202 protein-coding genes, 1 other RNA gene, 1 pseudogene and 1 riboswitch (1 of these 205 cut by a window edge) are annotated in these 230686 nt (G+C 56.9%); of the genes and pseudogenes, 95 read left to right on the forward strand and 109 right to left on the reverse strand.

Annotated elements, in window-relative coordinates; genetic code table 11:
• Nucleotides 1–362 precede the first annotated feature (362 nt).
• A complete protein-coding gene (gene purB / locus VB780_RS20265; RefSeq protein ID WP_323352990.1) occupies nucleotides 363–1724 on the forward strand; it encodes an adenylosuccinate lyase in 1362 nt (453 codons plus the stop codon).
• Between the two features lie 147 nt (nucleotides 1725–1871).
• Nucleotides 1872–3977 (forward strand): cation:proton antiporter, encoded by a 2106-nt coding sequence (locus VB780_RS20270; RefSeq protein ID WP_323352991.1) that lies wholly within the window; start codon nucleotides 1872–1874, stop codon nucleotides 3975–3977.
• A 58-nt stretch (nucleotides 3978–4035) separates the two neighbouring features.
• Here the strand turns inward: VB780_RS20270 and VB780_RS20275 are convergent, their stop codons facing one another.
• On the reverse strand, nucleotides 4036–4590 hold the full coding sequence (locus VB780_RS20275) for a DoxX family protein (protein ID WP_323352992.1): 555 nt from the start codon (nucleotides 4588–4590) through the stop codon (nucleotides 4036–4038).
• A gap of 837 nt (nucleotides 4591–5427) precedes the next feature.
• On the opposite strand from VB780_RS20275, the gene VB780_RS20280 reads away from it, so the two are divergent.
• Nucleotides 5428–5856, forward strand: coding sequence for a hypothetical protein (locus VB780_RS20280; protein WP_323352993.1), 429 nt, complete (start codon nucleotides 5428–5430; stop codon nucleotides 5854–5856).
• An 80-nt stretch (nucleotides 5857–5936) separates the two neighbouring features.
• On the opposite strand, the gene VB780_RS20285 is transcribed toward VB780_RS20280, so the two are convergent.
• Complete coding sequence (locus VB780_RS20285) at nucleotides 5937–7034, reverse strand: hypothetical protein (RefSeq protein WP_323352994.1); 1098 nt, start codon at nucleotides 7032–7034, stop codon at nucleotides 5937–5939.
• A 115-nt stretch (nucleotides 7035–7149) separates the two neighbouring features.
• Nucleotides 7150–8445 carry a hypothetical protein gene (locus tag VB780_RS20290; protein WP_323352995.1) on the reverse strand — a complete coding sequence of 432 codons (1296 nt, stop codon included), beginning with the start codon at nucleotides 8443–8445 and terminating at the stop codon, nucleotides 7150–7152.
• 606 nt (nucleotides 8446–9051) lie between these two features.
• Here VB780_RS20290 and VB780_RS20295 point away from each other — a divergent pair.
• Nucleotides 9052–10368 carry a UDP-N-acetylmuramoyl-tripeptide--D-alanyl-D-alanine ligase gene (locus VB780_RS20295; protein WP_323352996.1) on the forward strand — a complete coding sequence of 439 codons (1317 nt, stop codon included), beginning with the start codon at nucleotides 9052–9054 and terminating at the stop codon, nucleotides 10366–10368.
• 70 nt (nucleotides 10369–10438) lie between these two features.
• Here the strand turns inward: VB780_RS20295 and VB780_RS20300 are convergent, their stop codons facing one another.
• The 3 genes from VB780_RS20300 to VB780_RS20310 form a co-directional block, all read right to left on the reverse strand.
• Complete coding sequence (locus VB780_RS20300) at nucleotides 10439–11575, reverse strand: DUF3086 domain-containing protein (RefSeq protein WP_323352997.1); 1137 nt, start codon at nucleotides 11573–11575, stop codon at nucleotides 10439–10441.
• 65 nt (nucleotides 11576–11640) lie between these two features.
• Complete coding sequence (locus VB780_RS20305) at nucleotides 11641–12030, reverse strand: DUF3119 family protein (protein WP_323352998.1); 390 nt, start codon at nucleotides 12028–12030, stop codon at nucleotides 11641–11643.
• A gap of 90 nt (nucleotides 12031–12120) precedes the next feature.
• Nucleotides 12121–12918, reverse strand: a complete 798-nt coding sequence (locus VB780_RS20310; RefSeq protein WP_323352999.1) for an MlaE family lipid ABC transporter permease subunit — start codon at nucleotides 12916–12918, stop codon at nucleotides 12121–12123.
• A gap of 316 nt (nucleotides 12919–13234) precedes the next feature.
• Here VB780_RS20310 and VB780_RS20315 point away from each other — a divergent pair, with 316 nt between their 5' ends.
• Entirely contained in the window at nucleotides 13235–14824 is a 1590-nt protein-coding gene (locus VB780_RS20315) for a pitrilysin family protein (RefSeq protein WP_323353000.1), read from the forward strand.
• 107 nt (nucleotides 14825–14931) lie between these two features.
• A complete protein-coding gene (locus VB780_RS20320) occupies nucleotides 14932–16431 on the forward strand; it encodes a pitrilysin family protein (RefSeq protein ID WP_323353001.1) in 1500 nt (499 codons plus the stop codon).
• 123 nt (nucleotides 16432–16554) lie between these two features.
• Here VB780_RS20320 and VB780_RS20325 read toward each other — a convergent pair whose 3' ends face one another.
• The 3 genes from VB780_RS20325 to VB780_RS20335 all read right to left on the reverse strand — a co-directional run bounded on the left by VB780_RS20325 (nucleotide 16555) and on the right by VB780_RS20335 (nucleotide 19871).
• Complete coding sequence (locus VB780_RS20325; RefSeq protein WP_323353002.1) at nucleotides 16555–19023, reverse strand: serine/threonine-protein kinase; 2469 nt, start codon at nucleotides 19021–19023, stop codon at nucleotides 16555–16557.
• A 101-nt stretch (nucleotides 19024–19124) separates the two neighbouring features.
• A complete protein-coding gene (locus VB780_RS20330) occupies nucleotides 19125–19286 on the reverse strand; it encodes a hypothetical protein (protein ID WP_323353003.1) in 162 nt (53 codons plus the stop codon).
• A gap of 114 nt (nucleotides 19287–19400) precedes the next feature.
• Nucleotides 19401–19871, reverse strand: coding sequence for an ester cyclase (locus tag VB780_RS20335; RefSeq protein ID WP_323353004.1), 471 nt, complete (start codon nucleotides 19869–19871; stop codon nucleotides 19401–19403).
• A 235-nt stretch (nucleotides 19872–20106) separates the two neighbouring features.
• Here VB780_RS20335 and VB780_RS20340 point away from each other — a divergent pair, with 235 nt between their 5' ends.
• Complete coding sequence (locus tag VB780_RS20340) at nucleotides 20107–20709, forward strand: TetR/AcrR family transcriptional regulator (RefSeq protein WP_323353005.1); 603 nt, start codon at nucleotides 20107–20109, stop codon at nucleotides 20707–20709.
• A gap of 134 nt (nucleotides 20710–20843) precedes the next feature.
• Here VB780_RS20340 and bioB read toward each other — a convergent pair whose 3' ends face one another.
• Both bioB and VB780_RS20350 read right to left on the reverse strand, forming a co-directional pair.
• Nucleotides 20844–21890: a biotin synthase BioB gene (gene bioB, locus VB780_RS20345; RefSeq protein ID WP_323353006.1), complete on the reverse strand. Its 1047-nt coding sequence runs from the start codon at nucleotides 21888–21890 to the stop codon at nucleotides 20844–20846.
• 217 nt (nucleotides 21891–22107) lie between these two features.
• Complete coding sequence (locus VB780_RS20350; RefSeq protein WP_323353007.1) at nucleotides 22108–22644, reverse strand: DUF4330 domain-containing protein; 537 nt, start codon at nucleotides 22642–22644, stop codon at nucleotides 22108–22110.
• 242 nt (nucleotides 22645–22886) lie between these two features.
• On the opposite strand from VB780_RS20350, the gene VB780_RS20355 reads away from it, so the two are divergent.
• On the forward strand, nucleotides 22887–23735 hold the full coding sequence (locus VB780_RS20355) for a M48 family metallopeptidase (protein ID WP_323353008.1): 849 nt from the start codon (nucleotides 22887–22889) through the stop codon (nucleotides 23733–23735).
• Here VB780_RS20355 and VB780_RS20360 read toward each other — a convergent pair.
• Together VB780_RS20360 and priA are read right to left on the reverse strand one after the other, a co-directional pair.
• Entirely contained in the window at nucleotides 23722–24558 is an 837-nt protein-coding gene (locus tag VB780_RS20360; RefSeq protein WP_323353009.1) for a pantothenate kinase, read from the reverse strand. The genes VB780_RS20355 and VB780_RS20360 overlap by 14 nt on opposite strands.
• A gap of 592 nt (nucleotides 24559–25150) precedes the next feature.
• Nucleotides 25151–27772: a primosomal protein N' gene (gene priA, locus VB780_RS20365; RefSeq protein WP_323353010.1), complete on the reverse strand. Its 2622-nt coding sequence runs from the start codon at nucleotides 27770–27772 to the stop codon at nucleotides 25151–25153.
• A gap of 675 nt (nucleotides 27773–28447) precedes the next feature.
• Between priA and VB780_RS20370 the strand changes: the two genes are divergently transcribed.
• The 4 genes from VB780_RS20370 (at nucleotide 28448) to VB780_RS20385 (ending at nucleotide 31981) form a co-directional block, all read left to right on the forward strand.
• A complete protein-coding gene (locus VB780_RS20370) occupies nucleotides 28448–29623 on the forward strand; it encodes an RNA polymerase sigma factor, RpoD/SigA family (RefSeq protein WP_323353011.1) in 1176 nt (391 codons plus the stop codon).
• Nucleotides 29624–29806: 183 nt separating this feature from the next.
• Nucleotides 29807–30172 carry a dihydroneopterin aldolase gene (gene folB, locus VB780_RS20375; protein ID WP_323353012.1) on the forward strand — a complete coding sequence of 122 codons (366 nt, stop codon included), beginning with the start codon at nucleotides 29807–29809 and terminating at the stop codon, nucleotides 30170–30172.
• A 109-nt stretch (nucleotides 30173–30281) separates the two neighbouring features.
• Nucleotides 30282–31190, forward strand: a complete 909-nt coding sequence (gene lipA, locus VB780_RS20380) for a lipoyl synthase (RefSeq protein WP_323353013.1) — start codon at nucleotides 30282–30284, stop codon at nucleotides 31188–31190.
• Complete coding sequence (locus VB780_RS20385; RefSeq protein WP_323353014.1) at nucleotides 31187–31981, forward strand: lipoate--protein ligase family protein; 795 nt, start codon at nucleotides 31187–31189, stop codon at nucleotides 31979–31981. The genes lipA and VB780_RS20385 overlap by 4 nt, the downstream gene beginning before the upstream one ends.
• Here VB780_RS20385 and VB780_RS20390 read toward each other — a convergent pair.
• Nucleotides 31978–32472, reverse strand: coding sequence for a DUF4278 domain-containing protein (locus tag VB780_RS20390; protein WP_323353015.1), 495 nt, complete (start codon nucleotides 32470–32472; stop codon nucleotides 31978–31980). The two genes, VB780_RS20385 and VB780_RS20390, sit on opposite strands and share 4 nt — an antisense overlap.
• Before the next feature lie 32 nt (nucleotides 32473–32504).
• Nucleotides 32505–32598, reverse strand: a riboswitch (Glutamine riboswitch).
• A 276-nt stretch (nucleotides 32599–32874) separates the two neighbouring features.
• On the opposite strand from VB780_RS20390, the gene VB780_RS20395 reads away from it, so the two are divergent.
• Entirely contained in the window at nucleotides 32875–33123 is a 249-nt protein-coding gene (locus VB780_RS20395) for a hypothetical protein (protein WP_323353016.1), read from the forward strand.
• A 195-nt stretch (nucleotides 33124–33318) separates the two neighbouring features.
• Nucleotides 33319–34734 (forward strand): dihydropyrimidinase, encoded by a 1416-nt coding sequence (hydA, locus tag VB780_RS20400; protein ID WP_323353017.1) that lies wholly within the window; start codon nucleotides 33319–33321, stop codon nucleotides 34732–34734.
• A 292-nt stretch (nucleotides 34735–35026) separates the two neighbouring features.
• Here the strand turns inward: hydA and VB780_RS20405 are convergent, their stop codons facing one another.
• From VB780_RS20405 to VB780_RS20430, 6 genes are all read right to left on the reverse strand, one after another.
• Entirely contained in the window at nucleotides 35027–35413 is a 387-nt protein-coding gene (locus VB780_RS20405) for a DUF433 domain-containing protein (protein ID WP_323353018.1), read from the reverse strand.
• 352 nt (nucleotides 35414–35765) lie between these two features.
• The gene (locus tag VB780_RS20410) at nucleotides 35766–36257 is read right to left on the reverse strand and encodes a hypothetical protein (protein WP_323353019.1); all 492 of its coding nucleotides are present in this window, start codon (nucleotides 36255–36257) and stop codon (nucleotides 35766–35768) included.
• A 631-nt stretch (nucleotides 36258–36888) separates the two neighbouring features.
• Nucleotides 36889–38526 carry a CAP domain-containing protein gene (locus VB780_RS20415; RefSeq protein ID WP_323353020.1) on the reverse strand — a complete coding sequence of 546 codons (1638 nt, stop codon included), beginning with the start codon at nucleotides 38524–38526 and terminating at the stop codon, nucleotides 36889–36891.
• Nucleotides 38526–39269 carry a hypothetical protein gene (locus VB780_RS20420; protein WP_323353021.1) on the reverse strand — a complete coding sequence of 248 codons (744 nt, stop codon included), beginning with the start codon at nucleotides 39267–39269 and terminating at the stop codon, nucleotides 38526–38528. The genes VB780_RS20415 and VB780_RS20420 overlap by 1 nt, the downstream gene beginning before the upstream one ends.
• Nucleotides 39270–39323: 54 nt before the next feature.
• Nucleotides 39324–40865, reverse strand: coding sequence for an ATP-binding protein (locus VB780_RS20425; RefSeq protein ID WP_323353022.1), 1542 nt, complete (start codon nucleotides 40863–40865; stop codon nucleotides 39324–39326).
• Nucleotides 40866–40875: 10 nt separating this feature from the next.
• A complete protein-coding gene (locus tag VB780_RS20430; RefSeq protein ID WP_323353023.1) occupies nucleotides 40876–41250 on the reverse strand; it encodes a hypothetical protein in 375 nt (124 codons plus the stop codon).
• A 504-nt stretch (nucleotides 41251–41754) separates the two neighbouring features.
• On the opposite strand from VB780_RS20430, the pseudogene VB780_RS20435 reads away from it, so the two are divergent.
• Nucleotides 41755–42735: pseudogene (locus tag VB780_RS20435) on the forward strand (integron integrase).
• Nucleotides 42736–43024: 289 nt separating this feature from the next.
• Nucleotides 43025–43309: a hypothetical protein gene (locus tag VB780_RS20440; protein WP_323353024.1), complete on the forward strand. Its 285-nt coding sequence runs from the start codon at nucleotides 43025–43027 to the stop codon at nucleotides 43307–43309.
• Nucleotides 43310–43957: 648 nt separating this feature from the next.
• Here the strand turns inward: VB780_RS20440 and VB780_RS31475 are convergent.
• Nucleotides 43958–44338 carry a DUF4440 domain-containing protein gene (locus VB780_RS31475; RefSeq protein WP_416349251.1) on the reverse strand — a complete coding sequence of 127 codons (381 nt, stop codon included), beginning with the start codon at nucleotides 44336–44338 and terminating at the stop codon, nucleotides 43958–43960.
• A gap of 42 nt (nucleotides 44339–44380) precedes the next feature.
• Nucleotides 44381–46996 (reverse strand): DUF4912 domain-containing protein, encoded by a 2616-nt coding sequence (locus tag VB780_RS20445; RefSeq protein WP_323353025.1) that lies wholly within the window; start codon nucleotides 46994–46996, stop codon nucleotides 44381–44383.
• A 619-nt stretch (nucleotides 46997–47615) separates the two neighbouring features.
• Between VB780_RS20445 and VB780_RS20450 the strand changes: the two genes are divergently transcribed.
• The 5 genes from VB780_RS20450 (at nucleotide 47616) to psbA (ending at nucleotide 54211) form a co-directional block, all read left to right on the forward strand.
• Entirely contained in the window at nucleotides 47616–49067 is a 1452-nt protein-coding gene (locus VB780_RS20450; protein ID WP_323353026.1) for a folate/biopterin family MFS transporter, read from the forward strand.
• A 100-nt stretch (nucleotides 49068–49167) separates the two neighbouring features.
• Nucleotides 49168–50664: a carotenoid oxygenase family protein gene (locus VB780_RS20455; protein ID WP_323353027.1), complete on the forward strand. Its 1497-nt coding sequence runs from the start codon at nucleotides 49168–49170 to the stop codon at nucleotides 50662–50664.
• A gap of 255 nt (nucleotides 50665–50919) precedes the next feature.
• Entirely contained in the window at nucleotides 50920–52434 is a 1515-nt protein-coding gene (locus VB780_RS20460) for an FAD-dependent oxidoreductase (RefSeq protein WP_323353028.1), read from the forward strand.
• Between the two features lie 124 nt (nucleotides 52435–52558).
• Complete coding sequence (locus VB780_RS20465) at nucleotides 52559–52906, forward strand: histidine triad nucleotide-binding protein (protein ID WP_323353029.1); 348 nt, start codon at nucleotides 52559–52561, stop codon at nucleotides 52904–52906.
• Nucleotides 52907–53125: 219 nt separating this feature from the next.
• Nucleotides 53126–54211 (forward strand): photosystem II q(b) protein, encoded by a 1086-nt coding sequence (psbA, locus tag VB780_RS20470; RefSeq protein WP_323353030.1) that lies wholly within the window; start codon nucleotides 53126–53128, stop codon nucleotides 54209–54211.
• 97 nt (nucleotides 54212–54308) lie between these two features.
• On the opposite strand, the gene VB780_RS20475 is transcribed toward psbA, so the two are convergent.
• Nucleotides 54309–54743: a DUF29 domain-containing protein gene (locus tag VB780_RS20475; protein WP_323353031.1), complete on the reverse strand. Its 435-nt coding sequence runs from the start codon at nucleotides 54741–54743 to the stop codon at nucleotides 54309–54311.
• 77 nt (nucleotides 54744–54820) lie between these two features.
• Here VB780_RS20475 and VB780_RS20480 point away from each other — a divergent pair, with 77 nt between their 5' ends.
• Nucleotides 54821–55648 carry a hypothetical protein gene (locus VB780_RS20480; RefSeq protein WP_323353032.1) on the forward strand — a complete coding sequence of 276 codons (828 nt, stop codon included), beginning with the start codon at nucleotides 54821–54823 and terminating at the stop codon, nucleotides 55646–55648.
• A gap of 96 nt (nucleotides 55649–55744) precedes the next feature.
• Nucleotides 55745–56596 carry a lysophospholipid acyltransferase family protein gene (locus VB780_RS20485; RefSeq protein ID WP_323353033.1) on the forward strand — a complete coding sequence of 284 codons (852 nt, stop codon included), beginning with the start codon at nucleotides 55745–55747 and terminating at the stop codon, nucleotides 56594–56596.
• Nucleotides 56597–56636: 40 nt separating this feature from the next.
• Here VB780_RS20485 and VB780_RS20490 read toward each other — a convergent pair whose 3' ends face one another.
• From VB780_RS20490 to VB780_RS20520, 7 genes are all read right to left on the reverse strand, one after another.
• Nucleotides 56637–56969, reverse strand: a complete 333-nt coding sequence (locus VB780_RS20490) for a DUF5615 family PIN-like protein (RefSeq protein ID WP_323353034.1) — start codon at nucleotides 56967–56969, stop codon at nucleotides 56637–56639.
• The gene (locus VB780_RS20495) at nucleotides 56966–57196 is read right to left on the reverse strand and encodes a DUF433 domain-containing protein (RefSeq protein WP_323353035.1); all 231 of its coding nucleotides are present in this window, start codon (nucleotides 57194–57196) and stop codon (nucleotides 56966–56968) included. Before VB780_RS20495 ends, VB780_RS20490 begins: the two co-directional genes overlap by 4 nt.
• 125 nt (nucleotides 57197–57321) lie before the next feature.
• A complete protein-coding gene (dnaN, locus tag VB780_RS20500) occupies nucleotides 57322–58452 on the reverse strand; it encodes a DNA polymerase III subunit beta (RefSeq protein ID WP_323353036.1) in 1131 nt (376 codons plus the stop codon).
• Between the two features lie 794 nt (nucleotides 58453–59246).
• The gene (locus VB780_RS20505; RefSeq protein WP_323353037.1) at nucleotides 59247–59771 is read right to left on the reverse strand and encodes a universal stress protein; all 525 of its coding nucleotides are present in this window, start codon (nucleotides 59769–59771) and stop codon (nucleotides 59247–59249) included.
• 48 nt (nucleotides 59772–59819) lie between these two features.
• On the reverse strand, nucleotides 59820–59945 hold the full coding sequence (locus VB780_RS20510) for a hypothetical protein (protein WP_323353038.1): 126 nt from the start codon (nucleotides 59943–59945) through the stop codon (nucleotides 59820–59822).
• A gap of 237 nt (nucleotides 59946–60182) precedes the next feature.
• Nucleotides 60183–61676: an NAD(P)/FAD-dependent oxidoreductase gene (locus tag VB780_RS20515; RefSeq protein WP_323353039.1), complete on the reverse strand. Its 1494-nt coding sequence runs from the start codon at nucleotides 61674–61676 to the stop codon at nucleotides 60183–60185.
• 42 nt (nucleotides 61677–61718) lie between these two features.
• Nucleotides 61719–65993, reverse strand: coding sequence for a PAS domain S-box protein (locus VB780_RS20520; protein ID WP_323353040.1), 4275 nt, complete (start codon nucleotides 65991–65993; stop codon nucleotides 61719–61721).
• Nucleotides 65994–66643: 650 nt separating this feature from the next.
• Here VB780_RS20520 and VB780_RS20525 point away from each other — a divergent pair.
• The 3 genes from VB780_RS20525 to VB780_RS20530 are packed head-to-tail and all read left to right on the forward strand — an operon-like array spanning nucleotide 66644 to nucleotide 68753.
• Nucleotides 66644–68170, forward strand: a complete 1527-nt coding sequence (locus VB780_RS20525; protein WP_323353041.1) for a YifB family Mg chelatase-like AAA ATPase — start codon at nucleotides 66644–66646, stop codon at nucleotides 68168–68170.
• Nucleotides 68167–68496 carry a DUF6883 domain-containing protein gene (locus tag VB780_RS31480; RefSeq protein WP_416349252.1) on the forward strand — a complete coding sequence of 110 codons (330 nt, stop codon included), beginning with the start codon at nucleotides 68167–68169 and terminating at the stop codon, nucleotides 68494–68496. The genes VB780_RS20525 and VB780_RS31480 overlap by 4 nt, the downstream gene beginning before the upstream one ends.
• 17 nt (nucleotides 68497–68513) lie before the next feature.
• Nucleotides 68514–68753 (forward strand): DUF4926 domain-containing protein, encoded by a 240-nt coding sequence (locus VB780_RS20530; protein ID WP_323353042.1) that lies wholly within the window; start codon nucleotides 68514–68516, stop codon nucleotides 68751–68753.
• Nucleotides 68754–68771: 18 nt separating this feature from the next.
• On the opposite strand, the gene VB780_RS20535 is transcribed toward VB780_RS20530, so the two are convergent.
• On the reverse strand, nucleotides 68772–69362 hold the full coding sequence (locus tag VB780_RS20535) for an HD domain-containing protein (RefSeq protein ID WP_323353043.1): 591 nt from the start codon (nucleotides 69360–69362) through the stop codon (nucleotides 68772–68774).
• A gap of 24 nt (nucleotides 69363–69386) precedes the next feature.
• Between VB780_RS20535 and ffs the strand changes: the two genes are divergently transcribed.
• The 3 genes from ffs (at nucleotide 69387) to VB780_RS20550 (ending at nucleotide 70610) form a co-directional block, all read left to right on the forward strand.
• Nucleotides 69387–69483: signal recognition particle sRNA small type (gene ffs, locus VB780_RS20540), an RNA gene on the forward strand.
• A gap of 212 nt (nucleotides 69484–69695) precedes the next feature.
• A complete protein-coding gene (locus VB780_RS20545) occupies nucleotides 69696–70076 on the forward strand; it encodes a hypothetical protein (RefSeq protein ID WP_323353044.1) in 381 nt (126 codons plus the stop codon).
• Nucleotides 70077–70079: 3 nt separating this feature from the next.
• Nucleotides 70080–70610: a hypothetical protein gene (locus VB780_RS20550; RefSeq protein ID WP_323353045.1), complete on the forward strand. Its 531-nt coding sequence runs from the start codon at nucleotides 70080–70082 to the stop codon at nucleotides 70608–70610.
• A gap of 35 nt (nucleotides 70611–70645) precedes the next feature.
• Here VB780_RS20550 and thiD read toward each other — a convergent pair whose 3' ends face one another.
• From thiD to VB780_RS20570, 4 genes are all read right to left on the reverse strand, one after another.
• Nucleotides 70646–71461, reverse strand: a complete 816-nt coding sequence (thiD, locus tag VB780_RS20555; RefSeq protein WP_323353046.1) for a bifunctional hydroxymethylpyrimidine kinase/phosphomethylpyrimidine kinase — start codon at nucleotides 71459–71461, stop codon at nucleotides 70646–70648.
• A 2-nt stretch (nucleotides 71462–71463) separates the two neighbouring features.
• Nucleotides 71464–72597 carry a cell division protein FtsZ gene (gene ftsZ / locus VB780_RS20560; RefSeq protein ID WP_323353290.1) on the reverse strand — a complete coding sequence of 378 codons (1134 nt, stop codon included), beginning with the start codon at nucleotides 72595–72597 and terminating at the stop codon, nucleotides 71464–71466.
• 463 nt (nucleotides 72598–73060) lie between these two features.
• Nucleotides 73061–73975 carry a cell division protein FtsQ/DivIB gene (locus VB780_RS20565; RefSeq protein WP_323353047.1) on the reverse strand — a complete coding sequence of 305 codons (915 nt, stop codon included), beginning with the start codon at nucleotides 73973–73975 and terminating at the stop codon, nucleotides 73061–73063.
• 49 nt (nucleotides 73976–74024) lie between these two features.
• Entirely contained in the window at nucleotides 74025–74453 is a 429-nt protein-coding gene (locus VB780_RS20570) for a hypothetical protein (protein ID WP_323353048.1), read from the reverse strand.
• A 371-nt stretch (nucleotides 74454–74824) separates the two neighbouring features.
• Here VB780_RS20570 and psaK point away from each other — a divergent pair, with 371 nt between their 5' ends.
• Nucleotides 74825–75085: a photosystem I reaction center subunit PsaK gene (gene psaK, locus VB780_RS20575; RefSeq protein WP_323353049.1), complete on the forward strand. Its 261-nt coding sequence runs from the start codon at nucleotides 74825–74827 to the stop codon at nucleotides 75083–75085.
• A 252-nt stretch (nucleotides 75086–75337) separates the two neighbouring features.
• On the opposite strand, the gene VB780_RS20580 is transcribed toward psaK, so the two are convergent.
• From VB780_RS20580 to VB780_RS20630, 11 genes are all read right to left on the reverse strand, one after another.
• On the reverse strand, nucleotides 75338–76570 hold the full coding sequence (locus tag VB780_RS20580) for a hypothetical protein (protein WP_323353050.1): 1233 nt from the start codon (nucleotides 76568–76570) through the stop codon (nucleotides 75338–75340).
• A 40-nt stretch (nucleotides 76571–76610) separates the two neighbouring features.
• The gene (locus VB780_RS20585) at nucleotides 76611–77528 is read right to left on the reverse strand and encodes a glycosyltransferase family 2 protein (protein ID WP_323353051.1); all 918 of its coding nucleotides are present in this window, start codon (nucleotides 77526–77528) and stop codon (nucleotides 76611–76613) included.
• Nucleotides 77529–77638: 110 nt separating this feature from the next.
• Nucleotides 77639–79213, reverse strand: coding sequence for a GMC family oxidoreductase (locus VB780_RS20590; protein ID WP_323353052.1), 1575 nt, complete (start codon nucleotides 79211–79213; stop codon nucleotides 77639–77641).
• 42 nt (nucleotides 79214–79255) lie between these two features.
• Nucleotides 79256–80176, reverse strand: coding sequence for a glycosyltransferase family 2 protein (locus VB780_RS20595; RefSeq protein WP_323353053.1), 921 nt, complete (start codon nucleotides 80174–80176; stop codon nucleotides 79256–79258).
• A 58-nt stretch (nucleotides 80177–80234) separates the two neighbouring features.
• Nucleotides 80235–81572, reverse strand: a complete 1338-nt coding sequence (locus VB780_RS20600; protein ID WP_323353054.1) for a polysaccharide ABC transporter ATP-binding protein — start codon at nucleotides 81570–81572, stop codon at nucleotides 80235–80237.
• Nucleotides 81569–82414 (reverse strand): ABC transporter permease, encoded by an 846-nt coding sequence (locus tag VB780_RS20605; RefSeq protein ID WP_323353055.1) that lies wholly within the window; start codon nucleotides 82412–82414, stop codon nucleotides 81569–81571. Before VB780_RS20605 ends, VB780_RS20600 begins: the two co-directional genes overlap by 4 nt.
• 53 nt (nucleotides 82415–82467) lie before the next feature.
• Nucleotides 82468–83466, reverse strand: a complete 999-nt coding sequence (locus VB780_RS20610) for a glycosyltransferase family 2 protein (protein WP_323353056.1) — start codon at nucleotides 83464–83466, stop codon at nucleotides 82468–82470.
• A 9-nt stretch (nucleotides 83467–83475) separates the two neighbouring features.
• Entirely contained in the window at nucleotides 83476–84801 is a 1326-nt protein-coding gene (locus VB780_RS20615) for a glycosyltransferase (protein ID WP_323353057.1), read from the reverse strand.
• A 10-nt stretch (nucleotides 84802–84811) separates the two neighbouring features.
• Complete coding sequence (locus tag VB780_RS20620) at nucleotides 84812–85735, reverse strand: glycosyltransferase family 2 protein (protein ID WP_323353058.1); 924 nt, start codon at nucleotides 85733–85735, stop codon at nucleotides 84812–84814.
• Between the two features lie 19 nt (nucleotides 85736–85754).
• Nucleotides 85755–87242, reverse strand: a complete 1488-nt coding sequence (locus VB780_RS20625; RefSeq protein ID WP_323353059.1) for an NAD(P)/FAD-dependent oxidoreductase — start codon at nucleotides 87240–87242, stop codon at nucleotides 85755–85757.
• A 56-nt stretch (nucleotides 87243–87298) separates the two neighbouring features.
• Nucleotides 87299–88321, reverse strand: a complete 1023-nt coding sequence (locus VB780_RS20630; RefSeq protein ID WP_323353060.1) for a glycosyltransferase family 2 protein — start codon at nucleotides 88319–88321, stop codon at nucleotides 87299–87301.
• Between the two features lie 551 nt (nucleotides 88322–88872).
• On the opposite strand from VB780_RS20630, the gene VB780_RS20635 reads away from it, so the two are divergent.
• Nucleotides 88873–89193 (forward strand): TMEM14 family protein, encoded by a 321-nt coding sequence (locus VB780_RS20635; protein WP_323353061.1) that lies wholly within the window; start codon nucleotides 88873–88875, stop codon nucleotides 89191–89193.
• Between the two features lie 117 nt (nucleotides 89194–89310).
• Here the strand turns inward: VB780_RS20635 and VB780_RS20640 are convergent, their stop codons facing one another.
• Nucleotides 89311–90303: an S-layer homology domain-containing protein gene (locus VB780_RS20640; protein ID WP_323353062.1), complete on the reverse strand. Its 993-nt coding sequence runs from the start codon at nucleotides 90301–90303 to the stop codon at nucleotides 89311–89313.
• Between the two features lie 120 nt (nucleotides 90304–90423).
• On the opposite strand from VB780_RS20640, the gene VB780_RS20645 reads away from it, so the two are divergent.
• The 5 genes from VB780_RS20645 (at nucleotide 90424) to VB780_RS20665 (ending at nucleotide 93572) form a co-directional block, all read left to right on the forward strand.
• Nucleotides 90424–91359, forward strand: coding sequence for a nucleoside hydrolase (locus tag VB780_RS20645; RefSeq protein ID WP_323353063.1), 936 nt, complete (start codon nucleotides 90424–90426; stop codon nucleotides 91357–91359).
• A gap of 42 nt (nucleotides 91360–91401) precedes the next feature.
• Nucleotides 91402–91989 (forward strand): hypothetical protein, encoded by a 588-nt coding sequence (locus tag VB780_RS20650; protein ID WP_323353064.1) that lies wholly within the window; start codon nucleotides 91402–91404, stop codon nucleotides 91987–91989.
• Between the two features lie 40 nt (nucleotides 91990–92029).
• Entirely contained in the window at nucleotides 92030–92341 is a 312-nt protein-coding gene (locus VB780_RS20655; RefSeq protein WP_323353065.1) for a BMC domain-containing protein, read from the forward strand.
• Nucleotides 92342–92459: 118 nt separating this feature from the next.
• Complete coding sequence (locus tag VB780_RS20660; RefSeq protein WP_190627320.1) at nucleotides 92460–92807, forward strand: carbon dioxide-concentrating mechanism protein CcmK; 348 nt, start codon at nucleotides 92460–92462, stop codon at nucleotides 92805–92807.
• Between the two features lie 132 nt (nucleotides 92808–92939).
• Nucleotides 92940–93572, forward strand: a complete 633-nt coding sequence (locus VB780_RS20665; RefSeq protein WP_323353066.1) for a Uma2 family endonuclease — start codon at nucleotides 92940–92942, stop codon at nucleotides 93570–93572.
• On the opposite strand, the gene VB780_RS20670 is transcribed toward VB780_RS20665, so the two are convergent.
• Complete coding sequence (locus VB780_RS20670) at nucleotides 93569–93781, reverse strand: DUF2945 domain-containing protein (protein WP_323353067.1); 213 nt, start codon at nucleotides 93779–93781, stop codon at nucleotides 93569–93571. The genes VB780_RS20665 and VB780_RS20670 overlap by 4 nt on opposite strands.
• A 208-nt stretch (nucleotides 93782–93989) precedes the next feature.
• On the reverse strand, nucleotides 93990–94352 hold the full coding sequence (locus tag VB780_RS20675) for a hypothetical protein (protein WP_323353068.1): 363 nt from the start codon (nucleotides 94350–94352) through the stop codon (nucleotides 93990–93992).
• A gap of 345 nt (nucleotides 94353–94697) precedes the next feature.
• On the opposite strand from VB780_RS20675, the gene VB780_RS20680 reads away from it, so the two are divergent.
• Complete coding sequence (locus VB780_RS20680; protein WP_323353069.1) at nucleotides 94698–95219, forward strand: GAF domain-containing protein; 522 nt, start codon at nucleotides 94698–94700, stop codon at nucleotides 95217–95219.
• A gap of 66 nt (nucleotides 95220–95285) precedes the next feature.
• On the opposite strand, the gene leuA is transcribed toward VB780_RS20680, so the two are convergent.
• The gene (gene leuA / locus VB780_RS20685) at nucleotides 95286–96986 is read right to left on the reverse strand and encodes a 2-isopropylmalate synthase (RefSeq protein ID WP_323353070.1); all 1701 of its coding nucleotides are present in this window, start codon (nucleotides 96984–96986) and stop codon (nucleotides 95286–95288) included.
• 709 nt (nucleotides 96987–97695) lie between these two features.
• Between leuA and VB780_RS20690 the strand changes: the two genes are divergently transcribed.
• Nucleotides 97696–99447, forward strand: a complete 1752-nt coding sequence (locus VB780_RS20690) for a cation:proton antiporter (RefSeq protein ID WP_323353071.1) — start codon at nucleotides 97696–97698, stop codon at nucleotides 99445–99447.
• Nucleotides 99448–99488: 41 nt separating this feature from the next.
• Here VB780_RS20690 and VB780_RS20695 read toward each other — a convergent pair whose 3' ends face one another.
• Nucleotides 99489–99818: a type II toxin-antitoxin system PemK/MazF family toxin gene (locus tag VB780_RS20695; protein WP_323353072.1), complete on the reverse strand. Its 330-nt coding sequence runs from the start codon at nucleotides 99816–99818 to the stop codon at nucleotides 99489–99491.
• Nucleotides 99818–100060 (reverse strand): AbrB/MazE/SpoVT family DNA-binding domain-containing protein, encoded by a 243-nt coding sequence (locus VB780_RS20700; protein ID WP_323353073.1) that lies wholly within the window; start codon nucleotides 100058–100060, stop codon nucleotides 99818–99820. The genes VB780_RS20695 and VB780_RS20700 overlap by 1 nt, the downstream gene beginning before the upstream one ends.
• 126 nt (nucleotides 100061–100186) lie before the next feature.
• On the opposite strand from VB780_RS20700, the gene VB780_RS20705 reads away from it, so the two are divergent.
• The gene (locus tag VB780_RS20705; RefSeq protein ID WP_323353074.1) at nucleotides 100187–100768 is read left to right on the forward strand and encodes a Uma2 family endonuclease; all 582 of its coding nucleotides are present in this window, start codon (nucleotides 100187–100189) and stop codon (nucleotides 100766–100768) included.
• A 49-nt stretch (nucleotides 100769–100817) separates the two neighbouring features.
• Here the strand turns inward: VB780_RS20705 and VB780_RS20710 are convergent, their stop codons facing one another.
• The 7 genes from VB780_RS20710 to VB780_RS20740 all read right to left on the reverse strand — a co-directional run bounded on the left by VB780_RS20710 (nucleotide 100818) and on the right by VB780_RS20740 (nucleotide 107901).
• Nucleotides 100818–102581, reverse strand: a complete 1764-nt coding sequence (locus VB780_RS20710; RefSeq protein WP_323353075.1) for an ATP-binding protein — start codon at nucleotides 102579–102581, stop codon at nucleotides 100818–100820.
• Between the two features lie 162 nt (nucleotides 102582–102743).
• Nucleotides 102744–104654 (reverse strand): fumarate reductase/succinate dehydrogenase flavoprotein subunit, encoded by a 1911-nt coding sequence (locus tag VB780_RS20715; RefSeq protein WP_323353076.1) that lies wholly within the window; start codon nucleotides 104652–104654, stop codon nucleotides 102744–102746.
• Nucleotides 104655–105204: 550 nt separating this feature from the next.
• Nucleotides 105205–105465, reverse strand: a complete 261-nt coding sequence (locus VB780_RS20720) for a hypothetical protein (protein WP_323353077.1) — start codon at nucleotides 105463–105465, stop codon at nucleotides 105205–105207.
• Nucleotides 105466–105684 carry a DUF433 domain-containing protein gene (locus tag VB780_RS20725; protein ID WP_323353078.1) on the reverse strand — a complete coding sequence of 73 codons (219 nt, stop codon included), beginning with the start codon at nucleotides 105682–105684 and terminating at the stop codon, nucleotides 105466–105468. It abuts the gene before it with no gap.
• Between the two features lie 41 nt (nucleotides 105685–105725).
• On the reverse strand, nucleotides 105726–105872 hold the full coding sequence (locus VB780_RS20730; protein WP_323353079.1) for a hypothetical protein: 147 nt from the start codon (nucleotides 105870–105872) through the stop codon (nucleotides 105726–105728).
• 21 nt (nucleotides 105873–105893) lie between these two features.
• Nucleotides 105894–106568, reverse strand: a complete 675-nt coding sequence (locus VB780_RS20735) for a glutathione S-transferase family protein (protein ID WP_323353080.1) — start codon at nucleotides 106566–106568, stop codon at nucleotides 105894–105896.
• Nucleotides 106569–107037: 469 nt separating this feature from the next.
• Nucleotides 107038–107901, reverse strand: a complete 864-nt coding sequence (locus VB780_RS20740; RefSeq protein WP_323353081.1) for a VanW family protein — start codon at nucleotides 107899–107901, stop codon at nucleotides 107038–107040.
• Nucleotides 107902–108445: 544 nt separating this feature from the next.
• Here VB780_RS20740 and VB780_RS20745 point away from each other — a divergent pair.
• Nucleotides 108446–108694 carry a hypothetical protein gene (locus VB780_RS20745; protein WP_323353082.1) on the forward strand — a complete coding sequence of 83 codons (249 nt, stop codon included), beginning with the start codon at nucleotides 108446–108448 and terminating at the stop codon, nucleotides 108692–108694.
• Between the two features lie 367 nt (nucleotides 108695–109061).
• Here VB780_RS20745 and VB780_RS20750 read toward each other — a convergent pair whose 3' ends face one another.
• The 4 genes from VB780_RS20750 to VB780_RS20765 form a co-directional block, all read right to left on the reverse strand.
• Nucleotides 109062–109817, reverse strand: coding sequence for a succinate dehydrogenase cytochrome b subunit (locus VB780_RS20750; protein WP_323353083.1), 756 nt, complete (start codon nucleotides 109815–109817; stop codon nucleotides 109062–109064).
• The gene (locus VB780_RS20755; protein ID WP_323353084.1) at nucleotides 109814–110650 is read right to left on the reverse strand and encodes a SirB1 family protein; all 837 of its coding nucleotides are present in this window, start codon (nucleotides 110648–110650) and stop codon (nucleotides 109814–109816) included. The genes VB780_RS20750 and VB780_RS20755 overlap by 4 nt, the downstream gene beginning before the upstream one ends.
• Nucleotides 110651–112198 carry an FAD-binding oxidoreductase gene (locus VB780_RS20760; protein ID WP_323353085.1) on the reverse strand — a complete coding sequence of 516 codons (1548 nt, stop codon included), beginning with the start codon at nucleotides 112196–112198 and terminating at the stop codon, nucleotides 110651–110653.
• A 286-nt stretch (nucleotides 112199–112484) separates the two neighbouring features.
• Nucleotides 112485–112889 (reverse strand): hypothetical protein, encoded by a 405-nt coding sequence (locus VB780_RS20765; protein WP_323353086.1) that lies wholly within the window; start codon nucleotides 112887–112889, stop codon nucleotides 112485–112487.
• A 264-nt stretch (nucleotides 112890–113153) separates the two neighbouring features.
• Between VB780_RS20765 and VB780_RS20770 the strand changes: the two genes are divergently transcribed.
• Nucleotides 113154–115265 (forward strand): FAD-dependent oxidoreductase, encoded by a 2112-nt coding sequence (locus VB780_RS20770; RefSeq protein WP_323353087.1) that lies wholly within the window; start codon nucleotides 113154–113156, stop codon nucleotides 115263–115265.
• A gap of 166 nt (nucleotides 115266–115431) precedes the next feature.
• Nucleotides 115432–116586 (forward strand): acetamidase/formamidase family protein, encoded by a 1155-nt coding sequence (locus tag VB780_RS20775; RefSeq protein WP_323353088.1) that lies wholly within the window; start codon nucleotides 115432–115434, stop codon nucleotides 116584–116586.
• Nucleotides 116587–116785: 199 nt separating this feature from the next.
• On the opposite strand, the gene VB780_RS20780 is transcribed toward VB780_RS20775, so the two are convergent.
• From VB780_RS20780 to VB780_RS20790, 3 genes are all read right to left on the reverse strand, one after another.
• Nucleotides 116786–117397: a heme-copper oxidase subunit III gene (locus tag VB780_RS20780; protein WP_323353089.1), complete on the reverse strand. Its 612-nt coding sequence runs from the start codon at nucleotides 117395–117397 to the stop codon at nucleotides 116786–116788.
• Between the two features lie 164 nt (nucleotides 117398–117561).
• Nucleotides 117562–119238 carry a cytochrome c oxidase subunit I gene (gene ctaD / locus VB780_RS20785; protein ID WP_323353090.1) on the reverse strand — a complete coding sequence of 559 codons (1677 nt, stop codon included), beginning with the start codon at nucleotides 119236–119238 and terminating at the stop codon, nucleotides 117562–117564.
• Nucleotides 119239–119454: 216 nt separating this feature from the next.
• A complete protein-coding gene (locus VB780_RS20790) occupies nucleotides 119455–120453 on the reverse strand; it encodes a cytochrome c oxidase subunit II (RefSeq protein ID WP_323353091.1) in 999 nt (332 codons plus the stop codon).
• Between the two features lie 534 nt (nucleotides 120454–120987).
• On the opposite strand from VB780_RS20790, the gene VB780_RS20795 reads away from it, so the two are divergent.
• Nucleotides 120988–121263, forward strand: coding sequence for a hypothetical protein (locus VB780_RS20795; protein ID WP_323353092.1), 276 nt, complete (start codon nucleotides 120988–120990; stop codon nucleotides 121261–121263).
• Between the two features lie 51 nt (nucleotides 121264–121314).
• Nucleotides 121315–123123, forward strand: a complete 1809-nt coding sequence (locus VB780_RS20800; RefSeq protein ID WP_323353093.1) for a diguanylate cyclase — start codon at nucleotides 121315–121317, stop codon at nucleotides 123121–123123.
• Nucleotides 123124–123192: 69 nt separating this feature from the next.
• Here VB780_RS20800 and VB780_RS20805 read toward each other — a convergent pair whose 3' ends face one another.
• The gene (locus VB780_RS20805) at nucleotides 123193–124176 is read right to left on the reverse strand and encodes an RNA polymerase sigma factor, RpoD/SigA family (protein ID WP_323353094.1); all 984 of its coding nucleotides are present in this window, start codon (nucleotides 124174–124176) and stop codon (nucleotides 123193–123195) included.
• Between the two features lie 876 nt (nucleotides 124177–125052).
• On the opposite strand from VB780_RS20805, the gene murI reads away from it, so the two are divergent.
• The 4 genes from murI to VB780_RS20825 all read left to right on the forward strand — a co-directional run bounded on the left by murI (nucleotide 125053) and on the right by VB780_RS20825 (nucleotide 129885).
• Nucleotides 125053–125898, forward strand: coding sequence for a glutamate racemase (gene murI, locus VB780_RS20810; protein WP_323353095.1), 846 nt, complete (start codon nucleotides 125053–125055; stop codon nucleotides 125896–125898).
• A 704-nt stretch (nucleotides 125899–126602) separates the two neighbouring features.
• Nucleotides 126603–127574: a solanesyl diphosphate synthase gene (sds, locus tag VB780_RS20815; protein WP_323353096.1), complete on the forward strand. Its 972-nt coding sequence runs from the start codon at nucleotides 126603–126605 to the stop codon at nucleotides 127572–127574.
• 574 nt (nucleotides 127575–128148) lie between these two features.
• A complete protein-coding gene (locus VB780_RS20820; RefSeq protein WP_323353097.1) occupies nucleotides 128149–129282 on the forward strand; it encodes a hypothetical protein in 1134 nt (377 codons plus the stop codon).
• 126 nt (nucleotides 129283–129408) lie between these two features.
• Nucleotides 129409–129885, forward strand: a complete 477-nt coding sequence (locus VB780_RS20825) for a CYTH domain-containing protein (protein ID WP_323353098.1) — start codon at nucleotides 129409–129411, stop codon at nucleotides 129883–129885.
• Nucleotides 129886–130036: 151 nt separating this feature from the next.
• On the opposite strand, the gene cruG is transcribed toward VB780_RS20825, so the two are convergent.
• Nucleotides 130037–131251 carry a 2'-O-glycosyltransferase CruG gene (cruG, locus tag VB780_RS20830; protein WP_323353099.1) on the reverse strand — a complete coding sequence of 405 codons (1215 nt, stop codon included), beginning with the start codon at nucleotides 131249–131251 and terminating at the stop codon, nucleotides 130037–130039.
• A 160-nt stretch (nucleotides 131252–131411) separates the two neighbouring features.
• Nucleotides 131412–132332, reverse strand: a complete 921-nt coding sequence (cruF, locus tag VB780_RS20835; RefSeq protein ID WP_323353100.1) for a gamma-carotene 1'-hydroxylase CruF — start codon at nucleotides 132330–132332, stop codon at nucleotides 131412–131414.
• A 278-nt stretch (nucleotides 132333–132610) separates the two neighbouring features.
• Between cruF and VB780_RS20840 the strand changes: the two genes are divergently transcribed.
• The 6 genes from VB780_RS20840 to proB all read left to right on the forward strand — a co-directional run bounded on the left by VB780_RS20840 (nucleotide 132611) and on the right by proB (nucleotide 138320).
• Nucleotides 132611–133843, forward strand: coding sequence for a GNAT family N-acetyltransferase (locus tag VB780_RS20840; protein WP_323353101.1), 1233 nt, complete (start codon nucleotides 132611–132613; stop codon nucleotides 133841–133843).
• 12 nt (nucleotides 133844–133855) lie between these two features.
• Nucleotides 133856–134281: a Holliday junction resolvase RuvX gene (ruvX, locus tag VB780_RS20845; RefSeq protein WP_323353102.1), complete on the forward strand. Its 426-nt coding sequence runs from the start codon at nucleotides 133856–133858 to the stop codon at nucleotides 134279–134281.
• 103 nt (nucleotides 134282–134384) lie between these two features.
• Nucleotides 134385–134948, forward strand: a complete 564-nt coding sequence (locus VB780_RS20850) for a DUF3727 domain-containing protein (RefSeq protein ID WP_323353103.1) — start codon at nucleotides 134385–134387, stop codon at nucleotides 134946–134948.
• Nucleotides 134949–134984: 36 nt separating this feature from the next.
• A complete protein-coding gene (mltG, locus tag VB780_RS20855; protein WP_323353104.1) occupies nucleotides 134985–136046 on the forward strand; it encodes an endolytic transglycosylase MltG in 1062 nt (353 codons plus the stop codon).
• 267 nt (nucleotides 136047–136313) lie between these two features.
• On the forward strand, nucleotides 136314–136823 hold the full coding sequence (locus tag VB780_RS20860) for a YqeG family HAD IIIA-type phosphatase (RefSeq protein WP_323353105.1): 510 nt from the start codon (nucleotides 136314–136316) through the stop codon (nucleotides 136821–136823).
• A 336-nt stretch (nucleotides 136824–137159) separates the two neighbouring features.
• Nucleotides 137160–138320 (forward strand): glutamate 5-kinase, encoded by a 1161-nt coding sequence (gene proB / locus VB780_RS20865; RefSeq protein ID WP_323353106.1) that lies wholly within the window; start codon nucleotides 137160–137162, stop codon nucleotides 138318–138320.
• 3 nt (nucleotides 138321–138323) lie between these two features.
• On the opposite strand, the gene VB780_RS20870 is transcribed toward proB, so the two are convergent.
• Complete coding sequence (locus VB780_RS20870; protein ID WP_323353107.1) at nucleotides 138324–138992, reverse strand: sugar transferase; 669 nt, start codon at nucleotides 138990–138992, stop codon at nucleotides 138324–138326.
• Nucleotides 138993–139444: 452 nt separating this feature from the next.
• On the opposite strand from VB780_RS20870, the gene VB780_RS20875 reads away from it, so the two are divergent.
• The gene (locus tag VB780_RS20875) at nucleotides 139445–140581 is read left to right on the forward strand and encodes a HetZ-related protein 2 (RefSeq protein ID WP_323353108.1); all 1137 of its coding nucleotides are present in this window, start codon (nucleotides 139445–139447) and stop codon (nucleotides 140579–140581) included.
• A gap of 182 nt (nucleotides 140582–140763) precedes the next feature.
• On the opposite strand, the gene VB780_RS20880 is transcribed toward VB780_RS20875, so the two are convergent.
• Both VB780_RS20880 and VB780_RS20885 read right to left on the reverse strand, forming a co-directional pair.
• The gene (locus tag VB780_RS20880) at nucleotides 140764–141675 is read right to left on the reverse strand and encodes a metal ABC transporter permease (protein ID WP_323353109.1); all 912 of its coding nucleotides are present in this window, start codon (nucleotides 141673–141675) and stop codon (nucleotides 140764–140766) included.
• Nucleotides 141665–142405: a metal ABC transporter ATP-binding protein gene (locus VB780_RS20885; RefSeq protein WP_323353110.1), complete on the reverse strand. Its 741-nt coding sequence runs from the start codon at nucleotides 142403–142405 to the stop codon at nucleotides 141665–141667. The genes VB780_RS20880 and VB780_RS20885 overlap by 11 nt, the downstream gene beginning before the upstream one ends.
• A gap of 238 nt (nucleotides 142406–142643) precedes the next feature.
• Between VB780_RS20885 and VB780_RS20890 the strand changes: the two genes are divergently transcribed.
• A complete protein-coding gene (locus tag VB780_RS20890) occupies nucleotides 142644–143474 on the forward strand; it encodes a metal ABC transporter solute-binding protein, Zn/Mn family (RefSeq protein ID WP_323353111.1) in 831 nt (276 codons plus the stop codon).
• Between the two features lie 11 nt (nucleotides 143475–143485).
• On the opposite strand, the gene VB780_RS20895 is transcribed toward VB780_RS20890, so the two are convergent.
• The 4 genes from VB780_RS20895 to VB780_RS20910 all read right to left on the reverse strand — a co-directional run bounded on the left by VB780_RS20895 (nucleotide 143486) and on the right by VB780_RS20910 (nucleotide 148882).
• Nucleotides 143486–145366 carry a penicillin-binding protein 2 gene (locus VB780_RS20895; RefSeq protein WP_323353112.1) on the reverse strand — a complete coding sequence of 627 codons (1881 nt, stop codon included), beginning with the start codon at nucleotides 145364–145366 and terminating at the stop codon, nucleotides 143486–143488.
• A 33-nt stretch (nucleotides 145367–145399) separates the two neighbouring features.
• Entirely contained in the window at nucleotides 145400–145804 is a 405-nt protein-coding gene (locus tag VB780_RS20900; RefSeq protein ID WP_323353113.1) for a hypothetical protein, read from the reverse strand.
• A gap of 358 nt (nucleotides 145805–146162) precedes the next feature.
• Nucleotides 146163–148013, reverse strand: a complete 1851-nt coding sequence (gene ilvB, locus VB780_RS20905) for a biosynthetic-type acetolactate synthase large subunit (protein WP_323353114.1) — start codon at nucleotides 148011–148013, stop codon at nucleotides 146163–146165.
• A gap of 254 nt (nucleotides 148014–148267) precedes the next feature.
• Nucleotides 148268–148882 carry a hypothetical protein gene (locus VB780_RS20910; protein ID WP_323353115.1) on the reverse strand — a complete coding sequence of 205 codons (615 nt, stop codon included), beginning with the start codon at nucleotides 148880–148882 and terminating at the stop codon, nucleotides 148268–148270.
• A gap of 490 nt (nucleotides 148883–149372) precedes the next feature.
• Here VB780_RS20910 and VB780_RS20915 point away from each other — a divergent pair, with 490 nt between their 5' ends.
• From VB780_RS20915 to VB780_RS20940, 6 genes are all read left to right on the forward strand, one after another.
• Nucleotides 149373–149729 carry a late competence development ComFB family protein gene (locus tag VB780_RS20915; protein WP_323353116.1) on the forward strand — a complete coding sequence of 119 codons (357 nt, stop codon included), beginning with the start codon at nucleotides 149373–149375 and terminating at the stop codon, nucleotides 149727–149729.
• A gap of 152 nt (nucleotides 149730–149881) precedes the next feature.
• A complete protein-coding gene (locus VB780_RS20920) occupies nucleotides 149882–151492 on the forward strand; it encodes a HAMP domain-containing sensor histidine kinase (protein WP_323353117.1) in 1611 nt (536 codons plus the stop codon).
• Between the two features lie 357 nt (nucleotides 151493–151849).
• A complete protein-coding gene (locus tag VB780_RS20925; protein WP_323353118.1) occupies nucleotides 151850–152638 on the forward strand; it encodes an aspartate/glutamate racemase family protein in 789 nt (262 codons plus the stop codon).
• 128 nt (nucleotides 152639–152766) lie between these two features.
• Nucleotides 152767–153660 carry an ABC transporter substrate-binding protein gene (locus VB780_RS20930; protein ID WP_323353119.1) on the forward strand — a complete coding sequence of 298 codons (894 nt, stop codon included), beginning with the start codon at nucleotides 152767–152769 and terminating at the stop codon, nucleotides 153658–153660.
• Between the two features lie 16 nt (nucleotides 153661–153676).
• Nucleotides 153677–154957, forward strand: coding sequence for a dicarboxylate/amino acid:cation symporter (locus VB780_RS20935; protein WP_323353120.1), 1281 nt, complete (start codon nucleotides 153677–153679; stop codon nucleotides 154955–154957).
• Nucleotides 154958–155101: 144 nt separating this feature from the next.
• Nucleotides 155102–156565, forward strand: a complete 1464-nt coding sequence (locus VB780_RS20940; protein WP_323353121.1) for a cache domain-containing protein — start codon at nucleotides 155102–155104, stop codon at nucleotides 156563–156565.
• A gap of 24 nt (nucleotides 156566–156589) precedes the next feature.
• Here VB780_RS20940 and VB780_RS20945 read toward each other — a convergent pair whose 3' ends face one another.
• From VB780_RS20945 to VB780_RS20990, 10 genes are all read right to left on the reverse strand, one after another.
• Nucleotides 156590–157141 (reverse strand): dihydrofolate reductase family protein, encoded by a 552-nt coding sequence (locus VB780_RS20945; RefSeq protein WP_323353122.1) that lies wholly within the window; start codon nucleotides 157139–157141, stop codon nucleotides 156590–156592.
• Nucleotides 157142–157186: 45 nt separating this feature from the next.
• The gene (gene blaOXA, locus VB780_RS20950) at nucleotides 157187–158056 is read right to left on the reverse strand and encodes a class D beta-lactamase (RefSeq protein WP_323353123.1); all 870 of its coding nucleotides are present in this window, start codon (nucleotides 158054–158056) and stop codon (nucleotides 157187–157189) included.
• A gap of 73 nt (nucleotides 158057–158129) precedes the next feature.
• Nucleotides 158130–158543 carry an MAPEG family protein gene (locus tag VB780_RS20955; RefSeq protein ID WP_323353124.1) on the reverse strand — a complete coding sequence of 138 codons (414 nt, stop codon included), beginning with the start codon at nucleotides 158541–158543 and terminating at the stop codon, nucleotides 158130–158132.
• A 169-nt stretch (nucleotides 158544–158712) separates the two neighbouring features.
• Nucleotides 158713–158883, reverse strand: coding sequence for a hypothetical protein (locus VB780_RS20960; RefSeq protein ID WP_323353125.1), 171 nt, complete (start codon nucleotides 158881–158883; stop codon nucleotides 158713–158715).
• Between the two features lie 8 nt (nucleotides 158884–158891).
• Entirely contained in the window at nucleotides 158892–159380 is a 489-nt protein-coding gene (locus VB780_RS20965) for a DUF1772 domain-containing protein (protein ID WP_323353126.1), read from the reverse strand.
• A 65-nt stretch (nucleotides 159381–159445) separates the two neighbouring features.
• Nucleotides 159446–160078 (reverse strand): FMN-dependent NADH-azoreductase, encoded by a 633-nt coding sequence (locus VB780_RS20970; RefSeq protein ID WP_323353127.1) that lies wholly within the window; start codon nucleotides 160076–160078, stop codon nucleotides 159446–159448.
• Between the two features lie 566 nt (nucleotides 160079–160644).
• Nucleotides 160645–162873 (reverse strand): photosystem I core protein PsaB, encoded by a 2229-nt coding sequence (psaB, locus tag VB780_RS20975; protein WP_323353128.1) that lies wholly within the window; start codon nucleotides 162871–162873, stop codon nucleotides 160645–160647.
• Nucleotides 162874–162995: 122 nt separating this feature from the next.
• Entirely contained in the window at nucleotides 162996–165290 is a 2295-nt protein-coding gene (psaA, locus tag VB780_RS20980) for a photosystem I core protein PsaA (protein ID WP_323353129.1), read from the reverse strand.
• A gap of 779 nt (nucleotides 165291–166069) precedes the next feature.
• Nucleotides 166070–167983: a PRC-barrel domain-containing protein gene (locus tag VB780_RS20985; RefSeq protein WP_323353130.1), complete on the reverse strand. Its 1914-nt coding sequence runs from the start codon at nucleotides 167981–167983 to the stop codon at nucleotides 166070–166072.
• Nucleotides 167984–168107: 124 nt separating this feature from the next.
• Nucleotides 168108–168287 (reverse strand): hypothetical protein, encoded by a 180-nt coding sequence (locus tag VB780_RS20990; RefSeq protein ID WP_323353131.1) that lies wholly within the window; start codon nucleotides 168285–168287, stop codon nucleotides 168108–168110.
• Between the two features lie 581 nt (nucleotides 168288–168868).
• Between VB780_RS20990 and VB780_RS20995 the strand changes: the two genes are divergently transcribed.
• Nucleotides 168869–168988 carry a photosystem II protein Y gene (locus tag VB780_RS20995; RefSeq protein WP_275336595.1) on the forward strand — a complete coding sequence of 40 codons (120 nt, stop codon included), beginning with the start codon at nucleotides 168869–168871 and terminating at the stop codon, nucleotides 168986–168988.
• A 130-nt stretch (nucleotides 168989–169118) separates the two neighbouring features.
• Here VB780_RS20995 and rdgB read toward each other — a convergent pair whose 3' ends face one another.
• Nucleotides 169119–169718: an RdgB/HAM1 family non-canonical purine NTP pyrophosphatase gene (gene rdgB / locus VB780_RS21000; protein WP_323353132.1), complete on the reverse strand. Its 600-nt coding sequence runs from the start codon at nucleotides 169716–169718 to the stop codon at nucleotides 169119–169121.
• 281 nt (nucleotides 169719–169999) lie between these two features.
• Here rdgB and VB780_RS21005 point away from each other — a divergent pair, with 281 nt between their 5' ends.
• Together VB780_RS21005 and VB780_RS21010 are read left to right on the forward strand one after the other, a co-directional pair.
• Nucleotides 170000–171754, forward strand: a complete 1755-nt coding sequence (locus VB780_RS21005) for an ABC transporter ATP-binding protein (RefSeq protein ID WP_323353133.1) — start codon at nucleotides 170000–170002, stop codon at nucleotides 171752–171754.
• Nucleotides 171755–171823: 69 nt separating this feature from the next.
• Entirely contained in the window at nucleotides 171824–172504 is a 681-nt protein-coding gene (locus VB780_RS21010) for a DUF4033 domain-containing protein (protein WP_323353134.1), read from the forward strand.
• 81 nt (nucleotides 172505–172585) lie between these two features.
• Here VB780_RS21010 and VB780_RS21015 read toward each other — a convergent pair whose 3' ends face one another.
• The gene (locus VB780_RS21015; protein WP_323353135.1) at nucleotides 172586–172870 is read right to left on the reverse strand and encodes a hypothetical protein; all 285 of its coding nucleotides are present in this window, start codon (nucleotides 172868–172870) and stop codon (nucleotides 172586–172588) included.
• A 283-nt stretch (nucleotides 172871–173153) separates the two neighbouring features.
• On the opposite strand from VB780_RS21015, the gene VB780_RS21020 reads away from it, so the two are divergent.
• The 5 genes from VB780_RS21020 (at nucleotide 173154) to ruvB (ending at nucleotide 178368) form a co-directional block, all read left to right on the forward strand.
• On the forward strand, nucleotides 173154–174179 hold the full coding sequence (locus VB780_RS21020; protein WP_323353136.1) for an ABC transporter ATP-binding protein: 1026 nt from the start codon (nucleotides 173154–173156) through the stop codon (nucleotides 174177–174179).
• Nucleotides 174180–174276: 97 nt separating this feature from the next.
• The gene (locus tag VB780_RS21025) at nucleotides 174277–175089 is read left to right on the forward strand and encodes an ABC transporter permease (RefSeq protein WP_323353137.1); all 813 of its coding nucleotides are present in this window, start codon (nucleotides 174277–174279) and stop codon (nucleotides 175087–175089) included.
• Nucleotides 175090–175141: 52 nt separating this feature from the next.
• Complete coding sequence (locus VB780_RS21030; protein ID WP_323353138.1) at nucleotides 175142–176704, forward strand: GldG family protein; 1563 nt, start codon at nucleotides 175142–175144, stop codon at nucleotides 176702–176704.
• Between the two features lie 210 nt (nucleotides 176705–176914).
• On the forward strand, nucleotides 176915–177124 hold the full coding sequence (locus tag VB780_RS21035) for a hypothetical protein (RefSeq protein ID WP_323353139.1): 210 nt from the start codon (nucleotides 176915–176917) through the stop codon (nucleotides 177122–177124).
• A gap of 68 nt (nucleotides 177125–177192) precedes the next feature.
• Nucleotides 177193–178368: a Holliday junction branch migration DNA helicase RuvB gene (gene ruvB, locus VB780_RS21040; RefSeq protein ID WP_323353140.1), complete on the forward strand. Its 1176-nt coding sequence runs from the start codon at nucleotides 177193–177195 to the stop codon at nucleotides 178366–178368.
• A gap of 78 nt (nucleotides 178369–178446) precedes the next feature.
• On the opposite strand, the gene VB780_RS21045 is transcribed toward ruvB, so the two are convergent.
• The 6 genes from VB780_RS21045 to VB780_RS21070 all read right to left on the reverse strand — a co-directional run bounded on the left by VB780_RS21045 (nucleotide 178447) and on the right by VB780_RS21070 (nucleotide 185237).
• A complete protein-coding gene (locus tag VB780_RS21045; RefSeq protein WP_323353141.1) occupies nucleotides 178447–179463 on the reverse strand; it encodes a pentapeptide repeat-containing protein in 1017 nt (338 codons plus the stop codon).
• Between the two features lie 74 nt (nucleotides 179464–179537).
• Entirely contained in the window at nucleotides 179538–180263 is a 726-nt protein-coding gene (locus VB780_RS21050; RefSeq protein ID WP_323353142.1) for a hypothetical protein, read from the reverse strand.
• Nucleotides 180264–180571: 308 nt separating this feature from the next.
• Complete coding sequence (locus tag VB780_RS21055) at nucleotides 180572–181246, reverse strand: ROK family protein (RefSeq protein ID WP_323353143.1); 675 nt, start codon at nucleotides 181244–181246, stop codon at nucleotides 180572–180574.
• Between the two features lie 128 nt (nucleotides 181247–181374).
• Nucleotides 181375–182100 carry a triose-phosphate isomerase gene (gene tpiA, locus VB780_RS21060; RefSeq protein ID WP_323353144.1) on the reverse strand — a complete coding sequence of 242 codons (726 nt, stop codon included), beginning with the start codon at nucleotides 182098–182100 and terminating at the stop codon, nucleotides 181375–181377.
• 117 nt (nucleotides 182101–182217) lie between these two features.
• The gene (locus VB780_RS21065; RefSeq protein WP_323353145.1) at nucleotides 182218–182979 is read right to left on the reverse strand and encodes a DUF4886 domain-containing protein; all 762 of its coding nucleotides are present in this window, start codon (nucleotides 182977–182979) and stop codon (nucleotides 182218–182220) included.
• Nucleotides 182980–183083: 104 nt separating this feature from the next.
• Nucleotides 183084–185237 (reverse strand): polyribonucleotide nucleotidyltransferase, encoded by a 2154-nt coding sequence (locus VB780_RS21070; protein WP_323353146.1) that lies wholly within the window; start codon nucleotides 185235–185237, stop codon nucleotides 183084–183086.
• Nucleotides 185238–185487: 250 nt separating this feature from the next.
• Here VB780_RS21070 and VB780_RS21075 point away from each other — a divergent pair, with 250 nt between their 5' ends.
• The gene (locus VB780_RS21075) at nucleotides 185488–186420 is read left to right on the forward strand and encodes an NAD-dependent epimerase/dehydratase family protein (protein ID WP_416349254.1); all 933 of its coding nucleotides are present in this window, start codon (nucleotides 185488–185490) and stop codon (nucleotides 186418–186420) included.
• On the opposite strand, the gene VB780_RS21080 is transcribed toward VB780_RS21075, so the two are convergent.
• From VB780_RS21080 to VB780_RS21115, 8 genes are all read right to left on the reverse strand, one after another.
• The gene (locus tag VB780_RS21080; RefSeq protein WP_323353147.1) at nucleotides 186417–186617 is read right to left on the reverse strand and encodes a hypothetical protein; all 201 of its coding nucleotides are present in this window, start codon (nucleotides 186615–186617) and stop codon (nucleotides 186417–186419) included. The two genes, VB780_RS21075 and VB780_RS21080, sit on opposite strands and share 4 nt — an antisense overlap.
• Nucleotides 186618–186818: 201 nt before the next feature.
• Nucleotides 186819–187820 (reverse strand): low-complexity tail membrane protein, encoded by a 1002-nt coding sequence (locus tag VB780_RS21085; RefSeq protein WP_323353148.1) that lies wholly within the window; start codon nucleotides 187818–187820, stop codon nucleotides 186819–186821.
• A gap of 65 nt (nucleotides 187821–187885) precedes the next feature.
• Nucleotides 187886–190993 (reverse strand): translation initiation factor IF-2, encoded by a 3108-nt coding sequence (gene infB, locus VB780_RS21090; RefSeq protein WP_323353149.1) that lies wholly within the window; start codon nucleotides 190991–190993, stop codon nucleotides 187886–187888.
• A 309-nt stretch (nucleotides 190994–191302) separates the two neighbouring features.
• Nucleotides 191303–191599, reverse strand: a complete 297-nt coding sequence (locus VB780_RS21095; RefSeq protein WP_323353150.1) for a YlxR family protein — start codon at nucleotides 191597–191599, stop codon at nucleotides 191303–191305.
• Nucleotides 191600–191618: 19 nt separating this feature from the next.
• Nucleotides 191619–193136 (reverse strand): transcription termination factor NusA, encoded by a 1518-nt coding sequence (gene nusA, locus VB780_RS21100; RefSeq protein WP_323353151.1) that lies wholly within the window; start codon nucleotides 193134–193136, stop codon nucleotides 191619–191621.
• Nucleotides 193137–193234: 98 nt separating this feature from the next.
• A complete protein-coding gene (gene rimP, locus VB780_RS21105) occupies nucleotides 193235–193705 on the reverse strand; it encodes a ribosome maturation factor RimP (RefSeq protein WP_323353152.1) in 471 nt (156 codons plus the stop codon).
• 226 nt (nucleotides 193706–193931) lie between these two features.
• A complete protein-coding gene (locus tag VB780_RS21110; RefSeq protein WP_323353153.1) occupies nucleotides 193932–195512 on the reverse strand; it encodes an ArnT family glycosyltransferase in 1581 nt (526 codons plus the stop codon).
• Nucleotides 195505–196137 (reverse strand): hypothetical protein, encoded by a 633-nt coding sequence (locus tag VB780_RS21115; protein WP_323353154.1) that lies wholly within the window; start codon nucleotides 196135–196137, stop codon nucleotides 195505–195507. The genes VB780_RS21110 and VB780_RS21115 overlap by 8 nt, the downstream gene beginning before the upstream one ends.
• Before the next feature lie 314 nt (nucleotides 196138–196451).
• On the opposite strand from VB780_RS21115, the gene VB780_RS21120 reads away from it, so the two are divergent.
• On the forward strand, nucleotides 196452–196928 hold the full coding sequence (locus tag VB780_RS21120) for a hypothetical protein (RefSeq protein ID WP_323353155.1): 477 nt from the start codon (nucleotides 196452–196454) through the stop codon (nucleotides 196926–196928).
• An 8-nt stretch (nucleotides 196929–196936) separates the two neighbouring features.
• On the opposite strand, the gene VB780_RS21125 is transcribed toward VB780_RS21120, so the two are convergent.
• Complete coding sequence (locus VB780_RS21125) at nucleotides 196937–199645, reverse strand: peptidase U32 family protein (protein WP_323353156.1); 2709 nt, start codon at nucleotides 199643–199645, stop codon at nucleotides 196937–196939.
• A 230-nt stretch (nucleotides 199646–199875) separates the two neighbouring features.
• Here VB780_RS21125 and VB780_RS21130 point away from each other — a divergent pair, with 230 nt between their 5' ends.
• Entirely contained in the window at nucleotides 199876–200817 is a 942-nt protein-coding gene (locus VB780_RS21130; protein ID WP_323353157.1) for a phosphoribulokinase, read from the forward strand.
• Between the two features lie 120 nt (nucleotides 200818–200937).
• Here the strand turns inward: VB780_RS21130 and VB780_RS21135 are convergent, their stop codons facing one another.
• Nucleotides 200938–201306, reverse strand: coding sequence for a hypothetical protein (locus VB780_RS21135; RefSeq protein ID WP_323353158.1), 369 nt, complete (start codon nucleotides 201304–201306; stop codon nucleotides 200938–200940).
• Nucleotides 201307–201639: 333 nt separating this feature from the next.
• Between VB780_RS21135 and larB the strand changes: the two genes are divergently transcribed.
• A complete protein-coding gene (gene larB, locus VB780_RS21140) occupies nucleotides 201640–202419 on the forward strand; it encodes a nickel pincer cofactor biosynthesis protein LarB (RefSeq protein WP_323353159.1) in 780 nt (259 codons plus the stop codon).
• Nucleotides 202420–202527: 108 nt separating this feature from the next.
• Here larB and VB780_RS21145 read toward each other — a convergent pair whose 3' ends face one another.
• Nucleotides 202528–203784 carry an HhoA/HhoB/HtrA family serine endopeptidase gene (locus tag VB780_RS21145; RefSeq protein ID WP_323353160.1) on the reverse strand — a complete coding sequence of 419 codons (1257 nt, stop codon included), beginning with the start codon at nucleotides 203782–203784 and terminating at the stop codon, nucleotides 202528–202530.
• Nucleotides 203785–204101: 317 nt separating this feature from the next.
• Between VB780_RS21145 and VB780_RS21150 the strand changes: the two genes are divergently transcribed.
• The 3 genes from VB780_RS21150 to VB780_RS21160 all read left to right on the forward strand — a co-directional run bounded on the left by VB780_RS21150 (nucleotide 204102) and on the right by VB780_RS21160 (nucleotide 206954).
• Entirely contained in the window at nucleotides 204102–205043 is a 942-nt protein-coding gene (locus VB780_RS21150; RefSeq protein WP_323353161.1) for a M23 family metallopeptidase, read from the forward strand.
• Nucleotides 205044–205207: 164 nt separating this feature from the next.
• Entirely contained in the window at nucleotides 205208–206002 is a 795-nt protein-coding gene (locus VB780_RS21155; RefSeq protein WP_323353162.1) for a hypothetical protein, read from the forward strand.
• Nucleotides 206003–206033: 31 nt separating this feature from the next.
• Nucleotides 206034–206954, forward strand: coding sequence for a histone deacetylase (locus VB780_RS21160; protein WP_323353163.1), 921 nt, complete (start codon nucleotides 206034–206036; stop codon nucleotides 206952–206954).
• A 153-nt stretch (nucleotides 206955–207107) separates the two neighbouring features.
• On the opposite strand, the gene VB780_RS21165 is transcribed toward VB780_RS21160, so the two are convergent.
• Entirely contained in the window at nucleotides 207108–207545 is a 438-nt protein-coding gene (locus VB780_RS21165; RefSeq protein WP_323353164.1) for a DUF6036 family nucleotidyltransferase, read from the reverse strand.
• 262 nt (nucleotides 207546–207807) lie between these two features.
• On the opposite strand from VB780_RS21165, the gene VB780_RS21170 reads away from it, so the two are divergent.
• The 4 genes from VB780_RS21170 (at nucleotide 207808) to coaBC (ending at nucleotide 211010) form a co-directional block, all read left to right on the forward strand.
• Complete coding sequence (locus VB780_RS21170; protein WP_323353165.1) at nucleotides 207808–208677, forward strand: rhodanese-related sulfurtransferase; 870 nt, start codon at nucleotides 207808–207810, stop codon at nucleotides 208675–208677.
• Between the two features lie 12 nt (nucleotides 208678–208689).
• Nucleotides 208690–209376, forward strand: a complete 687-nt coding sequence (locus VB780_RS21175; RefSeq protein WP_323353166.1) for an esterase — start codon at nucleotides 208690–208692, stop codon at nucleotides 209374–209376.
• A 71-nt stretch (nucleotides 209377–209447) separates the two neighbouring features.
• Nucleotides 209448–209660, forward strand: a complete 213-nt coding sequence (locus VB780_RS21180) for a DUF2555 domain-containing protein (RefSeq protein ID WP_073610190.1) — start codon at nucleotides 209448–209450, stop codon at nucleotides 209658–209660.
• A gap of 90 nt (nucleotides 209661–209750) precedes the next feature.
• The gene (gene coaBC, locus VB780_RS21185) at nucleotides 209751–211010 is read left to right on the forward strand and encodes a bifunctional phosphopantothenoylcysteine decarboxylase/phosphopantothenate--cysteine ligase CoaBC (RefSeq protein WP_323353167.1); all 1260 of its coding nucleotides are present in this window, start codon (nucleotides 209751–209753) and stop codon (nucleotides 211008–211010) included.
• Between the two features lie 43 nt (nucleotides 211011–211053).
• On the opposite strand, the gene VB780_RS21190 is transcribed toward coaBC, so the two are convergent.
• From VB780_RS21190 to VB780_RS21200, 3 genes are all read right to left on the reverse strand, one after another.
• Entirely contained in the window at nucleotides 211054–211872 is an 819-nt protein-coding gene (locus VB780_RS21190; protein ID WP_323353168.1) for a mechanosensitive ion channel family protein, read from the reverse strand.
• A gap of 84 nt (nucleotides 211873–211956) precedes the next feature.
• On the reverse strand, nucleotides 211957–212634 hold the full coding sequence (locus tag VB780_RS21195) for a response regulator transcription factor (protein WP_323353169.1): 678 nt from the start codon (nucleotides 212632–212634) through the stop codon (nucleotides 211957–211959).
• Nucleotides 212635–213756, reverse strand: a complete 1122-nt coding sequence (locus VB780_RS21200) for a HAMP domain-containing sensor histidine kinase (RefSeq protein WP_323353170.1) — start codon at nucleotides 213754–213756, stop codon at nucleotides 212635–212637.
• Between the two features lie 302 nt (nucleotides 213757–214058).
• Here VB780_RS21200 and VB780_RS21205 point away from each other — a divergent pair, with 302 nt between their 5' ends.
• From VB780_RS21205 to VB780_RS21270, 14 genes are all read left to right on the forward strand, one after another.
• Nucleotides 214059–214307, forward strand: coding sequence for a TrkA C-terminal domain-containing protein (locus VB780_RS21205; protein ID WP_323353171.1), 249 nt, complete (start codon nucleotides 214059–214061; stop codon nucleotides 214305–214307).
• Nucleotides 214308–214536: 229 nt separating this feature from the next.
• Entirely contained in the window at nucleotides 214537–216234 is a 1698-nt protein-coding gene (kdpA, locus tag VB780_RS21210) for a potassium-transporting ATPase subunit KdpA (RefSeq protein WP_323353172.1), read from the forward strand.
• A 49-nt stretch (nucleotides 216235–216283) separates the two neighbouring features.
• Nucleotides 216284–218380, forward strand: coding sequence for a potassium-transporting ATPase subunit KdpB (kdpB, locus tag VB780_RS21215; RefSeq protein WP_323353173.1), 2097 nt, complete (start codon nucleotides 216284–216286; stop codon nucleotides 218378–218380).
• Between the two features lie 55 nt (nucleotides 218381–218435).
• The gene (locus VB780_RS21220; RefSeq protein ID WP_323353174.1) at nucleotides 218436–219218 is read left to right on the forward strand and encodes a response regulator; all 783 of its coding nucleotides are present in this window, start codon (nucleotides 218436–218438) and stop codon (nucleotides 219216–219218) included.
• Nucleotides 219208–219516 (forward strand): potassium-transporting ATPase subunit F, encoded by a 309-nt coding sequence (locus VB780_RS21225; RefSeq protein WP_323353175.1) that lies wholly within the window; start codon nucleotides 219208–219210, stop codon nucleotides 219514–219516. Before VB780_RS21220 ends, VB780_RS21225 begins: the two co-directional genes overlap by 11 nt.
• Before the next feature lie 199 nt (nucleotides 219517–219715).
• Complete coding sequence (kdpC, locus tag VB780_RS21230; protein ID WP_323353176.1) at nucleotides 219716–220297, forward strand: K(+)-transporting ATPase subunit C; 582 nt, start codon at nucleotides 219716–219718, stop codon at nucleotides 220295–220297.
• A 110-nt stretch (nucleotides 220298–220407) separates the two neighbouring features.
• Nucleotides 220408–221523, forward strand: a complete 1116-nt coding sequence (locus VB780_RS21235; RefSeq protein WP_323353177.1) for a universal stress protein — start codon at nucleotides 220408–220410, stop codon at nucleotides 221521–221523.
• Between the two features lie 98 nt (nucleotides 221524–221621).
• Nucleotides 221622–221981: a hypothetical protein gene (locus VB780_RS21240; RefSeq protein WP_323353178.1), complete on the forward strand. Its 360-nt coding sequence runs from the start codon at nucleotides 221622–221624 to the stop codon at nucleotides 221979–221981.
• Between the two features lie 302 nt (nucleotides 221982–222283).
• Nucleotides 222284–223627, forward strand: coding sequence for an LCP family protein (locus VB780_RS21245; RefSeq protein WP_323353179.1), 1344 nt, complete (start codon nucleotides 222284–222286; stop codon nucleotides 223625–223627).
• A 72-nt stretch (nucleotides 223628–223699) separates the two neighbouring features.
• Nucleotides 223700–225469 carry an N-acetylmuramoyl-L-alanine amidase gene (locus tag VB780_RS21250; RefSeq protein WP_323353180.1) on the forward strand — a complete coding sequence of 590 codons (1770 nt, stop codon included), beginning with the start codon at nucleotides 223700–223702 and terminating at the stop codon, nucleotides 225467–225469.
• Between the two features lie 150 nt (nucleotides 225470–225619).
• The gene (locus tag VB780_RS21255; protein ID WP_323353181.1) at nucleotides 225620–226243 is read left to right on the forward strand and encodes a hypothetical protein; all 624 of its coding nucleotides are present in this window, start codon (nucleotides 225620–225622) and stop codon (nucleotides 226241–226243) included.
• Nucleotides 226244–226442: 199 nt separating this feature from the next.
• Complete coding sequence (gene gltX / locus VB780_RS21260; RefSeq protein ID WP_323353182.1) at nucleotides 226443–227882, forward strand: glutamate--tRNA ligase; 1440 nt, start codon at nucleotides 226443–226445, stop codon at nucleotides 227880–227882.
• A 325-nt stretch (nucleotides 227883–228207) separates the two neighbouring features.
• Nucleotides 228208–230094: an ATP-dependent zinc metalloprotease FtsH2 gene (ftsH2, locus tag VB780_RS21265; RefSeq protein ID WP_323353183.1), complete on the forward strand. Its 1887-nt coding sequence runs from the start codon at nucleotides 228208–228210 to the stop codon at nucleotides 230092–230094.
• Nucleotides 230095–230163: 69 nt separating this feature from the next.
• Nucleotides 230164–230686, forward strand: partial view of a glycosyl transferase gene (locus VB780_RS21270; protein WP_323353184.1) — the 5' end (the start) only. 557 nt of this gene lie beyond the right edge of the window; only the first 523 of its 1080 coding nucleotides appear in the window; the start codon lies at nucleotides 230164–230166; its stop codon lies beyond the right edge, outside the window.

A 230686-nucleotide genomic window follows, 5' to 3' on the forward strand; every position in this document is an offset into this window, starting at 1 on the left:
TCAGGCAGCGGTGCCCATTGTGCCTTGAAAAACAGTTCTAGGAAGGCTTTCAGGCTTTGGCGCTGATAAGCACTCGGCATCCCGTCCAACAGTTGGTAAATTAGCTCTTGGGCGTGGGCAAGAATCTCCATGGTCCTTGCTGTCTATACGTTTCACGCCCTTTTCTCTCATCCCCCCAGCCAAGGTGCAAGATCTGAGTCTAGGAAAACTCTAATTTTGCCAGCGAGAAGCCCAAGTTTGGTGTTTTCTTGGGCAAGTTGAATGGTCAACCCCTCTACCCGTTGGCATTTCTAGCCAGCGCTACACTTTCAGGCGAACCGATGCCGGAAAAGCGCTATCCCGCGCCTCAGGCATGAAGTATAGTGCTGCATTTTTCCACAGCCCTGGGCCGCCGGGTAGAATGGGACGGTTGTATTCTGACCAAAGCCTTGATTGAACGCTACACCCTGCCCGAAATGGGCGATCTCTGGACCGACGATTACAAGTTTGAAACCTGGCTGCGGGTCGAAATCGCGGTGTGCGAAGCCCAGGCCGAGCTGGGCTACATTCCCCAGTCAGCGGTCGAGGAAATCAAGGCTAAGGCCAAGTTTGATCCCAAGCGCATCCTCGAAATTGAGGCGGAGGTGCGCCACGATGTGATCGCCTTTCTCACCAATGTCAACGAATATGTGGGCGACGCCGGACGCTATATTCACCTGGGTATGACCAGCTCCGACATGCTTGACACAGCCCTGTCGCTACAGTTGGTAGATAGCCTTCAGGTGATCATGATTCACGTGGAGAGCCTGATTCAGGTGATTCGCTATCGGGCTCAGGAGCACCGCGATACGGTGATGATTGGCCGATCCCACGGCATCCATGCCGAGCCGATTACCTTTGGCTTTAAGCTGGCTGGCTGGCTGGCCGAGATGCTGCGCCACCGGGAGCGGTTGACCCATCTACAGGATGCGATCGCCGTCGGCAAAATCTCTGGTGCAGTGGGCACCTACGCCAACATCGACCCCAAAATTGAGGCGCTGGCCTGCCAAAACCTTGGCCTCCGCCCCGACACTGCCTCTACCCAGGTGATCTCCCGCGATATTCACGCCGACTTCATGAATGCTCTGGCTCTGCTCGGGGCCTCCATCGAGCGGTTTGCCGTCGAAATTCGCAACCTACAGCGCACTGATGTGCTGGAAGTTGAAGAATTCTTCTCCAAAAAGCAAAAGGGTTCGTCGGCCATGCCCCACAAGCGCAACCCCATCCGCTCGGAGCGGCTGACGGGGATGGCGAGACTGCTGCGCGGCAACGCCATGGCGGCGCTAGAGAATGTGGCCCTGTGGCACGAGCGCGACATTTCCCACAGTTCGGTGGAGCGGGTGGCTTTTCCCGACAGCTGCATACTCACCCACTTCATGTTGGTAGAAACCACCGAGCTAATCAAAAATCTGCTGGTCTACCCCGAAAACATGGCCCGCAATATGAACGTCTATGGTGGCGTTGTATTTAGCCAGGGGGTACTGCTAGCCCTAGTGGATAAGGGGCTGGCACGGGAACAGGCCTATGCGATCGTGCAGTCTTGTGCCCACCAGGCCTGGAACACCGACGACGGCAACTTTCGCGGCCTTATTGAGGCCGACGAGCGGGTTACAGCCCATCTATCCACGGCAGAGATTGACCTCTGCTTTAGCCCCGATCGCCACCTGCGCAACCTCGACCAGGTTTACCAACGGCTGGGGATCTGAGCCAAATCGCTCGGCCTGTAGCTGACAGACCAGACAAACCAAGACTTTTTTGCGAGAGTTTGCGATAGTTAATGCGCATTGCCCTAGCCTCACCTGCCTGGGAGAGGCCAGCCTGTTTTAGCGCCCGTTCTCACTTCAGGAGCACCCATGGCTGCATTGACAACCGGAGATAGCGCAGCAGGGCTGCTCAGCTTTTTGCCCGACAGTCCCATTGTGGCCTTCACGGTGCTGCTGCTGGTGACATTAATTATTCCGCCCATTTTTGAGCGGCTGCGGCTGCCAGGGCTGGTGGGTTTGTTGGCGGCGGGGGTGCTATTGGGGCCGAGTGTGGCCGGGCTCTTAGACCCAGCGGGGGATGTAGAAACCCTGCTGTCTGACGTGGGCAAAATCTACCTCATGTTTGTGGCTGGGCTGGAGATTGACCTCAAGGACTTTAAGCGTACCCGCAACCGCTCCTTGGGGTTTGGCTTCACTACCTTCGCCGTGCCGCTGATTGCGGGCATCCTGCTGAGCCGCATCTTTGGATTTAATTGGATTGCGGCGGTGCTAGTGGGGTCACTGCTGGCCTCCCATACGCTGCTAGCCTACCCGATTGTGATGCGGTTGGGCATCACCAAAGAGCCCTCCGTAGGGGCCACGGTAGGAGCAACGATTTTCACCGACATTGGGGCGCTGCTGGTGCTGGCCATGTGCGTCGCCGCCCAGGCGGGAGAATTTTCAGCCCGCACGGTGGTGACGCAGCTGGTGATGCTGGGGCTGTTTGCCACGGCGGTGCTGGTGGGCATCGACTGGGCGGGCAAGCAGTACTTTAAGCGCAACGGCGATCGCGAAGGCAATCAGTTTTTGTTTGTGCTGGCGGCGGTTTTTTTAGCCGCGGTAGGGTCACAGCTGATCAATGTTGACAAGATTGTGGGGGCGTTTTTGGCGGGGCTAGCGGTCAATGACGTGGTGGGCAATGGCCCAGTCAAAGAAAAAGTGGAGTTTGTCGGGGGGGTGCTGTTCATTCCCTTTTTCTTTGTGTGCATGGGGCTGCTGCTCGACCTCCAGGTGTTCGTCGATTCGATGACCACTAACCTGGCTTTTACTCTGGCGCTGACGGGTACACTCATCCTCAGTAAGTTTTTAGCCGCCCTGGCCACCAAACCCTTTTACCGATACAGCTGGACTCAGATTTTCACCATGTGGTCACTGTCGATGCCCCAGGTGGCTGCTACCCTGGCCGCAGCCCTGGTGGGATTGCAGCAGGGCATTATCTCAGATTTAGAATTCAACGCTGTCATTGTGATGATGTTGATTACCTCGGTGCTGGGGCCGCTGCTCACCGCCCGATTTGCCGGGCGGCTAGTGGCTCCCAAACTGGCTCGCCCTGAGACTGAGTTAAACTCGCTCTGGTTTGACTACGGGGCGGCCCCCGAAAGCCGCAAAGACTCTACCATCACCGGCCCCTTTACAGTGGTCGTGCCCATCTACAATCCGGTGACCCAGCGCTACTTGATTGAAATGGCCGCTCTGCTGGCCAGCCACGAGGGAGGGTATGTCATACCGGTAACGGTGGCCCGTGCCCACGTGCATATGGATGACCCCAAGCTGGTGACCGCCCTAGAGCACTGCCGCAAACTGCTGCAAAAAGCCGAAGCCCTAAGCCAGGAGTTTAAAGCCCAGGCCTACTCGGTGCTGCGCATTGACGACGATGTGTCGGAAGGCATTACCCGCACCGCCCGTGAGCAAAACGCCAGCCTCATTTTGCTGGGCTGGAGCCGCCAAGGGTTTAGAGCCAAACTCTTTGGCACCTTAGTTGACGAGGTATTTTGGTCGAGCCACTGCCCGGTAGCCGTAGCTCGACTGCTCGCCGAGCCCATCGACATTCGCCGGGTGCTGGTGCCGATGAAGACCATCACCCCCCAAGCGGTGCGCACGGTGCGCTTTGCCCAAATGTTTGCCGACACCCACAAGGCCGAAGTGACCCTGCTGCACGTGTGCGATCGCCACACCCCCGAGAGTCAAGTCAAGGCTCTAGAATCCGCCCTAGCCAAGGTCATGGCCGAAGGCCCGTCCGTCAGTTGGACACTGCTCACCCTGAGCCACGACAACCCAGCCGAAGTGATTCTCGAAACGGCCCAAACCCACGACATGATTGTGCTGCGATCGATGCGGCGGCGCACCGCTGGCGGTCTGGCCGTGAGCAATGTCACCCATCAGGTAATCGACGAAGCCGCCTGTTCCCTGGTGCTATTTGGCGAACCTCATACCTAGCCCCAAACCAAAGCCCCCTTGCCTAGGCAAGGGGGCTTTGAAAACCTGACCAGACCGACTAAAGCGCCGACTTGGTGCCAGACTTGGCCTCGTCCGACCGTTGAAACACGTCTTCTAGGGAAGCCCGCTTGCCGTCGGCCTGGTTAGTGCGCAGCCCGTTGAGCACATTGGCCAACAGCGCATCCACTGAAAACCGCCCCCCACCATTGATCACAAAAAACAGGAAAGTAGCGGCGTAAAGGGCAGACAGCTCCAGATAAGGAATGCTGAGACCTGCGACCTTAACGTGATGGTACATCGCTACCAGCATGGTAAAAAGCAGACCCATCGCGGCGGGACGGGTAAACAGCCCTAGTGCAACTAGGGGAGCGCCAATCAGTTCGGTAAAGGCCGCCATATAGCTGAGGGTAATGGGGAACGGCAAACCCAGATAAGCCACATAGGCATTGGCGAAGCTCTCGATATTGGCTAGCTTGTCAAGACCGTTATGAATCATTACGACACCGGCGACGACTCTCAGAATTGTCCAAGAAATCTGAAAAGCGGTGTTGGTGGATTGATTGGGCTGAAGCGCAAGGCCGCCCAGGGATAGGATGCGTTGCTGAGCAATCATAGTGATTAAGAAAAATTAACGTTGTTATTAATTATCCTAACGAAGTTTTTAGAAGAGTAAAGGATCTGCTCTTGCCATTTTACTCTTCTCGCTAAAAAATATGTCCCACGGCAATTGGCGGAGATAACCCCCATGGGATTGCCTCGCAGAGATATAGGGAAACAGCAGCAAAATCAAAGCATTAGCCCCCAGAAACTCTGCATAACCTTTATTTGCCTGCGCGATCGCCGAGCTTGCTCTTTCAGGCGACTGGTTCGGTAGTCTGTGGTAGCCGACGCCATCCCGGCTTCGGTCGATAGTGCCTCTGTGGCCTGCAACGCAGGCCGTTGCGGGTATCCTTCACAGCTGAAGCTTAGGGATCAGAGTCGTCTACTTATGCCCGGCGGCAGTCGATGGGCAAAGACATTAGACATCCTAGGTCACCGAGGTCGAGGGCATTGCCGCCGAGAACGAATGGGGCACCATTGGTACCTATGCAGATCAGATCGATTTCCTCTGGGAAAAACAAATGGTGACTTTTTCCCAAAATTGGCTGCTGTCGCGGTAGCTTATCTAGACAAAGCTAATAGCCGAGGGTTGCTGCCTTAGCCCTATTTCCCTCCGTGAACGCGATGGCGTCATGCCCCAGCCCCCCGTCGCGTTCACGGAAGTTAGAATCCGGCACTAAAGCCAAGGGATGGATCCCTAACGACTTCCCAAACTTTGAATAACTAGCTCCGTTCAAACTTTCTGAGCGTCAGTGTTAACTTTTTTATCTAGTTGTCGCTCTACCTGGTGAGAGGGCGTAACGGAACTTGATAATCAATTCAGAAACGCAGATAAATCAAGGACATACCCATGGGTTTAATTAAGTCTATTTTTGGGGCGATCTTTGGGCTGATTGGCGGCATCTTCAAGACCGTTAGTGGCCTGGTAGGTCTGGGCAAAAAGTCTGAATTTTTCATGGAGCTCGATGAATCTGACAGCAGCGCCCCACCGGAAGCACCCGCTCTCGCCGCCCCCGCCGAAGCCAAGGCTGAGGCAGCCGCTCCCGCTAAAGCAGTTGCTAAAGCTCCAGCGAAGGCTTCAGCTAAAGCAGCAACCAAAGCTCCCGCTAAAGCTGCTCCCGCTCCCGCTCCTGTAGCAACAGCACCCGCTGACCCTGTACCTACCGCCTTTGCCTCTACCTACCTGACCAGCGTGGGTACGGCCCTGCCCCGTCGCCGCCGCCCCGGTCCTAGCCTGTCTCCCTTTATGGATATGGCTAAGCAGGTCAAGACCCGCTAATCCAGCGACTCCACGTAGGCAACAGGGGTTGATTCACGGTTCAGAGGTTAGGGTTGATTATCGGCCCTGACCTCTGAACTTTAATTTTTAGAACCTCTAGCGTCTCCTTCCACCACAAACCGCAGCCCGCTGTACAAGTGAAAGGCCCCATCCCAGGGCGAGGGCAGCGATCGCCCCAGATCAATCTGGTGTTCAAAGGTAGGGAGTAGCTCTATTAAGTCCAGAGCGCTCTCTCCGAACCCGCTAAAATCGGCGATCGGTGCCGGAGCGATGCGGTCTTCAAAGTAGCTTTTCATCGCCTTCCATGCGGTGCCAGCAATCAAGGGGGATGGATACGCTGTCGCTGGGGGCAGCGGTATCGCCTCGCGGTATTTATAGGTGCGATCGCATAGCCGCAGCACGCATCCGCGCCCGTGCAGGTGCCAGTCGATCACCTCGCCGTAGTCCTGGGTAGCATCTTTGCGCTTGAGCTTGCCCCGCACATCTAGATCGACTACCGATTCATAAATGGGTAGCTGCCCTACCACCCACTGGGTAATGTCGCCCCAGGCGAGCTGAATAGTGCCCTGTTGACCCGCGTCATTCAGGCACACCACCGTCAGCTCTGGCTCCACCGCACGAATGGCCTGCACCCGAAAGGTAGCCAGCCCCTTAACCTGATCCACCGTAGCCCACCGAGCAGGCGTGCCCTCGGCCTTAAGCTGCTCGCAAAAGTACTGCGTTTCCCCCGCTGTCCCTACCCGCAGCAGACGCCAGTGTTTGCTGGGAAGTCGGGTTCTGGCGGTGTAGACATCAATCTGCATGACCCGGGCTAGGCCCTGGGCAGCCGGTTCGCGGCGATCGCCCGTCACCGGCTCTAGCGCCAGCACCGCCGTCGCCCCTGCCCCCGGCTGCTGCTTGGCAGCACTCAGATCGTGCTCTCGGCGCTGGGCCAGCCGATCGCGCACCCGCTGCACACCCTCGCGCGCCTGGCTCAGCACCTTAGAATTGGCAGTGCTTTGCAGCAGTCGGGTGTACGTGATCTGAGCCTTCTCTAGCTCGCCCTTGGCTTCCCAGTACTGCCCCATGGCCAGCTTCAGCCAGGGATCTTGGGGCGTCTTTTGCTGCCACTGCTTAATCAGCTGGGCTGCCTGGGTCAGCTGCTGAGCCCTCAGGGCCGCAGAAACAAGGTCGTACATAGATAGGCAATGGAGATCGGCGCGTGGTACGACTCTAGCATTTGCGCCAGGGCTAGACTTGGGCAACTCTCCCCTCTGGCGATCGCCGCTGCCTCAGCTATGCCCCAGCAACACCCTAGCGAGCCCCGGCATGGGACAGATCGACACTGCCAAAGTTGAGGCTAAGGGCAATGTTGATGTTTTCAAACATATTGACCAACCAGGCCACCGTTTCGCTGGAGGCCGTTTCGTAGTGGTTAAACAACAGCGAAAACCGCCGCTCTAAGAAGGGCCTAACCTTTTGACAAATCAGCAAAATTCTCAGCAGCAGGCCCGTAGTGTGCACCGGCCCAAGGTTGTTGATTAGGTCAAGAAATACATAGTGCTGCCGACCGGCGCTGGGGTCAACCACCAAGAAGTTGAACAGGTTGCTGCACGTCCGCACCTTGAGAAAGTCATCCATCGGCTTGCTGTCGCTGTCAGTAAAGGTAGACAGCAGGTGGCCTTCCAGCATGGCTTTGAACTGCCGCTGGCTGTATCCAGCGTCGACATCGGCAATGATGTAGTCAAACAGGTCTTCTTTGAACTGCCGAAACGAAGCGCCGTGGTTGTGGGTGAGCAAAAAGCGCTGGGCCCCATCGCGGTAGCTTTGGCCATGATCGCGGCGGCGGGCAAACTGCTTCAGCGACGAAACCAGCTCTTTATCATTCAGCAGAGTGGGATTGTGCACCACCCGCAGCCGATCGGCAAAGTTCGTCTGGCCCTGGCTATGCAGTCGCCCGCGACGAACCCGATAGGTGACGTAGTGACTCAGGTCAACCTCAAACTTGTGCTGGGCCTCAACCTGCATGTGACGCACATACTGCTGATGCTGAAGATCGCTGTCTTCAGTGACCAAACAGTGCTCATAGAGGTAGGGATAGCGGTTGATCAGCGACCCCAGAGGCACGGCTTCGGCCTGTCGATGGCGGGGCAGAGCCGAGTGGCGTGCCTCAATGATGCGGCCCAGGCGTTTGAGGGCTAGATACTGCTCCGTATCGTGGAAATCCTGGGTGACCTGGCGAAGACGGCGAATAGACCGCGATCGCGACAGCTCTGGCACCCGACCAGTAGGCACCGACTCCAGCAGTTCGATCAGAATTGGAATAGCTGGCTGCGACTGGGTATTGGTTTGCCAGCGGTTGATGAGAATATGGCAGCAGCGGTTGAGAATAAACCGAAAATACTCTTCGATCTCGTGGGAAGCCAGCAGGCGATCGAGGGCGGCGACGACATCGCGATCGGGGTAGCCAAACCCGTCTAGGAACAGTGCCTGAAACCGATCAATCATGGCATCAGGCGACTCAACGCCCACGCAGTTCAGCAGATGACTGTAGAGACGCTGCTCATCGGCGGAGGTAATTCGATTGTTATAGGTCGCTTTTATCTTCACCGTTTTACCGCCCTTGCCCCACCAGCAGATGTGCTCAGCCAACTAAGCCCATAGGGACTGCGATGAGAAAAACTTGAATGCTAAACTCACTGACTCAAGTACGAACTTAAAAGATGCACGGTTTCGATGGCAGTAACAGTCCTTGGGTTCATTAAAGTCGATCGATAACCCTGTTCGCGTCAGTTTTTACACTGGGCTGTTGTCTGCGTATCTCAAGATTACTGCGTGAATTTCCTAGTTTCTGGGATTATGTCGAGAGCGTTAACAAAGCTCTGGTAAAGTTCTTTACCCAATCATGAGGCAGTAGTGAACCCTGATAGGGTTAGGATACCCATACTTCAGGGCTATCCACCTCAAAGCCCTCGGTGTCTAAACGGTGTTTATAGACTGAAAACCCTATCTCAAGAAGGCTTGCCCCAGTCCATAGGCAATTCTCATTTAACCCAAATCTGATGGGCAGACCCCCGACTCCTGGGGTCAGAATTCCTCTACAATCAGAACACTTTTGCGGCGACACCTAGCCACAAACCGGCGGGTCGCAGGCTCGCTATCGCTACTACCACCGACTTCATGGGCTTTTCATCTCTGGCTACCCTGGCTGCAGCTATGCAGGCTCCTCTAGAACATGTGCCGCCTGCTCACCGAGAAAACTGGGTAGCAAATATTACTACCGACAGCCGCGACATCCGTGAAAACGCTCTTTTTATTGCCCTGACGGGCGATCGCTTTGACGGTCATGGGTTTGTTGAGGCGGCGATCGCTCAGGGTGCCGTAGCCGCCGTGGTAGAGCAAGGTAAGGTTTTACCTAATTTGCCTTGCCTGCCGGTGGCCGATACCCTTGGGGCTTACCAATCTTTAGGGCACTGGTGGCGTACCCAACAGCAGGCCAGCATTATTGCCATTACTGGGTCGGTGGGTAAAACCACCACCAAAGAGCTGATTGCGGCGGCCCTAGGCACCCAAGGAGCGGTGCATAAAACCCAGGCCAACTACAACAACGACATTGGCGTCCCGAAAACGCTGCTTCAGATACAGCCCAGTCACGCCTTTGGGGTGATCGAAATGGGCATGCGGGGGCCAGGAGAAATTGCCCGGCTGGCCCGCATTGCCGTCCCCGATGTGGCCGTCATCACCAATGTGGGAACAGCGCACATTGGCCGACTGGGGTCAGAGCAGGCGATCGCTGACGCCAAGTGCGAATTGCTGGCTGAACTCCCACCCCAGGGTATTGCAGTGCTCAACCATGACAACGCCAGGCTCATAGCCACGGCCAGCACCGTGTGGGCCGGGCGCACCATCACCTTTGGCCTAGAGGGCGGAGACGTGCAGGGCGAGCTAGTCAATCCTCAAACCCTTGAAGTGCAGGGAGTAAGCCTGCCCCTGCCACTGCCAGGTCGCCATAATGCTTTGAATCTGCTGGCGGCGATCGCCGTTATGCAGGCCCTCAACCTTGACTGGCGGGTGCTCAGCCAAGGCATTGCTGTAGAGTTGCCCAGCGGTCGTGCCCGGCAAATTTCTCTACCCAACGATATTATGCTGCTCGATGAGACCTACAACGCTGGGGTAGAGTCGATGACGGCGGCCCTCCATCTACTGGCCGAAACGCCAGGGCAACGACGGATTGCCGTGCTGGGCACCATGAAAGAGCTAGGGGAGCGATCGGTCGATCTGCACCGCCAGATTGGGCAGGTTGTGAGCCATCTGAGGCTAGATGCCCTGCTCACCCTGGCCGACCCTGATGAATCCCTAGCCCTGGCGGAGGGATCGGCGGGCGTCAAGACTGTGGGGTTCAGCGATCATAGGTCTCTAGCCCGGCATCTGCAAGGCATGCTGCAGCCAGGCGATCGCGTTTTGCTCAAAGCGTCGCGATCGGTGGCCCTAGACCAAGTAGTCGAGATCCTGACAAAGTCCCCAGATTCCTAGGCTAAACCACATTCTCAACCCGATCATCCCCTACAGGCTTAGGGTCAGTTTCTCATCACCATGAGGGATGCTAGTAGTCATACTCAGCCACCGGGTTCATAGGGTCGGGGGCAAAAGCCAGCCACAGCGGAAATTGCAGTAATGCCAGACTAATCACCGACTCAGCTTCATCCACCACAATGAAGGGCAGGCCATTGTCGGCAGTAATGCGATCGGCCCGCTGGGCCAGAGGCTCTGGCGCATCAAACAGCATTACCCCCTGACCAGTGCCAAAGTCAGCACGAGAAATACCCAGGCAATCTTGCAGACCCCGACGCCATTCTCCCAAGCGCTCAGGGCTGTTAGAGAGCACGAGGGTCCGCAGACGATTGCCGTAGAGGGCATACAAAATCGACAGCGCAGAGGAAGCCACCAGCACATTTTGCAGGCGGCTGCCCATACTCTTAACCGCTCCCCGTCCTCCCTGGGCAAAGAACCAGTTAGACACCCGCTCAGCATGAATAGGTTCGAAGGTGCGACGCAGCTGCCACAGAGGGCCGTAATAGTCAGGCCGCATGCGGTACTGGTCGAGCAGGCTGCGAATACGCTCGGTTTGATCTTGAAAGGCGTTAGAGGCAAAGGCCGGCTGCCCAGAGGCAGGCTCAGCAGTTCGGCGGGGTGAAGAACGATTCGCAGACCGCTCCGTCCCGAAATCGCCCCGAGCAGCCATCTCCAGCGCGGCGGTAGGCCGCGCCGCTGGAGACAGATCAAGCTGCTCTGCCGCCACCGACAGATCTTGCAGGCTACCCACTAGATAGTCTTTGAAGCCCTGCACCCGTACCGCTAAATCTTGGGATGCTCCGGCAAAGGTAGTGCGCATTTCCGCCTGAATGCGCTCTTGGCGGCGCTCCAGGGTCTCAATTTCCTTTTGGAGAGTACGCTTACGCTGCTCTAGGTCTGCTGTCCCCTGCTGTACCATGCGGCCAACATCAGCCTGAATTTTTTGAAACTGATCTTGGGTAAGACGGTTGTAGGTCGTTTGCAGATCAGCAATGCTGCGCTTGAGGTCAGTCTCCTGCTGGCGCAGAGCATCAATGCGAGTACTCCAGTCTGACTTAAGACCCGCTGAATCGGCGGAACCAAAAGCAGAACTAGCCTCCGGACTGCCATGGCCACTGGCACCACTCTCCGGCCCCAGGCCTGATTTCGATAGCTCCTCTGCGGTCATAATGGCTCCATAGACCCTGTTGTCAGCCTATCAGATGAGGGCTTAGTTCGCCTCTCACCAGCCCGTTACTCTTCCTCCTGGGCCGTTGCGCAGTGGGTTTCAAGGCAGGTGCGCAATTCGCTGGAGCCAAATATAATCGGTAAAAAGTGAATGCTATTAACCTCGCGAAAGTAAAACAGCACTGGCACTGGTTCCCAAAAAATCTCCCAATGTTGCCATTCTGCGTAGGGAAAGTGGCGAATCAGGGTGTCTCCCCGATAGATATCGAGGGCGCTGTCGGTAAACCGCAGCCGCAGCATTCGGGTCTGCACCAGCAAGAACAGGCCGAAGAGACCCACCAACGCTCCCAGCCAAATGTTTCCGAACGCTAGCAATAGGCCGAGGCCCATCACCACCAAAGGGATACGGTAGCTGCGCGGCAGATCAGTATAGGTCGCTGTAGTACTAGAAGTCACAATTCACGAGGCTCATAGAGATTAAAACTAACCAAAAGTATAGGAGAATCTACCCTCACGCTAGACGTACATCCTCTTGACCAGGCCCCCCTAAAAGTTGCTCATAACAGCACTGCCAGTGCCTTGGAACATCAGCCACGAGAGAAAAAAGTTGCTGATAAAAATAGCTAGCAGTGCTGTCACCACCGCCGTGGTAGTAGATTGCCCGACCCCTTTAGCACCACCCGTAGTGGTCAGCCCCCAGCTAGTCCCAATGATGGCAATTAAGATGCCGAAGAAAAATGCCTTGATCAGCGAACTCACCAGATCCCAAATTGACAGAAAGTTTTTAGCGGAATCTAAAAAGACTGAATAAGTGATGCCGTATTGATTGGTGGCAATCAAAAGACCACCCGTCATACCGGTGATAAATGACAGCACATTTAGCAATGGCAGCATCAGGGCACAGGCGATCACCCTAGGAATCACCAGGTAATCAATAGGGTCGGTTTTGAGAATTTGCAGGGCATCGATTTGTTCAGTGACGCGCATGGTGCCGATTTCAGCCGCAAAAGCTGACCCCACCCGCCCAGCAATAATCACCGCTGTCAGCACTGGGCCTAGCTCTCGGGCCAGGGTAAGAGCCAGCACGCCACCCACCGCAGCCCCCGCCCCAAAGCTGAGGAACTCTCGCGTCACCTGAATAGTGAACACCATGCCCACAAAGGCTGCCGTAATCAGGGCAATGAGCAATGACTCAGGCCCCACAGCCGCCATTTGCTCTAGGGTATTGCGCCGATGCACTGGACGAGAGATCAGGTGAATGACGACCTGTCCTGACAAAAAGGTCGCTGCTAGGGCTCGTTGGGCCCACTGTTTCAGGTTTGAGCTATCCGCTGCCTGTGTCAACGTCTAACCTCTTTGGTGGAACGTTAGTAATATTGAAAGCCCAGTTCGCTGACGGCCTGGGTAAGGCCTACCCCTAAAGAGTACTGTGTTGCTTGAGCACATTGGGAGTGATTTGGCTTGAGGGCAAATCGCTAGTAGGGTCTGATGCTTATCCAATTGCGGGTTATGTAGGAACTCTACTGAGGATTTAAGGCTTTAACAACCGCCTCAAGGCCTAGCTGAACCCGAGGGTCGGGAATATAGGGTGTGGTCATTGTCTGTAAGACTCCACTATCCTGGAAAGCGGAGTCTAGCCCATCCTGATTGAGTGCAGCTTATGAATGGAACACCGCCGACCGACCGAGGCTTTTGGGCAGGGGCAAGACACCGCCTACGCCCTGCTCTAGTCGGCCTGGTAGCGTTAGTTAGCCTTTGGGTGTGGTGGCCCATTGCCCCGGCAGCGGCGAGAGAGCCCTTACAAACCGCCCAGGCCATTCAGCCCTATCTGGATCGGGTAGCGGACGCTGTTACCGAGTTTACTCTCGACAACGGTATGAAGTTCATTGTGCTGGAGCGGCACCAGGCCCCGGTGGTGTCGTTTATGATTCACGCCAACGTAGGCGCGGTAGATGAAACCGATGGCAAGACTGGAGTGGCTCACTATCTGGAGCACCTGGCCTTCAAAGGTACCAGCCGCATTGGCACTAAAGACTTTGCCGCCGAGCAGCGGGTGATGACCGAGCTAGACGCTGTGTTTGACCAGCTGTTGGCTGCTCAGACGGCAGGCGATACCGCCAAAACCGCCCAGTTGGAGGAGGAACTAGTGGGGCTGCAAAAAGAAGCCGCCAGTTTTGTGGAGCAAAACCAGTACGGCCAGATTATTCAGCAGGCGGGAGGAGTCGGCCTCAACGCCACTACCTCGGCCGATGAAACCCGCTACTTCTACAGCCTACCCGCCAATAAGCTGGAGCTCTGGATGTCGCTGGAGTCGGAGCGGTTTCTTGACCCGGTGTTTCGCGAATTTTATGAAGAAAAAGATGTAATTCTGGAAGAACGGCGCATGCGGGTGGATAACTCCCCCATTGGCACCATGATTGAGCGGTTTTTGGAGGAGGCGTTTGTCAGCCACCCCTATCGTCGCCCGGTGATTGGCTACCAGGACGACCTCTTTGTGGCCACCCGTGAGGATGTGCAAACGTTTTACGACACCTATTATGGCCCTGCCAACCTGACCGCTGTGGTCGTGGGCGATGTTGACCCCGCTGAGGTGAAGCGTTTAGCCGAGGTTTACTTTAGCCGCTATACTCCTCGGGCGGTGCCGCCCGAGCCTACTATTGACGAACCACCCCAGACTGCGGCTAAGGAATTTTCGCTGGCCCTGCCCTCGGAGCCCTGGTACTTAGAGGGGTATCACCGGCCTAGCCTGCGCCACCCCGATCACGTGATCTACGGCATGATTGAGAGTCTGCTGGTGGGTGGGCGGACGTCTAGAATCTACAAAACCGTGGTAGACGATGCCCGTATTGCCTTGGATATTGGCAGTCTGAATGGGTTTCCGGGCGATCGCTACGACAACATCTTTTTGATCTATGGCCTCACGGCCCCCAACCACACTCCCGAGGAAATTGGCGCTCTTTTTGCCCAGGAACTAGACCGGATCAAGCAGGAGCCCGTCAGCCCTGATGAGCTAGACCGGGTAAAAACCCAGGCTCGGGCGGGACTATTACAGAGTTTGGCCTCTAACGGCGGTATGGCCTCGCTGCTGGCCGAATATCAGGCTAAAACCGGCGACTGGCGAAATATATTCAACAATCTCAAAGCCATTGAGGCGGTTTCAGCAGCGGACATTCAGCGGGTAGCGAAAACTCTGTTTCGGCCCGAAAATCGCACCGTCGGCAAGCTAGTCCAGGCTCCGTCTGCTGAATAGGCCACAAGTCCGGTTGATTTAAGCCAGCCGGAGAACGGACGAGTAGCTTAAATAGTTGACTTTCGAGACATCCACAGTCAAGACCTACGGTATTGGAAAGCACAGTGATGAACGCGATCAGCTGGTTTATGGGTAGCCGTCGAACTCTACGGCGGGGCATGATGCCTCTGCTGGCCTTGACTGGGCTGTTAGGGGTGTTGCTGCTAGCCTGGCAGCCATCGGCCAGTGCCCTAACCCCGCGTCACTTCGATGAGCTGGAGTTTCCGAACCTGCGGGATATTGAGATTCCGGCCTATGAGCGCTACGCGTTGCCCAACGGCCTGGTAGTGTATCTGCTGGAAGACCACGAGCTGCCCTTAGTGAGCGGCAGCGCCACCTTTCGTACCGGAGCGCGGTTTGAGCCTGCGGACAAGGTCGGGCTGGCCAATTTGACTGGCGAAGCGATGCGGCTGGGAGGCACTACTCGTCTGGACGCTGACTCGCTCAACCAGCAGCTGGAGCAGCGGGCGGCGTCAATTGAAACCAGCATTGACCTGAGTGAAGGCAGCGCTAGCTTTAGCACCCTGAGTGAGGACACTGCGGCGGTATTTGGGTTGTTTGCCGATGTGGTGCAGCGGCCCGCTTTTGCCGACGACAAGATCGATTTACTCAAGCGCCAGTATGGGGGCGGCATTGCTCGTCGCAACGACGACCCTGATGGTATTACTAGCCGCGAGTTTCGCAAGCTGGTGTACGGGGCCAATAGCCCCTATGCTCGCACCACCGAGTACGCTACGCTGGCGGCCATTGGTCGAGAGGATATTGAGCGGTTTTACCGGGCTTCTATTCGCCCCGAGCAGACCATCTTGGGCATTGTGGGCGACTTTGACAGCGCCCAGATGAAGCAGTGGATTGCCGATTATTTTGGGGAGTGGCAGGGCATTGGCGAGGCAATAGAAGGCTCATTGCCGGCGGTAGAACAGGCCAAGTCCGGTGTGTTTATGGTGTCGCAACCTCAGCTAACGCAGAGCTATATTGAGCTGGGTCACCTGGGCGGGCAGCTTAACTACCCTGACCACGCTGCTCTGGCGGTGATGAACGAGGTGATGAACGGTTTTAGCGGGCGGTTGTTTAATGAGGTGAGATCGCGCCAAGGCCTAGCCTACTCGGTCTACGCCTACTGGGCACCTCGCTACGACCACCCGGGACTGTTTATTGGCGGGGGGCAAACCCGTTCTGAGGCCACGGTGCCCTTTATTCAATCAACGCTGGCCGAAATCAACCGTATCCGCACCGCACCCATTACTGAGCTAGAGCTAGCGCAAGCTAAGGATGCCGTGCTCAACAGCTTTGTGTTTAACTTTCAAAGCCCCGGCCAAACCCTAGCTCGGCTGATTCGCTACGAGTACTACGGCTATCCCCGAGATTTTGTATTTCAGTTTCAAGATCAGGTGCGCGAGGCGACGGTGGCTCAGGTACAGGCAGCGGCCCAAGCTCGGCTTAACCCAGATCAGCTGGTGATTTTAGTAGTTGGCAATCCGGCAGAAATTCAGCCGGGTCTCGATGCCTTAGCTCCGAATACTGCCGTCACGCCGATCGACATCACCATTCCCCAGCCGCAGGTCTAAGGGGGCACGATAGCCATAGATCTGTTGCTTGGGACATCCAGTAAACCCTTGAAACGTTAGGACGTTCAAACGTTTGAACGTCCTAAGGGGACATATCTCAATTAGACTGGCGACAGCTATAGCTCAGGAACTGGCTTCGGTACTGTCGGTGTCGGTATCGCTGGAGGAAACTTCTCCAGCGGTGGCAAACCAGTCGCCGGGCAGCATTTGAGTGGAATCGGTAGCGGCCTCGGGGTCATCTATGTTGTCGGTGGCGACGCTGTCGATGCGCATACCATAGGGGGGCTGGCCCATGTCTGTATCCCTATCGAAAGTGGGGATACCCTCGGGCTGGGGCTGCGATCGCACTACTATCTCCACACCGCTGAGATCAGCCAGCACTTCCTCGGCCCGCTGGTAGCGATCGGTGAAGTCATAGAGCACCAGCCGGGTCACGATGTCGCCAAACTTAGGGTCGAGGTTGGGGGCTTCATGGCGCCAGAGCAGTTCACCATTGACGTCGCGGCGCAGCGCATAGGCTGGAATACCCGTTAGCGCCTCAACGGCGGTAATGCCTAGAGCGTAGAGGTCACTGCCAAACTTGGGCAGCCCCGCCGACTGCTCACTGGGCATGTAGCCCTGGGTACCCACTCCAATGGTGGAGGTGGAGGTGAGATTCACTCCGGTATCGGCCAGCTTGTTAGAAATTAGCTTGACAGCGCCAAAGTCGATCAGCACCAGCTGCCCATTCGCCTCGCGGCGAATGATGTTAGACGGCTTGATGTCGCGGTGAATCACCCCCTGGTCGTGGACAAAAGCCACCACCGGCAGCAGCCCCAGCAGCAAATCCAGCACATAGGCCTGGGGCATCGGACGACGGGAGGCCAACTCATCCTTAAGCAGGCGACCCTCGATCATTTCTTCGACTAAGTAAAAAGAATTTTGAGCCTCAAAATAGGCCAGCAATCGCGGAATTTGGGGGTGGTGGCCCAGTTTCTCTAGGGTTTCAGCCTCGCCTTCAAAAAAGCGCTTGCCCATGCGGTGCGCTCTGGGGTCATTGCTAATAATGCGCAGCTGCTTCACTACGCAGATGGGCGAACCGGGGCGCTGGGTGTCTTCGGCCACGTAGGTTTCGCCAAAGCCCCCCGCCCCCAGCAGTCGCACAATGCGGTAGCGGTTGGCCAGCAGCAGGCCAATCACCTCGGCCTCTCGCAGCTTTAGCAGGTCTTGCAGGTCATCTTGCTGGCTGATGATCTCCTGCACAATCGGGGAGGTGACGTACTGCTCTAGGGTTTGACGCAGGCGCTGTTTGCGCAGCTGCTCGGTCACAATATCGGCCACGATGTAGGTGCTGCCCAGCACCATCAGACCCACAATGGGTGCGCCAGTGGGCAGCAGCAGCCCCAGACTCACAAAGGCTCCATAGCTCACCCAAAACCAACTGCCCAAGCTGGCCGCTGTCCACCCCAGACGGGCGATGGGGCGATTGAACCGTCGCAGCAGCAGCACGAACCCGGCCCCGCCGCCCAGCACCAGCAGCCCCCGCAGCCAGGGGTCAACAATCCCCATACGCAGGGCTTGGCCATCGCGCAGGTTGGCGATGTCCGTGGCTAATATTTCGACCCCGGCCATGGTCTCGGGGTGCAGCAGGGTTTCTGAAAATGGGGCTTGGTGAAAGTCTTGGAGAAACTTGGCGGTACCCCCAATCAACACAATTTTGTCTTGAAAATAGCGCCCGTTATCGAGGTAGTTAGCCCAAGGGTCGGGATCAAGGACTTGCCAAAAGGGTATGTGGTTAAAACTGCGAGTAGGCCCATAAAAGTCCATAAAGTCGCCCTGATAGGGGGGATGGTCAACCCCTGCGGCATCAAGGGTGGCCTCAGCAAAGGACTGGGTATTCTCGGGCTCATTGCCGATCTCGCCAGGGTCGAGATCAGCCTGGCTCGCGATCAGGCCATCTAAGTAGGTGCGCCCATGGCGGTGAATACGGCTATCGGGCTCGATGGAGAAGTTGATGTTGCCGGTGTGCACGGGCGTGTTGAGCAGTTTGGGCAAGGGCTGGGTGGGGCGAACCAAGGCTCCCTGGCGCAACTGGGCATCGTCAACAGAGCTGGCTAGCACAACGCGATCGCCGTAGCGAGCCAGTACATCGGCCAGGGCCTGATCATCGGCGGGGCCGTAGCTACTGTCAGAAAACATCAAAATATCGACCGCCACCGCTTTTGCCCCAGCCTCTAGGAGGCGTTCAATGGCAATCGCATGGGCCGTACGCTGCCACGGGCTGCCCGCGATCGGAGCAAAATAGCTGTACTGCTCAGGGTTGTTACGGTAATACTCGGCCTGCCCAAAGGACTCATCATCCATCGCCAAAATGACAATGTCATCTGGAGGCGCTAGGGGGCCGCGAATTTCAAAAAATAGGGTCTGTACCTGTCGCTCCAGAAACCGCACTGGCACTGAGTCAGTGCCCACGTGGGCGGCAACAAAGCTGAGCCAAAGTCCAGCTAGCGAAAGTTTTACCCAGTCTCGCTTAATCTGTCGCTGCACCCAGCCCGTAACTCGGTAGCTAGTGGCGAGGGCAGCCGTTTTGGTTCTACTGGAAGACGAGGGCATGGGCGGGGCAGCGGGGGGCAACCCCTAGCTTAATCATCAAGCTGCCCGGCTGGGGCTAGAGTTTACGGAATCTTAGCTAGGTCGGGCGATCGCCCGATCGGCTACTGACCATCCTGGAGAGAAGTCTGTACCCGCGCTGCAAGAGTTTGCAGCAGCCCTGGCGCTAGCTGGGGATGGGGAGCCGTATCGGCAACAATCAGCGTTGCCAACAGAGCAAACGCCAGACGGTTCCATTTAAAGTCGCGATAGATACTAGCTTGCATGGGTCACATCCCGGTATAGGATTCACAGAAAGGCTCAGTACAACTACAGGTTCACTTGGCCAAAATCCTGATTGATGGAGATAAAAAGAGTCTCAGCTGGGTTCTAGCCTTTGTCTAGAACCAGCGAGATACAGCACTGCGCAATAGACGGGGCAGCAGTTTAGGCCCTGGTAAAAAGACAACACCCAGCTGCTGCATTAGCCCTAGGGCATCGCCCTGACCCCAATGTTCAACAATTTTTCCGTTTTCTACTCGGTCTATGTGCATAACCGCAAGGCTAATTTGCTTGCCAGTAGGCGGCAGCCCCTGAAAATCGCCGATATGGATAGCCGTAAACCGGCCACAGGTAACCACCCGATCGCCAGCCACAACAATTTCATCAAATCCATGGTGGCCCTGACCAAAGGCCGTATAAAACGACAGGCCAAACTGCTTAAAGCCTTCTGCATCGAGGGGCTGAGGCACCCCCGCCAGATGGGCAACAAAATTGGGCGCGAGCAAATCTAGAGCACGATCGATGGTGCGATCGTCAAAGGCTTTGTAAAAGCGGAGCACAAGATCCCGATTCGAGTCTGTCGTCAGCATAGGCGGACTTACCAGAATTGCCGGAGGCAATAAAACTAAACTAAACGGTTTGGTAAAATTAGTCAATACCTCGTTAAAATGAGTGTATAGAGCGATACTCTATTGCTTGTGTTCCTAGGGGATGCTCTGGGGTAAGCAGCGACTTGGCTCAATGCGATCGCAGGGGCTGAGTTGCTATGTTGCCCGGCGATCGGGTGCTATACATGAATCAGTTGGGTTAGAGAGGTGGCAACGCGTGGTTCAAAGTCCGGCAGTGCTGAATGACAAAGCCGTGCAAATTTTGCAGGGAGCTATGCAAGAGTTCCTGCAAAATGGCTACTCTGGCACCAGCATGGATAAGGTAGCCGCCACCGCCGGGGTCTCTAAACCAACGGTCTACAACTATTTCAAAGACAAGGAAGGGCTGTTTCGGGCACTCATTCAGTACGTAGCCCAGGCCCGATGTGAGCAGGTAATGGGTGACGGCAATCTGGAGGGTCGCCCCGAGGTGGTGCTGCGGCGAGTGATTACCAACGCCATTGAGAGTGAGCTGCACGACCTCGACTATCAAAATTTTGTGCGCTTAGTGGCAGGCGAGTCGGGTCGGTTTCCGCAGCTGGCTCAGGCCTTTGTGGAATATCTCACAAAGCCCGCCGCCGATCGGCTCACCGACTATCTAAAAGGCTGCCCAGAACTCGATCTGCCCGACCCGGAGGCTACGGCGCGGGTGGTGCTGGGGGCAACAATCTTTTTTATCATGACCCAGAGCGTGATGCACGGCGAGCACATCATGCCCATGGAACCCCAGCGACTGGTGGATAGTTTGGTGAGCCTGGTGACGCGATCGCAGCCCGTCTAAGCTTTCCAACCTCATCGTCCACCGATGCCCTCGATCGGGTCCCACACCACTCTACTCAATCTCAGCAGGTGCTCAGTTGGGTTAAGTAAGATTTATCGGTCTAAACAACTCAGGATTGGTGGGCGGTGCTCACCCTACGGAACTTTGGAGACTGCTTTTGGCAGCTCAATTTCTCCACCGTCGGGGCCTTCAAGCACAAATCCGGCATCGCGGATCATGGCGTAGTCAGTCTGGGCGGCTTGCCCAGGGGTGGTTAGGTAGTCGCCCACAAAAATTGAGTTGGCAGCATAGAGCCCCAAGGGTTGTAGCTGCCGCAGCTGCACTTCCCGTCCGCCAGCAATCCGAATTTCTTGGGCGGGCAGCAGCAGCCGATACAGGCACAAAATCCGCAGACACTGGCGCGGGTTTAGATGCTGACGCCCTTCAAAGGGCGTGCCTTCAATGGGAATCAGAAAATTTAGCGGCACGCTGGTCACCGCCAGCCGCCGCAGGGTTAGCGCCATATCAATAATGTCGTCGTGGGTTTCGCCTAGGCCAAAGATGCCGCCGGAACAGGTGGTCATACCCGCCGACTGCACCGCCTGGATGGTATTTAGTCGGTCATCAAAGGTGTGGGTGGTGCAGATCTCGCCGTAGTTAGCCTCGCTGGTGTTGAGGTTGTGGTTGACCCGGTCTACCCCCGCCGCCGCCAGCTGCTGGGTTTGGGTTTCGTCGAGCAGGCCCAGGCAGGCGCAAATCTTCATTGGGTAGCGTTCTTTGACCTGGCGCACCGCGTCGAGCACTTCGCCAAAGACGCGATCGGAGGGCGATCGCCCCGAAATCACCATGCAAAACGTACCCGCCTTCAGCGTATTGGCCCGCTCGGCAGCGGCCAGGATTGTCTCCTGGGCCATAAAGGGATATTTTTCGATTTCGGCAGCAGAAATTTTTGACTGCGAGCAGTAGTGGCAGTCCTCGGGGCAGAGCCCGCTCTGGGCATTGAGCAAAAAGTGCAGCCGCACCCGGTTGCCCCAGTGGTGCCGCCGCACCCGGTAGGCCGCCGCCAGCTGATCGAGCAGCTCAGTATCGGGGGCGGTGAGTACAGCGCGGGCCTGTTCCCGGCCCAATACCTCACCAGCCAGAGCCTGGTCTGCCAAAGTTTGCCAATTGACACGGGAGGTCGCAATAGAAGTGGCCGTCATAGCAGTAAGGTCGGTGGGTTTGAGGGGATGAGGTTTCTATTGTCTCAGATTAGAACCCTGGGGCTTTTCGCTGTCCAAGCAATTATTTTCCCGAGAGAAGGAAGCAGAAGGGTCTCAGCAAGACTCCTACCGATCAACAAATCTGAGCCGCAGCAACGCTCGGCTGTCGGCAGGAGGCCAACCGAGGGTTGAGGGAGAAGCTGAAGCAGCAGTGAATCTAGCTGTTTTCTAGAACCCGCACATCTACGGTGCTGGTGTTGAAATTGTAGAGATCGCCGTCTAGCTCAATCTGAGTGCCCACTTTGACCTTGCTGTTGCCAAACACCGGCCCGGTGTCGGTAATTTGGGCCTCATCTTCGAGGGTAATGAGCATGTCGATGGTGTAGTTTAGCTCGGGGCGAGGGTCGGGCAGAGCAATGACTGTGCCGTCGGGCTGGGGCACAACGGTACTGCGGGGAAGCAGCACCGCATCTTTGATCTTGACCTGACCGTAGGGCTGATTACGAATAATGATGTTGGTGGTTTCAGAATTCTTGATAGTTTCAAACAGCCGCTCGGGGTCAGAGGAGGTGAGGCCTCGCACCATAACGTCTACTTCCACCGGCTTGGTCGTTGACCCGACCTGCGCTACCGACCCCGAGGTGCCTGGATACAGAAAAATACCAAATAGCACCATCAATATAATGAGCGCCGCCGCCACATCTAAAATGCTGACTTTGCCGAACAGGCGGCCTTTAGCGTCAAGTAGGGTCATAGCTGGGGTGCCCTCGCGGAGGGAAAAGGTGAGTGGTTTTAGTAGAGCAGAATGTCGATCCCATTGAACCACAGGGCGGCTCATTTGGGGCGAGCGCCTGGTGCTGGCCCGATCGCATCTGTGCTTGTAGGCCCACAGTATAGCGAGGCCAAATTTATTATTGACCACTGGCTGTGGTCACCAGACTCCCAGCCGGGCAAAATGGACGTAGTTCTGTACCCAGCGGTACTTGGAGCACTCCTATGCTTTCTCCTCTCACTCAATTGACTAAAAATTCTTTTTTGCGCCGTGGGCTCTATGGTTTGCTCGCCGCCGTTATGGCCGTCACCATTGGCTTGTCAACGCCCACCGCTTCCCAAGCCAGCATTTTTGACCTGATTTTTCAGGGCATTCGCTATGTGCAGTTGGGCAACATGTCTGAGCAGGATGAGGTCAACTTGGGCACTCAGATTGACCGCCAGCTCAAGGCCCAGGGGGTGCGGGTCTATAACCGCAACTCATCCATAAATAGCTACATCAACGAAATTGGCCAGCGCTTGGCGGCGAACAGCGATCGCCCCAACCTGCCTTACACCTTTCAAGTCGTAGACGATAACAGCGTCAACGCCTTTGCCACCGCTGGTGGTTTTGTCTACATTCAAACCGGCCTGATTAGAGCCGCTGCTAACGAGGCCGAACTGGCCGGGGTGATGGCCCACGAAATTGGCCACATTACGGGTCGCCACGCCATTAACCAGATGCGGCAGCAGGCGCTGGCCAGCGGTGTGGCCGGTGCTCTCGAAGTGCGTCAGGATGCCCTGGTCAACATAGGAGTACAGCTGGCCCTACAGCTGCCCAACAGCCGCGAGGCCGAGTACGACGCCGATCGCCGGGGATTCAACAACCTGGGCCGAGCGGGCTACGACACCACGGGCTTTATCAGCTTTATGCAAAAGCTTGAGGGAGGCAATAGCGCCGAATTTCTCAGTACCCACCCCAACCCTGGCAACCGGGTAAGCAATCTACAGAGCATGAACAGTGCTAGCACCTATGCCAACACCGGCGTGGGCACGGATGCCAACGCTTACAAAAACCGCATTAGAGGCCTATAGCGCTGGGTTTTTCCAGCTTCTGCTGACGACAGACCCTCAAGCCCCAAAAGCCCAGATCCGGATCGTGGTTGATTCGCTGGGCTAGGGTTGGGGTCTGTTTTGCTAGGTAGCGGTAGATGGCTGCGCTATCTCCCCCTGTAAGCACGACAGCCCCGCTGGGCCAGTCAGCCTCCCAGGCGACCACAAAGTCACGAATGCCCGCCAGCTGAGTATGCAGAATGCCGCTGACCATGGCTTCGGAGGTGTTGGTTGCCCAGCGCTGGGGCCAGACATCGGGGTCAAACTCTAGGGCCGGGAGTTGATCGGTGTGGGCTGGGAGGGCGCGAAACTGCGATCGCAGCCCCGGCAAAATGGCTCCGCCAATCAAGCGCTGGTCTGCCCCAGCCGTAAAGGTGAGGGCGGTGCCGCAGTCAATCACCAGCACGGGCCAGCCCCAGCGATCGCCAGCGCCCACCAGCGCCAGCGCCCGGTCTACCCCCAGCGTGGGGTAGGTGTTTTGCAGGGGCACCTGCTTAGTTGCGATCGGGTGAACGTGAGCAGAACTGACTAACCAGGCTGCGGGCGTGTTGACGACAGAAGCCATCCAAAGTTCTTGATGCTCCTGGCCTCCATCACCTGGATTAGAAGGTAGGACGGTTTCAATACCTAACTGCTGCCAAGCCGATAGCGCAAAGCGGCTCTGCTGGAGTTGATCGGTCTGGGCTTCGGTTAGATGCAGGGTGTGCCACGAACCCAGCCAACGATCGCCCTCAAAGGCACCCCAGTGCCAGCGGCTATTGCCAATGATCAAAGCGAGCCAGAGCCCTTGTTCACCTATTCCCATAGTCTCATTTTTTCGGGCAGAGCAGAAGAATTATTGCTCCAATTGTCGGCGGGACTGCGTTTTGCTGTAGCTAAATAGTTGGGTAGGCGGGGCGATCGCAGCAGTACCCTTTAAAAAACTGAAGAGTGACCATCGTGGCCACTCTCCGTTAAGTCTTTTTTCAGTACGTTGGCCAGACGAGCTAAGGGCTATCGTGGCCAGGCTAGGTTGCTTAACTGAGTTAAACACCTCAAGAATAAACCAGAAATCAAACAGAATGGGCAAACTCGCTAAACTACAGTTGCTTTTTACAATCCGTTGCCTGACCGGCAGTTAGGGTAGGTTAAGGTCAAGAATGACCACCTCTAGGAGGATTGTTTTGAAGCGAATTTTAGTTTGTTACTAACTTAAGCACCAGCTCGTAAAGGCTGTTAACCGAGTTAGGCTTGCGGGGTATTCAGTTGTTTTCGATATACCTAAACTATCACAGTCAAAGGGGTCTGCAAAGGCGATTGATGGATCGTTACCCGCCGTTACAGGGGTTAGCAATGATAACAATGTTCCCCACAAAAAATAGCTCTTCGGATCCTTAAAAAACTGAAAAGGACTAAATTTAGGCCAAATTTAGCGGATCGACATCAATGATGAGGCTCACCTGAGCCGGGCAGTGGCGTTTCAGGTCTTGCAGGTTGGGCAGCGGCTCATCCATCGGCCCTTTGACGACCAGGTGCCAACGATAACGGCGGGCAACTCGCGGAATCGGCGCGGGTGCAGGCCCCAGCAGTTGGTAAGACGACCCCTCTAATAGCTGAGTCACCTGCTGAGCCAAGATTGAGGCGGTTTTCTCCACCGCCTCTGGGTCGATACTGCTGAGCCGCAACAGCACCATCTGCCCGGCGGGGGGATACTGCAACAGCTGCCGCTGCGCCCACTCGGTGGCGATAAACCCGTCGTAGGCATGGCGAGTTACCGCTTCGATCACGGGATGGTCGGGGGTGTAGGTTTGCAAAAAGACCTGCCCTGACTGGGTGCCGCGCCCCGCCCGCCCCGCCACCTGAATTAGCATTTGCAGCGCCCGTTCGCTGGCCCAATAATCATTCATATATAGGAGTCCGTCGGCGGCGATGATGCCCACTAGGGTGACTTGAGGTAGATCGATGCCTTTGGTCAGCATTTGGGTACCCACCAGCAGGTCGGCCCCGCCTTCGGCAAAGCGGGTGAGCAGGGCGCGGTGGGCTCCTTTGGTGCGGGTGGTGTCGCTATCAAAACGAATGCAGCTCAGCTCTGGAAAGGTTTCAGCCAGGGCATTGACTACCCGCTGGGTGCCGCTACCAAAGTGCTTGAGGTAGGGCGATCTGCATTCCGGGCAGTGTTTGGGATGAGCTTGGCTAAAGTTGCAGTAGTGGCAGCGCAGGGTCATGGCGCTATTTGCCCCCGGCTGGTGGTACGACAGCGACACGTCGCAGTGGGGGCACATCATCACATGGCCACAGCTGCGGCACGACACAAAACTGCTGTGCCCCCGCCGATGGATGAACAATAATCCCTGGTTGCCCTCGGCTTTCATTTGGGTCAGGGCGGTTTGGAGCGATCGGCTGAGAATGCTGCGGTTGCCGTCTTGCAGCTCGTCGCGCATGTCAATGACTTTAACCTCAGGTAGGGGCTGGGCCTGCACCCGTTCTGGCAGCGAAAGATACGTCCAGGGGAGAGAGGGGGGAGTAGGGGAGTGGGGGAGTGGGGGAGTGGGGGAGTGAGTAGAAGATGTAACCGATTTTAGATGAAGTGCAGAATTTGAGGGGGTGTTTGGGACTGCGGGTGAATCAGCGAGTTCTGGGTTAATGGTGGGCAGTGCCCACCCTACTGGGTTTTCTGTGTTGAAAATCTGCTCGCCTAGCCCTTGGCACTGCACCCAGGTGTCGAGGGAGGGGGTGGCAGAACCGAGCACTAGGGGGCAGTTTTCTAGCTCGGCCCGCCAGCGGGCGACGGTGCGGGCGTGGTAGCAGGGGGGCACGTCTTGCTTGTAGCTGCTGTCGTGTTCTTCGTCGAGAATGATCAGCCCTAGGTTGGGCAGGGGCATAAAGATGGCAGAACGGGTGCCGACGATCACGAGGGGTTTAGACGGTTTGAGGCTTTGCCGCCAGGTGTCGTAGCGTTCGCCATCGGCTAACCCGCTGTGGTAGACCCACACCTGATCGCCAAAGCGGCGGCGAAAGCGATCGGTGAGCTGGGGGGTAAGGCCGATTTCGGGCACCAGCACCAGGGCCGACTGGCCAGCGGTGAGACGGGGAGCGATCGCCTGCAAATACACCTCGGTCTTGCCCGAGCCAGTTACCCCATGCAGCAAAAACTGACTCCCCTGCTGACTCTTATTAATAGGAGCAAGCACCTGAGCCTGATAGTGGGTGAGGGGCTTGGGCAGATCGGGCAGCAGCGCAGGCCCGGTTTCGGCCCGCAGCTGTTCGCGCGGCTCGATCACCACACAGCCTGATTGGGCTAACCGTTTCAGGGTGGGGCTAGTGGTTTGGCACAGTTGCAGAGCATCGCTAAGCCACAGATCGCCCCCCTGACGGCGCAGGGTAGCGATGATTTCTTGCTGGCGGGGGGTGAGATCAGGGGGTAGGGTGTCGCCGCCCACCAGGGTGACCGCCTGGCGGCGCTTGGCCTGGGGCGGCTGGGGCGGTGCCAGGTATGACTCAGCCCAGCCGAGCTGGATAAGCTGTTGCAGGGTGCGATAGCTGTGGCCGCGTTTTTGTAGATAGGGCCAGGTGTAGTCTCCCGAGGGCGATCGCCGCAGATCGTCCACTAATTCCTCAACCCCTAGCGATAGGGGAGAGGGCAAAGGCTGAGGCAGGCGATCGCGCCGCAACCGCAACCGCCGCTGCGACCTGGCCAACACCCCCGGCGGCAGTGCCGTCTTCAGCACCTGCATCAGCGGCACCTGGTAGTAGTCGGCGACCCGCTGGAGCAAAGCCCAGTAGGGTGGGGCAAAAAACCGCTGCTCCACAATGCCTTCCACCGCTCGAATTTGGTGGGGCACCAGGTTAGCCGGAGACCTTGGGGAAAGGGAGAGGGCGATCGCACCAATGCTCTGGTGACGAAAGGGCACGGTTAGAATATCGCCTACCTGCACCTCTAAGGCGGCAGGCACTTCATAGGTATATTCTGCGGGCTGGCCGCCGTAGTCTACCAAAACATTGACCCACTGAGGCTGGGGTCTACTCTCGCCAAGGGCCACGCGTTTTACACCACCTACATTACCTTTGCCAGTGTAAGAGGTTGTTTGACCTGCTGACTGAAGACAGATTCACATCATTCGTCCCGACCAGGAAGATCGAATTTGGGGTTATTTTCAGAGAGCGCTGGCAGCCTCGCACCCCAGCCGAATCCAACCATGCCCAGCCTGTAACTGTAGTTTTCCTACGGCCCATCCTCCACCGCTGGGCTTGAATTGGGTTTCAACCCTCAATCCCTTGAGTTTTCCACAGGTTACATTCTGTGGAAAACTTTTCCCTACCTGTGGAAAACGGAGTCAAACTATAAAAAGAAAACTATAGAGATCATCTCCCCCCGCCAACAGCAATCTACCCCGACCTGAGCCCCCTGCCTCTATCTCTACCCAGCGATCAATAGCAAGGCAAAGTGTCTGAGGATAGCAAAAAATAATAGAGGTTGCACTTAAATTTTCGGTTCATTTTTTGGATTGGCTGTTACACTACGCAAGTTGCCTAAGAAATGTTACATTGCCTGGGAATTCACAAAATAATCCGTATTGTGGACTCACAAAATAAGTCCAAAGATCCAATTCCGGGATCAAGCGTTTTGTCAGGGGTTGCCATCGGCAGGGCAATCCGAATAGACATGCCTTCAATCTGCATGCTTCGACCCGTAGGTATACAGTTTTATTTACCCCATGGCTACTACATATAACTCCGACAGAGACAGTTCTATTGCTTGGGCCGACGAGCCTATGGATGGGTTCGACACCGACTTAAATCGGGTCGCCGAAAAGGTGTCTGCCACCGATAGCCAGATCACCCCTGACCTCACAGCCTGGGACGAAGATCGGGAGGTTCTGGCTAAGTTTTCTCAGTCGGAGGCCATGTCGGAGATGGGGTTGACGGGTTATAGCAAAACCCTTACCGACGATGCGGTCGGTGCTTTCTTTAAAGAGATGGCGCGCTATCCCCTGCTAAAACCAAGCGAAGAAATTGAGCTGGCTCGGCAGGTGCGATTTCTATCTAAGGTCGAAGCCACCAGCGAAAAACTTCAGAAGGAGTTGGGGCGAAAACCCAACCGACAAGAGCTAGTTGAGAAGTTGAAGGTGAGCGAGGCGGAGTTCACCCAAAAACTCCACGAGGGTCGCACCGCCAAGCGAAGAATGATTCGATCTAATCTGCGGCTGGTGGTGTCGATCGCCAAGCGCTATTTAAATCGAGGGGTGCCCTTTCTCGATTTAATTCAGGAAGGAGCGTTGGGACTAAACCGCGCCACCGAAAAATTTGATCCCGACAAGGGCTATAAATTTTCGACCTACGCCTACTGGTGGATTCGTCAGGGCATTACTCGCACCATCGCCAACGATGCCCGTACCATTCGCCTGCCAATCCACATTGTGGAAAAGCTGAACAAGCTCAAGAAAGCCCACCGCGATCTGCGGCGCGACTTACAGCGCAACCCCAGCGAGCAAGAACTGGCCGATGCGTTAGATGTAACGGTCGATCAACTGAGAAGTTTGCAGCAGGTGCGGCGGCGATCGCTTTCATTAAACCACCGCGTCGGCAAAGGCGAAGACACCGAGCTGATGGAGCTGCTCGAAGACAGCAGCACCCAAACGCCGGAGTCTAAAATTAGCGAAAACATGATGCGCCAAGAAATTACCAGCGTGCTGGGCGAGGTGCTGACTGAACGCGAAAAAGACATCATTACCCTGCGCTATGGGCTGGCTACGGGCGAAACCCACACCCTAGAAGAGGTGGGCGGTATTTTTAACCTCTCGCGGGAGCGGGTGCGCCAAATTCAAACCAAAGCTATGCGCAAGCTGCGGCGGCCTCAGGTGGCGGCCCGCCTCAAGGGCTGGCTCAAGTAGGGGCAAACGGTTGTTTGCCCTCAAAGCCTCGCATTATTCAAACCGTTTGATAGCAAAATTTTCTCCTCAGATCCCCCCTGCCCCCCTTAGTAAGGGGGGTTTTAGTTGGAATGGTGGCAGCAAGTATCTAGGGAATCGAACTTTGCAAACAAGCACCTCGCTACCTAAAACGTCCCTAAGCCCATGGATGCCATCCATTTGACCAACATTCGCGCCTACGGCTACACAGGGGCGCTGCCTGAGGAAAATGTGCTGGGACAGTGGTTTCAGGCCGATATTGTTCTGTACTTAGATTTAGCAGAGGCCACCCAGAGCGATCGCCTCGCCGATACCCACGACTACCGCACGGTGATTAACGGCACCCAGCAGATCATTCGCACAGCCAAGTTTGCGCTGATTGAGCGGCTGGCGGGGGCGATCGCCACCCTAGCGCTCGACTCTGATCCACGTCTGCAACGGGTCACGGTCAAAGTCACTAAGCTCACGCCGCCCATCCCCGACTACACCGGTCAGGTTGCGGTAGAAATCACCCGCGATAGAATCCAGTAAGGAAAAACCTTTTGTAGGGGCAAACGGTCGTTTGCCCTGAGCTTGTAGGGTAATTTAATCCTGCTGGCGGCAAAGCATTTGGTGGGCAGTGCCCACCCTACGGTGGCTCATGACTTCTACAACCAACTCACGTCAGCAGCTCAGGGCTGAGCTGGAGCGTATGCCCGACTGGCTGCGTCGCCCCATCGGCAACGCCAGCGAGATTTCGGCGGTGCAGCGCATTGTCAAAGAGCGGCAGATTCACACCATTTGCGAAGAGGGCCGCTGCCCCAACCGGGGGGAATGCTACGCCAACCGCACCGCCACCTTTTTGCTGATGGGGTCGGTGTGCACCCGCGCCTGCTCGTTTTGCCAGGTAGAAAAGGGCCACGCGCCCATGACCCTCGATCCCCACGAACCCGAGAAGGTATCGGAGTCCGTTCGTTTATTGGGCTTGCGCTACGTGGTGCTGACTTCGGTGGCGCGGGACGACCTGCCCGACCACGGGGCTAGCTGGTTTGTCACAGTCATGAATGCGATTCGTCGGGAGAATCCGGGGACGGAAATCGAAGTGTTGACTCCAGACTTTTGGGGTGGGCCGACCCGTGAAGCCGGGCAGGCCGATCGCGTCCAAACCGTAGTGGCCGCCAAGCCCGCCTGCTACAACCACAACCTCGAAACTGTGCGACGACTGCAAGACCCGGTGCGACGCGGGGCCAAGTATGATCGCTCCCTCCGCGTCCTCTCTTTAGTAAAAGAATTCGACCCCACGGTACCGACGAAATCGGGGCTGATGGTGGGCCACGGCGAAACCGAGGCGGAATTGATCGAGGCGATGCAAGATCTGCGGCGGGTGGGGTGCGATCGCATCACCATCGGGCAGTATATGCGCCCCTCCCTCGATCATCGCCCGGTCGATCGCTACTGGACACCCGCAGAATTCGATCGGCTGGGGGAAATTGCCCACGAACTCGGCTTTGAGCACGTGCGCTCTGGCCCATTAGTTCGCAGCTCTTACCATGCTGGGGAAGCCCCGTGAGTCATGCAATCTGGCGGCTGATTCCACTGCTGGATGCCCCCGGCGCGGTGCAGATGGCGATCGATACCTGGCTGCTCGATCAGCATCAGCACCATGGCCATCCGCCCACACTGCGGTTCTACACCTGGAATCCGTCAGCAATTTCTTTGGGGGCAAGCCAGCGGCGGCAAATGCCCGATCACTGGAAAAATCTGGTCTGGCAGGGGCGAACGGTGGATCTGGTGCAGCGCCCGACTGGCGGGCGTGGGGTGCTGCACCAGGGCGATTTAACCTATGCCCTAGTCAGTTCAAACATTGCTGGAAGCCGCGACCAAGCCTATAGATTGCTGTGCCAGTTCTTGATTGCAGGCTGGGCAGATCTAGGAGTGTCCTTAAATTTTGGGAATCCGAACCGCGACTATAGCCGTTCGCATAACTGCTTTGCCCTAGCTACCAGTGCTGATTTGGTCGATGCTCAAGGCCACAAAGTGATCGGCAGCGCCCAGCTGCGACGCGATTCTCACTTGCTTCAGCATGGATCAATGGGACTCACGACCGATGTAGAGCTGTGGCAGCAGGTGTTCCAAACGCCAGCACCGCCAACAAACCAGGCCCAGCTAGCCGTGCAACAGGGGTTAACCACATCCAAAATAGTTGAATCGCTAACCCAGGCAGCAGAGGCCTGTTTTAATTGCCAGCTCATTGCCCAACCCCTCACCCAGCGAGAATGGGGAGAGATCTACGCCCTGGCACAAAAAAATGGCCCGGGGTGCCAGAGCGCCGGGCCATCTGCCGTATCGTCTCGCATCTAGCTCATGGAGGCTGAGCCGCGATCGTAGCCAGAGAAATCGTGGGGCATTTTGCCTTGAATGTGGCTTTCGTAGTGGGCCGCGTCTTCTACAGGGATGCCGACCTCAGCAGCTAGGCGCACCATCATGCCCTGTTCGCGCCGACGGCTGCGCTGGTGGCGGCGAATAAACAGGTTGCGGGCCAGGTCAGAAAGGTTGATGGGCGCAGTTTCAGCCTCTACAGCTGGGGCAGCCAGGCTAGCTGCAACAGCAGGAATCTCTGCAACGACCACCGGGGCGATCCGTTCCGGAATCGCAGCTACAGGAGCCGCAATGCCCGTGCGGTAAGGCACACCGCGCCAGGTCAAATCGGCAGCGGGCTGAGCGGGCAGTTCGGCCACAGCCTTAAAAACAACGGGAGCACCCCGATAGTTGCCGGTGTCGATGGTTTTGCCCGGGGCAGGGGTGGGATTGGATGGAGCGTCGTAGCTATTGCCGCGATAGGTGAGTTTCATAATGTCGCCTCCAAAAAGCGATGGCGTAGTGAGGCGCGTTCCTTCGGGAGTGTCCCTACTTCCGTCTCCCTGCTGGGGTGCCTGAGGGGGAATGCACCCGATAAATATCAGGGGGAGATGAACGATTTATCTTGATATCTGTATAATACGCTACTGTTTTTTGAAAATATCAGCTTTTGACAATTCTACATAGAGAGCATATGCGCCGCTCGGCAAGTGATTCCGGAACGGATACTCGTTTCGAGCGGTTCCCGTTTCTGAGATGCCGCAGGCTTACGCTCCGCGAATCGGGCATGAAAGTTATTCATATCTACCATGACAGAAAGCTTTTGTAGTTTTAGCTACAGAAATCTATTCTTAGGTTGTGGGTGAAAACCCCCGACGCACAAAGAAGGAGATCTTATGAACAGCAGCTATTGGCCAATCAACAACTCTAGCAACACCACCGGCCTGGTCGCTCAGCTCAGTGCCTTCTGGCAAAACTTGCTGGCCCACCTCGAAGCCACCACCGAACCCCGCGTGTGGCAAGCCAGCGATGCCTCTGGCCAAACCCTGTGGAACGCCTACGACCCCATCACTCAGATGGCGATCGACCATGCCTCCGCCGACGAGCTGCGCACCTGGCTCGAAGAGCTGCATTATCGCAACTAGGGATCTGGGGTTCACGGCGGCTCGTCGTACCCTAAACCCTGAACAGCCCCCCCTTACAACTGCACATTTATTTAATGGGCGAATTTTAGGTCACTCACTATAGTCATAGCAACGCTGCGCTCCCCCTTGGGGGGATAGGTAGCCAGGCCAACCGGCCAGCCGTTTCGCTTCAGTTTTGCTTCAACGGGGCTTGCTATGACATCGGTATTGATTCAGGGTGGTCGCATTGTCACAGCGGTAGATGACTACCAGGGTGACATTCTCATTCAGGATGGCCGCATTGAGGCGATTGGTCGCCAGCTCTCGGTCGAGAATGCGGAATGTCACGATGCCACCGGGCTGCTAGTGCTGCCGGGCGGCATTGATGCGCACGTGCACATGGAAACCCCCATGGGCAACGATGTCTACACCTGCGATACGTTTGAAACGGGCACGCGATCGGCTGCCTTTGGCGGCACTACCACCATCATTGACTTTGCCCAGCAGTTCCACAACGACAGCCCCAAGGCGGCTTTGGATAGACGGCTGGCGGCGGCTGAACCTCAGTGTTGCGTTGACTACGCCTTTCACGTCATTCTCACCGACATCAACCCTGGCTCCTTGGCAGAGCTACCCGACCTGATCAACCAGGATGGGGTCTCTAGCTTCAAGCTCTATATGGCTTACCCCGGCGTGCTGATGGTTGACGACGCCGATATTTTTAGAACCATGCGCCGCACGGGCGACCACGGCGGCATGGTCAACCTCCACGCTGAGAATGGGGTGGTGATTCAGGCGCTGATTGAAGAGGCGCTGGAGCAGGGCAACACCTCGCCGAAGTATCACCAGCTCACCCGCCCCAGCCTGATGGAGGGGGAAGCCGCCCATCGGGTGATTCGCATTGCGGAGCTGGCGGAGGTGCCGGTGTACATTGTGCACCTGTCGGCCAAGGAGGCACTAGATGCAGTGGTGGAGGCGCGCGATCGCGGCATTCACGCCTTTGCCGAAACCTGCCCCCACTACCTATTTCTCGATGAGTCAGAGTACGATGCCCCTGGCTTTGAGGCGGCCAAGTACGTCATGACTCCGCCCTTGAGAAATCACGACTGCCAGCACGCCCTGTGGCGCGGGCTCCAGTTCGACGACCTCCAGCTAGTGGCCACCGACCACTGCCCCTTCTGCATGAACGAAAATCCGCTGGGCATTCTCAAGTCAAAACAGTTCGGTCGGGATAATTTCAACCGCATCCCCAACGGTGCCCCTGGGGTAGAACTGCGGCTAACGCTGCTCTATGACGGCGGGGTGAGGGCGGGGCGCATCAACCTCAACCGCTTTGTGCAGCTCACCGCCACCGCCCCGGCCAAAATGTTTGGCCTGTTTCCCCGCAAGGGCACGATCGCCGTCGGCAGCGACGCCGACCTGGTGCTGTTTGACCCCAACGAAACCCACACCCTCAGCGCCAGCACCCACCACTCGCTGGTGGACTATTCACTGTTTGAGGGGCGAGAGGTGACGGGCAAGGTCAAAAAGGTCTTTTTGCGGGGCCAGTGTATTGTCGATGGGGATGAGTGGCTGGGGCGATCGGGCATGGGCGAATATCTACCGCGCCGCGCATCGGGGCGGGTGCTGTAGGCGCTGATATATTGGAGAAGCGGCGATAGTCTTAGCTAGAGCTTGTGGGTGTTGGGTTACCCTGCGGGAAGCAAGCTACGTTTCTCAATTGAACCTACGCGATCGGCGATCGCACTTGATTAAGGGATGAAAACCCGTCTTGCACCCGTATAGTTGGCAGGGTAAATCGCAATTTCGACAATCCGATCAACACAGCGATCGCGATAACTTGAATCGTTTAACACTCGATCAGCATTGCCAATAGTCACGACTGGCAAAGAGTTTTGAGTATTTTCTTCGCGCATTACCTGCTCTAGCAAATCTTCATCTGGAGCTGATGCCGTGCCTTTGATGCCCGAAGTTTTTCCCATGCAGCTTCCAGCCCAGGCGGAGGCGGTAGGGTAGAGATTCGAGCAACTCGCTCCCGGTTCTGCTCTTCGTAATACTGCCGGAGTTCTTCAGTTTCCTGAATGACCTGCTGGTACTCAGCCTCCACCTCGGCACGGTTAGCCTCAATATAGGCTAGAGCAGCGTCAATTTGATCTTTCGTCAGCTCGAATAATCCTTGAATAAACTTAGGGGGATATTCAGCTAAAACGTGATCCATCACGTCATAGAGAGTTATGCGGGTGCCTGCAATTGTCAGCCCTCGCTCTGTACGGATAATCGCTGATTGATGATCAGGTTCGAGGGTTATCATGGCACTGCTAGCTGAAATCTGCCTTTACGATAGCTCAACAGCAGATAAGTCAGATACCTAGTCAACTGACAAAACTGTTGAAACCCTTATCTTGCCGTAGGTCGGATTGGCGTTAGCGAAACCCAACAAAACCGTTACTGGTGTTGGGTTTTCTTCTCTGGAGACGCTGCGCGAACGCTTCGCTCAACGCCAACCTACATTAGAACTTTCGTCAGCCGTAGGGTGGGCACTGCCCACCGTTTGGAAATCTCTTTTACAGAAGTCGCCTAAAAAGACCATCGCCCCGATGATGCCGGTAAGGCAGCGCTCGGGGCGATGGATGTTGGAATTGTGCAGCGCTATACAGGGTTAGTTAGGCCGTCTGCGACTGGGGAGCGGGCGACTGAGCGATCGCGCTTTGTCGGCGCGATTTGCGAAACTGCTGAGAGAGATCTTCGATGACGTCATCGAGTCCTCTATTTTTGCCTGTCACTTTGGCGGAGTTGTAGGCCAGCCGGGCTGCTGCGTAGGCCTCGCTACCCGCCAGCATTTGCGTATCTTCTAGCAGTTCTTTGAAGTGGTTTACTGCTTGCAAAATAGGGTTCAGCGCTTCGAAGAGAGCCAGATCGCGGCGGGCTTCTTCGACATCGAGATGGCGCGGCATCATGTCGATATGCTGGGCGGCCATGTCTAGGGCGCGGGTTGTAAATGTTTGAGATTTAAGGCCCATCTTGGGTATTTGACGCCGCTCTTGGGGGGTTAAACCGATCAAAAAGGTAAGCTGCTCACGGACTTCTTTGAGCTGAGCAACAATTTCTAAAGCTTCTTGGGTAGACAGTGTAGCTGTTACAGTTTGGTTGTTCATTTTGGATTTTCAAATAAGGGATGACGCATCCCGTGATGCACTTTTCAATTCATCCTCTATGAAAGCTTCGTCTAGCTTCTGTAAATATACGGGAGTGTATATGTATCAAGCTATCAATAGGCAAAATGGCGTAGGCTCCTGGTGGCAAGCCTTTCCAATTCGCTCTAGAACACCGCCAATTTCATGTTTTTCTCTATCGATTCTGTTTGAAGCAGCGTTGATTCTGTATTTTTCTCTATCGATCCTGCTTGGAGTAGTGTCAATTCTATGTTTTTCTCTGTCGCTTCTGTTTGGGGTACTGTCGATTCTATATTTTTCTCCGTCAACGCAGTGCAAACGGAAGTCGATGGCCCTTTAGATAGAGTTAAGGTTTCTGGCGACCCTGTCGTTCTACCTTGGGGTTTTTGGTCTTTGCCCTACGGCGATCGATGACGAGACGTCTCTATGTGCTTGTCAAAATGTCGCAGCTATACTGCTTTGGTAGCGATCGTGATAACGGTGAAGTGCAGCGGCGGCGATTACTCTTGAACTCAACACAAGAAGCCTTTAGTCCGTCCGCTGCCACGCAGTGTTAGCCTGCATCGCTGACTTTCCGCACAGAAAAAATAGAGTATACTTCAGACTGCTTTAACTAATTCTCCAAATATCCATTGGCATATGTTATGTCGCACATTTGGCGGAGAAAGTTTCCATGAGGACCGCATGCGACGCCAATAACTTGGAAGTCTTGATTAAAGATATTATCTCGGCTTCCTGCCTGTCTTTGTCCATCGTCAATTATTAGCTCTATCAAGACAATTTGAGCTTCTGATTGAATATTGCTTGCAAGTCGTGAATCGTAGTATGAAACATTCTCATTCATCCCACACTCAACAGTTCCATGTCTGCGTATCCTATTCCAATATCCACTACCATCATCGCCCGTATGCCCAAAGTTCATACCAGTTCGTCCTTGATCATTAACATGGTCTTTACTCGCCATAGACAAACCAGTAGAAACACTAAATTCAGATAAATTTCTTTGAGAACGAAGGAAAGTGATGGCTTCATCCACAGCTCTTCTCCTTACACTTATGTCTAAAGTTTCTCCTCGTAATCTTAGCCAGTTGTCATAATAGAACTGTTTCTGCTGCTCTAGCAAATCCGCATAAGCATTAGGATCAGATCGAAGACTATTTAATTCTGCAATAAGCGCGTTCTCTAAATTAGAAAGGTCGTTAGGTGGTTGCCCAGAAATACCCAGTGAGTCTCGGTGCCCTTTCAGTTGTTGAGTAATGCCATCTGCAACGTTTGGAGGTGTATCAGAATCTAGCCAATAAGCAGGATTAAGAAATCTTAAGGTTTCACAAGATAGGGCGGCTTCGTTAACATTAAATTCTACTAAATCCTCCGACGGATAAGAGTATCGTTCTCCTTTTCTAACTCTTGTGCCCGAGGGTTTTTGTTCAGATTCTATGAGTACATCGCCTTCCAACACTTCAATGTTGATAGCTTGCCTTGTTTGAGTAATATCTACTTGACAATAATCACCAAAAAAGTCTCTATCACATCTTTCAGGAGGGCCAGGCACTACTTCAGTATATGTTCTTGCAGTAGTTCGAATTACAGTTGCTCCATCCCCAGGACTAACTGCAAGATTTTCATCAGATGCTTCTTCTGAAGTATCTTGCTTCCTGACAGTGCTGTAATTATACTTTGATGCAAGTTCGCGAGACTGAGTGTAAGACAGAAGACGTTGTGGATCTGTTACGATTTCAATTCTTCCATCTTGCTCATTGTCACAAGTCCTAGCACTACCGTTACTCGGCCACGCAATTATTAACTGACCATTGAATCTACAAGGATATTTATAATTTGTTGTTGGGGGGGTAGTACGTCGATCTGGTCTGGTTTGAACAACGAGACCGCCATAATCCCTCTCTCTGCTACTCTCACTTCCCCGTTCAAAGTAAAATGATGCTAGTGACTCTCCGTCATTAGGAACGGATAGTTCACCTTCCCCATCGATACGTCTTTGATTGGCAGGAATTTCAGTAATTGGTCGAGATGACGCAGTAGCTGATGGTGTCAGTCTGAACATATTCCTGTCACCGTTACCAAAGGTAACAGTGCGAACAACTGCTGACCCTCGTACTTGAGCATAACCTTGGAATCCCAAAACTAAGATGAGAATAAAGGTTAAAAAGGAAATTACTCCCAATCTCAGCGATTCCAGTAAAGAATTCCGATTGCGCTTAGCTCGATCTCGAATCCAAGTACCTACTTTCATTAGCTATCTCCTTGATTTAGCTGACAAAGCTGAATCCGCTCCTCTATTGCCGGAACAGAATCGAAATTCGGATGAAAAATTTGAAAGGAAAGTGTTTCACCTGAAAGCTCTTTACAATCACTTGCTGAATAGAAATTGTCTCCGTAAAAACCACACCTACCATCAGTTAATTGACGCCATAAGTCTTCTAATTTTTGCAAGGTGTCGCAAGGAAGATATATGATTTCGTCGATATCAAGCCTGCCGTTATCATCCTCATCCAAACCTAAGCCGGGTTCTCGCATCAAAATTCTATATGTTCTTCTCAAAGCTCCTTCTTTATACTGGTTTTCAAATTGCATGACGTCATTAATATTCTTGTCCACCTCTCCAATTTCTAAAGATCCATCTTCCAATCCTCTAACTAATTCTTGATTAATGAAGTGCGTTTCTATTAATTGAGCTAAACGTTCTTCGGCAGTATTTTGAATTCGCTCGACTTCTGCAGCCTGAGTTCCATTTTTATTGGGAGATGATGTATTTATAAAGTTCTCAGCGGCTCTTAGAATAGCTTTATAAGTTTTAATCGCCTCATCTACATGACTATCATCTGTTTGTCGTTTGGCAATCTGAAGTGCCTTAGGTAAAACTTTGAAGCTTTCCGGATCCGTAGAGCCGCCAATAATAACATTTGAAAATTGTGTCTGAAACTGACTTGCTGAAAATTGTTGTTGCGCAAAGATAGATAGAACTGTTAGAAGCAAGCCTAAACTAATGAACGCATACCTAGTTCTTCTGGTTCTGCGTTCAGCTTTAAGTTATGCTTGTATTGAAGCTTGGAAAAACTCAATCTGTCGAGATGACATCTCATAAGAATTCTGGCTGTAATAGCTTTTAGCTAAGTCCAAGTCAGGAGATCGCCAAAGACTACCTTCCGGACGATTACTCTGGAGCCAAAATGTTGCGGCCTCGTCTAAGCGACGTTGGAAGTAAATATCATTACGGCCTTCATCAATCCAGATTCTTAACTGTTTCCAGTGCTCAAACAATGCTTCATGAGTGACTTCAGCAGCATATCTTCCTTCGGAGTCTGATGCTAAGGTAATCAAGCGTAGTCCTGGCTCAGAAAAGAGCCTAAGAACCTTCCTAAAAGTTATCTCATCATCCTGTTGCGCCTTTAACCGATCTAAATCAATTCGACGGCGGGTAGTTCGAGCACCTTCTCCTAACTCAACTAAACCTAGAAAAATACGTTTTGCAATGTTTTGCTCGTTAGGCTTTAGCGCTTCATAAAGCCGTTGTGCCTCTCCTGCCAGGGCTCCACCAACACCACCAATGGACTTTAAGGTAGTGTTAGGGGAGATATCTTTTTTTATACCCTCCCATATCTGAGCTAAGGTAAATTGCAATAGAGGCAGTGCGCCTTCCCGTCCCTTTGTTTGCTCAATCAGTAAATCAATAATGGCTTCATCTAAGGAATGGTTTGCATGTTTTGCAGGCTCTGCGATGGCCTTCCTTAACTCCTCCGTAGACATTGCTGGAATGATTATACTTTGTTCTGAACCGATGATCTGATTTAGGTGCTGGTGCTGTTGGGTTTCTCCCAAGAAATCGCTACGAAGGGTTGCGATGACTAGGGTTTTTGCCTCAGGTGTTGTAGCTGCTTCCAAAAGATTCTCAATAAATATATGGCGTTCTGTATCTTTTTTGCAAAGTGAATATACTTCCTCAAATTGGTCTATTAGTAGAATGAGAGGAGAGGATTCGATGTTTGGAAACGCATTAGCAATTCGTCGGAGTCCATCATATTGTCCGTCGGTATTTGCTAGTTTCAACTCTTCCAAAAATTCACGAGTTTTCTTGACCGGGGTAGCATCATTCTCTACAATTCGGGCAAGGACAACAGCTAGAGATTCCAAGGGGGTTGAGCCGGGAGTCATGACCACTACACGTGGTTGTTTGAAGCCTGGTAGTGGACAATGAGCTAGTTCTGGAAGTAGTCCTGCTCGCACTAGCGAAGATTTACCTGAACCTGATGGCCCCAACACTGGCAAAAAGCGGGTCGGCACTGCTTCTACTTGGTTGTATCTACTCAAATCTCTCAGGTGATTCCATAAACGCTGAACTTGACTTTCTCGACCGAAATAGACTTCAGCATCTTCTACTTGAAAAGATGCTAAACCTCGGTATGGATTTGCACCCAGAGCTTGTGAGGCAACCTGAACCCTTTCTGAAGGTGCTGCTTCTAAGTGATAATGATAAACGATTACCTTATTGCCATTCCCAGAAACGATAGCACTGCTGATTGCATCTCTATGAACTGAGATGTTGCGATCACCACGAGATTGCTCTTCATCCATATCTTTGCAACTAGACTGCTGACCCAACTATTGATAAAAGCTTGTACCAATTCTTGCCGAGCCAAGCTGCTACCTTCTCGATATGAGGACGGAGTTTATCTACTGCCTCAGCAAAACCATTTGCTTTTTGCGCATAGTTCAATGCACGGTCTAGAGCTTGTCCAACTTCATCTTTATCAGGTTCAACCTTATTAAGCTCTTCTTCGATATCTTCAAGTGCACGTTCAATCTTACGTTGGTCTGCTGTTTGTAAGTTCGAAAGTAAATCTCTTAAAGTAGCAAGTTCGTGCTGAATATCAACGTTCTCCACTTGGGGTAGTGTTGTTTGTTGGTTTTGAACCGAGGCAGTATTTCCGTCCCCCGTTACTATTACTCCATTGGTCACAGACCCACCAACTGAAACTGATCGATCTTGGTTCGAAGGTATTGCTGAACACATAATTTCAAATACATTCTCCAAATAATGTGATTTAAGAAATGATTTTAGGCAGATCCTTTTAGGGAAAAATTAGACATCTAGCGTCTAGACCAGACCTATATTAACCTGGTGCAAATATAAATTTCATGGGTTCTACTTTGTATCAAGGCGTTCTTTCTTAAGATAGCTTCCTCCTCTACATTTCTCCTTGCTCAGATACATTTGATACAGAGAGCGCCCCCAACTCTGACAAGTACGTGCAGGCTAACAATCTTATTAGAGAGAAAGTTTCCGCCTATTATCTCTATCCGGGCAGATAGGCAGAAAGTTTCGGCATATCCACCTCAATTCGCCAGATCGCTAGAAACTTTCCGCATATTATCTGGATCTGGGTGAATAGCCAGAAACTTTCCGTATATTTTAGTCATAGTACGTATAGACTATAAGTAGCATTTATCACGTGATGTACTGATGGCTCATGAACCTCCCCTCCAGAAAAGACCCAAAAAATTGTTAGCCCAGGTAAGTGATGCCATACAGTTGAAGCACTATGCTTACCGTACTGAAGAAACTTATATTTAGTGGATTAGGCGATACATCCTGTTTCATAACAAGCGCCATCCTAAAGAAATGGGGCGGCCTGAGATTGAAGCTTTTTTGACAGACCTGGCTGTCAGTCGGCAAGTTGCGGCCTCGACTCAAAACCAAGCCCTTAACGCTGTATTGTTTCTGTACCGTGAGGTTTCAGGAATTGAGATCGCTGGCATCAACGCTGTCAGGGGAAACCAACCGCGCAATTTGCCAGTCGTTCTCACCAAGGTCGAAGCATTAGCCATCATTCAAAGGGTAGAGGGTTCTCACCAACTCGTGGTCAAGCTTCTCTATGGCAGCGGCTTGCGGCTTTCTGAAGCACTACAATTGCGTATTAAAGATCTTGATTTTGCCCAACAGCAAATTGTTGTCAGAGACGGTAAGGGGCGGAAGAATCGGATAACGATGCTGCCAGCAAGCGCCCTCGCAGAACTTCAAGATCATTTAGTTGGTATTCGGCGACAACACCAGCAAGACCTGGGACGTGGCTTTGGTTCAGTCTACCTGCCGTTTGCTCTAGAGCGGAAGTATCCCAATACCAATCGAGACTGGATATGGCAATACGTTTTCCCAGCAGGCCGAATTGTGAAAGACCCTCGCAGTGGAGAAATGCGGCGGCACCATCTACATGAAAGTGGAATTCAAAAGGCGGTCAAACAGGCCGTACGGCAGGCAGGAATTACTAAGAAGGTCGGTTGCCATACATTTCGCCATAGCTTTGCCACTCACCTTTTAGAAGCTGGCTATGACATTCGCACGATACAAGAACTTCTGGGCCACAAGGATGTCAAAACAACCATGATTTATACCCATGTCTTAAATCGAGGCGGGCACGGGGTGAGAAGTCCGCTGGATGGTTAATCAGGTGGTTATGTACTGGTAGCTCCATACGGTTGACGGGGAGCTTTTGTACCACTATCATCTTGCGTTAAGCCGTTCGAGCAGAGCGGTGGCCACACAGAACTCGAAAATCTTGACGCTGCCGGAAGGTGCTTGCGACACCAACCGACAGCTAACCCCGCAAATCTCTGAGGCAGATTGCGAGGCTAGGCTCATGGTACCCTAGCCCCCCCAGTTTGCACTTGCACTGCGGGCGGCTAGGGTTTTCGCGTTCTGTTTCTTCCGTACCCAATACAAAGAGACAGAACCGATGTTTGACTATCAAGAACCAGAAGCCAGCGACCACCAAGACACCAACCCAGAGGCCAAGTCCCTGCCGCTGCCGCCATCTGGCGCAAACACCAGAGCGAGCCAGCCCCTCAACCCCGAAAAAGTGCATCACATGCTCTTTGGCAGTTTGGCAGGCATCGATCGCACCATCAAAATCCTCCACGCTCTCGGCTACGCCGACCCCAACGACTGGAGCGAACCCATGCCTACCGAAAAACCCGGCCAGTGGATGGCGATTTTGACCAAAACGCTGCTGATTGCATAGCATCACTAGATCCAAGTCCAGGTTCTCGCTCGTAGCAGCGCGGCCAGCTTAATTTGTAGGTTGGTGTTGAAGCTCGGCGAAACCCAAAAACTCCTCAACGGAGTTGGGTTTTCCTGCGTTCAACCCAACCTACAAAGCTGTAGCAACTACACCCTAAATCCCTCTCACATTGGGAGAGAGGGACTTTGAGCGACTTCCGGCTCCCCTCTCCCAGGGGGGAGAGGGGCTGGGGGAGAGGGCTCAGAGGGCGTTTGAAAAGTGAGTTGCTATAGCTTTAGTCACCTGCTGATCCCCCCCTGCCCCCCTTAAAAAGGGGGGTTGAAAGTCCCCCTTTTTATAGACGCTTGCGGCTTCCCGCAGGGTAGGGGGATTTAAGGGGGATCCTCACTTCTGCTACAAGAAAGAGGACTTTTCAAACATCTTCTAACCTCGACTTTATCCATTTGGATTTAGGTGCAGTTCAGAAGACAAAGCCCTCTCCCCATAAGGCTTCTGAGTTTTCAGATGTCAGCCCTAGGCAGCAATCCTGGAAAAAGACCTGGCTACATCCTGTAAAAGCCTTGGTGCCTCGTTCAGTGAATACGGATATTTGGATAAAGTCGAGCTAACAGAGACTTTGCGATCTATCAAGAATGGTTAGGTTGCCGATTAGTCAAAAGGCTCCGTGGGCGTACCCTGATGAAACACCATCTGCCAGCCTGTCAAATTAAGCCGCCAAATGGATGAACGGTTCGTGTGGCGATGCAACTCTCCCGACAGACTTCTATGGGCTGACCGATACGTAAGTAAGACAACCGAGTCTGCCAGCTCTTGCACAGCAAAGTCCTGGGCATGAATCTGTGGTGCTTCTGTCTCTAGCGACAACCTCGCCAGCATGTCGTTGCGCGTGTAGGAGGCCCCTGAGCGACCAAACTCTCTAAAATCAGGAGCAAGTAACTGCGCGAGGCGTTCTCGATCGCCTCGACACTGCGGCTTATGAAGTTCGCACTCTAGTTCGCGGAGGATGGACAGCAGCGATGTCTGATCCATAGAATCTCTCCATGGCTTTGGGCGAAAAACGACCGATCAGCCTCACACGCTTGGCCATTCATCTTGGGCTTCGTCTTTAGTGTTGGTGTTGCGATCGGGGGTGCGCCGCTCAAAGTTCAGATGCACGTTGCGGCTCTGCTCGCCGTCTGCCGCTACGGCCATGATCGGGTAGTCAACGATGCCATCCTGGAATGATTGGTGGAACCGGAAAGTGCCATCCTCAGAAAGCTCGATGGGAACGCCAGCTATGGTTACCGTAGCATCGGGCTCAGTGGCTCCATATACAATCAGCTCGGCATCGGCCACTAACCAGAACTTGCGGGGCGACAGAGCACCCAAACCGACTCCAGACATAGTTAGCCCAGAGAAGCCCGACATCGTAAATGCCCCAATTCCGGAGGTTGTCAGGCCCGCTAGGCCCGCTCCCGACAGGGTTAAACCTGAGATGCCAGACATGGTCATGCCTGATACCCCAGACATGGTCGGCAGACCAGGTATCATCGCTGCCGCGCCCAGCCCAGCCCCCGAAGCAAAGACAAAGGAGCTAACCGGCGGTGCCATCGACCCCGCCACATGCTGCATCGAGCCAAACAGGGAACCATCAACGCGCAGGGCTTCGCCCCCCTGGGCCAAAGCATAGAGCTGTTCGTGCAATCCTCCACCGGCATCGACCCTCTCAATGCGAGGGTCAACCAGGGTCATGATGGTCTTGCCGCGCAAATTCTCGTCCCAGGTAACGGTGAGGAAGTGCTCCTCCGTCCAGTCGGAGGGGTAGACGGGAGGAATGCGAATGGTGTTGGAGCGGGCCAGCACCAGCCAGCGACCATCGCCCGTTAGGTAGCCGATTTCGGCCTGGTAATCGCGATCGCTCACCGGAATCTGCATGTACCATTCTCGCGCCATCTCGTCGCAGCCCACCTGTTGCAGACTGTGGGGGGCTTGACTATCTAAATTAATGCCGGTGACATCGTACAAGCGCAGCGCTAAGTGCTCGCCCCCCTGGCGGCGCAGCTCTTCTTTGTGAGTGTGGGGCGTATCCCAGTAGGCGTAGGCCCACTGAGGGTCGCGGGGCATTAGCACAATGCGGCTGTCGCCGTAGCCATCGGGCAAGGGCGGCAGGCCATCGTCGATGGTAGACAAGTCAAAATCCCCATCGCTAGGGCGACCGACCACATTATATTTACTGGCCTCAACCGCAGACTGGTCTTCGGTTGAGGCCAGCGAGGCCGCTGCCCCAGCGGCCAAACCCGCAGCCCCCAGAGCCATAGGGACAGCAGCGGGCATCGCTGGTTGGGGTTCTGGGGCAGCAACCACCGGCTCGGGAGCTGGAGGCACTTCATCTACAGGGACAATTTCGGGCTTGGGCTCAGGGGGCACCAACGGCTCGGGTTCGGGGAGCACCACGGGCGCGGGGGCATCCGGCATGGCGGCAACAACGGGCTCATCCACCCCCACGGGGGGCACCCCGGCGGGCTCAACCGGGGGCGGCGCGACGACAGGCTCAACCGGGGGTGGGACAGGATGTTCGGCCAGGGGAGGAGCGACTGGAGCGCCCGGAGCAGAGGACATACCGCCTCTGCCGCGACCGAGCAACCAGGCCAACCCACCCAGAGCAGCCAAGGGCAGCAGCAGCCACCACCAGGCGAAGCCACCGTCATTATCTGCGGTAGCTGGAGCCGTTTCGGTCGGGGCGGTAGCGGTGTCACCGGGGACTGGTTCAGTCGGTACCGGCACCGCCGCTGGCGTTTCTTCTGCAACCGGGTCATCGGGGGCGGTTACCCCTGCCGCCACATCGCCCACTTCAGCGACCTGTGCAGCCGTTAAGGCCGCCAGCCCTTCCGAAGAGGTAGCGTAGCCCAAGAAGGCAGCAACCGCCGGGCTGGGTTCACCTTTATAAACAAAGTAACGGGGTTGCGAATAGGGGTAGCGGGGGTCGTCGGGCAGGGTCTGGTGCATGGGCACAATTTTGACCGCAGGCTGATCGATGACGTGGGGGGCGATCGCATAGCTAATGCCGTCGTCGTTCAAGGCCTGAATCACCGCTGCCGTGTCGTCTTCAGCCACCGTGTCGGTGGTGGGGCCAGATTCAAAGGGAGCGCTGCGAAAGACTTCGTACTGGCTCAGCGAGCGGCGAGTGTCGCTATTTTCGGGGCGATCGACAAAGCGAATCGGGCCGGGTTCGCCGCCGACTTCAGCCCAGTCGGTAATTTCGCCGCGAAACATGGCGGCAAACTGCGCAAAGGTCAGGTTGCCGTCAAAGGGGTTGTCGGGGCCAACGATGATGGCGATTTTAGCCCGTTCTAGGGCGACGGTATTGAGGTCTTGGGCCTGCTCTTCCTCAGTGAGAGGTCGCCCAATCGCAGCCAGGTCAACGTTGTCGTCGATCAAATCGGCGATCGCCTCATCGCTGTTGGTCACCTCCACGCCCACTTCAGTGCCGTCGTAGACCGCCTCAAACTCCTGCTTGAGGGCATCCGCCGCAAAGCCCAAATTTGGGGAACTCTCAATCGAGAGCGTGGTACCTGAAGGCACGGTTTCGGGCAGCGAAAATGCCGGGCTCTGAGCTACCTGGGCCAGAGCAAAGTTCCTCAGATCGGGATGAGCTGCCGGGCTAAGGGCAAACAGTGCGGCAACGATAAGCTTGACTGAATACTGCATCGTTTGACGGGGGAGGCTAAGAACGGGAGGCTAGGCAAATATACCAAGTCCACAGGCCCAACGGACGTATGCTATCTCGCAAAACCCGTTGATTACCCCAGATTTGGTGCGTACCCGAGAATTACGCTCAACTATTGCAGCATTCGCCAGGGGAGTCAATGGTCAGAGGGCAGCGGCAGCTAAGGGCAAATTTTGACTCTAAATCCCTAGATTTTCCGGAAAACCAGCGATTTTACTGGGCTTAAAACGTTGTCGAGCGCCAGCCCCAACCCAGGTCAAGCTATCTATCCAGCGGCAGCCTATCGGCATCATTTGCGGTTAGCGCCCCAAAACCCTGCCCCGCCTCTACAGAAATAAACCTGAGGGGGATCTGCTCTACCGACTAATTGGTGCAAGTTTTTTCTTGGGAAAAGAGTTTATGGCAAACCTTTTGCCCGGGCACAGGGTTCTCTATACGGGTTGCGAGGACAGGGTTTTTGCCCCCTCGACAGCCCGCCCTGGCACGGTCACCCCCCTTACCCACCCTCTACCAGAGGGTTATCATGGGGGAACCATTGACATTTCTTAACAAATTCCCAACCCATTTCCAGAACGATTATTTAGCAAGACTGATTTATTCATGACGGCTTCTTCCCCCTCAACCAGCGGCATTAAAGGCTTTGTGGAGCGTCGCATTCTCCTCGGCCAGCCCCTGACTTCAGAACTCGCCGCCATTTTGCTGGTGTATTTCGTTCAGGGCATTCTCGGCCTAGCCCGGCTGGCGGTGAGCTTCTTCTTAAAGGATGACCTGGGTCTGACCCCGGCAGAAGTCGCGGCCCTTTCGGGTATCGCCACCCTGCCCTGGACGATCAAGCCCGTATTTGGCCTGCTGTCGGACGGGCTGCCCATTTTTGGCTACCGACGGCGGCCCTACCTGATTCTCTCAGGGCTGTTGGGGGCAGGGGCATGGCTAGCGCTGGCAACGGTGGTGCAGACGGGGTGGGCGGCGATCGCCGCCATTACCCTCAGCTCGCTCTCCGTGGCGATCGGCGACGTGATTGTAGATTCGCTAGTTGTAGAACGCGCCCGAGGCGAATCCCTCGGCAATGCCGGTACCCTGCAATCCCTCGCTTGGGGCACCTCGGCGGTAGGAGGCCTGCTGACCGCCTATCTGGGGGGAGCGCTGCTTCAGCACATCAGCACCCGCGCCGTGTTTGGCATCACCGCCACCTTTCCGCTGATTGTGTCGCTGGTCGCAGTGCTCATTATTGAAGAGCCGGTAGACTCGCCCAGCTGGGCGATCGTGAATAACCAGGTCAAGCAGCTCTGGCAGGCCGTGCGCCAGCGCGCCATCTGGATGCCCGCTCTATTTCTCTTTCTCTGGCAGGCCACCCCCACCGCCGACGCCGCCTTCTTTTTCTTTACCACCAACGATTTGGGCTTTCAGCCCGAGTTTTTGGGTCGAGTGCGGCTGGTCACCAGTCTGGCCGCGCTGCTAGGCATCTGGGTATTTCAGCGGTTTCTGCGCACTGTCCCCTTTCGCACCATTTTTGCCTGGTCCACGGTGCTCTCCAGCGTGCTGGGCATGAGCATGCTGCTGCTGGTCACCCACGTCAACCGCAGCCTGGGCATTGGCGACGAATGGTTTAGCCTCGGCGACAGCCTGGTGCTGACGGTCATGGGCGAAATCGCCTTTATGCCCGTGTTGGTGCTCTCGGCGCGGCTCTGCCCCCCCGGCGTCGAGGCCACCCTGTTTGCCCTGCTGATGTCGGTGGTGAACCTAGCCGGGCTACTCTCCCACGAACTGGGCGCGGTGCTGACCCACTGGCTCAGCGTTACCGAAACCAACTTCGACAACCTGTGGGAGCTGGTGCTGATTACCAATCTCACCACCCTGCTGCCCCTGCCCCTGCTGTTTTTGCTGCCAAATTCCTCGTCCCAGGGAGTCGGCGATAGCGGCGAGGGCCATACCGAAAGCCTACCCCCGGCAGATACGCCTGTGGCTTCAACCAGTTTATTCTCACCCCATGCGACCGAGCACCCGGTAACCGTCGGCGATTCCGGCCTGGAACGCTTCGCGAAGCACGACTGATTCCTTAGGAATGGTGCATCGCTGCGCGGATGCACCCTACAGTTCTACACGCCTTTCTCCCTCACCTTCCCCATCTCCCCTTACCTCCAACTACCCCACCATGACCGCTACCTACCCCCGTCCAACCGCTTCTCCTCAATCCTTCTCCGTCGAGGACTGGAGCAGCGGCTATCGTTCGCAGCCCAACGAGTACAGCTATTGGATCGACGACATTGAGGGCACCATTCCCGCGGCTCTCGAAGGCACCCTGTTTCGCAACGGCCCCGGCCTGCTCGATATTCACGGCCACCCCGTCAAGCACCCCTTCGACGGCGACGGCCTGATCAGCAGCATTGCCATCCAGGATGGACGGGCCTACTTTCGCAACCGCTTTGTGCGCACGGCGGGCTACGTGGCCGAGCAGCAGGCCCAAAAGCCACTCTACAGAGGCGTCTTTGGCACCCAAAAGCCCGGTGGCCCCTTGGCCAATGCCTTCGACCTCAAGCTCAAAAACATCGCCAACACCAACATCATCTACTGGGCCGACAGGCTGCTGGCCCTCTGGGAAGCCGCCGAACCCCATAGATTGGATCCATCTACCCTCGACACCCTGGGGTTAGACTATCTGAACGGCCTAATTGCCCCCGGCGGTTCCTTCACCGCCCATCCTAAAATTGACCCTGGCCACCATGGCGACCAGCGGCTGGTGGGTTTTTCGGTAAAAACCGGCCTTTCCAGCACCATTACCCTCTACGAACTCGACACCCAGGGCAATGCCCTCAGCCAGCACAGCCACACCATCCCCGGCTTTGCCTTCATCCACGACTTTGCCCTGACGCCCAACTACGCCATTTTCTTTCAAAACCCGGTGAGCTTTGGGCCGCTGCCCTTTTTGCTGGGGCTGAAGGGGGCAGCAGAGTGCATTCGCTTTAACCCTAAGCAGCCCACCAAAATTTTGCTGGTGCCGCGCAATGGCGACCCCATGCGGGTGATTGAGACCGACCCTTGCTTTGTCTTTCACCACGCCAACGCTTTTGAACAAGACGGCCAGGTGGTGATCGACTCGGTTTGCTACGAAAATTTCCCGTCTCTAGATGGCAGCGATTTCCTTGAGGTGGATTTTGACCACGTTCCTGCCGGGCAGCTCTGGCGCTTTACGGTGGATGTTGCGGCTGGGACAGCCCAGGTCAGAAAGCTGCTCACTCGCTGTGTCGAGTTTCCCACGCTGCACTCTGAAGTTGTGGGACGCCCCTACCGACATCTATTTATAGGGACGGCCCACGGGGCTGAGGGCAACGCGCCGCTGCAAGCCCTGCTCAAGCTCGACACCCACACGGGTGAAACCCAGATATGGAGCGCTGCCCCGCGCGGGTTTATGGGCGAGCCCCTATTTGTGCCCCGCCCCCACGGTCAGGGCGAAGACGACGGCTGGGTGCTGGTGCTGATGTACAATGCCGAGCGCCACTGCTCTGACCTGGTGATTTTGGATGGGCGCGACATCACCGCTGGGCCGGTGGCCCGGCTCAAGCTGCCCCACCACGTACCCTATGGTCTGCACGGCTGCTTTGTGCCCCACTACTTTGGCCCCGGCGATCGCCCCCAGCAAGCTCAAGGCTAAAATCAACCTAGCCAGAACGGCATAGGTTGCTACCGATGGTCTCTGCTCCATTCGCCAAAGCTGCTCAGGAGCCTTTCATACCGGCGGTGCGAGAGCTGGCATCGCTCATTCCAAAGAGCATTTAGAGAACTAACCTCCGTCCACCGACAGATTGCTCTACTAAAAGGCGTAGGCTGATTCACTCCCTAAGAGCGATGGGAGCAGGGGCTAAGTTTAAGAAGATCAGCGTTATCTCCCCAACGCTGGTTTTCTCTTATGACTCTCACCGGACAGCATATTTCTTACTGGATTGATTCAACGCTGCCCTCTACCTACCCGGCCCTGAGTCAAGACACCACTGTGGATGTGGCGGTGATCGGCGCTGGCTTGGCGGGTGTGATGACCGCCAAGCTGCTCAAGCAGGCTGGTAAGACAGTGGCGCTGATCGAGGCCGATCGCATTGGGCAAGGAGCCTCAGGCCATACCACCGCCAAAGTGTCTGCGCTGCAGCAGCTGATCTACGCCGATTTAATTGACCAGCACGGCAAAGAGAAAGCCCGGCTCTATGGAGAGTCTAACCAGGCTGCGATCGCCCGCCTGGCCGAATTAATTGCCGCCGAAAACATCGACTGCGACTTTGAGCGCAAGGCCAATTACACCTTTGCCACCGATCAAGACGGCCTCAAACAGATCAAAGATGAGTTAGAAGCAGCCCAGAGCCTGGGGTTGCCCGCCACTTTTGTAGAGAGTGTAGACCTGCCATTAGCCGTCACCGGGGCTATCATGCTGCCCGATCAGGCCCAGTTTCACCCGCGCAAGTTCATGCTGGCGATCGCCGCCACCCTGCCCGGCGACGGCAGCTATGTCTTTGAGCAAACCCGCGTAGACACCGTTAAAGACGAAGGCCCCTGCCGCGTCATTACCCAAAATGGGCCTACGGTGATCGCCCAGGATGTAGTAGTTACCACTAACCTGCCTATTCTGGATATTGGGCTTTTCTTTGCCAAGAGCTATCCCCAGCGGTCTTACCTGGTAGGGGGCCGCATTGAGGCCAACCGTGCTCCCCAGGGCATGTACATTGGCGTCGGCAAAGGCTACCGCTCGATTCGCACCACCCCCACCGACGACGGCGGATTGCTTTTATTAGTAGGGGGCGAGGGCCACAAAGTCGGCAAAGACGACGCCACCGACGAGCGCTACCAGCGTTTAGAAGACTATATGCGCGGCCAGTTCGGGGTTGAGCCCGCTTACCGCTGGTCGAGCCAAGACTTCAAATCCTTTGACAAGCTGCCCTACATTGGCAAACTCACCCCGGCTCACCAGCACACCTACGTCGCCACCGGGTTTAGCCTCTGGGGCATGACCAAGTCGGCGATCGCAGGCATGGTGCTGTCTGACGCCATTTTGGGCCGCGAGAACCCCTGGGCAGACCTCTACGACGCTACCCGCCCCACCCCCTTTGTCACCACGACCTCGATTCAGCAAAACCTGGATGTGGGGTCGCACTGGGTGGGCGATCGCTTCAAAGGTCTCTTCGACTCCACCGACAGCGTCAGCCCTGGGGAAGGCAAACTCGTCACCCACAAGGGTGGCAAAGTCGCCGCCTACCGAGACGACAGCGGCGAACTGCACACTGTGTCAGCCGTGTGCCCCCACCTGGGCTGCATCGTCGCCTGGAACCAGGCCGAGAAAAGCTGGGATTGCCCCTGCCACGGCTCCCGCTTTAGCTGCGACGGCGAGATCCTCCACGGCCCTGCGGTGAAGTCTCTGGAACAGAAAGTGTGCGATTGATCGCTAGGGAATTGGCCCCTAGTCCCTTTAGGGCAGCAAGGCCTACGACTCCGCTCAGGGGACAATTCGCAACCATTTCCCACGCCCGTGCGACAATAACGGCGTCTTTTAGCCCAGCTTTCCTATGAGTGGCGACACCATCTTTGGCAAAATCATTCGCAAAGAGATTCCGGCCAACATCGTTTACGAGGATGATCTCTGCCTAGCCTTCACCGACGTCAACCCCCAGGCTCCGACCCACATTCTGGTGATTCCTAAACAGCCCATTCCCAAGCTGGCGGATGCGGTGCCCGAAGATAAAGAACTGTTGGGTCATTTGTTGCTGACTGTTAAGCAAATAGCAGATCAAGCGGGCCTAACGGAAAACGGCTATCGGGTGGTAATCAATACTGGAGCCGACGGCGGTCAAACGGTCTTTCACCTCCACCTTCACCTGCTGGGCGGGCGCAGCTTAGATTGGCCCCCAGGCTGAGGTTAACTCTCACTCAAGTCCAGAAGTGGAGAGCGGCCTTTGATAGCGCTATAACCCCGAGTTAACTTGGGTTATTTACTTTTGTACAACGAAATAAACTTTCGTTTCTCAGCGTTTTCTAGAGAAAAGAGAAACTTTACACTGCATATGGATGGGTGGACTTAATGTATCTGCCCATTCATTATCCATTTTTCGTTGTTATTCATTGGCACTCTTACTATGACTACTTCTCTTCGCGCCCGCGACAGTGCGGGAGCTTGGGAGCAGTTTTGCAAGTGGGTTACCAGCACCGAGAATCGCCTGTATGTGGGCTGGTTCGGCGTGTTGATGATCCCTACACTGCTCACCGCAACCATCTGCTTTGTGATCGCTTTTGTCGCCGCTCCTGCGGTCGATATTGACGGCATCCGTGAGCCCGTAGCTGGCTCCCTGATGTACGGCAACAACATCATCTCCGGTGCGGTTGTGCCCTCGTCTAACGCCATCGGCCTGCACTTCTACCCCATCTGGGAAGCCGCTTCCCTCGATGAGTGGCTGTACAACGGTGGCCCTTATCAGCTAGTGGTGTTCCACTTCCTGATCGGCATCTTTGCCTACATGGGTCGTCAGTGGGAACTGAGCTACCGCCTAGGCATGCGCCCTTGGATCTGCGTTGCTTACTCGGCTCCGCTGTCTGCCGCTGTGGCTGTGTTCTTGATCTACCCCTTGGGTCAAGGTTCCTTCTCTGACGGCATGCCTTTGGGTATCTCCGGTACCTTCAACTTCATGCTGGTGTTCCAGGCAGAGCACAACATTCTGATGCACCCCTTCCACATGCTGGGTGTGGCCGGTGTGTTCGGTGGCTCCCTGTTCTCCGCCATGCACGGTTCACTGGTGACCTCTTCTCTGGTGCGTGAGACCACCGAAGCTGAATCTCAGAACTACGGCTACAAGTTTGGCCAAGAAGAAGAGACCTACAACATCGTTGCAGCCCACGGCTACTTCGGTCGTCTCATCTTCCAATACGCCAGCTTCAACAACAGCCGTTCTCTGCACTTCTTCTTGGGTGCGTGGCCTGTGATTGGCATCTGGTTCACCTCCATGGGCATCAGCACCATGGCGTTCAACCTGAACGGGTTCAACTTCAACCAGTCCATCCTTGACTCTCAGGGTCGTGTGATTGGCACCTGGGCGGATGTGATCAACCGTGCGAACCTGGGTATGGAAGTGATGCACGAGCGCAACGCTCACAACTTCCCCCTCGACCTGGCTTCGGCTGGTGAGGCTACCCCCGTTGTGTTGCAGGCTCCTGCAATCCTCGGCTAGGTTACAAAACTTGGGCGGGGTTTACGCCTCGCCCATCCTGTGAATAGGTCGAATGAAGGTAAGAACGCCCCAGCATGCTGGGGCGTTTTTTGTTGGGTTAGGGGTTGGGGAAAAAGGCTGGGTCGAGAATTTGGGCCAGGGTGTAGGGGCAGTCCACCGGAAAGATCCTGTAGTCGAAACCAGTGTCTTGCACGGCTAGGTCTTGGCCGAGTTGATAGGCAATCGCCAATGCTTCAGCCAAATAGGGCTTCAGACTAGGGTTATCGCTCAACACTAGTTGAACCTGAGTACGCTGCTCTCGAATGGTGGCCCGCCAGCTATTGCCCTGCTGCTCAGGTTGATATTGCCACTTCAGCAGATGCCCCAGCAGCACACTCAGTCGATTTCTCAGTTCTTGCCGTTCCCGCCGTCCCAAGTCTTGCAGTTCCTCTACTAGGTGAGGTAAATCGAGCTTTTCCCAAAGGTTGTGCTCTAGCAACTGGGTTTGCTGCTGAGTCCAGGCGTAGAAATCTGTCTCATAAAGGCTGGCCATAGCGTATGCCTATTTTGCAAGCCGATCTATAGCTCATCATAAAAGAAGCAACCCAGAGTGATTGCGGTGGTTCCCAGATGTCACAGTTCCCGCCTCGTATTCACATTTTGCTGGCCAGCCAGGCACCCGTTGGGCTGGTGATTCGCAGGGGGCCGTCGAAGCGCGTGGCGACGATGCTGTGGGATCGCGATCGCGACATCTTCCACCTCGGCCAGTGGCTCAAGGGCCGCATCTATGAGCGTCGCAGCGATATTTCGCCCGACGGCAAACATGTCATCTATTTCGCTATGAATGGTCAATGGCAGTCGGAGTCGCGGGGGTCGTGGACGGCGATTTCGAGGGTGCCGTATCTGAAGGCGATCGCATTTTTCCCAAAGGGTGACTGCTGGCATGGCGGCGGCCTGTGGACTGGGAAGACAAAGTACTGGCTGAATGACGGCTACGGCCATACGGAATTGCCAAACACACCATCCCTGAAGCGGGATACCCAGTACCAGCCCGAGGGCGGCTGCGGTGGCGAGTGTTTGAGCATCTATTACCCCCGCCTGCTGCGGGATGGCTGGATTTGGGTCGATCGCATCAAAATTAGACAGTGGCAAGACAAAGACATCTTTGAGAAGCCCATTGGCCAAGGCTGGAGGCTGCGCAAGATTGCCCACGCCGAGGTGGGCGCTCCGGTGGGTAAAAGCTGCTACTGGGATGAGCACGAGCTAATTGGCCCAGACTCAACCGCGATCATGGCCTGCCCTACCTGGGAGTGGGCCGAGTTAGACAACCAACGGCTAGTCTGGGCCGCCGCAGGCAAGCTTTACGCCGCCCAAGTTCGCCAAAACGGACTGACCAACGAAACGGTGTTGTTCGACTTCAATGACATGGTGTTCGAGGCCATCGAGGCTCCGTACTGAGTAGAGCAGCGGGGACGGGGTGGAATGTGGCAGGCTAGGTGCAGCGTTTAGTAATACAATGCATTCGCCTGGAGTACGGTAGGAAATAGCGATTAAATGAGGAATCACGGCCATCGGGCGGAACATCAACCAGGCTGGTCACTCGATCGTCGCGATCCTCGTTTTATTGAAGCCTTTCAGCCCTTTTGGGCCTGGCTGTACGAGCATTACTTTCGCGTCCAGACCGAGGGATGGGAGCAGATTCCTGAGGGTCAGGTGATGTTGGTGGGCTCGCACAATGGCGGGCTGGGGGCACCCGACATGTTTATGATGGTCTACGACTGGGTGCGGCGCTTTGGCACCGATCGCCTGGTTTACGGTCTGATGCACTCTAAGGTGTGGCAGGCCTGTCCGCCTGCGGCCTTGATGGCAGAACGGGCTGGGGCGATCGCCGCCCATCCCAAAATGGCCCTAGCCGCCCTCGATCGCGGTGCCAGCCTCTTGGTCTATCCCGGTGGCGCGCAGGATGTGTTTCGCCCGTTTTATCAGCGCGATCAAATTCAGCTGGGCGATCGCAAGGGGTTTGTCAAAATCGCCATTCAGCGCCAGATTCCCATTGTGCCGGTGGTTTCCTGGGGTGCCCATGAAACGCTGCTAGTGCTGGCCGATATCTATCCCCTTATGGAGCGTCTCCACGAGTTAGGCATGCCTTGGCTGCTGGGTATCGATCCGGAGGTGTTCCCCATCTACCTAGGGCTGCCTTGGGGTATTGCGTTTGGGCCGCTGCCAAATATTCCCTGGCCTCGGCCCATCGCCACCCATGTCGGCACATCGATCTACTTTGAGCACTATGGGGCAGCGGCGGCGCGCGATCGCGCCTACGTAGACGCCTGCTACTGGCAGGTTCACCTCAAAATGCAGCACGACCTCAACCACCTGATTGCTAGGCATGGCGATGTTAGCCAGTGATCACCTTTTACCCACAGGGCATACGATTAAAACTAAGAAACTAATGTAATTCTAAGCAGTGCAATTCGGTCTCACTCAAAAGTGATTGAATTGCGGGCTCTCCAGAGCGAAGTAACGCTTCAACTTGGTTGGTGGGCGCATTTCCACACCGTAACCACACCACTTTGGGCGGAGACCCATATAGCCGGCTCCTTTCTGGAAAGTCAGCATCCTGGGTCACAATGCAGAAACCATTGTGCTTAGCGAAATTCCAAATTTCGGTATCTGTCGCCTCGGCAAGCCCCTGAAACTGCACATGGCTGGCTTCAGGGAAAATGTCAGTCAATTGATTAACCAGCCTTCGACTTAGGTTTTGGTCAAACAGCAGTTTCAAGCAGTACTCACTGAAGCAACTAAACGATGATCGCGGTCAGCCGCAAACTCTAAACAGGCTCTAATATCGGTCTCTGTTAGCTCTGGAAAGTCATCGATAATTTCAGCCATCGACATACCAGCGGCTAACCAACCCAGCACGTCGTAAACAGTAATTCGCATCCGACGAATGCAGGGTCTGCCGCCGCGCTTATCGGGCTCGATTGTAATGATGTCGCGATAGCTCATATGCGGCCAGATGCTTGTGTACGCTTAACTCTAGAGTAAGCCAACACCTTGCCGCAAAGACGAGCAACCCCTGGATAGACTGACCAAAGATATTGCCAATCTCCTTAAAGCCCTGTGGCGACAATCTAGCCCCGAATCTGTACGGGCATGACTAAGTAGGTAATCTTGGTTTCCCCTAGGGGCACAAACACCGCCGGGCTGGTGGCCGCATTGCACTGCATTTGCACCTCGGTGGTGTCAAACGCCTTCAGGCCATCTAGCAGGTAGCGCACGTTAAAGGCGATATCGAGGTCTTCGCCAGTGACCTGGGCGGGCAGCTCTTCGCGACCGCTGCCCACTTCCTGGGCTTCCACCGAGAGCGCAATGGATTGATCGCCGCTGTTGAGGGTAATTTTGATGATGTCATTTTTCTGGCTGGCCAGCACGGCAATGCGCTCCAGGCTCGACATCAACAGCCTGCGATCGACGGTGACCTGACGGGCAAACTGCTTGGGCAACAGCTGGCGATAGTTGGGGTACTGCCCTTCGAGCAGGCGGGTGGTGAGGCGCTGGGCCCCCAGGTCAAACAGCACCTGGGTTTCATCGAGCCGCAGGGCCACCGGCTCATTAGAGCTGTAGCCCTGAATCATGCGCTCTAGCTCGCGCAGGGCCTTGGCGGGCACGGTGACATCCATTGCCGGGGTATCGGTGGCCGACTCGTCGGTGGTTTGCACAACGGCCAGGCGATGGCCATCGGTGGCGGCAAACTCTAGAGTGTCGGTTTCAGAGAGCAGATGCACCCCCGTGAGCACCTGCTTGGTTTCGTCGCCGCTAGTGGCAAAGAGGGCTCCACGCAGGCCGTTAATCAGCGCATCGGCGGAGAGCGCAATGGCTTCGCCATCTTCTACCGTGGGCAGCGAGGGGTAGTCTTCGGCACTCAGGCCGCGCACTTCGTAGCGGCCTGAGGATGAGGTGAGGGTAACGGTAGTGCTATCGCCCTCAGACTCTAGGGTGATGTCTTCGTTGGCCAGGCGCGAGACGATGTCGCCCCAGAGCTTAGAGGGCAGCGTTAAGGTGCCGGGTTCTTCGACCTGGGCGCTAAATCGACTTTCGATACCCAGCACTTCGTCGAAGCCCACCAGGGTAACCGACTGGCTTTCGATATCGGCTTTGACCAAAATGTTGGCCAGCACGGGTCGGCTAGGGCGCGATGACACAGCTCGGCTCACCGACGACAGTTGGGCACTCAGCTCGTTCTGGGGGCAGATAAACTTCATGGCAACGGAGAAAAAGAAACGCAACTGGAGCGGAATGCCCCCCGAGAAGAGTCATCTGCGAGGGCTGGCTGATTCCGTACTAGCAGTATCTCACCTTTGCAATGGATTCCCGGTTAAACCGCTCTTTTTGCAGAATCTTGAGGGCTGGATCCCTTTATTTGAGGGCTTTCTGGCGGTTTTGAAAGCAGGCACTTTTCGATTGGGCGTTCATCCTACCACCCTTTTTCACCCCCCTCAACGCTGCCCCTGTTGAGCAAGGTCTGCCTTCCGGAAGAAGAAAATTTAAAAGATAGTCGTAGTAGTAGAGCCTGTGAAAACTGGGGAGAACCGCTGAAGAGTTTGGCCAGTCTGGGCTGCACCGCTAACCCCGCTGGGGAAAAGGGGCTGAAAAATGTCTGGAGTTTCCACACCCGTGGAAGCCGCTGCACTAATGTTTCCTGGGTGAGAGGGGTTATCCCCTTTAAAGATGGGGCTTTTCCACGGTTTTTGCGCTGTTTTCCCCAAGGAAATTTGAAAAAATGATCATGAATCGTTACACCTCCTTAAAGCTGCGGTTTGCTTGGGATCCCAAACATCGGCTTTTAGTCAATCCTACACCTTTTGCCTAGATATTAGAAGATGCTTATTTCACTAAATTGGATCCTCAACTTCTCGCCAGAACAATTTTTTCTGAGCGCTTTGAATCGAGGGCAATAGAGTTTCCCTGGCAGGGGCGTACGGTTGTAAGCCCAGAGCACTCGGCGATGTTTAAGTAAGAAACCCTGCTACAACAGGTTAAATGGGGGAGATTGAAGTTAGGCGACGCCTGCGGTGATAGGGGTTTCGGTGGGGCTGAGGGTCTCGGCTTTCATCACCAGTACGGAGCAGGGGGCGCGGTGCATCACGTGGTTGCTAACGCTGCCGAGCACCAGTTCTGCTAGGCCAGTGCGGCCCCGGTTGCCGATCAGAATCAGGTCGGCTCCCCACTCTTGGGCCGCTTTGCAGATCACGGTGGCGGGGTTGCCAATCAGCTGCCGGAACTCGGTGGGGACTCCAGCCGTATTGGCGGTGGCGGCATGGCGACGTAAGCGATCGCGGCTTTCGTTTTCGTAGCGCGTCCAGGCTTGTCGCCAGGCCTCTAGATCAAGCTCGGTGCCGGGAGCCCAGTAGATATTGTCGAGCCGGGCCGACATGGGCAGGGGGCTGCTTTCTTCTTGATTTGACAGGCTGTGCACCAATAGCAGCGCGCCATCGGTGGCCTGGGCTAGCTCGAGGGCTTGGTCAAAGAGGGCGTCGCTGGCCGGGCTATTGTCTAGAGCCACTAAAATTTTGCGGTACATGGGGTGTCCTCCCGATAACTGAAGCGGATGGGTCGTGGGGCAAACGAATTAGGGCAGCGGTCGATGGCGTTCTAGGCGGGGTGTTAGCCAGCTGAGAAAGAGCACCAGAGCCAGGGCACCGAGTTCGGTTGCGAGATATAGCGTGTCGTGGTGGGTCAGAGCTAGGAATAGCATGGGTCGATCCTCCCGATGCATGGCGGCTTTAGGGATGGTTCTTGGCAACCGATTCCCTATAATTCCATTGTCTTGCGGAGTTTTGGGGTGAGCGAAGGAACGCAACGAAGCTTGACGTGCGATCGCATTTCATTACCTTCTGCCAGAGAAATGGAGACTAGACGTTGTGAAGGTTGAGTTTTAAGTTCTCTCGATCAAGCACCAATTCAAAATTCAAAACTTAGAACTACCTTCCTCTTAACCTGGGACTGTCGCCTCAAATACCCGTCCATCTTCGCGGCAGATTTCAAAGATCATGTTGCGACCCGATAGCGCCACGATGGGCAGGCTGCCGCCGGGCTCGGTCCACTGGCTGACCATATAGAACTGTCCCAGCCCCGGCAAGCGCTTGGGCACGCCCTTGATCATCAGCGGCAGGGTATCTTTGGTGAGCAGCCAGCCGCAGCTGGCTCCCTGCCAGTTGCCGGTCAATTTTTCGTAGCTGAGGGGGGTGATGACATCCACATACTCAATGGCCGATCGCAAGCCGGGGTAAAAGGCTGCCATGCGATCGATCAGGTGCTCGGCTTGCTGGGTGGCATCGCCGCGCCCCTGCCAGTCGCTGTAGTGGGTGGTGACCATGAGGCTGACGACCGATTTGCCCGGCGGGGCCAGGGTGGGGTCAAAGCCGTAGTGTTTGACCCCGATTTCGGCATGGAGCTGGCCTGCGATCGCGATCGGCTCCTCTAATAAATGCGTCACCCAGTGGGGCCGAGGCGAAAAATCCATATTTACCCCCAGCGACACCTGAAACTGGGAATGCATCGGTAAGTGCCCGTCGTAGAGCTTGTCGATACGGCGGTTGATATATTCACCTTTGAGCAGGTCAAAGATGGTGCGGCGACCGTCGCAGGCTGAGATGACCCGTGCGGCCCGGTGCTCTTCGCCATTGGTCAGGCGTACCCCCACCGCTTGGTCATGCTCCACCAGCACCCGATCTACGGGTGATGCATAGTGGATTGCGCCGCCGAGGGCCAGGTAGCGCTGGGCGATCGCGCGGGAAAATGCGATCGCCCCCCCGACCGGCGAGCCCGCATTGCCGTTGTCTAAATAGGCCAGCAGCGACATGCCCACCATCACCGGCACATCGGGCCAGGCAAACATGTGGGGCATCGCCCGCCGCAGAAAGGGATTTTTGGCCTGCCCTGCCAGGTCGCTCAGCGACAGCTGGCTCCATTTGCCCAGCACTCCCATAAAGGGCAGCACCTGTTTGCCCAACCGCGCCCAATCTGCTGCCGTCATCAGCGTCTTGGGCTTTTGCTGCAACATCGACAGGTCAAACTCTTTGAACTTGCGCACCCCTTTGCAAAAGGCATCGATCAGCTTGGCATCCTCCGGGGCCAGCTCTAGCAGGTGCGCCTCTAGCGCGTCGGGCTGGCTGTGCACCCGCAGCACCTCCCCCTGGGCACCGTGGATCTGCATGAACTCGGTCTGGTTGGTAAACTCGACCCCCTCAAAGGCCCCTAGCTCTTGCCACAGCTCGTAAAAGGGTTGCCCCTCTCCCGTGCCAAAGATGTAGTGAATGCCAGCGTCGAAGGTGTAACCCTGCCGCTGCCATGCGGTGCAAAGGCCCCCTGGCTGGTCGTGGGCCTCAAAGATCTGGCTGCGGTAGCCGTTCATTTGGGCGTAGCACCCGGCGGCTAGCCCGGAGATGCCAGCGCCAATGATGATGATGTCTGCGGTAGGGGCCATAGGGAGTGCGATCGCTCAAGTCATACTATTCCCACGTCTGGCTCAGCCCAACCTGTTGACGAGGGTCATGACCCCGCGCACCAGTTGCTCCAGTTCTAGGGGTTTTGTCACTTGCATTTGAAAGCCGCTGGTCAGGGCTCGCTGGTGGTCTTCTTCCCTAGCATAGGCGGTCAAGGCGATCGCCGGAATTTGTCCACCCCGTTCGGGCGGTAGGGCTCGAATCTGCTGGATCAAGCTGTGGCCGTCGAGTTCTGGCATGCCAATATCGCTGACCAGCACATCGGGTTGAAACGACTCAAGGGCAACTAACGCCTCAGTGGCCGAGGATGCCGACCAGACTTCGGCTCCGTACAGGGTCAACACCGTGACTACCAGCTCACGGGCATCGGGTTCATCGTCCACAGCCAGAACTCGAATGCCGGTTAAATCGAGCGTTTGCGACCCCTGTTGCTCAGGCTGCGGTACTTCCGGTTGACCATCGAGCAGCGGGAGTTGAAGGGTAAACGTTGCTCCCAGCCCTTCTCCAGGGCTATCGGCCGCGATGCTACCGCCATGGGCCTCTACCAGAGAACGCGCGATCGCCAGCCCCAGACCCAACCCACCAAAATTGCGGGTGGTTGACGCATCTTCCTGGCGGAATGACTCAAACAGATGGGGCAGAAAATTGGGGTTAATGCCTTTGCCAGTATCCCTGACGGTAATGTGGGCCTCGCTGCCGACCCGTTCCAGGAGAACATCGACTCGTCCGTTCTGGGGGGTAAATTTGATCGCGTTAGACAACAGGTTCCAAACCACTTGCTGGAGGCGTACCGAGTCACCTGAGACCTGGCCGACGTAGGGTAGAACCGGATGCAGCTGGATGGATTTAGCCGTGGCGGCCGCCCTCACGGTGTCGATCGCGGATTCAATCACAAAAGTCAGATCGACGGTCGCCATCTCCATCACCAGTTTGCCGCGCAGAATTTTGGCTACGTCTAACAGATCATCAATCAGCTGGGTTTGCAGTTTGGCGTTGCGCTCGATGGTGGCTAAGGCTTCTGCCGTTTTAGCCGCGTCAAAGGTACGGCTTTGCAGGAGCCTGGCCCAGCCCAGAATGGGGTTGAGGGGCGACCTGAGTTCATGGGAGAGCACCGCCAGAAACTCATCCTTGATGCGGTTGGCTCGTTCGGCGGCCTCCCGCGCGGCCTGTTCCTGCTGCAACAGGCGATAGCGGTCTAGCTCCAGCTGTTTTTGCACGTCAATATCCGTTGCGGTCCCAAACCATTTGACAATTCGGCCCTGCTCATCCCGCTGCGGAATTGCCTGGTGCAGAAACCAGCGGTAGGTGCCGTCCCCTCGTCGCATTCGCCCTTCGGCCTGATAGTGCTTACCCTGCTGAACGGCTGCTGTCCAACGCTGCGTCAGGGTAGGCACGTCCTCTGGATGTACGACCGCTTCCCATCCCGCCGTACAAGCGGTTTCTAACGTCAGACCGGTGAATTCTGTCCAGCGCTGATTGACATCGAGCAATTGTCCTTCGCCATCGGCTGTCCAGACTAGCTGAGGAATGGATTCGGTCAGGCATCGATAGCGCTCTTCACTTTGGCGGAGGGCAGTTTCAGCCTGTTTGCGATCGCTCAAATCCAGCACAAAGACGACCGTTTCTTCGCGAGCCTCGCCAACCAGGCTATAGCCAATCAGCACCGGAACCCGGCTGCCATCTTTGCGAATGTACTCCTTTTCGTAGGGTGTACAGGCACCCTGAAGGCGAGCTTCGGCAATGCCCTGCTCATCCAGGGGGAAATATTCGGGCGGGGTAATATCAATCCAGCGGAGACGGCCCATCTGCACGTCTGCCTGGGTATAGCCGACAATTCTCAACAGCTCATCGTTGGCGGCATTGATATTGCCGTAGATGTCGCCGTATAAAATTCCGACGACGTTGGCGTCAACAAAGCCTCGCAAGCGCGCCTCATTGGCCTCAAGTGCCGCATTCGCCTGCCGAACATCGGTAATGTCGGTATTGGTACCAAACCAGCGCAACACTCGCCCCTGGTGATCACGAATGGGAATGGCCCGAGAGAGAAACCAGCGATACTCTCCGTCTCTCCCCCGCAAAGGAAACGTGTCTTCCCAGATTTCGCCTGTGGCAAAGCAGCGGCTAATTTTTTCGACCACGCGCTCTACGTGGTCAGGATGGTGCACCTGCTGCCAACCCCAGCCCTGCATGTCTTCTTGAGTAGTGCCCGTATAGTCAAACCAGCGCTGGTTGTACCAAAAAATCCAGCCGGTTTCGTTGGCCATCCAGGCGAGTTGAGAAATATTGTCTGCCAGGGTGCGAAAGCGCGACACGTTTTCTTGCAGAGCCCGTTCAGACTGGCGCAGGGCTTCTTCGGCCTGCTTGCGATCGCTAATGTCAATCACCGCCCCGATAAAGCCCTTAAATTCGCCGTCGTCCCCAAAATAGGGATTAGCGGCGTCGATGGCCCAGTGGTATGCACCACTGTGGTGACGCAGCCGATATTCCAACCGAAACGATTCCTGGCGCTCGTTAGCCCTTAAAAAAGTCGCTCTGGCCGATGCGCTGTCGTCAGGATGAACTGCATCCAGCCAGCCAAACCCCAGGGCGGTCGCTTCTGTTTGCCCGGTAAAGTCGTACCAGCGCCGGTTGAGGTCTGTGCAATACCCGCTCGGGTCAGTGACCCAAAGCTTGACGGGGGCGTTATCGGCTATGCTTCGCAGCCTGGTTTCGCTGGCTGTCAGGGCTGCTTCTACCCGTTTCCGGTGAGAAATATCCATATCTACGCCAGTCATCATCATGGGGTGTCCGGCCTCGTCGTAGAAAACCCGCCCCAGCCCCAGCGCCCAGCGCACGGTGCCATCGGGTTTGATAAAGCGAAATTCGATGTTGTACTCTTCGCGCTCGTAGAGGGCGCGCTGAAGGGCCTGCTCAATCCGCGGCAAATCGTCGGGATGCATCATGGCCCGAACGGTTTCGTAGCGCCCATCAAAACTACCGGCAGCCATGCCAAACAGGTGCTCCAGATTGGTTGACCAGTTGACCTCCCCGGTTTGAATGTTCCAGTCCCAACTGCCCATGCTGGCGGCTCTCATAGCCAGCTCAAGCCGCTCCTGGCTCTGCTGCAGGGCGAGGGCAGATTGCTTCTGCTGATCAATATCGGTAATGGTGCCAATCCAGCCGGTGACGTGGGCCTGGCGATCGCGGCTAGGGGTGGCCCGACAGATGAACCAGCGATAGTCCCCCTCGCGGTGCCGAAGGCGGTACTCTATCTCAAACGATTGACCCTGGGTGACCGCGTGGCTCCACTGGGCGAGGACGCGATCGCGCTCCTCTGGATGAACTGTGCTCACCCCCGCTGTCCCTAAAGACTCTGCTTCACTCAAGCCCGTGTACTCGTACCAGGCCCGATTCCAGTAGGTCACCGCCCCGGTTGCATCAGCCGTCCAAACCATCTGGGGCATGGCTTCGGTCAGGTCGCGGTTGTATTTTTGGCTGGCCCGCAAATCGGCAACGGTCTGGCTCAGCTCTAGCTCCAGCTGTTTGCGGGCCGTCACGTCCCGCCAGGAGGCCACAAACCCGTCGTTTAGCTTGGTGGCTCGAATATCAAAGGCTCGAACCAGGCGGCGATCGCTATAGGTATCGTCATAAACCAGCGACTCTTTGATGAGTGGCTCTCCCCTTTCGACCACCCGGCAATACTCATCGAACAATCCAGAATCTCGATGGGCGGGCAAAACTTCGCACAACCCTCGACCAATCTGCACAGCTTTGGGCATCTGGTTATTTACACAGGCGGCCTCATTGAGGTAGTCGATGCAAAAATCCACAATCTGCCCCGTGTCGTCCCGCATCGCCGAAAAAATGCCGAAGCAGTCCAGCATGTTTTCCACTGAGGTGCGAAAGGTTTCCTGGCTGCGCTGTAGCTCCCGCTTCAGCTCTGCATTTTCGATCGCCGTGCGCATGGCCAAGCGCAAATCATCCGGTGTCGCCCGGCCTTTGACCAGATAGTCAACGGCCCCACTCTTAAACGCCTGCACCGCAACTTCCGTATCGCCGCTATCGATGACAATTACAGGGGCACTCGTCTGCTCTTTTAAGTGACGTAAAAGCTGCAGGCTGCGGTTGTGTGGGGAGCCCAGCTCTAAAAGAATGCCATCTAGCTGCAGAGGAGCCTGAGATAAGGTCGGTAAGAGAGTGCCGCTGTGCCCCGACAGGATGGTGTAGGCCATACCCCTGTCCTGCTGAAGTTGCTGCTGATAGGTGGTATCCCCCTCTTCTGAGCCAGCAATCACTAGGACAGTTCGCTGAATTGTCATACTCTGGCCCTTAATCCTTAACTGATAGCTACGGAACATCCTCGTAACTTATCAATATGATGGATTAGGGGTGTAAATACAAGGTTTATATTAGTAAATGCCAAAAATTTTGTGTGGCCTGCAAAAGCAGTCTCAATCTGCAACATTCTGGCTGTCTGTGCAGTAAAAATATTTGAATGCCGACAAGGCCACGACCCTGATTTTAGGCTCTAGAAGCTTTATTCACTGACGGCTTGGCATTAGGCACTAGAACCCAATCGGCTTGGCCGCCCCAGTCATGCTCCAAATCAGGGAGTAGTAAGCTAGAAAATTTGATCCACTCCATAGGGCACTTTGGGTTAACGTGGCTCGGCCATAAATTGCTTAAAGTTGGTTAACCCTGTATCTGGTCAAAATTTGCTAAATAAGACCTTAATTATTCAGCAATTTCTTAGGATAATGCTCAGTTCCTATGAAATCAAACAGAATGTTCGTTGGACAAACCCGAGGCTTTTGGAGTGTTTTAAGGTAGATCCAGTAATAGATCCGGAAATAGGGGGGGTATCTATTCAGCGTGTAGGTAACACTCGGCTTGAGTCACTCTGCGCTCCCTTGCCGATCGCACCCCACCCCCTGGGCACTCTAAAAGCCAGAATCAGGGGAAACACAAGATGCTGGCAAGGGTCTGGAGCGCGGCGCTGGTGGGCATTGATGCCCTTAAAGTGGGGGTCGAGGTCGATATTTCTGGCGGCCTGCCCGGTGTGGTCGTCGTCGGCCTACCCGATACCGCCGTGCAAGAGTCCCGCGAGCGGGTCAAAGCGGCGCTGAAGAATGCCGGGTTTCCCTTCCCCATGCGCAAGGTGGTAATCAACCTCACCCCCGCCGACCTGCGCAAAGAAGGCCCTATTTTTGATTTACCGATCAGCGTCGGCATTCTCGCCGCCGCCGAGCAGGTGAATACCGACGCCCTCAACGACCTGATGTTTTTAGGCGAAGTCTCGTTAGACGGCAGTTTGCGAGCGGTGGCCGGGGTACTGCCGATCGCAGCCGCAGCGCAAAAACTCGGCATTCGCGGCCTGGTGGTGCCCGCCGACAACGGGCGCGAGGCCGCCGTAGTGCCAGGGCTGACGGTTTACAGCTTCAACCACCTGTCTGAGGTGGCCGATTTCCTCAACAATCCATCAAGCCACAACCCTGTGGCGGTCGATACTACCCTGGCGATGAATGCGGCCCCCAACGCGCTGGATCTGCGGGATGTTAAAGGTCAGGCCCAGGCCCGCCGGGCGCTGGAGATCGCTGCTGCGGGCGGCCACAATTTGATTTTCGTAGGACCGCCAGGCAGTGGTAAAACCATGCTGGCCCGCCGGTTGCCCTCCATTCTGCCGCCGCTACAGTTTGAAGAAGCCCTAGATGTGACCCAGATTCACTCCGTCGCCGGGCTGCTGAAGGAGAAAGGCACCCTGGTCAACACCCGCCCCTTTCGCAGTCCCCACCACTCGGCGTCGGGACCATCCCTGGTGGGCGGCGGCAGCTACCCCAAGCCAGGAGAAATCTCCCTCGCCCACCGTGGGATCCTTTTTCTCGATGAATTGACGGAATTCAAGCGCGACGTGCTGGAGTACTTACGCCAGCCCTTGGAAGATGGCTATGTCACGATCACCCGCACTCGACAGTCCGTCGTTTTCCCCGCTCAGTTCACCCTGATTGCCAGCACTAACCCCTGCCCCTGTGGCTTCTACGGCGACTCGGTGCAGCCCTGCACCTGTAGCCCCCGCAGCCGCGAAAACTACTGGTCGCGCCTCTCAGGCCCCCTGATGGATCGGATCGATTTGCAGGTGGTGGTCAGCCGCATCAAGCCCGAAGAGATGACCCAGCACCAGCCAGGGGAAGCATCGGAGCCCGTGCGCGATCGCGTCCAAGCTGCTCGCCAACGCGCCCACGATCGCTTCAAAACCGAACCCGCTCTGCAATGCAACGCCGACATGCAGAGCCGCCATCTCAAACACTGGTGCCCGCTAGATGACACCAGCAAAACCCTGCTGGAAGGGGCCGTGCGCAAGCTGGGTCTGTCGGCCCGCGCCATGGATCGCATTCTCAAAGTCGGTCGCACCATCGCCGACCTGGATGGCGCTGAGCACCTGCAAACCCACCATATCGCCGAAGCCATACAGTACCGCACCATCGATCGCATGCAATGAAGCTACCCAATGGCGATCGTGCCCAGCTCGGCGACAAACTAGAGCGCTACTGCCTTAACCCCGACCATCGCAAGGATAAAGATAAAGCTGCTCTAGTTCGCGATCGTTTAGGAATCACGTTAAATAACAGAGGTGTGCTTGAATCTGCCCTCCTAGCCGCCGCGCTCGGAAACAACGCCGTAGTCAGAAGTCGAGATCAGTATGGCTATCATTACAATATCCGCTTCTTGATGCAGACTGACGTTAGGCGAAGCCTGGGTTTTAGCCTGTTGGATTATCCGCCACGGGGAAGATTTTCCTCGGCTGACCAATGCCTACCCTGTTAGATCTCAGGAGGTTCAAGATGACTATTCGTGAATACGACGTTGTCGCCCTGACGGAAGATCTGCCCGCTACTCATCCAGAGACCAAAGCGCCGATCTTGTTGCGTCGCGGTCAAGTGGGCACCGTCTTGATGGAATTTGACAGCGCAGCCTGTTTAATTGATTTTTCTGACGGTGAAGGCCAAACCTATGCCATGGAAACAGTGCCTATCGAGAAGCTGATGACTCTGTTTTATGAGCCAGTCTTGGTCGCGGCATAGCCTGAACTTTGAGATCTGTCATGCCGTCAAATATTCCTTCGCGACAGACTCTTCAATCACCTCCAGCACAAAAGGCCATAGTTCTGGGGCTCCCTTCTCTATTGGGGCCATGCGCTGCATCACCTGGGCGCGGCTAATGCTGTGCTGCTTCCAGGTGCCGCCACCGGTTTGCCAGTTGTGCAGCAGGGGTTGAATGCGATCGAGCGAGGCGGCGAAGCGGGCGGTGGGGGTGATTTGAGCCTCAAACTCGTCCCACAGCTGGCGCAGGTTCTGGGCGATCGCCCGTGGCAGCAGGCCAAAGATGCGATCGGCGGCCTGCTGTTCTCGCTCAGCCTTGTCGTCATGCCCCGCCGCGTCATAGCAAAAGGTATCGCCCGCGTCGATTTCCACCAGATCGTGAATCAGCACCTGGTGAATCGCTCGCTGAATATCCACCTCGGCGGGGGCGTATTCTGCTAGCACCAGGGCCATCATCGCCAGGTGCCAGGAATGCTCGGCGCTGTTCTCGCGGCGGCTGGCATCCATCAGTACGGTCTGGCGCAAAACCTGCTTGAGGCGATCGATTTCGACTACGAAGGCAATTTGTTGCTGGAGTCGTTGGTTGGTCATGGGGGCAAGTGTTATAGTGTATGTGACTCGGACCCATGCGGTCGCAACGCCCAAATCATGTCAGGACCGGAAGGTAGCAGCATTACGGGATGCTTGTGACAGGCGTGGACTCCGGGTCTTTTAATTGGGCGCTTGAATGTTCTTTCGCTACATTGTTCAAGCCGCCAGCGTAACGTAAGATTTCTGACTATCCTCAATTTTGCTGGTTTTGCTTAGTCTGGGGCTAGGGGGTGGGGTTTTCCGACTGAGACGGCGTGCCATTGCCCCTGGTCATTGGGCCAGCATCTTTTTTAAGCTGGCAGGGTACACAGAGCAACGGGGAGGCTGCTAACCATGGCCGGTTTTGGAGATTTGGTTAAGAAGGCGTTTTATCTAGGGGTCGGGGTCGCTTCCTACGCGGGCGAGAAAGCGGGCGACACCCTCAAAGATTTGCGCGAACAGACCCAGGGCATTGTCAATGAACTGGTGGCGCGGGGCGAAATTACCGCTGAAGACGCTCAGAAATTGGTCAATGAAATGGTCAACCGTGCTCAGGATGCGGCAGCTACCACGCCTGAGAACCTGGCCCAGCCCCGACCCATCGAGATTTTGGATGACGAGGCTCCGCTCGCTACCGTAGTAAACCCCACCGATGCTCAAACGGCAATTCTGCGCGAGCAGGTGGCTGCCCTGCGCCAAGAACTAGAAACCCTCAAGCAAAAGTCGAGTAACTAGCCCATGGATGACTGGTCTAAGCAATTGTTTGATGCCTTTGGCAATGCCGTGCAGGATTTTACCCAGCAGTTCTCTGAAGACACCGAGCGCTGGCTAGACAACCTGACCGAGCAGTTAGCCAGTGCTTCCGATGCCCTGGTGCAGACAACCGATCAGTGGGCTGAGCAGGTGCAGGAAGCCATCGACCCTGAGATCGATCGCATTGTTGTCGAGCTCAACCATGTGGTTGAGCCGTTTCGAGTCACGCTCAATGCTGAAATTAACTACGTGGCCGACGAGCTCAATGAAATTTTGGGGCCGCTGGTGACGGGGCTGTCGGACGTTGACCAGTGGTTTGAAGAGGTTTCAGGCCCCTTTAACAGCACCGTGGAGCCGCTGCTGCAAAACTATCCGGCCTGTGTGGGCTGTCGTAATTTCTGCGGTCAATCCTACGGTGGCAACACGCTGGTGTGCGCCATGCACCCCTTTGGCCCCGAAGAAGAACGCCAATGCCCCGACTGGGAATCGGTGTGGCCGCAAACCAAGGATCAGTAGACAGCAGGCGGGGTTTGACACAGGCCAAACCCCGCCTATTTATTTAGAAGCGGAAAGAAGTGGCCGACGGGGCCTTGGCCCTGACCGATCGCCAGGGCGTGCTTAAGGGCATTGGTAACATAGTCTTTGGCGGCTCTGACGGCGATCAGCGGTTCTTTGCCCAGGGCCAGGTTGGCGGCGATCGCCGCCGACAGCGTGCAGCCGGTGCCGTGGGTGTTTCGGGTTTCCACAATCTCGGCTTCTAACACCACTACCTCGCGCCCGTCAAACCAGACATCGGTACTGCGCAGAGCATCTGCCATGCCGCCCCCCTTCACCAAGACGGCCTGGGGACCGAGGTGGTAAATTTTGCGGGCTGCCGCTTCCATATCGCTGAGGGTAGCGATCTCTAAACCACTGAGCAGTTGAGCCTCGTAGCGGTTGGGGGTGAGAATGTGGGCCTGGGGAATCAGGCGGCGGGTGAGGGTGGCGATCGCATCGTCATCAATCAGCTGTGCCCCGGTACGCGACACCATTACCGGATCCACAACTATTGGGGTAGCGGGGGGCAACAACCCTAGCGCATCGGCCACCGCCTGAATAATGCCCTGGTTGAGCAGCATACCGGTTTTGACCCCCTGCACCCCAATGTCGCTGGTCACCGCTGCGATTTGGGCCGTGACGGCTTCGGGGGGCAGCGCATCAACCCGGGTGACGCCCAGGGTATTTTGGGCGGTCACACAGGTCAGGGCACAGGTACCGTGGACGAGGTGAAAGGCAAAGGTGCGCAGGTCGGCCTGAATGCCCGCCCCGCCGCCGCTGTCAGAACCAGCGATGGTCAGGGCCGCAGGCCAGGGGGGCGGTATCGTCATAGCTAGCGGTTGCCGTTAGGTCGCCGCCGCTGCAGAAACTCAGGGATATCTAGCCCGGCCCCTAAGCCCCCTGCACCACCGCTGGCGGGAGGGGTAATGGGGGGTGTAGCCAGGGTGCGCTTAAAGGGGGTGACGCGGGCGATCTCCAGCTCTGGCTGAGCTCCGGCGCGGGTGTTGAAGCCGGTGGCAATAACGGTGATACACACTTCGCCCTGCATGCGCTCGTCGATCACTGCGCCAAAGATGATATTGGCGTTGGGGTCTACCCCTTCGTAGATGATCTCGGCGGCGGCGTTGACCTCGTGGAGGGTGAGATCTGACCCGCCGGTAATGTTAAATACCGCCCCAGACGCGCCATCGATGGAGGATTCGAGCAATGGGGAGGAGATGGCGGCGATCGCCGCTTCCCGTGCCCGCGACTTGCCCGAGCCCATGCCAATGCCCATCAGGGCTGTGCCCGCGTCGGCCATGATCGCTCGCACGTCAGCAAAGTCAACGTTGACCAGACCGGGGATCGTAATAATGTCAGAGATGCCCTGCACCCCCTGACGCAGAATGTCATCGGCGGTGCGAAAGGCCTCCTGCACCGGGGTCTGCTCTGAGATCACCGACAGCAGCTTGTCGTTGGGGATGATGATTAGGGTATCGACCCGGCCCTGGAGAGCGGCAATGCCCTCATCGGCCTGGTTCATCCGGCGGCGTCCCTCAAAGGTAAAGGGGCGAGTGACTACGCCAACGGTTAGTGCGCCAGCTTCCTTAGCCACCTCGGCGACAATTGGGGCAGCGCCAGTGCCCGTACCGCCGCCCATGCCGGCGGTGATAAAGACCAAATCAGATTCTTCTAAGGCCGCTGCAATTTCTTCGCGCGATTCTTCGGCGGCCTTTTGGCCGATGGCGGGGTTCCCCCCCGCGCCCAGCCCGCGGGTTAGCTTTTGACCGATGTGTAGGCTGTTGGTTTGGGTGGTGTTGTCGAGGGCCTGGGCATCGGTATTGATAGACCAGAACTCAATCCCCGACAGGCCGCTACTAATCATGCGGTTGACGGCATTACAGCCGCCGCCGCCGACCCCAATGACCTTAATGCGGGCGACGCTGCTGGGCAAAGCCGTGTTGTTGGTGTACGTTTCTCCGGGCATAGCTCTGGCATTGTGGGGTTGACTGGAGTTAAGCTCGCCGTGGCTAAACGGGTTAGACGGGCCAGCGAAGGCGGTCACAGCATCAGCTACCGGAACCAGGTCAGAGGCTGAAGCCTCAGCCTGATGGGACGAGTAAGACTCGTAGTCAGCGTCGCTGTGGCCAGCACCATTGCCGTGGGGATCGTCGGGGGTCATAGAGGTTGAGGCCGTAGACAATATAGTAATTACCCGTACTAGATAACCGAAGATAACACCTAAGCCCTAAAAATCTAAACCCCGGCTGATGCTAGACAACTATAGAGTACTTCACTGGAAAAAACCAAACTGCCTTGGCAAGTCTTAAACTACTTGATTTAATCACTGAACTAGGAAAAACGAACCGCTTGGCGTCAATAGCGTCATCCTTTATATATATCTATTCAGACGCGGTAGCGCTCTAGGAACCCAGGATGCCTTTAGCGGTTTATGGGCTGGTGGGTGAGCCGGTCTGCGCTGAACCCGCCGTCGGATCGGCGCTGTCAACTACGGCGATCGAGGGCGCGTCAGGATTGCTGAGGTCGATGCGGGCCACCTCAGACTCGGCTAGATGATCGGGCAGGTTGCGCATTTTGTCGAGGGTGGCTAGCTGCTGCTCTAGCTCAGGGCTGTAGGGACCGAGATAGACCGTGCCCAGGGCGGTCTCAAACACCAGGTTGTTGGGGTCGTGCCAGTCGATCTCGGTGATGGCCACCGGGCTGCCCACGATGGTTTCGTAGATCTGGGGCCAGTAGCGCTGGTAGTGGGGCTGAATGCCTCGCAGCTGTAGGGTGGGCAGCTGGGGCGAGGCGGTGCCCAGGCCAAAGCTGGCCAGGGGCATCCAAGCGCCATGGGCGTCGAGAAACCCGGCCTGGAGATACTGAGCATCGGTGCTGTTGGCCTTGCCTACGGGGAGCACCACCGCTACTGGTACCCGCTCCTGCACGTGCACGTTGAGGCGCGGTGGCAAGAGCTGCCGCGTGACTTCGACAGCGGTGATGGGGGCGCGATCGCGCAGCTGTCGGGCCAGCACCTCGGGCTCCACCTTCATCAGCGGCTGGGGATAGCTCAGCGGCACCAGGCTCTGCACCATCTCGTCGCTGAGCAGTTCGTTGCCGGTCACATTAATTTGGTTGGGGCTGTGGAGCAGCCACACGGGGCGGGTGGCTCCCCAGAAAATGGCCGCCGTCAGCCCAGAGAGCGCCCAAAACCGCCAGAGCGCCTGGCTAATTGAAACCCGCCGCCGCCGCCGGAGGCTTTTGCGCCGGGTCTTGAGTTCGTCGCGAGACAGGGAAGAAACACGGGTCATGGCATCGGGGGTGAGGGCGCAGTCGCCCGGCGATCGGAGCTGCCGCAAAAACACAGTTCAGGGGCTAGAAAGGGCTAAAATCCCCGACAACGCCGGGCTGCCGTTAAGCTGATGCCGATTTTAGCGCCTGAAGAGATTGATGCAACGCTTTTTCCCAGCGGCGAGCCAGATCGCTGTCGGTAAAGGGGATGCGATAGGTTTCGCCACTGGTGGTGGCTAGGGCCAGCTCCACCGATTTGCCCGTAGGGCTAGCCTGGTCAGCGGGTACGACCTCCCCATTGACTTCGAGCCGCAGGGTGGTTACCTGCTGGAGCGACAGGGTGGTGAGGTCGATGGGCCCCTGGCGGGTGGGGCGACCCCAGGTGAGGTCGTCGCCCCGCTGCCCCAGCATCGAGCGGATGTCGTACTTGCTGCGATCGAACCCGGTGGCCCAGGCTTCGTAGGCCTGCACCTTTTGAAATTCGTGCCAGCCCGCCCAGGCCAGCCCAATAAATACCGCCAGCAGGGGCAGCCACAGCAGTCCTCGTTCCATAGGGCGATCTCTACTTTTTTGGGATTGGTTCGTGATTGAATTTACTGATTGACCAATGATGCCGAACGGATGGGGATCACCTCAGCGCGAGCTTGCGGGCGGGAAAAGCCCCGAGACGCGGCTCACAGGGTTGTGGGGTGTCAACCTCAGCATCCGCAGATCGCTGAAAGTCTCAATGGCCTTATGCTTGGATCCTAATGCTTAACTCTCAGTGCTCAAAGAGCCTAAAATTCCAGGTTCTCAGCGGGGATTAGCCCCTAGGTAAATTGTAAAGTCTTGCAACGGCTCCCAACAGAATTTCCTGGCTGCATGAAACAGTAAGCCTAGGCAAGTGACTTGCCCACCCAATTCATTTTATGGAGGCTGGTACATTGGCATTTTTACCGATTTTAGCCGCAGTTCCGAACACGCTCGCCTGGAGCCCAAAGGTGGCGATCGTGATGATTCTCTGCAACATTCTGGCGATCGCCATTGGCAAGTTCACCATCAAGTACCCCAGCTCGCCGCCAGCGATGCCTTCCCCCGAGCTGTTTGGCGGGTTTGGGCTGCCTGCGGTACTGGGCACCGCTAGCTTTGGCCATATCCTTGGTGCCGGAGCCATTTTGGGCCTGGCCAACCTCGGCGTGCTGTAGCCTTTCCCTAGCTCGTTGTTGCTCAAAGTTAGCCTGAGATCAGGGGTAGTGAGGATGTCGGTAGTGCGCTACCGGCATCTTTTGCCTTGGGGGCTGTTGGCGATTACAGGTCGTCGCACAGGTGGCGATCGCATCTTTGCACCTTCCGGGTGCCCATTGGGCGGTTGACCTCCCGGGCGATGAGTCTGTCCCGGCGGTTTCCTAATGCTTACCAGCGGCCGGTTTAAGCCCCCGGTTGTGCAGCCAATGCTTCTAGGGATCTCTTGGCATTGGCCCTAATGTGACGTGCCGTTCTGAACCATGGGGGATGATGTCACGCTGGGCATCGGTGCCGGGGTAGCGGATGGACTTGAGATACCAAAAGGCCACCGCCAGGGGCAGCACATAGCGGTCCCAGGGGATTGCTTTCATCATGATCAAGGCGTTGAAGGCAATGATCCAGAACAGCAGATCTGGCTTGGCAAAGCGCAGGCAGGTGAGCAGAGCCAGGCTGTAGTACATCGCCATCACTAAACCGTAAAACGGCAGCAGAGCGGCGACCTTGCCCATATTGCCGTAGGGGGTGTCTAGGGGCGGAAACACCAGGCAGACCACGAGCAGGCCCGCCGCAATGAGCAGCCATTTCTGCCAGTTGTCGCCCAGGGCTTGCCGGGGGGCGGCGGGGCGAAACAGCAAAAATTCTGGAATCACAATGTAGGCTCCGACGAAGGCGAGAAAGTTAATTGCCCCGCCGGGGGTGAGGGCCAGGGTGCTCTTTTGCACATCGGGCGATTTGTCGGCGATCGCATTGGCGGGAGCCAGGCCGTCAAACAGGGCCACCCAGCCCAAAAACGACAGGGTGGCGATCGCCGGAGCCAGCCAGCGCTGGTGCTGACCGGGGCTAACGGGCTGCCCCAGCCGGTACTGGTTGGCGGTGGCCAAAAACTCGTAGGTGGCGATCGCCGCCGGAAAGGCCAGCATGTACTGCCGCGAGGCGATCGCCAGCACGAAGGCCAGGCAGCTCACCCAGTGGCGATCGCGCACGTAGGCGACCAACCCCAGCAGCACCCAGGTACAGGCGATCATTTCGGTGTAGAGCCGCCCGCTGAGAAAGAGAAAGTAGGGGCACAAAAACAGCCCCAGCAGACACAGCAGCGCCCGCCCGCCCCGGTCTTTGCTTGGCCAGCCGATGGTGGCCACAATCCCCAGCGACAAAATCAAATTTAGCAGTCGGCCCGCCGCCATGCCCTGGCCAAACAGGTACTCCAGCAGGCCAAACACCATGAAGGGCAGAGGGGTGTTGAGGCTGTAGTACTCCCGCAGATCCGACAGGGACGGCAGCAGGCTGTCGCTAAAGGTGAGGCTCGACTGCCAAAAGGCGGCTTCATCCCAAATGGCGGGACCCTGCAAAAAATCGAGCCAGGCCGCGATCGCCACATAGATGGCTGTAATGGCGACCAGAAAGAAGGCTTTTTGCTGGGAATGGCTAAAGGATTGCAGTTTCATGGTGGAATCCCTAGGTATGCGGGCTAGTGGTGTAGTCGGGTTAGCAGGGGGTAGCGGGGGCTGAGGTCGAGGGCAGTTTTTGCTGGTTGCGCTCCCAAAAAAAGCCCACCATGTTGGCCACCTGCGACACAAACAGCAGCCCCGACAGGAGCATGCCCTGAAGCTGGGGCTGCCGCACCAGGGGGTAGGTCAGCAGCCGCCAGTAAAACCCCAGCGGCTCGACCTGGACTTGCGCGGCGGCCCGGCGAGCCCGCACCTGGTGAAAGCAGTAGGCACCGCGCCCATAGTTAAAGTGCTGCCGCCAAAACCGTCGCAGCGACAGGTGGTGGCTGTGGTCAACCCGCGCCTCGGGGGCGTAGGCCATGGGCAACCCCTGCTGAAGCCAGCGATCGCAAAACTCCCGGTCTTCCCCCGCCGCCAGCGGGAAGGAGGTGTCAAACCCCCCCAGCTGCCGAAACTGCTCGGCGGCCATAGCAAAGTTATTGGAGGCAAAAAAGCTGGGCTGATGGCGGCTGTTGTAGTAGTCGTAGAGGTAGTCGATCAGCAGCTGGCTGGCGGTCGAGAAGACATTGTGGGGCAGGGCGTTGAGGGTGTGGCCGCCCACCAGGGCCAGGGGCTGCTGATCGAGCTTGGCCGCTAGGGCGCTGAGCCAGTTGGCGTGGGGCTGGCAGTCGTCGTCGGTAAACACTAGATACTGGCCCTGGGCGCGGTCGGCTCCGGCATTGCGGGCCTGGGCGGGGCCGCTGTTGACCTGCCGCAGCAGCGTCAGGTTGAGAACCGACTCAAAGGGCTCGACCGTGGGGGCCATGGGCTGGGCGCTGCCGTCGTCTACCACGATCACCTCGAAGCCGTTGCGGGGATAGTTGAGCCGCGTCAGGCTGCGCAAACAACTGGCCAGCCGTTCGGGCCGATTGTAGGTGGGAATCACAATGGAGAACTCTAGGGCTGGGTAGCTCATGGGTTTAGTCTTTAGTCGATAGAGGGAACAGGGTTGAGCGATCGGAAGCTGTGGCTAGCGGCCCGCTAGGGTCGATAGAGGGAACAGGGTTGAGCGATCGGAAGCTGTGGCTAGCGGCCCGCTAGGGTCGTTGAGGGCTGGTCGGGGGCGATCGCCGTCAGCAGGTCGCTCCCCGCAGCGGGCGCATGTTTGTGCAGTAGGTGCTGCCCCAGGCGACGGGCTAGGGCCAGAATGGTAAAGGTGGGCGAGTACGACGGCCCCGTGGGGAACACCGCCGAACTGGCCACGTAGAGGTTGTCGGTGCCAAAGACGCGGCAGTCGGTATCGACCACCCCGCCGCTGGGGTGGCTAGCCATGCGGGTAGTGCCCATCTGGTGGGCGGCATCGGTCATGGTGTCGAGGCTGGGTGGGTTGTCGCCAAAGTCAAAACGCCCCAGGCCCACCTTGGCAAACCGCTGAATCAACAGCTGGAGGGTTTTGTCGATGGAGCGATGGTCTTGGTCGGTAAAGCGCCAGTCAACTTCGAGCTTGCGCTGGCCCAGAGGATCTAACTCGGTACCCAGCTTGATGCGGCTGTCGGTTTGGGGCACCTGCTCGGTGACGTATTTGACCCGGTAGGTGGCGATCGCCCCATTGCCATCGCGACACAGAGGCCGCCGCCGCACAATTCGCCCCAGCCGCTCCAGCGGCTTTTCGTAGATGGGCTTGAGGTACAGCACATGCTCTAGCAGCTGGTGCTCGCGCTGGGTGGTGTCGTCGAGGGCAAAGCAGATACAAAACCGAGGCTTGGGGGCGTATCGCAGCTCGTTAGCGTACTGCCGGGCCAGGGGGCCGGGGCGCAGCACGCCCGTGTGGTGCTTGGGGTGGTCGGTGTAAAACCGCCCCACCAGGTCGTGCTCATTGCCCAGGCCCCCTGGCCGCTGGCGATCGCTGGCCAGCAGAATGCGAGTCGCCTCCAGGGCACCCGTAGCCAACACCACGGCGTCGGCCTCCACTGTCAGCTCGCGCCCTTCCAGAGATTTGCAGGCCACGGTGGTCACTCGCTGGCCGGTGGGGTCGAGCCGCAGCTCGGTGACCGTGGCCCCCAGCACTACCCGTAGGTTTGGCGACTGGCGCATTTCGTCACCAAAGCGCTTAGCGGTGCGGGTGGGGGTTTCTTCCCAGTAAAAGCTGCTCATTTTCAGACCGCTGGTGGCCAGGGTCGATCGCAGCGCCACCACCTCCGCCCGCTGGGCCTCGGCCTCCAGGTCACCAAAGCCGTAGTCTGCCGCCGCCGAGCGATAGTGCTCCAGCAACTCATCAAAGGCGATCGGCCAGCCGCTGTTGGGCACCCACGATCGCGGCTCAAAGTCAGAGGGTTGCAGGTACTTCCACTTGCCAGTCCAGACGTTGCTGGTGCCGCCAAACTGCCGCACCCGGCTCACCCCCCGCAGCTCAGGCGGCAGGTAGCGATGATAGTAGGAGTCGGGATCCAGCTCGCGGTGGCGCTTGGCCAAAAACACCACGTCGTTGAGGGCCTGAATGGCCGGGTCAAAGCGATCGCGCCCGCTCTCCAGCAGCACCACATCGCGCCCGTGGCGGGCCAGGTGGGTGGCCACCTCGGCCCCGGCAATGCCAGACCCCACCACCACCACCTGCCCCCGCAGGGTGGTCTGTTCGCCCAGGTCAAGAATATCGGTAATCATAGAATGTCCTGTAGTAAATCCCTGGCGTCACTCGGCGCTGCCCTAGGCGGGCGGTAGTGCCTGGGTCGGCGTCGCCACCCGCCGCAGACTCTGCTTCAGCTGGGCGATCGCGCTGTAGACGGCGATCGCACCCACATGTCGAGGATGCAGCCGCAGCGCCCAGAGCCAGTGGGTCAGCGCCGCCCCGGTTTGGCCCATCTGGTAGGAGGTTTGGGCGTGCTTGTAGACAAACTCGGCAAACATTTTGGGGTGAGCCTCAAAGGCGGCCCGATGCTTGTCAATCAGCCGGTTAAAACTCTCCTGGCGCAGCTTGGGGTTACCCGACACCCGCGTGCCCGTGTGGGTCAGCAGATGATAGGTGACCGTGGGCAGGCCAATCAGCGTGCAGGCCGGGTTGAGCCGCAAAAAGAACTCCGAATGCACCCGCGATCGAAAGGTCTCATCCCAGCCGCCAATCGCCAGCACTACCTCGCGCTCCACTACCAGGGTCTGCTTGGTGTGGGGCGATCGCCTCGGCTCCGGATCTTCCAAAAAGAAGTGACCGCCCCTGGGACAGCGGGAAGGCGGTAGGCGGGTCAGCAACACCTTTCCGCGGGCATCCACCTTACTCAACCCTGACAACACTCCCAGGGGCGATCCCGGTGGAGCGGACTCCAGCGCCGCGATCGACACCGCCGCCATGTGGGGCAGCAGCACATCGTCGTCGTCGAGGTAAGTAACCCAGCGGCCCCGCGCCGCCTCGGTTCCTGCATTGCGTGCCCCCGCGCCGCCCCGCCCTGGATCGAGGCGAATGATCCGCACGCGGGGATCGTCGGGCAGCTGCACGGGTGGGTCAGAAGCATCATCCACCACCACCACCTCCAGGTCACAATAGGTTTGCTGCAAAGCACTGCGCACCGCCAGGGGCAGTAGATGAGGCCGATTGTGAGTCGGAATAATAACGCTGAGCTGAGGTTGAACCATGGTTTAACCCTCCTATCTAACCGTTCTAAAAAAAAGGCCTCAAACTAACCGCCAAACCCTAGGGCAGCGGTTGACTAACCGACACTGGCGCGACCACTGGCACCATTGACCAGCTGCGCGGCTGATAAAACTGACACTTGTTGACGTTTTGCTGCGATGTCACCGTAAAGCGAAACGACTCCACCAGATCAAAGGTGTAAACCGCGTCTTTGCGCAGGCGAATTTGGGCGGTGTAGACCCCCGGTGTCAGCCCCAGATAGGGCATCTGCAGCCGAATCTCTGCCAGCCCCGGCGACAGCTGGAAAAAGGCATCGTCGTTTTGCCCCCGCAGCGACAACACGTAGCCCGTGCTCTCGATGCCGCCCACCTTGGCAATGCGAAGGTCGAGGGCTACCCCGCTATAGCTGTCGTGGGCCTCACAGGTGGCGCACAGGCTGAGGGGTTCGCCCGTAGACAGGGTTTGAGTGAGCTGCCCGTCGCCGTCCCGAAAGAACAGGTCGCGGAAATCAATACCGTTGCTCTCCTCGGCGGCTTTGGGAGGAAAGACCATGCGGTTTTCGGAGCGCTCGATGCTGTTGAGAAACAGATCGCGCTCATAATGATCAACCACCGCATTGACCTCACCCTGGGTCACCAACGCCCCTCGGGTCAGGTAGATGGCCTGGTCGCAAATGTTGAGAATGGCCTGGGAGTTGTGGTTGACCAAAATAAAGGCCACCCCCCGCTGGCGCAGTTCGTAGAGGCGGCGGTAGCACTTGGCCTTAAAGCGGGCGTCGCCTACGGCCAGCACCTCATCGATCAGCAGGATGTTGGGCTCGGTGTAGATGGCGCAGGCAAACCCCAGCCGCGCCGCCATCCCCGAACTGTAGGTCTGCACCGGGGCGTCAATCGCCTCTTCAATTTCGGCAAACTCGACCACCTCCTGAAAGCACTGCTTGATCTGCTGGGTGGTGAGACCCAAGATCGACATGTTGGCGTAGATATTTTCGCGACCGGTCAAAATCGGGTTAAAGCCTGCCCCCAGGGCAATCAGCGGGGCCAGCCGCCCGCGCACCCGCACCCGCCCCGTGTCGGGTTTGATCAGGCCGCTGATGATGCGCAGCAGGGTACTTTTGCCCGCCCCGTTGCTGCCCACCAGCCCCACCGCCTGACCCCGATACAGCTGAAAGCTGATGTCTTTTAGCGCCCAAAACTCCTGGGGACGCAGGCGATCGCTGTGGGGCCTACCGCCGGTTAAGTCGGCAGCAATATCCTTCACGCCGTAGAAGAGCGATCGCTTCAGGTCGCGGCAAAACTTCTTCGACACCCCCTCCACCGAAATCACGGGCTGATTGTCGGATTCAGGAGTTGCCATAAACGATTCCATTAGTGATTCAGTATTGAGCCGTGTTGTCATGACGTTACCCTCTCAACCACGTACGGCATGGCAATGCGAAACCCGATCCAGGTCAGCAGCAGGCCCAGCAGCGTTAGCCCACTGACCACCCAAAAGCTCACCGCTTCCGTCAGCACTCCGGTAGTGGCTAGCTCGCGGGTAGTGACCAGCAGCGGTGTCACCGGGTTGAGAGAAACTAGCACTCCAAAGGCTCCTTCGGTAGGCACGGGGTAGATCACGGGCGTCAAAAACAGCCAGAAGCCCATGATCATGTTGAGGCTCTTCGACACATCCTGGTAGAGCACGCCAATCGGGGCCAGCAAAATGCCGACCAGCGTACCCAGCAGCACCAGGTGAATCAGCGCCACTGGGGCCAAGATCACCGTCCAGCTCACCGGCACCCGAAAGAACAAAAACAGCCCAATAATCAAAATCAGCTTGATGCCAAAGTTAAAGCCCACCTCCCCCAGCTTGGCCAGAATGATCGCCTCCCGCGGAAAGTTGACCCGCGCCAGCATGGGCTTAGCGATAATCACCGCCTGCACTGGCCCGGTAGCAGCATCCACAAAGGTCTGCCACAGGGCGGTATTAAACATGACAAAGGCCGGATAGGGGATATCGGTTTCGCCCACGGTAAAGACGTTGGCGTCTTTCGCCAGGGTAAAGCCCACGGCCATCGCGATCGGTGGAATAAACGCCCAGGCCACGCCCAAAAAGGCCTGCCGATACTGGGCGCTAATGTCGCGCACCATCAGCCGCCAGGCCAGTTCGCGGGAGGCCAGCAGGTCACGCCACATTGTCCACAGCAAAAACCGGGGTCGGCGCAGCAGACTATCGGGGGTATAGATCAGTTCGGGCGGCATCAACTCGACAACTCCATCAACGATCGAAGCGTTTAGCTAGGTCTGGAAAATCTTTAACCTTTGGAATAGTGGGTATTTGACCCGGAAGCGCGGTGTCGATGGGTGAGGTAGCGGTTGAGACCATGCTCAGTTTTGGCGATCGCCCGTGCCAGCAGGTGGCTGCCTGCGCCAAAGGTAAGTTTTTGAGTGAATGGATAGATGAGGGTGCCGTAGCGCCGCCAGCCCAGCTTTTTATATTTGGACTTGAAGTAGCCATCTTCGGCAAGGTTCCACTTGTCGCGCAGGCGGTGCAGGCTCTCCAGAGTCCAGCGATTGCTCCAGCGCAGCATGTAGTAGTGCACATCAGCCCACTCCTGGGGCGGGCCGGGGACATAGGTGACGAGCGAGGCGGGCTCAAAGTAAACCGTTTCACCTGCTTCTCGCACCAGCATGCAAAAATCGAGGTGCTCTTTGGTGTTGAGCATGGCCTCGTCGAGGGGGCCAATCTGGTCAAACAGCGATCGCCGCACCAGTACGCAGTGAAACTCGGCTAGTTCGGTGGGGGTGCGATTGAGGGCCGGTCGAATTTCCTCTACCGTTTTGCCCTGATACAACATTTTTTCGCGCAGGCGGCGACGGCCCAGCTTGTCAACCCAAACGTGGGATTCGCCTCCGGCAAAGTGTACCTCAGCATGGATAGGCTCATGCTGGCACATCAGCGGGCCTACCACTGCCGCGTCAGCCTCCTCAGCACAGGTGACCAGCGCATCTAGCCAGCCGGGCGACACTACCACGTCGTTATCGACAAACACCAGGTACTTGGTATCGACGGCTTGCAGGCCCAGGTTGCGAGCCTGGTTAGGGTAGAGGTAGTGCTCGGTGCGGATAAGTTTAAAGCCCTTTTCTAGAGCCTGTTCTTCGAGGTAGCGGCGCAGCTTGTGGGGCGAATTGCCGTCTACGTACACCAGATTAAAGGGCATCTGCGTGTGGGCGTAGATGCTCTCTAGCGAGGTTTGAGCGTAGCTAAATCGCTCACGGGGTACAACAACAAGGGTGACAAGAGGTTCAGTCATGGGTTACTCCTATTTCTCCACGGAGGCAGGACGCATAGACGAGGACGGCAAGGGGGGAGACAGAGGGGTGCGATCGCTGGAGCGAGGCCCCGATTGATTGACCGGCGACAGCAGCCGATCGTATACCTGCACCAGCCGGTCGTTGAGCATTTGGATGTCAAAATGACGCTCCACAAACCGCCGTCCAGCTATCCCTAGCTCAGGCCATCGCTCTGGATGATCCAGCAGGTAACCCAGGCGTTCAGCCAGAGCATCAGCGTCGCGTTCAGGAACTAAAAACCCTGACACGCCATCTTCCACTAGCTCGGGTATGCCGCCGTGGTAGGTGCTTAGCACCGGCAAACCCATCGCCATCGCCTCCTTCAAGACATTGACGGGGGCATCCTGGTTGCCGTCGGCGGCGGTAACGCTAGGGGCGACAAACAGGTGGCATCTGTCCAAAATCTCGACGATTTCAGCCTCATTTTTCCAGCCCACCAGGTGAATGTAGGACTCGGCCTGGAGTTCGATAATGAGCTGTTGTAGGGCGGGGTGCAGGGGGCCGTCGCCGATGATGGTGTAGGTCAGATTTGGATAGCGCTGGGCCTGCTGGGCGACGGCGCGAATGGCAAACTCGAGGCCTTTTTTCTCCACCAGGCGGCCTGTAGTAGCAAGGCGAACGGGCTGATCTGGCTCTAGCTGTCGCGGTCGAAAGGTGAATTTGTTGGTGTCTAGGCCTGAGAAATGAACCGCGATGCGATCGCTGGACCAGCCCAGGGCCAAGACGCGGTGCCTAAAGAAGTCGCAGTTGGCTAAGCAGTAGTCAACGTCTGGAAATAGCTGGCGATAAACGCGATCGCCCCCCTCCTGCACGTAGCGGCTGATATCAAAGCCGCGAAACATCAGAAGTAGCCGAGGGGTTGACCGCAGTAGCCGTTTGAAAGCCAGCCCCCGATACCCCTGGGTACCAAACTGGCAGTGAATAATGTCATAGGCTTGGGGTCGCCCCACCAGCGCCACAGCGGTGTAGAGCAGCCACAGGTTGAGCGCTTGTTCACCATAGGCAACCAGGTTGAGCGATCGCAAAATTAGTAAGGGCGCTCGATGAATGTGAATTAGCGCCAGCCAGAACCCCTTTAAAGCCCGCCAGATATAATTTTGAGGCACTTCCGGCATGGGGTAGGTGCGCTCCCACAGGCGGTAGCGGCCCACATCGGGATGCGACACAGCCCAATCCCCCACGCGATTGGTGTAGATATCGACCTGATGGCCGCGATCGATCAGCCCCGTCACCTGATTGAGCACGAATGTCTCTGACAGACAAGGGAAATCAGCCACTAAAAATGCAATGCGCATATCACTCTTCTCAACTCCGACTGGATGCTCCGCCAAATTTAAGCCGTAGGGTTTCCCAGGCGGTGATGTAGCGCACCATCACCATCACCGATGACACTTTAAGTTTTTGATCTAGATGTTTAAGCCGCCCGTCGCCAAAGGCGTTGACTACAAAAAACACTGGCGGCACCAGGTTTTGCAGCAGAGCCTGCACGAACACCCACTGGCGCTGCCCTAGCGATTTAGCCTGTTTGAGCTGCACATCGTAGTAGCCACCCGCTAGCCTCACCGTGCGCTTGTGCAACTCTCCCAGCGATCGCCTCGCCGGATGTCCCACTTGCACCTCATCGGCGTAGACCTGCTGAAATCCAGCTTCAAACACCCGTCGGCCCCACTCCAGGTCGCCGTTTGACTTGAGGCGAAGGTCAAATGGCCCCACCCGATCGATCACCCGTCGCCAGGTCAGCACATTGGCGGTGGCTCCACCGTGCTGCTCTCGCAGCAGCCGCTCCTGGGGAAAGGCCGTCAGGCTCTCGTAAAGCTCCACCGCCGTAGGACGCTGGGGATCGGCAAAAAACAGATTGATTCGGCCCACCACCTGGCCACAGTTAGGCTCCTGGCACAGTCGCGCCACCCCCCGCTCTAGCCAGTCGGAGTCAGGGATGCAGTCGGCATCGGTAAAGGCGATCGCCTCGCCCTTCGCCACCTCCAGCCCCCGGTTGCGGGCTGCATAGGAACCAGGAATAGGCTCTACGGCTAGCGCAGCGTTATCGTAGTCGGCCACCATGGCCTTAATCAGATCCAAATCGTCAGAGCCATTGTCGACCACGATGATTTCGAAGCGCGATCGCGCGTAGGTTTGCTCAGCCAGGGCTGCCAAACACAGCTGCAGCCGATCCCCGTCGTTAAAGACGGGGATGATCACTGACACAAAGGGAGCTTCAGACCCACTCATAACTTCCTCGCTGATGCTCCTAGGCGGCGCTTGAGAGTGACGACCCAGCGGGCACCAATTCACCCCCCGGTTTCAGCTTCGACCACTCCTGATCGGTAAAGTTCTCGTGGTACGAGCGCTCAACGTTGATATTCCAAATGTCGTGGTTTTCGCCCACGATGTTTTTGGCGGCTAGCAGTGCCGACAGCATCGAGTGATCCTGGTTGTTGTAGCGGTGCATGCCGTTGCGGCCCACGGTTTGCAGGTTTTCAAAGGTGCGAATGTAGTCCTCTAACACCTGCAAATGCTGGCGATATTCACCGTCGTACACCGGGTAGGCCTTGAACTGGCGAATCACGCAGCCGTCTTCCACATCCTCGCGCTTCACCCCCAGCCCCAGGCGAGCAATTTCTTTAGAGGCCAACTGGATGAGCTGCTCGTCGGGCATTTCCCAGAGGTCGTCCCCCTCGCTGCAAAAATACTCCATGCCCAGGCAGGTCTTGCTGGGGTCGGGCACCATTTCGGGGCTCCAGTTCTTGAAGTTTTGAATGCGCCCTACCTTAAACTCAGGGCTGTGAATATAGAGCCAGTTGTCGGGGAAGAGATCGGGGTTGTCAACAACTAGCGAGACAATTAAGAAATCGCGATACTTAAGCCCCCGCGCCGCTGCCATCACCTCTTCGGGGGGCAGTGGATCGAGGCGATTGAGCAGCAGAGAAATGGGCATGGAGTTGATAAAATGTTCGCCCACAATGTCAAAAATCTGATCGCCCTGTTTGGCTACCACCTTAGTAATGCGCTTGCCCTGGCGCTCTACCCGCACCACCTCGGTGTTGAGATGGACTGGCGAACCGTGCACATCCAGCAGTTCTTGGCAGCGCTCCCACATCATGCCGGGGCCGAGGCGAGGGTAGTCAAACTTTTTGATTAAACTTTTGGCATTTTGGCTACCAAAAATCGCATTGATTACCGCCTGCTTGAGGGACATATTTTGAATGCGCTGAGCCGCCCAGTCGGCGCGAATCTGGCTACAGGGAATGCCCCAAACCTTCTCAGTGTAGGTCTTAAAGAAAATTCGATAGAGCCGCTCGCCAAAGCAGTCGATCACCCATTCTTCAAAGGTTTCGGCCTCAATGCCAGGGTTCATATACTTGTGGCCCTTGGCCTTGAGGTAGCTAAAGAGAATCAGCGCGCTGGTGACGGGGCCGAGGTTTTTGAGCGTCTTGATTAGCGACAGCGGGTAGTCGTAAAATTTGTTGTCGTAATAAATGCGCGACATGCGGGGCGTTTGGATAAAGTCGTCGCCTAAAATCTCTTTCCACACCGCTTGCACTTCGCTGACCTTGGTAAAAAAGCGGTGGCCGCCAATGTCAAAGCGGTAGCCCTTATAGGTTTCAGTGCGAGAAATGCCGCCCACTTTGTCGGCTTTTTCGAGCACCACCGACTTTTTGCCGTGCTTCATTAGCTCGTAGCCTGCGGTTAAACCAGCCGGCCCGCCGCCAATGATTACTACAGGTAAAGACTGCATTAATTCAACTCCAAAAATTCAGGTGTAACTGCACTGATAAAACTTGAGGTGGCTGGCTAGTCGGCCAGGGTAGAAAACTGCCGAAAGCGGTAGGTCGCCAATCCATAGGCAAAGGCTGCGCCCCCGTAGAGAAAATAGAACCAGTGCCAGGGAATGACTCGCAGGGCAAACAGCGGCCCGCGCTTATACCAAAAAAAGCGATAAACCCGCTGGTTGATGATCAGTAGCCCGACCATGATGGCGATCGCAACGATCCACAAAAAGGGTTCAACCAGGCCGCCCACTAGACAGCCCAGCGCCGCATAGGTGAGCACTACGCTGAGGCGGTTGGTGCGATCGAGGTTGAGATCATTCATCGGCTGCCCCTGGCTGAGAATTAGCTCTGCCCAGGGCAGGGCGCGATAGAAAATCTCGGCCCGCAGCAGCGAAACCGGCTGCCAGCATTTCAGGTGTTTGACCTGAATGTGCTTGCACAGGCGAATGGTGTAGCCCGCCCGCCGCAGCCGGTAGCCCAGCTCAATGTCTTCCACGCAGGGTTTGACGTAGCGCTCGTCGAACCCGCCCACGGCGTTAAACGCCTCGGCGCGAATGGCTCCGCAGGCACCCCAAAAGGTCGAAGCCTTTTCGGAAGACACCTGGTGGGTGTAGTGGTGAAACAGGTTTTTATACTGCGACAAAAAGTTGGGAGCCCCCGGCTGGTCGTCGTAGGAGCCAATCAGCGCCGCCAGGTTGATGTCTTTTTGAAAGGCCGCTTCGACACTGACAATAGTGTCTTGAGCGACGGTGACATCGGCATCAACGAAGAACAGAATGTCTCCCTGGGCCATTGCCGCGCCTCGGTTGCGGGCGCGGGCTGGCCCACCGGCCGAGTCGTAGCGAAAAACCTTGGCTCCAAACTCCTTTGCCACCTCCCACGAACCGTCGGTGTCGCCGTCGGCAACCACAATCACCTCATCGGGCTGGCGGCTAGACTGCCTCAAACTTTCGAGGCAGCGGCGGAAGCTATCGCCACCGTTGTGGACAGGGATAATGACAGAAATATTGGAACGTCTGGATGCATGACCTAGGCTGGGATTCATGAACTCATTATTCCTAGGAATAAGTGATGATCTTTGAAAAAACATCAAAAACCGGCAATAAATTTGCCAATCTTTATTCGGAGCAGGAAACGATTTCAGGAATTAAAAATGTTTTTTAGCAGGATTTAAGGCTATTTGTAGGAAAATCTAGGAGGCATATGCATCAGAGGTTTTGGCAGGTTGCGATCGCTCTATATCAGTGAAACTAGCATGGCTATTTTGGCGACATCATGAAAAAACTCTCATCTTCACTCTTTCTTTATGGTTATTTTTTCCCATAGAGAATTTTTAAATGCCTATCTTTGGGGAGATGTAAGCAAACTATGGTCAAATTTTCTAAAGTTTAAGACCCAATTTTTTCCCAATTTGTTTCCTAAATATCGCGTGTGTATTTGTAAATACATACGCGATGTGTTGCTTAATACATTGCCTGGAATTATAAGGCAGGGCAACAAAATTTACGGCTGCTTCTCACGGTCAGCTCTACTGCCTAAGGTTGTGCGGCGGCAAAAACCTCGCTAGCCTGGAAATGTTCTCATGTGCAAGCCGCTATGCCCACTGGAGCCCTCTGTGCGATCGCCTATGCCGCCCTCTCTGCGGTCGGCGGTCTGATGGGTTATACCCAGGCCCGCAGTCAGGCGTCATTGGGCACCGGTTTAGTGAGTGCCGCCCTGCTGCTGACCGGAGCCTGGCTGTGGCAGGCTGGTTCTGCTGGCGGCGCGGGTATGGCCATGGGGGTAACGGTGGCCCTGGTGTTTATCTTCATTCGCCGCTGGATGCAGACCCGCAAAGCTATGCCCGCCGCCATCATGATTGTGGCGGGGGTGCTGGCGTTTCTGGGTATGGGGCTTTCGCTGTTCGGCGTTATTTAAGGGTGGGGCGTGGACGGGTGAGTGAACTTGCTCGGACATCGCCGTTGGTGTAGCCTCTCATCAAGAGAAAGGGTAGATGAGAGTTTCTTATTCAATTGGTTGATAATTGGCGGGAAATTAAAGAGAGTTTGTAGAGTCGGTCGGTGTTGAGGAACCCGACTCGGTAGACGATCGTCCTAACAGGTCTTTAGCAGAAATACCTTCAGTTTGGTTGCCAAAGCGCCACAGTGCAGCGGCGGCCTCAGCTTGGGTAACGCCTTTCTGGGGCTGAAATAGTGTGGTGTAGCCAAAGGCGCGGCGAATGTTGGCAAAATCGCCGTTTTGGTGGTCGGCCAGCACTGCCCGCAGGGCCAGGGGCTCTACTTGGGCGGTGTCTTGAAACCCCCAGGCGGTGGTAACAGCCTCGGCGCTGGCAGTGGGCAGCGGGGCTCGCAGGTCTAGGGGCACCTTCCACAGCACTAGGGTTTCGCGGGTGAGGGGCGCATCGGGCCGAAAGGTGACGGCGGTGGCGTTGCCGGTCTTGGCGCTGGGGATGATACCGGCCTCGGCTAGCCCCTGAATGGCGGCAAAGTAGGGGTGCGAGGCCGGTACATCCTGAAAGGCGGGGGTGGTGCCAGCGGTGGCGGGACGCATGCGCTTGGCCGGGACATCTTTATAAAACGCGTTGTTGGCGGTGAGCAGCCATTGGGCAAACTCGCCTCGGGTAATGGGTTGGTTGGGCTGAAAGTCGGGGGAAGGAGCGTTACCGTTGGCAGTTTGGCTATTCGCTGGTTCGACAATGCCGAGGGCCAGCCAGTTTTGCACGTAGGGCCGCAGGTCTTCGGGCACTTCGTTGAGCAGGGTCGTGGCGCTGCCCTCGGGGGAGGTTTCTGGCTCTGGGAGATCGCTGGCCTCGGTTGGGTCGGACTCCGCCGCTGGGGGCTCGGCGGGGTCGGGTTCAGCCTCTGCTTCCGCTGGGGTTTCGGGGTCTTCACCCGTGAATACGGGCCGATCTTGCAGTTGTGGATCGGCCTCAAGGGACTGTTCTAGGGAGCTGCCCGCGCAGCCCGCCACAAACAGCAGACTTAGCCCAGATACCATGAGAGTTGTGAGACGCAGCGCAGCAGACAAGGGGCAACCTCCGTAGCGGGAGAATCTATGCAGTACCTACACAGCGTATTTTAGGACAGCGCCTGCTGCCTCTGCTGGCTACGCTGTGCCACCCCCTGTAGAGAACTCTAGAATTTGCCCATGCGTCCTCGACCGCTGATTATTGATTGCGACCCTGGGGTTGACGATGCGATCGCCATCCTCCTCGCCCTGGCTAGCCCCGCTGAGTTTGACCTGCTGGGCATTACCACTGTGGCGGGCAATGTGCCCCTGGCGCTGACGGCGGCTAACGCTCGGCGCATCTGCCAACTGGCCCAGCGCCCTGACGTGCCGATATATGCGGGGTGCCCTAGGCCGCTGCTGCGATCGCTCACCACTGCCGAAGACATCCACGGCGCAACGGGCTTGCAGGGGGCCGAACTGCCTGAACCTACTACTCCGCTGCAAGCTCAGCACGCCGTCGCGTTTTTGATTGAACAGTTCACGACTACCCCGCATCCCATTACCCTGGCTACCCTCGGCCCGCTCACCAATTTGGCTGTGACCCTGATTCAGTGCCCCGCGATCGCCCAGGGCATCGACCAGGTGGTGATGATGGGGGGGGCGCTGGGGGGCGGCAACGTTACCCCCGCCGCCGAATTTAATATCTACGTCGATCCCCACGCGGCCAAAGTTGTCGTCGATGCCGGTCTGCCTCTGACCATGATTGGCCTGGATGCCACCCATCAGGTGATGACCACTCCCGAGCGGCTGACTGCCCTGGAAAACCTCGGTACCCCCGTGGGCAAAGCCGCTGCGGGCATGCTGCGCTACTACGGCCAGCTCGATGTGGAGCGCCATGGTCTAGCCGCCCCCCCCCTCCACGACCCTTGCATAATCGCCTATCTGCTGCGCCCCGACCTGTTCTCGGGCCGACCTATGCGCCTGGCGATAGAAACCGAAGGGTCACTCTGCATTGGGCGCACCGTCGCCAACGCCTACCCCACCGCCGCTGTTCCGGCCAACGCCACGGTGATTCAAACCGTCGATGCCGAGGGCATCTATGCACTTTTGACAGAACGCCTTGGGAAACTATAGCTGGGCACAAAACTCCCCCATGGCGCTTGATAAGATAGCTCTATGGCCTACACCACCGAACAACTCCTGGACTTTCTCGATCAGGAACTGCGCGCCACCTGGAAGGGCGAGCGGGTGGTGCTGTCATCCGCCGATCGCATCGACAACCCGGTGCTCTCGAAGGCGATCGGGGCCGACAAGCTGAGTAAAGTGTTTGCCATTCAAGACTTTCGCGCCCAAATTCACGACTACCAGCACCAGCACGGGGTGTCGGGCTTGGTGTGGCACACCTGCCAGTTTCGGGGCCGCAGCCTGCGCGTACCTGAGCTGCACCCCCAGCTAATTGCGATTCCGGCAGATAAAGCAGCATTGGTGACGGCAAAATCCACCGTGGTTGAGTTTTGGCGACAGTCTATCGACGGGCTGCGCCTGTGGATGGCGGGCAGCGCTCCCCAACCAACCACCCTAGAGGCAGTGGAAGAACGCATAGCAAAAACTGAGTGGGCCGAGCTAGCGGCAACTCGCTCCGAGCTGTATCTCACCCTATGCTGGGGCGACCCCAAAGACTGCCATTGCGACTGGGCCAAGCCAGAGTCGGGGTGCGATCGCATCATCGCCACCGCCGGAGAACCCAGCGGCATCAAGGTATGATTGACAGTTGAATAACGCAGCTTTTCCCTAGGAGCACCCCATGGCCATTGCCGTCGGCGTCATCGAAACCCAAACCTTTCCGGCAGTGCTGGCCGCCGCCGATGCCATGGTCAAAGCGGGCAACGTCACCGTCTCGGTGCAAGACCGCTCCGAGAGCGGGCGGCAGTTTGTGGTGATTCGCGGCCTGGTGGCCGAGGTCAAGCGCGCCATGGAAGCGGGACTAGTGGCGGCCAACGCCTGCCCCAACCTGGCCGAAGTCACCACCCACGTGATCATCCCCAACCCCACCGACAACATCGACGCGATTTTGCCCATCGGCTTTACCCCAGCCTCAGAACCGTTTCGGGTATAAGCTCTGCTATTACAACTCCCCACAGTCTTTAATAAATCGATAAGGCGCGATCGCGACCACCGCCCCGTACAATAAAGATTGATTTTTTTACCCACAAAGCTTTCTCAGGAGTACAACCATGCCACAGGCTGTCGGGTCGCTCGAAACCAGAGGGTTTCCCCCGGTGCTAGCCGCCGCCGATGCGATGGTTAAAGCCGGGCGCGTTACGCTGATCGGCTACATTCGCGCCGGTAGTGCTCGCTTCGCCATCAACATTCGTGGCGATGTCTCCGAAGTTAAGGCCGCTATGGCCGCTGGGGTAGAAGCTGCCGAAAAAACCCCCGGCGGCATTCTCGAAACCTGGGTGATCATTCCCCGCCCCCACGAAAACGTGGTGGCCGTACTGCCGATCGAATTTAACGAAGAAACCGAAATCTATCGTCAAGCTGTCGAGCAACCCATTCTCCCCGGCTCCACCGGCCGCTAGAACGCCGCTTTTTTGCCAACCCCTGGGCGATCGCTACCGATTGTCCAGGGGTTTATCATAGATGCACGGATATCCCAATACCTCTTAGGGCACCGTCCACTCCAGCCGCAGTCGCTCCCCCCAGGCGTCGCCATGACCGCCACCCTGATTCAAAGCCCCGATCGCGTCATCTTGCGCAACATTAGCTGGCAAACCTACCGTTCGCTGGTGAATGATTTTGAGCAGGAACCGGCTATTCGCCTCACCTACGATCTCGGTACTCTCGAAATTCGGATGCCCCTGGATCCCCATGAAACGTTTAAAAAGCTGTTGGGTCGTCTGATTGAAGCGGCTACAGAAGAATTGGGACTGGAAATTCGCAGCTTGGGATCGCGCACCTGCGATCGCGAAGACCTGGCAAAGGGGCTAGAACCCGACCAGTGCTACTACATCCGACATGAGGCTGAGGTGCGCGGCGTGGCGCAAATAGACCTAGCTAACTATCCGCCTCCAGATCTGGCGGTCGAGATCGACATTACCAGCAGCTCGCTCAATCGCTTGGCGATCTATTCAGCACTGAGTGTTCCAGAAATTTGGCGGTTCGATGGCGAATGTCTGACCATTTGCGCACTGCAAGGCAAACGCTACATCCTCAGCCCAGCTAGCCTGGCTTTGCCCCCGCTCATCGCTAGCGATATCGAGCGGTTTCTGCAACTACAACCAACCACTGGCGAAAATAGCCTAATCAGACAATTTCGCCAGTGGATAGCCAGTCAAACTCCCTAATCTTCTTTTGTTAAAGCTTCGGGTTTGTGAGCGGCCTGGCTGCCAGTTTTCTCACTTTCCACCAGGTATTGAGGATTTTCTTTAGACGCAGCAACTGTATGACCTTTAATTTCGGTGCGAGAGGTGATTTTTTTGACCACCTTACCTACAGTTTTGCCCTGGGCAGTGCTCCAAGAAACCTTATCTCCCTGTTTGAAGGCTTGGTTCATAATAATTACCTGCTTGCAATGTTATCGACTTTCGCCAATCGATCAGCAAAACAGTTGTGGCATGGGTTAATTGTGCTTTATTCTCACTCAACCTACGCTCAAAGCTTTGTCAATCAATTAGCTTGTGACCTAGGCCAGACAACAAAATAGTGTTCTTGAGGATCTACAGCAAAACGCCCTGCGATCCTCAAATGGCTGAAACTACTGACTATTTATCGTCGTTGGGCAACTCGCCGTTATCTACGCCAGGAACGAGGGTCTTCACGTTTTGAGGATAAATCCCAGCCATGTTTTTAACCGCATCTGCCGATTCTTCGGCAATACGCTTCAGCTTTTCGCCGGGTTGTCCTTCCAAGGCTTCATTTTCGGCTTCCCATTGGCCCATGGTGCGGGGGCGACCAACTTCCTGCGTGGGCGGCAGTTCGTTAGCGTAGGTGCGCCCACCCATATTCTGATCGGCTTTGACACCGTTAGCGGTCAGCAAAATGACAACTGCAGAGCAAGCAACTGCGAACTGTTTCCATTGAATACGGTTGAATACTGCTTTTAAGGTTACAAAAATATCTTTCATCACAAATCACCTATGGGTCAATTCAAACTGAGAATCAGCAAGCGTTCTGCTTGCTAATCCACTGATCAACACGGTAGGTAACTTGTTTAGGAAGCTTATCGCTCAAAGGGTATATCTTCACAGGTGCCGAAATAGGTGATGAAAGCGGCGCATCCTAGAGGAAATATCACCTTTATTTTTTCTTATCAGAAAATTATTTCTCTCTAAAGAATGAGCCTAAAAACCTCACCATGACAGGGGTGAATGCAAAGCGTCGGTTTTAAGGTGCTGATATAACCTCTATGGATACCCATGGTTTACCTAAATACATCGACTGCCCGCCCAAGACATGACGATAAGCTTGAAATGTTGGTCTGCCAAGTGTTAGAAGCATCGCCCCACAGCGAGAATTTGGCGCAGGTGATGGCGGATCTGTTGGCTACCTTAGGGCAGCGTTTACAGTGCGATCGCATCTTTCTCTACCTGCGATCGCCCCAATCTACCCTGGGGCGAGTGCCCTTCTGCTGGCAAGCGCGACCGTCGATACCCAAGGTTTATGATCCCAACTGGAAGCCAGAATATGCTGCTTTGGCCAAAGATGATCCAATGTTCGCGGCGGCCCTCAACGCTCAGCCCAGCATCTTTGTAGAGGATGTGGAAACCGCCAGCCCCAGGGTCTTGAACCGCGACTTTGAGCGGGACACCTTTGGCCATCGAGCTTTGATTCATGCCCATCTGTGCTCAGGGCAGAAACTCTGGGGCATTCTACAAGCTTGCGTTTTCGATGCACCGCGCGTGTGGAGCTGGAGCGATCGCCAACTCACCGAGCAGGCTGTTTCGTGGCTCACCCCCTTCGCCATCGACTATGTGAGCGCCCATGCTCCTTAATTATCACTTGATTGAAAGCTAGATATAGAGGTGAATGCCGGACGACATTCACCCCCAGACCCGCTCTTATACAATCGTTTGAGGCATGGGCAAAACCCCCTGTTCTTGAGTCGGCGTTAGGGTTGCCAGCCCTCGGTTAGCGGCGCTGAGCACCGCCAGTAGCGACGCCGTGACAATGCTGCTGTGAATGCCCACCCCGTGAATCGTGCCCTCTAGCCAGTCGGCGGCGATCTCGATTAGGGCGATCGCATCCGCATCACTGCCATGGCCAATCGCCTTTTCCTCGTAGCTGTGGATTCGAATGCCTAGCTCTAGCGCATCCACAAAGGCATCGATGGGGCCGTTTCCCCGACCGTCGCGGCTAAATACCCTGCCATTGCATTCCAAGGTTGTGGAAATGGCCGACGGGGTTTCATCATCCTGCCAGTGGTGGCTGACGTACTTAAACGGTGCATTGGCCCGCAGATACTCCTGCTCAAACAAGTCCCACAGCATCGGGGCAGTCATCTCCTTGCCGGTAGCATCCATGGCCCGCTGCACCACCTGGCTAAATTCAATCTGCAAGCGGCGGGGCAGGCTGAGGTTGTAGTCGCGCTCCAGCAAAAAGGCGATGCCCCCCTTGCCTGACTGGCTATTCACCCGCACAACCGACTCGTAGGAGCGGCCCAAATCTGCCGGATCCAGCGGCAGGTAGGGCATATCCCACAGGTCTTCAGGGTTGCGGGCGGCAAAGCCCTTGCGAATCGCATCCTGGTGGGAGCCGGAGAAGGCGGTGAACACCAGGTCGCCCACATAGGGGTGGCGGGGGTGAATGGGCAGCTGGGTGCAGTCTTCGACCACGCGGGCCACCTCGTTAATGCGCGAAAAATCCAGCCCTGGATGAATGCCCTGGGTGTAGAGATTCAGCGCCAAGGTGACGATATCGACGTTGCCGGTGCGCTCGCCGTTGCCAAATAGGCAGCCCTCGACGCGATCGGCCCCGGCCATCTGGCCCAGCTCGGCGGCGGCGATCGCACAGCCCCGGTCGTTGTGGTTGTGGACGCTGAGATCCACGCTGTCGCGGCACGCGAGGTGGCGGTGCATCCATTCCACCTGGTCGGCAAAGACGTTGGGGGTGGCGCTTTCCACGGTGGCGGGCAGGTTGATGATGGCTTTGCGATCGGGGGTGGGCTGCCAGACTTCCAGCACCGCATTACAGATATCCCGCGCAAACTCCAGCTCAGTCTGCGAAAACACCTCCGGCGAATACTGAAAGCGCCACTGGGTTTCGGGCCGCTCCGCTGCCAAATCGCGGATCAGCGTAGCGGCCTTCACCGCCAGGTCGATGGTTGCCGCTTGGTCGTTGCGAAACACCACCCGCCGAAACACTGGAGCCGTGGCGTTGTAGACGTGGACGATCGCCCGCTTGGCCCCCGCGAGAGATTCAAACGTGCGGCGGATCAAGTCTTCCCGCGCCTGGGTGAGCACCTGAATTTCCACATCGTCGGGCACACGATTTTCTTCGATCAACCGGCGCACAAAGTTAAAGTCGGTCTCTGAGGCGGAGGGAAAGGCCACCTCGATTTCTTTAAAGCCGATCGCCACCAGCAACTCAAACATGCGCAGCTTTTGCTCTACCGACATCGGCTCGATCAGTGCTTGGTTGCCGTCACGCAGGTCAGTGCTGAGCCAGATGGGGGGCTTGGCGATTACCTGGCTGGGCCAGGTGCGGTCGGGCAATGCGATCGGCGCAAAGGGACGGTACTTTTCGGCGGGGTTGGTCAGCATGGGGAGATCTCTCTAGTTTCAGATAGCAATACTGAGGTGATTTCTAAGCATCACCTGATGGGGATGGTGGGCATTGCCCACCCTACGGAGCTTGGGATTGGTGCATTAACGCTAGGGGGCAAGTACCTGGCAGCAGCACAGGCGGTCTTGCCTAAACTCCCAAGCAGTAGTCAGGTCTAGGGGAAACCTGTGACCTGGGGAGTCGAGCTATTCAGGGCATTTCGCCTTTGTTTTAAAAGTTAGTTGCGCCCAAGGCGCAGCAGCAGCCCCAGCCCTAAGAGCAGGCTGAAGAGAGGGGCGAGGGTTAGCTGCAAAGAAGACATTAACGAGCTACGGCGCAAAATTGCACAACACCCGCATAGTAACCGCGTCGCAAAGCCTCGTCAAGGACTGGGGTGTCGGGTTGGCGAAAGGGGGCTCAACGCTCTGATCGGTAGAGCTCGATCTAAACACGGTGGGTAATGAGGAGCGATCGCAACCCTGGAGGCCAGAGCCAGAGCTATTTAACTCGACCCAGTTGATAGCGCACGCACCCTTTATTAGTGACAATAGAAGACGGGGATCGCACTCCTTTTGATTGGCTGAGCGGTTGGCCAGGACAACGTCAAGCCCTCGTTGACCCAAACTGCTGTTTTTGTTGACCCCCTGCGTCCACTGGTGCAGGGGGTTTTGTAGACCCTGTTCTTTCATTGCCCTACCGTGCCCCTGTATGACCGCTGAACCCAACTTCGTTCTCGATTTGACTCTAGCCCTGGGTTGCTCTGCCATCGGCGGCTACATCGCCCATCGTCTCAAGCAGCCGGCGCTGCTGGGCTACCTGGTTACGGGGCTGATTATCGGCCCCTTTGGTCTGGGGCTACAGACCGATGTAGAGCAAATTCAGGCCTTGGCGGAGGTGGGCATTGCCTTTTTGCTGTTTGCCCTGGGTGTGGAGTTTTCGCTGACCGAACTGAAGCGGGTGAAGGATATCGCCCTCAAGGGCAGCTTTTTACAGATGGGGCTGACCACGCTGCTGGTGTGCTCGGTGTCGCTGCTGTCGGGTACGGCCAATTCTCCGCTGCAGGGCATTTTTTTGGGGCTGGTGCTGTCGCTGTCATCGACGGCGGTGGTGCTCAAAACTCTCACCGACCGGGGCGAAACCGCCACTGTGCACGGCCAGGTCATGCTGGGGCTGCTGATTTCCCAAGACATTGCTCTGGGGCTGATGCTGGCGGTGCTGCCGGTGCTCAACCAGCCCGATGCTCTGGGGCCAGCCCTGGCGATCGCGGCGCTCAAGTTTGGGCTGTTTTTGGCGGGGGCGATCGCCCTGGGCCGCTGGGTGGTGCCCCAGCTAATTCAGCACATTGCCGCCACCGAGAGCAGCGAGCTGTTTTTGCTCACCGTGGTCGCCCTCTGCCTGAGCATCGCCTGGATCACTTCTTTTCTGGGCCTCTCGATTGCCATGGGAGCCTTCGTCGCGGGCCTGATGATTTCTGAAATCGACTACGCTGACCAGGCCTTGGGCAAGATTTTGCCCCTGCGCGACACCTTTGCCTGCCTGTTTTTTGCCTCCATCGGCATGCTGATCGATCCTCACCTGATCGTCAGCGATCTGGGCCGAATTCTGGAGCTGGTGGCGCTGATTATGGTGGGCAAGGCGCTGATTATTCTGCCCATTGTGCTGGGGTTTGGCTATTCGCTCAAAACGGCGGTGAAAGCGAGCTTTGGGCTTAACCAAATCGGTGAATTTTCCTTTGTGCTGGCGCTGATGGGGCTAGAGCTGGGTCTGATCAACGAAGAGCGCTACTCGCTGCTGCTGGGCACGATCGCCATTTCGCTGATGCTTACCCCGCTGTGGATTAACCTAGCTCCCAAGGTGGCCGACTGGCTGCACAACCTGCCGGTGCTCAAGGACTTTCTCAACCAGGCCGAAGACCCAAAGCTGCTGTCGGTACCCGGCGACATTCAAGATCATGTGATTGTGGCGGGCTATGGCCGGGTGGGCGAGGTGCTGGTGAATGTGCTGCTCAGCCGGGGTTATTCGGTGCTGGTGATCGACAATAGCGAAACCGCGATTCAGCGCCTGCGCAACCGCCACGCGCCCCTGGTGCAAATTCCCTTTGTCTATGGCGATGCCGACAGCGAACTGGTGCTAGAGAAAACGTCTCTAGAAACCGCCAAGGCTCTGGCCATTACCCTGCCCGACCCGACGACCACCCGCCTGGTGCTGCAACGGGCGCTGCTGCGGGCACCCGAGCTGGATATCATTGCGCGATCGCACAACAACGAAGAGATCGACGTACTCACCCAGCTCGGGGCGAGGGAGGTGGTGCAGCCCGAGTTTGAGGCGGCCCTAGAGCTGGGCTCGCACCTGCTCAATACCCTGGGCGAAAAGTCGGTCGAAATTCAGTCAGTGCTGGACTGGATTCGCCAAGATCGCTACCGCAGTATTCGCCCAGCGGCCCAGGTGGGCGAGGGGTAGGGGAGTGGGGGAGTAGGTGAGTGGATAGGTGGGTGGGGTTTTTAGAACAGGATGGGTTTGATGCGTCGGAGAACGTCTTGCAGCAGTAGGTCTGGGCAATGTGCAATAAATTGGGCGTTTCTGGCTTTAAAGTCGAGCGATCGCAACTGGTCGGCCATAATTACCCCAGTGACGGCTTCGCCCTCCGGCACTTTGACGTAGAAGGGGTTGCGTCGCTGGGTATTGCTGATGGGGCAAACGAAGACAAACCCCATTTTTGCATTGAAGCTACTTTGGCTGACGACTAGCGCGGGGCGATTTCCCCGTTGCTCATGCCCAGCTTGGGGGTCAAAGCTCAGCCAGATAAAATCGCCCCGATTCGGAACGTACATTACCAAGCCTCGTTGCCGACGGGGCTACCCCAGTCGATCTCGGAGTCAGGGGTTTCGACGACTTCGGCTAGAAGCTCGTCTAGGCTTAGCTCAGGCAGGGTTTGAATGGGCGTAATCACTAGCTTTCCATCTTCCACGGTGCACTCTACGGCATCGTTTAGGCTGAGGTGCAGCGCTTCGAGAATGTATTTTGGAATCCGTACCGCTAGGGAATTGCCCCATTGGCCAATCTGGGACTTCATTGCGCTGTCCTTGTGATTAGGTCATTGGATATCCAAAGTATATCATCGGCCTGGGTCGACCTCAGGAATGCTGCGGTATGGTGGTTTAAGATGTATTCAGCCATCCCTAGAGGGCATTAAGGCGGCATGGTGCAAGCGTCTTCTCTAACTAGCACTGACCTTTTTCTCAAGCGATGGACGGTTGATGATTACCACCGCATGATTTCTGCTGGGATTTTGACCCCAGAAGATCGGGTGGAGCTTTTGGATGGTCAAATTGTTGAAATGGCACCTCAAGACCCACCCCATGCTTCTCGTATTGATGACGGGGGCGACTATCTCAAAGCTCTCTTTGCCAACCGGGCAAAGGTGCGGGTGCAACTGCCCATTACTCTGGCTCCAGGGTCGGAACCGGAGCCTGATTTTGCAATTGTTCGCATTGACGAAAATTGCTACCGCGATCGCCACCCCCAGCCGCAGGATGTGCTGCTGCTAATTGAAGTGGCTGATTCGACGTTGAAGCGCGATCGCACCCACAAGGCCCAAATCTATGCCAAAGCTGATATTGGCGAATATTGGATTGTTGATATCAAAAAACGCCAGGTCGTTGTTTTGCAAGACCCACAGGGCGATTCATATCAGTTTGAGCAAACTTTCACTGAAAACGATCAGATTGCACCATTGCTATTGTCAGACATCGTAATAAATTTACACTATTTAATTCTTTGATGCATACAGTATGGGCTAGAAAGCTTGAGCCAATGCTCATACGTTAAAGCTAGCTATATTTGCCATTCGATTTTAAGATAAATTCTGTTAGTTCGGTAGCTCTTTTTTCTAAGTCGAGAATACTAAAGTCGGCATCATTATGTTGAACATAATATTGAGCCACTTTGACTTTGCTTGCAGTCCTCTTTTCTCTTGAACCCCTTTTTTCATATAAAAGAAGGTTTGACCACTTATCTCTTGACAATATTTTGTTGGCTGACGGGTGGATTGATCGAATTGCTTCTTCAATCTTTTCTACATCCATGTAGTTTTCTATTTCTCTTCCTTGAGTGACCCACGCAAATCCTGGCCCCTTATCAAATTCCTCTTTGAGGCGCTTCTTAGTTTTTGAAAGTCTGCTTTGAGCGCTTGCCTTATCACTATCAAATAGGATAACGGAATTCCTGTTAAGAGCTCTCAAAGACACAAAATCGCTTATTTTATCTTCTATCTCCTCATTGTCCAAAGCAGTTACGTGGCTAAACAATTTTCCTCCATAAAACATAATGGAGTAATGGATGCCTTCAACTAACTCCTCACATCTGCTTTTAATCCAATGATTTAGGTAGATTCGATCTGATGGGCCTTCTACCCAAATAACACAATTCGCCTGTAAAATATCGGATGCCTTATATCCTAGATCAAAACATATTTGAGATCTTTGCTTTGTACTAAATACAGCATCAATCCTAGAACCTTCGGGTTCCATAGTAACGTGAAATATCTCTGCTTCTATACCGTCCAGTAAATGTGCAGAATGAGTAGTGAATATATACTGGTTGTTGGTTGTGTCGGATAGGTATTTAATAAGTTTTCTCTGGAGCAGAGGGTGAAGATGTAGCTCGGGTTCCTCTACACATAAAATCGTATTTTCCAGCAAAGTAGCAGCTGATGCTAGGATAATGACTTCATGAACACCTGTGCCTAGCGATTCTAGAGGCAGTGTCTTGTTGTCCATGTGGACAAGGATCATGTCTCTGTCATAGGGAATTTCAATATTTGCACTTGAATTCTCTAGGACACTTCGAACAAATTCATTTATTGATACAAATTTCTCTTTGTCTTGTTGGCTGGATAACGAAGGATTTTGTATTTTTGCAAGCCTCTCAATAATTCCTTCGCCGCTAAAATCTAGAGGTTCACTGCCAGATAAACCTATCCTTCTTACAGCTGGAACCACTTCTACTATTGGAGGTGAGGAAGGGACATATGATAATGAATTAATTACTTCAGATATCCAATGATCAATGCTACCACCCTGCTTACGTGTTAATGCGTTCCAAAGATGACACCATTCGTGCTCTCTTAATAGTGACTTAGCACTAACAATGTCAAAATCCGGTTTGAACTCATCTGTTATCGATCTAGAACTATAGGAAAACCAGATGCAATTGTCATCGCTTAAAAAGACTGATTTCAAGACTTTCTTAGCGATTTCTTGTTGGTTAGGATCATTCGCAATATTCTTTTGAGAGATATACCCTTCTATTTCTCCATTCAACAAAGGGAAAGAAATTTTATGATCTATTTTCTGGCTAGCTATATGGCGATCTAAATCCTTAAATGGGCTTTCTTGTTTGTAATTCAGCCCCTGCCTACCACTTTTTGCTCTGTCCAAGAAAAAAGCGTATTGATATTTTAGAAAATTTATGATGTTGGATTTGCCAGAGTTGTTCTGGCCGATAATAAAGTTAATTTTGCGAAGCGGAGCTATCTTTGCTGTTTCTTCTCCAAAACTTCGGTAGTTAGAAAATCCAAAGCCATTAAGTAACAAGTCAAACTCCTTCTAAGCTTTCTAAAGCAAATTAAATCGTTTCAAAAATCGTTATTTCCTCCAAATTTATTTGGTTTGGTGTGAGTATTTTTTTATTGTCAATTACTCCTAATGACGAATCAAGTATTGTTTGCTGGTGCTGCCTCAGAAGAGTAGAAGGTTTTACTTATAGCTGCGTTGGGTGAGCTGCACGTTTTCAAAATCGAGGGTTTCGCGGTGCAGTTGGGGCGATCGCCCCTCCCCTGCGTATTCCCACGCTGCCACAAAGGCAAAGTGCTCGTCGTCGCGCTTGGCCTCGCCATCGGGGGTTTGGTACTCTTCGCGAAAGTGCCCGCCGCAGGATTCTTCCCGTTGCAGAGCGTCCCGCGCCATCAGCTCCGCTAGGTCAATAAAGTCGGCCACGCGACCGGCAAACTCCAGGTTTTTGTTGAGGGTGTTGGCCTCGCCGGGGAGTTTGAGGTTCTGCCAGTACTCGGCCCGCAGGTCTTGGATTTGGGCGATCGCACTCTCCAGCCCCTCGCGAGTCCGCGCCATCCCCACGTTGTCCCACGCAATCCGGCCCAGCTCGCGGTGAAACTCCATCACGGTTTTTTCGCCCTGAATGCTCAGCAGCTTGGTAATGCGGGCCTTAGCGCTAGCTTCAGCTTCCCCAAAGGCATCGTCGTCGGTGCTCACGGTGGGCAACGACTGCCCCGCAATGTAGTCGCCCAGCGTGTAGGGAATCACAAAGTAGCCATCCGCCAAGCCCTGCATCAGCGCGCTGGCCCCCAGCCGGTTCGCGCCGTGGTCTGAGAAATTCGCCTCGCCCAGCACAAACAAACCGGGGATCGTGCTCATTAGGTGGTAGTCAACCCACAGTCCGCCCATGGTGTAGTGCACGGCGGGGTAAATGCGCATCGGCGTTTCATAGGGATTTTCGCCCGAAATGCGCTGGTACATGTCGAACAGGTTGCCGTAGCGGGCGGCGATGGTGTCGCGGCCTTGGGCGTTAATGGCATCCCGAAAATCTAAATACACCGCCAGCCCAGTCTCCCCCACGCCGCGCCCCTCATCGGTCATCGCCTTAGAATTGCGCGAGGCTACGTCGCGGGGCACCAGGTTGCCAAAGGCCGGGTAGCGGGTCTCTAAGTAATAGTCGCGCTCCGCGTCGGGAATGTCGTTGGGATGGCGCGTATCCCCAACCTTTAGCGGCACCCACACCCGCCCGTCGTTGCGCAGGCCTTCGCTCATCAGTGTGAGTTTAGATTGATAGTCGCCCGACACCGGAATGCAGGTGGGGTGAATCTGCGTATAACAGGGGTTGGCAAAGTAGGCCCCCCGCCGATGGCAGCGCCAGGCCGCCGTCACGTTGGAATTTTTCGCATTGGTCGACAGGTAATAGACATTGCCATAGCCCCCGGTGCACAGCAGCACCGCATCCCCGGCGTAGCGCTCAAACTCGCCCGTCACCAGGTTGCGCATCACAATGCCCCGCGCCTTGCCGTCGGCCACCACCAGCTCCAGCATTTCGCGGCGGGCATACACCTCGATCTTCCCGGCCTGCACCATGCGCATCATGGCGCTATAGGCTCCGAGGAGTAGTTGCTGCCCGGTCTGTCCTTTGGCGTAGAACGTGCGCGACACCTGGGCACCGCCAAAGGAGCGGTTGTCAAGCAGCCCGCTATATTCCCGCGCGAAGGGTACGCCTTGGGCTACGCACTGGTCGATAATGCCGCTGCTGATCTCCGCTAGCCGATGCACATTGGCTTCGCGCGAGCGGTAGTCGCCGCCTTTGATGGTGTCGTAGAACAGCCGCCACACGCTGTCGCCGTCGTTGGGATAATTCTTTGTCGCGTTGATGCCCCCTTGGGCGGCAATGCTGTGGGCGCGGCGGGGCGAGTCTTGAATGCAAAAGCTTTTGACGTTGTAGCCCAGCTCCGCCAGGGTTGCCGCTGCCGAGGCCCCCGCTAGGCCAGTACCCACGACCAGAATGGTGTGCTTGGCCTTATTTTTGGGGCTGACTAGGCGACAGTGATCTTTGAAGTCGCTCCACTTTTGGTTCAGCGGGCCAGCGGGAATGCGGGGGTCGAGCATAGGGTAGGACAGATGAGGCAAGGATGTGACCTTATTCTAGATCTGTCGCCCCATTCGCGCTGTTAGCTATTTGCAGCCCACCAGTGATCGCCGTACTCTCCCACCGAAATGATCAGCTGAGTTTCCGAATTTGCCAATTCGAAGTATTGATGACCACAGCTACAGACGGCCAAAGATCCTAGTTTTTCTAAGATGTCAGCAATAGAATCTGGCGAACAGCGCCATACATGTCCGTCGTAGTCAGATGATGCATTATGGACGGCATACAAAAGAGCAGGGTACAACCGTGACACCTTCGCTAAGCGATGTACTTCACATACTCTCTCGATGGAACTAGCCACCCTAATCAGACGTAAAGAGAGTTTTTCAGATTCTCGTGGTGCCATTTCGAGCAACACACTATCCCTACCTTTCAATGCTGGAAAAAAGCCTAGGTTCATACGGATAGCTAAGGGTTGAGTTCAGCAGTAGGTGCAGAACAATATTGTAAATTGAGGTACTTGTACAAAACTTATTTGTCCACCGATCGCACTGTTGACTGCCGATTCAATTAAGTCTGTCGATACCTGATTCGTGGCCAACTTGTCGTGTTCAACACGACAATAGCAAGCTTTCTGGCACTCAAATTCTGTTGATGCTGCAAGTTCTGGTCTGTGGTCACAAAGACTTCAAAGCCTTCCACCTCAGCCGCATCGAGTAATTCACCATCGCAAAGCTTAGCCCAATCTTTTTCGTAGGCGGTGACAACCTCATGGCCAATCAGGAAACACCTAAGTGGCACAGGAGAGCCCTGGTCAAACAGAATACGCATTTAAGCAGCCGCTGCACTTCGAGCTACGTGCTCAAGAACTGCTCGTACCTGCTGAATGGTCACACCAGGGAACCACTCAACAAATTCTTCGGCATTACTACCGTCCTCTAGGTTCTCAAATAGGGCAGACACGGCAATGCGAGTGCCGCTAAAAAGCCAAGCACCGCTAACTCTTTTTGGGTCTCGTTCAACGGCTGGGCAAGTAGACCAATCGATCATGGTTTTATTAGATGCATTGTCATACCACTATTCTATCCCCGCTATTTGCCCAAGGCATTGCCCTGGTGCGGGTGTGCGCCATGGTTGACTGTAAGTAAGAAGGTAAGGCGGCGCGATCGCGATCGCCCATCAAGCAAGTCTTTTGCCGTCGCCCCATAGACACAATTTAGGACAGGGGATGAAGTCACTGGGCCACTTTAGGCAAACGTTCATCGATCCATGGTTTGCCCAGTGAAAACGGCCAATTGGGCGTCAAAAGCACGCCTGAAGGCGGGCCGCGCTTCGCCGCGGGCGACGTAGGCGGCGAGGGTCGGATATTGCTCCAAAATACCCGAGCCGCCCAGCCTGCGCAGCACCTGCACCATCAGTAGGTCACCGGCGCTGAACACATTGTCGAGCCAATCGGCATCGCTAAGCCGACCGGAAAGGTCATCCAACCGGCTACGGATGCGCTCCTCGACGAGTGGCAGCCGCTCCTCGTACCAGGGCTTGTCGCGCTCCAAATACATCGCGGCTTCGCGCTGAACGATGGTTGGCTCCACTGTGGCGATCGCTGCAAACATCCAGGTGATGGCGCGCGATCGGGCATTGGCATCCTGTGGCAGCAGACCCGCATGGCGCTCTGCAATATGGAGCACGATCGCCCCCGACTCAAACAAGGCGAGATCGCCTTCTTCATAGGTCGGTATTTGCCCAAAGGGATGAAGCGCACGATGGGTAGCTTCCTTCATCGCACTGAATGAAATGAGACGAACGTTATAGGGCTGGCCCACTTCCTCGAGCGCCCAGCGCACGGGCATGTCACGTGCTAGCCCCTGGCCGCGATCGGGCGACTGTTCAAAGGCGGTAATGGTTGGGATCGTTTGAGAACTCCAGTTGCCCATTTTCCTGCTCCTTGACGGATTATGTGCTTGCTCTCGTTAGTCGAATGACGCAACACAAAATCGACAACCCAGAGAATTTTTCACCGATCGCCAACTGTGAGCCTAACTACGTATTGAGCGTCAAAACTGCTGAATAAGACCTCTCACTAGGTGCTTATTCAATAACTTTTAGGTTTGCAATCTGCAAAGCATCTGTGACCCCGATAGATTGGGGAGGTAATAGCGAGGTTTGTTGGCCGGGAAAAGTTGGTTGAGAGTGAATATGTGTTGGGTTTCACGCGCTCAACCTAACCTACAGCGGAGAATGCGATCGCTCTGTAAGTAAGAGGTAATGAAGGGCGATCGCCCTCACTATGAGCCTTAGACCAGCACCCTACCAATACGGTTCAGATCAGGTGATGGTAGTATCGGTCTGCACTTTGCCACCAATAGCTTCCATAAATGATAGCCTCGCTTTCACAGGCATTGCTCACACTATCTTATCGATCTTACCAGTGGTCTCCAAACTGCTGTCAGTACAGGGTTTATAAACACTAATGGCGCGGTAATCGAGTCGCCATGAAAGTTCTTCAGGTATGTTTTTCGATTTAGTCTTTGCCCTCGAACTGTCCGCCCGATCGCGCACAGATCGTCGAGTTTCAACGATCCAACCAGAAATGTTGGTTGTTGAGTTAGTCATTGAAGGAGATAACAACTCTCGCAAAACTACAGAGTCAACTTTAACCTTCCAGGGGCAAGGAGACTGCCCCCATAAGCTAGAGACCACTTGACCTGTCTCCGGCAGTACTTGTAAGCGCAACTGTAGTGCTATAGCACTGTTATTCCGGACGATCAAATCTTTATAGCCATAGGAGATTGAGGCATCTTGACCAAGCTGGTAGAAGCGATCATCTCCATAAGCATCGATGCTATGGCAATGTCGCTCTAGAATTTGGCAACCTGAAACCAAAAACGTATTAAATAGGTTGGTAGCAATTAAGCATAATCCGCCACCAACCCCCGTCTGCACTTGACCACGCACAAACACGGGGCCTGCCTTAAATCCATTACTTAAGGTTGGGTCGCCTACGCGATTACAGAAGCTGAAGATTTGCCCAGGATTAAGTTGAAGTTGGTGAATTTTGCTTGCAGCCAGTTGCAGGTTTAAGACACGATTTTCCCGAATTTCTGGACTGCCACGATTTGGAATGACTGTGACGGAATCACACCATAAATGAGAGTAAAGATATGACCGATGGGGAGTTTGTTGATGAGCATAGAAAAAAGGGTATCCACGAAGCAGGCTCCTAGCGTGCTTGAGTCCAATACGCAGAGGTCGTTTCCATTCTTTCAAAACGGCGGCTCCTTTATTGATGTATCCGACATATTTGATAGAGATCGAGCAATTCCGTTTCTATTTCTAGAATGAAAATTAAATTTAGAGAGCAACTTTCTGTCAATACCCCTATCTGGTAAATTGGGTGGGAATTTGGCTATATGATACCCCTGCGGGGGCAATTATGCTGAAATACGTCACCTGGTTGCCCTATGTGGCGTGTTAGATAGGGAAGCTCAGTATAATTACCCTTTTGTTGCAACCTGCAATCTTTCAACTTTCCTTTACAGATCAGCTCTCCTCCACGGTTGACTCAGAGCGATCGCATCAGTACACTCATTCATTAAGCCGTTTGAGCAGAACGGTGACCACACAGAACTCGAGAATCTTGGCGCTGTCCGCAGGTGTTCTCAGCACCTACGAACAGCTAACCCCGCAAGTCTCTCTAGCAGATTGCGAGGCTAGGCTCATCGTACCCTAGCCCCCTCAGTTTGCACTTCAGCTGCGGGTGGCTGGGGTTTTCGCGTTCTGTCTTCCTCAACCAAAACTGGAGACAGAACCCATGTTTGAATACCTCGAACCCGACGCCTCTGGCGCGTCAAATCTTCCGCCTGCCCAGCCTGCTAAATCACATCCTCGTCCTGAGAAGGTGCGCCATATGCTCTATGGCAGCTTGGCAGGCATAGACCGCACTATCAAAATCCTCCACTCCTACAGCTACGCCGACCCCAACGACTGGAGCGACCCCATCCCCACCGACCAACCCAACCAGTGGATGGTAATACTCACCAAGATCTTGCTGATTGAGTAGTTTCTGTCAACGAAATCGGGGGGCTGCTGTTTTTGCGCAGTCTGGCTATAGACACCCGGTTGCTAATCGCAAACTGGCACGGTAGGTAGGGTGGGCAATGCCCACCACCCTACACATTCACTCACCACCAGAACCTTCCATCCAAATCCCTGGTGAGATAGGGAGGTGGAAGGTGGGCCGTTCCCACCCTACTGGTGGTAGAGCCTCGCCAGATTGATACCCAGGCAGAGCCTGGGCACCAGGAATCACAGCCTGGTAACAAGCAATCACAGCCCGGTGATAAGCAAGTGCAGGCCAACGCGAAGCAAGCACTAGCAATTTTCTCCGGAGAAGCTTCGCATTGGCGAAGCGAGTCCGCAGTTTACACCTAGCCCACCCAACCCAAATAGATCGCCCAGGGCAGTAGCAAAAAGCCGATCGCAATTCCCCCCGCGATCGCCCCGCTTGCCCCATAGGCCAGAGGCCGAATGCCTCGATGCAGCAGCCCGATCGATTGCAGCGCGCTCCACAGGCCGTGGCGCAGGTGCGAACCCAGCAGCAGCAAAATGACGCTGTAGCCCACCACGTAGGGCAGCCGATGAAAATCTTCGATCACCAGGCGGGCCAGGTCGCGCACGGTTTCACCGTCGAGCTGGGTGATGTAATAAGTGCCAAATCTAAAGGTGCGCAGGTGAAACACCAAAAACACCGCCAGCACCGAGCCGGTGACAATCATGGTGCGCGAACTGAGAGTTTGGTAGCTGGGGCCGCCCGCCGACTGGTAGGTGCTGTAGCCCACGGGCCGCGCTTTTCGTTTGCGCCAAAAAATCTCAATGCCAACCCAGGCGTGGAGCACCACGATCGCCGTCAGCGCCAGCTCAAATGCATAGTAGACAACGCCAAAGTTGCTCACCAGCAGGGCGTAGGCATTGTAGGCATCGCTGCCGATAAACAGCAGCAGGTTGCCTACCATATGGGCCAGCACGAAAGCCACCAGAGCTAACCCCGTCGCGCCGGTAATTAGCTTTTTGCCTAGAGACGAGCGGTAAAACCGCAGCAGCGGCGAGGCGGGGGGTGGGGTTTCAGCGTCGGTTTCAGCGTTAGCTTTTGGGGCTTTTGCTGGGGCTTTAAGGGTGTTGGTCATGGTTCATCCTGCACGCGCTCGATTTGCTCAATCACCCGGCGAATTTCAAAGGCATCGGCGGCGTCGGGATGCTGGTAGAGGTAGCGCTCCAGATCGAGCTGGGCCTTATCGAGCTGCCCCTGCTGGTAGTGAATCAGGCCGCGATCGCGCCACTCGCCCACGGCCTGGGGGCAAATGAGCAAAATTCGGTTGATGGCGTTTAGCGCCTTCGGCACATCTCTCTTTTGCAGATAGATCAGCTTGAGGTTGGTCAGCATGCGCACCAAAAACGTGCTCGGCGCAACGGAAACCAAGTGCTGAGGCTCAAGCTGGGCCGAGTCGCCAAACATCTGCTTGATGCGATCGCGGCAGTCGTGCTCAAACATCACCTCGCCCTGGTGAAAGGGGTCAACAAACACATTCATGCCCTCCACCGTGGGGCGAATTAAGAAATGCCCCGGCAGGCTCACCCCCGCCATGGGGAAGCCAATGCGCTGAGCCAGCTCTAGATACACCAGCGATAGGGTGATGGGAATGCCCACCCGCCGATCGAGCACCTCATTGAGAAAGCTGTTGCGGGGGTCGTAGTAGTCGATGCTGTTGCCGCGAAAGTTGAGGTCAGCAAACAGATAGTCGTTGATGGCGCGAATGATTTTGAGCGGGTAGCGATCTGCTGGCAGCCGCTGGTGCAGGGTGTCGGCCATGCGATCGAGCATCGCCAGGTAGTCGTCCACCACCAGGTGGGGGTAGTCTTCTTGAGCCATGAACAGCGCCGCTCGGGCCAGACTCACCTGGTCGGTCGGCCGTTGCAGCTCTTGGTAAAGGCGTTCCTGAGGCAGTGCAGAATGGGTCATTTAAGCGTCGTAATCCTTTCCGCTGCCGTAGAACAGCCTATCTTGCCACTGATGACTATAGTATCGCGGTACTGGGGGCAGTGAATCAATCACTGGACTCAGGGCGCGGGCCAGAGGTTCCAGAGCGCTGTATCCTGCCAGGCTGCCATAGTGCCCCAGCCAGCTCACCAAAGCCCCAATTCCCACCTGGGGAATAATTTTGGCCACCAGCCCCGGATATTTAAGGGATGTTACAGCCAGGGTTTTGGCCAGAGCCGAAAACTGCACCACATCCTGCAAAAAGGGCTTGAGGGTGGGCTCGCCCAGCTCGGCCATGGCGGCAAAAATTGCCGTCAGCATGCGGTTGATGTGCTGCTCCGAGAGTTTCTGGTCAACCCCCACGCTCATCGATTTTTGGAACAGCCAGGTGACTGATAGGTTGGGCTGGTAGGGTTGGAGTGCTCCCAGGGCGGTGGCGTCGAGGCGATCGCACCCCAGCGCCTCATCAATGCCCGTCACCAACCGCTCCAGGTGGCGAATCATTGCCCCAAAGCCGCCAAAGCTCAGGGGCGACTGGCTACCGCTGCTGTCGCCCACCGCCAGGGTGCGCCCCCACGGGTACCGCAGCGGGCTGTTTCTATAGCAGGGAAAGAAGCCAAACAGCGCCCGTTTGACCTGCAAATCTTCCAGGTTCACCCCTTGATACTCCGGCAGCAGCCTCCAGTACTCTTCAAAAAACTCCGTCAGGCTCAGCCGCCGGGGGTCGGCATCCATATAGGTGAACATATAAGTGGTGCGCCCATCCCGCGCTGGAAACGCCTCCCAAAAGTACTGGCACTGGTGCTGTAGGGGGGTAAACGACGCGATCAAATCCCCGGTGTCGTTTTGGGGATAGCCCTGGGCGCAGGTACCCACCACCAGGCACACCGCATCGGGCTTGGCCGCACCCCGCGCCTGGCGCACCAGGGGCGAAAAGTGGCCCATGGCGTCGATCAGCAGGCGGGTTGTAAAGGGTTTCTCAGCCTTCACCACCACGCCGTCGGGGTGCACCCAGGCGGTGTCGAAGGCGGTGTGCTCAAACAGCTGGCCCCCGGCAGCTAAGAACTTGGCCTTGAGGCGTTCTAGCAGACCTTGAGGATCTACCCCCACATTCAGCACGTCCTCAACCCACAGCGGCTCACCCTCGCCAAACTGAATGCGGGCCGGGTTATATTCCGAGGCAATCACTACGTCTAATTCTGGCGCTGTCAGCAGTCCCAGTTCGGTCAGGGCCGCCAGCTCGCGGCGAGAGATGTTCCACTCTTGCTGCCGCCCCTGCAAAATGCCGCGTTCTAGCAGGGCCACGCGCCAGCCCCGTTGCGCCAGCCCGGCCCCCACCAGCACGCCCAGGGTGCCGCCGCAGATCACCACATCCCAATCGACCGACTCCAGCGGCGTGGCGGCCTGGTGGATGACATGAGCCTCGGGCAGGGTGCCGTTGCGATAGTCGAGCCACAGCTCATCAGCTCGCCTCAGGCCCGTGAGGGGGTCGCCCGGCAGACCCGCAAGCATGTGTTCAGTCAGCGTCATAACCAAAGCTTAGGCGACTCCTCTCAGCATAGGTCAATGTCCTCATACGAATTCTGTCTGCCTTGGGACATAGGCAAAACACCGGCCCCATCCTAGGGAGCTTTCTAGAAAGATCCCCGCTTTATCCGGCGGCTGTAGCCACCGTAGGGTGGGCACTGCCCACCATTGATTAGAAATAATGAGAAAGTTTTCCAGAAGACACTTAAAAAAGCAGCTCCAATGTTGGAGCTGCTAGGGAGCAAATCAGCGAAACATGATTCAGCAAATCTGAAAAGGTCTGACTTCTCTATTGGCCAAAGAAGCTCTTCACCGAATCCACAATGCCTTCGCCGGTATCTTGGGCAGCATCAGCGGCGTTTTCTACAGCACCCTGGGCGCGGCCAACGTCTTTTTGAGCACGGCCTTGAACCTGATTGCCAATGCCATCGGTGCCGCCAGTCACTTTGTTAACCTGGCGCTGCACTTGACCAACACCTTCTTGGGCGCGGCCTTCGAGTTGGTTGGCGGTGCCGGAGCCAGCTTTGCGGTCCAGCTCACGTTCGGCTCGCTGCTGCACAATGTCGCCCGCTTCGTTGCCCAGAGCGCTGGCCGGAGCACTAAAGCCAAACAGCAGGCCAGAACCAATTACCAAAGTAGCCAGGCCCACGCAAAAAATGCGCTGAAGCTGAGCTGCGATCGCATGAACAGTCATAAAAAATCTCCTGAAGAAAGCTGCACTTACAGGTAAGTAATAAGTGCCTGTGTTGCTTCAGTTATAGGCCGGGCAACCACCGCCTAGAATCACCCAGCAGACAGACATGGCTTGAATAGATAGGTACAGATTGAGCCTGGGTTGCCTCCAGCTCGGGCCAACATTCTGGTGAATAAATATTCATGTCGGTTAGAGGGGTACCCCTAGCGCTCTAACCGCTGCCTTGCCCTAAAATCGTTGCACCCTAGAGACTGATCCGCCGCTATGTCTAACGCCTCTAACCCCATCACCCAACGGAATGGCGTCTTTTCGGAGGGAGCCTTTACCCGCCCTGCCTCTGGCGCAGCGTTGACCTGCTCCATTCTGGTGGTGGGGGGCTCAACGGCGGCCTACACTACGGCGCTGACCGCTTTAAGGCTCAATCTAGACGTGTGTTTGGTACAGCCTCACCGGGTTGTGGGGGGCCAGTTCACCGCCCAGGGGCTGCCCGCCTCCGACGACGGTGACCTGCTCCAGGCCAAGGCGACGCTCTACACGGTCGATGGCGAAGAGTATGCGATTTCTAAGGCGCAGCGGGCCTTTCGCGATCGCCAGCGCGAGCTACAGCTCGTGGGCGGCAAAAAGGTGGCCAACCCCGGCGGCGGCTGGGTGAGCCCGCTGGCGACTACGCCCGTGGTGGCGGCCACGGCCATGAATGAGGCGCTACTGCCCTATCTGCGCGACGGTCGCCTCACCCTGATTCCCTTTGCCGAACCGGCCAGGGTGGTGATGGCAACGGTGAACGGGCGCTCCAAAGTGCAGGGCGTGGTCTGCCGCGACACCCAGGCGGGCCACACCTTCACCGTCGACGCCAAAGTCACCGTCGAAGCCACTGACCTGGGAGATTTGCTAGAGGTCGGCAATATCCCCTCCCGCGTGGGTCAGGAGGCCCGCCACGAAACTGGCGAGGCGATTTTGCCCGAAGATGCCCGGCCCCAGTGCCAGCAGTCGATCACCTTTGATGTAGTGGTCGAGCACACCGCCCGGGGCAAAGGGGTGCCCATCGGCAAGCCCAACGGGTTTGAAACCGAGGGGTGGATCGGCCTGAAGGAATTCACCAGCAATTTTTGGACTAAGGCTAAGCCCGACAAATGGCAAAAGTGGGACTTCTTTAGCGATTTCGGCATCTTTCGCTATCGGCGGCTGCTCAGGTCGCACACCCACGAGAAAAAGGTCGCCCCTGGCGATGTGGCCGTGCTCAACTGGGGCACCTCTAGCGAGCCCGATCGCGCCTTTTGCTGCGGCAACGACTACCGCCCCGGTCGGCTGGTGGGTGTCAGCCGCGAAGAGCGGGCGCTGCACATTAAGCGGGCCAGGCAGCGGGCGCGGGCCTACGTCCACTACCTGCAAACCCACGGGGCCGCCGACCTCAAACCTCGCGGCGACCTCACCTGGACTAGCGACGGCATTGCCCTAGAGCCTTACATTCGCGAAGCCCGGCGCGGCATCGCCCTCACCACTGTGCGCCACGAAGACGTGGCCGAAACCTTTTTTCCCGACCAGGCGCGGGCGCGGTGCTTCGATGACTCGGTGGGCATTGGCCAGTATCACTATATGGATCTGCACGGCAACGACGCCAAGGGCCACGTCAGCCCCAGGGGCAAAGATGTAGTGGCTCTACCCTTTAGCCTGCCCCTCAGCTCCCTTGTACCGAAGGATACCGATGGCCTGGTGCTGTCGGCCAAGAGCCTGGGCACCACCCACATTACCAACGCCGCCTACCGCATGCACCCGATGGAGTGGGCGATCGGCGAAGCCAGCGGCTTTCTGGCGGTGTTTGCGGTGTGGACGGGGCTTGATCCTCGCCAACTGGCCACTGAAGAGCCCCACATTCGCAAGATCCAGGGCTTCATGGCCCGCAACGGTATCCCGATCTTTTGGTTCAACGACATCAGCCACGACGATGCCGACTTTGAGGCCATTCAGGTGCTGGCGACGGCAGGTATTGTCCGCAGCGAAAACCCGAAGAATCTCAGCTTTAGGCCCCACGCCCCGGTGAACCGGGCAGTCGTGGCCACGGCGCTGGTCAACGTGCTCAAGCTGCCCACCACCCTGCCTGAGAAGCCGACATTTACCGATGTCCTCCCTGGCAAGCACTGGGCCTACATGCCCATCGAAACCCTCAATGCCCACGGCATGATCGCCGGGGTCGGCAAAGACCGCTTCGCCCCCGATGCCCCCATCACCCGCGAACAGCTCTCGTTTTTGGTCAAGCGGGCCATGCCCGAGGTCTACGACAGGGCCTTTGGCCGCACCCCCATCGATCGCCAAAACCTCCAGCGCCGCGAACTCTCCCGCGTGCTCTACGAAGTGCTAAAGGGCAGGCTGGGGATTTAGCGCCTCCAGCACTGCCTGCAAAAACGGCCGTTTTTTCCTTTTTGGCCGCAAATGTAGGTTGAGAGGTGCTTTTTGCCACAATTTAAGTAATAGACATTACAACGGCAGCGCCTAGAACCCTGTTCACTGAACGTGGTCAATTAAGCGTTTATGGTCAGTTGAGTCTATGAAATTGTTCAAACGCATCAAGCGGCGACAGACCCCTGCCGTTTCTAAGCGGCTGTTGCAGATTGTCAGCGGGGTTGGGGTTTGTTTGCTGGTGGCAACCACATGGTCGTCGTGGTTTTCGCCCGCTGTTGCTCAGTACGAAACCTACGAGGTCAAGTCGGTACCTGGCAACGTGATCTGGGGCGAACTGTTCAAGCCTGACAGCGAGCCGATTTTGACGGTCAAATCGGGCGATCGCATTCGCATGGATACCGTCTCCCACGAAGGCATTTTGGCTGACCAAGGCGACACCGTTGAGTTTCTCACCGGCGGCGGCATCGCAGAATCAGATATTCTGGCCGATCAGCTCACCATTAAGGGCACTGTGACCAAGTCTGGGCCTGGCCCCCACGTCATCACCGGGCCAATCTACGTCGAAGACGCCGAACCGGGCGACGTGCTCGAAATCAGAACCCTCGACATCGACTACCGCGTGCCCTACGGCGTCATCTCTAACCGCCACGGCAAAGGATCCCTACCCGGCGAATATCCTGAAAACGACGAGCCGATTTACACCAAAATCATTCCCATTGACGCTGAGAATGAGATTGGTATTTTTCGGCCCTCCAACGGGCTGCCCGATCTCGAAATTCCCCTCAAGCCCTTCATGGGCGTCATGGGCATCGTGCCCGCCGACCCCGAAGATGCGGTCAACTCGGTACCGCCTGGGCTATACGGCGGCAACATCGACATCAAGCATTTGGGCCGGGGCAGCAGCCTCTATCTGCCGGTGCAGGTGCCAGGGGCGCTGTTCTACTCGGGCGACCCCCACTGCGCCCAGGGCAATGGTGAGGTGGCGCTGACGGCGATCGAGTGCTCGCTGACCCCCACCTTTGAGCTGGTGCTGCACAAAGGCATGGAGCTGCCCGCTCCTATGGGCGAAACCGCTGACTCCTGGATTGCGGTAGGCCTCGACGTTGACCTCAACGAAGCCATGAAGAAATCGGTCCGCGAATACCTGCGCATTATGAACGACAAGTACGGCTTCACCAAGGCCGATGCGCTGCTCTACGGCAGCGCCGACATCGACTTCGAGGTGTCTCAGGTGGTGGATATCGTCAAGGGCATCCATGGGGTGATTCCCAAGGACCGCTTCACCGTTCTAGAGAAGTAACACGTGTAAAGCAACTTATCCCAAATCCGAATCGTACAATCCCGATTTCGAACAGGCGGCTTCCTTAGGGGCAAACGGTGTTTGCCCAGCCCAACCGGGGCTAGCCAAGGCGGATTCAGGATCAGACGGTAAGGGACAGCGCAAAAAAGAACCCCGGCTTCTCAAGAAGTCGGGGTTCTGCGGTTTAGGGAAAATTGGTCTAGATCAGCGTCAGCAGATAGATCAGGCTAAACAGCACAATCCACACCACGTCTACAAAGTGCCAGTAGATCTCGGCCATCTCGGGGCCGGTGTGGGTGATGTCGCTGTAGTGGTTGGCGCGGCGCGATCGCCACAGCACCCCCAAAATCAGCACCAGCCCGATAAACACGTGCAGACCGTGAAAGCCCGTCAGTAGATAAAAGCAGTTGCTAAACAGGTTGGTCTTCAGCCCGTAGCCCAGGTTCATATACTCATACACCTGGCCCGCCAAAAACACTGCCCCCATGGCGGCGGTAATGCCAAACCACTTGCGCATTCCCCCTAGGTCGTTCTTTTTAATCGCCTTGGTGCCCAGGTTGATCACCAAACTGCTCGACACCAGAATCAGCGTATTCACCGCTGGCAGCAGCAGTTCCACCTCGGTTTCCTTAGGCGGCCACTCAGCTTTGCTGCCCCAAAACACGAGGAATACGGCAAAAAAGCCCGCAAACATCAAAAATTCTGAGCATAGAAATGTAATCAGGCCGAGCACCCGCAAATCCTGGTGCTCTTCATGGGCCGACACCTCATGGCCTGTGGCCACGGGGGTAGAGTCAATTGCGCCTTGCATAGGGTATCACCGAGGTAAAGGGCGGGTGGATGGGTGGGGAAGATGCGGAAATGAGGGGAGAGGGTGCGATCGCCCATGCTGAGAGGGGGCTGGGGCGATCGCCTTGGGAAACCGGGCTAAATCGGATCTTTTTCATCCAGGGTAAACGGTGGGCATTGCCCACCCTACGATCGCGGCGTCGGCAGGGGTTCTCCCGCTGGGCCAACTTGGTCGGCTTGCTCCATTCCGTAGGCGTAGGGGCCGTGGGTGAGCACCGGCAGCACCTCCCAATTTTCGATGATGGGGGGCGAGTCTGTAGTCCACTCCATGGTCATGGCATTCCAGGGGTTGGGGCCAGCTTTCTTGCCCTTCATCCAGCTCCAGATCACATTGAAGTAAAACGGGATCACCGACACCGCCAGAATGTAGGCCCCCACCGTCACCAACTGGTTCAGCCCGGCAAACTGCGGGTCATACATCGCTACCCGGCGAGGCATCCCCTGCATACCCAGGTTGTGCATCGGGGTAAAGGTGAGGATGGTGCCAATAAATGTCAGCACAAAATGCACCTTGCCCAGGGGCTCGTTCAGCATGCGCCCGGTGATTTTAGGAAACCAGTGGTAAATTCCCGAGTAAATGCCAAACACCGAGCCGCCGTACAGCACGTAGTGAAAGTGGCCCACCACGTAGTAAGTGTCGTGCACGTGAATGTCAAAGGGAGCCGCCCCCAGGGTGACGCCGCTGAGGCCGCCAAACACAAACATCGACAGCAGCCCCACCGCAAACAGCATGGCGGTCGTATAGCGAATTTTGCCGCCCCACAGCGTCGCCACCCAGCTAAAGATTTTGATCCCCGTGGGCACCGCCACAATCAGCGTCGAGATGGTGAAGAAGATCCGCATCCAGGGAGCGGTGCCGCTGGTGAACATGTGGTGTACCCACACAAACAGCCCCACCAGGCAAATGGTGAGGGACGAGTAGGCGATCGCCTTATAGCCAAAGATCGGCTTGCGGGCGTGCACCGGAATCACCTCCGACATAATGCCAAAAATTGGCAAAATCATCAGATACACCGCCGGGTGCGAGTAAAACCAAAACAGGTGCTGATACACCACCACGTTGCCGCCCGCATCGGGCTTAAAGAACGAGGTGCCAAAGTTGATGTCAAACAGCAGCAGCACCATCGCCGCCGCCAGCACTGGCGTCGCAAACAGCGCCAAAACAGAGGTGGCTACCATGGCCCAGCAGAACAGCGGCATCTGATCCCAGGCCATACTGGGCACCCGCATCTTCCAGATGGTGACCAAGAAGTTCACCGACCCCAAGATGGAGGAGGTACCCACCATAATTAGAGCCACACACCAGAGGGTCTGGGGCAGATTGGCCGTAATCTCGCTTAGAGGCGGATACGACGTCCACCCCGCCTGAGCGCCGCCGCCAAAGAAAAAGCTAGCCGCCAGCAGCGCCCCCGCCGGAGGGTTAAGCCAAAAGGCTATGGCGTTGAGCTTGGGGAACGCCATATCCCGCGCCCCAATCATCAGCGGAATCAGGTAGTTGCCAAACCCCCCGATCGCCGCCGGCACAATCCACAGGAAGATCATGATCGTGCCGTGGTTGGTCAAAAAGGCGTTGTAAAGGTCGGGGCTGAGAAAGTCTGAGTCGGGGGTCGCCAGTTCGGTGCGCATTAGCACCGCCATAAAGCCGCCCACCAGGTAAAACAAAAACGACGTCACCAGGTACTGAATGCCAATCACCTTGTGATCGACGTTAAAGGTGAAATAGTCGTACCACTTCCACTTGTCCGGATGGCCGTGGCCACCCTGAACCTCGGGGGGTTTCATTGAAACATCTGCTTGAGCCATAGATCGTTTGCTAATGAGGGCTATAAAAACTGCGGATGTAGCGGCTTATGGGTCTGTCAATCCACAACTGGGAAGTCTTATCGTCCTGTAGGTTGGTTGAAACGGCATGTAGCCCAACAGCGGTTGACTCTGTTGGGTTCCACTGGCGCTCTACCCAACCTACAAATTAACGCTTGAACCCAGCCCGAGACCGTCCGGGGCAAACCCAGATTGGCGTTAGTGATGCATGGAGCTGGATTGGGCGATCTGAACCGGAGATTTTGCTAGATCTGGGGCAATTTCTGCCAAATACTCGGCATCGGTGGCATTTATTGCGGGTTGAGCCACGGTAGTTGTCGGCGTAGCTTCAGCCACCCGGCTGGCTACCCAGTCGGCGTAGTCTTCAGGAGATTGCACAATCACCTGGGTGCGCATGCCGCCGTGGTAGGCCCCACATAGCTCGGCACAGACGACGGGGTAGGTGCCCTCGCGGGTAGCCACAAAGCGCAGTTCAGCAGGCTCACCGGGCAAGGCGTCTTGCTTCAGGCGAAACTGAGGCACCCAAAAGGAGTGAATCACATCCTTCGCTTCGATCAGTAGCTGCACATCTTGACCCACGGGGATGTGCAGTTCGCCATCGACAATGCCCGTGCCAGGGTAGGTAAAGATCCAGGCGTACTGCATGCCGGTAACGTTTACCGTCACGTCTGGTGAGTTCATTGACCCTAGAGGGCTGGCCCCAAAGCCATAGACCTGGGTTTTGCCAAAGACGGTGTCATCGTCAACGCCCTGGGCCAGTAGTAGGGGGGCCACATCGATCACCGACTTTTGTGGGGCCATAGCCACCATGGCACCGTGGCCGTGGTGGCCACCGGGCGAAAAGCCGCCCATCTCTTGAAACACCACGACGCTATAGAGGCCCAAACCCACCACAATTACAGCGGGAATGGCGGTCCAAAACGCCTCAAGGGGCAGGTTGCCCTCAATGGGCAAACCGTCGGTCTCATCGCCCTTGGGCTGGCGAAAGCGAATCAGCGAATAGACGATCGCTCCCTGCACCACAATGAACAGAGCCGTACCAATGGTCATCATGACGTTAAACAGGTCATCTACTAGGGGAGCCTGCTCCGACGCCTGCTCCGGCAGTAGATTGTGATTTTGCCCCACCCATAGACTGATCAGGGTGACGGCGATACCGAGAACCAGCGTCCAAAAGGGGGCAGGAATTTGTTTCATGGCTACTCTCCTAGGGAGATGTTGCGAAGGATGCAGAACCCAACCTAATGAGAACATGCACCTGGAACGTGCGAATTAACTACCAGGGCTAAAAAATCATCAGCCATGTCTCCTTGCATGCTAAAGGGCAGATCTGGCCTGGCTTCAGAAACTTTTGATTTGCTTCAACTCTGTCATCGGACGGCGGCCTTTTGACGAAGTTTTGTAACCTGCAAGGGCGGTTACGAAACCAGGATTTTAATAAAAAAATTAACTATTTGTCGGGGCTAAGGGCAGACTCTGCCAAAATTCTAGAGAATTACAGCCGCTGGGGGCACGTTTGGGTATCGTGCTGCTTTGGGTCAGGCTTTACCTACAAGGCCTGTAAACCAGAGGATCTTGCCAACCAGAGGGCATTGTCCGCAGCCGAGCATCGAGTTACTTTTTTTTGCAAGCTGGGGGCCGGTTGGGGGGGAGGGCATGCTAAACACACTGCTCGACCGGCGGGCTTAACGAACCGCCGCAGAGCTCTTATCCCCAGGGAGAGATTGCACCATGGACTTTTCGATGGCCTCTAGCCAGCCCGATGTTCGCAAAGAAGCGCTTGTGGCCTTAACGGCCCAGTTTGTTAAGCAGGGCCACCCCCCCAGCTACGCCCAACATATGGCCACTGCCTCCATTTTTCAGGCCGATTTAGAATTGCGCAATGCCCAGTTCAGCCGCCTGATCGCCTGGCTTAAGGAATCCCATGCTGACATTTACCCTGAGGCGCTCGAAATTGCTGAGGCTGTGCGGCAAGAGTTTGAGAAGCGCGTTACCGGGGAGTTTTAGCCAGGGCCGCTCTCGAGGTTGTCTGCTTGCCCCTGCCTGTTCAGCTGAGCTATGACTTTATTTCCCAACCCCGTGGCTAGCTGGCTCAGCAGCGGCGAAGACTTTCTGACCCAGGGCAATTATGCCCAGGCATTGGCGGCCTTTGAACAGGCTCTAGGGCTTGCCCAGCAAAGCTGCAACCCCCAGGCCGAAGTGCTGGCGTTGCAGCGATTGGGCGATGCTCACCTGGGGCAGGGGCAGCCAACGCTCTCGGTGGCGTCGATTCAGCAGGCGATCGCCATTGCCCTAGAGCAACACAACTTCAACGCCCTCTACGAGTGCCATCGGCAGCTGGCCCAGGCCTATAAGTCAATGCATAGCTTTGAGCTGGCCCTGCACCATTTGGAAGCTGCTGACGGTTTGCGAGACAGCTGCGATCGCCCCGCCGCTCCAACTGCCGCTAACGTAGGCCCGGACCCTCTAGACTGGGCGGTCTGCTCCGCCTTGGCAGAGCAGAATAAAGATTCTGTGCTGGTGCTGTTTCGCTCTATGGTCGAGCAGGCCAACTTCGGGGTCGCTATCTTTCAAGACGAGCGCCTGGTCTACGGCAACCCATGCCTGATGCAGTGGGCAGGCTGCGATCCCCAAGATCTTGGGCGACTGACGATGGCAGATCTAATAGCGCTGGCCCCTGAACCGCGCAGTGCTGTCTTGGACGATGTCGGCCCCCAGGAGGGTCAACTGCTGGGCCAGCAGGGGCAGGTGTTAGCCGTTGAAATCTACGCTACTACCCTGGTCTACCGCGATTCGCGCAGCGTTCCGGAACCGACTCGGAACGAGTATCCCTTTGGGAATCGCCCCGCCCTGGTCACCTACCTGCGCGACATCAGCGCCGCGCGGTGTATGGAAGATCGACTCAGGGCTTCGGAAGCCCGCTACCGCAGCCTGATTCACCACGTCCCCATTGGGCTATGCCGATTTAGCCCGGAGGGCCGTCCCCTAGATGCCAACCCGGCTCTGCTAGCTATCTTTGGCTTCAGCGATGTGGCCACCTTTTTAGACGCCAGCCCCCTCCAGCCCAGCAGCCCGGTGATCAATCAAGGGCAACCCCTGCTGTGGAGCGACTACCTAAATCTGCCCAACCCGCTGAAAGATTGCGAAATCAAGCTATCGCACCCCGATGGGCGCTACCTGTGGGTGCGCGTGGTGGCTAGGGCGGTTCGCGAAGCGACCCCTTCGGAAGTCGCCGACTCAAACGGTGCCATTCAGTTCTACGAAGGCGCGGTCGAAGACATCACTGAGATCAAAGCTGCCCAACTGGCTCTAGAGGAGCTGGCCGTGCGGGATTCCCTTACCCATGTATACAACCGCCGCCATTTTATTGATTTAGCCAGCCGCGAAATAGTGCGATCGGCCCGCTTCAACCGCCCGGTTACCCTGCTGATGCTCGACATCGACCACTTCAAGGCGATCAACGACACCTACGGCCATCTTGTGGGGGATGCCGTGCTGCGCGACATTGCCCTGCGGCTCAAGGCCAACCTGCGCCAGAGCGATATTCTGGCCCGCTACGGGGGCGAAGAATTTATCCTGCTGATGCCCGAAACTGACCAGGCCCAGGCCTGGATTGGTGCCGAACGGCTGCGCCGAGTGATCGCGGCTACCCCCTTTGACAGCGACGGTGGCCCCCTTTCGGTGACCGCTAGCGTGGGGCTATCCTGCTGGCCTGCCAGTGCCGACTCCAGTTCTATAACGTCGCTGCCCCACATCAACGACCTAATTAGCAAGGCCGACCAGGCGCTGTACCGAGCTAAGCACTCGGGCCGCAACCAAACCCAGGCCGAAGCCTGGCTCTACAGCGTCAACAGCCAGATCGCCTAGAGCTAAAAAAATGTCCCCAGCTAGGACTTGACGAGCCTAACTGGGGATAGGGTAATGGGTGCAAAGAACCTAGCTGGCGATGTAGCCATGCATAGTGGCCTTGCGTCGGCGCAGGTGTTTGAGCGCTTGCTGCTCGAGCTGGCGCACTCGCTCGCGGCTGATGTTCATACGGGTGCCCACCTTGGCCAGGGATAGCTCGTTGCCGTCTTCGAGGCCGTAGCGCAGGGTAATCACCTCTTTCTGCTGGGGGGTCAGCTCAGACAGCAGATTGCGGATATCTTGCTTTAGCGACTCTTGGGCAGTGAAGGTCTCGGGCGAAATGCCGTCATCTTCCAGCAGCTCTTGCAGCTCGGTATCCTGGTTGTCGCCAATGCGCACATCTAGCGAGATGGGCTGGCGCGCCAGCACCAAAAACTCGCGAATCTGCTTGGGCTCTAGCTCCAGCGCCTCACCAATTTCGTTGGCGTTGGGGCTGCGGCCCAGCTGCTGAGACAGCTCGCGCTGCACCCGTTTGATTTTGTTGAGCTTTTCGGTGATGTGGATGGGCAGGCGAATGGTGCGCGCCTGCTGGGCGATCGCACGGGTAATGGCCTGACGAATCCACCAGTAGGCGTAGGTAGAGAATTTGTAGCCCTTGGTCGGGTCAAATTTCTCAACACCGCGCTCTAGGCCCAGGGTGCCCTCCTGAATGAGGTCTAGAAATTCTAGATTGCGCTTCTGGTACTTTTTGGCGATCGCCACTACCAGGCGCAGGTTGGCCTCAATCATCTTGCGCTTAGCGCGCTCACCCTGACGCAGGGTTTGATTGAGCTTATCTTCGCTGAGATCGGCGGCTGCGGCCCACTCTGCCAAAGTGGGCTCACGGCCTAACGACTCCGTCAGGCTCTCTTTTTGCTCGAGCAGGGCCATATAGGCCTGCACCTGCTTGCCGAAGATGATTTCTTCTTCGTGGGTGAGCAGCGGTACTCGGCCAATCTCATGGAGGTAGGTGCGTACAGCGTCAGCGCTGTAGAGGGGCTTGCTCTTTAGTATGCGGGTCTTTGTTTTAGCCATGAATTAACCTTTTCCTCCACTGACGATGCGGCAAACGCTGAATGCTGAAACCAAAAAACCGAAGCAAAAACAGTTAAGTTAGAAACGCCTGGACTAAATCGCGGAAAGAGACTGGGGTTCTCGGCTGCTACCAGCTCAACACCGGGCCAGGGAAAATATGGTGTGAATAGACTCTGCCCTTTCCTCATCTCTCAACGGTCTGGCAGAACCTGGTTCTACAGTTTTCTTCGCTGACCGTTGGCGATCAGGACTAAATTAATCACTCGCAATGCAGACCTGCCAATCCAACGGTTGCTCAAAGACAATGCCTGCGTAAGCAGTAAGTTGACCAATCGTGCAAAACCTGAAGCGAGCCAAGGGCTGGAATTCTCAAACGAAACTCGAAACCACTATGAGTTTACTCCTCCAGAATATAACAACTTTCTGGTTGCGTAAAGTACTACAGGTGTAGTTATGCGTCTGACGGGGGTAGTGGTCACTTTGTTTCCTGAGTCTCAGGTTAACTAACTGTGGCGGGGCGGTCTGCATCAGATGTTTCAGTTCTAAGCTGGGGTCTGAGGCAGATGTCTTTAAGACCATCTCTATATTCAAGGATCTAGTCACTTCACCCGTGGGGGTTTCCCCCCTGAGAAAACCGAACCTATTGCCCCGAGAGGTGTAGCGGAGAGCTAAAACGTCTCAAACGTTAGGTTACTGAAACGATGTCGCAGGGGTGTGTCGGTGGTATGGCAGCTCTATGGCGGGTCTGGTTGCATACTACAAGCACCTAACCTGCTGGCGCTGGCTTCCCCACACTTCGCCCCAACCTGCTAACGACCGTTCCAAAAACCGGTAGACTCAGTGAGATTATTTTTTCGTCCCTAGGCACAAGCACCCATGAAAAACGGGTTAGACCATCGCCTGCTGGCTCAGCGCCCGGCACCCATCGGCATTTTTGATAGCGGTGTCGGCGGCCTTACGGTACTGCGAGAAATCTACCGCCAGCTGCCCAACGAGTCGGTGCTGTACTTTGGCGATACGGCTCGGCTGCCCTACGGATCGCGATCGCCCGAAGAGATTCTCTACTTTGTGCGCCAAATCTTGACCTGGATGGCCGACCAGGGCGTCAAGATGGTGATTATGGCCTGCAACACCAGCTCGGCTTTGGCCCTTGACCTGGTGCAGGGCGAGTTTCCCTTCCCGGTGCTGGGGCTGATTCGCCCTGGGGCTCAGGCGGCGGCTCTGCGGGGCCGTCGCATTGGCGTGATTGCCACCCAGGCTACCGTTACCAGTCGGGCCTACACCCACGCCATTCAAGAAATTAACCCAGACTGTCGGGTGTGGGAGGTGGGCTGTCCGCTGTTTGTACCGATTGTTGAGCAAAACCAAATTAAAGATCCCCATGCCCAGCGCACCGCAGCCACCTACCTACAGCCGCTGATGGCTGCCAATATTGACACCCTGGTCTACGGCTGTACCCACTATCCCCACCTGGCCCCGGTGCTAAGGCCAATTTTGCCCGCCGCGATGCAGTATGTTGATCCAGCGATTTCTATGGTGGCAGCCGCCGCTAAAGAACTCGATGCCCTGGGCCTGCGGAGCAGTACTCCTGCCTGGTCAACGGAGTTTTATGTGAGTGGTTCAGCTCCCGAGTTTAAACGCCTGGCGGTGCAGTGGCTGGGTCATCAGCCTGCCGTGCGCCAAATTCGCCTGCCAGAGCTAGTGGCTCACCCCAAGGGCTAACCCTGGGAGCGACGCCGTGCGCTCAGGCGCTGGGCCAGCACAAGCATGCCGTAGATCAAGAGTAGATAGGCGATCGCCAGCAGCGGAATAACAACGAGAGAAATAGAGTAGGTCATGGTCGGCAGCAGCAGATGAGAGAAACCAGTAAATGCCTGGCGAGCCATGAATACGGTAGAGCAGCACCGATGCTGCAAAACCAAATCCCCTCTCTGAAAAAGGAATTTTGCTCGCCAACAATTTTGGGTGATGGCACACCCACAGAAGTTAGTAAAAATGACCGAGCGCTTAAGAAACCAGTGGAAAAACCACCCAGCACTGCGATCGACTCAAAGTAATAAACAAGACAGAGCCGATCAAAAAATCTTACGAACTCTGCTTATATTCTTGAGAAATTCTTAATTCTGAGTCTATCACGGTATTCCTCTGCTGGGTAAGCGATTTATAGGGGGCAAGTCGCCTAAATTTTGGGCGGCCTTGGGGAATTGGCTTGGTGAATTTGCCCAGCGCTGACGGTCTGGTTTAAACCGTTGAAACCCAGTCCTGGTAATGGGTTTGCCCCTGGGCGAAGCCGTTGGCCAAGCTTGAAGCCGGAGGCTTTGACTAACGAAAGAGGCTGAGCTTTTACCAATACTGCTTTGGGGGTTGTCTTAGAATGGCGATAGAATATGTAAAAATTCGTAACTTTAGCGCTCTTGCCGGGGTCTATGACTTCAGTAACTTCTCTTTTCGCGCCAGTTGAGTCCGACCTTGACCTGATGACCCAAAATCTAAAGGGGTTAGTTGGGGCACGGCATCCCATTTTGTCGGCGGCGGCCGAGCATCTGTTTGGTGCTGGGGGCAAGCGAGTGCGCCCAGCCATTGTGCTACTCCTGTCTAAGGCCACCCTGCCAGGGCAAGAGATCACTCCCAAGCACCGTCGCCTGGCCGAGATTACCGAGATGATCCACACAGCCAGCCTGGTGCACGACGATGTGGTCGATGAAGCCAGTGTGCGGCGGGGGGTGCCCACGGTGCACAGCAGCTTTGGCAATCGCATCGCGGTGCTAGCGGGGGATTTTTTGTTTGCCCAGGCCTCTTGGTACTTGGCTAACCTAGACAACCTGCGAGTGGTCAAGCTGCTCTCCCAGGTAATTATGGATCTGGCCGAGGGCGAAATTCAGCAGGGGCTGAACCGCTTTGATACCAGCCTCTCTATTGATACCTATTTGGACAAGAGCTATTTCAAGACGGCCTCGCTGATGGCCAACAGTGCTAAGGCTGCCGGGGTACTCAGCAACATGTCTGAGCCAGTGGTTGAGCAGCTCTACGACTACGGACGGCATTTGGGGTTGGCCTTTCAGGTGGTTGACGATATTCTCGACTTCACCAGCTCTGACGAAGTCTTGGGTAAACCCGCCTGCTCTGATCTAAAAAGCGGCAATCTAACGGCTCCGGTGCTCTACGCCATGGCCGAGCATCCCTTTCTCACCACCCTGATTGAGCGGGAGTTTTCTGAGGCCGACGATTTTGACCAGGCCATTGACCTGGTACACGGCAGCAGCGGTATTGCCCGATCGCGCGAGCTAGCCGCCACCCATGCCCGACTGGCGGCAACTTGCCTAGAGCATCTGCCCCCCTCTGCCGCTTGCCAAGCCCTCCAAGACCTAACTAGCTATGTGCTGCGGCGTATTTCCTAACGCAGTGGGTGCTCAATCGAGCGGCTGCACCCGATGCTGAGTAGGGAAGCTGCTGAGAGAAATGCCCTTAGGTACATGGCCTAAGGGCCTTTTTGGGCGATCGCATGTTTGACTATCACCCGGCGACTGCCGAGATTCCTACGCCTTGGATTGACTAGCCTGGGGGTTGCTTTGCTTTGGCCAATGGGGCGACACGGCCTAGGCCGCGCTGGGTCAGGGTGAGGAAGCATCATCAAGGCTTGAAAGCAATGCCCACCCGATGAAATCTCCGAAGTTGACGCTCCGCACGTCCAGTCACCCAATTGAGTCAGAACGGTTTTTCTGCTAGAGTTCCTCTGGAAAAAACTGTTGTTCCTGCCTTGTTAGAAAACTTCAGGGTACAAAAATAGCTCTCAATTAGCTATCTGCTTCACGTGTGATGCCCCTGGAACTGGCGTGGCATTCAGCATCTTGATATTAACGATCAGCACAAAATAACCCATGGGCGAGGGCTTACAGCACCCCAGAAAATTAGCCGCCAGTGCCAGGCAAACCCTTCTGAATGAGTTCAAAAGTTACTAATAAGGTCATCGATATGAAAATCCGCTCGATTCTGGCCTGTTCGGCTTTGGCCTATGGCGCTGTCGTCACGGTAATGGTCACTCCCCAGATCGTGGGGGCAGCCGTGCCCATGCCTTCCTCCACTGTTCTCGCCCAGCAGGCCGACTTGAACTTAGTTGGAGAAGGGGAAGGCACCTTATCTATCGGCAGCCGCCCCAGTCAAACCGTGACCTTTGTCACTGTGACCAGCCGCCCCAATCAGCAAGTTGAGATTTCTCTGCGCCTAGCGGATGGCAACTTGCAGCGATGGGAGGGGCAATTGGTCAGCCGCACTGCGACTGAGGCCCAGATTCAGTTGACCAGTGCAGGCGCGGCTGACGCTACAGGAACGCTCACTGTCCGCTATCAGGACAACAGTCTGATCTCTCTGAGCGGCAGTGGCACCCTTGACGGTCAACCTCTGTCGATCCTTTTCACCATTGGCGACGACAGTGTTGGCCGTCCCCCTGTCCCCAGTGTGGTGACCCTGACTCAGGCAGGTCAAGGGGTGTTTGGTCTTCAAGGACGTTCGAACCAAAATATTTCCTTTGCTTCGGTCACCGTTCAGCCGGATAACAGCGCCGAGCTATCAATTCGCCTAGCCGATGGCAATAATATCGCCTTCGCAGGACAGCAAACCCGTAAGACCGCCGAAGACATTGTCCTCAATCTCACCTCCTCAGGGAATGCAGATGCCCAAGGCCCCGCCAATATTCGCTATGGACCCAATAACTCGATCATCACCATCTCATCGAACGGCACCCTAGACGGTCAGCCCTTTTTCATTCAATTCAGCGGTCAGCAAGCCACCGCCCAGCCCCCAGTTGTTCCTCCAGCGGCCGGGGCCGTCATTTGCACCGGGCAGATGCAAAATGGATGGCAATATCGCGCTGAGGTCGCCAATCAACGATTCACAGAAATTCGCTGGGAGCGATCGGGCGCAGAGCCTACGGTGTCAACCCTGCGGTTTTATCGCAACAATGCCCAGGGGCAGCCGGTTTATCGGGGATCCTTCCGGGCTGCGACAGAGCTGGCGCTGGTTGACCTCAGTGGCGGCAATCCTCGCCCAGGCTCCCAGGTATCCATTGGGGTAGAGGAGTGGGGGTGGTCGCGAGGCAACTGTCGCTAAGGGCCAGCAGAAAGGGCTTCCTAGGCGGTCTGGTTGAGCAAGTTCTAAGCGCTGCCTGGGGCGAATATCACCCTCGCGCACCCTTGGATTAGGCTACGCTGCAAAGGTAGCGTGCAGCGCAGTTCTATGGGTCAAGAAATTGAGCGTAAGTTTTTGGTGGTCGGCGATGGTTGGCGGCACGCTGCCCAGGGAGAGGTGATGTGCCAGGGCTATATTCCCACCCAAGATGCCCGCACGGTGCGGGTACGGCGAGTGGGCGATCGCGCCTATCTCACCCTCAAAGGCCCGGCGGTCGGTCTGGTGCGCCCTGAGTTTGAATACCCCATTCCTGTCGCCGATGCCCAGACTATTCTAGAAACCCTCTGCCAGCCACCCCTGATCGAAAAAACCCGCTATCGCCTTCCTCTAGGGGATGTGGTGTGGGAAATAGACGAGTTCTCGGGCGACAACCAGGGGTTGATTGTGGCAGAAATTGAGCTAACCAGCCCCGATCAATTGGTCGATCTGCCTGCCTGGATAGGTGCAGAGGTCAGTTACGATCCGCGTTACTACAACTTAAACCTGGCTCGTCATCCTTTTAAGGGCTGGGGTGCTGAGGAATGAGGATTGAACACAATCCAAGTTTTGTAGGTTAGGGCATCCTGCCTGACTATGAACGGCTATAGGACAGCCGTGACGGCTATCCTACGTCATTTAATCCTTGATCCCTAGCGTGCTGCCGAATGGATGTGAGAGCCGAGCGTTGACCTACCCCTCAATCTCCTACTGGATACTGCCGCCCCCGCCACTGGGTAGGTCGCCGCAGGGATGACATGCCGATGCGCGCTACCGCTGCCAGATCCGCTAGGGGCGACAGCCAGAAGGCCCAGGCTCCCGCTGCTTCCTGCCGGTCGTAGGCTGAGGCTACTGCGGCCTGCATGCCCAGCCGCACGAGCAGCAGACTCGCGTTCACAATCAGCAGCAGTTGTAGGGTCAGCGACCAAGCTGCGGGCAGTAGCAGCCGAACGGCAAACACCCCCGGCACAATCACCCAGGGCAACCCCTGCACCAGGGCAAGAAATAGCCAATCCCACCAGATCTGTGCTGCCGGAGCCGCATCTTTTAAGTCTAGAGAGCGGCCCCACTCGCGCCAGGTCTCGGCCATGCCTTCGTACATGCGCACCTTCAGCAGGCGGGTGCCATCCCAGAAACCCACTTTGGCACCCTGGGCTGCGGCGTAGCGAGCCAGGGTGACATCGTCGCAAAAGGAGCTAGAAGCCGCCTGATAGCCGTCGAGTTGGGCCAGCAGCGATCGCCGTACCATAAAGCACTGGCCATTGGCCATTACTCGCTGGGCAGAGCTACTGGGGCTGCCCGCCGGGCCAAATCGGTACACCAGCGTCATCAATAAAGCCGGTTGCAGCCAAAATTCGCCGGGGTGCTTGAGAATAAACCGGGGCGCGAGAGACACCAGGTCATAGCCCTCACGGTTCATGGCTTTGGCTAAAGCTGCCACCAGGCCAGGCTGGGGTTGGGTATCGGCGTCAACCCCCAGTACCCAGGTGCTAGCGGTCGATGTCTGGCGAAAGCCGTAGTCCAAGGCCCAGGGACGCCCAACCCATCCCTGGGGCAGGGGATCGTCCTCTAGCAGCCGCAACCGCGGGTCATGGGCCTGGTAAGCGCTGACTACCGATCGGGTGCGATCGGTAGACCGGCTATCGACGACTAAAATCTCCCGCACTTCATAGCCCTGACGGATCAGCCCTTCCAGGCAGGGGCGTATCCGATCCGCCTCGTTGAGGGTGGGTACCACCACCGAAACCGTGCCCAGCAGATCGAGGTCGGGGCGGGCTGGGGCCAGGGGAGGCCGGCGAAAGGGGCCCTGCATCAACCGCGACAGCAGCACCGCCACCATCGGCAGCTGCCCTGCCAAGAGCACGATCGCGATAAAACTCGGCCAGGGAAACGGAGTGGCCACATCGGGGAGCAAGGGAATACCTCAAAAACGGGCGTGGATCGCGGTTGAACTGACTGACTGTGGATTCCTACAGCTCAATTTGATCCCATTGGGCCTCGGATCGAATCTACTGTCCGAGGCCGATGGTCTTGTGCTGCCGACATCGGCAACAGCTCTGTGGCAACAGGGCTATTTAGGATCCCTTAGTCGCAGCTACGGGAGTTTCGATGACCTGGGTGGGCTCAGCTAACTCACCAGAGAGATCTTCCTGGGCAGTGGCGCGCCAGCACAGCACCGCAGGTAGGGCTCCGGTCAAAATTCCCAGCGCGATGGGGACATAAAACCCAGCAGCCAGACTCATCACCAGGGCAAAGCCAAAGTTGGCCAAGTACACTACTAGAGGTAGGGTGAGCTGCCCTTGGTCTAGCTCGGGCGAGAACTTAAAGGTTTTCCACAGACCCAGGGCTACGCCCATAAAGACGACCCCAGTCCCAAGCCACCCCGCAAAATTTTGGTAGGGCATGCCAAAGAAGGCACCGGGCTCGTGCCAGTACCAGAAGGGCAGGGCGGTCTGACTCATCGCTGGGTCGAGCACAAAATCCCAGGAGGTGAGCAGTACAGATCCTAGAACTACAGCGGCTAGCGATCGCGCCCAGTTGTAGCGTCCAGCACCGCCCCCCGCAGCCAAACCGCTGCGAGCCAGCAAAAACGATGCCAGACCCAGATAAAACCACGACAGCGGAATGGTAAAGGGCACCAGACCAGCGACCTTGTAACCCAGCCCGTTGAGGTAAGTGTAGTTACCGAAGGGAAAGCCAGTGCTGGTGCCCAACAGCTCACTTGTGACGGAAATGCCGACGGAGGCGATCGCAAATGTGATCAAGCTGCCTAGCCCCAGGGTGCGATAGGCGTACAGAGCCATGGCCAGGGTGCCCAACAAAATGTAGCCGACGCCGCCCCCGGCCATGCTCCACCGAAAGAGAGTTGGCCCCGCTGGCAAGTACTCTAGGATGCCAGGGTGAGGTACCACCCATAGCAGACCGGCCAGGCCAAACACCATGGCGACCACGTGACCGTATAGGCAAAACCGCTCGATGGCTAAAAAATTTCTCATGGTAAGTCCTAGATACCGCTGACCGGGCTGTACAGCTCGACCGCTAACTGTTCTTTTATGAAGGGCTGAAAACAGCCGTAAGTGCAATCGTCGCCTAAATTATAAGTTTTGTAAATGGTAAGTTTTGAGGTTTCTCCAGCGCTCAATCCTCCTGATTACAAAAGTAGCCCTGCCGGTTTAGCAGTTAATTTAGGCGGCTCTCCCCTCGCCAAGGGGCGGTGTGGAAATCAGGAAAATCGGCTAGGATGACGGCATACAGGTCAGATCTTTGAGATCCTATGGCACCTATGACAACCCCTGGCCCTACCCTAACAGTAAGGCCGCTGCAATACCGCGATTTAGACGACCTTAAGCAGTGGCAGCCAGAGGATCTGGAGGCTGGTGGCGACCTTGATGCTGCCGAAGATATCGTGACATGGCTAGATTATCAGCGCCGCTGGTACGGCCCCCTGAAAGTTTTAAGCTGGCTGCCCCGCCCCGTGCAGCAGCAGAGTCAGGCCACCTTCGTGGCCGAGCGCCAAAAATCTTTGGTGGGGTTTATTCAGGTGTCGCCGTTCAATCAGACTCGCAGCACCTGGCGGGTTGAGCAGGTGGTGATCAACCGTCGCGCCCTGGCTGACACGGCGGCCTCGGGATATGTGGCGGCCTCAGGCTATATGGATGTCGGTTCACGGCTGCTGCGCCACTGCTTCGAGGTGATTTGGGAGGCCAGAACCTGGATGCTTGAGGTTGATGTCAACCACACCTCTGCTTTGGCGCTCTATCGCTTCAATGGGTTTCAGCCCTTGGCCCAGATGACCTACTGGGAGATGGCTGCCGAGCAGATCGAAACCCTGGCTCAGCGCGAGCCCGATCTGCCGAACCTTTTGCCTATTAGCAACGCCGACTCTCAGCTTCTGTACCAGCTAGACACGGCCGCCATGCCACCTCTGGTGCGCCAGGTGTTTGATCATCAGATCCAAGACTTTAAAACCGGTCTGATGGGCAGCATGACCGCCACCGCCGACCGTCTGGTCAACCAGGTTGAAACGGTCAGCGCCTACGTGTTTGAGCAGCAGCGCAAGGCGGCGATTGGTCAGTTTAAGCTGGCAATTTCCCGGGATGGTCAGCAGCCCCACGAGGCCGGGTTAACGGTTCACCCGGCCTATACCTGGCTCTACCTGGAGCTGATGACGCAGATGGCGAAAATTTTGCAACCCTTCCCGGCCCAGTCTCTACGGCTGACCTCCCTCGACTATCAACCCGAGCGAGAGGAGTGCTTTACTCAAATTCAAGCGACCCCCGCCTCCCATGCCCTGCTGATGTCGCGATCGGTGTGGCACAAAGTGCGTGAGGCTCGGCACCTTTCCCTAGAGGGGCTACAGCTGTCTGACATGCTAACGGGTCTACAGCCTGCCGGTAAGCCGGTGCCGGGGCGGATGACCTGGTCGGCAGAGCGTTGGCAGAGGGGGCTAGGGCCGCAAACGCCAAATGCAGGTACCGGTGCGCCGCCTTCTGAGGGCGATCGCTAAGGCTGCAAGACTATGGCGCTGGTTTCAGCTCTGGGGTTAGACATTGGTCGCAGGCGCATTGGGGTCGCGGGTTGCGACGGCACGGGCCTGATTGCCACAGGGCTCACCACGCTACAGCGGCGATCGTTTCAGGAACTGGTGGTCGATTTACAACATTTGGTTAAGATCCGGCAGGCCCAGGTACTGGTGGTGGGCTTGCCGCTAACCATGGATGGGGAAGAGGGCTTTCAGTCTCGCCAGGTGCGAAAGGTGGCCCAGGGACTCAGTCAGGCTCTATCGCTGCCCGTTGTCTATGTCGATGAACGCCTGAGTTCGGTAGAGGCCGAACACCTCATGCGCGCCGCAGGCCATTCGGTAGCCCAGGAAAAAGCTTTAATTGACCGCAAGGCAGCCGCCATCATCCTGCAGCGCTGGTTAGACGAACGACGCTCATTGTAAACAGACGTAACCGGATGGGATATTCTGATAACACCGTTCAGTGTTCATACTGGGCTGCGGTGTTGATCCACTGCACCTGGTTACCGAGAAAAGAGTAGCCTCCATGGCGGATAATACCCAACCGATTGACGAGTCAGCCGTAGTTCTCACCGACGATGCCGGGCGGTTTTTGCCCTGTCAAGTGGAGCAGAGCTTTCAGCTCAACGATCGCGAATACCTGCTTTTGCTGCCCATTGATGCCCCCATCGAGATTTTTGTGTGGCAGCAAGACGACAATGACGACGAGGTCTTAATGGATGTGGAAGAGGAAGAGATCGATCAGGTCTTTCTCACCGCCAAGGCCGTGCTGGCTGAGCAAAATTTGTCCCTCCAGCGCACCGCCATTACCCTGACTGCGTCGGGGGAGGTGCCCGAGGCTGAGGAAGACAACTGTCTCACCCTAGAGCTAGACGACCTTGACGACGCCGGTAACCCCGTCACAGAAGAATTTCAGATCTTGGCAACCTGCTTCTACGACGACGAAGAATATACCCTGTGCACGCCCCTCGACCCGCTGCTGATTTTTGCTCATCGCACCAGCGACGGATCTCTGGAGGTAGTGACTCCAGAGGAATTTCAGACCATTCGCGGTGGCTTAGAGGAAAAGCTGTTTGATCTATTAGAGTAAGAACGTCCGTAACGGCGATTTATCGATAGTGCAACTATGGCTAAAGGTTCACGCTGGGTTCGGTGGAGTTTTCTAGGGCTGCTGCTGCCGTTGGCTACCGGGGTAGCGGCCTGGCAGGGCTGGGCCTGGTGGAGTTGGGCCAACCAGCCCGTCAGCGCAACCTCTGCCGAAGCCGCTCCTGGAACGGTGCAAATTCAAGTTCCGCCGGGTACTCCGGGCCAGCAGATTGGCGAAGACCTTGAAGCGGCGGGTTTGATCCGATCGGCCCTGGCCTGGAAGCTGTGGTCGCGCTGGCAAACCTGGCAAAATGCTGAGGGTGAATTTCAGGCGGGCACCTATGCCCTCAGTCCAACTGACTCAATGACAGCGATCGCCGCTGTGATCCGCAGTGGTCAGGTCGTGCAAACCTCGTTTACGGTTCCCGAGGGCTGGAACCGCCGCCAAATGGCGACCTACTTTGAGGAAGAGGGCTTTTTCTCTGCAGACGCGTTTCTGGCGGCTACGGAGCAAGTGTCTAGGGAGAAATATCCCTGGCTGCCCGATGGCCTTCCCCATGTGGAGGGATTTTTATTTCCCGATACCTATCAGCTGCCGGCGGAGGGCGTGACTCCTGATGCGGTAGTCGATATTATGCTGAGCCGTTTTGAGACGGTAGCACTGCCGATCTACCAGCAGGCGACTACTGACCTGACGCTGCTAGACTGGGCCGCCCTGGCCAGCATCGTTGAAAAAGAGGCCGTGATTGCCGACGAGCGCGGCACCATTGCCGGGGTCTTTACTAACCGCCTCAACCAGAATATTCCGCTGGGGGCTGACCCTACGGTCGAATATGGTCTGGGTATTGTGCAGACCCCAGAGCAGCCTCTAACCTGGACTCAGGTAGGAACCCCTTCACCCTATAACACCTACATCAACCCAGGATTGCCCCCTACCCCAATTGCCAGCGCGGGGGAAGCCAGCCTGGCGGCCACCCTAGCCCCTGAGTCTACCGATTACCTATTCTTTGTGGCCCGCTACGACGGCACCCATGTGTTTAGCCGCACCTTGGCCGAGCACGAGGCCGCTCGTGATGCCATTCGCGCCACCATTGACAACTAGCCCTCAGCCATCGGCACTAGGAGATTTCTGAGAAAGAAAATCCCCGATTTATCCAGCGGCTGTAGCTGCCGTAGGTGGGCACTGCCCACCAGCGGGGAAACTGGTTTCCAGAAGCCGTCCTAGATCTGCAGGGCGATCGCCGCTGAAATCATCCCAAGTGGCTTTTTGCGCTGCGGTTTAATCGTTGTGGTTTGGGGATCGCTGGTATTTCAGCCAGCTTTAGACCGCCAATCTAGACTATGCTACGTTTGGGGCTATGGTTTTGTTATGTCCTTTTCTCGCCTGCTGCAACCCGATTTAGTGCTGGATGGCAACGTCCTGGCGATTTCCCCTGAGCTGCTGGCTCGGCACAACGTAAAGGGGCTCATTTTAGACGTAGACGATACTTTAGTGCCTCTGCGACAGGCTGAAACCAACCCCGATCTGGCCCACTGGATGCAGCAGATGAAGGCCGTTGCGACAGTGTGGCTTGTGAGCAACAACGTCAATGCCCACCGCATCAGTCGAATTGCCGCCCTGTTCGATGTACCCTACCTAACCAGCGCCGGTAAGCCTTCAGGACGTAAGCTAAAGCTAGCGTTGGCGGCTATGAATCTCCCAGTGGATCAGGTCGCTATGGTGGGCGATCGCCTGTTCACCGATGTTTTGGCTGGCAACCGGGTGGGGTTATTCACCATTTTGGTGAACCCTATGCCGGGGCTCAATCAGGTGGCGCGCACGTCCCCCTTACGGACGCTTGAGGTTTTGATCTCCCAATACTTGGGGGTCACTCTCTAGGGTTAGGAAATCAACCGTTGGCCAATACAACTAAAGAACATCTACGCTTAGCAACTTTTCGCGCAAGAAGCTTGGTCAGGTTAAATATAAAGGAAATATTAGAGTTCAATTGAAATCTTGGGGCCGTTGCGATAATAGGATGCATGAATAGGGGCCGGTTTAATATAGGCTCTTAATTTAATAAGCCATTTTTGGGTGTCGACTTTTGGGTTGACACCCAAAGTTTTTAGGGGGCGTGGGGCCTCTCTAAGGCCGGTCTTTGGCTATGGCAACTCTGCCCTGAGGACAGACCGATTGTTATACTGCCAGGGCTATCGTTACTGATGTTACCTGCCCGTGAGCCCAGTCCAAACCCTAGTGGTCAAAATCGGTACTTCTAGCCTAACCGGCACGAGCAGTGGTCAGTTTGCCCTCTCTACCCTGGCTGCGCTGGTAGAGACCCTCTGCACCCTGCGTCAGCAAGGGCACCAGGTAGTTCTAGTCTCATCGGGTGCGGTGGGCATTGGCTGCCGACGGCTCAATCTGACCGAGCGACCCAAGACCCTAGCCATGAAGCAGGCGGTAGCAGCGGTGGGCCAGGGTCGGTTAATGCGCATCTACGACGATCTGTTTTCGGCCCTGAACCAGCCCATTGCCCAGGTATTGCTAACCCGGAGTGATCTGGCCCAGCGATCGCGCTATGTCAACAGCTATCGTACCTTTCGCCAGCTATTGCAGCTAGGCGTGATTCCCATCGTCAACGAGAACGACACCGTTGCGGTAGAAGAACTCAAGTTTGGCGATAACGATACCCTCTCAGCTTTGGTCGCCAGCCTGATTGGGGCTCAGTGGCTGTTCTTACTCACCGATGTCGATCGCCTATATTCTGCCGATCCTCGCTCTAACCCCGAAGCCCAACCAATTATTGCCATCGATCGGCTAGCGGATATCCAGGCCCTCAAAGCGTTGGCGGGGGGGCAGGGATCGGCCTGGGGCACCGGCGGTATGCTGACCAAGCTAGAAGCGGCTCAAATTGCTACGAAGGCGGGGGTGCGCACCGTCATTACCGATGGTCGTCAGCCCCACAACGTGGTTAAAGCCCTCGCTGGAGAAGCTGTTGGCACCCAGTTTGCCCCATCGCCCCGGCCCAGCCCAGCCCGCAAACGCTGGATTGCTGCTGGCCTTGCCCCTGCTGGCCGCCTTTACTTAGATCCAGGTGCAACTCGGGCGATCTTGCAGGGCGGCAAGTCGCTGCTGGCTGCTGGTATCACTCGTTTAGACGGCGACTTCGAGGCTCAAGATGCAGTTGTGATCTGTGCGGCCAGTGGTGAAGAGATTGCCAGAGGAATGGTTAACTACAGCGCCCAAGACCTCACCCAAATTTTGGGCCATCGGTCAGAAGACATCCCAGCAATCTTAGGGTACGTGGGGGCAGACACCGTCATCCATCGCGATAATCTGGTGGTTGCTACAGACGTCGATGATGACGATGTTCATAGGGCTGAGAGCCTTGCTTAAGCCCTAGTAAGCGCCTCTGCGATCGAGCAGTATGGTGATGGTTTTGAGAATGACCTGAAGGTCGTACCAGGGCGACCAAATGGCCTGGTATTGCAAGTCGAGGTGCACAATTTCTTCAAAGTCTTTGATGGCCGATCGCCCGCTGATCTGCCATTGACCCGTGATGCCTGGCTTAACGTCGAGCCTCCGCCAGTGGTGAGAACTGTAGCGAGAGACCTCATCCTCGGTCGGAGGACGAGTGCCAACCAGGCTCATATCGCCTTTGAGCACATTCCAAAACTGTGGAAACTCATCTAGGCTTGTCTTTCGCAAGATGCGCCCCACTCGGGTGATACGGGGATCATTTTTATTTTTGAAAATCAGCCCTTGGGCCTGGTTGGATACCGTTTGCTTGAGTGCGTCAGCATTTTGCACCATGGAGCGAAACTTCCAAATGGTGAACGGTTTACCCTTGAGGCCGTAGCGGGTCTGGGCATAGAAAATTGGGCCAGGGCTATCTAGAGCAATGGCTAGAGCAATGGGGACTGTGACGAAAGCCAGTATGATCAACCCCACCAGGGCACCCAAAATATCTATAGAGCGTTTGATCAGGCACCGAGCCGAGGGATGAATGATTGATGGGGAAGTTTCTGGATAAGCGCTGCCAGAACTGTCTGGAAGGAGGGATAACATGGTAGACCCTGTTGACGGAATGCGTGTGCTAAGAGTGATGTGAAAAATTTTATACCAGCTCTTCCGCATGTTCCCCGTATACTCAAGCAGCTTTATGCTCTTTTAGCGGGAATATGGCTTGAGAACTGCACTAACTGAAAGCTTACTAGAACTACGGAGTATTTAATGTGACCTTTGTCACAGGACGACTACCGTATAAGTACAGATGGCTTTATGTGCACCCTACCAGTACAGAAAAGGTAACTCCGGCAGCGAAGAACACCCTTCGCACAATCTTGCTGAATAGGCAGAGATTGTAAAATTTATGTGAAGCTTTTGCTTGGGTGCTAGTTGTCGCCAAACGGGCGCGCTAAAAAACACAGTCCAAGTCGTAAGTCTGAAGGAAACAGATACTAAGATAAAGCCTACAACCTGTACAACCCGCTTGAGCACACCCGGAAAGGATTGATTGCATGGTCGCGGCAGATAATATAGCCGAGGTTTGGTTATCCCGTTTGCGGGAGGACTTTCCCGATCAGCCTCAATCCATCTGCCGAAGTGTTGTTCATTGGCTGGTGGGAGAGTCGCCGGAACGGTTGGCAACTCTGGCAGAGGCCGACCTGGCGATCGCCCGCCAGGCTATCGAGTACCGCTATCGCATTTTGCAGCAGCGCTATTGGAACGTGAGCCCAGAGGAGGGTTATCAGCGCCTGATTAAACGGCTCAGCGGTCTGTTTTTGATTCGCAACAAGATCAAAACCTGGATTTCCCTGAGCCGCGATCGCCGCCGCACGGTGGTCGATGTGATTCAGGAAGTGATTCAAGAGATGATGCGCAGCGATCGCCACCTGGCCCAGCAGCTCAAGTGGATTTCGACCTGCACCCCAAACCCGCGCCTGCGCAACCTGCTGATGCTGGCCAGCATCGAAGAATACTGCCTGCGCCCAATTCGCAACCAGCCGCTGATTATCTATCGCTTTGTCAACTACCTGCGCCGCAGCCAGAAGGGCGGCATGACCCAGGTGCCCACCGGGGAGCTGATTCGCCTAGTCTCTGACGAAATTGCCCCTAACGACAGCGAAGACTCCCTGAGCCTGCTCGATGTAGAAGCCTGGAATCAGTACCAGGATGAGCAAAATGAGCTAGAGCAGCAGAGTATGCGGCAGCAGGTCAAGAGCTCCTTCGTGAACTACCTCAGCCGCAATTTGGACGACACAGCGGCCCGGTGGCTAGAGCTGCACCTCAACGGTCTTTCCCAAGAGCAGATTGCCCAGGCGCTCAATATGCCGGTGCAGCAGGTCTATCGTCTGCGCGAAAAAATTAGCTACCACGCGATTCGGATTTTTGCTCTGCGCGAGCAGCCCGCCATGGTGCTGGGCTGGCTAAAAACCTCCCTGCAAGAGCACAACTTTGGTCTAACCCCCGCCCAGTGGGATGGGTTTTGGCAAGACCTCACCCCCGAAGAGCAGACCATCTTGACCGCCTACAGGGAGGAGCACCCCCCCGACGAGCTAGCCCGTCGTCTCGGGCTCAAGCACAGACAAATTCAGGCTCAGTGGGTGCAGATTTATCTGCGGGCTCAGGAGCTACGCACCCAGTCGGACAGGTAGCTGTGGCATAGCATGGACTGATCTAGGCCGCAGGTGTCCCCACAGAAGCCAGCGATAATTTGGGTGCCTACAGACCGGCGGCCTGCGGTGCTGCTAATGAATGCTGTGAAAACTGCTGGGGAGAAAACTCTGGGTGTCCCATGCCAGCAGGTTGATAATTTTGGGGATCAGGGATGGGTCAGCTAGGAAATACCGTCTTTGGAACGAAAGATGGCCTGTAGCTTTTGCCACGCCTGCCCCCGGCCTGGCCCCATTAGCACGCCATAGCGGGGGCTAAATAAAAATGCCAGGGCAAACAGCGTCGATACCACCATCACGATGGCTGGCCCGGAGGGTAGGTTGAGGTAGTAGCTCAAGTACATACCGCTAACGCTCGAAAACACCCCTACGCCAGCCCCTAGTAGCATGACCTGGTGCAGGCGGGGTACCAGCAGATAGGCCGTGGCCCCTGGCGCAATCAGCAGCGACAGCACCAAAATAACGCCGACTACTTTCATGCTGGCCACCACGGTGAGAGCAATCAGCACCATCAGCCCAGCGTTGAGCAGCCCCGTGGGCAAGCCACTGGCCTGGGCTCCCAAGGGGTCAAAACTGTAGAACAGCAGCTCTTTGTAGAGCAGAGCCACGGTTAGCAGCACTAAAGCGGCAATAATGGCCGTATCGCGCACTTCTCCAGCCGTGACGCCCAAAATATTGCCGAAGAGAAAGTGGTTGAGATCGATTTTGTTGTCTTTTTGAATAGTGGTAATCAGCGTGATGCCCAGGGCAAAAAAGGCCGAGAAGACAATGCCCATGGCGGCATCTTCTTTGATGGGCGATCGCGTGTGAATCCAGCCAATAATCACGGTGCTGATCACCCCAGCAATGAAAGCACCAATGAAAATGTTGATCCCCAGCAGAAAGGCAATCGCCAGCCCCGGCAGCACCGAATGGCTAATGGCATCGCCCAGCAGCGCTAGGCGCTGCACCATCAGATAGCTGCCCACCACCGAGCAAATGATCCCCACCATGATCGCCACGGCTAGCGATCGCTGCATAAAGGCGTACTGTAACGGCTCAACCAGCCCGTTGAGCAGTGCTAAATCAGGCGACATGGCCAAAGAAGCCCACGTGGCCGCCGTAGGCACGGGTCATGTTGTCGCGGGTGAGTACCCAGTCGCGGGGGCCAGCGGCAATGAGTTCTTTATTTAACAGGATCAGCTGGTCGAAGTTGGTAATCGACTCGCCCAGGTCGTGGTTGATCACTAAGACGATGTGGCCCGCCGCCGCCAGCTCGCGAAAAATCTGGAAAATCACCGCCTCGGTCTTTTGGTCAACTCCCACGAAGGGCTCGTCAAAGCAAAAGATATCGGCCTCCTGGGCCAGGGCGCGGGCCAAAAACACCCGCTGCTGCTGCCCGCCCGAGAGCGCCCCAATCGGGCGATCGCGAAACTCAGCCATGCCCACCCGCTCCAGGGCATCTTTGGCAATCTGGCGGCTCGCGGTCGAGAATCGGTTCAACCAGCCGGTTTTTTGCACCCGACCCATCATCACTACATCCCACACGGTGGCAGGAAAGGTCCAGTCGATCTGCGATCGCTGGGGAACGTAGGCCACCCGGTTGAGTTGGTGGGCCAGGAGATCGTCGCCGTAGGTGACCCGTCCGGTGACTAGCGGCATCAGCCCCAGCATGGCTTTGACCAGCGTGCTCTTGCCCGCGCCGTTGGGGCCAAAGACGCCCACCAGCTTGCCGGGTCGCACGGTGAGGTTGACGTTGCGCAGGGCCTGCACGTCGCGGTAGTTGACGCTGAGGTGGTCAATGGTGATGGAGGGAGCAGGGGCCATAGCGGTATCTCTAGAGCAGGGAGGAGGTGGTGCGATCGCAAAAATGAAACAATTATGAAATGATTGTATCGTAAAAATGAAAGGAATATGAAAAGAGCTTATGCAGCAAATGAATCTATGTCTACGGTATGGAAAACAAGCTGCCGTGTTATTGCTCGCAGGTCTGGGATTGATTGGCTGTGAGGTTGGAAATCAGTCATCTACTCCCAACGGCGGGGATAGTGGGAGGTTAGAGGTGGTGTCCACCAGCACTGTAATTGCTGACTGGGTAGCTGAGGTGGGCGGCGATCAGATCGAGCTGACCAGCATTTTGCAGCCGGGGGCCGATCCGCACGTCTACGAACCGGTGCCCGCCGACACCATTGCCTTTGAAGATGCTGACCTGATTTTCTACAACGGCTATGACCTAGAGCCCAACCTGATTCGGCTGCTCAATGCGGCTGGGGTAGATGCCCAGCGGGTAGCCCTAGGCGAGGTCGTGCCCCCTTTGGACTTGCAAACAGGGGCAACCACCGTACCCGACCCTCACGTGTGGGGCGACGTGAGTAACGCGGTGCCCATGGTTGAAGCGATCCGCGACCAGTTGATTGAACTTGCCCCCGACCAGGCCGAGCTGTTTACCGCCAACGCCGCCGCCTACATTGGCGAACTTAACCAGCTCCACGACTGGATTGGAGTCCAGACCGCCACCATTCCCCCGGAGCAGCGACAGCTTGTCACCACCCACGACGCCTTTCAGTACTACGCCAGCGCCTATGGCCTCACCGTAGTCGGTACCCTGATTGGGCTGAGCACCGAAGAGCAGCCCAGTGCCCGCACTGTGCAGCAGCTAGTTGCCTCTATTCAAGGATTGGGAGTACCGGCGATCTTTGCCGAAACCACCATCAACCCCCAGCTCATTACCACCGTGGCCGACGAATCTGGCGTGACCCTGGCTCCCCAAGCCCTCTACTCCGACTCGATTGGTGCCCCTGGCAGTGATGGGGATAGCTATCTCACCATGATGGCTGCCAATACGCGATCGATCGTTGAAAACCTAGGCGGCACGGTGACAGCATCTCCCTTTTAAGCGATCGCCCCTTAAGGGGTGGAGGCAGCGGCACTGGGAGGTACTCCTTCAAGCACCACCAGCGCTTCAATCACCTTTTTAACCAAGGGAGCAGCGACCGTTGAGCCGTAGGCATCGTCTCCCTGGGGTTCGTCGATAACGGCCAGCACTACGTATTGAGGTGAGTCAATGGGTAAAATGCCCACGAAGCTGGTGACGCGGCCTCGGCCATAGCCCCCCGCCACGGTCGCCTTTTGAGCCGTACCAGTCTTGCCCCCAATGCGGTAGCCGGCAAGCTTAGCGGCATCGCCGGTACCTTCGTTGACCACGGCCTCCATCATGGTGAGCACCTGCTGGGTGGTTTGGGGCGAAAAAACGGTTTTGGGTTGAGGGCGGGGTGGCGTCCACACTGCTTCACCATCGCTGTTGACCATGCTGCTGACCACGTGGGGCGTGACCAGCTTGCCGCCGTTGGCTAGGGTGGCAAGCAGTTGCAGCATCTTAATGGGCGATAGCGAAAACCCCTGGCCAAAGGCCGTGGTGGCCGACTCGACCCGACTGCGCACAAACTGCTCGCGGTCTTTCATTTGAGCGGTGGCTTCTGCGGGTAAATCGATGCCGGTGGGGCGATCGAGGCTGAGGCGCTGAAGCCAGGTAAAGTAGTCGGCGGCGGGCATTTTCTGCATAATGCGCACCATGCCCACATTGCTGGAGTATTTCAGCACATCGGTGATGGAGAGCGGCCCCCGACCACCGGCGGTGGCGTAGTCGTGGTTTCTGATTTTCCATTCGCCAAACTGCATCTGGCCGCTGTCGTTGACGACTTCGTCGGGGCTGATGAGTCCGGCTTCTAGGGCGATCGCAATATTGATCGGCTTAAACGTAGAGCCCGGCTCGTAGAGATCGCTGACAGCCCAGGTTTTGAGGTCTTCGGGGTCAGTTTTAAAGTATTGGTTAGGGTCGTAGGTAGGCACACTGGCCAGAGCGAGCATTTCACCCGTTTTGGCCTCCATTACCATCACGGTGCCCCGCTTGGCATGGTGGCGATCGACCACCGCCTGAAGCTCCTGCTGAGCCGTGCGCTGAAGCCGACTATCGAGGGTGAGGCGCAGGCTAGCCGTACTGTCTTGCTCTGGTCTAGCGGTGCCGTTGTCAGGATCTAGATCAGCCTGATTCTCAGAGACACTAGCGGCATCGTCTGCGGTAGAACTTGGCGCTGGAGGCCCGTAGGTTTCTACAGTAGCCTCTGCCTCGATTGGGGGTGTCTCAGTTGGCGATACTGCTAGGGTTGGCGTCAGCGCTATCTGGTCTTGATAGGCAATTTCTAACCCGGCCTGGGGCTGTCCGTCAAAGTTGACAAAGCCAACAATGGGGGCAAACAGCTGCTGCTGGGGGTAAAAGCGCTGCTGCTGGGGGGAAAGTTCGAGACCATTGAGCCGCAGAGTGCGCAGGCGATCGACCGTGGCTTCGGGCAGACCGTCGGCCACACGAATGCCCGTCGGCTGCTGGCTAAACTGGCTGATTAGACCGGACTCAGGGCTGTCTAACAGCGGGCTGAGGGTAGCTGCCATCTCTGGAATCGACAGATCGAACAGTTGGGGATGGGCGTAGAGGGTATACACCACGCGATCGACCGCAATCACATTGCCCTGCCGATCGACAATAGAGTGCCGCACCTGCCGCTGCACCGGCGATGCCAGCCGCTGCTGCTGGGCCAGACTGGAAAGGCTATCTCCTTGGGCTAGCTGTAGCCAGGCTAATCGCCCGGCGATCGCCACCAGCGACAGCACCAACAGCCCCCATACCAGGAGTATTCTGATCTGAGTAGCGGCTGGATTGAAGGGAGTCACCGCCATTGGACGGGCCGGTTTGCGACGGCGACGACGACGGGTAGAGTAAGCAGAACTAGCCATAGATGTAACGCAGGTAAACGGTGGGGCTAGTGCTTAGTAACCCAGGGGTACATCCACCTTGGGAACAGCCAACCGCCCCACGAATGAGGTGGGGACTGGGGTGGGCATGGCCACGGCAGCCTGTTGGGCGGGCTTGAGAAAAATAACGCTGTTGGGCTGAGGCGGCTGAAATCCCATTTCACTGCCCTCAACCTGCTGAGCTAAGTGATTTTTGAGCACTTCATTGGCGGTGGTGAGCTGCTGCTCGTTGCGCTGCAAGCGATTGAGCTTTTGGTTAACCTGGTTGAGCTGGCGATTGATGTAGACCGATGTGCCGTAACTCACCAGGGCAAGCGCTACTAAAGACACCGCCAGCACAGACGAGACTAGGTGCAGCTGAGCCAGTCGTCGTACCGCTGGGCTAGGGGAGTCTAGGCCTGGTGCCGTGGGCAGTACCACCGGCGGAGAAACCCTGGGCCTGGGTTCTGACGGTAGAGCAGCGGAACTGTAGTAAAGCGAAGCTTGGTTAGCTGTCGCTGTCCTAGACCGAGATGGTACTGGACGGGGCACATAGGATTTCAGCGCAGCGGACATAGATGACCCACATCAGTAGTGAAACTGAAGTCAGGATACTGCATTCTGAAAAATTTGAGCTATCAGCCCGCGAAAACTGACCAGAACCGGGCCAGGATTGACTCAATTCAACGAAACCATTGATTGGGCCGCAGGTTTGAAGATTAAATCCAAACCCTAAAGTCGCTCTTGGCGGCGGTAGTTTGGATCCCAATTTTCTCTCTGTTGATGGTGGTGCTAGGGGCTATAGCTTCGTGCCGCACTCGGCGCAGAAGTTGCTGGTTGAGAGGTTTTGGTGCCCACAGTTGACGCAGGGGGCAGGCCCAAGGCTGCTGCCTGTGCCGTGCACCTCAGGCAGGCCAATCATTTGGTGGTTGCCTTTACCGGGAGCCACCATGGGGTAGCAGTTTTCGTTGCGGCGCACGCGCACATCGAGCAGTACAGGGCCGTCATGGGCCAGCATAGCCGCTACAGTTGGGGTGAGCTGGTCGCGATCGCGCACCACCATGCCTTTGATGCCATAGGCCTGGGCCAATATCTCAAAGTTGGGCATACCCACTTCCATATTAGAAGAGGAGTAGCGCTCGCCATGGAAAGCCTGCTGCCACTGGCGCACCATGCCCTGCCAGCCGTTGTTCACAATCACCGTCTTGACGGGGATATTGTACTGGGCCAGGGTGCCGAGCTCTTGCAGGTTCATCTGAAAGCTGGCGTCACCGCTGATGCAGATCACCGTTTCGTTAGGCAGCGCTACCTGCACCCCCAGGGCGGCGGGCATGCCGAAGCCCATGGTGCCTAGCCCAGCGCTCGACACCCACTGGCGGGGGCCATTCTTTAGAAACTGCGCTGACCACATTTGGTGCTGCCCCACATCGGTGGTGAAGTAGGCGTGGGGAGCCTGAATGGCGAGTTCGTGAATGACTTCTTGAGGCGATAGCTCGTCGGGGTAGGTGGGCACGACCAGGGGATAGTCGCGCTTCCAGCGATCGATGCGATCGCGCCAGGCCGCCGTTTGGTTGGGGGGCGGCGGCTGGCTCTCTTCTTCTAGGCGGTTGAGCATAGTGGTCAGCACCTGCTTCACGTCGCCCACAATGGGCACCTGAGGAGCCCGGTTTTTGCCCACCTCGGCGGGGTCAATATCGATATGGATGACCTGGGCGCGGGAGGCAAACTCGTCTAGCTTGCCGGTGACGCGATCGTCAAAGCGAGCGCCTACCGCGATCAGCAGATCGCACTCGCTAACGGCAAAGTTGGCGTAGGCGGTGCCGTGCATGCCCAGCATGCCCAGTGCCAGGGGATGATGTTCGTCAAAACAACCCTTGCCCATCAGCGTGGTGGTCACCGGAATTTGAAAGTACTCGGCCAGCCGCAGTACCTCGGGATGAGCCCCAGCAGTGATAGCACCGCCGCCCACATACAGCAAGGGGCGCTCACTCTGGCGCAGCAGGCGCAGGGCTGGGTTGACCTGGCGCGGGTTGCCCTTGACGGTAGGCTTGTAGCCGGGCAGATTTACCTGGCCAGGCTCCACGGGCACGTAGTCGAATTCCGCCAGGCCAATGTCTTTGGGAATGTCAATTAGCACTGGGCCAGGGCGACCGGTCTGGGCAATGTAAAAGGCCTCCGCTACCATGCGCGGAATCTGGTCGGGGGTGCGAGCAACATAGGAGTGCTTGACCAACGGCAGAGTAATGCCAAAAATATCGGTTTCCTGGAAGGCGTCGCTGCCGATCGCATGGCTGGGCACCTGACCCGTAATCACCACCATGGGAATTGAGTCCATCTGGGCGGTAGCAATGCCGGTAACCAGGTTGGTAGCCCCGGGGCCAGAGGTACCAAAGCAAACGCCCACCTTGCCGGTAGCGCGGGCGTAGCCGTCGGCAGCGTGGGCACCGCCCTGCTCATGGCGCACTAAAATATGACTAATGCCCCCGGCGGCTTCGGCGCGGTACAGCTCGTCATAGATTGGCAAAATAGCCCCACCCGGATAGCCAAAAATATGCTCTACCCCATGCCGTCTAAGGCTGTCGATCAGGGCAAAGGCACCAGAGGCGCGGCGCACGAGAACACTGTTAGGAGCGGCAATGGGAGTCGTCATAGCGGCGGGTGCTGGAGTTGGGCTAGGGCTAGGGTGCATTGGTTAAAGAAGAAAACAAAATCAGACCATTTCCTCCCTTGGGCCATACGGGCAGTGAATCGAACCACCGCCGCTGCTTTACAGGAATCGTGTTGCTAAATGCTGTTAAATGAAGAACATTTCCTCCCATATTAGCAGCAGAGGCCAGGGTGATTGTGGCGATGGAGCCCACTTTAGGCCGCTGGTTATGGGGTGTTGATATTCGGCATGTTCGGTTAAAAGGGGCAGGCGGTGTAGTGGTCGATGGCCTGGCGCGATCGCAGACAGAGAAAGTCAGCGGCGGTTGAGGGCTGCGGCGCTTCCCCTGGGGCAACGGCCCAGCCCATTACCGCTTGAGGCTGCTGCCACAGGTGCACATGGGGCACTGGCGGGTCGGCATAAAAATCTATCTCCCCCGCGCCTAGCCAGCGCGAGGTGTCGTGGGTCGTGCGATCGTGACTGAGTCGATACAGGGGTACCTCGGGGTCACGGGGGACTCCCCACCCATCCACCATTAGGAGGCTCAGAACTGGGCCCCGATGGCGCTGCCAGTGAGTCGCCAGCGCCGCCGCCCCCACGCAGCCAGCGCTAAACGCCCAGATGATTAGCGCTGGCGGTGCGTCCTCAGCGGTGGCGCTGTCTAAATCAGCTTTCGAGGGGGCGATCGCAGCAGGTGTTTTTATAGAGTTCTGACTCAATGCGATAAAGCTGTCTAGAGTCTGGCGCAGCGCAAAGGGCGAAAGCACACCTAGGCCATGCTGGGGCGCACAAATAACCTGAGTCTGCTGGCTTAATGCCTCATCTCGAGCGATGGTGGCCAAAATCTGTCCCGTGGCGCTAGGCGCATGCATTCCTCCACATACCAGCAAAACAATCTGCCGCAACACTACCGCCTTACCACAGTCTTGATTGATCGGGGCAATCTCTGCCAAAAAAATACGCAATGTAATAGCTAGGAGAATAGCACTCCTGCTAGAAACAACAACGATTGAGAAACGATTCACTTTGCGTAGTTTTCATAATCATTGGAAAGAGAAAAATAATTTTTTTCTAAAACTTAGATAGGGCGATCGCCATTGGCACGCATATATAGGGAATATCTAAGGTCAATTGGGAGGTGCTTTGCCACAAAGTTAGAGCATGTCTGGTTCCTGGCTTTAGCCGTCGCTTCAAAACAATCCTTGAGCTGAGCTGGCCTATTTGGTGAACTTACTGAACTAATTTTTTTAACTCTTTAATCTTGCTTACAGACTTTTCTTAGCCTATTTAGGCTGATCCCTAGCCTGAGAGTTAAGTGCCCATTCCTGATCTTGCTGCCCAACCCCCTGGAGTTTTGTTCAAATGACTCAAACGATTGTCAACCTGACTTTACCGATCGTAACAGATAAGATTGACGATATCTTGGCGGCCTATCCGCTCTACGAATATCGCCAGGTTTTTGCTGTTCCTGAACTACGACAAAAACTGACGGCCTACGTTTTAGCTCGACTGCCGGTGGTCTATGTCACCATGGACAGCAGTACTGTCAGCGACATGACATCGTCGGGGCACTGCTATTCTTCTGAGCAGCACAATCAGATCAATCAACTGATTCACCAGGGCCTTGAGGCTCTGCTGGGCCGTCCTGAAACCTGGCACCGTCGTCCCAGCGCTGAATTGGTCGAGGCTGAGCCAATTCCGTCAAGCTGGTTTGGCTAGGGATGGCCGGGTTTCCGTTCGGTTCTACCCATAGCCCATTCGATGCTGAGGGCGTAGTCTCGTAATAGATGTTGGGTTGCCTGCTATAGGCAATCTGATAGCCGTGGCTCAGGTGCCGCAGCTGGCCTATTGCAGAGACAGGTGACCTCTTGGTGCAACAGTTTCTACCCCTCAGCTCACTGCTTAGTGGACATCAAGCCGCCCCTGGGGCGGGGGTGGCCGACTGGAGTCGTGGAACGGCGCTGGGGTTTCTTGGGGGTGGTTCCATCTCGCTGCCCCAGGCTCAGATGCATGCCGAGCAAGAATGGTTGGGCGGCCTGGCCGCGCTGATTAGGCTTTTGCTAGAATTGCCCCTAGATTCAGTGCCCCCGGAGGCTAAGGCAAATGCCCTGTCGCCGCTGATGGGCAGCGTGTTGTCGGGGCCGTTTCCGGTGCTTCCCGATCGCCTCATGGGGCAGCGGCTCTCCCACTGGCTGCTGGTGCCTGAGCAGTTAGAACAAATCTTTTCAGTGACGCGGCCTCTCCTGTCAGGGCAGGGCAAAGGGGCGACCCCAAGCTCCGCCTGCGATTTACAGATGGTACCGCTGACCGGTAACGACCCCCTCGTGGGGGAGCGATTTTGCCTGCTGCTGACCCGGCAGTTTAGTGGGCTGCTGGTGTTGGGCTACGACGATAGCGGACTGCCCCAGTTCCAGTTTTCCTTTGACCCCGAGGTGGTGGAGCAGGGCTGCCAGAGACTGCGCGATCGCGTTCTAGCCACCCGCCCGCCGCTGGTGCCAGCTCTAGACCGCCTGATTGAGCAATTTCCGCCGGTAGAGCCCGACTATCGCCTGGTAACGCGCTACAGCCATTTGCTGATGGCCCAGCTGCGTCAGCGTCCCCATAGCGATGGGGAGGTTGAGACGCACCACTCGACTGGGAGCATGTCGACCCTGGCGCTGCCCGCCCGCCCTACCGCAGCAGCCTTTCAAACCGACAGGCCCTCTCACTTTGAGTCAGGGCTTAAGGGCAGTGCCTTTGCCGGGTCAGAACCTCCGCCTACCCCAGAGAGCAGCCCCGATACTGAGCTGCTCAAGGCGATGGCCCACGAAATTCGTACGCCCCTGACCACGATTCGCACGCTGACGCGATCGCTGCTCAAGCGCAAAGACATTGGCGACGAGGTGGCTAAGCGCCTGAAGCTGATCGATCGCGAATGCACCCAGCAGATCGATCGCTTCAGCCTGATTTTTCGGGCGGTGGAGCTAGAGACCGATCGCGCAGCCAGACCGCGATCGCCCCTGTCAGCCATTTCTCTTAACCAGCTGTTTGACGACGCTATTCCTCGTTGGCAGCAGCAGGCCAGTCGCCGCAACCTGTGTTTGACAGTGAACGTGCCCCCCTGCTTGCCCATGGTCAACAGTGACCCGGCCATGCTCACCCAGGTGCTCACTGGGCTAATCGACCGCTTTACCCACAGCCTGCCCCCCTACAGCCACATTGAGCTGGCGGTAACCCTGGCTGGGCACCAGCTCAAGCTCCAGTTTCAGTCGCAACCGCCCGAGGGCAGCGATCCTCAGCCCAAGGACGATCCCTTTGCCTCGCCCTTTAAGGCGCTGGGCCAGCTACTCATGTTTCAACCCGAGACGGGCGGCCTGAGCCTCAACCTCAACGCCACCAAGAATCTGTTTCAGGCCCTAGGCGGCAAGCTGATCGTGCGCCAGCGTCCTCAGGCCGGAGAAGTGCTGACAGTATTTTTGCCCTTAGAGACTAAAACGCTGTAGATCGTTTACCGAGTGTCCCCTAGGGAGTGCCCCTTGGAGACGCTCGGTAAACGATCTACGGAAGCTATCTTTTTAGACGCAACCGTAATTGTTCGGAGGTAATGGCTCAATTCTTGGAGCCAGTGAGCAGAGAGTATAAATTCTTGGCTAACGTGCTCAATTCTGCCCCTTGCCGCTGCTATTAAAGGGAATTTCCTGGGCAATCTCAGGCAAAGCCTTGGCGGGCTTTAGCCCAGCTTTGTCCTGTCTGCGAATACTGCCGCAGGGGTGCTCTTCCCTAATCAATGGGTGCCGACTGGCGGGGGCATAGCACCCCGCTGGATTCCGTTGCTGACCCAAGCCTAATCAAGGATCTCTATGACTGCGCCGCTACCCTGTCAGGATCGCCAAGTCGCTGTACCAGGGATTTTAGGTGGCCTTGGCCCGATGGCCCATGTGCAGTTCGAGCAGCGGCTCATTCAGCGCAATGTCAGCCGGGGGGCTAAGGGCGATCAAGACCATCCGGTGTGGCTGTTGGTGAATGGCACCACAATTCCTAACCGCACTGAGAGTTTGCAGGGCACCGGGCCAGACTGTGTGCCGGGTTTGGTGCGCTATGCCCAGATGCTGGAGCGAGCGGGAGCCAGCTTTTTGGTGGTGACCTGCAATACAGCCCACGGATTTTACGACCCGGTACAGGCCCAGCTCGGTATTCCCTGGATTCACCTGATGGCCTGCACCAGTAGCTACATCCACCAGGCCTACCCCACGGTACAGCGCATTGGGGTGCTGGCCACTGACGGCACGGTGCAGTGCGGTCTCTACAGCCGTAGCCTGAGCCAGATGGGGCTTACTCCCATGGGTTTTGAGCTTAGCTCTCCCTGGCAAGATTTGGTGATGCAGTCGATCTACCATCCCGATTGGGGAATAAAAACCACAGGGACTCAGGTATCTACCAAAGCATTGACCGTACTAGAGCAGGCGACGGGCTGGCTCAAAACCCAAGGGGCCGAGGTGGTGATTGCAGGGTGCACAGAACTGTCTGTGGCTTTTGCACAAATGTCATCGCCGCCGCTGCCCTGGGTGGATCCGTTAGAGGTGGTGGCCGATATCACCCTGGATCTGGCCTGGGGGGTTCGTTCTCTGCCGCTCTGGCAAGTTGCTTAGGAGAAAGAATGGTGCAGACATTGACTGTGATTCAGACCGCTGTTCTTTTTAGAAAAGTGGTAGGGAAGAGGGGTGGCTGGTGGTTAACGCCGCTAAGGCTTGGCTTAGTTCTGCTGCTCTGCTTAGGTATGACTTTTGGAGCCAGCAATATCGCCCAGGCGGCACCTAGGGCTTCTGCTGGCGCTACGGCTACTCGCACGGCAACCACTGGGTCTACCCAGGCCCGAGCGGTGGCTCCTACCCCCGCACCCTCGCCCGCAATGCCGCCGGATATGCAGCGAATTTTAGATCGGGGCAAGCTGACAGTAGCGGTGCTGGGCCAAGACAATGCTCCGTTTTTCATGCAGACGAATGAACAACTTGGCGGGTTGGACATTCAACTGGCCCGCGCCCTGGCCGACCAGCTAGGGGTGAGTCTAGACATTACCCGCTCGGCCCAAACCTTTGACCAGGTGGTGGATACGGTCTATGGCCAGAAGGCTGACCTGGCGATTTCTAAGATTAGCCGCACCCTCAAGCGGGCGCAGCGGGTGCGGTTTTCGCGACCCTACCTGCGCATGCGCCAGGGGTTGCTGGTGAACCGGCTGCAAATGGCGGAGCAAACCCAGGGGCGATCGATAGTCGAAACCATTCGCGATCTGCGGGGCCAGGTGGGGGTGATTAAAGGGTCATCCTACGTGGGGTTTTTGAAGCAGAAGTTTCCCCAGGCCGCCATCGTGGAGTACCCCACCTGGGAAGACATTGTGGAGGCCGTGGTGCGGGGCGACATTTTGGCCGCCTACCGGGATGAGCTGGAAGTGAAGAAGGTGGTGCGCACCCGGCCCGACGCGGCGCTACAGCTGCAAACCATTGCCCTCACCGATACTCAAGATTCTTTGGCGGTGGTGCTGCCCTGGAGCAGTGCCCATCTACTTGCCTTTGTCGATCAATATCTGGACACCCTGATGGCTCAACCCACCGTAGATACGGTGCTGGATGAATACGCCGCCTATTGGGCTGCCCAAAGCCCGCCGCAACCGTAGTTTTTGAACGACACCCATGGTTCCTCTGAAAGCCTATATTCCCCGCCGGGTTTCGATTGAGTGGTTGCGCAGCCCCTGGGCTATTTTGATCAGCGGCGGCTTGGGCGTGTTTATTGGCACTACCCAGCCCCAGGTGGCGCTGTGGATTGCGCCCTTTGGCACCCTTTACCTGGGGCTGCTGAAGATGTGCGTTCTGCCAATTTTGCTGGCGGCCATTACGAACAGCCTGGGGCGACTGATGCAGAGCCACGATGCTCGGCAGTATGTGCAGCGCATTCTGGTAGTGTTTCCGCTGAGTTTGCTGGGGGTGAGTGCGATCGCCGCGGCGATCGCCGCCCTGGCTGGCCCGGGCCGCAACCTCACCACTGATACTCTGCAAACGCTGGGGGTGCTGGTCAACCAGTCGGGCGTCGATTTAGAAATGGCCCTAAGCGGCCCCCTGCCGGAAGCCTCTGGGAGCGACGTTGGCACCCTGGTCAACAGCATGGTGCCCGACAACATTTTTGCGGCCCTCAGCGAAGGTCAAACCCTCAAGGTGCTGCTGTTTGCCATGATTTTTGGGGTTTCACTGGGTTTGGTCAAAGCCTCAACCACGGCGGCCCTCTTCGATACCCTCGACAGCCTTTACCAGGCGTTTAACAAAGTCATCCACGGGTTGACCTATCTGCTGCCCTTTGGCCTGTGCAGTCTGTTGGCTTATCAGCTCTCGCAGGTGGGAATTGAGGTACTGCTGTCGATGGTGGATTTTGTGGTGGTGGCGATCGCCACCTTTGCCCTGGTCTATCTAATCAGCACCCTAATTATCTGGCGGCGATCGGGGACTGGGCTGTGGCCCACCTTACTGGCACTTAAGGACCCTACCATTCTCTCGCTGGCCACCTCTAGCAGCCTGGCTTGCCTGCCCGCCGCCATCACTAGCCTCAGCGATAACCTAAAATTCAACCCGCAAACCACGAACCTGGTAACGCCCCTGGCAATTACCCTGTGCCGCTTTGGCTCAGTGGTGTATTTCGCCTCAGCCACATTATTTGTGGTGCAGCTCTACCAGCGCGATTTAGGCCTGGCCGGTCTGGGCATAGTAATTGTGGGCTCTATTTTGGCGGGTATGGCCACGTCTGGGGTCACGGGCATTCTCACCCTGACCATGCTGGGCCTAGTGCTGGATCCTCTCAAGCTGCCCTTAGAAGCCGTGCTCGTTCTATTTATTGCTATTGACCCGCTGATGGATCCCTTTCGCACCCTGGGCATTGTACATACGGGGATGGCGGCGACGGCGCTGGTGGCAAGTCGGGAGTGAAGCAGTGGGTGCGTGGGTGAGTAGGTGCGTGGGTGAGCGGCCCCCTATGTTTTCTCACCTCGTCTCCCCCCGACCCTCTCCACCTACCATCCACTCACCTACCCTACCTACTCCATTCACCCACCTACTCCACTCACTACCCCCATGCCCCTCCGTCTGCCCAAACCCCCCGGCCTCAAAGCTACCCTCGTTGGAGCCATGCTGCTGACTGTGGGGATGACGGCGGCGATCGTTTACGTGCCTTGGTCGCTGGTATCAAAGCGCAATATCGACACCATTGTCGATCAGGTTAACCAGGAGATTACCCTGGGTACCTCCCAAGAGGTGGAGAAGCTGTTCAACAACGCGGAGTCGGCGCAGTCGCTTTTAAACAGCAGCCTGGGGCAGAATTTGATTGACCTCGCGAATCCTCAGGATCGGGAGCTGTTTTTGCTCAGCGTGCTGCGGGCCAACCCCAACTTTACTTGGGTGCAGTACGGCGAAGCCAGCGGCGATTTTTTTGGCGCTCAGCGCACCCCTGATGGCAAACTGCACTTTCACCTGCGCGATTGGGATGAGAAAAGCCAAACTACGACGGCTACGGTTAACACCTACACCGCTGAAGCCCAGGGGCTAACCCCAGAGGGCACTGAAACCTACAAAATGGAGCCAGCGTTCTTTGCCCCCGATCGCCCCTGGTATAAAAACGCGTTAGCGTCTCCTCAAAAGCGGGCCTGGACGGTGTACGTCTACCGTACAACCCAAACCCCAGGCATGGATGCCACTACGGCTCTGGTCACCCCCCAAGGAGACGTTTGGGGGGTGATTGGCATCGGTATTGAGCTAACTCAGCTCTCCCACTATTTGCAGCAGTTAAAGGGTAACCACAGCGGCGAGGCCTTTATTGTCAATGCTCAGCAAGAGTTGATTGCCTCTACCGACGTGGCTGAAGTGATGCCGCCCCAGGGGCAAGATTCCGCTGAACCTCATCTCCAGCAGCTGGAGACGGTAGAAAACCCGCTGCTAAGAATTGCCAGCCAAACCCTGCGAGATCAGAGCATTGACCTGGAGGGGTTAACCGAACTACAGCGATTTGCCTTTAAAGACCCGGCCACGGGGGAGCGCTATTTGATCTCGTTTACCCCCCTAGAGCAACTGGACTGGGTCGTGGGTACGGTCATACCAGAGTCGAGCTACCTGGTAGAGATCAACCGCAACAAGCGCATTCTGCTGGGCGTGATCGCTATGTTTACAGGGCTAACTGCTGGGGTGGCGGTGCTGATGGCCGATCGCCTGATTGCTCGCCCGGTGCTCGGCATTGCTCGCACGGCAGCCGCTATTGAGGCTGAGAAGTTTGAGCTGGGCCAGCTCGGGGCGATCGCCTGCCGCACCGACGAAATTGGCCAGCTCGCCCGCGTATTTGACCGCATGGCCCAACAGGTCTACAGCCGCGAACAAAAGCTGAAGCAGCAGGTGCGCGACCTCCGTATTGAAATTGACGAGGCTAAGCGCCAAAAGCAGGTGCAAGAAATTGTTGAAACTGATTTCTTCCAAGATTTGGTAGCTAAAGCCCAGGTGCTGCGCGATCGCAACAGCAAAACCGCGATCGCTGAATCTAAAAACTCTTGATCGCTTGCATTATCCGGTCTCCATTTATTTGCCTGGAACCTGGTAGTGCAATTCCACAAAATTGTGGCCATAGGTTTTGGCTGACAGCAGCTTTAGGGGCGGATCGACCCGCAGCGGAAACAGGGGAGCGCCGCCGCCCAGGGTGACTGAGGCAATCTGGACAACGATTTCATCGAGCAGCCCAGCGTCGTAGAACTGGCCCGCCAGATCGCCGCCGCCGACGATCCACACATTTTTGTCGCCGGCGGCGATCGCCATCTCCCGGTGAAAGGGCTTGACGTCGCCGCTGACAAAGCGAACATCGGCATTCTCAATCGTCGGCAGCAGGCGCGAGGTGAAAACCCAGGCAGGCACTTTGTAGGGCCAGATCTGGGGTTTGTCTGCCTCAGCCGAAAAATCGTGGTCGTAGATCCACTGGTAGGTGGTGGAGCCCATGGCGATCGCCCCCACGCCCGCCAAAAAATCATCAAACGTGTTCGGCTCTAGCTCGCCAAACTGAAACAGCCAATCGAGAGAATTGTTTTCATCGGCGATGAAACCATCCAGGCTGGTAGCCGTGTAATAAATGGTTGTCATGGCGAATTGTGCTCCCTCACGGTATTGAGTCAGGGTTTAGGTACGCTACAAAAGATTTAGGCTTTCAAAGCAGCGGCGAGTTAGCTCAAGGCGGACTGGGGCATCGGCATCACTGCGAATGTCTATGTTGGTGGCAAATAGGTAGACGTTTTCCCCCTGTTCTAAATAGCCAACATACCAGCCAATTTGGGGTTGATCGGGCTCCCCCAGGCCTGCCCAGCCGGTCTTGGCCCGCAACGTATAGTCGGGGGTGCGCTCGGCAATCATGATGTCTTTTACCGTAGCCGTCACCTGCTCAGAAAAAGGTAATTCGTTGCGGTGCAGACGCTGTAAGAACTCGATCTGCTGCTGGGGCGTAATCCGCAGGTCGCCCTCTAGCCAGAAGCTGTCGATCGCATCGGGGCTGCCGATGGTTTGGTTGCCGTAGCCCACTTTGCTGACCCACTGCTGCATGCGATCGTGCCCAACCCGCCGCGCCAGCACCTGGTAGAACCAAACGGCAGATAGGTTAAATGCCCTGCGCAAGTTCAAGTCCTGGTTCCAGGCGGGGATCATCCGCTCGATGCCGTCCCAGGTGAGCACCGCCACATCGTTTGGGATCACGCCAGTTTCGAGCGCAATCAGCGAGTTGAGAATTTTGAAGGTAGAGGCGGGCAGGAAGGCCTGGCGGTTGCGATCGCGGTTGTGCTCATAGGTCACGCCCTGGTTCACGTCGTGGATGAGGATTGCCCCTTCCACCCCTAGCGCTTGAAAATGTTGAGCAAATTGAGCCTCTATAGATGCTGCCGATGCTGCTGGCTGGGTGGTTGGCGGTGCGATCGAGTCCCCGCTGGACTGAGCCGCAATAGGCAGCATCGGGATGGCTACTAAGCCGCCAATGGCCAACCCCAAGCACCATTGATAAGTACGATCCACAATATTGATCTCCTAAGAGGGCAAATTTCATGGGCGCAGTTAACTTTACATAGTACCTGGGTACTTGTCTACCCTATGCAGGGCTGAAGACAGCTAGGGCTATCAGTGCTGTGAGGCAAACAAACTGAATTCCTAAGCTGATCAGCCGCCCGTTGGGGTTCAAGCCCGCCATGTGAATGCCGGAATGCACCAACCGTGCTGCAATATAGACGCCCACTAAGGTGTCAACGGCAGCCCCAGAAACACCGCGCACAGTCAGCAAAACGACGACGCCTAGGTATAGCGGTAAATTTTCCACCAGATTGGCCTGCACTCGATAGAGCCGCCACAGCAGGCTGGTATCGTCAGGCGTCCCAAAATCTTTGGGCGAACCACCCTGGGAAAGGTGGCGGATTCTGACAGCAAGTAGCAGGACGACAACGGCGATCGTCCACAGCATAAAAATGACCAGGCCCCAGAGCGGCACCGTCATAGCTAAAACAGGCATAGTGTTTCTCCGGTTGCTAGTGAATCCCGCAATCTAAATTGATGGTTAGAGTGGCGCCCCATGGGCATGAGCCAGCGTGTCAATAATTTTTTCCCTAATCACAATGGTTGAATTGGGCGTTGAGTGGTTGAGAAATTTTGGTGTAACGCCAATCAAACTAAGACTGTTACTAAAGGCTTGCCCAAGCGGACGAGGGTAGCGTTCCACCCGACGATATGACGCCCAATGCTTCGTGCTTGCGGCGTTCTTCGACGGTGAGGGGCAAAATTTGCCGGGTGAGCCTGGCTTGATTACCTAAATCGTCAAACAGGATCGTTGCCACCGAATGGGTGGTGGGCATTGCCTATGTCACGGGATGAGGGAGAGGGTGAGCAATGCCGCTGCCGCCAGGGCTGCCACGGTACGAAGGTGGTTCCACAGCGTCCAGTTGGTCAGGTATTTGGCCCAGAGGGTGGCCCCCTCGGCGCTGGCTGGGTTGACGGCGGCCAGCGCGTCGTTGAGCGGCACGTTGAAGGCGATGGTGACGAGAATGGTGCCCAGCAAGTAGAGCAGACTGCCGAGGAGCAGGTACTTAGCGCCGGGCTGATTTCCTTTAGTAAGCGAGAAAACGACTAGTCCAAGGCAGCCCACGGCGGTGCCAAACAACACCCCCATAAACCAGGGGTTGATGACGGTGATGTTGATCGACTGCATGGTGGCAATGCCTTGGGCGGGCGGTTGCTGGCCCAGGGCTTGCATGACAAAGGTGGAAAAGGCGAAGAAGGCACCCGCGACCAGCCCGCAGCCGAGGGCGGTGCAGAGTTTGAGAGTGAAGAATCCAGAATCAGTAAGGGGCATGGCATCTCCTTAGAGTGAGGCGTAGGGGGTGCGGCGAACCATCGCACCCCCGTTCAAAATCCAGATCACGCGGCTACTAGCTGCGCCACCTGGGCCTGGGCCGCCGCAATGGATGCGGCCAAACTTTCGCTGCTGTGCTCGTCGTTCTCGACATGGATGAAGGTAATGTCGGTGATGCCAATGAATCCAAAGGCGACCCGCATGTAAGGATCTTGGTGATTCATGTGGCCATAGCGCTCGCCGGGGCCAAAGCCTGAACTGCCTCGCGCCGTAATTACGAACATTTTTTTGTCTTTGAGCAGCGGCTTGTAGGGGTCTTCGGCATCCTCATAGTCGATGGCGAAGGTGCGGCCAATGCGCACAATTTGGTCAATATAGGCTTTGAAGGTGCTGGGCACGCTGAAGTTGTACATGGGGGACCCCACGACTAAAATATCGGCGGCGATCAGTTCGTCGACCAGGCGATCGCTCACCTTCAGAGCCTCTCGCAGTTCTGGGGTGCGCTGCTCCTCCGGTGTGTAGGCTGCGACGATCCAGGGTTCATCGACATGGGGTACGGGCTGGCGACCCACATCGCGGTAGGTGACGGTGTCGTGGGGATGGGTCTGCTGCCAGGCTTCGACAAATTCGCGGGTCATGCGGCGAGAGTGAGAGCGATCGCCCCGCGGACTAGAATCAATCTGTAGAAGGTGGGCCATAGAGCCTCCAAGTCAGTACCCGTTTAGCCTAGGAAACCTGGCAGTTGGGGCGCTATTTAATTCTTGGGGGCGCTATCAAAATCTTGCGGCGAACTGGCGACTAATCCAGTAAGACCATTGTAAGGACGCACGTTTTAGAACTACAGGCATCAGCCAGGTAATCGTAGGAATTAAAATCCAGGGTTGACCTGGTGTTGTCTGTGCTGGAGCGAAAAGAGTAAAAGTCCTGGCTCAACTACCCCGAAGAACCAGGACTCTTGAGAAGCGGAGAGTCTCCATCCGTCTCAAGGTTAGGAGGTGGCAGAGGGCGATCGTAGGGAGCCGCTCACCCACCTCAGATTATTCAAAATGCTCAAAGAAGACTCGCAATCTAGGTCAGTAGTTGTGTGGCTAGGGTTTGATCCCCCCATCGCCCCTTCAAAGAGGGGTACTGGTTGGTCTTAGACGAGAATCTGCCCCTTTGTTTCAGGGGGCTTTTACCAAGAACCTATGCCAAGAGACTCTAGGGGAATCTCCAGGGGTGTAGGGTGGGCAACGCCCACCCTACGAGGAATTAGCTATCCCAGTTAGCCAAATCGGCTAGAAGTCGAGGCGATCAAGAAGGCGGCGTAGGTCAGAATATAGCCCACCGTAAAGTGAGCCAGACCCACAACCCGTCCCTGGATAATCGACATGGCAACGGGCTTATCCTTCCAGCGAACCAGGTTCGCCAGGGGAGTGCGCTCGTGGGCCCAGACCAGGGTCTCAATCAACTCCTGCCAGTAGCCCCGCCAGGAGATCAAGAACATGAAGCCTGTCGCCCAGACCAGGTGTCCGAAGAGGAACATCCAGGCCCAAACCGCCAGATTATTCATGCCGTAGGGGTTGTAGCCGTTGATTAGCTGCGACGAGTTCAGCCACAGGTAGTCTCGGAACCAGCCCATTAAATAGGTTGAACCTTCGTTGAACTGAGCCACGTTGCCCGACCACAGCGTCAGATGCTTCCAGTGCCAGTAGAAGGTCACCCAGCCGATGGTGTTCAGCATCCAGAACATCGCCAGGTAGAACGAATCCCACGCGGAGATGTCGCAGGTGCCGCCCCGACCAGGGCCGTCGCAGGGGAAACTGTAGCCGAAGTCTTTTTTGTCAGGCATCAGCTTCGAACCACGGGCATCCAGCGCACCCTTGACCAAGATCAGAGTGGTGGTGTGCAGGCCGAGGGCGATCGCATGGTGAACCAAGAAGTCGCCAGGGCCGATGTTCAAGAACAGCGAGTTACTGCTGCTGTTGATGCCATCTAGCCAGCCGCCGAGCCACACATTGCCGTGATTAGGCCAGGCTGTCGTCGCAATGCTGTCCGGGTTGGATAGGAGAGTATCCATGCCGTAGATCAGCTTGCCGTGGGCCGCTTGAATCCACTGGGCAAAGACCGGCTCAACCAGAATCTGCTTTTCGGGGGTGCCAAAGGCGACCACCACGTCGTTGTGCACGTACAGGCCCAGGGTGTGGAAGCCCAAGAACAGCGACACCCAGCTCAAGTGAGAGATGATCGCTTCTTTGTGCTCCAGCACGCGGTAGAGCACGTTGTTCTGGTTAGCCGCCGGGTCGTAGTCACGGACCAAGAAGATGGCTCCGTGAGCAAAGGCCCCCACCATAATGAACCCAGCGATGTACTGGTGGTGAGTATACAGAGCCGCCTGGGTCGTGTAGTCCTTCGCGATAAAGGCGTAGGCCGGCATGGAGTACATGTGCTGCGCCACCAGCGACGTCACCACACCCAGGCAAGCCAAGTGCCAGGCCAGCTGGAAGTGCAGCGAGTTGTTGTAGGTGTCGTAGATGCCCTTGTGACCTTCACCCAGCAGGCCGCCAAAGGGTGTGCCTTCGGGGGGACGGTGGGCATTCATGATGGTCTTCATGTCATGACCAATACCGAAGTTAGTCCGGTACATGTGGCCAGCCACGATGAAGAGCACCGCGATCGCCAGGTGGTGGTGAGCAATATCCGTCAGCCACAGCGCGTCAGTCTGGGGGTGGAACCCACCCAAGAAGGTGAGAATCGCCGTCCCGGCCCCGTCGCTGCTGTTAAACACGTGGTTCGCGGTGTCTGGGTTCTGGGCATAGACCCCCCACTGGCCGGTAAAGAACGGCTTCAACCCGGCGGGGTGAGGCCGCACCGACAGGAAGTTATCCCAGCCCACATGCTGACCCCGGGCTTCGGGAATAGCTACGTGAATCAGGTGACCCGCCCAGGCCAGGGAGCTGACCCCAAACAGACCCGCCAGGTGGTGGTTCAAGCGCGATTCCGCATTTTTGAACCAGGCCAGGCTAGGCCGAAACTTGGGCTGCAGGTGCAGCCAGCCTGCGAACAGGAAGACCGCCGACAAAATCAGCAAGAACATGGCACCGCCGTAGAGGTCGGCGTTGGTGCGCATGCCGATGGTGTACCACCAGTGGTACACCCCAGAAAATGAGATGTTAACCGGATAGTTGGCCCCGCCCTGGGTGAAGGCATCCACAGCGGGTTGGCCAAATTGCGGATCCCAAATCGCGTGAGCGATCGGTTTCACGCCCAGCGGGTCTTTAACCCACTGCTCAAAGTTGCCTTGCCAGGCGACGTGGAACAGGTTGCCCGACGTCCACAAAAAGATGATTGCCAGATGGCCAAAGTGCGAAGCGAAAATCTTTTGGTAAAGATTCTCCTCCGTCATGCCATCGTGGCTTTCAAAGTCGTGGGCCGTGGCAATCCCGTACCAGAGCCGACGCGTGGTCGGATCTTGGGCCAAGTCCTGGCTAAATTTTGGGAATTTAGTTGCCATGAATCAAAACAGGTTTGATGTACGAATGGGTCAGAAAACGCAATTCGTGAAATTCGGTGGTGTGGGTTGGTAGTAGGGGCACAGCATGCTGTGCCCCTACGGGAATCCCATGACCAAACGGGTCATCCCACCGAAATTATCCTGGCCAGGAAGAAGGCCCACGTCGTGGCAATCCCCCCCAGCAGATAGTGGGCCACACCCACGGCCCGACCTTGGGTGATGCTCAGGGCACGAGGCTGAATGGCCGGAGCCAGCTTCAGCTTGCTGTGCGCCCAAACGATCGATTCGATCAGCTCTTGCCAGTAGCCGCGACCGCTAAACAAGAACATCAGGCTGAAGGCCCACACAAAGTGCGCTCCCAAGAACATGAGCCCGTAGGCCGACAGAGCCGACCCGTAGGAGCCAATCACCTGAGAAGCCTGAGCCCACAGGAAGTCGCGCAGCCAGCCGTTGATCGTGATGGCGCTGGCCGCAAAGTTGCCGCCGGTAATGTGCGACACCCCGCCATCGGGCGAGACCGTACCCCACACATCCGACTGCATCTTCCAGCTGAAGTGGAAAATCACAATAGAGATGCAGTTGTACATCCAGAACAGGCCTAGGAACACGTGATCCCAAGCGGAGACTTGGCAGGTGCCGCCTCGGCCCGGCCCATCGCAGGGGAACCGAAAGCCCAGATCGCCCTTGTCGGGAATCAGTCTGGAGCTGCGGGCAAACAGCACGCCCTTCAGCAGAATCAGCACGGTGACGTGGATGGTGAAGGCGTGGATATGGTGCACCATGAAGTCGGCTGTCCCCAAGGGAATCGCCGCCATGGCTACCTTGCCGCCAACGGCCACTAAGCCGCCATCAAACACCGGGCTCACGCCAGCGAGGGCATTGGGCGCAGTATTGCCCGCCGCCGCTCCGTGAATACCTTGGATCCACTGAGCAAACACTGGCTGGAGATTGATTGCCGTGTCAGAGAACATGTCCTGGGGTCGTCCCAACGCCCGCATGGTGTCGTTGTGGATATACAACCCAAAGCTGTGGAAGCCCAGGAAAATACAGACCCAGTTGAGGTGCGAAATAATCGCATCCCGGTGGCGCAAAACGCGATCTAGGTTGTTGTTGACATGCACCGAGGGCTCATAGTCACGCACCATGAAGATGGCCGCGTGGGCTGCTCCCCCCACAATCAAGAAGCCGCCAATCCACATGTGGTGGGTAAACAGCGACAGCTGGGTGGGGTAATCCGTCGCGAGGTACGGATAGGGAGGCATGGAGTACATGTGCTGGGCCACAATGATGGTGAGGGACCCGAGCAGGGCTAGGTTCCACGCCAGCTGGGCATGCCAGGAGGTCGTGAAAATTTCGTACATGCCCTTGTGGCCTTCGCCAGTAAAGGGGCCCTTATGCGCTTCCAGCACTTCTTTGAAACTGTGGCCAATGCCCCAGTTGGTGCGGTAGAAGTGGCCAGCCACAATGAACAGAACGGCTAGGGCCAGGTGGTGGTGAGCCGTATCTGACAGCCACAGCCCGCCAGTTTGGGGGTTGAGCCCACCCTTAAAGGTGAGGAAGTCGGCATAGGCTCCCCAATTTAGGGTAAAGAAGGGCTTGAGACCCTCGGCAAAGCCCGGATACAGGTCTATCATCAGGCCCTTGTTGAGAATCCACTCGTGGGGCAAGGGTATAGCCGCCACTGAGTCGATGACTCGACCGCCAATGGTTAAGGGTCGCCCGGCATCGATCGCATCGAGGCAAGCATTCACCGGCAGCGACACGTGGATCTGCTGACCGGCGTAGCCCAGACAGCCGAGGCCCAGCAGCCCAGCCAGGTGGTGGTTCATCATCGATTCCACGTTCTGGAACCACTCCAGCTTGGGGGCGGCCTTGTGATAGTGGAACCAGCCGGCAAACAGCATCAGACCCGCCATCACTAACGCCCCAATGGCGGTGCAGTAGAGCTGGAAGCCGTTGGTAATGCCGTTGGCCCGCCACATCTGGAACAACCCAGAGGTGATTTGGATACCTTGGAAGCCGCCGCCCACATCGGCATTGAGAATTTCTTGGCCAAAGATGGGCCAAACCACCTGGGCACTGGGCTTAATGCCGGTGGGGTTGGTTAGCCAAGCCTCGTAGTTTGAGAACTTGGCACCGTGGAAGTACATGCCGCTTAGCCAGATAAAGACGACGGCTAAGTGGCCAAAGTGAGCACTGAAGATCTTCCGCGAAATATCTTCTATATCACTGGTGTGACTGTCAAAGTCGTGGGCATCGGCGTGCAGGTTCCAAATCCAGGTGGTGGTTTTGGGCCCCTTGGCCAACGTGCGGTCGAAGTGGCCGGGCTTACCCCATCGCTCAAATGAGACGGGCACCGGATCTCTATCAACCACGACCCTGACTTTTTGTCCCGGTTCAGGGGGACTTATGGTCATGGGACTCTCCTCTCTTCTACTCGAAAATACAGAGCGGATAAAGGCGCTTCCTACTCGATAGACGGCTATAACCTGAGTCTATAGAAAGCTTAAATAAGCCCTTTCAGGCATTACAAGCCAACCCAAGACATCGGCGTCCTCCACTGGTCGGCCAGGGGATTACGTTCAGAAATCGGGTTTACAGCGCTTAACAGCCTAGCCGTAGAGAGGCTTGAGCCAGTCCGAGAAATATCCCGCAAGGCTTTAGATCTCCTAAGGCTACGACAGGTTAAGTAACAAACTACAGAATTACCGCCGCCCTTGGTAAGCGAAGTTTTCACAAGTTAATAACTCTGAGAAAAATAAATTCAGTCCTCCTTCTCAGGTCAGAGAAAGGGCACTTTGAAGGCGTTTAATTTTTCGTAGCCATAGAATTTTGGAGATGCGATCGCGCCCGAAATTCTTTCGTCGCCAATAAATTAAAGTGCTTCAGGCAAGGCAGGTTAGATGCCCCCACCAAACTCAACGTGATCGCCTGCGGTGTGTGGACAGAGCCTTGCCAGGTAGGCCCGGTGTCAATTAAATAGAGCGGCCTTTGCGGTTGACGAAGCCTTTTGCGCTGAGGAGAGCATGCCCTTGGCCCATCCCTTTTCGCTTTGCAATAAAAACGTCCGTGGATAGACAGATTCAACCTGTCTATCCACGGACAACTGGGGTCACTATCCACGCAATGCTCTGTCTAAATAGCGATCGCCGCACCTGGCAAGAAGGCGCGGCTCTGGCCAATTATCCTTCGCTCTCTAGCCCTGACGCACCAGGGCCGCTTCCCCTGGGCTGGGGGCGCGCAGGTCGGAGCGGGTGAGTTCTGGGGTGTGGTTGTACACCGAGCCCAGCAGAATTTCTAAGCAGCCGGCCTCACGGGCGCGATCGATCGCCTTATGGGTAATCAGATCGCCCACGTTCAAAATCACCTGGTCATGCCCGTCGAGAATCACCCGTGTCACCGGCCGACCGAGTGCGCCCTGAATGCGACGGTTTTCGATGAACTGCTGCACCTGAAGCTGCACCTGGCGCGCCTGACGCTGGCAGACGACCCATAGGGTAGCGGCTTCGCTTTGCAGCTGACTAGCGCTGGTTTGCAGCTGCCGACCGGCGATCGCAGAGGTGGTTCTCAACCGCTCGTTGGTTTTCAATAGGCCCTGGCTCGCCCCCTGGCGGTAGGCCTCGTCAAGGCTGAGCCCGGTGGACACCATCAGCGCCTGTTCCTGGTGATGGGCCTGGGCGCGATCCAGCACCAGTTCAGTAACTATTTGCCCTGCCGCGACGATCACCAAGCCCGAGGGGGTGCGCACCGTGGAGTTGGCCCGGCGACCTAGGGTTTGCTCAACCGCAGGCTTGGCCAACCAGTCACTAGCCTGCTGAGTGAGCTCAGCGCCAATATCGCCGCCGGTAGCCCGGTAGAGCTCGTCCAGCACCCCGGCTGCATCGGCCATAGTGAGCACCCCGGTAGTCACTACCGCCCCCTCAGCAATCAGCAGATTGCCCTGGAGAGTATAGATATCGCGGGCAACGGTTTTGCCCAGGGCGTGAGTGCGCTGCCGTTTAGGATCGACGGCGGCGTTGGTGACGGTAGCTAAGGTGTCTTGCTGTAAACCTTTGAGGTCGCGGCTGGCTTGCTCAGTGGCCGCCTGTAGCTGCAGCTGGGCCTGCTGGGAGGTCAGCTGAAACTGCTCCTTGGCCGCTTGGGTAGCGGCCTGAATGCGATTGCTAGCTTCCTGGCCAATGTCGCCGCCTGTAGCGCGGTACAGGCGATCGAGCACGGCGTTATCGACAGCCTGTTGCACCTCCAAGACCGTCACCACCACACTGGGGGAAATGACTACCACACCCTGATCGTTTACCACGGCGGCTTGGGTGGCTTTGCCCAGGGCGTAGGCTCGCTGCTCTTCAGGGCTAATGACCGCATTGGTAATCGAGACTTCGGCGTTGCGGCGGGCCGAATCGTACTGCTGGCTGGCGGCCAGGGTCATAACTTCCCATTCTTTTTGGGCGGCGCTGGCGGCCACTTGCAGCTTTTCACTGGTGTACTGACCGGCTACTTGTAGCTTCGTGCCGGTATAGGTGGTCGCCTCCTGTAGTTTGGTGCCGGTGTACTGACCGGCCTCTTGCAGGCGATCGCCCGCCGACTGGAGCGCACCGAGCACACCACCCACCTGTTCCTCCATCAGGTCAGCGGTTTCGGGCACCACAAAGGCCACGTCTTCACCGATGGTTAAGGTTTGCAGGGCTGGCACAAACGATCGCCCCGAATAAGCGTCGGCAAACAGTCCGCCCGATACCTCGTAGCCTTCCACGAGCCCTGTCGTCTCATCAAAAAATACGTCAACCATTGTGCCCAGATTACGACCGTCGGTGGTCATAATCTTGGTGCCCCGCAGCACGTTGTTCTCCTTAAGCAGGGCCTTGACGCGGGCGAGCGTTCTGGCGGGCACCACGGTGCTTTTATCGGCAGTAATAATACCGCTGGGGCCAATCGCCTTAATCGACGACAGCGGCAAAATGCGGGCGCTCTTAAACCAGCCCGCTTCGGCCACCAAAAATCCCAGCACCTGATTGGTTTCGTGGTCAAAAATGAGATCGCGCACCGACTCTAGTGTTCTGCCAGTATCGTAGGCAAAAACTGATTTCCCTAAAATATCGCTACCTTGTCGCATAGTTGCTCCTTTGGCTTAGGTTTCTGTGAGTTTGGATTTTTCTGGGGCTTAGATTCAGTCAGGAAAATCAGTGGATATCTAAGCCACTCAACGAAAAAATGACTAAGAGTTAGGGATCAAGACCCTAAAGCGGATTGGATTCATCAGAGCTACCAGACACGGGCTGGGCCTGGGGGCCAATCTCTGGTACAAGATCGGTGTAGCCTTTATACTCCAAGGTGCCAAGGCCTGCGATCGCCACTACCAGCACCGCCAAGCTCCACAGAAAACCAGATTTGGAGCGTTTTCCTACTAATCTGGGCATTGTTTACTCCTTATTCAGAATCAGAATTTAGAACGGCGCAAAAAATCTCCAGCCGAAGGCCGAACTACAACAGAAAACTAGTTCTATAAAGCCTCTTGTCGCCGACCCTACTGGTCAGCCATCTCATCTACAAACACACAACCAACACATAGCGCCAGCTGAGCAACGACTCCACTAACTCCTATCGGCGACAACGGGCGTTGCTATTGACTGACTACTCTTAATACTACGCTTAACAAAAAGAGATACTCTCTACACCAAGGCATAAACAAGGCTATATCCCGCTGGCTATTGACGGGGTGGATTCACCAAAACGGAAGGAATTTCATCGACATTTGTACTTCTTCCCATAAGCCAAGCCTATGGCACAGCCCAGCACCGCCAGGCAGTTGAGCATACGTTCAGGCTTGGAGCAGCTCGGGTTAAATCTGGGCAGGTCATGGCACCGGGGCCTGTGGTTTTGAGAGACTGACCCGGTTGAAAGCTGAAAATCTCTCTGCCCGCGATCGCCCCAGGTGGTGTACATTATGAGAAAATTGTGACAAGTATTTAAGCAAAACCCATTTAGGAGGCTATGCCCTATGGACTGGCGTGTTGTTGTCGTTCTACTGCCAATTATCGTGGCTGGAAGCTGGGCCGTATTTAACATTGGTCGAGCCGCTCTGGGGCAGCTACAAGACTTCCTCAATCGGGAAGCCTAGGTCTAGGCGACCATATAACCCAAAGCGCGATGGTCAAAGCCCAGATCCAACGGGCAAAGGCAATGACCGTCAGCGTCTCAAAACTATCCCGAGGATGCCCCGTCAGGTCTGAGCATCCTCGGGATAGTCGTTATAGAGCTAATTCCTTGAGCTGAGGCATCAGTTGACCAAAGGCAATGCCCCGATGACTATTCGCGTCTTTTTGCTCGGGCGACATCTCGGCAAAGCTCTTGCCCAGCGCGGGTAGATAAAAAATCGGGTCGTAGCCAAAGCCCCCCGCACCGCGCGGCTCCAACAAAATTTCGCCGGGGCAAACGCCCTCGGTTTCTAGCACGATGTCGCCCTGGGGGTTGGCGAGGGCCAGGGCGCAGACAAACTGAGCGCTGCGTTCGGTTCCGGAATCACTCTGTCCCCCGCTAGCTTCGGCCAATTCCTTCAGTAGGCGATCGATTCTCGCCTGGTCGCTGGCAGCGTAGCGGGCCGAGTAGATGCCGGGGGCACCGTCGAGGGCGTGCACCTCTAGGCCCGAGTCATCGGCGATCGCCCACTGGCCGAGGGCCTTAGCAACCCCTGCTGCCTTGAGCCGAGCATTTTCTAAAAACGTGGTGCCAGTCTCTTCTATATCAATGGCATCGGGCTTCAGCTGAAGCTCCCAGCCCAGTTCGCCTAGATACACCTGCATCTCTTTCAGCTTGCCGGGGTTTCCGGTGGCAACAATAACCGTGGGCATCCGCAACATATCCCCCAAACATAGGCCATGGGACGATTGTAGTGCCTTGCTCCGTCGGGCAGATGGTGGCGTCTTGCCCCGCTGGGCCGATGGGCACAGACGCCAAATGCCGATTTGGCCCAACAAGAGTATTCCAGCTAACCCACATTGAGAATTTCAATTAGAGGACGTAACGGCCCTCGGCCCAAGCATTCTGGCCAAATCCCTAGACGCGGTATTACCTGGAACACTCTAAACCTGGTAGCGTGGTGAAAAGTTACGCCATTGCAAAGGTTTTGCCCTTGAACCCCGAGCGCCCCCCCCAAAGCTCCAACTACTGGACGCTTGCTCCCTACGTGCGGCGCGAGTGGCGCACTATCGCACAGGCGCTGTGTGGCACCGTTATTTTTGTCTCTTTCTGGCCTATCTTGGCCTGGCTGTCGGGAAATATTCTGGAGCAGTTGGCGGCAGGCAATGTACCTGTGGTGTTGCGCTTTATTGCCATCACCATGGCTGGGTTTGCGCTACAAAAAATTGGTCAATACATTCAAGACTCGTTGATGGCTAAGGCGGCCCTGGAGGTGGCCTTCAATCTGCGCAGAGATGTGTACACCCACATTCACCGCTTGAGCCTCACCTACTTTGAACGCAGCCAAACGGGAGATCTATCCTATCGACTGACAGAAGACATTGACCGCATTGGCGAAGTCGTCCAAAAGCTGTTCCACGACTTTTTGCCCTCGGTGCTGCAGCTCGTGGTGGTGCTGGGCTATATGGTCTACCTCAACTGGCAACTCACCCTGACGGCGGTGGTGCTGGTGCCGATTCTGGCCATTCTGGCAGGCTGGTTTGGGGAACAAATGCTGACGTTTTCACGGCGAAGCCAAAATCTGGTCTCTGACCTATCGTCGCTGGTGACTGAGGTATTTAGCGGCATTCGTCTGGTGCGGGCCTTCGCCGCCGAAGACTATGAAGTCGAGCGCTTTACCCAAGAGGCCGAGAAAAACCGCCAGGCCAAGTACAAGGCCGCCTGGCTTCAGGCGGTGCAGTATCCGGTGGTGGGCTTTACCTACGCCGTGGTGGTGATGCTGATTTTGCTGGTGGGCACCTGGCAAATCTCCCAGGGCAACCTGACTGGGGCCTCCTTTGGCAGCTATGTAGTCGCGGCGCTAATGCTGATCGACCCGGTGAACCACGTCATTATTAACTACGGCGAGTTTAAGCAGGGCGAGGCCTCTGTTGACCGCGTCATCGAGCTGCTCGATATCGAACCCGCGGTGCGCGAGCTGCCCACGGCCACCGACCTGCCCAAGGTCACTGGGCGGGTGGAGTACCGCAATGTCACCTTTGGCTACGAGGCCGACGAACCCGTACTGCGAAATCTTGACCTGCTGGCTCTCCCCGGCGAAAAAATAGCCCTGGTGGGGTCTTCGGGGGCAGGTAAGTCAACTCTAGTCAACCTGCTGCCCCGCTTCTACGACCCCCAGACGGGCCAAATTTTTATTGATGATGTGGATGTGGCCACCGTCACTCTGCGCAGCCTGCGGCGGCAGATCGGCATTGTGCCCCAGGAGACCACGCTGTTTTCGGGCACGATCGCCCAAAATATTGCCTTTGGCCAAAAAGACTTTGATATCGAAGCGGTGGAAGCCGCCGCCCGCATTGCCAATGCCCACGACTTTATCAGCCAGTTCTCTCAGGGTTACTACACCTGGATGGGGGAACGCGGGGTCAACCTCTCGGGAGGGCAGCGGCAGCGGGTGGCGATCGCCCGAGCTGTGCTCCTCAACCCCCGCATTCTAATTCTCGACGAAGCCACCTCGGCTCTAGATGCCGAGTCTGAGGCGCTGGTGCAGGAAGCATTGGAGCGATTGATGGGCGATCGCACCGTCTTCATCATCGCCCACCGCCTCGCCACCGTCCGCGACGCCGACCGCATTCTGGTGATGGAAAAGGGTCGGGTGATCGAAGCGGGCACCCACAGCGAGTTACTGGCTAACCAGAGCCGCTACGCCCAGTTCTACGCCAAGCAGTTTGCGGGCAGCAATGCCGACTGAGCCCCGCTGGTGCTGTCAGCTCATTCCCCTAGGGGCTATCCTGGAGTAAGTACTTATTCCTAATTTCCTATGGCGTCGCCCCCGGCTACGGGCCTTGGCCCTACCTCAGAAAAAGCGGTTTATCAGGATAGTGTGGGCGATCGCCTGTTCATCTGGCTATTTAGCCGCAAGATGGCCAAGGCCGTGGGCAAAGACACCACCCGCAGCGGCTACGACGGCTTTGTCGATTTATCCACGCAAATCATGCAGGGGCGCAACGCCCAGCAGCAGCAGGCTCTCGTAGCGGTAGTGCTGAAATCCCTAGTGCCCAGACAGGTTCTGTGGCTGATTCGCAACCTGTTTTCGCCCACTCAGCTGGTATGCGAACTCAACGCCTGGTTCGCCGCGCAACTATTTGAGTGGTTGGTCGGCCCCTGCGAAGTCAAAACCGTAGAATTTACTGACGAACGGGGACGAATACAACAGCAGCGCAGCGGTGTGCATATCAAAAAATGCCGCTATCTAGACGAAAGCCGCTGCGTCGGCATGTGCGTCAACATGTGCAAGCTGCCCACCCAACGCTTTTTCGCCGAAGACTTCGGCATTCCCTTGACCATGGTTCCGAACTTCGAAGACTTCAGCTGCGAAATGATCTTTGGCCAGCCGCCGCCGCCCTTAGAAACTGAGGATGCCTATCAACAGCCCTGTCTTATCGACCACTGCTCTCTGGCAACCCGAGATCCTCAGCCTTGCCCTAAGGTCAGGAACTGAGCGCTTCGTCTAGAGTCTGCTCATACTCTTCCAACGCTGCCAACACTGATTCCAGCTCTTGTCGGTTCGACTCACTGGGGTCTAGTTGGTATCGGATTTGGGCTTTTTGGTAGCGTACTTCCTGTCGATTTCTTCGAGCTTCCTGTCGATTTCTTCAAGCTTCGCGTTCTGCTCTCTCAGCCTCGCGTTCTCTTGCCTCAACTCTTCGTTGTGCTTCTTCAGCCAAGCTGTCTGTTTCTCGATTTCGACGGTTCCACTCAACGCCGAAATTAGCCAGTGCAGCCAGGAGGGCTGCCACAGTGAGTCGGTTGCTCCAGGTTTGGGGCTGGGCGATGATGCTGAGGAATCGGAAGTCTTGTTCGTCATAAAACCTCAGAAAGGCGACAGCGATCGCTAAAACAATAACTGGGCTACCGGGTAGCAAGCCCAGGAAGTTGATCCACACCTGACGCTTGAATAAATCCATTCTAAGCGATCGCCTTTAGCCCAATAGACTTGGCCATTGTAGTGGAGGGTAGCGAGCGAGGGGCGGGGGAGATGGGGAAGATGAGGGGGCAAACAGATTTGGCGACTTAAACGCAATGGGAGGAAAAATCGCTACTGTAATCAGCAGTACAATATCCACTGGTTTGCTGGCGGTTTTACACCCATGATCGAAGTTGAGCACCTGAGTAAGACCTACGGGTCTACCACGGCCATTCAAGACATCACCTTTGGGGCGCAGCCTGGGGAGATCCTGGGCTTTTTGGGGCCGAATGGAGCGGGTAAAACCACCACGATGCGAATTTTGGCGGGGTACCTGCCAGCCTCTGAAGGCACGGCTCGAGTGGCAGGGTACGACGTACACACCGACTCGATGGCGGTGCGGCAGCGGATTGGCTATCTGCCCGAGTCGCCGCCGCTGTATCCCGATATGACGGTGCAGGGTTTTCTCAACTTTGTGGCCAAAATTAAGGGTGTGCCCGCTGACCTGCGCCAAAAGCGAGCCGATATTGCGATGGATCACTGCGGTCTGCTCGACAAGCGCAAGGTGCTGATTCGCAAGCTGTCAAAGGGCTACCGGCAGCGGGTGGGCATTGCTCAAGCCATTATCCACGACCCACCAGTGATTATTTTGGACGAGCCGACGGTGGGGTTGGATCCGCGCCAGATCAACGAGGTGCGGCAGCTGATCAAGGGTTTGGCGGGTAGCCACACGATCATTCTTTCCACCCACATTTTGCCGGAGGTGAGCATGACCTGCGATCGTGTCACCATTATCAACCGCGGCCAGGTCGTCGCTACCGACACCCCCGACAACCTCACCACTCGTCTCTCTGGCGAATCGGCCTACGAACTGGAGATCAAAGGGGATGTGGATAGAGCCCAGCGCCTGTTGAGTGAGCTGTCCCCCGTGCGCCAGGTCACCCTGCTGGGGCTAGAGCACCTGCCGGAGCATCACCACCGGCTGCGGGTGAGTGCAGAAGCCGATCGCGCATTGGGGGCCGTTATGTCCACCGCCCTCGTCAACGCTGGCCTCGAACTCCACGAGCTGCGCCGCCAGCAGGCCACCCTCGAAGACGTCTTCCTCAACCTCACCACCACCGAACCCGCGACGGGAGCAACGGCACCGCTCGAAGCACCCACCGCCGAACTCCCATTAGTCGAACCAACGCCAGAAGAATCCGAAGCCTAGCCGTTTTGGATTTTAGATTTTGGATTTGCGGGTTAGCCTCTTTTCCCAATCCAAAATCCAAAATCCCCAATCCAAAATCCATCCACTTCCTCCCCCCATGACCCTCCTTTTCAAAAACATCCTCGCCATCTACCAGCGCGAGCTGCAAAGCTACTTCGCCTCGCCCCTGCCCTACGTCATTGCCGCCGTATTTTGGCTGCTGGGGGGCTTCTTTTTAGTGGCGATTTTGCTGGGGCCGCAGGGCATTTTGGCCCAGGCAGCCATGGCCGACCAGGCAGTGCAGATGGGGATGCCCCCCTCGCCCCCCTTCGATGTGGCCTACGAGTTCAACAAAGCCTATGTGGGGCTGCTGGGGTCGCTGTCGATGTTTGTGCTGCCGATGCTCTCCATGGGGCTCTATGCCGACGAGCGCAAGCAGGGCACGCTGGAATTGTTGGCGACTTCGCCGGTAACCAATTGGGCGGTGGCCCTAGGCAAGCTGCTGGCGGTGGTGAGCTTCTACATTGCCATGGTGCTGCCGCTGATGGTGTGTCAGGCGATCGCCCTGGGAGCCGCTGAGCCCCCGACCGGGTCGGGAGTATTCTTGCTGTCGCACCTGGGTCTGGTGCTGCTGGCGGCCAGCGTTTTGGCCCTGGGCATGTTCATCTCGTCGCTGACGGAGAGCACGGTGCTAGCAGCAATTATGACCTTTGCGCTGATTTTGCTGCTGTGGCTGGTGGATGCGGTGGCCCAGGGGCTGCCGGGGGTGGTGGGGGGCGCGATCGCCCATCTCTCCCTACTCAAGCACTTCACCGACTTCACCGAAGGCATTTTTGACACGGGCGGTCTCATTCTATTTCTCTCATTTATTGGGCTAGGGCTATACCTCACGGCTCAATCCATCGAAACCCTTCGGTTCCAGCGATCCTAGCGCCCAATTAGTCCATTTAACGTCAGCAGGTTAGTAGTAGCGGGTAATGGCGATGAAATCGTTTGCGGCCTACCAAAAGTATTTGAAATATCTGGCCCTGCCGGGACTGGCTCTAGTTACCGCAGGCCTGATCGCGGGCATTGTCGCCGGGTGGACGCTGCTGCCTGCGGGGCTGCTGTTGGGGGGCATTGGCTTACTGCTGGTTGGCCTGGTGCTGGGCAACTACGGCCAGGGACGATTTTGGGCTCAGCGCTCCACCGAGGCGGGGGCCAATGCCCTGGTGTCTACCCTCGCAGTGCTGGCCATTTTGGCCCTGGTCAACTTTTTGGCCGTGCGTTATGCCAGCCGGGTAGACCTTACCGAGAACCAAATCTTTACCCTTGCCCCGCAGTCTCAGCAGGTGGTGCAAACCCTAGAAAACCCCACCCGCGTCGTCGTATTCGATCCGCTGCCCAATCCCCAAGACCGTCAGCTGCTCGAAAGCTACCGCCAGGCCGGGCCACAGTTTACCTTCGACTACGTCAACCCCTACAACGATCCTCGTCTGGCCCAAGATTTTGGGGCCACCCAAACCGGTATGGTGTTTGTCGAAAGCGGAGAGACCCGCCGCTTTTTGCAGAATGTCAGCCCCACGGAACGACTGTCAGAGCGCACGCTGACCAATGCGTTGGATCAGGTGGTGAGCGATCGCCCCCTCACCGTCTACTTCACCCAGGGCCACCAGGAGTTCACCATCGACGGCAGCGACACCGGCTTCTTGCAGGCCGCAACTGCCTTAGAAGACAAAAGCGCCGTGGTGCAACCCCTCGATCTTTCCCAGACCAGCGCTGTGCCCGATGATGCCAGCGTGGTGGTGGTGGCTGGCCCCGCCGCCGAATTCTTTGAGGCCGAGGTCAATGCTCTGCAAACCTATCTCAATGGCGGCGGCAGTCTCATGCTGCTGATCGACCCGCGCACCAGCCCCGGATTGGATAGCTTACTCGACCCCTGGGGCGTCACCCTCGACGATCGCATCGTGCTCGACACCTCCGGCAGTGGCCAGCTGGTTGGTCTTGGCCCCGCTGCCCCCCTGGTCACTGACTACGGTGACCACCCCATCACCCGCGACTTCGGCGGTGGGCGATCGTTCTTTCCCCTGGTGCGTCCGGTCAATGTTGAAGAGGTACCCGGTGTAACGGCAACGCCTCTCCTCCAGAGCAATCCCCAGAGTCGGGCCGAGGCTCTCTCCACCGAGGGCGAGCTTCAGTATGACGAAAACGCGCCGCCCTCTGGCCCCTACACTCTCGGAGTCGCCCTCAGCCGCCCCGTCGAGGGCGCGGCTGCCCCCGCTGAAGATGAGCCCGCTCCAGAGTCGCGCCTCGTGGTCATTGGCAACGCCACCTTTGCCACCGATGGCCTGTTTGAGCAGCAGCTCAACGGCGATGTCTTTCTCAACGCCATCAGCTGGCTAGGGCAGCAGACCGACGCTACCCTCTCCATTCGCCCCCGCGAAGTCACTAATCGCCGCATCACCCTCACTGTGCAGCAGCAGATTGGGCTTGGGGTGTTTGCCTTGCTGGTGCTGCCGCTAATCGGCCTGGGCCTGGCGGTGCTGATGTGGCTGCGGCGACGGTAACCCCTGGGCTGCGGGCCAGCGAGGCAACTCCTGAATTAAGAGCAGAATTTTTCAGAAGTTTTTCCCCTCGCGCAACCAGGACATCTGTTCCATGCTGTGAGATGTGTTCCCTGCTGTTGATCAAAGTGAACCTTTGGCTCAGCTGGCGATGTGATCTCCTAGCTGGCCGAGGTTTCCCTGGTTGCCCGTTTACCCATTAGGTGTGTAGCCATGACTGTATCTACCCTCACCCCGCCCAGCGTGCAGTGTCCCGAGTGCGGTGTTCACAGCATTGTGGAATACAAGCCCACGGTGTATCACTGCCTCAAATGCGACTTTGAAAAAGACCTGAGCATTCCCCCAGAACCTAAAGATGCTGGCCTGGGGTCAGTGATTTTAGGAATGCTGGGCTTTGGTCTGGGGCTGCTCATTCTGCTGTAGGGCTAGCCACGGCTTGATAGTGCAAATGCACCACAGTATCATAGGGGGGCCGCCTCTAAGGCTCCTCTATGGCCATTGTTTCTTCTCACACCGCCGATGACTCGGCCAAGCCCAAAAAGGCTAAGTCTAAACCGTCAGCACCGCCCACCGAAGCCGCTGAGGTGCAGCCACTGCTCTCCCTGGTCAAGGGTGGAGAAGTGCAGCCTGAAGATGTAGAAGGCGTAGGGGACGACACCATTCCCCCGGCCCCTGCGGCCACTGCCCCCGAAGACACTCTGCGGCCCCAGCGCCTGCAAGACTACATTGGTCAGGCTTCCCTCAAGGAGGTCCTGGACATTGCCATTAAGGCGGCGCAATCGCGCCAAGAACCCCTCGACCATCTGCTGCTATACGGGCCGCCAGGGCTGGGCAAAACTACTATGGCGCTCATTCTGGCTCAGGAAATGGGGGTAACCTGCAAAATTACCACCGCTCCGGCACTGGAGCGGCCCCGCGATATTGCCGGGCTGCTGGTGAACCTCAAGCCCGGCGATGTGCTGTTTATCGACGAAATCCACCGACTGCCGCGAGTCACCGAGGAAATTCTCTACCCGGCCATGGAAGACTCGCGGCTGGATATCACCATTGGTAAGGGACAGTCGGCCCGCACTCGCAGCATTCCGCTGTGCGCGTTTACGCTGGTAGGGGCGACAACTAGGGTAGGGGCGCTGAGTTCGCCGCTGCGCGATCGCTTCGGCCTGATCCAGCGGCTGCGCTTTTACGAAATCGACGAACTCAAGCCCATTGTGCTGCGCACCGCCGACGTCCTCAAAACCCCCATCGAACCCGCCGGAGCCGAAGAAATTGCCCGCCGCGCCCGGGGCACCCCCCGCATTGCCAACCGCCTGCTGCGGCGGGTGCGCGACTACGCCGAAGTTAAAATGGCGGGCCCCATTACCGCAGCCCTCGCCGCTGAAGCGCTAGAGCTGTTTAACGTTGACCCCTGCGGCCTTGACTGGACCGATCGCCGCCTGCTGTCGGTCATGATCGAAAACTTTGGCGGTGGCCCCGTCGGCCTCGACACCATGGCCGCCTCCACGGGCGAAGATCCCCAAACCATTGAAGAAGTCTACGAACCCTACCTGCTGCAAATTGGCTACCTGCAGCGCACCCCTCGGGGTCGCGTCGTCACCCCCGCCGCTCGCCGCCACCTGGGCTACGACGAAGCGCTACCGGGTGACGGCAGCCAGATGACGCTGTTGTAAGCAGCGGCCCAGGATTTCAGGCACCAGGATTTAAGCATTCCTTCACCTCAAGCCCTATCTTCGCTCCCTATTCAGCCCCTAGGCCGACTGGCTGTTGAACGCAGCCAGCCCGGCCATATCTCCTGGCATGGCGATAATGGCCTGCATCAGGTTGGTTTGGTTGAGGTTGGCACCGGTTAGGTCGGTTCCCAAGAGGTTGGCCCCCAGTAGGTTCGCCCCATTGAGGTCAGCGTTGGCTAAACAGGCCCCCCACAGGTCGGTGTGCATCAGGTTAGCCCCGGCTAAATTGGCCCCGCGCAGGTCTATGCCGGTCAGCCTCGCGCCGCTGAGATCAGCGCCCCCCAGCGATGCGTCCGGAGCCAGGCGGTGCAGACCGTCAGGCACCTGAAAACCGCGAGGAAACTGGGTACTGTCAGAGTAGAGAGCTCCCTCTAGGGTGATTTCGGCCAGCTGACACCCCCGCAGGTTAGCGCCAATTAGGTTGGCCTGGCTCAGGTTGGCGTGGCGCAGATCGGCTCCCCGCAGGTCGGCCAGCATTAGCGTAGCCTGGCTCAGATCGGCGTAGCGTAGGTCGCTGTCGCCAACCAGGGCACTGAGCAAATTGGCTCGTCTCAACACCGCTCCAAACAGCTGGCTGTTGACCAAAAGTGCCCCACTGAGATCGGCAGCAGTTAAGTCAGTCCCCCCCAGATCGCGCTCTCGCAAATCTTTAGTCGCCAGGGTAGCGCCAGGCTCTAAACTCCACATGCGGGCCTGCCCTGGGTCAAATCCTTCTGGTAACTGGGTTTGGGCATTGTAGAGTGCCCCCTCTAGGCGGGCATCCTCCATGTCGGCCCCGGTGAGGACGGCCTCTCGCAGGTCGGCCCAGCGCAGGTCAGCCCCCACCAGCTTGGCATTGCAGAACTGGGTTTGCTTGAGGTTCGCCCGGCGAAAGTTGGCTTGGGTGAGGTTTGCTCCGCTAAAGTCAGCGCCCCAAAAGTCAACCCGGGATAAGCTCCAGTGGTTGAGGTCGGCCCCAGCTAAATTTATGCCGGTAAAGTCTCGCTCGCCCTCCACAAAGGCCGTCCAAAGATTTTCTAGCGTTTTGAGATTCATGCCTGTGTATTGCTCAACATTGCCTACAAACATCCTTAGGGATCAACCGATTTTTGCCTATTGGGCTTTCACCCCTAACCGGTGGCCTGCGGCCAGGGAATGATTTGCTGCGGTCGTTCGGGCTGATGCACCCACACCACGTAGCCGTTGCCATCCCAGGTGGCGATCGCAGATTTGCCCTGCTGCTGAAGTTGCTGAACCAGAGCCCAAGCCTTGTCTAGGTCAGGTCGGTTGCGGTAGTAGCGGTAATACTCGCCCTCAACGGCAAGGGCCAAACAGCGGCGCTGATCGACTCCTTGAATGTGGTACAGCGCATGCTCATCTATGGCCGTAGACAGCAGGTTCGATTCAGTATGGTTTTCAGGGATTGTATGCAGCAGGCTGACCCAGTCGAGGGCGGTGTCAGCTGACGCCGTTTGATCGCTGACAACCGCGAGGTCAATAGAATCTAGGGTGTCTAGGGGATCGGCTGCGGGGCGATCGCCCCCCAAAGCCATTTGCCCCCCATCACGTAAGCCCTGGGGAGGCTGTCCACGTCCCTGACGGGTGCGCATCGCCCCAGCGGTACCAATCCCAATTGCTACGCTCGATAAAATAGCAAAGCCGCCATAGCGAATCGAAAATTCCTTGTGGTGAGCGGTAGTCAGAGTTGGGTCAACCCAGCGGTTCAGGGGCTGGAGCAGCCGCTCTGCAACCTGCGCAGCGCGATCGGAGTCTATTGGCCAGGTGAAGGCTGCAAATCCAGCGCTAGAGGCCAGCAGCGCGGGCAAAACAAGACGACGAAACGGATAATTATCCATAAAAGGGAACACACGGAGGTGAGTAAATCACCTTCTGGGAGATCTCCTTTAGAATACGCAACGGACTGGCAAGAAACTACGAATTCACCGTGGGTAGTCTGTGATACTTTGATGAAACCTTGCGGTCATATCCGTAGAAATACGGATAAAATGACGTTTAGCGCTAGTAGGCTGGAAACCTTTTCAAAGAATGGTTTGGCCTTGATCGCAACGCGATGCGATCGCTCCTGATCGGTGCTTATGCCCCTGTGCCCTTGAGTACTTAAACACCTACAAACAGCACCCCGGCCATAAATTATGAGGTTGACCTAAGCAGTCACAGAAAAACGCTCTCGGCCTGGTTCCCAGAGCCGAAACCCGCCAGTAAACGCATAGCTGTTGTGGCCAGGGCGGCAACCCGCCGGTAGTTCCTTCAGCACCTTGACCTGACCGCCGCCGATGACCACGTCGTCGAGCTGTAGAGCAGTAATCAGCTGGCCCACACAGGTTTTCACATACCCCCGCCATTTCTTTTTGCCCAGGCGCTCCAGGGCTCGCTTGCCCAGGTAGTACTCGTAGGTTCCTTCTCTGTAGGGGAGATGGGCTAGTTCCATGGGCACCACTATCCCCTCAACTACCATGGCTGACCCCAGCCCCGTCCCCAGGCCCAAAAACAGCATAGTGCCGCTCTCATAGCTTCCCAGCGCCTGCATCGCCGCATCATTAATCAAGCGCACCGGGCAGTTAAAGGCTGTTTCAAAGTCAAATCCTACCCACCCAGGGGCCAAATTTTGGGGGTCTTTAGCCACAGCCCCATTGCGCACCATGCCGGGATAACCCACCGCCACCACGTCGTAGGCCCAGTCACCCGCCAGGTCTTTGACCCCCGCCACCATCGCCTCTGGCGTCATCGTTAAACCAGAGGGAAACTTGCGAACTTCGGTTTCACCTGTGGCCAAAATCTTGACGTTGCTGCCGCCGACATCTACCACCAGTACGTTCATGGTCAACCCTAATGAATGCCGTAAAACCACGCCCCAAAACAGTCCTTGGAGCTTGTGTCTCTATCTTAGGAGTGACGCTGCTGGTGCTTTGGTTTTACCAGGATGACTTTAGAAAGTAGGCGCTCAGGTCACTGAAAGTTGACGATACGGGCAAAGCTGTCGGGCTCCAGGCTGGCACCGCCCACCAGGGCACCGTCAATTTCGGGCTGGGCCATCAGCTCATCAACATTGCTGGGTTTGACCGAGCCACCGTACTGAATAGTGACATCAGGATTTTTCAGCAGCTTGCGAATGCCACCAATCACCTGGTTGGCATCGGCGGCTTCGCAGGTGTCGCCCGTGCCGATCGCCCAGATCGGTTCGTAGGCAATGACCAAATTGTTCTGGTCGATATCCACCAGACCCTTCTCAATCTGGGTGGCAATCAACGCCTGGGTTTCGCCAGCATCGCGCTGACTTTTGGTTTCCCCTACGCACAGAATTGGGGTCAGACCGCACTCCTGAGCCGCCCGCAGGCGCAGGTTCACCGTTTCATCGGTCTCACCGAAGTACTGACGGCGCTCGCTGTGGCCCACAATCACGTAGCGCACCCCTAACTCTCGCAGCATATCCCCCGAAATTTCGCCGGTAAAGGCACCCTCCGGCATCCAGTGAATATTCTGCGCACCCACTCTAATTCTGGCTCCGTGCAGGCTTTTGGACAGGGCTCCCAAGGCGGTAAAGGGCGCGCACAGAACAATTTCACGCCCGTCAGGGGTATCGGCGAGTTGTCCGAGAAAATGGCGCAGAAAGTCCAGGGTTTCACCCTGGGTCTTGTACATTTTCCAGTTGCCAGCGATAACGATTTTGCGCACGGTGTTTTAAGGTTAGAGGCTAGATATACAGAATTGCATCTCTGCATCGTACTAAGAAAAGAACCCCCGAATCAAATTCAATTCCCCTCAGCGATTCGCAACCCAGAGCCTTGGGGTCTAGTACTCGTAGCCAAGGGTCTCTGCGGCGCAGCGTTGCAGATAGGCGGCAACATCGGCAGCAATAGAGGCATCTCGGTAGGGATTACCCACGGGGTTGCGCTCTAACAGAAACCCGTACAGCACGCAGGCTGCCAGATAGGTGCCGTAAATAGTCGGGTGGGCATCGGGGGCAGCTAGTTCCAGCACGGGCCAAGCTTGGCGAGAGAGGTCAAAGGCCAGACCGACAGGAGCGACCCTAGCACCGAGAATTTTCCCCAGAGCACCATAGGCGGTGGACAGGTTTTTTGTCGTCACTCCCTGATCCAGGCTGTCTTGCCGTTCCCAGGTCATCATCAGGATCGGTTCCGCCCCGCTACCGCGAATTTCCTGGTTGAGTACCTTGGCGTAGTACTCCACAAAAGACGGGTTAATCACCGGTAGTTGGCTTTGGTCTTGCAGAATTATGTAGGTCCAGTTGCCACCGCGAATGCTGCTCAGGGTTGTGTCAGAGCGGGCGTGATCTTTGAAGGAATAACCGGGCTCGCTGACGCTCTCGATCTGAAGGTTGGGTTCTAGCCCCTTCAGGTGATAGTCAATGCCGCCGTTGTAGTAAGTGAGGCTATTGCCCACAAATAAAATGCGCAGGGGCGGTTGCCCTGATGCAGCAGGTGGTTCGCCAAAGGACATGTCAATTTGGCAAGCTCCTATGGCGATCGTCACCACAGTAAGCAGCGCAAAAAACTGGACGATAGCCTTACCCTGTCTCAATCGGTTAGCCATCGTCCAGTTCTCCTGAACAGCACAGTTCTTTAACCGTACCGTCTTAGGTTGTGTGCAGGAAATCTTGGCCCATTGTGCCCTACGGGAAATCCCCCTTGGCCAACCTATACACGCCCAGCAGCAGCTTCACGGGCCGCCGCCGCTTCGTCGGGGTGAATGTTGAGACGGGTCAGGTTAACCCGACCGCGACCGTCAATTTCACGCACTTTGATGATCACCTCGTCGCCGACGTTGACTTCGTCTTCGACCTTAGCCACCCGATAGTCGGCTAGCTGCGAAATGTGAACCATCCCCTCCTGTCCGGGCATAAACTCCACAAAGGCCCCAATGGGAATGACGCGGGTGACTTTGCCCACAAACACGTCGCCTGCGGCAGGCTTAAAGACGATCGATTCGATCAGGGCCTTGGCCTGGAGGGCTTTTTCGCCTTCGATCGCCGAAACAGTGACGGTGCCGTCGTCGTTGATATCGACTTTAGCGCCGGTCTGCTCGGTAATCGCCTTGATCTTCTTGCCGCCGGGGCCTATCACCATGCCGATCATCTCAGGATCGATCTTGAAGCTGATCAGGCGCGGGGCGTAGGGCGACAGCTCTGCCCTGGGGGTGTCAATGGTGGCCAGCATTTTCTCAAGAATATGCAGGCGGGCGGGCTTAGCCTGGTTGATGGCGTCGGCAATCACCGATAGGGGCAGGCCGGTGATTTTCATATCCATTTGCAGGGCGGTAATGCCCGTATCGGTACCGGCGACTTTGAAGTCCATATCGCCCAAAAAGTCTTCGATACCTTGGATGTCGGTGAGAATGCGCACCTCGTCGCCTTCTTTGATCAAGCCCATGGCCGCCCCGCTGACGGGCTTGGTGATGGGCACACCAGCATCCATCAGCGACAGGGTAGAGCCACACACCGACCCCATAGAGGTGGAGCCGTTGGAGGACAGCACCTCCGACACAACCCGAATCACGTAGGGAAAGTCTTCCTTGGAGGGCAATACCGGCACTAGGGCACGCTCGGCGAGAGCGCCGTGGCCGATTTCGCGGCGACCGGGCGATCGCATCGGCCGAGTTTCACCCACCGAGTAGGGAGGGAAGTTGTAGTGGTGCAGATAGCGCTTTTCTTCGTCAGGGTGGAGGTCATCCATCATCTGGGCATCGCCAGGGGTGCCCAGGGTAGCCACCGACATCACCTGGGTGAGGCCACGCTGAAATAGCCCGGTGCCGTGCACCCGCTTGGGCAAAAGCCCCACTCGGCAGGAGATTGGCCGCACCTCGTCGAGCTGGCGACCATCAACCCGCACCTTCTCAGCGACAATCTGCTGACGCATCAGCTTTTTAGTCACCGACTTATAGGTATTGCCCAAGGCTTTACCGTTTTCGGCCACGGCCATCTTGATCGAGCTATCGTCCTCTAGGGCATCAATGGCGTTGGCTAGCTCCGCCTTAATGGCATCGAGCTTTTCATCGCGCTCAGGCTTGGTAAGGCTGAACTGCTTCAGCACCTCTTTAATGTCGGCGGCAGTTTTCTCTTCGATGAAGGTGGCCAGGGTGGGGTCGGTTTCGGGCTCTTGCTCGGTGACGATCTCGATTCCCAGCTCTTTGATCAGCTCTAGCTGAGCTTTGATCAGATCCTGTACAACCTCGTAGCCAAAGTCGATGGCCTCAATTACATCGGCCTCGGGCAGCTGGTTGGCTCCAGCCTCCACCATGATCACACCGTCAGGAGAACCCGCTACGATCAGATCTAGATCGCCGGTTTCAACTTCTTTGTAGGTGGGGTTGATGATGAAATCATCGCCTACGAGACCTACACGCACCGCGGCCATAGGGCCGTAAAAGGGAATTTTGGCTAGCAGCACTGCGATCGATGCGCCAGTTGCCGCCAATACATCAGGGGGCACCTGCTCATCCATAGCCAGGGTAGTGGCGACAATTTGAATGTCGTCGCGCAGCCACTGGGGAAACAGGGGACGCATGGGGCGATCGATGAGGCGACAAATCAGAGTAGCTCGCTCCGGAGGACGGCCCTCCCGACGCAAAAACCCGCCGGGAATGCGTCCGGCGGCGTAGAGACGCTCTTCGTAGTCAACCAGCAGGGGCAAAAAGTCGATGCCCTGACGACCTGCTGAGCGGGTTGCAGTTACCAAAACCGCCGTCTCACCCGACTGTACCAATACTGCGCCCCCCGCCTGGGGAGCCAACAGCCCTCCCCTCAGGTGAATATCGCGACCACCGAAGGAGATTGTTTTTTCAAATTCTTGCATGTACGACTACGTCCTTTCTCTCTTGCCATTCTCTTGGTTTCTTTGGCCTGATCCTAGCACCGATGACGGCAATGGCTTGTTGCGAGGGCTGCCAGAGGCCAAATTAGGCAAAAGACTTAAGATTTTGGCGCTCGCTGGGTACTCTACTGGCGTTAGTTTGAATGCAAGTTTCTGGCCCTAGGAGGCTACGGTCATCGCTGTACTGGTTACTGGGGTAGCGGGGTTTGTCGGTTCCTTTGTCGCCCGGCGGCTGTTAGACGGCGGGCAGCAGGTCTACGGCATTGACAATCTCAACGACTACTACGATGTCGGCCTGAAGCGCGATCGCTTAACCCAACTCACCCCCGACGACGGCTTTACCTTTGAGCAGCTCGATCTGTTCGATCGCGCGGGTATGCTGGCCCTGTTTCGCAGTCACCAATTTCAGTACGTCATTCACCTGGCGGCCCAGGCGGGGGTGCGCTACTCGCTAGAAAACCCCTTCGCCTACTCCGACAGCAACCTGTCGGGGTTTCTCAATTTGCTGGAGGGCTGCCGCATGATGGGGGTTGAGCACTTGGTGTTTGCCTCATCTAGCTCGGTCTATGGGGCCAATCGTAAGGTGCCGTTTTCGGTGGATGACCGCGTTGACCATCCGGTGTCGCTCTATGCTGCCACCAAAAAGGCCAACGAGCTGATGGCCCACGCCTACAGCAGCCTGTATCAAATTCCCACCACGGGGCTGCGATTTTTTACGGTGTACGGCCCCTGGGGACGACCCGACATGGCCTACTTCAAGTTTGTAGAGGCAATTTTGGGCGATCGCCCCATTCAGGTGTTTAACCAGGGCCAGATGAAACGCGATTTCACCTACATCGATGACGTAGTGGAAGGGGTCGTGCGGGTGATGACCCACATCCCTACCTCTAGCACAGACCCCAACAGCGACAGCCAGGCTCCCTACAAAATCTACAACATTGGCAATCACCAACCCGTGGAGCTAATGCGCTTTATTGAAGTCATTGAGGCGGCTCTGGGCAAGACGGCCCAAACTGAATTCTGCGGCATGCAGCCTGGCGATGTGCCTGCCACCTACGCCGATGTTAGCGACCTGATGACCGATGTGGGCTTTGCCCCCAGCACCCCCATTGAAGCGGGCATCCAGCAGTTTGTGGACTGGTATCAGCAGTACTACAGGGTTTAGTAAGCCAGGGTTTCTAGAGTTTCGCGCAGGTAGCGACGCACGAGTTGGTCTAGGGGAGCGGTTTCGGCCTCGGTGGCGGGCAGCTCGCCCTTCCAGCTCTTGAAGCCAGAGCTGCTGGCGATCGCAGACTTGAGGCTGAACCAGATGCGGGCGTGTTCAGAAAGCTGCATGGAGTTTACAGAGCGAGTTACGGCCATAGCTGCCTCTAAAGAGTTGCGGATAACTGTCAAAACCTTAGGTTCTTCTACTGTCCAGGGCCGCTCAATCTATCTGCGAGCCAGCAAAAACTCTGATCATTAGAATACTCTTTATAAGATAGCGCAACCACCCCACTGCTATTGTGCCAAAGACCACAGTATCAAGCGCTGATAGATATCTATGGGCGGTGAGCCATACCCCTAGCGGATAGTGGGATAGATGTCTGCGATCGCAGGCAAGGACTGTGGAGAGTCGGCGTCGTTTCGGTAATCTACGTCGTCGCCGGATCCATCAGCCTCTGGGTGACGCAAAGGCCAGTAGTCGCCCACGGCGTTGTCATCCCCGAGATCGGCTTTGGTGGCAGAATTCGCTGACTCCTCTGGGTCAGCAACGTCTACGAATACCTCCGAAGCGGCATCTGGCAAACCCATTGCCCTTTCGCCGGTGATCGAGTCTTCAGCGTCGATCGGTTCGACCTCCTCAACATTAGGTGTTAGGGCCGGCTCAGTTTCAGCCATATCGTCATGCTTAGCATTCAGAGCTATTGCCGCTTCCGGCTCTTCAGCCTCCAGAACCTCCGCTGATAGTGGAGCAGCCAAATCAGCGCTCTGTCGAGGGACTAAGTCAGGTAGAATTCTGCCGATCGGTAGCCCAACCCAGGTAAAATCAGCGGCAATAGTTTGGACAGGGTAGGGTGAAATGCCTGCCATGGTGCGGCTCGGCGTAGCTAACACCTGGAGTACAGCGACGGGTATCTGCAGAAACAGGTTGGCCATTGAAAAGCCTAGAACAGCGATCGCCAATCCGCCCAGCCGTCCCCAATCGCCAAAGGGCGTCAGGTCTCGAACCAAAAACGCCAGGGGATAAAGCTTTAGCAAACCCCACACCAGCGGTACCGGCACCAGCAGCGCTCCCAAACGCACCCGCCACCGGCGAAACTGACTCAACAGACGACGCTGATCGTCTTGCAGCGCAGTGGGCTTCACCGCCAGCCCTGGCAAACTAAAAATGTAGAAAGGCTGCAACAGCTGCATGACCAGCACCGGCAGTACACCCAAGGCCACGATGACACTCAGCTCTAGCTCTGGCAGAGTTGGGTTGCCCACCGCCAGGCCTAGCAGGCACAGATCGATCCACAGAGGTACCGTAGCCAGTCCGGCCAAATGTACCCACAGATAGGGATCGTAGCGCCAGGGTGCCATTGTTTACTCCGTTGTATCTACATTGTCGCCTGCGGGTGCCTCTTGTCAGGGCACCCGCCTTTGACCTAAGCCATGGCCAGGGTGCGACGCTTCGTAACCATCTTGAAGGCGTCGATAATGTCGCCCTCTTTCCAGTCGCTGAAGTTGTCGATGCCGATGCCGCACTCAAACCCGGAGGCCACGTCTTTGGCATCTTCTTTCATGCGCTTGAGGGAGTCGAGCTTGCCGGTGTAGACCACCTCGCCACCGCGCACTACCCGCAGGTTACAGTTGCGAGTCACCTTACCCGAAAGCACGTAACAACCAGCAACCGCACCTTTGCGCACAGGGAACACCGCGCGCACTTCCACCTGACCCAGGGGTTCTTCGACCATTTCGGGATCGAGGAGACCTTCCATGGCACCCTGGATGTCGTCGAGGAGGTTGTAGATCACCTCATAGTCGCGCACGTCTACCCCGAGGCGATCGGCAGACTGCCGCGCCCCAGGAGCCAGGGTGGTGTTGAAACCGACGATCACCGCGCCACTGGCAGCCGCTAGGTCAACATCGGTTTCGCTGATTTCGCCAGGGGCAGCCAGCAACACTCGAATTTGCACTTCGTTCTGGGGCAGCTGCTGGAGCGCCGCCAGAATAGCTTCGATGGAACCCTGCACGTCGGCCTTGAGCAGCAGGTTGAGGTCTTTGAGATCGCCCTCCTGAACCTGGGCCGAGATGGTGTTGAGGGTCACACGACGAGAAGCCATCGACTGCTGTAGGCGCGACTGGCGTTGCTCAAGCATACGCTTGTCGGCCACAGCTCGGGCGGTTTTCTCGTCCGAATAGACCTCGAACTCGTCCCCTGCGGCGGGGACATCGTTGAGACCCAACACCTCGACGGCAAAGGATGGGCCGGCAACCTTAACGCGCTTCAGGCGATCGTCGAGCATGGCCTTGACTTTGCCCAAGATCGGGCCAGCCACCAGGGAATCGCCCACCCGCAGCGTACCGTTCTGGATCAGCAGGGTAGCGACCGGGCCGCGCGCCTTATCGAGATTGGCCTCAATTACGGTACCGCGAGCCAGACGGTCGGGATTGGCCTGGAGGTCTTCTACCTCAGCGACCAGCACAATCATCTCCAGCAGGCTGTCGAGGTTTTCGCCAGACAGGGCGCTCACCGGCACCATAATAGTGTCGCCGCCCCATTCCTCAGGTACTAGGCCGTGCTCCATGAGCTCTTGCTTGACGCGATCGGGGTTGGCAGTCTCTTTATCGACCTTGTTGATGGCTACAATCAGCGGCACTTCGGCGGCCTTAGCGTGACTAATGGCCTCAATGGTCTGGGGACGCACGCCGTCGTCGGCCGCCACCACCAAAATGGCGATGTCGGTCACTCGGGTACCCCGCGCTCGCATGGCAGTAAAGGCCTCGTGGCCGGGGGTGTCTAGGAACACAATCTGATGAGACGTGCCCGCGTGGTCAACATCGACGTGGTAAGCGCCGATGTGCTGGGTGATGCCGCCAGCTTCGCCCTGGGCCACCTTGGTCTTGCGGATAGAGTCGAGCAGAGTGGTTTTACCGTGGTCAACGTGGCCCATGATGGTAACCACTGGTGGCCGGCGCTTGAGGCTTTCGAGGTCAGCCTCATCGATCATTTCCGTAACCTTTTTGGCCTCTGACTCGACTTCGCTGGTTTCGACCATGACCTCAAACTCTTCGGCCACCATTTTGGCGGTTTCGATGTCGAGGGTTTGATTGATATTGGCAGCAATGCCTTTGAAGAACAGCGACTTAATCAGCTCTGTTTCGGGCACTAGGATTTGCTCGGCGAGCTCATGGACAGTTAGTCCTTCAGAAAGCACGATGAACTCTGGACGCTCTTGGGTGGGCTGCGACTCGCCACGGCGACCGCGACGAGAGCGACCGCCGCCGCTACTACTACTGTCGCGATGCTGGGGCTTGTGGCTCTTGGTCGGCGATGACGGCTTAGCACCGCCCGCACTCTTGGGTTTTGGTGGGCGAGCTAGAGAAATACTCAGGTTTTGGGCATCGGTGGCCTGCTCCTCGTCTTCATCTAGCTCATTGACTAGAACATCGAGGTCTTCGTCGTCTTCGCCCAGCACACCTTGGCCTCGCCGCTTGGTCTTGCCGACCTTGCTGGCCTTTTCGCGCATCTTTTGATCGTCATCTTCGTCTTCGCGCTCTTCGCGCTTGTGGCGCGGCGGCGAAGGGCGACGGGGATGATCGTCAAGACCGCCGACCCCAAGCACAGAGATTGAATCGTTGCCGGGAGGGGTCTCGGTGCGGGCAGCGGTTTCGGCTCTAGCGGTTTCGGCATCGGCATTGGGCCGCCGCAGTTTGGGCTTAGGCTTGAGCCGGGTGACATCTTCGCCCGCGTCAATTTCGCGAATGGGAATGGTGGGACGTGGTGCGCCAGTGCCATCGGCTGCACGGCCCTCAGACCCGCGGTTCTCGGGACTGCGGCTTTCGGGGCGGCGAATGACCGGGCGAGGGGGACGGGCTCCTTCGGGAACAATCACCTGTACCTGGCTATCGTCATGGTCGGCACGAGCTCGAGATACCGGCCCCACCAGCTCTGGCCTCGGCTTAACTGGGGGAGTCGGGGTCTCAGCAGCCGGTTCAACGGCGACGGCTTCCACAGCCTCGACGGTGTTCTCGTCAGGAGCATTGGCGCTAGGGCGGTTGGGCGATACCGGCGGCTTGGGCTTGAGGTCGGGCTGAGCGGCCGTGGCAGCCTCCCCAGGACGGCTTGGAGGCTGGGACAGCGTATCGCCAGCAGGACGGGCTGGCCGACTTGCACTCGGGGCAGGAGCGCTCGGAGTGGGAGCATTGGGGGTGGGAGCACTAGCCTCGCCGTCAGCCTTGGGGGTAACCCGATGACGGCGAATTTCTAAAATTTGCTGTTTGCGTTCGGGCCGAGCGCCATTTTTAACCGGGGCTGCTGGTCGGGGCCGACTGGCAGAGCGATCTGGCGCAGCATTGGGCCGAGTGGCACCGCCACTGGCGCGAGACTGACGGGCCGCTGAACGAATTTGGTCAGCTTCTGACTCTGCGATAGTGCTGCTGTGACTCTTCACGGCAATGTCTAAGCGACTTGCGATCGCCAAGATGTCTTTGTTATCCAAATCCAATTCCTTTGATAACTCGTAAATTCTCACTTTGCCGTTCATCCACATCTCCCTACGCTAGTCAAGCTTGTTACTTACATAAACCAACCTGCTTCGTCCAACAAAACGACATCAAACCATTCTGACGAATACGTTAGCCCTAGCTTGGCATTGTAAACCAAGGCTAGGTGGACATGGGACCTCAAGCAAGTTAACTGACGCCCAGGGGGGCCAGTTAGATACCCATACTATGAGTTTAATCAGTTGCTTCCCCAATGAACAGAATCTCAGAGAGATCGCGTCTAGGGACAATTCAGTTGCAAAAATTTTTGGTAAAGTCTCCCGACGGCTCAATTTTTTCCCTTAACACTCTCTAGCTTAAACCTTGGGGCCAGGCGGCGGGGCGATCGCCGCCGATTTTGCCGCTGCCTCCTCTAGCTGGTGCCAGAGTCGCTGGTAAATTTCCGCTGGCACGTTGACTTTTAAGGCTCGCCCGAGGCGGCTTTTCTTTTGGGCCTGGCGCAGACAGGCGGCCTGGGGGCAGAGGTAGGCCGATCGCCCCATGCCGTCCCCGATGCGCACTGTGCGATCGGGGTAAACTCGCACCACTCGCCAAAACTCGGCCTTGGGCCCGACCCGCCGACAGCTGGCACAGCGTCGATAGTTGGGTTGCATAGGGAGCTTTCTCCAGAACTTATTCCTCCTCTGCGATCGCTGCTGGGCTTTCGTCTGCCAGGGGCTCTTCCTCTAGCGCCTCCTCTTCTTCAGAATCGGCGGCGGGCTCATCAGCCTCAGCCATAGGCGCTTCTAACCTGGACTCCTCAGCAGCGGGCTCTGGGGAGTCGGCATCGTACTCAGCATCGGGGAGAGGTGCTGTTTCCAACTCGTCCTCCCCAACGGGTGCTTCATCGAGGTCTAAGCCCGCGGCTCTGGCCTCAGCGGCGGCCCGTTCTGCCGCCGCCTTCGCCCTCCATTCCGCTGCCTCAGCTTCTTCCGCTGCTAGTTCTGCGGCTTCGCGGGCGGCTTCTTCGCGGGCGGCCACTAGCGCAGCCATCTTGCGGTCTTCTTCATCGTAGTCATACTTGCCAGAGTCTTTGATATCGATCTTCCAGCCGGTGAGGCGGGCGGCTAAGCGCACGTTTTGGCCTTCTTTGCCGATCGCCAGGCTGAGCTGGTCTTCGGGCACCAGCACATGGGCCTGGCGATCGTCGGGGTTGACCAGGCGCACCTCGTCCACCCGGGCGGGGCTGAGGGCATTGGAGATGTAGGTGGCCGGGTCGGGCGACCAGCGAATGACGTCAATTTTTTCGCCCCGCAGCTCGTTGACCACCACCTGAATACGCGATCCCCGCGCACCGATACAGGCACCAACTGGATCCACATCGCGCTCTAGAGTGTCTACGGCGATCTTCGTGCGGGGGCCAACGGAGCGCGACGGGGGGTTAGCCTCCCGCGCGACGGCCACAATGCGAACGATTTCGTCCTCAATTTCGGGCACTTCATTGGTGAAGAGCTCGACCACCAGCGCGGCATCGGCCCGCGATACCAGCAGCTGGGGGCCACGGTGAGAGCCTTCGGAGACTTTTTTGAGCGCTACGCGGAAGGTGGCGTTGGCCCGGTAGTTGTCGTTGGGAAGCTGGTCGCGCTTGAGCAGCTCGGCCTCGACCTCGGGCTGGCCCACGCCGCTGACGACCGCCATAATCACCGACTGCCGCTCAAACCGCAGCACTCGCGCCGAGAGAATGCTGCCTTCGAGGTCTTGGAATTCTTCTTGAACGAGCTTGCGCTGCTGGTCGCGCAGCTTTTGGGCCAATACCTGTTTGGTTTGAATGGCGGCCATGCGGCCAAAGTCGCGCTGGTCGGGAGTGACATCAAGCACCACCGTGTCGCCAGCCTGGGCCTCGGGGGCGACTTCGCGCACCTCCGAGAGGGAGATCTCATGGTCTTGGCTGGTAACTTCCTCAACAATAGTTTTGGTGGCCAGCACCCGAAACCCCTGGTCATCGTAGTCGTCTACATCAAGCTCAATATCAAAGTTGTTGAAGTACTCTTCGTCGAAGTGGGTATCGATTTCGCGGGTGCGGCGGTAGCGCTCGTAGCCTTTGAGCAGCGCCTCGCGCAGGGCATTTTCGACCGCGTGCTTGGGCAGGTTGCGCTCGCGGCTAATGGTATCAATCATTTCCTGCAAATTGGGCAGACTTACTAACGACATAACCACTCACCTTTGGACAATAAATCTTCTAAGCAATAAATCTGTATCGGCCTTAAGCTCGGCTTGGGGCAGAACTGAGCCCGGCGGATCTGGCCCTACTAGTCAGGACTCTGGTCGCTCAACTCCACCGTCTGAACTAGATCGCGGGGGAGGGAAATTGATTTTCCTTTCTGGCTGAGCACCACGGCTTCGTCGTCGCGGCGCACCAATTGGCCGACCCACTGTTTTTTGCCCTTGTGCTCCTTGGCCAGGGCAACTTCGACCATAAACCCCTTAAACACCACGAAGTCGCGATCGGTTTCGAGGTCGGCAGAAACCCCTGGGCTCGACACTTCCAGCACGTAGGCATCGGGAATGATGTCGGTGGTATCGAGTACGGCTTCGAGGGCCTGGCTCATTTTTTCGCAGTCATCCAGGCCGGTGTCTTCGTTTTCTAAACTGCGCACGTCGATGCGCAGCACGGGCGGAGACTGGTTGGTGTGAAAAACCGCTTCCACCACTTCTAGCCCTAGCTCTTGGGCAACGGGGGCCACCAGTTCAAGCACCTGGGGAATCAGGGGATGTACCATCTAATACGCGAAAGAATGCCAATAAAAAAGTGGGCCTCGACCCACCTCCCAAAACATTACTGCTAAAGGAGCCCAAACCCGAGGGCTTGAGCTTCACCATTCTAGCGGATTGTGGCGGCAACGGGCCAAGCGCAGGCCGCGATTGCCTTGGGGAAAGGGTTGCAGGGAATTTGGCCTGATGTTCTTTTAGGGACACCGGGTTTGAGGTTGGGGCTTAAATCCCCCTCTACTCTGGAAGGCAATGCTCCCCATTACGGGTAAATGCTAAGGGGTAGTTCGGGCTCAGCGGATAGTCCTCTGGCCCGGCCCTAAATCCGTAGCCCTGAACTACTTCATAGGTTTGCAGCACCTGGCCAAATCGGCGCACTTCGAGCGTTTCTGGCGGATCTGTGCGGTCGAACATGGCCAAATGGGTGGGGCAGATGGGGTGCCAGGCTTCGCCCAGCAGCACGGCATCGCGCCCCTCTAGAGCAGTGGCATCGTACCAAAAGTCGAACTGATCGAGGCGACCTGAGATGGCTAGCACATTGGGGTTGTTGAGAGCGTAGGCCAGGGCCGAGGCCGAGCGGTAGTCGGTGGTGAGCAGCAGAGGATCGTCGAGGTCGTTGGCTTGGGCTGCTACGGTGCGGGCGACCTGGGGCCAGCCAAAGAGCGCGGCACCATCGGGATCCACTGCGCCAAAGAATGTACCGAAGGGGATCACGGTGTAGTAAGTGACCAGGACGGTAGCAGCAAATAAGCCTAGGAATTGGGCGATCGCCAGCTGCCCAGCCCGCACCGGCTTTGACCATTGGGGCCGATAAAACTGATCGCTCAGCAGGGGAAACAGCAGCGGATAGGCCAAAATATTCCAGTAAAACAGCGCTACAGAGACGGTAGAGAGGGCTGCAAAGGCCGCCGTAGACAGGCCAAAAATCCACAGGGCCAGGGCCGGATAGCAGGATTCTCGACCTGTCGCCGTCTTGCCCCGCCGCCGAAGTAGGCGAATAATGCTCCAAGACTGGATGGGGCCGAGGATGAGCCCACACAGGGCCAGAAACACCACGGGTTGAAGCAGGTTGAGGCTGAGGCCACCTCCGGCGGTGCGATCGCGGTAAAACCGAAACGAAAAGAAGTCGTGGTGAATATTCCAAATCAAAATTGGCGAGAGTACCAGCAAGAGTAGGCCCAGGGCCAGGTAGAGGCGGCGATCGCGCAGCGCCGACCACCGCTGGCGATCGGTCAAAATCAGCGCCAAAAAGCCCAGCCCCACAAACACCGCGTTGTACTTACACAGCCCCGCCAGGCCGAGAAAAACGGCGGCACCATAGAGATCTCGCCCACTGCCCTGGCCGGGGCTTTCCACGGTGCTATCCATATAGCGCACGAATAAAAAGCTGCTGATCATCGCAAAGGTCACCAGCCAGTGGTCGTGCCAGGCCAGACCCAAGTACCAAAAAAATAATGGCGATGACAGACCGAGCAGGATGACCAGCCAGGTGCGATCGCTGGCTTGGTCGCCGTAGAGGTAGCGGCAGATGTGGTAGACCGTGAACCCCAAAATTCCGCTGCTGATGGCGTTAGGCAGCCGGAGCACTAGAGCAGACCGGCCCAGCACCGCCCCAAACACGCCCTGCACCCAAGCGTGAAAAGGCGGATGGTCGTAGTAGGAAAAGCCCGGTCGCTGCCCCCACAGCCAGTAGTAGGCTTCGTCAGGGTTAGGGAATGCCGTCAGCCAAAAGGCGATGCGCAGGGCCAAAAAAACCAGCAAAAACCATCGTCCCCAAACCCACATTGGAGACTGAAAGAAACCCCAGCGCTTACTCATCGGGAGATTCTAGGGCGCTGGTGTCAATGTCGTCTAGCTCGGGAATGTCGCCAATATCGAGGGTGCTGGGATCTTCCCCGACAGGTTCAGCCTCAGCATCAGAGGAGAGGAGTACGGTCGGCAGACCGGCTCCCCGCAGGCCTTGGAGAATGTGCCCCGGCGTTTCAGGAAACACCACAAACAGAGGATGGGTCTTGTCGGTGCCGTCGCTGAGCAGGTGCTCGTAGCGCTGGGGCAGCAGCCACTCGTAGCCGCGATCGACCAGAATCTGCGTGTGCCGCCACCGCATCAGCAGGTCTGAAAAGTCTTCTTGGGGGCGGTGAATGTAGACAAAAATTTCAATCCCCGTCTTAATCTTCCACTCGGGGTCGCACATCAGCAGAGCGACATCGCAGGGCAGCGTCACTACGGATCCAGTGGCGATACTTTGGCTGTGGGGATTGAGGTGCACCCCGTCGCGAATGCGAACGTTGGGCAGCGGCAGCGTGATCACACTCTCCTCAGGGCGTCGCATGCTGGGCACGGCCTCTAGGTAGGGGCGATGGTGCTTGAGCAGTTCCAATGCCCCCTCGTGATCGGTACAGACCGAGAGCAGCGTTTCGTACTGAATAGGTTTAATCGCCATGCGGCCTACAGAGAACTACAGGTTAGGGTCAGTATGCCCTGCATTCTATCTAAACCAGTGTCGGCAAAACGGCAGGCTACCTGACGCGATGCCTCAGGTAGCCGATTCTAAACATCCGCAACGAACCTGAAAGAAACCTATCGCGATCGCGACTTTCATCGAAGGCAGCAGCTAGATTTGAGCATATCGGCTGTGAAGCCAGCGTGCCGAAACAGCATCCCCGCTAGACGCCTACCCTGCGCTGACCGATTTACCGTGGCGCGCTTTTCTACGCTGGCACCGCCACCGTGTCTTACCTATGGGGTTGCCAAACTATGCAGAAATCTCGGCCCGTTAGCCTGCGCAAACTGGTTCTTTTAGCCGCGCTTCAGCTCAGCACCGTGTGGGATTTGATCACCACGCTGCTGGGCATTTTGCTGATTTTAGACAGCCGCAACCTGGTTGCCATTAGCCTGGCCGTAATCGGCACGCTGATTGTGGTGGCCTTCAATTTTTCCACTCGCCCCATCTGGCAACGGCGGCAGCGCTATAGCTCCTTCGGCTTACCACTTTTGGGGCTGAGGCTGGTGTGGCTGATGGCCGTAGCGGTAGACCTGTGGACATCGCTGACCTGCAACGCCTGGTTTATCGGCGCTCAGGGGTCTACCAGCAGCATCGCCCTGCCCGATCTGTTGGGCAGGCTGAGTCTGGGGCAGCTGATTATTGTGGTGTTTATTACCCTGGTATCGGGAGTTAGCCCTATGCTGGTGGGCTACCTGCGCGACCAAGACATCGACTCTCTGCTGAATTAGCTCTAGCCTCATTGGCCTCGGCCAGGGCTGTGTTTAGAGTCTAAGGGGCCACGGGTAACTCCGAGCTTGCTTTGCAGCTTGAGAGAACGCCAGAGCTGGCTACCGCTGATGTCTCCGGTTAAGAGCTGGCGGTACTGGGCGATCGCCCTCTGCACCTGCTCCAGGCTTTCATCTAAAAACTCCAGCCGAAAGTGCCGCGCTCCGGCCTGCATAAGCCGCTGGGCGTACTCGGCCCCGGTCTGGGCGACGCCATTGAACACTGTGTTGCGGCAGCCTGCATCGGCCAGCAGAATGTGCTCGGTGCCCATTCTGTCGCGCAGCTTGACCTGCTGACTCTCACAGGGGCGGCCACAGTCGCGAAAGTCTTTGCCCTCAGAGAGAAAGGCGCAGAACACGCAGTGCTCCATGTGAAACATGGGCATGTGCTGGTGCAGGGTAATCTCAAACCAGGCGGCTGGGGCCGATCGCAGCAAATCTACCAGTTGCTCGGCGTTGAGGTCGTAGGAGGCGGTGACGCGCTCTAGCCCGTAGCGGTTCAGCAAATAATCTGCCGTCAGCGCGTTGGCCACATTCAAAGAAAAATCCCCTACACAGCGCTGCCCTGCAAAGTAGGCCAGGTGGTCGTAATTGCGCACCAGGTAGCCATCGGCCTGCGATCGCTTCACCTGATCGAGAATGTAGGTTTCCAGCGGCTTGGTGATTCGGGGCGGGGCGACCCAGATGGTTTGGGCCTCGCTGATCCGATTGTCTCGAAACCAGAGCACAGCGTCGCGATAGGTGGCGGGGTTCTCGAATTCGCAGTAAATCGTCTCGATGCCTGTGGCAGCCGCAGCGGCGAGTTGGGGGCGAGTGCGAACGAGGGTGGAGAGGGATGATGGAGAGATGGGGGGATGGGGAGATGAGGAAGATAGGGGAGATGGGGAAGCTGGATTCTCGCTGGGGGGCGTCTTGGGGGGCGGCAGAATGTCTTGCAAGGCGGCATTAGCATTGAGATGCCAGGGGTTGGGGCGTAAACGCAGTTCCTCCAGCCCTTCCACTAGCTCTCGGCGCAGCCGATTGAGTTCGCTGACGGGGATCATCACATTCCCCTGGAGATGATTGCTCAGAGATTCGAGATGGAACGGGGTGTTGCCCAGACGGCCCAGCTGCTGCTCTAGGCGATCGCCTGTCAGCGGCTTAGAGTGGGCTTCTACCAGAGACATGGTGGAGGTCGCTTGGGCGATGTGGCCCTGGCTGTCGCGGGCGATCGCCACCATCGACTCTCCCACCGCGCCATGCACCTCAATGGAGATGGGCCGCGTGAATTTGGGGCGATCGCCCGCGTAGGTCTGCTGAATCTCTTTGTCCAGAGCCGGATCGCTGGTTTTCCAAAGCTTGTCGCCGGGGTGAATGCGGCGCAGGTTGAGGGCATCGCGGCCAAACATAAGCCGGGTTTCTGGGCCGACATTATTCACCGCATAAACGCGGCCCCCCTGCTCTTTCTCGGCGGGGTGGCCGTCGTCAAACACCACGCCATCCCCAGCCTTGATCGGAGCCTGGGCTTTCAAAAACACAGCATCTGCGGTGACGCGGGTGATCTCGCCCAGATAGACCCCACGCTTTTTGCCGAAGCGGGCGTGAACCAGAGCCTGGTTGTCGATGCCCTCGAACCAGCCAGTGTAGAGGCCGCGAGAGAAGGCCATTTCGAGCTGGTAGCGTTCATCGGATGGTTGGGGGGTGAGGGGATGGGGGGATGGAGGGATGGGAATTTTGGATTTTGGGTTTTGGATTTTGGAGTCCCCCGTAGTGTGGGTCAGCGCTGAGCCTTCATCCGCCGACGCCAATCGTTCCCCAGACCCACGTTCCCCCGCCACCGCTAACCGATCCAACGCCTGCCGATACACCCGCGTCACATTCGCCACATACTCCGGCGCTTTTAGCCGCCCCTCGATCTTTAGGCAGCTCACCCCAGTTTTTACCAGCTCCGGCAAAACTCCCAGACCCGAGAGATCCTGGGGGCTGAGCAGGTAGGCGCGATCCTGAAGATCAACCCGTTCCCCATCGGCAATTAGCTCGTAGGGCATGCGGCAGGCCTGGGCGCATTCGCCCCGGTTGGCCGACCTGCCGCCCAGGGCTTCGCTGGTGAGGCACTGGCCCGAGTAGGCGACGCACAGCGCTCCGTGGACGAAGACCTCTAGGGGCAGGGCGATGTTGCGATCGCCCATCTGAGCCTGAATTTTGGCAATGTCTTTAATCGAGCACTCCCGCGCCAGCACCACCAGCTGACAGCCGAGATCGCGGGCAAACTCGATCCCGGCTGCACTGGTCACCGTCATCTGCGTCGAGCCGTGGATGGGAAAATCGGGCGACAGGTGGCGAATTAGCCGACAAATCCCGATATCCTGCACGATCACCGCATCGACCCCGGCGGCAATCATGGTTTTGAGGTATTGCTCCGCCTCAGCAAGTTCCGCAGGGAACACCAGCGTATTGAGCGTGACGTAGCCCTTCACCCCGCGCCGATGGAGAAAGGCCATCAATTCAGGCAAATCGGCCTCAGTAAAATTTTCCGCCCGCATGCGGGCGTTGAAGCGATTGAGGCCAAAGTAAATGGCATCGGCCCCATTTTCGACCGCTGCTTTGGCGCAGTCCCAGTTGCCGGCTGGAGCCAGCAGCTCGGGCAGAGGGGACGACGCGACTGGGGTGTTAGAACTAGTGGCGGGGTCGAGGGCAGGCATGGGCTTAGGCTCACAGAGCTAAATAGTGGCCCCCAAAAGGCGGCCAGCGGCACCTTTCTATTCTTACAAATTCCAGACGTTTGCAAGCTTGCCAAGGCTATGGATTGCCCCAGGGGCGATCGCACAATTGTTTTGAGGCCATTACACGGAACAATAAATATTTGGTGATGATCCCACTGGTTCCTACAATGGGGTAACTAACTATTGGTTGCAAAACCCTGGAGAAATCTATGAGTCGTCCGATAATCCTCGGCATTGTGGGTGACAGCGCGGCAGGTAAGACCACTCTGTCGAGGGGCATTGCGCAGATTCTAGGCGAAGACCAAGTCACCATCATCTGCACGGACGATTACCACCGCTACGATCGCAAACAGCGCAAAGAGATGGGCATCTCTGCCCTGCACCCCGACTGCAACTACATCGATATCATTCAGCAGCATCTGGGTCTGCTGCGCACTGGGCAGCCCATTCTCAAGCCGATCTACAACCACAGCACGGGCGGGTTTGACGCCCCCGAATACATTGAGCCCAAGCGCTTCGTCATTGCAGAAGGGCTGCTGGGCTACTCGACCCGCGCCTGCCGCGATGCCTACGATGTCAAAGTCTACCTGGCCCCGCCCGAAGACCTGCGCGCCAACTGGAAAATCAAGCGCGACACCCGCAAGCGCGGCTACACCCCCGAAGAGGTGGCTAAGCAAATCCAAGCGCGGGAACAAGATTCTGAGGACTTTATTCGCCCCCAGCGGCAGTGGGCCGACGTGGTGGTTAGCTTTTACCCCCCCGACGGCAACAGCAGCGGTGACGAACTGCTGCTCAACGTGCGCTTGGTGATGCGGCCTACCATTCCCCACCCCGACTTTACCCACCTGCTCGAAGACAAAAACGGCGGTTCTCTGGGCGATGCAGTGCGCCTGGGCCTCGATCGCGACATGGGCAAGCCCGTAGATGTGCTCGAAATTGACGGTCACGCCACCGAGAAACCCGTGCAAGAGCTAGAACGCACCCTGTGTAGCGAAGTCCCCTACCTGGGCAAGTTTTGCAGCATTGAGGGCAACACCGACATCGGCAAAGTGGTGGGCACTACGGGCGAAACGCTGCAAAGCTATCCTCTAGCACTGACCCAGTTGCTCATCACCTACCACATGCTCAAGGCCGCCAAAGTTCCTGAGTAGGGACAAAGGGCAGTCTGCCCTACCCAAGATCCCCAATCGCAGCAGCATGGGTGATTGCCTTAAAAAATAGCCGACAGCTGAGCAAAGGCAGGGCTGTCGGCTATTTTTGGTTTCTATGACCTACTGTTGCGACTGCGACAAGGATTCGTCCTGCGACAGCTCGGTCAGCATCATTTGAATAAAGTTAGAGGCTACCTCCGCCGACTGGTCGTGGGTGGCAAACACGATCGCCAGGCTGTTGGTATCTCCAGCCCCATAGCAGAGCACTCGAAAGGAGCCGTCTTCGAAGTAGCCGGTGCGATCGATGCCGCCCTGGTCAGATTCGACCCCCAGGCTGTCGATTAGCTGGTCGGCCCGCGTTAGACAGCCAGCCACATCGGTGTCGAGTAGCTGATCGCCACTGGCAATTTCGGGGCGAGCGCTGGCGGGCTGAATGAGAGCGGCCAGGCCTAGACCGGTAAGGGCGATCGCATATAGATGCCGTTTCATAAGAGTTAAAACTAGGGTTAAGGACAACTGCCGCTCCGCTTGGGGGTGCCCCGCCGCCTGCGCTAGCGACGGAGCATTGGTTCACGGCCTGATCTGTTAATACAGGTTATTCCCCCGGCTTTCCGGATGCCCCAGCGCAAAAAAGCGCCGGAGCTAGCAGCTCCGGCGCTTGGGGTGTTGAGGAGTGAACGATTAATAATTAATGTAGGGGTCGAGTATGTCACCGAGGTAGCCAACCTATGACAACCCTGTGACATTTTTCGCCCCCCGTTTTTGGCAGCCATAGTCTAGGCTGATCGTTCCAACCTTTTTTGCCCTATCTTTGCCGCCTCCGTGACCCAGCCCGACACCCTGCGCACCCTGCTCAACGCCGTCTCCCAAGGGCAGCTTAGCCCCGATGCTGCCCTTGAACAGCTCAAGTACCTCGACTTTGAGCCTATTGACGACTTTGCCAAAGTTGACCACCACCGCACCCTGCGCACGGGCTTTCCAGAGGTGATCTGGGGGCCAGGCAAAACCCCCCACCAGATTGTGCAAATTATGCGCAGCCTGCACCAGCGCAACCCGGTGGTGATGGCCACCCGCATCGAGCCCGAGGTCTATGCCCAGGTGCAGCAGCAAATTCCGGCGGCGCGATACTACGATAGGGCCCGCATCTGCGCCCTGGTGCCCGCCGACTGGGCCGCCCAGCACCCCGGCACCATTGGCGTGCTCACCGCAGGCACCGCCGACCTGCCCGTCGCCGAAGAAGCGGCGATTACCGCCGAGCTGAGCGGGTTTGCCGTCAAGCGCCTGTGGGATGTGGGGGTAGCCGGGCTGCACCGCCTGCTGCACCACCGCCACCTGATTCGCAATATGGATGTGCTGATTGTGGTGGCGGGCATGGAAGGCGCGCTCCCCAGTGTTGTGGCGGGCCTCGCCGATTGCCCCGTGATTGCGGTACCCACCAGCATTGGCTACGGGGCCAGCTTTAACGGCCTCTCGGCCCTGCTCACCATGCTCAACTCCTGTGCGGCGGGCATTGGCGTGGTCAACATCGACAACGGCTTTGGCAGCGCGGTGCTGGCGGGGCAAATTTTGCGCACCGGGGCGCGGTTGGGAGGTGAAGCGTAGATGGGTGAGTGGGTAGGTGGGTGAGTGGATGAAAGGAGGGTACCGGGGTTCCAGACCCTCTGGGCATTACTGCTTCACCTGCCCACTCACTCACTCATCTACCACCCACTACCGCAGGTCAGAAGGCATGGCGGCGGGCTTCACGGCAATGCTTTGGTCGCGCCCGTCGCGGTGAATGTCGAGGTTGAGGGTATCGCCGATATTGGTGATTTCTACCCGAGCCTGCACGTCTGGCGGGCTATCGATGGGGTCGCCTTCAATGGCGCGGATGACATCTCCGATTTTGAGGCCAGCGGCCTGGGCTGGGCTGTTGGGCAGCACCCCCACAATCAGCACGCCGGGCTCGTCGTCATCGGCGATTCTGAGGTTGAGCTGCTCTTCTTCGTTGATGCGATCGACCATCTCAGCGGAGAGTTCGACCATTTGAATGCCCAGGAAGGGGTGCAGCACTTCGCCGTTGGTAAAGAGCTGATCGGCAATGCGCTTGGCGGTTTCAATGGGGATGGCAAACCCCAGCCCCTGGGCGTTGGCGCGAATGGCGGTGTTCATGCCGATGACTTCGCCCCGGTCGTTGAGCAGGGGGCCGCCGGAGTTGCCGGGGTTAATGGCGGCATCGGTCTGGATAAACTGCACCCGTTTGTCGGGAATGCCCACCTGATTGCTGCTGCGCCCCAGGGCGCTGATGATGCCAGCGGTGACGGTGTTGTCGAGGCCGAGGGGGTTGCCAATGGCGATCGCCCACTGCCCCGGCGCCAGGTTCTGAGTGCTGCCGATCTGCACGGCGGGCAGGTCAGCGGCTTCAATCTTGACCACGGCTACATCGGTCACTGAGTCAACGCCGACTACCTGCCCCTCGAAGTCACGCCCGTCGCGCAAGGTGACCTGGACGGTTTTGGCCCCCTCAACCACGTGGGCATTGGTCAAGATCTGGCCATTGGCACTGAGAATAAACCCCGAGCCGGTGCCTTGCTCTAGGCGATCGGGCAGGTTGGAGGGGGGCACGGCTTCTTCGTCAAAGAAGCGGCGAAAGAAGGGATTGTTAAAGGCGTCAGGGGAAATCTCGGGCACGGTACGCTCGGCGTCAATGCGCACCACCGCTGGCCCGACTCGCTCGACCGCCAGGGCAATAAAGTTTTGGCTACTTTCGCCCATCGGGCCAGCCGCCAGGGGGTTGGGGGCGGCCTGGGCCACGGTAGTCAGCGAGGTTTTAACTGCTGGCGGGGTTGCGGCAGCGGCATTTTCTGTCTCAGCTAAGCTCACCTGGGTGACGTAGTAATGGCCGGCCCAGCCGGCCCCACCCCCCACAGCTAGGGCTACTGCTACCAACGCGAGCTGCTGCGAAAACTGCTTTGGCAACGAGTCCATGCCTAATGCCCTCTAGCTACTGTGCCTGGTGTTCTCTGCCTGGTGCGCCCTACTGGGGCTTGCGATCGCGACGACGGGCAAACCCGAGATCGCTCCCTGTCGCCGACCCGCTGACGGATCTGGCTCTACTCTATCGAATATTCTCCGGAGCAAGTATTGTCCGGACGGGGGTGTCTGTGGCTAGAAAACCCAGCTATACCCCTGAGCAATTGGGGTTGTCCTGCTTATTATAGAGGCTGTACCCCTCAAGGATTGTTGGGCTCACCTATATAGCCAAAATCCACGTCGGCTAACTCGCTACATTTTTTCTTTGCATGATGTTTTTCGATTTGCTGAAGCATAGGGCTCCCCGCCGGTCAGGTACTGCCAATCAACCGGGGCAAGGCGAGGGATTCGCTGTACTGGTGGGGCTGGCGATCGCCCTGCCGTTGGTAGGGCTGACAGCACCGAGGGCGATCGCCCAGACCACCCCATCCGCTTGCTCTCAACCCGCGCTGTCGCGCTTGACCCGCCATCGGGTGGCCCAGGGCGAGACCCTGACGGCCATCGCTCAGCGCTACAGCCTGCTACCGGCCACAATCATGGGGCTCAACCCCGCCGTTCAGGGAGGTACTGTTAGCCCTGGGCAAGAGCTGCTGATTCCGCCCTTCAACGGCATTCGGGTCAGCGTTCCCCCAGGCAGAACCTGGCAGCAGGTTGCCCAGACCTACAACAGCCGCCCCGATGTGCTGTTTGAGGTCAACGGCTGCGTAAGCACCGTTCCCGCCACCATTTTTCTGCCGGGGGTGAACTGGTTCCCTGGGGTTTCGGCCACAGCAGCGACCACGGCCTCTCCCGCCACTCCGCTTCAGGGCTATCCGCTGCCCCAGCGATCGCAGGTGATTGTCAACTACGGCTGGCAGCCCGACCCCGACCAGGGCAAGCTCGTCTTTAACACTGGGGTAGCCCTGGCTAGCTCAGCTAGTACCCCGGCCTTGGCCGTGGGCGCTGGCACCGTAGCCTTTGCCGGTACCGACGCTACCTACGGCAACCTGGTGGTGATCAACCACGCCCAGGGGCTACAAACCCGCTACGCCAACCTGGCGGCGCTAAACGTGCGGGCTGGGCAGACGGTGCGCCAGGGCGATCGCCTCGGGGCGATCGCCACCCCAGAGGGCGACGACGACTCGTTTTTATTCTTCGAGGTGCGGCTAAATTCCACGGCGGGCTGGGTGGCCCAGGATCCTCAGGACTATGTGCCCACTATGGTTCTGCGCTAGAAATCTGTCCCTATTGGGCAGCCTGAGACCACAGCCCTAAAACCACAGCATTGTCCCGAGCCTGTCGGTAACGCTAGCGCCCATCGGCAAGAGCACCTACAATTGGCCTTAACAAGTGCATCGGCAACGCTGAGGTTTGTTCACCGATGGCCCCAGGTAACCCTATGGCGCAGCATTTTTCCGGGCAACCTTCGCCCCATTCTCCCCAACCGTTTTCTGGAGCCCGCGACCCCGCCGTCACATCGGGACTGTTTTGGGCGCGGTTGCTGACCTACCGGCCCCTATTTTTGCTGGGGGGGCTGTGGTTGACCCTGGTCTGCGTATCGGCGATCGCCTACCACGGCCTGATGTTCAATGAGCCCGTAGAAGATGCTGCTGCCGAAGCCCCGCTCTCGGTGATGGCAGCTCCGTCCGACGATCTGCCCTCTGCCCCAGAGGTATCAACCGGGGAGGAGACTGCGCCCCGGTCTGGCCTAGCCCTGTGGGGGCTGCTGAGCCTGGTGGGGCTCTGTGCCTTTGGCTCGTTTGTGCTGACCCAGCAGATCAAAGCCTCTGCCCGCCCGGCCAAACGCAAAAAAGCTCGCCCGCGCCCGATCGTTAAAGCGCCTGCCCCCCCGCAGCCACCCCATCCGAAGCGGTTGGCCCCCTACTCACCCCAGCGCGATGGGGTCGTCGCACCCGGTGCCAGAATTGTAGAAACCCCTATGGTTGAGCCTCCCGTGGGCCCAGCGCCGCCGTCAGGGCGTCCGGGAACTCCAGCCGTAGCTAAGTTCAGAGTGGTCTCGAAGTCACCCCCAGGGCGCTCGCCCCAGCCTTCGGTGCCCAGCGTTGCGTCGGTGCCAACGGCGACCCCAGCGGTGGTTCCCCACGAGGCTGATCTCCCCCTCGACTGGGAGGAGGGCAGCGTGGCCCATGCCCTGGATATGCGCCAGCGGCGATCGCTGTCGTCGTTGATGTAAGCATTGTTCACCTAGGGGTATCTCAGGGGCTTTGAGTCAGCTGCCGGTTATCTACCACCCCGACTATGTGGCTCCCCTGCCCGATGGGCATCGGTTTCCGATGCCGAAGTTTCGGCTGCTGCGCGATCGCCTGCTCTACGACGGGGTAATCACCCCCGACCAGATCTACCAGCCCGGCGAACCGCCCCAGACCTGGCTAGAGTTTGTCCACCACCCGGCCTATATCAACGCCTACCGCCAGGGCACGCTGGATGCCAAAGCCCAGCGGCGGATCGGTTTGCCCTGGAGCGCGGCCCTGGTCAAGCGTACCTGCACGGCAGTGGGGGGCACCATTCTCACCGCCAAGCTGGCTCTGGCGCACGGGCTGGCCTGCAATACGGCGGGGGGCACTCACCACGCCTTTCCCGATTACGGATCGGGGTTCTGCATTTTTAATGATTTGGCGATCGCCACCCGCGTCCTGCAAAAGCAGGGCCGCGTCCAGCGAGTGCTGATTCTCGATTTGGACGTGCACCAGGGCGACGGCACCGCCTGGATCTTTCGCGACGACCCCAGCGTATTTACATTCTCAATGCACTGCCAGGAGAATTTTCCGGCCCGCAAGCAGGCTAGCGATTTGGATGTGCCGCTGGCTTTGGGTATGGAAGACCAGGATTATCTGGACTGTCTAGCGCAGTACATCCCCGATTTGCTGGCCCAGGTGAAGCCGGACCTAGTGCTCTACGATGCCGGGGCTGACCCCCACAGAGACGATCTGCTGGGCAAGCTGGCGCTGACGAATGCGGGGATCTACGGGCGCGATCGCTACGTGCTCGACACCTGCGTAAAGGCAGGCTACCCCGTCGCCTGTGTCATCGGCGGCGGCTACGGTAAATCCATGGATGATCTGATCTTTCGCCACTCGCTGCTGCACCGAGCTGCCGCAGAGGTGTACTCGGCCTACCGGTTATAGGAGGCTATACGTTAGGTTTGGGCTGCAATGAGCAGCTTGACGGAAACTTTGAGATCGGGGAATGCCAGCGGTGCGATCGCCTCCGTCCACAGGCTCTTTTCTTAGTGGGCACACTGTCTGACACGCGAGAAACTGGGTTTCTGGGAAAGTCATTTAAGCTAAATTCTCTAAATCGGCCAAATCTTGGAGGCGACCAGAGGCACGCTTGTTGAGTTTGAGATTTTCTAGGTCGATGAAGTTAACCGCGATTTCATCCAGCACCATTTCCAGGCGACTGGCAAAGCAGGTGGCAAAATCTACTCCATTGGGCGTGGTAATCAAGTCAATGTGGCTAGGCGGGTAGCCCAACTGAATCACCTGGTCTGGGGTTAAAAAATCTGTCGCTTGCAGGTTGAGCGCTGCAAAGCCGAACTGTTCCAGCGCTTTGAGCATATTTGCAGCGTTCTCTGGCGTCATCTCGATCCAGATGTCAATGTCTTTGGTGTATCGCGGGTAGCCGTGAAAGGCGACAGCATAGCCACCTATCACCAGGTAGCGCACCTGATTATCGTTTAACGACTGTACAAACTCTTTGAAATCTTGGTTCAGCACCGTATTTCCAGAGGTGGTATTGCTGCCGGATAGACTCTAGAGCTTTTAGTCTGTCTACGTAAGGTTGGCTACGCCAATAGGTGGCGTCTTGCTTAGGAGCATGGAGGTTAGCTTTTGTAACCACCATCTGCATAGTGCGAAGGGTTGGAGCAGCCACAATAGGCATCTTTGAACAGGTATGCCCATTCTAAAGCACCTGCGTAGGCTGGGATGTGCAAACATCACCTCTTATAATTAGAGCTTTGCTCATCGGAATTTTGTCATGGCCTGGGTCGTCGCCACCTTCTACAAATTTGTGCCACTGAGCGAGCTAGGGGGATTGCGGGTGGAACTCTTAGAGCTATGCCTGGGCTGGGAGCTGCGGGGTACGATTCTGCTGGCCAGCGAGGGACTGAATGCGACCGTGGCGGGCGATCGCCCCAGCATTGACACCCTATTAGCCTGGCTCCACTCGCATCCTGAAATCGGCCCCTTTCCCCACCAAGAATCCACCATGGCAAGCGCACCCTTCGAGCGCATGAAGGTCAAGCTAAAACAAGAAATCGTCACCCTGGGACGTCCCGAGGTTAACCCGGCTCAGCAGCAGGTCGGCACCTACGTCGAACCCCACGAATGGAACCAGGTCATCGCCGATCCCGAAGTGATGGTGATTGATGCCCGCAACGATTTTGAAGTAGAGCTGGGCACATTCCAGGGTGCGGTGAACCCTCGCACCCATTCGTTTCGAGAACTGCCCGACTATGTAGCCACCCACCTCGACCCGGCTCAGCACAAAAAAGTGGCGATGTTTTGTACCGGCGGCATTCGCTGTGAAAAGGCTACCGCCTACCTGCTAGACCAGGGCTTTGAGCAGGTCTACCACCTCAGGGGCGGCATTCTCAACTACCTCAAAACAGTGCCTGTGGATGCCAGCCTTTGGCAGGGCGACTGCTTTGTGTTTGACGAGCGCGTGGCCGTTGACCATCGCCTCAATGCCACAGACCACGGCCTTTGCCTGGGCTGCGGCCACCCGATCAGCCCCGCCGAAAAAGCCTCGCCAGACTACGAAGACGGCATTAGCTGCCCCCACTGCTATGCTGCTCTCACCCCTGAAAAGCGATCGCGCCTAGAGGCCCGTCAACGCCACCGCTAACCCTAGAACCCTATGCTCTCCAACGATTCATCCCTACAATCGCTGACCTACGGCCCCACCGATGGCACGGCTGACTGGTGCCTGGTGGCTCTCCACGGCTGGGGAGCTAACGCCGCCGATCTCGTGGGGTTGGCTCCCTATTTAGAAATAGCGAACTTCTCAATGGTCTTTCCCGATGCGCCCTGGCCCCATCTCCAGGCTCCGGGGGGGCGTATGTGGTACAGCTTCCCCAGCGGGTATGACTTTCGCCGACCCCACGACTTTGCCGACCAAGCCGATCTACACACCAGTCGAGAACAGCTTAAAGTCTGGCTGTGCAATCTACCTAAAACAACCAAGATTCCCTTAGAACGAACCATTTTGGCCGGGTTTTCCCAAGGGGGAGCCATGGCCCTAGATGTGGGGTCGCAGCTGCCGCTGGCTGGGCAGATCATTCTCAGCGGCTATCTCCACAGCGAGGCCCAGGCTCCGGTGAGCCCCCGCCCCGTGATGATGGTACACGGCACCTTTGACCCAGTAGTGCCGATCGCTAAGGCCCACCAAGCCAATGCCGCCCTGACAGCCCTCGGCCAGCCTGTAACCTGGCAAGAACTGGCGATGGGGCATGAAATTCCACCCCAGGTAATGGGCTTAATTGCCGGGTTTTGCGAAGATTTGAGGCAGGCTAAGGGAAATACCCTGACCAAACCCTTAGGATAAAGGGAGAGTGAACTGGCCCTAGGCTGTGCTTGTGCAGCTCTGAGGGAAACATCACCAAGGGGGGAAAGACTATGCTGAGCCTACATGTTTCACCGCAAACCGTCTCAGATATGACACCGGACACGGTGGCTGAGCTGGCTACTCGTCTAGAGACCGATGCCTACGAGAATGCCTTTGAGGGATTGCAAGACTGGCACCTGCTCCGGGCGATCGCCTTTCAGCGGCCTGAGCTGGTTGAATCCTACGTCTACTTGCTCGACCTCGAAGCCTACGACGAGTCGTAGACTGTGGGTGGCCCAATCCTGCTGATATACCCCCAAGCCGTAGGGGTAAACAGTCGTTTGCCCTGGCAGAAGCGCCGTTTTTGAGCCGAGATGACTGCCTTTGGGTTTGGTATGGCCAGTAGTTCTACAACTGTGGAAGCTCCCCGTCGGGTGCTGCTGGGTATTAGTGGCGGCATTGCGGCCTATAAGGTATGTTCTGTAATTTCGTCGCTGGCCAAGGCAGGCACAGCGGTGCGCGTTGTGCTGACCCAGCAGGGGCAGGCGTTTATTCCGCCGCTGACGGTGGCTACGCTGGCTCGGCACCCGGCCTACACCGACGCCAGTTTTTGGGATGCCACCCAGGGGCGACCCCTGCATATAGAGCTAGGCGAGTGGGCTGAGCTGCTGGTAATTGCGCCGCTGAGTGCCAACACCCTGGGCAAGCTGGCCCACGGGCTGGCCGATAATCTGCTGACGAATACCGTGCTGGCCTCGACCTGCCCCGTGCTGCTGGCCCCAGCGATGAATACCGACATGTGGCAGCAGCAGGCGGTGCAGCGCAACTGGCACCAGCTCCTTCAGGATTCGCGCTACCACAGTATTGACCCAGGCAGTGGGGTGCTGGCCTGCGATCGCATCGGCACCGGGCGCATGGCCGAACCCGACGACATTCTCACCCACATCAACTCGCTGCTACATACCCAGGGCAAGCGCGACCTCAGCGGCAGGCACTTGCTGATCAGCACCGGCAGCACTCGGGAACATTTGGATCCTGTGCGCTTTATTGGCAACCCCGCCAGCGGCAAAATGGGGATCGCGCTGGCCCAGGCCGCAATCCACCGGGGAGCCAGCGTCACCCTCGTGCATGGGCCAATGGATGAATCCCTCAAAGCCCGGCTGGGGGGTATCCAAGCTGTGGGGGTTACGACTGCTGAAGCGATGCACCGGGCGATGCTGACCAACCTTCCCCAGGTCGACTGGATTGTGATGGCGGCGGCGGTGGCGGATGTGAAACCTGCGATCCAGTCAGCCACTAAGTTGGCCAAGGCGGAGCTGCCTGCATCGTTGCCCATAGCCCAGGTGCCCGACATTGTGGCCGATTTATCCCAAAAGCGATCGCCCCACCAGCGGCTGATTGGCTTTGCCGCCCAGACCGGCGACATTATTCCCCCAGCACTAGATAAGCTCCAGCGCAAGGGGTTAGATGCGATCGTGGCGAACCCCGTTGATGTGGCAGGGAGCGGGTTTGGGGGCGATCGCAACCAGGCCGTCCTGCTCACTAAAGCGGGCGACAAGCTCACCATCCCTCCCTGCACCAAGTTGGAGATGGCCCACCAGCTCTGGGATGCGCTGCTGGCCTTCGGGTTTTAGGTCAAGCCAGCACAGGCTCTGCTCAGGCACCAGTGAGCAAGGCTCAGTTCTTTTGAAACATATACACCTCCTGCTGCGGGAAGGGGATGGAAATCTCCTCCGCATCGAGCCGGGTTTTGATCGCCTCGGGCAGGGCGAGCTTGACCGCCAGAAAGTCGGGGGTGTTGGCCCACACCCACACCTGCAAGTTGACGCTGCTGTCGGCCAGTTCGATGACGCTGACCGAAGGGGCTGGGTCGGTCAAAATGCGGCGATCGCTGGCGATTTCATCCAAAATTGCCCGTCGGGCCTGCTCAATATTGTCGCCGTAGCTAATGCCCACCAGGGTTTCAACCCGGCGAATGGGGCGGGCGGTGAAATTGGTAATGTTGTCGCCGCCGAGTTTAGAATTTGGCACGATGACAGCGGCATTTTCGGGGGTGACAATAGTGGTCGTAAACAGCTGAATGCTCTCAACGGTTCCCAGGGTGCCGCCCCCTTCGATAAAGTCGCCCACCCTAAAGGGGCGAAAGATTAGCATCAGCACCCCGGCGGCGAAGTTGGAGAGCGATCCCTGAAGGGCCAGACCAATCGCTAAGCCCGCTGCCCCCAGTACCGCAATCAGCGAGGCAGTTTGCACTCCCAGACGATTTAGGGCCGCAATCACCACAAAGGCCAAACCCGAGTAGTAGATCAGGCTGCCGGTAAAATTGACCAGTATGGGGTCGATATTTTGTCGGGCCATCAGCCGTCGCGCGGTGCGGGCGGCCAGTTTGGCAATCCATTGACCGAGCCAAAAAATAACCAGGGCGGCGATCAGGTTTAGCCCTAGCCGGGTGACCAGTTCCTGGGCTGTGGCAACCCACTGTGTCCAATTTTCCACCAGTAGTCTCCTAAAGTATTTGAATCTGCGATCGCAATGCGCCTTTTTAGGTCTTCCACAGGACCGCAAAGGTGCGACTCTACCCTAGGGCAGATTTTTTTGGTTCAGCCAGCCCCTCTCTAGGGCCAAAATGACGGCCTGGGTGCGATCGCGCACCTCTAGCTTTTGCAAAATGGCGTGGACATGAACCCGCACCGTGCCGGGGGCAATGTACAAATCGTCGGCAATTTCTGAATTGCTCTTGCCGCTGGCAATCAGGGCCAAAATCTCCTGTTCTCTTTGGGTCAGAGGGCTTTCAGGCGGAACGGCTGGCAGGTTGGCAGCGGGCGGTTTGCCTTGAAAGATGGCCTGAATCTCACGGGTCGCGGTAGAGTCCCACCAGGAGGCTCCGGCGGCGACGGACTGGATAGCCAGAATTAAAGCATCGGCATCGACCCCTTTAACGCAGTAGCCCTGGGCCTGGGCCTTGATTAGCTGAGCAATCAGCGTCGGTTGGGAGTGGGAGGTGAGCACCAGCACGGGCAGGTCAGGGTGCTGCTGTTTGATCTGGCGGCAGGCCTCTACACCGCCGATACCCGGCAGACCCACATCCAGAATCACAATGTCAAAATTCTGTTGGTCAACCTGCTGAATGGCCGTTTCACCATCCTCGGCTTCGGCGGCGATGTGAAGGGTAGATTCCTGCTGAAGTCGAGTCGATAGTCCTAGCCGAAACAGTTCATCGTCTTCGACCAGTAAAATTTGAATTGGAGAATTAACCATTCAACTTGCCAACGGCTGCTGCTTAGGGGCCTCGACACAGGCCGGAAGCCGAAAGGCAAAGATGGCTCCCTGGGGCGATCGCGGCTCTGCCCAAATTTTACCGCCGTGGGCCTCAACAATTTGCCGACTGAGGTAAAGCCCCAAGCCTGTGCCCTTGGCCTGGCGATCGCCCGACCCCTGATAAAACCGCTCAAACAGCAGGGGCACTTCCTCAGGGCGAATGCCCTGGCCTTCGTCTTTCACTTGCACCTGATAAAACCCGTTACTTGCTCCCAGCACCACCTCGACCCGCCCCCCTCGCAGGGAATGGTTGACGGCATTAGCGATTAAGTTCGTCAAAACTCTGTGCAGCTGTAGCGGGTCAGCGTTAACCCGGTAGGCCCGACGAAAGTCGCTCCCTGCCTGGCTGAGGGTCAGGTAGACCTGCCGAGACGAGGCCAGGGTTGTTACGTCGGCGATCGCCTCTTCTGCCAGGGTGATCAGATCAGCGAGCTGCTTGTCTAAATGCAATCCTTCGGCGTCGTTGCGGTAAACATCCATGAGCGTGTTCACTAACCCCAGCGTCTTCTGATGGCTGCGCATCATCACATCTAGCGCTTTGCGTTGAGGGGGTGAAATTGCTCCAAACAGTCCTTCACTGAGGGCTTTGAGGGTTTCGATGGCTCCCAGCAGGGGGGTTTTGAGGTCGTGGGTCAGGGTCGAGACAAAGTCTTCCCGCACCTGCGCTAGTTGCTCCTGGGCCATCAGCTGTAATTGCTGGCGAGTAATCGCCTCTTCGTAACGCTGAATGCGATCGCCCAGCCAGCCGGTCACAACCAGGGCCAGAGCGGTAATCAGACGATTGGCAAATGCGATCGCCGTCACCGGAAATCTGCCCGGTATGGCCAGATTGAGCAAGGTTAGCAGCACCGCCACGACGGTAATGGTAAAGGTTGCCCTGCGACTCAGTCGGCTACTGCTGGCCAGCAGCACCGCCCCAATGTACAGATAGCCAAAGACGTAGGGCGGCGGCGTGCTGTAGTCGAGCACAATGACTACGGCAAACAGAGCCACAATCAGCCAGTGAATTTTCTGGCGGGTTTGCATTAAGCTGTTGAGCTGAGCTTGAGAGGTAAGGGGCATTTACCAAGATTTTTAGAAACATCAAATAAAAAATCAAATCAGCAATTTGTCAATCTATTTTAGGGTAGATGATGGCGAGATGATCGCAAAATATATCAGATGATATAGGTTTTCGCCGCTGATCTAAACACTGCCTATGCAGCTTGCCTATTCAAGGACATATAAAATGCGGCTAAACGGGCTTCTATACCTTTTTCTTTTTGAAAATTAGGTCAAGAATAGGGTTAGTAATTTAGGAAGTTGAACCGAGAGAGACGCTATGAAAAAATCATAGAAACTCTTAAAGGGAACCAGCGCTAACCATGAAACCATCTTCGTCCATTCATCAAGTCTATTTCAACAGTGCTTTTTTAGGGGCCAAGCTGAGCGAGGTCACCCTGCCTGAGCGATGCTTTTTGCTAGGACTGGTGCGTGAAAATCAGGTTTATAGTCTGGCGGATAACCCAGAAATCTTAGAAAAAGATTGGTTGGTAGCAGTTGCCCTAGATGAGGCATTAATGCCGGAGCTTGACCTGTGCTTAAGACAGGTAAAACAGACCAACGCTGATTAGCTAAGGAGATTTCTAGGAAAGAAGATCCCCGCTTAAATTAAGCGACTGTAGCCGCTGTAGGGTGGGCACTGCCCACCATTAGGGAAACTATTTTTTAGAAGTCGCCTAACTCCCCAAAATTTTCGATCGCAGTTTTCTTGAGAATCAAGCCAGGTCTACCCCTAGCTGCTTGGGGGCGAATTTCGCTTGCTTGGTTTAGACAAATCTTTCGCCTACTCATACATTCATCATGCTTGAAGGATTTCTACAACTCGTCATTGCCTTACTCATTTTGCTAGCGGTTGCTCCCTTGTTAGGGAAGTACATGGCACGGGTATTTATGGGTCAGAGAACCCTACTTGACCCCATTGCCCGGCCTCTGGAACGGCTTTTGTTTGCCTCCGGAGGTTTCTCAAGCCAGACATCTATGACCGGCGGCCAGTATGTTAGAGCCATTCTGGTGAGCAACCTGGTGATGGTGATTCTGGTATTTGCCATCTGTATGTTGCAGGGGCTATTGCCGCTAAACCCAATAAGTCTGGATGCGCCTGACTGGGATCTGGCCCTGCACACCGCCATTTCGTTTACCACCAACACTAACCAGCAGCATTATTCCGGCGAAACCACCTACAGCTATTTCAGCCAGGTAGGGGCGCTGGGCTTTTTAATGTTTACCTCAGCAGCGACGGGAATTGCCGTGGCCATTGCCTTCATTCGCGGGCTCACCGGCAACCCCCTGGGCAACTTTTATGAAGACTTAACCCTTTCCATTACCCGCATTTTGCTGCCGATTTCGGTGGTGGGTGCGATCGCACTCCTAATTGCCGGGGTACCCGAGACTTTCGCTGGCCCCGCTGTTGCCCAAACCTTGGAAGGAGCCACCCAGTACATTGCCCTTGGTCCAGTAGCCCACTTTGAAATCATCAAGGAACTGGGCGAAAACGGTGGCGGCTTCTTTGGCATCAACTCCGCCCACCCCTTTGAGAACCCCAACAACTTTACCAACCTGCTAGAGACCATCATCATGATGGTGATTCCGGCTGGGCTGATTTTGACCTACGGCATCATGGCTGGCAGGCCCCGCCAGGGCTGGTTGATTTTCGGCATGGTGTTCATCTTCTATGCCGTCATGGTAGGCATTACCGCCGTGGGTGAATTCCAGGGGAATCCGGTGGTAAATGGCATTCTGGGCGGACAAGCCCCCAACTTGGAGGGCAAAGAAGTGCGCTTTGGCTGGGCGATGACGGCACTGTGGGCGGTTTCGACCACGGGCACCATGTGCGGTGCCGTCAACGGCATGCACGACTCCCTGATGCCCCCCGGTGGGTTTGCCACCCTCTCCGATATGTTTTTGCAGATCATCTGGGGCGGTCAGGGCACCGGCACGGCCTACCTGTTTGTGTTTCTGATTTTGACCGTCTTCCTCACCGGCCTGATGGTGGGACGCACCCCAGAATTTCTCAGCCGCAAAATCGAGAAGCGAGAAATCGTCTTAGCCAGCATCATTCTGCTGGCTCACCCGATCGCCATTCTGATTCCTGGTGCCATCACCCTGGCCTTTCCCGAAACCCTGGCTGGCATCAGTAATCCTGGCTTCCACGGCATTTCTCAGGTGATTTATGAGTATGCCTCCGCTGCCGCCAACAACGGCTCTGGCTTTGAGGGGCTTGGCGACAATACCCTCTGGTGGAACCTCAGCACCAGCTTCTCGCTGCTGGTAGGTCGCTATGTGCCCATCATTGCTCTGGTTTACCTGGCCGACAGCATGGCCCATAAGCAGCCAGTCCCCGAAACCGCAGGCACCCTCCACACCGATACCTTCCTATTTACCGGCATCACCGCAGGCACCATCGTCATTCTCGGGGCGTTGACCTTCTTGCCCGTGTTGGTGTTGGGGCCGGTGGCAGAGGGCTTTGCGATCGCCCAGGCGGCCCTCGGCCTGAGCTAACAGTGTCTGCTTGAATCTCCAGCCTTTTTGAACTTCTTAGAGTTTAGTTATGACTGCTCAACAAACTGAAACGGCTACCCGCCAACCCGGCGGGCCTCGCGAAAATCGCCGCCATACCCCTAAAGTGAATACCTCTGGTCTTTACCAGCGAGCCTTTGGCCAAGCTTTTGCCAAACTCGACCCCCGGGTCATGGTGAAGAACCCAGTCATGTTTGTGGTCTGGGTCGGCACCATCATCACGGCTATCTTGACGGTCAACCCGTTTATTTTTGGCCCAGTCCAGGATGCCAGCCCCCGCCTGTTCAACGGCCTGGTAACGCTGATTCTGTTTTTTACCCTGGTGTTTGCCAACTTTGCCGAGGCGGTGGCCGAGGGCCGGGGCAAGGCCCAGGCCGATGCCCTACGCTCCACCAAGTCGGAGACGACCGCCCGCCGTCTGCGGCCAAACGGTTCGGTTGAGGAGGTCAGTTCGACCCAGCTGCACCGGGGCGATCGCATCAAAGTGATCGCGGGCGACGTGATCCCGGTCGATGGCGAAGTGATCGATGGCGTGGCCTCGGTCGATGAGTCGGCCATTACCGGAGAATCGGCCCCGGTGCTCAAGGAGCCCGGCTCTGACGTGGCCAGCTCGGTCACGGGCGGCACCCGCATTCTGTCTGACGAGCTGACCATCCACGTCACCGCTGACCCCGGCAAAGGCTTCCTCGACCGCATGATTGCCCTGGTGGAAGGGGCCGAACGCAGCAAAACCCCCAACGAAATTGCCCTGACGGTGCTGCTGGCGGTGCTCACCCTGGTGTTTCTGATTGTGGTGGCCACGGTGCCCACCCCGGCCAGCTACGTGGATAGCCCGGTGGGCATCACCATTCTGGTGGCCCTGCTGGTGGCGCTGATTCCGACCACCATTGGCGGGCTGCTGAGTACGATCGGCATTGCCGGCATGGACCGGGTAGCCCAGTTCAACGTGGTGGCCACCTCCGGGCGGGCGGTAGAAGCCTGCGGCGACATCAACACCCTGGTACTCGACAAAACGGGCACCATCACCCTGGGCAACCGTCTGGCGGAGGAGTTTATTCCCCTCAACGGTCACTCGATGCAGGATGTGGCCGCGATCGCCCTGGCCGCCAGCGTGTTCGACACCACCCCCGAGGGCAAGTCAATCGTGCGACTGGCGGAAAAACAGGGGGCCAAGCTCGACTTTGAGCCCAAGCGAGCTGAAGCCGTAGACTTTTCGGCCCGCACCCGGATGAGTGGCACCGATTTGCCCTCCGGCGATGAGGTGCGTAAGGGAGCCGTCGATGCGATTCGGGGCTTTGTGCGATCGCGGGGCGGGCAGGCTCCGGCGGAACTCGAAGCGGCCTTTACCCGCGTCTCAGAACTGGGCGGCACACCCCTGGCCGTTTGCCGCAACGAAGACATCTACGGGGTGATCTACCTCAAAGACATCATCAAACCCGGCATTCACGAACGGTTTGACCAGCTTCGCCGCATGGGTGTGCGCACGGTGATGCTGACCGGCGACAACCGCATCACTGCCTCCGTGATCGCCAAAGAAGCCGGCGTCGATGACTTTGTCGCCGAAGCCACCCCCGAAGACAAGATCCAGGTGATTCAGGCTGAGCAGGCCAAGGGCAAGCTGGTGGCGATGACCGGTGACGGCACCAACGACGCCCCCGCCCTGGCCCAGGCCAACGTCGGCGTAGCGATGAACTCCGGCACCCAGGCCGCCAAAGAAGCCGCCAACATGGTTGACCTCGACTCTGACCCCACCAAGCTGATCGACTTGGTCACCATCGGCAAGCAGCTGCTGATTACCCGGGGCGCATTGACCACCTTTTCCATCGCCAACGACATCGCCAAATACTTCGCCATCATTCCGGCCATGTTCGCCGCCGCTGGCATTGGTGCTCTCAACGTCATGGGCCTAAACAGCCCCCAGTCAGCGGTGCTCTCTGCCCTGATCTACAACGCCTTGATCATTCCGGCGCTGATTCCCCTTGCCCTTAGAGGGGTGCAGTTCCGCCCGCTGACCGCCAACCAGCTACTCCAGCGCAACATGCTGATTTTTGGCCTGGGAGGCGTCATCGCCCCCTTCGTCGCCATCAAGGTGATTGACCTGATTGTGGGAAGCGTGGGGCTGGCCTAGCCAAATCATGACCCTTTTAACGATCGCATCAATCGGGATAAAGAGATTTCGAACCATGTCTTTTTCAGATTTCGACGACCATACGAGTGGCTTTTGTGAGGGGGATGCTGCCTCAGACGCTTCTGCCTCAGACAGCACAGAGGCTCTTTCCCCCCCTGCCAAGATTTTGGTGATTCACCATGAACGAGAAACGCAGCTCATGCTGGCTCAGTATTTGCAGGCCGATGGCTACGAGGTGAGCGCTGTCAAAAATTGGGATACGGCCTTTGAGCAACTCCAACAGCAGCCTATCGACCTGGTGATTTTAGATCTAACCATTTCTCAGCAGGCCGGAGGCAACTTGCTTCAACAGCTGCTGGGGCTCTATCCAACCATGCGAGTGGTGATGATTTGTGATCACTGTAGTTTGGAGGATGCCGTCGAGGCCATGAAGCAGGGGGCAGTAGACTTTCTACAAGAACCCCACGGCTATTTACAGTGCCCCTTCGACCCTGACCGCATTCAAGCCGTGGTGGCTGAAGCTTTAAAGCACCCGCTTCCTGCGGCGGCGCTCTCAACTGACTACGACGAGCTGATTACCCTAGCCCGGCAAGCGGCTCAACAATGCGATTTTGACCAGGCTCGTGAGCTGATTGGGGAGGCGCTCAAGTTAGCGCCTGAACGCCCCGAGGGGCTGACCTTGCTGGGGCAAATTACCGAGCACCTGGGAGATTGCCTAGAAGCGCTCAAACTTTATCGAGCGGCTTACAGCCTGGACCCAGCCTATCAACCCGCCCGAGAAAACCTGGACCGAGCCGCCTTTAGCCAGGGCAAACTTCGTCCCCGCTTTGACCGCTGAAGACAATCACAACATTCCTTACCTATTAGTAACGGAGATTCGCACCATGAACTGGTTTAACTTACAGCCCCTTGAACGCCTCAATACCTGGCTTGAAACCTTACAGCAACGTCGCCACCGGTTTGCGGTGGGCTTGTTTATGGCGCTCTGCTTAAACCTGGCGATCGCACCCGCCCTCTACGCCACCACCGACTCCCTCGAACGCGGCAATGCCTATGCCCTCGGTCTACTCGGCCTCGTTGTCACAGGCCTCGCCGTCTACCTTGCCGCCGTCATTCTTCAGCCAGAGCGATTTTAACCATGCTGAAAAAACTCATCCACCAAATTCGTGAGCAGATTCGCTTGAACCGATTGCAGCGACAAATTCGACAGGCTGACCTGGAGCGGATTCGCGATCGCCATCGTCGCCGCCATAAAAATAAATTCTCCAACGTTGGAACGTTAGAACGTTGAAACGTTAGGAACCTGTCCCCATTACCACAATTCCCCTAAAAACCATGCTTCAAGACGTCCTCACCAGCATTCGCACCACCGCCGTCCTCTGGATTTTGACCGCAGCCCTTTACCCACTGCTGATCTTCGGTATTGGCCAGCTGGCGTTTCCTGCCCAGGCCAATGGCAGCTTAATCGTCAACGACCAGGGAGCCGTGATTGGATCCACCCTGATTGGTCAAGCGTTTACCAGCGAAGACTACTTCTTGAGCCGCCCCAGCGCCATCAACTACAGCATCGGCGAAGATGCTGCTCCCACCGGCCTATCGGGAGCCACCAACCTGGCCCCCAGCAACCCCGACCTGATTGCCCTGGTTGAGGAAAGAGTTGAAATTCTCCAGGCTGCGGCAACTGAACCCACCGCCGATCTGGTCTACAGCTCTGGCTCCGGTCTCGACCCCCACATTTCCCCCGCCAGCGCCCTGGCCCAGGTAGCCCGCATCGCCGCCGTCCGCAACATTTCAACCGACGAGCTGCAAACCTTGATTGCCGCCCATACCGAAGGTCGCTTCCTCGGCATCTTTGGCGAACCCGCCGTCAACACCGTCACCCTGAACGTGGCTTTGGATGCCTTAGGGAATGCGTAAAAACGTGAGTGTGAGAGTGCGTTAGTGCAAGACTACGCTTAAACTTTCGCACTCCCCCAACGCATTCACACATCCACCCATCCACACATCCACGCCCCACGCCCTTTCCCATGTACGATCCCGCCTCAATCTCCTCCACAAACTGCGCTCCTGCCGCCCGCCGAGGTAAGCACAAGATCTTCATCGGCATGTCTCCCGGTGTCGGCAAAACCTATCGCATGCTGGAAGAAGGCCACCAGCTCAAGCAAGACGGCGTAGATGTGGTAATCGGCTTGTTAGAAACCCACGGGCGGGAAGAGACTGCTCGCATGGCCGATGGGCTCGAACTCATTCCCCGTAAATCCATCCTCTGGCAGGGACGAACGTTGAGCGAAATGGACACTCAAGCGATCGTAGAACGTCGGCCACAGCTCGTTCTGATTGATGAGCTAGCCCATACCAACGTCCCCGGCTCCGTCTATGAGAAGCGTTACCAGGATGTGGAAGTGGTTCTGGATGCCGGTATTGACGTTTACTCCACCGTCAATATTCAGCATCTGGAGAGCCTGAACGATCTGGTACACCGAATTTCTGGCGTGGTTGTCCGGGAGCGAGTGCCCGATCGCTTGCTAGATGAAGCCGATGAAGTGGTCGTGGTGGATGTGACCCCTGAAATGCTGCAGGAACGGCTGATAGAAGGCAAAATCTACGCCCCTGCCAAAATTGATGAGGCTCTGCAAAACTTTTTCCAACGGCGCAATCTGGTGGCCCTGCGGGAACTGGCCCTGCGCGAAGTGGCCGACAATATTGAAGAAAATGGGCACGGCCGCCACACCCAAAGCTACTGCAATGTTCATGAACGCATTCTGGTCTGTGTTTCGACCTATCCCAGTTCAATTCAGCTGTTGCGGCGGGGGGCTCGCATTGCCAGCCAGATGAATGGTCGTCTTTTTGTGTTATTTGTCGCCAATCCTCGTCGGTTTTTGTCTAAGGAAGAATCACTCCATATCGAAACCTGCGAACGGCTCTGCGAGGAATTTGAGGGTGAGTTTTTGCGGGTAGAGTCGGAGGATGTGGTGAGAGCCATTGCCAGCGTTGCCGATGAATGTCGCGTTAGCCAAATTGTTTTGGGCGAAACCCAGCGATCGCGCTGGCAACTGTTCACCCAAGGCTCGATTGTGCAGCGGCTGATGCAAGCCCTTCCTAGCGTCGATATCCACATTATTGCGACCGACCTAAAGAACTAGCTTTCCTGCTGGGTAGGTACACGTGTGCTGGCCGCGTGGGGCATAATCTGGACAGACCCTGCAACAATTCCTCCCTTTTGCCCAGGGCTCAGTACCTCATGAAAAAAGCCAGTCCCGCGTCGGGGGAAACCCTTGAACGCCTGAAGTTGAGCCTTTACCTGGTGCCTATCTTTGGGGTCGTACCCGCCCTCTACAGCCTGTGGCAAAAGCAGGGCAGCCGCCAAGAGCTGGCGGTCAGTCGGTTGGTGGTTACCCTGGCGTTTACCTGGGTCATAACCTACGGTGTGCTCAGCGCTGGCAGCCATTTGGCCCCAGGGCTGTCGCTGCGGCTGCTGATCAGCAATACCCTGGTCACTACCGGCTATACCTTGACCAACCTCATCCTTATGGTGCGTCTATTACAGGGTAAATCGGTCAACCTGCCGGGGTTTAGTCAATGGAGCAAGCGTCTGCCCTAGGGTTACGGGTATTGGCACAGCCTCCCCATTGAGACAAATTCTTGATCTAGGGAAAGCGCCAGACCTTTATCTAAGGGCCATCCCATGCGCCAAAAAATTAACCCAATTTGCTGGGTTCATGCCATATTACGTGGGTCGGCTGACTAAATTGCTGTTAACATGCAGCTAAAAATTTCCCAGAATCACCCCCCTACGGGGCTGTAATCGCTACACCGTTCATTTTTATTGCCCCGAGGTCCCTGGTGTCTCAACGTCATCCCCAACATCTCAAAGCTCGTTCAACCCAGGGGCATCCACAAAAAATGCCAGATCCACCACGGCGGCGCATGCCTCGCATTCTGGGAGTAGGTATTGCCCTGGCCACAGTAGCGGGTATATCTGGGGTGGCTGGAGCGCTGCTAGCGGTTTCGCTGTCGGCCTCACCGCTCATGCAGCAAGAGCTGAGCGCTGAAGAATCAGGCGTGTTTAGCCAAGATGCGGCCATTGCGTCGAGCGGCAACCTGCGGCTGCCCCGCCTGACCCGCCCGGTAAATATTTTGGTGCTGGGCGTCAAGGTGCTGACCACGGACGTCAACGAAGTGCCACCCGAACTGCAAGACGTGGGTTACCACGCCCTGGTCAACTCCTTTGACGGGCTCTCAGACTCGATGCTGCTGCTGCGGTTTAACCCCCAGACTGAGCAGATGGTGGTGCTGTCGCTGCCCCGTGACACTCGCACCTACGTGCGCGGTCGGCTGACCAAGCTCAACGAGGCCAACCGCGATGGCGGCCCGGCCCTGGCAGCAGAATCAGTCAGCGACTTGCTGGGGGGCGTAGCCGTCGATCGCTACGTGCGCATCAACGTGCAGGGGGTTGAAAAACTGATCGACGCCCTGGGTGGGGTCACGGTCAACGTGCCCGCTGACATGAAATACCAGGACGACAGCCAGCATCTCTACATCAATCTCAAGGCGGGCGAACAAAAACTCAACGGCAATCAGGCGCTCCAATTCCTGCGCTTTCGCTACGACTCCCAGGGCGATATTGGCCGCATTCAGCGCCAGCAGATGTTTATGCGGGCCCTGGCCGAGCAGACCCTTAACCCGGCTACCATTACCCGGTTGCCCAAAATTTTGTCTGTAATTCAGGAGAACGTTGACACCAACCTCTCGGTGGAAGAACTGCTGGCGCTGGTGGGCTACGGAGCGCAAATTAACCGCTCTAACGTGCAGATGCTGATGCTGCCCGGCACCTTTAGCCGCCCCCAAGACTTTGCGGCGAGCTACTGGCTGCCCAGCTACAACGACATCGACGGCATGGTTGACCAGTACTTTGGCTTTGGCACCCAGCGGGTGGCCACCACCAGCGACCCCAGCCGGGTGCGGGTGGCCATTCAAGACAGCACCAATGACCCGGTGGCGGTACAGGCTCTAACCAATGCCCTGCGTGAAAGCGGCTACTCCAATATCTTTGTGGACAAAACCCTAAACAGCCCTCTGCCCATTAGCCGCATTGTGGCTCAGCGGGGCGATGGCGCGACCGCCGAAATGGTGCACCGCTTTTTAGGCATTGGCGAAGTGCGGGTCGAAAGCACGGGTGCCCTCAACTCCGACATCACCATTCAGCTCGGCCAAGACTGGAACCAGGGTTTGGGCGAATCTCTCTAGGCGCTCCCAGGTTGGGAAAACGCCCCTGGCGGCGTAGACTGGCGGGGTAGCGATCGCATCGGATGAATACCTATGGCGCAGTGGGTTTGGGGCGCAGCCGCGCTAGCCGGTTTCAGCACAGCGGGCATCACCACCCTGGCTCAGGCCCAGACCACCCTTCAGGTGGTCTATCCCCCCGATGGCCACCAAACCACAGCTGAGCAGATTTTTTTCATCGGCACCGGCACCCCCGATCAGCCTGTGCTGCTGAATGGCGAACCCATTGAGGGCCGCAGCGCAGCGGGACACTTTGCCCCCTCCCGCCCCCTCAGTCTCGGGGCCAACACCTTTACCCTCACCCAGGGCGACCAAACCCTAGACATCACCGTGACGCGCGTGACCGCGGGGCCGACGCTGCCTGAAACCCTAGGTTTTGCCGAAGGCTCCCTGTTGCCAGCGGTGGATGTAGCCCATGCCCCAGGGGATTGGGTTTGTTTGGGGGCGATCGCCCCCGCCAACGCCGCTGTCACGGCATCCGTGGCGGGTCAAACCTATACCCTGCTGCCCCAGGGCGATCGCGCCGACCTGCCCCCCAACTCCGCTGTGCTCACCGACCAAGCTCAGCCCATCGCCACCGCTGGCCCCAGCCGCTACGAAAGCTGCTTTATGGCTGAAGCATCCGGCGATCTAGGACAGCCCACCTACCACCTCACCCAGGGTGGTTCTACGGTCACAGCCCAGGCTCCCGGTGCGATCAGCATTCTGAATCCCAATGCGATCGAGGTGGTCGAAGTCACCGCCGCCGCTGGCGTAGCTCGCACCGGCCCCAGCACCGACTACTCCCGCCTCACCCCCCTGCCCCAGGGCACCCGCGCCAGGGTCACAGGCCGCGAAGGCGACTGGCTACGCCTCGACTACGGCGGCTGGATTCGTGCGGCGGAAACTCAGCCGGTGGCGGGGGCGTCGGGGGTGCGATCGCTGATTCGCGGCGTCACCTCCCGCCAGATCCCCGGCTGGACAGAAATCTACTTTCCCCTGCAAGTTCCCGTCCCCGTCAGCGTCGAGCAAGGGAGCGACACCTTCACCCTCACCCTGCACAACACCGTGCCCCAAACCGACACCATCTATATCACCGACGACGGGCTGGTAGAGCGTCTAGACTGGAACCCTGTACTGCCCGACCAGGTAGAGTACCGGATCAATTTCAAAACCGACCAGCAGTGGGGCTACAAGCTGCGCTACGAAGGCACCACCCTCGTGCTATCTCTCAAGCAGCCCCCTAACCTTCAAGCCTCGCGCCCCCTGGCAGGCACCATCATTCTGGTAGACCCCGGCCACGGCGGCGACGAACCCGGCTCACGCGGCCCCAACGGCACCCCCGAAAAAGACGTCAACCTAGAAGTGTCGCTACTCCTGCAAGCCGCCCTAGAAGCCCGTGGCGCAAGGGTGATCATGACCCGCACCGCCGACAGCACCGTTGCCGTCAACGATCGCCCCGCCCAGATCGCCCAAGTCGAACCCACCCTCGCCCTCAGCATTCACTACAACGCCCTACCCGACAGCGGCGACGCCCAAAACACGTCTGGCATCGGTGCCTTCTGGTTCCATACCCAGGCCCACAGCCTGGCCCAGTTCCTCCACGACCACCTAGTCGCCGAACTCGATCGCCCCTCCTATGGCGTCTTCTGGAACAACCTCGCCCTCACCCGCCCCCACGTTGCCCCCTCGGTGCTGCTAGAGCTGGGCTTTATGATCAACCCCAACGAATTCGAGTGGGCGACGGATCCCCAGGAGCAGGCGAAGTTGGCAGAAACCCTAGCTGCAGGAGTGGAGCTATGGGTGCAGCAGTCGGGGGAGAGGTAGGCAGTCGGGGGTGAGGGGTAGGGAGGAGAAAAGCCGTTCCCGTAAGCTGGAGAAGGTGTGGAGCAGGGGGGGCAGGGGCAGCGAAATGACCCTAGTGGCTCCATGAACTTTCTATAATTTGTGCAGAAGCCCTTCATTAGGCAGCGGCCCATGTCCTACAAAGACTTCACCCTAGAAAGAGTTAGAAAGCAATTTGGGCTGGCGATCGAAAGCAATCAAGACCTCTTCATCAGGGTCAGCAAACCCTTGCCGCTGACCCAAGAATTCACCAACTACCTCAACTACAGCGTGCCCCTCGCCCTGTCGATCAACACTGAAAAGGCCCGCTCTGAAATGGTCATTGCGCCCATGTTGGTGCAGCTAAAGCGTCTGCTAAATGACCAAATCAGTCTCTTTTCGGGAGTGGAGTTTTCGGTAGACCCAGCCCAAGACCTAGTCGGGTTTTGCGATTTCATCATCAGCCTGTCGCAGCAGCAGCTCTACATCAGTGCGCCAGCGCTGATTATCTTTGAAGCCAAAAACGAAAACATTAAAGGTGGCCTAGGTCAGTGCTTGGCAGCCATGGTGGCCGCGCGCATCTTCAACGAGCGAGAGGGCCAACCCCTAACCCAGATATACGGCGCTGTGACCACCGGCAACCAGTGGAAGTTCCTCCGCCTCAGCAACCAGACTGCCTACGTTGACCAGCGAGACTACTACATTGACCAGCTAGAAACCCTCATGGGCATCTTGGTCAGCCTAGTACAGCCCCCTCTGCCTGTGGTAACTGTTTGAGACTTTAGAGACTTCTGTAAAACATTTTCCCGAGGATGGGCGTTGCCCAACTTACCGTACTGACTTCAAGAGCTGCCATCTTGAGAAGGTTGGTTTCAGCAGGGGAATGAATTCTGGTGCGTCGATGTCCAAGGCGATCGCCCCACCCCCTAAAATAGGAGACTATCTAAAAACATTTGTCGAAAGTGCAGGAAACCCCATGACCGTCCGCGTCCGCCTTGCCCCCAGCCCCACGGGAACTCTGCACATTGGTACCGCCCGCACCGCTGTGTTCAACTGGCTATTTGCCCGCCACGAAAGCGGCCAGTTCATTCTCCGCATCGAAGACACCGACGAAGAGCGATCCAAACCAGAATTCACCGACAACATTCTCTCCGGCCTCAAGTGGCTCGGCATGGAGTGGGACGAAGGCCCCTTCTTCCAGTCCCAGCGGCTTGACCTCTACCGCCAGGCCATTCAAACCCTGCTCGACAAGGGCCTCGCTTACCGTGCCTACGACACCCCCGACGAGCTCGACGCCATGCGCGAAACCCAAAAAGCCAGGGGCCATGCCCCCCGCTACGACAACCGCCACCGCGATCTCAACCCCGACCAGCAGGCCGCTTTTGAGGCCGAGGGCCGCTCCGCCGTCATCCGCTTCAAAATCGACGACAGCCGCACCATCACCTGGAATGACATGGTGCGCGGCCCCGTCACCTGGCAAGCCAGCGATTTGGGCGGCGATATGGTCGTCGCCCGCGCCTCCTCTGCCACCACCATCGGCCAGCCACTCTATAACCTGGCTGTAGTGGTTGACGACATCGATATGGCCATCACCCATGTCATTCGCGGCGAAGACCACATCGCCAACACCGCCAAGCAAATTCTGCTCTACGAAGCCCTCGAAGCCACCGTACCCGCCTTTGCCCACGCGCCGCTGATTCTCAATCAGACGGGGCAGAAGCTCTCAAAGCGCGACGGCGTTACCTCCATTTCTGACTTTCAGAAAATGGGGTTTGTGGCACCGGCTTTGGTCAACTACATGACCCTGCTGGGCTGGTCGGCCCCCGACGCGGCTGAGCAGTTCACCCTGGCCGAAGCCGCCCAGCAGTTCAGCTTCGATCGCGTTAACAAAGCCGGGGCCAAGTTCGACTGGGACAAGCTCGACTGGCTCAACAGCCAGTACCTGCACGCGATGGAGCCCGCTGCTCTACTGGAACTGGCGCGGCCCTTCCTGCAAGACGCCTACGCCATTGATGCGATCGCTGACCAAAGCTGGCTGCTGCCCCTGGTGACGATGCTCGGCCCCAGCCTCACCCGCCTGACGGATGTTGTGGAGCAAAGCCGCTTTTTCTTCACCGAAACCGTAGAGTTCGCCGACGATGCCAAAGCCCAGGTGCAGCTTGATGGTGTATCCGCTGTGCTAGAAGACATTCTGGCGGGGCTCACCGAGAGATCCCCAGCTACGATTGACGAACTCAAAGCTTTGGTAAATGAAGTCACAAAGGCCCAGGGCGTTAAGAAAGGGCTGGTGATGAAATCGATGCGGGCTGCTCTCATGGGTGCGCTGCAAGGGCCAGACCTGATGGAATCTTGGCTGATTCTGCGCCAGCGTGGATTTGATGTGACCCGTCTACAGGGGGCGATCGCGCTGGCTTAATCACCGTCAGCGCTCTGTGTACATCGTCTCTGATCTCGATAACCCGTTAAAGTAAGCAGTAGAGGATAAGCCCGGCGATCGCCACCTACCTGAGGGGTGGTGGCCCTAGACATCAATACTTTGATCCGGGTTTGCCCGAGTCCCGCTGCTTACGTTACATTAAGTAAAGATTTATCTCATATTTCTTTTGCCGACTTGAGGTTCTATCTGCTCACCTGAGTGCATCCCGTTCCCAGGCTTGTAGATCACAGGGCCAAGCTCGGCCACCTTTCGTTAACTGAACACCCGTTAACACTGTGCACGTTAGTCAATAGAGGCCATAGGTATGAAATTTTCGTGGCGAGTCGCCTTACTGTGGACCCTACCCCTGCTGGTAATAGGGTTTTTCTTGTGGCAAGGAGCGTTTTCATCCGCCCCGGCCGATATGGGTCGCAACACGGCCAACACCCGCCTCACCTATGGTCGCTTTCTCGACTATCTCGATGCTGGGCGGGTGTCGGCTGTTGATCTCTACGACGGCGGCAGAACGGCCATTGTCGAAGCCGTTGACCCCGACTTAGACAACCGAGTCATGCGCTGGCGGGTAGACCTGCCGGGCAACTCCCCCGACTTGGTGAGCCGTCTGCGCGGCGCAAACATCAGCCTCGACTCCCACCCCCCGCGCAACGACGGCGCTCTGGTGGGTGCCCTGGGGAATCTGTTGTTCCCGCTGCTGCTAATTGGCGGTTTGTTCTTTTTGTTCCGCCGCTCCAATGGTTCGATGGGTGGCCCCGGCCAGGCCATGAGCTTTGGCAAGTCTAAGGCCCGCTTCATGATGGAAGCCAAAACCGGCGTCATGTTCGACGATGTGGCCGGTATTGACGAGGCCAAGGAAGAGCTGGAAGAAGTCGTCACCTTTTTGAAAAAGCCCGAGCGCTTTACCGCCATTGGGGCGCGCATTCCCAAGGGTGTGCTGCTGGTGGGGCCCCCCGGTACTGGTAAGACTTTGCTGGCCAAGGCGATCGCCGGGGAAGCGGGCGTCCCCTTCTTCAGCATCTCCGGTTCTGAGTTCGTCGAAATGTTCGTCGGCGTGGGGGCCTCCCGCGTGCGCGACCTGTTCAAAAAGGCCAAAGAAAATGCCCCCTGCATCATCTTTATCGATGAGATTGACGCCGTCGGTCGACAGCGGGGTGCAGGTATTGGCGGTGGCAACGACGAGCGCGAGCAAACCCTCAACCAGTTGCTCACCGAGATGGATGGCTTTGAGGGCAACAGCGGCATCATCATCATCGCCGCTACCAACCGGGCAGATGTGCTCGACTCGGCCCTGCTGCGCCCCGGTCGCTTCGACCGCCAGGTGATGGTCGATCCGCCCGACATCAAAGGTCGGGTTGAAATTCTCGAAGTCCACGCCCGCAACAAAAAGCTGGCCGAAGACATTTCCTTAGAGACGATCGCCCGCCGCACCCCCGGCTTTACTGGGGCTGATCTGGCCAACCTGCTCAACGAGGCCGCCATTCTCACCGCCCGCCGTCGCAAAGACGCCATGACCATGGCCGAGGTAGATGACGCCGTTGACCGCGTCATCGCCGGTATGGAGGGCACTCCCTTAGTCGATAGCAAGAGCAAGCGACTGATTGCCTACCACGAGATTGGTCACGCGATCGTCGGCACCCTGGTCAAAGACCATGACCCGGTGCAAAAAGTCACCCTGATTCCTCGTGGCCAGGCCCAGGGTCTCACCTGGTTTACCCCCAGCGAAGAGCAAATGCTGATCTCTCGGGCGCAAATCATGGCTCGCATTACTGGTGCTCTGGGCGGTCGCGCCGCTGAGGACGTCATCTTTGGCGATGCCGAAGTCACCACTGGGGCCGGCAACGACCTCCAGCAGGTGAGCAACATGGCTCGGCAAATGGTCACCCGGTTTGGCATGTCTGACCTGGGACCGCTATCCCTCGAAAGCTCCCAGGGCGAGGTGTTCCTCGGTCGTGACTGGCTCTCGCGCTCAGAATATTCTGAGGAGGTGTCGTCTCGTATTGACGGCCAGGTGCGCACTATCGTGGAGCACTGCTACAACCAGGCCAAAGGCATCATGCAAGACCACCGCGCCCTGATCGATCGCCTTGTCGATCTGCTGGTCGAGCGTGAAACCATCGATGGCGACGAGCTGCGCCAGATTGTCTCTGAGTACACGGTGGTGCCCGACAAGCAGCAGTTTGTGCCCCAGCTTTAGGCTCTAGCTATTGAGATGATTGAGGCTCGTCCCTAGGGGCGAGCCTTTTTAGTTGGAGAGGACTTGTCTATGCCCCGCCCTGTGCTCTATGTGGCGATTACCAACCACGGTTTTGGCCATGCCACCCGTGCCGCCTCGGTTGCCGCTACGGTCAAAGCGCTACAGCCCGAGGTGGATTTAGTGCTGGCCACCACCGCTCCCCAATGGCTGCTCGACGAATACCTGCCAATGACCTATGAGTATCGTCCAGTGGGGTTTGATATTGGCGTGATTCAGCCTGATAGCTTAACTATGGACTTGCCAGCCACTCTGGCTAAACTCAACGGGATAAAAGCCCACCAGCAGGAAACCGTGGTCGCTGAGGCTGCCTACCTCAAGCAGCGCGGGGTAGACCTGGTGCTGGCCGATATTCCACCCCTGGCGACGGCGATCGCCCACGCCGCCGACATTCCCTGCTGGATGGTCAGCAACTTTGGCTGGGATTTTATCTATCGGGGCTTGGGCTCCGAGTTTGAAGACATCGCCCGCTGGATTGAGGAGTGTTTTGGCGAGTGCGATCGCCTCTTCCGCCTGCCCTTCCACGAACCGATGC

The sequence above is a fragment of the Leptolyngbya sp. CCNP1308 genome (assembly GCF_034932455.1).
Classification (GTDB): Bacteria; Cyanobacteriota; Cyanobacteriia; order Phormidesmidales; family Phormidesmidaceae; genus Nodosilinea.

Bases quoted from the DNA above. Each gene is read 5' to 3' on its own strand.
- VB780_RS20270 (WP_323352991.1), top strand. From the start codon at position 1,872: ATGGCTGCATTGACAACCGGAGATAGCGCAGCAGGGCTGCTCAGCTTT.
- VB780_RS20275 (WP_323352992.1), bottom strand. From the start codon at position 4,590: ATGATTGCTCAGCAACGCATCCTATCCCTGGGCGGCCTTGCGCTTCAG.
- VB780_RS20280 (WP_323352993.1), top strand. From the start codon at position 5,428: ATGGGTTTAATTAAGTCTATTTTTGGGGCGATCTTTGGGCTGATTGGC.
- VB780_RS20285 (WP_323352994.1), bottom strand. From the start codon at position 7,034: ATGTACGACCTTGTTTCTGCGGCCCTGAGGGCTCAGCAGCTGACCCAG.
- VB780_RS20295 (WP_323352996.1), top strand. From the start codon at position 9,052: ATGCAGGCTCCTCTAGAACATGTGCCGCCTGCTCACCGAGAAAACTGG.
- VB780_RS20300 (WP_323352997.1), bottom strand. From the start codon at position 11,575: ATGACCGCAGAGGAGCTATCGAAATCAGGCCTGGGGCCGGAGAGTGGT.
- VB780_RS20315 (WP_323353000.1), top strand. From the start codon at position 13,235: ATGAATGGAACACCGCCGACCGACCGAGGCTTTTGGGCAGGGGCAAGA.
- VB780_RS20320 (WP_323353001.1), top strand. From the start codon at position 14,932: ATGAACGCGATCAGCTGGTTTATGGGTAGCCGTCGAACTCTACGGCGG.
- VB780_RS20325 (WP_323353002.1), bottom strand. From the start codon at position 19,023: ATGCCCTCGTCTTCCAGTAGAACCAAAACGGCTGCCCTCGCCACTAGC.
- VB780_RS20330 (WP_323353003.1), bottom strand. From the start codon at position 19,286: ATGCAAGCTAGTATCTATCGCGACTTTAAATGGAACCGTCTGGCGTTT.
- VB780_RS20335 (WP_323353004.1), bottom strand. From the start codon at position 19,871: ATGCTGACGACAGACTCGAATCGGGATCTTGTGCTCCGCTTTTACAAA.
- bioB (WP_323353006.1), bottom strand. From the start codon at position 21,890: ATGACGGCCACTTCTATTGCGACCTCCCGTGTCAATTGGCAAACTTTG.
- VB780_RS20350 (WP_323353007.1), bottom strand. From the start codon at position 22,644: ATGACCCTACTTGACGCTAAAGGCCGCCTGTTCGGCAAAGTCAGCATT.
- VB780_RS20355 (WP_323353008.1), top strand. From the start codon at position 22,887: ATGCTTTCTCCTCTCACTCAATTGACTAAAAATTCTTTTTTGCGCCGT.
- VB780_RS20360 (WP_323353009.1), bottom strand. From the start codon at position 24,558: ATGGGAATAGGTGAACAAGGGCTCTGGCTCGCTTTGATCATTGGCAAT.
- VB780_RS20370 (WP_323353011.1), top strand. From the start codon at position 28,448: ATGGCTACTACATATAACTCCGACAGAGACAGTTCTATTGCTTGGGCC.
- folB (WP_323353012.1), top strand. From the start codon at position 29,807: ATGGATGCCATCCATTTGACCAACATTCGCGCCTACGGCTACACAGGG.
- lipA (WP_323353013.1), top strand. From the start codon at position 30,282: ATGACTTCTACAACCAACTCACGTCAGCAGCTCAGGGCTGAGCTGGAG.
- VB780_RS20390 (WP_323353015.1), bottom strand. From the start codon at position 32,472: ATGAAACTCACCTATCGCGGCAATAGCTACGACGCTCCATCCAATCCC.
- VB780_RS20395 (WP_323353016.1), top strand. From the start codon at position 32,875: ATGAACAGCAGCTATTGGCCAATCAACAACTCTAGCAACACCACCGGC.
- hydA (WP_323353017.1), top strand. From the start codon at position 33,319: ATGACATCGGTATTGATTCAGGGTGGTCGCATTGTCACAGCGGTAGAT.
- VB780_RS20405 (WP_323353018.1), bottom strand. From the start codon at position 35,413: ATGATAACCCTCGAACCTGATCATCAATCAGCGATTATCCGTACAGAG.
- VB780_RS20410 (WP_323353019.1), bottom strand. From the start codon at position 36,257: ATGAACAACCAAACTGTAACAGCTACACTGTCTACCCAAGAAGCTTTA.
- VB780_RS20415 (WP_323353020.1), bottom strand. From the start codon at position 38,526: ATGAAAGTAGGTACTTGGATTCGAGATCGAGCTAAGCGCAATCGGAAT.
- VB780_RS20425 (WP_323353022.1), bottom strand. From the start codon at position 40,865: ATGGATGAAGAGCAATCTCGTGGTGATCGCAACATCTCAGTTCATAGA.
- VB780_RS20440 (WP_323353024.1), top strand. From the start codon at position 43,025: ATGTTTGACTATCAAGAACCAGAAGCCAGCGACCACCAAGACACCAAC.
- VB780_RS31475 (WP_416349251.1), bottom strand. From the start codon at position 44,338: ATGGATCAGACATCGCTGCTGTCCATCCTCCGCGAACTAGAGTGCGAA.
- VB780_RS20445 (WP_323353025.1), bottom strand. From the start codon at position 46,996: ATGCAGTATTCAGTCAAGCTTATCGTTGCCGCACTGTTTGCCCTTAGC.
- VB780_RS20450 (WP_323353026.1), top strand. From the start codon at position 47,616: ATGACGGCTTCTTCCCCCTCAACCAGCGGCATTAAAGGCTTTGTGGAG.
- VB780_RS20455 (WP_323353027.1), top strand. From the start codon at position 49,168: ATGACCGCTACCTACCCCCGTCCAACCGCTTCTCCTCAATCCTTCTCC.
- VB780_RS20460 (WP_323353028.1), top strand. From the start codon at position 50,920: ATGACTCTCACCGGACAGCATATTTCTTACTGGATTGATTCAACGCTG.
- VB780_RS20465 (WP_323353029.1), top strand. From the start codon at position 52,559: ATGAGTGGCGACACCATCTTTGGCAAAATCATTCGCAAAGAGATTCCG.
- psbA (WP_323353030.1), top strand. From the start codon at position 53,126: ATGACTACTTCTCTTCGCGCCCGCGACAGTGCGGGAGCTTGGGAGCAG.
- VB780_RS20475 (WP_323353031.1), bottom strand. From the start codon at position 54,743: ATGGCCAGCCTTTATGAGACAGATTTCTACGCCTGGACTCAGCAGCAA.
- VB780_RS20480 (WP_323353032.1), top strand. From the start codon at position 54,821: ATGTCACAGTTCCCGCCTCGTATTCACATTTTGCTGGCCAGCCAGGCA.
- VB780_RS20485 (WP_323353033.1), top strand. From the start codon at position 55,745: ATGAGGAATCACGGCCATCGGGCGGAACATCAACCAGGCTGGTCACTC.
- VB780_RS20495 (WP_323353035.1), bottom strand. From the start codon at position 57,196: ATGAGCTATCGCGACATCATTACAATCGAGCCCGATAAGCGCGGCGGC.
- dnaN (WP_323353036.1), bottom strand. From the start codon at position 58,452: ATGAAGTTTATCTGCCCCCAGAACGAGCTGAGTGCCCAACTGTCGTCG.
- VB780_RS20505 (WP_323353037.1), bottom strand. From the start codon at position 59,771: ATGTACCGCAAAATTTTAGTGGCTCTAGACAATAGCCCGGCCAGCGAC.
- VB780_RS20510 (WP_323353038.1), bottom strand. From the start codon at position 59,945: ATGCTATTCCTAGCTCTGACCCACCACGACACGCTATATCTCGCAACC.
- VB780_RS20515 (WP_323353039.1), bottom strand. From the start codon at position 61,676: ATGGCCCCTACCGCAGACATCATCATCATTGGCGCTGGCATCTCCGGG.
- VB780_RS20520 (WP_323353040.1), bottom strand. From the start codon at position 65,993: ATGACAATTCAGCGAACTGTCCTAGTGATTGCTGGCTCAGAAGAGGGG.
- VB780_RS20525 (WP_323353041.1), top strand. From the start codon at position 66,644: ATGCTGGCAAGGGTCTGGAGCGCGGCGCTGGTGGGCATTGATGCCCTT.
- VB780_RS31480 (WP_416349252.1), top strand. From the start codon at position 68,167: ATGAAGCTACCCAATGGCGATCGTGCCCAGCTCGGCGACAAACTAGAG.
- VB780_RS20530 (WP_323353042.1), top strand. From the start codon at position 68,514: ATGACTATTCGTGAATACGACGTTGTCGCCCTGACGGAAGATCTGCCC.
- VB780_RS20535 (WP_323353043.1), bottom strand. From the start codon at position 69,362: ATGACCAACCAACGACTCCAGCAACAAATTGCCTTCGTAGTCGAAATC.
- VB780_RS20545 (WP_323353044.1), top strand. From the start codon at position 69,696: ATGGCCGGTTTTGGAGATTTGGTTAAGAAGGCGTTTTATCTAGGGGTC.
- VB780_RS20550 (WP_323353045.1), top strand. From the start codon at position 70,080: ATGGATGACTGGTCTAAGCAATTGTTTGATGCCTTTGGCAATGCCGTG.
- thiD (WP_323353046.1), bottom strand. From the start codon at position 71,461: ATGACGATACCGCCCCCCTGGCCTGCGGCCCTGACCATCGCTGGTTCT.
- ftsZ (WP_323353290.1), bottom strand. From the start codon at position 72,597: ATGCCCGGAGAAACGTACACCAACAACACGGCTTTGCCCAGCAGCGTC.
- VB780_RS20570 (WP_323353048.1), bottom strand. From the start codon at position 74,453: ATGGAACGAGGACTGCTGTGGCTGCCCCTGCTGGCGGTATTTATTGGG.
- VB780_RS20580 (WP_323353050.1), bottom strand. From the start codon at position 76,570: ATGAAACTGCAATCCTTTAGCCATTCCCAGCAAAAAGCCTTCTTTCTG.
- VB780_RS20585 (WP_323353051.1), bottom strand. From the start codon at position 77,528: ATGAGCTACCCAGCCCTAGAGTTCTCCATTGTGATTCCCACCTACAAT.
- VB780_RS20590 (WP_323353052.1), bottom strand. From the start codon at position 79,213: ATGATTACCGATATTCTTGACCTGGGCGAACAGACCACCCTGCGGGGG.
- VB780_RS20595 (WP_323353053.1), bottom strand. From the start codon at position 80,176: ATGGTTCAACCTCAGCTCAGCGTTATTATTCCGACTCACAATCGGCCT.
- VB780_RS20600 (WP_323353054.1), bottom strand. From the start codon at position 81,572: ATGACAACACGGCTCAATACTGAATCACTAATGGAATCGTTTATGGCA.
- VB780_RS20605 (WP_323353055.1), bottom strand. From the start codon at position 82,414: ATGCCGCCCGAACTGATCTATACCCCCGATAGTCTGCTGCGCCGACCC.
- VB780_RS20610 (WP_323353056.1), bottom strand. From the start codon at position 83,466: ATGACTGAACCTCTTGTCACCCTTGTTGTTGTACCCCGTGAGCGATTT.
- VB780_RS20615 (WP_323353057.1), bottom strand. From the start codon at position 84,801: ATGCGCATTGCATTTTTAGTGGCTGATTTCCCTTGTCTGTCAGAGACA.
- VB780_RS20620 (WP_323353058.1), bottom strand. From the start codon at position 85,735: ATGAGTGGGTCTGAAGCTCCCTTTGTGTCAGTGATCATCCCCGTCTTT.
- VB780_RS20625 (WP_323353059.1), bottom strand. From the start codon at position 87,242: ATGCAGTCTTTACCTGTAGTAATCATTGGCGGCGGGCCGGCTGGTTTA.
- VB780_RS20630 (WP_323353060.1), bottom strand. From the start codon at position 88,321: ATGAATCCCAGCCTAGGTCATGCATCCAGACGTTCCAATATTTCTGTC.
- VB780_RS20635 (WP_323353061.1), top strand. From the start codon at position 88,873: ATGCCCACTGGAGCCCTCTGTGCGATCGCCTATGCCGCCCTCTCTGCG.
- VB780_RS20645 (WP_323353063.1), top strand. From the start codon at position 90,424: ATGCGTCCTCGACCGCTGATTATTGATTGCGACCCTGGGGTTGACGAT.
- VB780_RS20650 (WP_323353064.1), top strand. From the start codon at position 91,402: ATGGCCTACACCACCGAACAACTCCTGGACTTTCTCGATCAGGAACTG.
- VB780_RS20655 (WP_323353065.1), top strand. From the start codon at position 92,030: ATGGCCATTGCCGTCGGCGTCATCGAAACCCAAACCTTTCCGGCAGTG.
- VB780_RS20660 (WP_190627320.1), top strand. From the start codon at position 92,460: ATGCCACAGGCTGTCGGGTCGCTCGAAACCAGAGGGTTTCCCCCGGTG.
- VB780_RS20665 (WP_323353066.1), top strand. From the start codon at position 92,940: ATGACCGCCACCCTGATTCAAAGCCCCGATCGCGTCATCTTGCGCAAC.
- VB780_RS20670 (WP_323353067.1), bottom strand. From the start codon at position 93,781: ATGAACCAAGCCTTCAAACAGGGAGATAAGGTTTCTTGGAGCACTGCC.
- VB780_RS20675 (WP_323353068.1), bottom strand. From the start codon at position 94,352: ATGAAAGATATTTTTGTAACCTTAAAAGCAGTATTCAACCGTATTCAA.
- VB780_RS20680 (WP_323353069.1), top strand. From the start codon at position 94,698: ATGTTGGTCTGCCAAGTGTTAGAAGCATCGCCCCACAGCGAGAATTTG.
- leuA (WP_323353070.1), bottom strand. From the start codon at position 96,986: ATGCTGACCAACCCCGCCGAAAAGTACCGTCCCTTTGCGCCGATCGCA.
- VB780_RS20690 (WP_323353071.1), top strand. From the start codon at position 97,696: ATGACCGCTGAACCCAACTTCGTTCTCGATTTGACTCTAGCCCTGGGT.
- VB780_RS20695 (WP_323353072.1), bottom strand. From the start codon at position 99,818: ATGTACGTTCCGAATCGGGGCGATTTTATCTGGCTGAGCTTTGACCCC.
- VB780_RS20700 (WP_323353073.1), bottom strand. From the start codon at position 100,060: ATGAAGTCCCAGATTGGCCAATGGGGCAATTCCCTAGCGGTACGGATT.
- VB780_RS20705 (WP_323353074.1), top strand. From the start codon at position 100,187: ATGGTGCAAGCGTCTTCTCTAACTAGCACTGACCTTTTTCTCAAGCGA.
- VB780_RS20715 (WP_323353076.1), bottom strand. From the start codon at position 104,654: ATGCTCGACCCCCGCATTCCCGCTGGCCCGCTGAACCAAAAGTGGAGC.
- VB780_RS20720 (WP_323353077.1), bottom strand. From the start codon at position 105,465: ATGCGTATTCTGTTTGACCAGGGCTCTCCTGTGCCACTTAGGTGTTTC.
- VB780_RS20725 (WP_323353078.1), bottom strand. From the start codon at position 105,684: ATGATCGATTGGTCTACTTGCCCAGCCGTTGAACGAGACCCAAAAAGA.
- VB780_RS20735 (WP_323353080.1), bottom strand. From the start codon at position 106,568: ATGGGCAACTGGAGTTCTCAAACGATCCCAACCATTACCGCCTTTGAA.
- VB780_RS20745 (WP_323353082.1), top strand. From the start codon at position 108,446: ATGTTTGAATACCTCGAACCCGACGCCTCTGGCGCGTCAAATCTTCCG.
- VB780_RS20750 (WP_323353083.1), bottom strand. From the start codon at position 109,817: ATGACCAACACCCTTAAAGCCCCAGCAAAAGCCCCAAAAGCTAACGCT.
- VB780_RS20755 (WP_323353084.1), bottom strand. From the start codon at position 110,650: ATGACCCATTCTGCACTGCCTCAGGAACGCCTTTACCAAGAGCTGCAA.
- VB780_RS20760 (WP_323353085.1), bottom strand. From the start codon at position 112,198: ATGACGCTGACTGAACACATGCTTGCGGGTCTGCCGGGCGACCCCCTC.
- VB780_RS20765 (WP_323353086.1), bottom strand. From the start codon at position 112,889: ATGACTGTTCATGCGATCGCAGCTCAGCTTCAGCGCATTTTTTGCGTG.
- VB780_RS20770 (WP_323353087.1), top strand. From the start codon at position 113,154: ATGTCTAACGCCTCTAACCCCATCACCCAACGGAATGGCGTCTTTTCG.
- VB780_RS20775 (WP_323353088.1), top strand. From the start codon at position 115,432: ATGAAATTGTTCAAACGCATCAAGCGGCGACAGACCCCTGCCGTTTCT.
- VB780_RS20780 (WP_323353089.1), bottom strand. From the start codon at position 117,397: ATGCAAGGCGCAATTGACTCTACCCCCGTGGCCACAGGCCATGAGGTG.
- ctaD (WP_323353090.1), bottom strand. From the start codon at position 119,238: ATGGCTCAAGCAGATGTTTCAATGAAACCCCCCGAGGTTCAGGGTGGC.
- VB780_RS20790 (WP_323353091.1), bottom strand. From the start codon at position 120,453: ATGAAACAAATTCCTGCCCCCTTTTGGACGCTGGTTCTCGGTATCGCC.
- VB780_RS20795 (WP_323353092.1), top strand. From the start codon at position 120,988: ATGGACTTTTCGATGGCCTCTAGCCAGCCCGATGTTCGCAAAGAAGCG.
- VB780_RS20800 (WP_323353093.1), top strand. From the start codon at position 121,315: ATGACTTTATTTCCCAACCCCGTGGCTAGCTGGCTCAGCAGCGGCGAA.
- VB780_RS20805 (WP_323353094.1), bottom strand. From the start codon at position 124,176: ATGGCTAAAACAAAGACCCGCATACTAAAGAGCAAGCCCCTCTACAGC.
- murI (WP_323353095.1), top strand. From the start codon at position 125,053: ATGAAAAACGGGTTAGACCATCGCCTGCTGGCTCAGCGCCCGGCACCC.
- sds (WP_323353096.1), top strand. From the start codon at position 126,603: ATGACTTCAGTAACTTCTCTTTTCGCGCCAGTTGAGTCCGACCTTGAC.
- VB780_RS20820 (WP_323353097.1), top strand. From the start codon at position 128,149: ATGAAAATCCGCTCGATTCTGGCCTGTTCGGCTTTGGCCTATGGCGCT.
- VB780_RS20825 (WP_323353098.1), top strand. From the start codon at position 129,409: ATGGGTCAAGAAATTGAGCGTAAGTTTTTGGTGGTCGGCGATGGTTGG.
- cruF (WP_323353100.1), bottom strand. From the start codon at position 132,332: ATGAGAAATTTTTTAGCCATCGAGCGGTTTTGCCTATACGGTCACGTG.
- VB780_RS20840 (WP_323353101.1), top strand. From the start codon at position 132,611: ATGGCACCTATGACAACCCCTGGCCCTACCCTAACAGTAAGGCCGCTG.
- ruvX (WP_323353102.1), top strand. From the start codon at position 133,856: ATGGCGCTGGTTTCAGCTCTGGGGTTAGACATTGGTCGCAGGCGCATT.
- VB780_RS20850 (WP_323353103.1), top strand. From the start codon at position 134,385: ATGGCGGATAATACCCAACCGATTGACGAGTCAGCCGTAGTTCTCACC.
- mltG (WP_323353104.1), top strand. From the start codon at position 134,985: ATGGCTAAAGGTTCACGCTGGGTTCGGTGGAGTTTTCTAGGGCTGCTG.
- VB780_RS20860 (WP_323353105.1), top strand. From the start codon at position 136,314: ATGTCCTTTTCTCGCCTGCTGCAACCCGATTTAGTGCTGGATGGCAAC.
- VB780_RS20870 (WP_323353107.1), bottom strand. From the start codon at position 138,992: ATGTTATCCCTCCTTCCAGACAGTTCTGGCAGCGCTTATCCAGAAACT.
- VB780_RS20875 (WP_323353108.1), top strand. From the start codon at position 139,445: ATGGTCGCGGCAGATAATATAGCCGAGGTTTGGTTATCCCGTTTGCGG.
- VB780_RS20880 (WP_323353109.1), bottom strand. From the start codon at position 141,675: ATGTCGCCTGATTTAGCACTGCTCAACGGGCTGGTTGAGCCGTTACAG.
- VB780_RS20885 (WP_323353110.1), bottom strand. From the start codon at position 142,405: ATGGCCCCTGCTCCCTCCATCACCATTGACCACCTCAGCGTCAACTAC.
- VB780_RS20895 (WP_323353112.1), bottom strand. From the start codon at position 145,366: ATGGCTAGTTCTGCTTACTCTACCCGTCGTCGTCGCCGTCGCAAACCG.
- ilvB (WP_323353114.1), bottom strand. From the start codon at position 148,013: ATGACGACTCCCATTGCCGCTCCTAACAGTGTTCTCGTGCGCCGCGCC.
- VB780_RS20910 (WP_323353115.1), bottom strand. From the start codon at position 148,882: ATGCATGCGCCTAGCGCCACGGGACAGATTTTGGCCACCATCGCTCGA.
- VB780_RS20915 (WP_323353116.1), top strand. From the start codon at position 149,373: ATGACTCAAACGATTGTCAACCTGACTTTACCGATCGTAACAGATAAG.
- VB780_RS20925 (WP_323353118.1), top strand. From the start codon at position 151,850: ATGACTGCGCCGCTACCCTGTCAGGATCGCCAAGTCGCTGTACCAGGG.
- VB780_RS20930 (WP_323353119.1), top strand. From the start codon at position 152,767: ATGACTTTTGGAGCCAGCAATATCGCCCAGGCGGCACCTAGGGCTTCT.
- VB780_RS20935 (WP_323353120.1), top strand. From the start codon at position 153,677: ATGGTTCCTCTGAAAGCCTATATTCCCCGCCGGGTTTCGATTGAGTGG.
- VB780_RS20940 (WP_323353121.1), top strand. From the start codon at position 155,102: ATGCCCCTCCGTCTGCCCAAACCCCCCGGCCTCAAAGCTACCCTCGTT.
- VB780_RS20945 (WP_323353122.1), bottom strand. From the start codon at position 157,141: ATGACAACCATTTATTACACGGCTACCAGCCTGGATGGTTTCATCGCC.
- VB780_RS20955 (WP_323353124.1), bottom strand. From the start codon at position 158,543: ATGCCTGTTTTAGCTATGACGGTGCCGCTCTGGGGCCTGGTCATTTTT.
- VB780_RS20960 (WP_323353125.1), bottom strand. From the start codon at position 158,883: ATGCCCACCACCCATTCGGTGGCAACGATCCTGTTTGACGATTTAGGT.
- VB780_RS20965 (WP_323353126.1), bottom strand. From the start codon at position 159,380: ATGCCCCTTACTGATTCTGGATTCTTCACTCTCAAACTCTGCACCGCC.
- VB780_RS20970 (WP_323353127.1), bottom strand. From the start codon at position 160,078: ATGGCCCACCTTCTACAGATTGATTCTAGTCCGCGGGGCGATCGCTCT.
- psaB (WP_323353128.1), bottom strand. From the start codon at position 162,873: ATGGCAACTAAATTCCCAAAATTTAGCCAGGACTTGGCCCAAGATCCG.
- psaA (WP_323353129.1), bottom strand. From the start codon at position 165,290: ATGACCATAAGTCCCCCTGAACCGGGACAAAAAGTCAGGGTCGTGGTT.
- VB780_RS20985 (WP_323353130.1), bottom strand. From the start codon at position 167,983: ATGCGACAAGGTAGCGATATTTTAGGGAAATCAGTTTTTGCCTACGAT.
- VB780_RS20990 (WP_323353131.1), bottom strand. From the start codon at position 168,287: ATGCCCAGATTAGTAGGAAAACGCTCCAAATCTGGTTTTCTGTGGAGC.
- VB780_RS20995 (WP_275336595.1), top strand. From the start codon at position 168,869: ATGGACTGGCGTGTTGTTGTCGTTCTACTGCCAATTATCGTGGCTGGA.
- rdgB (WP_323353132.1), bottom strand. From the start codon at position 169,718: ATGCCCACGGTTATTGTTGCCACCGGAAACCCCGGCAAGCTGAAAGAG.
- VB780_RS21010 (WP_323353134.1), top strand. From the start codon at position 171,824: ATGGCGTCGCCCCCGGCTACGGGCCTTGGCCCTACCTCAGAAAAAGCG.
- VB780_RS21015 (WP_323353135.1), bottom strand. From the start codon at position 172,870: ATGACGAACAAGACTTCCGATTCCTCAGCATCATCGCCCAGCCCCAAA.
- VB780_RS21020 (WP_323353136.1), top strand. From the start codon at position 173,154: ATGATCGAAGTTGAGCACCTGAGTAAGACCTACGGGTCTACCACGGCC.
- VB780_RS21025 (WP_323353137.1), top strand. From the start codon at position 174,277: ATGACCCTCCTTTTCAAAAACATCCTCGCCATCTACCAGCGCGAGCTG.
- VB780_RS21030 (WP_323353138.1), top strand. From the start codon at position 175,142: ATGAAATCGTTTGCGGCCTACCAAAAGTATTTGAAATATCTGGCCCTG.
- VB780_RS21035 (WP_323353139.1), top strand. From the start codon at position 176,915: ATGACTGTATCTACCCTCACCCCGCCCAGCGTGCAGTGTCCCGAGTGC.
- ruvB (WP_323353140.1), top strand. From the start codon at position 177,193: ATGGCCATTGTTTCTTCTCACACCGCCGATGACTCGGCCAAGCCCAAA.
- VB780_RS21045 (WP_323353141.1), bottom strand. From the start codon at position 179,463: ATGAATCTCAAAACGCTAGAAAATCTTTGGACGGCCTTTGTGGAGGGC.
- VB780_RS21050 (WP_323353142.1), bottom strand. From the start codon at position 180,263: ATGGATAATTATCCGTTTCGTCGTCTTGTTTTGCCCGCGCTGCTGGCC.
- VB780_RS21055 (WP_323353143.1), bottom strand. From the start codon at position 181,246: ATGAACGTACTGGTGGTAGATGTCGGCGGCAGCAACGTCAAGATTTTG.
- VB780_RS21065 (WP_323353145.1), bottom strand. From the start codon at position 182,979: ATGGCTAACCGATTGAGACAGGGTAAGGCTATCGTCCAGTTTTTTGCG.
- VB780_RS21070 (WP_323353146.1), bottom strand. From the start codon at position 185,237: ATGCAAGAATTTGAAAAAACAATCTCCTTCGGTGGTCGCGATATTCAC.
- VB780_RS21080 (WP_323353147.1), bottom strand. From the start codon at position 186,617: ATGGCCGTAACTCGCTCTGTAAACTCCATGCAGCTTTCTGAACACGCC.
- VB780_RS21085 (WP_323353148.1), bottom strand. From the start codon at position 187,820: ATGGCACCCTGGCGCTACGATCCCTATCTGTGGGTACATTTGGCCGGA.
- infB (WP_323353149.1), bottom strand. From the start codon at position 190,993: ATGTGGATGAACGGCAAAGTGAGAATTTACGAGTTATCAAAGGAATTG.
- VB780_RS21095 (WP_323353150.1), bottom strand. From the start codon at position 191,599: ATGCAACCCAACTATCGACGCTGTGCCAGCTGTCGGCGGGTCGGGCCC.
- nusA (WP_323353151.1), bottom strand. From the start codon at position 193,136: ATGTCGTTAGTAAGTCTGCCCAATTTGCAGGAAATGATTGATACCATT.
- rimP (WP_323353152.1), bottom strand. From the start codon at position 193,705: ATGGTACATCCCCTGATTCCCCAGGTGCTTGAACTGGTGGCCCCCGTT.
- VB780_RS21110 (WP_323353153.1), bottom strand. From the start codon at position 195,512: ATGAGTAAGCGCTGGGGTTTCTTTCAGTCTCCAATGTGGGTTTGGGGA.
- VB780_RS21115 (WP_323353154.1), bottom strand. From the start codon at position 196,137: ATGGCGATTAAACCTATTCAGTACGAAACGCTGCTCTCGGTCTGTACC.
- VB780_RS21120 (WP_323353155.1), top strand. From the start codon at position 196,452: ATGCAGAAATCTCGGCCCGTTAGCCTGCGCAAACTGGTTCTTTTAGCC.
- VB780_RS21125 (WP_323353156.1), bottom strand. From the start codon at position 199,645: ATGCCTGCCCTCGACCCCGCCACTAGTTCTAACACCCCAGTCGCGTCG.
- VB780_RS21130 (WP_323353157.1), top strand. From the start codon at position 199,876: ATGAGTCGTCCGATAATCCTCGGCATTGTGGGTGACAGCGCGGCAGGT.
- VB780_RS21135 (WP_323353158.1), bottom strand. From the start codon at position 201,306: ATGAAACGGCATCTATATGCGATCGCCCTTACCGGTCTAGGCCTGGCC.
- VB780_RS21145 (WP_323353160.1), bottom strand. From the start codon at position 203,784: ATGGACTCGTTGCCAAAGCAGTTTTCGCAGCAGCTCGCGTTGGTAGCA.
- VB780_RS21150 (WP_323353161.1), top strand. From the start codon at position 204,102: ATGTTTTTCGATTTGCTGAAGCATAGGGCTCCCCGCCGGTCAGGTACT.
- VB780_RS21155 (WP_323353162.1), top strand. From the start codon at position 205,208: ATGGCGCAGCATTTTTCCGGGCAACCTTCGCCCCATTCTCCCCAACCG.
- VB780_RS21170 (WP_323353165.1), top strand. From the start codon at position 207,808: ATGGCCTGGGTCGTCGCCACCTTCTACAAATTTGTGCCACTGAGCGAG.
- VB780_RS21175 (WP_323353166.1), top strand. From the start codon at position 208,690: ATGCTCTCCAACGATTCATCCCTACAATCGCTGACCTACGGCCCCACC.
- VB780_RS21180 (WP_073610190.1), top strand. From the start codon at position 209,448: ATGCTGAGCCTACATGTTTCACCGCAAACCGTCTCAGATATGACACCG.
- coaBC (WP_323353167.1), top strand. From the start codon at position 209,751: ATGACTGCCTTTGGGTTTGGTATGGCCAGTAGTTCTACAACTGTGGAA.
- VB780_RS21195 (WP_323353169.1), bottom strand. From the start codon at position 212,634: ATGGTTAATTCTCCAATTCAAATTTTACTGGTCGAAGACGATGAACTG.
- VB780_RS21200 (WP_323353170.1), bottom strand. From the start codon at position 213,756: ATGCCCCTTACCTCTCAAGCTCAGCTCAACAGCTTAATGCAAACCCGC.
- VB780_RS21205 (WP_323353171.1), top strand. From the start codon at position 214,059: ATGAAACCATCTTCGTCCATTCATCAAGTCTATTTCAACAGTGCTTTT.
- kdpA (WP_323353172.1), top strand. From the start codon at position 214,537: ATGCTTGAAGGATTTCTACAACTCGTCATTGCCTTACTCATTTTGCTA.
- kdpB (WP_323353173.1), top strand. From the start codon at position 216,284: ATGACTGCTCAACAAACTGAAACGGCTACCCGCCAACCCGGCGGGCCT.
- VB780_RS21220 (WP_323353174.1), top strand. From the start codon at position 218,436: ATGTCTTTTTCAGATTTCGACGACCATACGAGTGGCTTTTGTGAGGGG.
- kdpC (WP_323353176.1), top strand. From the start codon at position 219,716: ATGCTTCAAGACGTCCTCACCAGCATTCGCACCACCGCCGTCCTCTGG.
- VB780_RS21235 (WP_323353177.1), top strand. From the start codon at position 220,408: ATGTACGATCCCGCCTCAATCTCCTCCACAAACTGCGCTCCTGCCGCC.
- VB780_RS21240 (WP_323353178.1), top strand. From the start codon at position 221,622: ATGAAAAAAGCCAGTCCCGCGTCGGGGGAAACCCTTGAACGCCTGAAG.
- VB780_RS21245 (WP_323353179.1), top strand. From the start codon at position 222,284: ATGCCAGATCCACCACGGCGGCGCATGCCTCGCATTCTGGGAGTAGGT.
- VB780_RS21250 (WP_323353180.1), top strand. From the start codon at position 223,700: ATGGCGCAGTGGGTTTGGGGCGCAGCCGCGCTAGCCGGTTTCAGCACA.
- VB780_RS21255 (WP_323353181.1), top strand. From the start codon at position 225,620: ATGTCCTACAAAGACTTCACCCTAGAAAGAGTTAGAAAGCAATTTGGG.
- gltX (WP_323353182.1), top strand. From the start codon at position 226,443: ATGACCGTCCGCGTCCGCCTTGCCCCCAGCCCCACGGGAACTCTGCAC.
- ftsH2 (WP_323353183.1), top strand. From the start codon at position 228,208: ATGAAATTTTCGTGGCGAGTCGCCTTACTGTGGACCCTACCCCTGCTG.